Source organism: Acutalibacter sp. 1XD8-33 (assembly GCF_003612555.1).
Classification (GTDB): domain Bacteria; phylum Bacillota; class Clostridia; order Oscillospirales; family Acutalibacteraceae; genus Acutalibacter.
This window is the reverse complement of the sequence record NZ_RAZF01000003.1, coordinates 57,144-260,259: the sequence shown is the minus strand read 5'-3', so window position 1 is coordinate 260,259 and position 203,116 is coordinate 57,144. Positions and strand designations below refer to the sequence as shown.

190 protein-coding genes and 1 tRNA gene (1 of these 191 running past the window's edge) are annotated in these 203,116 nt (G+C 58.5%); 137 read left to right on the top strand and 54 right to left on the bottom strand.

What is annotated here, in order from left to right; genetic code table 11:
* Positions 1–634 precede the first annotated feature (634 nt).
* The 10 genes from D7X94_RS04385 (at position 635) to ychF (ending at position 6,438) form a co-directional block, all read left to right on the top strand.
* Positions 635–2,020, top strand: coding sequence for an MATE family efflux transporter (locus D7X94_RS04385; RefSeq protein WP_120426476.1), 1,386 nt, complete (start codon positions 635–637; stop codon positions 2,018–2,020).
* On the top strand, positions 2,013–2,369 hold the full coding sequence (locus tag D7X94_RS04380) for a hypothetical protein (protein ID WP_120426475.1): 357 nt from the start codon (positions 2,013–2,015) through the stop codon (positions 2,367–2,369). Before D7X94_RS04385 ends, D7X94_RS04380 begins: the two co-directional genes overlap by 8 nt.
* A 40-nt stretch (positions 2,370–2,409) precedes the next feature.
* Positions 2,410–2,580, top strand: coding sequence for a hypothetical protein (locus D7X94_RS18345; protein WP_158590890.1), 171 nt, complete (start codon positions 2,410–2,412; stop codon positions 2,578–2,580).
* A 218-nt stretch (positions 2,581–2,798) separates the two neighbouring features.
* On the top strand, positions 2,799–3,152 hold the full coding sequence (locus tag D7X94_RS04370) for a sigma factor-like helix-turn-helix DNA-binding protein (RefSeq protein WP_147401656.1): 354 nt from the start codon (positions 2,799–2,801) through the stop codon (positions 3,150–3,152).
* 49 nt (positions 3,153–3,201) lie between these two features.
* Complete coding sequence (locus D7X94_RS19785) at positions 3,202–3,309, top strand: helix-turn-helix domain-containing protein (protein ID WP_442857878.1); 108 nt, start codon at positions 3,202–3,204, stop codon at positions 3,307–3,309.
* A 416-nt stretch (positions 3,310–3,725) separates the two neighbouring features.
* Positions 3,726–3,905, top strand: a complete 180-nt coding sequence (locus D7X94_RS04360) for an excisionase (protein WP_279221752.1) — start codon at positions 3,726–3,728, stop codon at positions 3,903–3,905.
* Between the two features lie 157 nt (positions 3,906–4,062).
* Entirely contained in the window at positions 4,063–4,305 is a 243-nt protein-coding gene (locus D7X94_RS18975) for a hypothetical protein (RefSeq protein ID WP_243111151.1), read from the top strand.
* A gap of 243 nt (positions 4,306–4,548) precedes the next feature.
* Entirely contained in the window at positions 4,549–5,070 is a 522-nt protein-coding gene (locus D7X94_RS18970) for a tyrosine-type recombinase/integrase (protein WP_279221748.1), read from the top strand.
* On the top strand, positions 5,067–5,267 hold the full coding sequence (locus tag D7X94_RS19450) for a tyrosine-type recombinase/integrase (RefSeq protein ID WP_279221747.1): 201 nt from the start codon (positions 5,067–5,069) through the stop codon (positions 5,265–5,267). Before D7X94_RS18970 ends, D7X94_RS19450 begins: the two co-directional genes overlap by 4 nt.
* Positions 5,268–5,343: 76 nt before the next feature.
* A complete protein-coding gene (gene ychF / locus D7X94_RS04350; protein WP_120426470.1) occupies positions 5,344–6,438 on the top strand; it encodes a redox-regulated ATPase YchF in 1,095 nt (364 codons plus the stop codon).
* Positions 6,439–6,744: 306 nt separating this feature from the next.
* Here ychF and D7X94_RS04345 read toward each other — a convergent pair whose 3' ends face one another.
* Together D7X94_RS04345 and D7X94_RS04340 are read right to left on the bottom strand one after the other, a co-directional pair.
* On the bottom strand, positions 6,745–8,817 hold the full coding sequence (locus D7X94_RS04345) for an elongation factor G (RefSeq protein WP_120426469.1): 2,073 nt from the start codon (positions 8,815–8,817) through the stop codon (positions 6,745–6,747).
* A 375-nt stretch (positions 8,818–9,192) separates the two neighbouring features.
* Positions 9,193–10,026, bottom strand: coding sequence for a M23 family metallopeptidase (locus D7X94_RS04340; protein ID WP_120426468.1), 834 nt, complete (start codon positions 10,024–10,026; stop codon positions 9,193–9,195).
* A gap of 703 nt (positions 10,027–10,729) precedes the next feature.
* Here D7X94_RS04340 and lexA point away from each other — a divergent pair.
* Positions 10,730–11,311, top strand: a complete 582-nt coding sequence (lexA, locus tag D7X94_RS04335) for a transcriptional repressor LexA (RefSeq protein WP_120426467.1) — start codon at positions 10,730–10,732, stop codon at positions 11,309–11,311.
* Here lexA and D7X94_RS04330 read toward each other — a convergent pair.
* The 4 genes from D7X94_RS04330 to D7X94_RS04315 form a co-directional block, all read right to left on the bottom strand.
* Positions 11,305–11,823: a flavodoxin domain-containing protein gene (locus D7X94_RS04330; protein WP_120426466.1), complete on the bottom strand. Its 519-nt coding sequence runs from the start codon at positions 11,821–11,823 to the stop codon at positions 11,305–11,307. The two genes, lexA and D7X94_RS04330, sit on opposite strands and share 7 nt — an antisense overlap.
* 48 nt (positions 11,824–11,871) lie before the next feature.
* Complete coding sequence (locus D7X94_RS04325) at positions 11,872–12,474, bottom strand: TetR/AcrR family transcriptional regulator (protein ID WP_120426465.1); 603 nt, start codon at positions 12,472–12,474, stop codon at positions 11,872–11,874.
* A gap of 117 nt (positions 12,475–12,591) precedes the next feature.
* Entirely contained in the window at positions 12,592–13,116 is a 525-nt protein-coding gene (locus tag D7X94_RS04320; protein WP_120426464.1) for a methylated-DNA--[protein]-cysteine S-methyltransferase, read from the bottom strand.
* Between the two features lie 5 nt (positions 13,117–13,121).
* Positions 13,122–13,418: an MGMT family protein gene (locus D7X94_RS04315; RefSeq protein WP_120426463.1), complete on the bottom strand. Its 297-nt coding sequence runs from the start codon at positions 13,416–13,418 to the stop codon at positions 13,122–13,124.
* A gap of 180 nt (positions 13,419–13,598) precedes the next feature.
* On the opposite strand from D7X94_RS04315, the gene rpmE reads away from it, so the two are divergent.
* The 9 genes from rpmE to D7X94_RS04270 all read left to right on the top strand — a co-directional run bounded on the left by rpmE (position 13,599) and on the right by D7X94_RS04270 (position 21,632).
* On the top strand, positions 13,599–13,799 hold the full coding sequence (gene rpmE / locus D7X94_RS04310; RefSeq protein WP_120426462.1) for a 50S ribosomal protein L31: 201 nt from the start codon (positions 13,599–13,601) through the stop codon (positions 13,797–13,799).
* A gap of 347 nt (positions 13,800–14,146) precedes the next feature.
* Complete coding sequence (locus D7X94_RS04305) at positions 14,147–14,773, top strand: YigZ family protein (protein WP_120426461.1); 627 nt, start codon at positions 14,147–14,149, stop codon at positions 14,771–14,773.
* A gap of 92 nt (positions 14,774–14,865) precedes the next feature.
* Positions 14,866–15,861, top strand: coding sequence for a deoxyguanosinetriphosphate triphosphohydrolase (locus D7X94_RS04300; RefSeq protein WP_120426460.1), 996 nt, complete (start codon positions 14,866–14,868; stop codon positions 15,859–15,861).
* 628 nt (positions 15,862–16,489) lie between these two features.
* Positions 16,490–18,253: a DNA primase gene (dnaG, locus tag D7X94_RS04295; protein WP_120426459.1), complete on the top strand. Its 1,764-nt coding sequence runs from the start codon at positions 16,490–16,492 to the stop codon at positions 18,251–18,253.
* Between the two features lie 483 nt (positions 18,254–18,736).
* Positions 18,737–19,822 carry an RNA polymerase sigma factor RpoD gene (rpoD, locus tag D7X94_RS04290; protein WP_120426458.1) on the top strand — a complete coding sequence of 362 codons (1,086 nt, stop codon included), beginning with the start codon at positions 18,737–18,739 and terminating at the stop codon, positions 19,820–19,822.
* A gap of 31 nt (positions 19,823–19,853) precedes the next feature.
* Complete coding sequence (locus tag D7X94_RS04285; protein WP_147401655.1) at positions 19,854–20,105, top strand: hypothetical protein; 252 nt, start codon at positions 19,854–19,856, stop codon at positions 20,103–20,105.
* Positions 20,106–20,209: 104 nt separating this feature from the next.
* The gene (locus D7X94_RS04280) at positions 20,210–20,470 is read left to right on the top strand and encodes a hypothetical protein (protein ID WP_120426456.1); all 261 of its coding nucleotides are present in this window, start codon (positions 20,210–20,212) and stop codon (positions 20,468–20,470) included.
* Positions 20,471–20,482: 12 nt separating this feature from the next.
* Entirely contained in the window at positions 20,483–20,926 is a 444-nt protein-coding gene (locus D7X94_RS04275; protein ID WP_120426455.1) for an RrF2 family transcriptional regulator, read from the top strand.
* A gap of 493 nt (positions 20,927–21,419) precedes the next feature.
* Positions 21,420–21,632, top strand: a complete 213-nt coding sequence (locus D7X94_RS04270) for a DUF1062 domain-containing protein (protein ID WP_199714999.1) — start codon at positions 21,420–21,422, stop codon at positions 21,630–21,632.
* Between the two features lie 110 nt (positions 21,633–21,742).
* On the opposite strand, the gene D7X94_RS04265 is transcribed toward D7X94_RS04270, so the two are convergent.
* Positions 21,743–22,279: a GNAT family N-acetyltransferase gene (locus tag D7X94_RS04265; protein ID WP_120426453.1), complete on the bottom strand. Its 537-nt coding sequence runs from the start codon at positions 22,277–22,279 to the stop codon at positions 21,743–21,745.
* Between the two features lie 293 nt (positions 22,280–22,572).
* On the opposite strand from D7X94_RS04265, the gene rpoB reads away from it, so the two are divergent.
* The 11 genes from rpoB (at position 22,573) to D7X94_RS04200 (ending at position 41,518) form a co-directional block, all read left to right on the top strand.
* Positions 22,573–26,304, top strand: coding sequence for a DNA-directed RNA polymerase subunit beta (gene rpoB / locus D7X94_RS04260; protein WP_120426452.1), 3,732 nt, complete (start codon positions 22,573–22,575; stop codon positions 26,302–26,304).
* 280 nt (positions 26,305–26,584) lie between these two features.
* On the top strand, positions 26,585–30,250 hold the full coding sequence (gene rpoC / locus D7X94_RS04255; protein ID WP_120426451.1) for a DNA-directed RNA polymerase subunit beta': 3,666 nt from the start codon (positions 26,585–26,587) through the stop codon (positions 30,248–30,250).
* A gap of 322 nt (positions 30,251–30,572) precedes the next feature.
* Entirely contained in the window at positions 30,573–30,995 is a 423-nt protein-coding gene (gene rpsL / locus D7X94_RS04250; RefSeq protein WP_120426450.1) for a 30S ribosomal protein S12, read from the top strand.
* A 200-nt stretch (positions 30,996–31,195) separates the two neighbouring features.
* Positions 31,196–31,666, top strand: coding sequence for a 30S ribosomal protein S7 (gene rpsG, locus D7X94_RS04245; RefSeq protein WP_120426449.1), 471 nt, complete (start codon positions 31,196–31,198; stop codon positions 31,664–31,666).
* 69 nt (positions 31,667–31,735) lie between these two features.
* Positions 31,736–33,832 (top strand): elongation factor G, encoded by a 2,097-nt coding sequence (gene fusA, locus D7X94_RS04240; RefSeq protein WP_120426448.1) that lies wholly within the window; start codon positions 31,736–31,738, stop codon positions 33,830–33,832.
* 95 nt (positions 33,833–33,927) lie between these two features.
* Positions 33,928–35,130, top strand: a complete 1,203-nt coding sequence (gene tuf / locus D7X94_RS04235; protein ID WP_120426447.1) for an elongation factor Tu — start codon at positions 33,928–33,930, stop codon at positions 35,128–35,130.
* Positions 35,131–35,678: 548 nt separating this feature from the next.
* Positions 35,679–36,470: a hypothetical protein gene (locus D7X94_RS04225; protein ID WP_120426445.1), complete on the top strand. Its 792-nt coding sequence runs from the start codon at positions 35,679–35,681 to the stop codon at positions 36,468–36,470.
* 29 nt (positions 36,471–36,499) lie between these two features.
* Complete coding sequence (gene cysK / locus D7X94_RS04220) at positions 36,500–37,432, top strand: cysteine synthase A (protein WP_120426444.1); 933 nt, start codon at positions 36,500–36,502, stop codon at positions 37,430–37,432.
* Between the two features lie 479 nt (positions 37,433–37,911).
* On the top strand, positions 37,912–39,213 hold the full coding sequence (locus D7X94_RS04210; protein ID WP_120426442.1) for a hypothetical protein: 1,302 nt from the start codon (positions 37,912–37,914) through the stop codon (positions 39,211–39,213).
* Positions 39,214–39,702: 489 nt separating this feature from the next.
* Positions 39,703–40,821, top strand: a complete 1,119-nt coding sequence (locus tag D7X94_RS04205; RefSeq protein ID WP_120426441.1) for a phosphotransferase enzyme family protein — start codon at positions 39,703–39,705, stop codon at positions 40,819–40,821.
* Entirely contained in the window at positions 40,802–41,518 is a 717-nt protein-coding gene (locus tag D7X94_RS04200) for a hypothetical protein (protein WP_120426440.1), read from the top strand. The genes D7X94_RS04205 and D7X94_RS04200 overlap by 20 nt, the downstream gene beginning before the upstream one ends.
* Positions 41,519–41,897: 379 nt before the next feature.
* Here D7X94_RS04200 and D7X94_RS04195 read toward each other — a convergent pair whose 3' ends face one another.
* Positions 41,898–42,233 carry a hypothetical protein gene (locus D7X94_RS04195; RefSeq protein WP_120426439.1) on the bottom strand — a complete coding sequence of 112 codons (336 nt, stop codon included), beginning with the start codon at positions 42,231–42,233 and terminating at the stop codon, positions 41,898–41,900.
* Between the two features lie 140 nt (positions 42,234–42,373).
* On the opposite strand from D7X94_RS04195, the gene pfkB reads away from it, so the two are divergent.
* The 6 genes from pfkB (at position 42,374) to D7X94_RS18710 (ending at position 48,634) form a co-directional block, all read left to right on the top strand.
* Positions 42,374–43,321 (top strand): 1-phosphofructokinase, encoded by a 948-nt coding sequence (pfkB, locus tag D7X94_RS04190; protein ID WP_243111150.1) that lies wholly within the window; start codon positions 42,374–42,376, stop codon positions 43,319–43,321.
* A gap of 53 nt (positions 43,322–43,374) precedes the next feature.
* A complete protein-coding gene (locus D7X94_RS04185) occupies positions 43,375–44,541 on the top strand; it encodes a 5-bromo-4-chloroindolyl phosphate hydrolysis family protein (protein ID WP_120426437.1) in 1,167 nt (388 codons plus the stop codon).
* Between the two features lie 78 nt (positions 44,542–44,619).
* Entirely contained in the window at positions 44,620–45,777 is a 1,158-nt protein-coding gene (locus tag D7X94_RS04180) for a toxic anion resistance protein (RefSeq protein ID WP_120426436.1), read from the top strand.
* Positions 45,778–46,046: 269 nt separating this feature from the next.
* Entirely contained in the window at positions 46,047–46,787 is a 741-nt protein-coding gene (locus tag D7X94_RS04175) for a hypothetical protein (protein WP_120426435.1), read from the top strand.
* Between the two features lie 499 nt (positions 46,788–47,286).
* On the top strand, positions 47,287–48,258 hold the full coding sequence (locus D7X94_RS19445; protein WP_120426434.1) for a TPM domain-containing protein: 972 nt from the start codon (positions 47,287–47,289) through the stop codon (positions 48,256–48,258).
* Positions 48,170–48,634, top strand: a complete 465-nt coding sequence (locus tag D7X94_RS18710; protein WP_147401654.1) for a hypothetical protein — start codon at positions 48,170–48,172, stop codon at positions 48,632–48,634. The genes D7X94_RS19445 and D7X94_RS18710 overlap by 89 nt, the downstream gene beginning before the upstream one ends.
* Here the strand turns inward: D7X94_RS18710 and rsmA are convergent.
* Together rsmA and D7X94_RS04155 are read right to left on the bottom strand one after the other, a co-directional pair.
* Positions 48,623–49,477 carry a 16S rRNA (adenine(1518)-N(6)/adenine(1519)-N(6))-dimethyltransferase RsmA gene (rsmA, locus tag D7X94_RS04160; RefSeq protein WP_120426432.1) on the bottom strand — a complete coding sequence of 285 codons (855 nt, stop codon included), beginning with the start codon at positions 49,475–49,477 and terminating at the stop codon, positions 48,623–48,625. The genes D7X94_RS18710 and rsmA overlap by 12 nt on opposite strands.
* The gene (locus D7X94_RS04155; protein ID WP_120426431.1) at positions 49,474–51,609 is read right to left on the bottom strand and encodes a hypothetical protein; all 2,136 of its coding nucleotides are present in this window, start codon (positions 51,607–51,609) and stop codon (positions 49,474–49,476) included. Before D7X94_RS04155 ends, rsmA begins: the two co-directional genes overlap by 4 nt.
* 174 nt (positions 51,610–51,783) lie before the next feature.
* Between D7X94_RS04155 and D7X94_RS04150 the strand changes: the two genes are divergently transcribed.
* The 3 genes from D7X94_RS04150 to D7X94_RS04140 all read left to right on the top strand — a co-directional run bounded on the left by D7X94_RS04150 (position 51,784) and on the right by D7X94_RS04140 (position 53,836).
* Entirely contained in the window at positions 51,784–52,272 is a 489-nt protein-coding gene (locus D7X94_RS04150; protein ID WP_120426500.1) for a deoxycytidylate deaminase, read from the top strand.
* Positions 52,269–53,030 (top strand): heparan-alpha-glucosaminide N-acetyltransferase, encoded by a 762-nt coding sequence (locus tag D7X94_RS04145; protein ID WP_243111148.1) that lies wholly within the window; start codon positions 52,269–52,271, stop codon positions 53,028–53,030. The genes D7X94_RS04150 and D7X94_RS04145 overlap by 4 nt, the downstream gene beginning before the upstream one ends.
* A gap of 254 nt (positions 53,031–53,284) precedes the next feature.
* A complete protein-coding gene (locus D7X94_RS04140) occupies positions 53,285–53,836 on the top strand; it encodes a DUF2441 domain-containing protein (protein ID WP_120426430.1) in 552 nt (183 codons plus the stop codon).
* 614 nt (positions 53,837–54,450) lie between these two features.
* Here D7X94_RS04140 and asnB read toward each other — a convergent pair.
* Positions 54,451–56,274 carry an asparagine synthase (glutamine-hydrolyzing) gene (gene asnB / locus D7X94_RS04135; protein WP_120426498.1) on the bottom strand — a complete coding sequence of 608 codons (1,824 nt, stop codon included), beginning with the start codon at positions 56,272–56,274 and terminating at the stop codon, positions 54,451–54,453.
* Positions 56,275–56,662: 388 nt separating this feature from the next.
* On the bottom strand, positions 56,663–57,529 hold the full coding sequence (locus D7X94_RS04130) for a glycoside hydrolase family 25 protein (protein ID WP_120426429.1): 867 nt from the start codon (positions 57,527–57,529) through the stop codon (positions 56,663–56,665).
* Positions 57,530–58,066: 537 nt separating this feature from the next.
* Between D7X94_RS04130 and ileS the strand changes: the two genes are divergently transcribed.
* Positions 58,067–61,198 carry an isoleucine--tRNA ligase gene (gene ileS, locus D7X94_RS04125; protein WP_120426428.1) on the top strand — a complete coding sequence of 1,044 codons (3,132 nt, stop codon included), beginning with the start codon at positions 58,067–58,069 and terminating at the stop codon, positions 61,196–61,198.
* Positions 61,199–61,489: 291 nt separating this feature from the next.
* Here the strand turns inward: ileS and D7X94_RS04120 are convergent.
* The 10 genes from D7X94_RS04120 to D7X94_RS04080 form a co-directional block, all read right to left on the bottom strand.
* Positions 61,490–61,565: transfer RNA gene (locus D7X94_RS04120), tRNA-Pro, on the bottom strand.
* Between the two features lie 74 nt (positions 61,566–61,639).
* Positions 61,640–62,926, bottom strand: a complete 1,287-nt coding sequence (locus tag D7X94_RS04115; protein WP_120426427.1) for a carboxylesterase/lipase family protein — start codon at positions 62,924–62,926, stop codon at positions 61,640–61,642.
* Between the two features lie 28 nt (positions 62,927–62,954).
* Entirely contained in the window at positions 62,955–64,424 is a 1,470-nt protein-coding gene (locus tag D7X94_RS19780) for an NUDIX domain-containing protein (RefSeq protein ID WP_158590889.1), read from the bottom strand.
* Positions 64,425–64,472: 48 nt separating this feature from the next.
* Positions 64,473–65,300, bottom strand: a complete 828-nt coding sequence (locus D7X94_RS04105) for an Mrp/NBP35 family ATP-binding protein (RefSeq protein ID WP_120426496.1) — start codon at positions 65,298–65,300, stop codon at positions 64,473–64,475.
* A gap of 480 nt (positions 65,301–65,780) precedes the next feature.
* Complete coding sequence (locus tag D7X94_RS04100) at positions 65,781–66,452, bottom strand: hypothetical protein (RefSeq protein WP_120426426.1); 672 nt, start codon at positions 66,450–66,452, stop codon at positions 65,781–65,783.
* Positions 66,453–66,532: 80 nt separating this feature from the next.
* Positions 66,533–67,456, bottom strand: coding sequence for a S66 peptidase family protein (locus D7X94_RS04095; protein WP_120426425.1), 924 nt, complete (start codon positions 67,454–67,456; stop codon positions 66,533–66,535).
* 492 nt (positions 67,457–67,948) lie between these two features.
* Positions 67,949–69,427, bottom strand: coding sequence for a sensor histidine kinase (locus tag D7X94_RS04090; RefSeq protein WP_158590888.1), 1,479 nt, complete (start codon positions 69,425–69,427; stop codon positions 67,949–67,951).
* Positions 69,424–69,633 carry a hypothetical protein gene (locus D7X94_RS18330; RefSeq protein ID WP_158590887.1) on the bottom strand — a complete coding sequence of 70 codons (210 nt, stop codon included), beginning with the start codon at positions 69,631–69,633 and terminating at the stop codon, positions 69,424–69,426. Before D7X94_RS18330 ends, D7X94_RS04090 begins: the two co-directional genes overlap by 4 nt.
* Positions 69,630–70,331: a response regulator transcription factor gene (locus tag D7X94_RS04085; RefSeq protein WP_120426423.1), complete on the bottom strand. Its 702-nt coding sequence runs from the start codon at positions 70,329–70,331 to the stop codon at positions 69,630–69,632. The genes D7X94_RS18330 and D7X94_RS04085 overlap by 4 nt, the downstream gene beginning before the upstream one ends.
* Before the next feature lie 5 nt (positions 70,332–70,336).
* Positions 70,337–71,185 carry a phosphoribosylaminoimidazolesuccinocarboxamide synthase gene (locus D7X94_RS04080; protein WP_120426422.1) on the bottom strand — a complete coding sequence of 283 codons (849 nt, stop codon included), beginning with the start codon at positions 71,183–71,185 and terminating at the stop codon, positions 70,337–70,339.
* Between the two features lie 450 nt (positions 71,186–71,635).
* Here D7X94_RS04080 and D7X94_RS04075 point away from each other — a divergent pair, with 450 nt between their 5' ends.
* From D7X94_RS04075 to D7X94_RS04010, 15 genes are all read left to right on the top strand, one after another.
* Positions 71,636–71,872 (top strand): helix-turn-helix transcriptional regulator, encoded by a 237-nt coding sequence (locus D7X94_RS04075; RefSeq protein ID WP_120426495.1) that lies wholly within the window; start codon positions 71,636–71,638, stop codon positions 71,870–71,872.
* Complete coding sequence (locus tag D7X94_RS04070; RefSeq protein ID WP_120426421.1) at positions 71,853–72,308, top strand: hypothetical protein; 456 nt, start codon at positions 71,853–71,855, stop codon at positions 72,306–72,308. Before D7X94_RS04075 ends, D7X94_RS04070 begins: the two co-directional genes overlap by 20 nt.
* 99 nt (positions 72,309–72,407) lie before the next feature.
* A complete protein-coding gene (locus tag D7X94_RS04065) occupies positions 72,408–72,851 on the top strand; it encodes a zinc ribbon domain-containing protein (protein ID WP_120426493.1) in 444 nt (147 codons plus the stop codon).
* Positions 72,852–73,046: 195 nt separating this feature from the next.
* Positions 73,047–74,390, top strand: coding sequence for an electron transport complex subunit RsxC (gene rsxC, locus D7X94_RS04060; protein ID WP_120426420.1), 1,344 nt, complete (start codon positions 73,047–73,049; stop codon positions 74,388–74,390).
* Positions 74,391–74,990: 600 nt separating this feature from the next.
* Positions 74,991–75,959, top strand: coding sequence for an RnfABCDGE type electron transport complex subunit D (locus D7X94_RS04055; protein ID WP_120426419.1), 969 nt, complete (start codon positions 74,991–74,993; stop codon positions 75,957–75,959).
* Complete coding sequence (locus tag D7X94_RS04050; RefSeq protein ID WP_120426418.1) at positions 75,956–76,519, top strand: RnfABCDGE type electron transport complex subunit G; 564 nt, start codon at positions 75,956–75,958, stop codon at positions 76,517–76,519. Before D7X94_RS04055 ends, D7X94_RS04050 begins: the two co-directional genes overlap by 4 nt.
* A 2-nt stretch (positions 76,520–76,521) precedes the next feature.
* The gene (locus D7X94_RS04045; protein ID WP_120426417.1) at positions 76,522–77,223 is read left to right on the top strand and encodes an RnfABCDGE type electron transport complex subunit E; all 702 of its coding nucleotides are present in this window, start codon (positions 76,522–76,524) and stop codon (positions 77,221–77,223) included.
* Between the two features lie 11 nt (positions 77,224–77,234).
* The gene (locus D7X94_RS04040; protein ID WP_120426492.1) at positions 77,235–77,843 is read left to right on the top strand and encodes an electron transport complex protein RnfA; all 609 of its coding nucleotides are present in this window, start codon (positions 77,235–77,237) and stop codon (positions 77,841–77,843) included.
* 201 nt (positions 77,844–78,044) lie between these two features.
* Positions 78,045–79,313: a hypothetical protein gene (locus D7X94_RS04035; protein ID WP_120426416.1), complete on the top strand. Its 1,269-nt coding sequence runs from the start codon at positions 78,045–78,047 to the stop codon at positions 79,311–79,313.
* The gene (locus D7X94_RS18325) at positions 79,216–79,446 is read left to right on the top strand and encodes a hypothetical protein (protein WP_158590886.1); all 231 of its coding nucleotides are present in this window, start codon (positions 79,216–79,218) and stop codon (positions 79,444–79,446) included. Before D7X94_RS04035 ends, D7X94_RS18325 begins: the two co-directional genes overlap by 98 nt.
* A 313-nt stretch (positions 79,447–79,759) precedes the next feature.
* Positions 79,760–80,554, top strand: a complete 795-nt coding sequence (locus D7X94_RS04030; protein ID WP_120426415.1) for an RnfABCDGE type electron transport complex subunit B — start codon at positions 79,760–79,762, stop codon at positions 80,552–80,554.
* Between the two features lie 22 nt (positions 80,555–80,576).
* On the top strand, positions 80,577–81,635 hold the full coding sequence (gene holA, locus D7X94_RS04025; protein WP_120426414.1) for a DNA polymerase III subunit delta: 1,059 nt from the start codon (positions 80,577–80,579) through the stop codon (positions 81,633–81,635).
* Positions 81,632–82,243 (top strand): toprim domain-containing protein, encoded by a 612-nt coding sequence (locus tag D7X94_RS04020; protein WP_120426413.1) that lies wholly within the window; start codon positions 81,632–81,634, stop codon positions 82,241–82,243. Before holA ends, D7X94_RS04020 begins: the two co-directional genes overlap by 4 nt.
* On the top strand, positions 82,240–82,893 hold the full coding sequence (locus D7X94_RS04015; protein ID WP_120426412.1) for an HAD hydrolase-like protein: 654 nt from the start codon (positions 82,240–82,242) through the stop codon (positions 82,891–82,893). The genes D7X94_RS04020 and D7X94_RS04015 overlap by 4 nt, the downstream gene beginning before the upstream one ends.
* A 12-nt stretch (positions 82,894–82,905) precedes the next feature.
* On the top strand, positions 82,906–83,616 hold the full coding sequence (locus D7X94_RS04010) for a CBS domain-containing protein (protein ID WP_120426411.1): 711 nt from the start codon (positions 82,906–82,908) through the stop codon (positions 83,614–83,616).
* Positions 83,617–83,891: 275 nt separating this feature from the next.
* Here the strand turns inward: D7X94_RS04010 and D7X94_RS04005 are convergent, their stop codons facing one another.
* Both D7X94_RS04005 and D7X94_RS04000 read right to left on the bottom strand, forming a co-directional pair.
* Positions 83,892–84,494 (bottom strand): flavin reductase family protein, encoded by a 603-nt coding sequence (locus tag D7X94_RS04005; RefSeq protein ID WP_120426410.1) that lies wholly within the window; start codon positions 84,492–84,494, stop codon positions 83,892–83,894.
* 30 nt (positions 84,495–84,524) lie between these two features.
* The gene (locus D7X94_RS04000; protein WP_120426409.1) at positions 84,525–85,013 is read right to left on the bottom strand and encodes a MarR family transcriptional regulator; all 489 of its coding nucleotides are present in this window, start codon (positions 85,011–85,013) and stop codon (positions 84,525–84,527) included.
* Positions 85,014–85,186: 173 nt separating this feature from the next.
* Between D7X94_RS04000 and D7X94_RS03995 the strand changes: the two genes are divergently transcribed.
* From D7X94_RS03995 to D7X94_RS03920, 16 genes are all read left to right on the top strand, one after another.
* Positions 85,187–85,993, top strand: a complete 807-nt coding sequence (locus D7X94_RS03995; protein ID WP_243111144.1) for a hypothetical protein — start codon at positions 85,187–85,189, stop codon at positions 85,991–85,993.
* Between the two features lie 172 nt (positions 85,994–86,165).
* Positions 86,166–86,816 carry a 5'-deoxynucleotidase gene (yfbR, locus tag D7X94_RS03990; protein ID WP_120426408.1) on the top strand — a complete coding sequence of 217 codons (651 nt, stop codon included), beginning with the start codon at positions 86,166–86,168 and terminating at the stop codon, positions 86,814–86,816.
* A gap of 14 nt (positions 86,817–86,830) precedes the next feature.
* Complete coding sequence (gene dusB / locus D7X94_RS03985) at positions 86,831–87,814, top strand: tRNA dihydrouridine synthase DusB (RefSeq protein ID WP_120426407.1); 984 nt, start codon at positions 86,831–86,833, stop codon at positions 87,812–87,814.
* Positions 87,815–88,103: 289 nt separating this feature from the next.
* On the top strand, positions 88,104–90,692 hold the full coding sequence (polA, locus tag D7X94_RS03975) for a DNA polymerase I (protein ID WP_120426405.1): 2,589 nt from the start codon (positions 88,104–88,106) through the stop codon (positions 90,690–90,692).
* A gap of 547 nt (positions 90,693–91,239) precedes the next feature.
* On the top strand, positions 91,240–91,629 hold the full coding sequence (gene tagD / locus D7X94_RS03970) for a glycerol-3-phosphate cytidylyltransferase (protein ID WP_120426404.1): 390 nt from the start codon (positions 91,240–91,242) through the stop codon (positions 91,627–91,629).
* A gap of 12 nt (positions 91,630–91,641) precedes the next feature.
* The gene (locus D7X94_RS03965; RefSeq protein ID WP_120426403.1) at positions 91,642–92,622 is read left to right on the top strand and encodes a GNAT family N-acetyltransferase; all 981 of its coding nucleotides are present in this window, start codon (positions 91,642–91,644) and stop codon (positions 92,620–92,622) included.
* A complete protein-coding gene (locus D7X94_RS19440) occupies positions 92,619–92,753 on the top strand; it encodes a hypothetical protein (protein WP_279221746.1) in 135 nt (44 codons plus the stop codon). Before D7X94_RS03965 ends, D7X94_RS19440 begins: the two co-directional genes overlap by 4 nt.
* A gap of 94 nt (positions 92,754–92,847) precedes the next feature.
* The gene (locus D7X94_RS03960) at positions 92,848–93,198 is read left to right on the top strand and encodes a hypothetical protein (RefSeq protein WP_147401653.1); all 351 of its coding nucleotides are present in this window, start codon (positions 92,848–92,850) and stop codon (positions 93,196–93,198) included.
* Between the two features lie 105 nt (positions 93,199–93,303).
* Positions 93,304–94,335 carry an SPFH domain-containing protein gene (locus D7X94_RS03955; RefSeq protein WP_120426401.1) on the top strand — a complete coding sequence of 344 codons (1,032 nt, stop codon included), beginning with the start codon at positions 93,304–93,306 and terminating at the stop codon, positions 94,333–94,335.
* Positions 94,336–94,354: 19 nt separating this feature from the next.
* Entirely contained in the window at positions 94,355–94,573 is a 219-nt protein-coding gene (locus D7X94_RS03950; protein WP_120426400.1) for an Arc family DNA-binding protein, read from the top strand.
* Positions 94,570–94,875 carry a hypothetical protein gene (locus tag D7X94_RS03945; RefSeq protein WP_120426399.1) on the top strand — a complete coding sequence of 102 codons (306 nt, stop codon included), beginning with the start codon at positions 94,570–94,572 and terminating at the stop codon, positions 94,873–94,875. Before D7X94_RS03950 ends, D7X94_RS03945 begins: the two co-directional genes overlap by 4 nt.
* Positions 94,876–95,169: 294 nt before the next feature.
* Positions 95,170–95,871, top strand: a complete 702-nt coding sequence (locus D7X94_RS03940; protein WP_120426398.1) for an ABC transporter ATP-binding protein — start codon at positions 95,170–95,172, stop codon at positions 95,869–95,871.
* Between the two features lie 16 nt (positions 95,872–95,887).
* Entirely contained in the window at positions 95,888–99,352 is a 3,465-nt protein-coding gene (locus D7X94_RS03935) for an FtsX-like permease family protein (RefSeq protein ID WP_120426397.1), read from the top strand.
* A gap of 343 nt (positions 99,353–99,695) precedes the next feature.
* On the top strand, positions 99,696–100,298 hold the full coding sequence (locus tag D7X94_RS03930; RefSeq protein WP_120426396.1) for a hypothetical protein: 603 nt from the start codon (positions 99,696–99,698) through the stop codon (positions 100,296–100,298).
* Positions 100,295–100,840, top strand: a complete 546-nt coding sequence (locus D7X94_RS03925; RefSeq protein ID WP_120426395.1) for a GNAT family N-acetyltransferase — start codon at positions 100,295–100,297, stop codon at positions 100,838–100,840. Before D7X94_RS03930 ends, D7X94_RS03925 begins: the two co-directional genes overlap by 4 nt.
* A gap of 56 nt (positions 100,841–100,896) precedes the next feature.
* Positions 100,897–101,730: a mechanosensitive ion channel family protein gene (locus D7X94_RS03920; RefSeq protein WP_120426394.1), complete on the top strand. Its 834-nt coding sequence runs from the start codon at positions 100,897–100,899 to the stop codon at positions 101,728–101,730.
* A gap of 52 nt (positions 101,731–101,782) precedes the next feature.
* On the opposite strand, the gene rpmB is transcribed toward D7X94_RS03920, so the two are convergent.
* Entirely contained in the window at positions 101,783–101,971 is a 189-nt protein-coding gene (gene rpmB, locus D7X94_RS03915; RefSeq protein WP_120426393.1) for a 50S ribosomal protein L28, read from the bottom strand.
* A 136-nt stretch (positions 101,972–102,107) separates the two neighbouring features.
* On the opposite strand from rpmB, the gene D7X94_RS03910 reads away from it, so the two are divergent.
* The 6 genes from D7X94_RS03910 to D7X94_RS03885 all read left to right on the top strand — a co-directional run bounded on the left by D7X94_RS03910 (position 102,108) and on the right by D7X94_RS03885 (position 106,777).
* Positions 102,108–102,872, top strand: coding sequence for a site-2 protease family protein (locus tag D7X94_RS03910; protein ID WP_243111141.1), 765 nt, complete (start codon positions 102,108–102,110; stop codon positions 102,870–102,872).
* Positions 102,872–103,627, top strand: a complete 756-nt coding sequence (locus tag D7X94_RS03905; RefSeq protein ID WP_120426392.1) for a segregation and condensation protein A — start codon at positions 102,872–102,874, stop codon at positions 103,625–103,627. The genes D7X94_RS03910 and D7X94_RS03905 overlap by 1 nt, the downstream gene beginning before the upstream one ends.
* Positions 103,624–104,208 carry an SMC-Scp complex subunit ScpB gene (gene scpB, locus D7X94_RS03900; protein ID WP_120426391.1) on the top strand — a complete coding sequence of 195 codons (585 nt, stop codon included), beginning with the start codon at positions 103,624–103,626 and terminating at the stop codon, positions 104,206–104,208. Before D7X94_RS03905 ends, scpB begins: the two co-directional genes overlap by 4 nt.
* Before the next feature lie 27 nt (positions 104,209–104,235).
* Positions 104,236–104,889, top strand: coding sequence for a hypothetical protein (locus D7X94_RS03895; RefSeq protein ID WP_120426390.1), 654 nt, complete (start codon positions 104,236–104,238; stop codon positions 104,887–104,889).
* A gap of 133 nt (positions 104,890–105,022) precedes the next feature.
* Complete coding sequence (ytfJ, locus tag D7X94_RS03890) at positions 105,023–105,505, top strand: GerW family sporulation protein (RefSeq protein ID WP_158590885.1); 483 nt, start codon at positions 105,023–105,025, stop codon at positions 105,503–105,505.
* A 117-nt stretch (positions 105,506–105,622) separates the two neighbouring features.
* Entirely contained in the window at positions 105,623–106,777 is a 1,155-nt protein-coding gene (locus D7X94_RS03885) for a D-alanyl-D-alanine carboxypeptidase family protein (protein WP_120426388.1), read from the top strand.
* A 155-nt stretch (positions 106,778–106,932) separates the two neighbouring features.
* Here the strand turns inward: D7X94_RS03885 and D7X94_RS03880 are convergent, their stop codons facing one another.
* Complete coding sequence (locus D7X94_RS03880; protein WP_120426387.1) at positions 106,933–107,358, bottom strand: metal-dependent transcriptional regulator; 426 nt, start codon at positions 107,356–107,358, stop codon at positions 106,933–106,935.
* 109 nt (positions 107,359–107,467) lie between these two features.
* On the opposite strand from D7X94_RS03880, the gene D7X94_RS03875 reads away from it, so the two are divergent.
* A complete protein-coding gene (locus tag D7X94_RS03875) occupies positions 107,468–107,755 on the top strand; it encodes a FeoA family protein (protein WP_120426386.1) in 288 nt (95 codons plus the stop codon).
* Between the two features lie 10 nt (positions 107,756–107,765).
* Positions 107,766–109,901 carry a ferrous iron transport protein B gene (feoB, locus tag D7X94_RS03870; RefSeq protein ID WP_120426385.1) on the top strand — a complete coding sequence of 712 codons (2,136 nt, stop codon included), beginning with the start codon at positions 107,766–107,768 and terminating at the stop codon, positions 109,899–109,901.
* Between the two features lie 357 nt (positions 109,902–110,258).
* On the opposite strand, the gene D7X94_RS03865 is transcribed toward feoB, so the two are convergent.
* From D7X94_RS03865 to D7X94_RS03845, 5 genes are all read right to left on the bottom strand, one after another.
* The gene (locus D7X94_RS03865) at positions 110,259–110,642 is read right to left on the bottom strand and encodes a ComEA family DNA-binding protein (RefSeq protein WP_120426384.1); all 384 of its coding nucleotides are present in this window, start codon (positions 110,640–110,642) and stop codon (positions 110,259–110,261) included.
* Positions 110,639–111,388 carry a pseudouridine synthase gene (locus D7X94_RS03860; RefSeq protein ID WP_120426383.1) on the bottom strand — a complete coding sequence of 250 codons (750 nt, stop codon included), beginning with the start codon at positions 111,386–111,388 and terminating at the stop codon, positions 110,639–110,641. The genes D7X94_RS03865 and D7X94_RS03860 overlap by 4 nt, the downstream gene beginning before the upstream one ends.
* Positions 111,389–111,908: 520 nt before the next feature.
* Positions 111,909–113,837 (bottom strand): glycoside hydrolase family 127 protein, encoded by a 1,929-nt coding sequence (locus D7X94_RS03855; RefSeq protein WP_243111138.1) that lies wholly within the window; start codon positions 113,835–113,837, stop codon positions 111,909–111,911.
* 186 nt (positions 113,838–114,023) lie between these two features.
* A complete protein-coding gene (locus tag D7X94_RS03850; RefSeq protein WP_158590884.1) occupies positions 114,024–114,497 on the bottom strand; it encodes an NUDIX domain-containing protein in 474 nt (157 codons plus the stop codon).
* 38 nt (positions 114,498–114,535) lie between these two features.
* Positions 114,536–115,555 carry a hypothetical protein gene (locus tag D7X94_RS03845; RefSeq protein ID WP_120426380.1) on the bottom strand — a complete coding sequence of 340 codons (1,020 nt, stop codon included), beginning with the start codon at positions 115,553–115,555 and terminating at the stop codon, positions 114,536–114,538.
* A gap of 312 nt (positions 115,556–115,867) precedes the next feature.
* On the opposite strand from D7X94_RS03845, the gene D7X94_RS03840 reads away from it, so the two are divergent.
* From D7X94_RS03840 to D7X94_RS03820, 6 genes are all read left to right on the top strand, one after another.
* Entirely contained in the window at positions 115,868–117,493 is a 1,626-nt protein-coding gene (locus D7X94_RS03840) for an S-layer homology domain-containing protein (protein ID WP_120426379.1), read from the top strand.
* Positions 117,494–117,496: 3 nt separating this feature from the next.
* The gene (locus D7X94_RS19775; protein ID WP_442857877.1) at positions 117,497–117,685 is read left to right on the top strand and encodes a hypothetical protein; all 189 of its coding nucleotides are present in this window, start codon (positions 117,497–117,499) and stop codon (positions 117,683–117,685) included.
* Positions 117,686–117,710: 25 nt separating this feature from the next.
* Complete coding sequence (locus D7X94_RS19770; protein ID WP_442857876.1) at positions 117,711–117,983, top strand: hypothetical protein; 273 nt, start codon at positions 117,711–117,713, stop codon at positions 117,981–117,983.
* Between the two features lie 503 nt (positions 117,984–118,486).
* Positions 118,487–118,873 (top strand): GntR family transcriptional regulator, encoded by a 387-nt coding sequence (locus tag D7X94_RS03830; RefSeq protein ID WP_120426378.1) that lies wholly within the window; start codon positions 118,487–118,489, stop codon positions 118,871–118,873.
* 4 nt (positions 118,874–118,877) lie between these two features.
* Positions 118,878–119,729: an ATP-binding cassette domain-containing protein gene (locus D7X94_RS03825; RefSeq protein ID WP_120426377.1), complete on the top strand. Its 852-nt coding sequence runs from the start codon at positions 118,878–118,880 to the stop codon at positions 119,727–119,729.
* A gap of 195 nt (positions 119,730–119,924) precedes the next feature.
* Positions 119,925–120,689, top strand: a complete 765-nt coding sequence (locus D7X94_RS03820; RefSeq protein ID WP_120426376.1) for a hypothetical protein — start codon at positions 119,925–119,927, stop codon at positions 120,687–120,689.
* Between the two features lie 447 nt (positions 120,690–121,136).
* Here the strand turns inward: D7X94_RS03820 and fba are convergent, their stop codons facing one another.
* From fba to D7X94_RS03805, 3 genes are all read right to left on the bottom strand, one after another.
* Positions 121,137–122,000, bottom strand: a complete 864-nt coding sequence (fba, locus tag D7X94_RS03815) for a class II fructose-1,6-bisphosphate aldolase (protein ID WP_120426375.1) — start codon at positions 121,998–122,000, stop codon at positions 121,137–121,139.
* A 135-nt stretch (positions 122,001–122,135) separates the two neighbouring features.
* A complete protein-coding gene (locus D7X94_RS03810) occupies positions 122,136–122,357 on the bottom strand; it encodes a hypothetical protein (RefSeq protein ID WP_147401652.1) in 222 nt (73 codons plus the stop codon).
* Positions 122,358–122,505: 148 nt separating this feature from the next.
* Entirely contained in the window at positions 122,506–123,618 is a 1,113-nt protein-coding gene (locus tag D7X94_RS03805) for a nucleoside recognition domain-containing protein (RefSeq protein WP_120426373.1), read from the bottom strand.
* A gap of 230 nt (positions 123,619–123,848) precedes the next feature.
* Here D7X94_RS03805 and D7X94_RS03800 point away from each other — a divergent pair, with 230 nt between their 5' ends.
* The 14 genes from D7X94_RS03800 to eda all read left to right on the top strand — a co-directional run bounded on the left by D7X94_RS03800 (position 123,849) and on the right by eda (position 134,163).
* Positions 123,849–124,079 carry a YabP/YqfC family sporulation protein gene (locus D7X94_RS03800; RefSeq protein ID WP_158590883.1) on the top strand — a complete coding sequence of 77 codons (231 nt, stop codon included), beginning with the start codon at positions 123,849–123,851 and terminating at the stop codon, positions 124,077–124,079.
* Positions 124,080–124,091: 12 nt separating this feature from the next.
* On the top strand, positions 124,092–125,291 hold the full coding sequence (locus tag D7X94_RS03795) for a sporulation protein YqfD (protein WP_120426371.1): 1,200 nt from the start codon (positions 124,092–124,094) through the stop codon (positions 125,289–125,291).
* A gap of 339 nt (positions 125,292–125,630) precedes the next feature.
* Positions 125,631–126,593: a PhoH family protein gene (locus tag D7X94_RS03790; protein ID WP_243111136.1), complete on the top strand. Its 963-nt coding sequence runs from the start codon at positions 125,631–125,633 to the stop codon at positions 126,591–126,593.
* Positions 126,594–126,666: 73 nt separating this feature from the next.
* Positions 126,667–127,167, top strand: coding sequence for an rRNA maturation RNase YbeY (gene ybeY, locus D7X94_RS03785; protein ID WP_120426370.1), 501 nt, complete (start codon positions 126,667–126,669; stop codon positions 127,165–127,167).
* A complete protein-coding gene (locus D7X94_RS03780; RefSeq protein WP_120426369.1) occupies positions 127,151–127,642 on the top strand; it encodes a diacylglycerol kinase family protein in 492 nt (163 codons plus the stop codon). The genes ybeY and D7X94_RS03780 overlap by 17 nt, the downstream gene beginning before the upstream one ends.
* A gap of 12 nt (positions 127,643–127,654) precedes the next feature.
* On the top strand, positions 127,655–128,053 hold the full coding sequence (locus tag D7X94_RS03775; RefSeq protein WP_120426368.1) for a hypothetical protein: 399 nt from the start codon (positions 127,655–127,657) through the stop codon (positions 128,051–128,053).
* 34 nt (positions 128,054–128,087) lie between these two features.
* Positions 128,088–128,501: a hypothetical protein gene (locus tag D7X94_RS03770; RefSeq protein WP_120426367.1), complete on the top strand. Its 414-nt coding sequence runs from the start codon at positions 128,088–128,090 to the stop codon at positions 128,499–128,501.
* A gap of 32 nt (positions 128,502–128,533) precedes the next feature.
* Complete coding sequence (locus tag D7X94_RS03765; RefSeq protein ID WP_120426366.1) at positions 128,534–129,001, top strand: hypothetical protein; 468 nt, start codon at positions 128,534–128,536, stop codon at positions 128,999–129,001.
* Positions 129,002–129,013: 12 nt separating this feature from the next.
* Positions 129,014–129,919, top strand: coding sequence for a GTPase Era (era, locus tag D7X94_RS03760; protein ID WP_120426365.1), 906 nt, complete (start codon positions 129,014–129,016; stop codon positions 129,917–129,919).
* A gap of 12 nt (positions 129,920–129,931) precedes the next feature.
* Complete coding sequence (locus D7X94_RS03755) at positions 129,932–131,980, top strand: beta-galactosidase (protein ID WP_120426364.1); 2,049 nt, start codon at positions 129,932–129,934, stop codon at positions 131,978–131,980.
* Positions 131,981–132,134: 154 nt separating this feature from the next.
* On the top strand, positions 132,135–132,551 hold the full coding sequence (gene rpsF / locus D7X94_RS03750; RefSeq protein ID WP_120426363.1) for a 30S ribosomal protein S6: 417 nt from the start codon (positions 132,135–132,137) through the stop codon (positions 132,549–132,551).
* Positions 132,552–132,620: 69 nt separating this feature from the next.
* Positions 132,621–133,097 (top strand): single-stranded DNA-binding protein, encoded by a 477-nt coding sequence (locus D7X94_RS03745; RefSeq protein WP_120426362.1) that lies wholly within the window; start codon positions 132,621–132,623, stop codon positions 133,095–133,097.
* A 41-nt stretch (positions 133,098–133,138) separates the two neighbouring features.
* Positions 133,139–133,387: a 30S ribosomal protein S18 gene (rpsR, locus tag D7X94_RS03740; RefSeq protein WP_120426361.1), complete on the top strand. Its 249-nt coding sequence runs from the start codon at positions 133,139–133,141 to the stop codon at positions 133,385–133,387.
* 125 nt (positions 133,388–133,512) lie between these two features.
* A complete protein-coding gene (gene eda, locus D7X94_RS03735; RefSeq protein WP_120426360.1) occupies positions 133,513–134,163 on the top strand; it encodes a bifunctional 4-hydroxy-2-oxoglutarate aldolase/2-dehydro-3-deoxy-phosphogluconate aldolase in 651 nt (216 codons plus the stop codon).
* Positions 134,164–134,209: 46 nt separating this feature from the next.
* Here eda and D7X94_RS03730 read toward each other — a convergent pair whose 3' ends face one another.
* The 4 genes from D7X94_RS03730 to spoIIP form a co-directional block, all read right to left on the bottom strand.
* Positions 134,210–134,878, bottom strand: coding sequence for a manganese catalase family protein (locus D7X94_RS03730; RefSeq protein ID WP_120426359.1), 669 nt, complete (start codon positions 134,876–134,878; stop codon positions 134,210–134,212).
* A gap of 141 nt (positions 134,879–135,019) precedes the next feature.
* Positions 135,020–135,934: a hypothetical protein gene (locus tag D7X94_RS03725; protein WP_120426358.1), complete on the bottom strand. Its 915-nt coding sequence runs from the start codon at positions 135,932–135,934 to the stop codon at positions 135,020–135,022.
* Entirely contained in the window at positions 135,921–137,219 is a 1,299-nt protein-coding gene (locus tag D7X94_RS03720) for a hypothetical protein (protein WP_120426357.1), read from the bottom strand. The genes D7X94_RS03725 and D7X94_RS03720 overlap by 14 nt, the downstream gene beginning before the upstream one ends.
* A 458-nt stretch (positions 137,220–137,677) precedes the next feature.
* The gene (gene spoIIP, locus D7X94_RS03715) at positions 137,678–138,775 is read right to left on the bottom strand and encodes a stage II sporulation protein P (RefSeq protein ID WP_243111159.1); all 1,098 of its coding nucleotides are present in this window, start codon (positions 138,773–138,775) and stop codon (positions 137,678–137,680) included.
* Between the two features lie 150 nt (positions 138,776–138,925).
* On the opposite strand from spoIIP, the gene D7X94_RS03710 reads away from it, so the two are divergent.
* On the top strand, positions 138,926–140,284 hold the full coding sequence (locus D7X94_RS03710) for a citrate/2-methylcitrate synthase (protein WP_120426355.1): 1,359 nt from the start codon (positions 138,926–138,928) through the stop codon (positions 140,282–140,284).
* Positions 140,285–140,421: 137 nt separating this feature from the next.
* Here D7X94_RS03710 and D7X94_RS03705 read toward each other — a convergent pair whose 3' ends face one another.
* From D7X94_RS03705 to serC, 10 genes are all read right to left on the bottom strand, one after another.
* Positions 140,422–141,036: a hypothetical protein gene (locus D7X94_RS03705; protein ID WP_120426354.1), complete on the bottom strand. Its 615-nt coding sequence runs from the start codon at positions 141,034–141,036 to the stop codon at positions 140,422–140,424.
* Positions 141,037–141,209: 173 nt separating this feature from the next.
* Positions 141,210–142,907, bottom strand: coding sequence for an S-layer homology domain-containing protein (locus tag D7X94_RS03700; RefSeq protein WP_158590881.1), 1,698 nt, complete (start codon positions 142,905–142,907; stop codon positions 141,210–141,212).
* A 56-nt stretch (positions 142,908–142,963) separates the two neighbouring features.
* Positions 142,964–144,709 carry an S-layer homology domain-containing protein gene (locus D7X94_RS03695; protein ID WP_120426352.1) on the bottom strand — a complete coding sequence of 582 codons (1,746 nt, stop codon included), beginning with the start codon at positions 144,707–144,709 and terminating at the stop codon, positions 142,964–142,966.
* Between the two features lie 503 nt (positions 144,710–145,212).
* Positions 145,213–145,713, bottom strand: a complete 501-nt coding sequence (locus D7X94_RS03690; protein ID WP_147401651.1) for a hypothetical protein — start codon at positions 145,711–145,713, stop codon at positions 145,213–145,215.
* 526 nt (positions 145,714–146,239) lie between these two features.
* Positions 146,240–147,250: a DUF6625 family protein gene (locus D7X94_RS03685; protein WP_147401650.1), complete on the bottom strand. Its 1,011-nt coding sequence runs from the start codon at positions 147,248–147,250 to the stop codon at positions 146,240–146,242.
* Positions 147,251–147,381: 131 nt separating this feature from the next.
* Positions 147,382–149,910 (bottom strand): heavy metal translocating P-type ATPase, encoded by a 2,529-nt coding sequence (locus tag D7X94_RS03680; protein ID WP_120426349.1) that lies wholly within the window; start codon positions 149,908–149,910, stop codon positions 147,382–147,384.
* A gap of 595 nt (positions 149,911–150,505) precedes the next feature.
* Positions 150,506–150,802 (bottom strand): metal-sensing transcriptional repressor, encoded by a 297-nt coding sequence (locus D7X94_RS03675; RefSeq protein ID WP_120426348.1) that lies wholly within the window; start codon positions 150,800–150,802, stop codon positions 150,506–150,508.
* A 233-nt stretch (positions 150,803–151,035) separates the two neighbouring features.
* Positions 151,036–151,362, bottom strand: coding sequence for a nucleotide pyrophosphohydrolase (locus tag D7X94_RS03670; protein ID WP_120426347.1), 327 nt, complete (start codon positions 151,360–151,362; stop codon positions 151,036–151,038).
* 2 nt (positions 151,363–151,364) lie between these two features.
* Positions 151,365–152,531, bottom strand: a complete 1,167-nt coding sequence (locus D7X94_RS03665) for a phosphoglycerate dehydrogenase (protein WP_120426346.1) — start codon at positions 152,529–152,531, stop codon at positions 151,365–151,367.
* Between the two features lie 766 nt (positions 152,532–153,297).
* Positions 153,298–154,383 carry a 3-phosphoserine/phosphohydroxythreonine transaminase gene (gene serC / locus D7X94_RS03655; protein ID WP_120426344.1) on the bottom strand — a complete coding sequence of 362 codons (1,086 nt, stop codon included), beginning with the start codon at positions 154,381–154,383 and terminating at the stop codon, positions 153,298–153,300.
* Between the two features lie 785 nt (positions 154,384–155,168).
* Between serC and D7X94_RS03650 the strand changes: the two genes are divergently transcribed.
* From D7X94_RS03650 to D7X94_RS03595, 13 genes are all read left to right on the top strand, one after another.
* Complete coding sequence (locus D7X94_RS03650; RefSeq protein WP_120426343.1) at positions 155,169–155,519, top strand: DRTGG domain-containing protein; 351 nt, start codon at positions 155,169–155,171, stop codon at positions 155,517–155,519.
* Positions 155,516–155,944 carry an ATP-binding protein gene (locus tag D7X94_RS03645; protein WP_120426342.1) on the top strand — a complete coding sequence of 143 codons (429 nt, stop codon included), beginning with the start codon at positions 155,516–155,518 and terminating at the stop codon, positions 155,942–155,944. Before D7X94_RS03650 ends, D7X94_RS03645 begins: the two co-directional genes overlap by 4 nt.
* A gap of 129 nt (positions 155,945–156,073) precedes the next feature.
* Positions 156,074–157,396, top strand: coding sequence for a [Fe-Fe] hydrogenase large subunit C-terminal domain-containing protein (locus D7X94_RS03640; protein ID WP_120426341.1), 1,323 nt, complete (start codon positions 156,074–156,076; stop codon positions 157,394–157,396).
* A gap of 606 nt (positions 157,397–158,002) precedes the next feature.
* The gene (locus tag D7X94_RS03635) at positions 158,003–158,335 is read left to right on the top strand and encodes a DRTGG domain-containing protein (RefSeq protein ID WP_120426340.1); all 333 of its coding nucleotides are present in this window, start codon (positions 158,003–158,005) and stop codon (positions 158,333–158,335) included.
* Positions 158,332–159,057, top strand: a complete 726-nt coding sequence (locus D7X94_RS03630) for a PHP domain-containing protein (RefSeq protein WP_120426339.1) — start codon at positions 158,332–158,334, stop codon at positions 159,055–159,057. The genes D7X94_RS03635 and D7X94_RS03630 overlap by 4 nt, the downstream gene beginning before the upstream one ends.
* Positions 159,058–159,225: 168 nt before the next feature.
* A complete protein-coding gene (nuoE, locus tag D7X94_RS03625; protein ID WP_120426338.1) occupies positions 159,226–159,723 on the top strand; it encodes an NADH-quinone oxidoreductase subunit NuoE in 498 nt (165 codons plus the stop codon).
* A gap of 4 nt (positions 159,724–159,727) precedes the next feature.
* Positions 159,728–159,874 (top strand): hypothetical protein, encoded by a 147-nt coding sequence (locus tag D7X94_RS18320; RefSeq protein ID WP_158590880.1) that lies wholly within the window; start codon positions 159,728–159,730, stop codon positions 159,872–159,874.
* A gap of 11 nt (positions 159,875–159,885) precedes the next feature.
* A complete protein-coding gene (locus D7X94_RS03620) occupies positions 159,886–160,464 on the top strand; it encodes an ATP-binding protein (RefSeq protein ID WP_120426337.1) in 579 nt (192 codons plus the stop codon).
* Between the two features lie 169 nt (positions 160,465–160,633).
* Entirely contained in the window at positions 160,634–161,014 is a 381-nt protein-coding gene (locus D7X94_RS03615) for a (2Fe-2S) ferredoxin domain-containing protein (protein ID WP_120426336.1), read from the top strand.
* A gap of 14 nt (positions 161,015–161,028) precedes the next feature.
* The gene (gene nuoF / locus D7X94_RS03610; RefSeq protein ID WP_120426335.1) at positions 161,029–162,819 is read left to right on the top strand and encodes an NADH-quinone oxidoreductase subunit NuoF; all 1,791 of its coding nucleotides are present in this window, start codon (positions 161,029–161,031) and stop codon (positions 162,817–162,819) included.
* Positions 162,820–162,871: 52 nt separating this feature from the next.
* On the top strand, positions 162,872–164,614 hold the full coding sequence (locus D7X94_RS03605; protein WP_120426334.1) for an NADH-dependent [FeFe] hydrogenase, group A6: 1,743 nt from the start codon (positions 162,872–162,874) through the stop codon (positions 164,612–164,614).
* A 487-nt stretch (positions 164,615–165,101) separates the two neighbouring features.
* Entirely contained in the window at positions 165,102–165,722 is a 621-nt protein-coding gene (locus D7X94_RS03600) for a hypothetical protein (RefSeq protein WP_120426333.1), read from the top strand.
* 68 nt (positions 165,723–165,790) lie between these two features.
* On the top strand, positions 165,791–166,438 hold the full coding sequence (locus D7X94_RS03595; protein ID WP_158590879.1) for an HAD family hydrolase: 648 nt from the start codon (positions 165,791–165,793) through the stop codon (positions 166,436–166,438).
* A gap of 48 nt (positions 166,439–166,486) precedes the next feature.
* On the opposite strand, the gene purF is transcribed toward D7X94_RS03595, so the two are convergent.
* Positions 166,487–167,911, bottom strand: coding sequence for an amidophosphoribosyltransferase (purF, locus tag D7X94_RS03590; protein WP_120426487.1), 1,425 nt, complete (start codon positions 167,909–167,911; stop codon positions 166,487–166,489).
* A 718-nt stretch (positions 167,912–168,629) separates the two neighbouring features.
* Here purF and D7X94_RS03585 point away from each other — a divergent pair.
* Entirely contained in the window at positions 168,630–169,841 is a 1,212-nt protein-coding gene (locus D7X94_RS03585; RefSeq protein ID WP_120426331.1) for a glutamine synthetase family protein, read from the top strand.
* Positions 169,842–169,862: 21 nt separating this feature from the next.
* Complete coding sequence (locus D7X94_RS03580; RefSeq protein ID WP_120426330.1) at positions 169,863–170,459, top strand: ANTAR domain-containing response regulator; 597 nt, start codon at positions 169,863–169,865, stop codon at positions 170,457–170,459.
* A gap of 18 nt (positions 170,460–170,477) precedes the next feature.
* Here D7X94_RS03580 and D7X94_RS03575 read toward each other — a convergent pair whose 3' ends face one another.
* Both D7X94_RS03575 and D7X94_RS03570 read right to left on the bottom strand, forming a co-directional pair.
* Positions 170,478–171,353 carry a serine hydrolase domain-containing protein gene (locus D7X94_RS03575; RefSeq protein WP_120426329.1) on the bottom strand — a complete coding sequence of 292 codons (876 nt, stop codon included), beginning with the start codon at positions 171,351–171,353 and terminating at the stop codon, positions 170,478–170,480.
* A 659-nt stretch (positions 171,354–172,012) separates the two neighbouring features.
* On the bottom strand, positions 172,013–173,554 hold the full coding sequence (locus D7X94_RS03570) for an alpha-amylase family glycosyl hydrolase (protein ID WP_120426485.1): 1,542 nt from the start codon (positions 173,552–173,554) through the stop codon (positions 172,013–172,015).
* A gap of 29 nt (positions 173,555–173,583) precedes the next feature.
* Between D7X94_RS03570 and D7X94_RS18850 the strand changes: the two genes are divergently transcribed.
* Positions 173,584–173,766 carry a hypothetical protein gene (locus D7X94_RS18850; RefSeq protein ID WP_207667177.1) on the top strand — a complete coding sequence of 61 codons (183 nt, stop codon included), beginning with the start codon at positions 173,584–173,586 and terminating at the stop codon, positions 173,764–173,766.
* Positions 173,767–173,910: 144 nt separating this feature from the next.
* Here D7X94_RS18850 and D7X94_RS03565 read toward each other — a convergent pair whose 3' ends face one another.
* Positions 173,911–174,861 carry an adenylylsulfate kinase gene (locus tag D7X94_RS03565; protein WP_120426328.1) on the bottom strand — a complete coding sequence of 317 codons (951 nt, stop codon included), beginning with the start codon at positions 174,859–174,861 and terminating at the stop codon, positions 173,911–173,913.
* Positions 174,862–175,141: 280 nt separating this feature from the next.
* On the opposite strand from D7X94_RS03565, the gene D7X94_RS03560 reads away from it, so the two are divergent.
* From D7X94_RS03560 to ispE, 9 genes are all read left to right on the top strand, one after another.
* A complete protein-coding gene (locus tag D7X94_RS03560; RefSeq protein ID WP_120426327.1) occupies positions 175,142–176,146 on the top strand; it encodes a glycosyltransferase family 2 protein in 1,005 nt (334 codons plus the stop codon).
* A 2-nt stretch (positions 176,147–176,148) separates the two neighbouring features.
* Positions 176,149–177,264, top strand: a complete 1,116-nt coding sequence (locus D7X94_RS03555) for a polysaccharide pyruvyl transferase family protein (protein WP_120426326.1) — start codon at positions 176,149–176,151, stop codon at positions 177,262–177,264.
* Positions 177,265–177,760: 496 nt separating this feature from the next.
* Positions 177,761–179,497: a DUF1919 domain-containing protein gene (locus D7X94_RS03550; RefSeq protein WP_120426325.1), complete on the top strand. Its 1,737-nt coding sequence runs from the start codon at positions 177,761–177,763 to the stop codon at positions 179,495–179,497.
* Between the two features lie 3 nt (positions 179,498–179,500).
* Complete coding sequence (locus tag D7X94_RS03545) at positions 179,501–180,478, top strand: glycosyltransferase family A protein (protein WP_120426324.1); 978 nt, start codon at positions 179,501–179,503, stop codon at positions 180,476–180,478.
* Positions 180,475–181,518: a glycosyltransferase family 2 protein gene (locus tag D7X94_RS03540; protein ID WP_199714998.1), complete on the top strand. Its 1,044-nt coding sequence runs from the start codon at positions 180,475–180,477 to the stop codon at positions 181,516–181,518. Before D7X94_RS03545 ends, D7X94_RS03540 begins: the two co-directional genes overlap by 4 nt.
* Positions 181,519–181,748: 230 nt before the next feature.
* Positions 181,749–182,558 (top strand): histidinol-phosphatase HisJ family protein, encoded by an 810-nt coding sequence (locus tag D7X94_RS03530; protein WP_120426322.1) that lies wholly within the window; start codon positions 181,749–181,751, stop codon positions 182,556–182,558.
* Between the two features lie 116 nt (positions 182,559–182,674).
* A complete protein-coding gene (locus D7X94_RS03525) occupies positions 182,675–183,163 on the top strand; it encodes an Lrp/AsnC family transcriptional regulator (protein WP_120426481.1) in 489 nt (162 codons plus the stop codon).
* Positions 183,159–184,325: a pyridoxal phosphate-dependent aminotransferase gene (locus tag D7X94_RS03520; protein ID WP_279221751.1), complete on the top strand. Its 1,167-nt coding sequence runs from the start codon at positions 183,159–183,161 to the stop codon at positions 184,323–184,325. Before D7X94_RS03525 ends, D7X94_RS03520 begins: the two co-directional genes overlap by 5 nt.
* 120 nt (positions 184,326–184,445) lie before the next feature.
* On the top strand, positions 184,446–185,297 hold the full coding sequence (gene ispE / locus D7X94_RS03515; protein ID WP_120426320.1) for a 4-(cytidine 5'-diphospho)-2-C-methyl-D-erythritol kinase: 852 nt from the start codon (positions 184,446–184,448) through the stop codon (positions 185,295–185,297).
* A 98-nt stretch (positions 185,298–185,395) separates the two neighbouring features.
* On the opposite strand, the gene D7X94_RS03510 is transcribed toward ispE, so the two are convergent.
* On the bottom strand, positions 185,396–186,247 hold the full coding sequence (locus D7X94_RS03510) for a putative manganese transporter (protein WP_120426319.1): 852 nt from the start codon (positions 186,245–186,247) through the stop codon (positions 185,396–185,398).
* Between the two features lie 324 nt (positions 186,248–186,571).
* Here D7X94_RS03510 and spoIIR point away from each other — a divergent pair, with 324 nt between their 5' ends.
* The 3 genes from spoIIR (at position 186,572) to D7X94_RS03495 (ending at position 190,782) form a co-directional block, all read left to right on the top strand.
* On the top strand, positions 186,572–187,174 hold the full coding sequence (spoIIR, locus tag D7X94_RS03505) for a stage II sporulation protein R (RefSeq protein WP_120426318.1): 603 nt from the start codon (positions 186,572–186,574) through the stop codon (positions 187,172–187,174).
* Positions 187,175–187,283: 109 nt separating this feature from the next.
* Entirely contained in the window at positions 187,284–190,592 is a 3,309-nt protein-coding gene (locus tag D7X94_RS03500; RefSeq protein WP_120426317.1) for a PD-(D/E)XK nuclease family protein, read from the top strand.
* Between the two features lies 1 nt (position 190,593).
* Positions 190,594–190,782 (top strand): hypothetical protein, encoded by a 189-nt coding sequence (locus tag D7X94_RS03495; RefSeq protein ID WP_120426316.1) that lies wholly within the window; start codon positions 190,594–190,596, stop codon positions 190,780–190,782.
* 526 nt (positions 190,783–191,308) lie between these two features.
* On the opposite strand, the gene D7X94_RS03485 is transcribed toward D7X94_RS03495, so the two are convergent.
* Positions 191,309–193,087: a Na/Pi cotransporter family protein gene (locus D7X94_RS03485; RefSeq protein ID WP_120426314.1), complete on the bottom strand. Its 1,779-nt coding sequence runs from the start codon at positions 193,085–193,087 to the stop codon at positions 191,309–191,311.
* 195 nt (positions 193,088–193,282) lie between these two features.
* Between D7X94_RS03485 and D7X94_RS03480 the strand changes: the two genes are divergently transcribed.
* From D7X94_RS03480 to thyX, 8 genes are all read left to right on the top strand, one after another.
* Positions 193,283–194,341: a radical SAM protein gene (locus D7X94_RS03480; protein WP_120426313.1), complete on the top strand. Its 1,059-nt coding sequence runs from the start codon at positions 193,283–193,285 to the stop codon at positions 194,339–194,341.
* Between the two features lie 9 nt (positions 194,342–194,350).
* Positions 194,351–195,826, top strand: a complete 1,476-nt coding sequence (locus D7X94_RS03475; RefSeq protein ID WP_442857875.1) for an alpha-L-fucosidase — start codon at positions 194,351–194,353, stop codon at positions 195,824–195,826.
* Complete coding sequence (locus tag D7X94_RS03470) at positions 195,823–198,132, top strand: transglutaminase domain-containing protein (protein ID WP_120426311.1); 2,310 nt, start codon at positions 195,823–195,825, stop codon at positions 198,130–198,132. The genes D7X94_RS03475 and D7X94_RS03470 overlap by 4 nt, the downstream gene beginning before the upstream one ends.
* A 412-nt stretch (positions 198,133–198,544) precedes the next feature.
* On the top strand, positions 198,545–199,075 hold the full coding sequence (locus D7X94_RS03465; RefSeq protein ID WP_120426310.1) for a nitroreductase family protein: 531 nt from the start codon (positions 198,545–198,547) through the stop codon (positions 199,073–199,075).
* A 173-nt stretch (positions 199,076–199,248) separates the two neighbouring features.
* Positions 199,249–200,100, top strand: coding sequence for a hypothetical protein (locus D7X94_RS03460; RefSeq protein WP_120426309.1), 852 nt, complete (start codon positions 199,249–199,251; stop codon positions 200,098–200,100).
* Between the two features lie 27 nt (positions 200,101–200,127).
* Positions 200,128–200,979: a hypothetical protein gene (locus tag D7X94_RS03455; protein ID WP_120426308.1), complete on the top strand. Its 852-nt coding sequence runs from the start codon at positions 200,128–200,130 to the stop codon at positions 200,977–200,979.
* Positions 200,980–201,497: 518 nt separating this feature from the next.
* Positions 201,498–202,877 (top strand): ABC transporter substrate-binding protein, encoded by a 1,380-nt coding sequence (locus D7X94_RS03450; RefSeq protein ID WP_120426307.1) that lies wholly within the window; start codon positions 201,498–201,500, stop codon positions 202,875–202,877.
* Between the two features lie 10 nt (positions 202,878–202,887).
* A protein-coding gene (thyX, locus tag D7X94_RS03445; RefSeq protein WP_120426306.1) for an FAD-dependent thymidylate synthase crosses the window boundary here: on the top strand, positions 202,888–203,116 show its start. 542 nt of this gene lie beyond the right edge of the window; the window shows 229 of its 771 coding nt (coding positions 1–229); it begins with the start codon at positions 202,888–202,890; its stop codon lies off the right edge, out of view.

Below are 203,116 nucleotides of genomic sequence, written 5' to 3'. Positions count from 1 at the left end.
AAACTCATATACATCATACGGGGAGATTTTATTTTTTCAAAGTTCAAATTTCATTCTCTATAGGAATGCTTGTGAAGTATTGGGCAGATTGTATAGTAAACGCACTTGAAAATCGGTACTTACCGATTTTCAAGCTGGGCAGCTGCGCTGCCTGGTTCAAAAGAGGTATTCTCCTTCTTTTGAACTGGGTTAACTATACATCTTAATGAGCATAAAAGCAAGGGCAAAAGCTAAGAAGCCGTGCCAATAGGCGTTTATATTCCCCTTTTCGGCAAATTCAGCCGGGAAACGGTGTTGTGAAAACTTGCCAATCGCCAGATTGCCGGCGTTTTCACGCCTTGCTCCCCACTGAATTTGCTCGAAAATCGCAACACAAATCCTATCGATAAAGCTTCTAAGATGTGGTGTGGCTTTTTCTCATGTGTTAGTTGGAGCGTGTTACAATTAGCCACACATGGACTTAAAATAAATCCGTGATTTTGTGTTTGAAATTTGCTATAATATCCGCAGGAGATTTCAGTAGAGCCAAATCTGCGTAGCAGATTTACAAATCGCGAAAGCGATTTGGCAAGACGCAAAGCGGCTTGTGGCTATGCTATAATAGTCTCAAAGTATAAAATCAGGAGTGACACAAATGGAAAACCAAAAGCTCGCCAACTGGAAGATACCCAAGCTCCTATGGTCTCTGGCGTTCCCCGCCATTTGCGCCCAGATTGTGACCCTGCTCTACAACCTGGTAGACCGTATCTACATCGGTCAGATGCAGGACGGTGCCATCGCCATGGCGGCCATCGGCATCTGTGCGCCCATTGTCACGGTTGTGACGGCCTTCACCGGGATGTTTGGGCGTGGTGGCTCGCCTCATGCGGCTATTCACATGGGTAAGCAGGACAACCGGACCGCCGAGAAGTTTCTGGGTAACAGCCTCTCTATGCTGCTGATTACCTCGGCGCTCATCACCGCAGGGGTGTTGGCGCTCAAGTCCCCCATCTTGCGCGTTTTCGGGGCAAGCGACCAGACCTTGCCCTATGCCGACAGCTACCTTACTATCTATATTATAGGCACCATCTTCGTGCAAATCACTGTTGGCATGAATTACTACATCACCAGCCAGGGCTTTGCCAAGACCGCCATGATCACCACCATGCTGGGCGCGGTGCTGAATATGGCGCTGGACCCGCTGTTTATCTTTGCCATGAACATGGGCGTGGCAGGGGCGGCGCTGGCTACGGTTATCAGCCAATTTGCGTCCTTCGTGTGGGTGCTCTTGTTCCTGATGGGGAAAAAGCCCACCCTGCGCATCAGGCGGGAGAACCTGCGGCCCGACTGGAAAATCCTCAGGCAAATTATCATCCTGGGCTCCGCGCCCTTCTTCATGAGCGCCTCGGAAGGGGTGCTGCACGTGTGTTTCAACCGGCAGGTCTACGCCTACGGCGGGGATTTAGCCGTGGGGGCTATGACGATTCTCTTTTCCATGTTCCAGTTCGTGCTGCTGCCAGTGGAGGGCGTGGCCCAAGGCTCCCAGCCTATTATCGGGTACAACTACGGTTCAAGGGCCTACCACCGGGTGCGGGCTACCATCAAGCTGGCGCTGACCGCAAACTCCATCTTCACCGTTATTGTCACGGCGATTGTGGTGATTTTCCCGGAGCTGTTTATCCGTGTCTTCAACTCCGACCCAGAGTTAGTAGAGCTGGGCGGCAGAATGCTGCAAATCTACATCTTCGGCGTGTTTACCACTGGGGCCAACTCCACCTTCCAGCAAACCTACAACTCTCTGGGCGAGGGAGGAAAATCGTTCTTCTTCGCGTTTTACCGCAAGGTGATTTTGCTGATTCCCCTGATTTATGTTCTGCCGAATATTTTTAGCTGGGGTGTATTTGCCGTTGTACTGGCCGAGCCGGTTTCGGACATTCTCACAGCTGTTACCAATGCGGCCTACTTTCGGCGGTTCATCAGGAAAAAGCTGCCGGTAACAGAAGATCAAACTCAGGTGAAGGAGGAGAAAGGCTATGCGTGAAACCAGCTGCGAATGTATTGTAGAGAAGCTACGGACCACAGCAAGAGCACGGAAGAGCGGCCTTAGCTGCCCGGACGCCGTACTAGAAGCCTATCGGAGCGAACGGGGCGGAAAATTTCCAGCGGCGGTGGAGCTGGCGGGGGAACTGCCGGGGCTTCTGGGAGAGCCAATGCTATGTGATGTGTCCGCTGTCACCTTCGCTATCATTGTCGGGCTTGCAAGGTATAGTGTGTTACAACCTGGAAACGCAGCCGGAAAAATCGGAGATTTTGCGGGAATAATCTTCCAACTAATTTTTACTACGGTGCAAACAACTGGTATCCCACTCTATGCAAAACGGCAAGCCTGATTTGCAGTTTTGCCGCTCCCTGGAAACTGGCGTCATCACCATGAACAACGAGGTTATCTGCAAAATTAGCTCTCAGTACGACATGAAGATCGACGATGAACATATTGCCAATGTCTTCCAGGGTAAAGAGGAGTACCTTCCCGATGAGGTGAAGGAGGAAATTTATAACGTCGCTCGTCTCCATGCCAACGATATCCAAAACCAGCTCTGAGAGCTTCAGGTTGACCTCCGCTCCAACCCGGCCATCTTCACTGGGGGTGGCAGCATCCTCTTGCAATCATATTTAGGCGAGTCCCCGCTGGCTGGTAAGGCAGAGTTCATCGACTCTCCCCATGATAATACCGCCGGCTATGAAATGCTGGGGAAAAACAGCTGGCCCGGTCGAGAGGGTAAGCGTATGTGCAAGAATGGGAAGTAAAGGCGCGCACTATGTGCGGCAAAGAACAGGAGCGGGACGAGTTAAGGGCGAGGTTTACTAAGTGGATGGAGGTTTTGGCATACAGAATCAGGAGAAATTATTTGCGGGATGGTAACAGAAATCCATTATCTATACCATTGGATAGAGTTTCGGAGGAACAGTTCGCGCAGGCCTTCGCCAAGCTCCCGGCCATGAAAAAGCAGATGCTTACCATGCTGTTTGTCCTTGAGATGGAGCCGGAAAAAATAGCGAGTAAACTTGGCTGTACGGTACAGAATGTGTACAATCAACGCTCGCTGGTCCTCAAACAGCTCCGCCAGGGGGTGACAGGCACGACCAAGGAAGAGTTGTACTGCCCTGACTGAGGCCGTTGCTGGAGATATTGAGGCTCTGGCTGATATTGTAGAACTGTATATGACGCTAATCGACTATTATAGTTGTGTTGACGGTAAGCTGGATGAAGATTTGCGGCACTCCATTCTGCTTCATCTCCTCGAAAAAATTCCCAAATTTGAAATCTGAGAAAAATTTTTTGATAGGACGATTAGATTTTCGCACTTCAAAATGTCTTTATTATATGAAGGTATTTCTCCATGCCCCTTGTGCCTTGACAATTTCACAGTCTGACCCGGTACATATCCCTGTGGGCGAGCGGCTATCCACCAGAGGTGGTCAAGAGTAGATATGAGGCGCCGCCCCAATGCGACACCCCTGCAGAAGATATGGGAGAACCGACCACTCCGCAATCTGTTAGCTACGGACGCCGGGGAAGATTTTTTCGGTTGTAAGATTTTAGTCTGCGGCGTGTAGCAGTTGTGAAAAAAAACAAGCGCCTGCGGAGAGATATTCGCACATTCAAAGAAAGCTGCGGTAATCTTATGCAAAACATTTAGAAGCAAGCGGTTAACCTAAAAAGTGATAATCTTGAAAAGGTTCCTATTTACTTAAAAATGACTCTTGCGATTCGTAAGGCAGCAGAATACAGTAACATAGGTATAAATAAAATAGATTCTATGCTAAAACAGCCGAACTGTACCTTTGTTCTTTACGTAGGTACACGTAAGTTAGTAAAATGCCGGGAGTTTGAGGAGTATATTCACACAAAGCTGGTAATTTGAAATTAGGAAGCGGGGCTGCGCAATTTCCACGGTGTTCTCCCGCCTTTTTTAAGCCGGTGCGCACCAAAATCTTTAGTATACCTTGAAAATCCAAAGAGATATATGCTATAATGAACTGTCACTTTGGACTCGTTCACAATAAGTAGGAATGCGCCTTGTGAAAGGAGTTCATCGTACGGGAAAAGATCTAAAAGGCAGAGCATGCGGGAAAAGCCTCTGCCAAAGAAAGGACGAAAAATACACTGCACGTTTCAGCGGAAAGGATGGTCGACGCCATGAAAAGCATTTTGACCCCCTTCCAGAAGCACGAAACTGGCTTGCCGATGCACAATATGAGAGTCGGCATGGCATCGTACTAGCAGAACGTGATATGACGGTAGACGGATGGTTTATCTACTGAATTGAAAACCTGATTTGTGACCTTGCCCCTAATACTATAAGAAACTATAGGGAACGCTATGACGACAACATGCAGCCTATCTTAGGTAATATGGCTATTTCCGATGGGAAACCAATATGTTGCAAAACGGTTTAAAATCGTATGGAGCTTAACTATGCCGGTTCAACCATACGGCAAACATATATAGCCATGGGAGCTATGTTTTAAGCTGTTCTGATAAATGACATTATCGTAAAGCATCCGATGGATGGCGTCAGATATACTAAGCCGGTTAGGGCAGTAGATGACATCAAATTTCTAAGCGTTGAGGAACAGATAAAATTTCTGGAGGCTGCAAAAAAATCTCATAACTACCGTCAGTACGCATTGCTGCTGGAAACCGGTCTGCGCACGCCGGAAATGATTGGTCTTACTTGGAATATCATTGACTGGGAAAAGCATACCCTGACCGTGAACAAAACATTGGAGTGCCGGCACAAACAAGGTTACTGGCGTGCAGGTCCGTCCAAAACAGAGAAAAGATACAGGACAACACCGCTGACCGACAGTGCATACTCCATTTTGCAGGAATGTTACTTGGAGCGTGAATTCAGAAAAGAGTCAGAAATCCTTTCCCAGATTTTGGAGTATATCGATAGGCGGACAGATGAGATAAAATACTTAATAATGCGTGACCCCGTATTCATAAATTGGAGGACAGGGGAGCTCCCAAAAACAGTTCCTACGATACCTACCTCTATAAGCTGTGTGACGACGCTGGTATGAAACGGTTCTGTATGCACTCATTAAGGCACACATACGCAACTTGCGCTGTTGAAAGCGGTATGCCGCCCAAAGTCCTCCAAAAGCTGCTGGGCCATGCGAGTATCAAGACGACCATGGGTAGATATGTTCATGTCACAGATGACTCTATGGCAGACGCTGTCCGCCAGTTTGAGTTGTCTCGCACCAAATCCCCATAACATATTGGTGCGGAAATGGCGCGGAAAGAAAAGGAAGTACTAAAATCCCTAGAAAACAAAGGAGAAGTGAAGATATATGAAACTAGGAATCGTCGGCCTGCCAAATGTGGGAAAAAGCACGCTGTTCAACGCAATTACCAACGCGGGAGCCCAGTCCGCCAACTACCCTTTCTGTACGATCGAGCCGAACGTAGGCGTGGTAGCGGTGCCAGACAAAAGACTGGACAGGCTGGCAGAGATGTATCAGCCCAACAAATTCACCCCCGCCACCATCGAATTTGTGGATATCGCGGGACTAGTCCGGGGCGCCTCAAAAGGCGAGGGCCTGGGCAATAAATTTCTGGCCAATATCCGGGAAGTGGACGCGGTTGTCCATGTGGTGCGCTGCTTCGAGGATGGGGACATCATCCATGTGGAGGGCAGCATTGATCCGGTCCGGGACATCGAAACCATTGACCTGGAGCTGATTCTTTCTGACATCGAGGTGCTGGACAGACGCATTGACAAGACCCGGAAGCTATTGAAGGCGGACAAGAAATACCAGGCAGAGCTGGACTTTTTTCTGCGGCTGCGGGAAGCTCTGGAAGGTGGCCGGTCTGCCCGAAGCATGGAGTGTGGCGAGGAGGAACGGGAGCTGATGAACTCGGTATCCCTGCTGACCAATAAGCCGGTCATTTTCGCCGCTAATTTAAGCGAAGAGGATTTTAAGGCTGGCGTGGAGGGCAATCCCTTTTTCCAGGCGGTAGAAGCTGCGGCGGAGAAAGAGCATGCTGCCGTGCTGCCCATCTGCGCGGAGATGGAAGCGGAGATTTCCGGCCTGGAACCGGAGGACAAGGCCCTGTTTTTAGGGGATCTGGGCCTCAGCGAGTCCAGTCTGGATCGTTTGATTACCGCTTGCTATTCCCTGCTGGGGCTGATTTCCTATCTCACTGCCGGCAAGGATGAGGTTCGGGCCTGGACCATCCAAAAGGGCACGAAAGCGCCTCAGGCCGCTGGAAAAATTCACACCGACTTTGAGAGGGGATTTATCCGAGCGGAGGTAATCGGGTTTCAGGACCTGATGGAATCCGGCTCTATGGTCTCCGCCAAGGAAAAGGGTCTGGTGCGCTCAGAAGGAAAAGAGTATGTAATGCAGGATGGAGATATCGTATTGTTCCGGTTTAATGTCTGATATAGTAAACACACTTGAAAATCAGCATTTACCGATTTTCAAGCTGGGCGGCTACGCCGCCTGGTTCAAAAGAGGTAGAGTACCTCTTTTGAACTGCGTTAACTATACAATTTCCTATCAGGAAAAAGTTGCAAATTCTGGGAGTTACCGCTTGCGGGCAGTAGCTCCTTTTGTCGTTTATCCCCTACTTTACTTAAACCGAACAAGGGCGGCATAGCCGAAGCCATACCGCCCCCGAAACATCAAGGATACTTTTTTTCATCTCCTCCCTCGGAAAACCGGAGGGAGTTTCTATTTACATGACGCTTAGTCCTCGCCGTTTTCCGCCTTGGACTGTTCGATCACCTTTTGGGCCACGTTGGCCGGGGCCTCCTCATAGCGTTCGAACTCAAAGGTAAAGCTGCCCCGTCCCTGGGTGCTTTGGCGGACGAAAGTGCTGAAATCATGCATCTCTGCCATAGGCGCCTCGGCCTCTACCGTCTGACGGCCCGCGCCGGCGGGCTCCATGCCCAAAACCCGGCCCCGACGTTTGTTCACCTCGCCCATGACGTCGCCCATGTTTCCGTCAGGCACAGTGGCCTTCAAGTGGCCGATGGGCTCCAGAAGCACCGGGCCCGCCTTTGGCATACCTGCCTTATAGGCCAGACTGGCCGCAGTCTTAAAGGCCATTTCGCTGGAATCCACCGGGTGATAGGAGCCATCGTACAGCACTGCGGAGAGACCCACCACCGGATATCCGGCCAGGGGCCCCTTGAGAATGCATTCCCGCAGGCCTTTTTCCACCGCCGGGAAGAAACCCTTGGGTACCGAGCCGCCTACCACGCGCTCACCAAACTCCAGGCCCTCGCTGTCGCAGGGAGAAAACTCAATCCACACATCGCCGAACTGGCCATGGCCGCCGGTCTGCTTCTTGTGCCGGCCCTGGACCTGCACGGTTTTGCGGATGGTCTCCCGGTAGGGCACTTTGGGCTCCTTCAGGGTGACTTCCACACCAAACTTTGTTTTCAGCTTGGTGATCGCCACATCCAGGTGTTGCTCGCCCAGACCGCTGATAATCAACTCGTGGGTTTCGTTGTTAGTAGAGAAGCGCAGGGTGGGGTCCTCCTCGGAAAGGCGCAACATTCCCTGGGCCACTTTATCCTCTTCTCCCTTCTTCTTGGGCACAATTGCCATAGAAAGGGCGGTTGTGGGATACTCAACGCCTTCCAGAGTCACTTTCCGTGCGGGAGAGCACAGGGTATCGCCGGTATTGGTGGTGGAGAGCTTGGGCACCGCGCCAATGTCTCCCGCGCCAATAAACTTTACGTCCTCCTGCCTTTTACCGGTGAGCATGACCGTCTTGCCAACCCGCTCTGCGGCTCCGGTACGCATATTAATAAGCTGGGACTCTGTGGAGATCTTGCCAGACACCACTTTGATATAGGAGAGCTTGCCAATGAAGGGGTCCGCCACCGTCTTGAATACAATCGCCGCCGCAGCGCCATCGCTGCTTACCGTAAGCTCTAGCGGGTTGCCATCGGGGTCCATGCCGATTTCTCCAGCCTTTTCAGCCGCGGAGGGGGCCAGCCAGGCCAGGCCGTCCAAAAACTGCTCCATGCCCCGCATGAGCATGGCGTCGCCACAGAATACAGGAGAAATCGCGCCGGACTTTACGCCCTTGCTCACGCCCACGATCACTTCTTCCGGGGTGAACTCCTCGCCTGCGAAGTATTTCTCAAAGAGGGCGTCATCCGTTTCGGCTACGGCCTCGCAGATGGCGGTGCGCAAGCCCTCCAGCCTGTCTCCCATATCCGGCAGGGGCACCTGCACGGGTTTGCCGCCGGAATAGTCATAGGCCCGGTACTCCAGCAGGTTTATGTAGATGTTCGCCTGATCCCCTTCGATGAAGGGCACCACCACCGGGCAGACAGAAGGGCCGAACTGAGCTTTCAAGTCCTCAAACACCCGGTAGAACCGGGCGCTTTCGTCGCACAGACCGTTGACGAAGAAGATCTTGGAAAGCCCCCGTTTCTCCGCCGCTGCCACGGCCTTTTCAGTGCCCACAGAAGGACCGTCCTTGCCGGAAACTACGATCAGCGCCGTGTCTGCGGCGCGCATGGCCTCACAGACTCCGCCCTCAAAATCGAACAGGCCGGGGGCGTCCAGCAGGTTGATCTTCTTGCCCTTCCACTCCAGAGGGGCTACCGCAGCCGAAATAGAGGCCTTTCTGCGGATTTCCTCTGGGTCATAGTCGCATACAGTATTGCCGTCGCCCACTTTGCCACGGCGGTCCGAAGCTCCCGCCAGATACAGCATGGCCTCGCCAAGAGTGGTTTTTCCCGCGCCGCCGTGGCCCGCTACAGCCAGGTTAATGATGTTTTTTTCCTGGTATTGGTTCATACGAATTGCCCCTTCCACAGGCTCCGGGAAATTTTCTTGGCGGTTTCGCCAAGGCCCTTCGCCATGTATTATTAAATTTGCACAAGTTTTATCACAAGGCTCCTTTTAATTATAAACTATTCATCAGAGAAATTCAACTGCTTTTTTCTGCGAAAGCTCATTTTTTGGAATTACAGCTTCGTATGGCTCAAAAGTATACTTTCTGAGAGACAGATGGCTACGCACACGACATCTCAAAAAGTATTAAGAGTTTTGAAGCAAAGGTCTATATCATGAAAGGAAGGCAAAAAGAGAAGAGTAATGTGGGAATGAAAAAAGATGACTTTTCTCAGCGAAAAGTCATCTTGGCAGGGGGGAAATGCTTTTGCCTCGGGGCTATTCTTCTCCTTCTAGAACAGCCTGGGGATTCAGATAAGAAGAGTCTCGGCGGACCTCCAGGTGGAGGTGGGCTTGGTCGGCAGATTCGGCGGGTACGGCAGTGACAGTTCCAATGGCCTGGCCCATGGACACCACGTCGCCGGGGGAGCAGAGATAGTTTTCTCCCAACCCGCAGTAATAAAACAGGTATTCTCCGTGTTCGACAACCATCACGTTGCCCAGCATGTTGTCGGTATAGGTTTCCTTCACCATACCGTTGCCGCAGGCCAACACCTGCTCGCCGCTCTCGGCAGAGAGGTCCATGCCCGCGTGAACCCGCCAGTCCTTCATGGTAGAGGAGTAGACTGGCGCGCCCGCGCTGTAGGCCTTGGACACTTCCTTGGAACTCAAGGGGTAGATCATCTCCCCGCTGATCTCATAGAGGGGGGCGTTGACAGGCACCTGGGGCTCCTCGCCGGAGGTTTCCTCTCCGGTTTGGGTGTCCTGGGGGTCCGCGCTGGGAGCGGGAGTGGGGGCGGAGGGCCGGGGTTTGGGTGTGGCAGACGGCGATTCTGAGGGCTTCACCGCTGTATAGGGACGGGTGCTTGGAGCGGGGGTTTTGGGAGCGGGGCTCCGGGGGGCCTCCGGGTCATCGCTTCCCGGGTTCTCTTGGGAAGAGCCGGACGCTCCGGAGGAGGTGCTGGAGCCGGGGTCGCCGTTGGCCGCAATGTACCCCTGCACCGCGTCAAAGGTGCTCCAGGCCGCAATGCCTACCGCTACCAGGCAGACCGCCAGGGCAAGATAGAAGCCGTTGCGCCGGGCCTTATTTTCAGAAAAGCGTTTTCCATTCATAGACTATGCTTCCTTTCAGAGGTTTTCGGTCAACGGTATTTTGGCCGGAAAGGCAAAGCATTATGCAGGGCGTGGGAGAAGATTCCCGGGGAAAACGCAAAAACGGAACGAGCCAGCCGAAGCCAGCCCGTTTCCGTTTTGCTTGAGGGGTATTATTGAGGAGGGTAGAACATGTATCTCAAGAAAAGGTGCGGTCCATTTCTTTCGAGTACATGCTTATTATAGCCCAAACTTCCCTGGGAGTTGTTAAAGTGCTGTGAATAAACCTTAAAGAAATCCAGGGGAATTTGTGAACCTTCTGTTTTGAAGAGCTCTGGAAATTTTTTCAAACATTCGTTTTACTTTTCCTGGAGAATGTGGTATAATGGACACAACGCCAAGGGAGCGCAAGGAGAAAGCCCGGCCTCGTTGTGTCTCATGAGTTTTCTCCCATCGCGCGAGGCGCTCGCTTCGCTACGCAAGCCTCCGGCGATTCAGGGGTTCCACCCCTGAAAACCCCGCAGCCTTTGAAAAGGCTGGCGAAATTTTTACGCTGGTTGGCTGAGTGCATAAAGGTTGACTAGGGTAAAAATTTCGTCCACCTTTAAAAAGGTGGCGTGGTGTGGAGCGGAGCTCCATGGTCCTGCCGGAGAACGCGTTTCTGTGCGTTCGGAGGCCACACAGTACTACTCTCAGAAAAGGAAACGATATAGGAGGAAAAGCAATGGCTCGTTTAACAGAAAGCCAACAAAAGGTATATGATTTTCTGGTGAAAACCATGCCCAGCGGGGTCCCTCCCACTGTGCGGGAGATCTGTACAGCCACGGGCTTGCGTTCCACCTCTACCGTCCATGCCCACCTGAAAACCCTGGAGAAGCTGGGCTATATCAATAGAGAGGTGGGACTGAACCGGGCCATTCGCATTGAGGGCAGCCAGCCAGCCGCGCAGGTGCCTATTCTAGGCCGGGTCACAGCCGGGATTCCCATTCTGGCGGTGGAGGATATCGAGGGCTATATCCCCTTTCCTCAAAAGGAAGGCAAGGAGCTGTTTGCCCTGCATGTGGTGGGCCTGAGTATGAGGGACGCGGGAATCCTGGATGGGGATTTTGTGGTGGCAGAGCGGGTTCCCACTGCCGATGATGGGGATATTGTGGTGGCCATGATTGAGGACGAGGCCACAGTCAAACGCTTGTACCGGGAACCGGACAGAATACGCCTGCAGCCGGAAAATCCGGATTTCGAGCCGATTTACAGCGACCAGGTGTCGCTGCTGGGCAGAGTGATCGCAGTGGTGAGGTACTACTGACGGAGGTAGTCCAGCAGGGGGAGGAGGCTTTCCCTGCTGGTTTTGTCGAAGGAATGCTGGATGTTTTGAAGCATGACCTTTTCCTTAGAGGAATCCGCGTGGGCCTTGAGCATTTTCCGGAATCCCGCCATAAGCAGCTTGTCTTTTAGGCACATCTGCTTATAGTTCAGCCCTCCTTGCAGATAGAAGGGTTTTATTGCGCGAAGTTCCTCCGGGGTAAAGTTCTCCCGTTCCAGGCGGTGGACGTCAGGGGCATCGGGCGGCATGGCTCCCGTGAAGAACACGGCCAGCCTTTTGCCCCGAAGCTTCTGGGCCTGCTTTTTGAACCAGTCCAATTTTCGTATTTTTCCTACATAGCATCCTGAACCGAAGGCGATGGCTTGATATTGGCTGAGATCCACAGTGTTCCGCTCTGAAAAGGGGACGCAGTCGCACCGAAGCTCTTCCTGAAGCCATTGGGCATATTGACGGGTGAAGCCGGTCTTTGAGCAGTATAGTATGATGGTTTTCATAGTGATTCTCCTTTTTTAGATTGGGTAAGAACATCAAAGGGCGTAGAGCTAGCCGGGAAGCTGGATTTGCTGGGACTGAAACAGCCGAATGTGGTCCAGCAGCCGGGGACGGGCTTCTTCCCAGTCTGGGCAGAGATTCAGCAGAAGGAACACTCCGCCGTAAAACTCCAGGGCCAGTGCATGGGGATCTGCCTGTTGGAGAATGCCCCGTTCCATCAGCCCGGAAAAGATGGCCGACTGGATTTTCAGCGGATACTGGCAGTAAAGCTGCTGGTAGAGGGATCCCATCTGGGAGTCGTCAAACTGGTTGAGGGTAAGCAGCCGTCGAAAGCGGGTGTTCCAGGGGTCTTGAAAGAAATAAGCGAATACCTCCAGCAGAGTTTCCTCCAGCTGGGGGCTTTTTTGCTGAAAGGGGGAAAGGTCCTCTTCCGGAGAAAAAGGCAGGCCGTGGTTGTGATAGTATTCTTCTGCCTTTTGCCAGCAGATATCCACAACAGCCTGGAAAATCTCCTTTTTCCCAGCAAAATGGTTATATAAGGAGCTTTCGCGAATGCCTACGGCTCCGGCGATGTCCCTGACGGATACCGCGTGATACCCTCTCTGGGAGAACAGCTCTAGGGCTTCCCAGAGGATTCTTTCTTTGGTATTCATAGACGCCTCCTTAGGAGGGAATAAGCGATGGCGAGCAATCGATAGTTTATATATTGTACTATCAATCGTTCGCTTTGTCAAGTAAAAAACAGACGGGGGATTCCCGCCTGCCAAATACTATAGAGCCGTACCCTTTTTAGGGACAAATAACCCGGCCGTATCCGCGCCTTCCAGCTTTAAAAGCCAGACTTTCTTTTCAATGCCTCCGGCGTAGCCGGTAAGGCTTCCGCTGGCTCCCACTACACGGTGGCAGGGGATGATAATAGAAATGGGGTTGTGGCTCACCGCGCTGCCTACTGCCTGGCTGGCTGAACTAGCCCCTAATTCCCTAGCGATAGCGCCATAAGTGGCCGTCTGGCCATAGGGGATGCGGAGAAGAGCATTCCAGACTTTTTCGCGGAAGAGGCTTCCTATAGGGGCGAGAGGTAATTGGGAAGCGGCAGGCTTTTCTCCGGAAAAGTACTGGCCCAGCCAACCCTGGGTTTGGCGGAAGATCGGGAGGCCGTCTTGCCGTTCCGCCCCGCCTAGGATGGAGCCTCCGAAATATTTCTGGCCTTCCAGCCAGAGGCCGGCCAGCGCGGCGCCATTGCTGGCCAGGGTAATTTTTCCCAGAGGGGAAGGAACTTCGGTATAACAAATCATGGAATTCATGCCTCCCATTGATATTTTTTCATATCGACGCAGCCGTTGGACTGGAATTCCACGCCCTCAGCCTCCAAAAGCGATTTCTGCTGGAACCAGCCGGGGGCGGTACGGCCCGCGTGGTTTACCACTCGGTGGCAGGGGTAGTCTCCGTAAAACTCTGCCCGGCTGAGGATCTTTCCCACAAGACGGGCGTTTTTCTCCCGACCGGTGAGGCGGGCGATCTGGCCATAGCTGGCTACGGTTCCTGGGGGGATTTCTTCCACTACGGATAGAATTTCGTAAACAAGACTGTCGTCCATTGGGCGCCTCCTGATTTTGTGATAGATCTAGTATAAACGGGAAGAGGGAAAATTGTCAATCAATTTTGGCGCGCTTCCAGGGAAACTCTAATGATGGTTCCCCGAAAAATGGCTCTTGCATTTTTTCGGGGAACGTGGTATACTATTTCCATATTGACTGCAAAGAGGTGAAACAGAGCGATGAAAGAGAATATACATCCCGACTATCAGGAGACCACGATCACCTGCGCCTGTGGGAACGTGATCCATACCCGTTCCACAAAGAAGGACATCAAAGTCGAAATATGTTCCAAATGCCACCCGTTCTTTACGGGCAAACAGAAGCTGGTGGACACCAGTGGCCGGGTGGACATGTTTAAGAAGCGTTATGGCCTGAAGTAGTCTGGCGGAACGCCTTCAAAGGATTTTCTTAGAGGGAAAGGTTTGCCGGATTCGGCTTAGATACGGCGAAAAACTGATACGGAAGGACGGCGTGTAAAAGCGCCGTCTTTTTGTGGTTGGTCTGATGCCAACGCCCCGCGCCGGCGGCTGCGCCGCCGCGGCGGACGGCTTTGCCGTCCGGCAGGCCCCGCGAAGCGGGGCGCGCGGGGCTAGTAGAAGGGGGAAGATCCTGCTTTCAGGAAAAAGGAGAAATCCGGAGAAAATACAACGAAAGGAGCGGTACCGGGCATAAAGAGCGGATGCCTCATTCTTTATTGCGCGAGCTCTGTATCGCATGGTGATTTTTGATGGCAGAGTATATTACGGTGCGGCAGGAAGGCACGGCGGAATTTATAGAAAAGAAATCCCGGTTTATCGGTTCCTGCAAACCGGTGAAAACCGAGGAAGAGGCCCTGGCTTTTGTGGCCCAGAAGAAAAGCGAGTATTGGGACGCCTCCCACAATGTCTATGCGTATATTCTTCAAGATAGCGGCGTGCAGCGGTTTTCCGATGACGGCGAACCCCAGGGTACAGCGGGAATTCCGGTGATCGACACGCTGAAAAAGGCGGGAGTGGTGGATGCGGTGGTGGTTGCCACCCGGTATTTCGGCGGGATCCTCCTGGGAGGCGGCGGGTTAATCCGGGCCTATTCCCACACTGCCAGTATCGCCTTGGGCGCGGCGGAAAAGGTGCGCATGAAGGAGTGCCTGCTGCTGGAGCTCTCCTGTGGATACGACCACTACGGTCGGGTTCAGGGGCTTGTGCCGGAGTGTGGGGGCGTGGTGGATGGTACGGATTTTACCGACCAGGTGAAACTAAATCTGCATCTGGAGTCCCAAGCAGTGGAAGCATTGACCCGGCGTCTGGCTGACGCCACAGCAGGCCGTGGGGTGCTGGCGGAAATTGGCCGGGCATTCTATCCCTTTGAACTGTAATCAGGTTTTTTGAAAAATTTTTCCAAAGGAAAAGTATTTTTTCGGAAAACGCCGTATATACAATTGAAACGGCTTGAAAAGGGGGAGCCCGTATGACGGTAAGAGAGCAGACAGAAGAGCTGGAGCGACGGACCCTGGCTCCCTGGGCGACAAAAGCGGCGGACAGCCGGGGCAGGGAGCGCCCCGAGGAGGAGTGCCCCCTGCGCACGGCCTTTCAGCGGGACCGGGACCGGGTGATCCACTGCAAATCCTTCCGGAGGCTGAAGCACAAGACCCAGGTGTTTCTGTCCCCGGAGGGGGACCACTACCGCACCCGGCTCACCCACACCCTGGAGGTATCCCAGATTGCCCGGACCATCGCTCGGGCCCTGCGCCTGAACGAGGACCTGACCGAGGCCATCGCCCTGGCCCATGACCTGGGCCACACGCCTTTTGGCCACGCGGGGGAGCGGGCCCTGGACCAGCTGGTTCCGGGGGGCTTCCGCCACTACCGGCAGAGCCTGCGGGTGGTGGACAGGCTGGAGAAGGAGGGCCTGGGTCTCAACCTTTCCTGGGAAGTGCGGGACGGCATCCTCTGCCACACGGAGGGCCAGGAGGCCGCCACCGCCGAGGGGCGGATCGTGCGGCTGGCGGACCACATCGCCTACATCAACCACGACATCGACGACGCCATCCGGGCAGGGGTGCTCCGTGAGGAGGACATCCCCCCGCATCTCACCGGGCGGCTGGGACACTCCAAAACCCAGCGGATCACCGCGTTGATCGCCTCGGTGGTGGAGAACAGCCGGGAGAGGGAGATCGCCATGAACCCGGAGGACTACCGGGCCTATCAGGAGCTCCATGACTTCATGTTCCAGGCGGTGTACCGGAACGAGTACGCCAAGAGCGAGGAGAAGAAGGTGCCCCACATTATCGACAGCCTTTACCGGCATTTCCGGCGGGAGGAGAACCTTCCCGGCTATATGCGGGAGATTGCCCGGCGGGAGGGGGAGCACACAGCGGCCTGCGATTTTGTGGCGGGCATGAGCGACCGCTACGCTGTGGCCCAGTACAAGGAGCTGTTCATCCCCAAGGCCTGGGATAATTAGGGAGGCTCTTTTGAGAGGCTTTCGCGCGGCGAAGGGCCCAGAAGGGGGATCCGCCGGGAGTTCCGGCCTGCTTCGCGGGCGGGAGGCCTTCCCTTCGCCGGGAGCTTTGTGCGCGCTATACATAATGGTATATAATATGGCGCGAACAGGGCCTGGAGGGAGCGGATGGCTTTCGGCCCGCGGCACACCGCGCCAAGCAAGGCGAGATGAGCAGGCTAGGCTTCGCGGTGTGACATGAGTTTCCGCCCCAGCCGTGAAATGGCTGTCTTTTGCTACGCAAAAGTGCGGCGAAAACCCTGCCAAGCTGGGCGCGGGGCGCATGACGCCAAGAATGGCGAAAAGAGAGCACTTCGCGCCAATTCACCCCGCAAAAATTGCGCTCCTCAGGAGTTTAAGGTCAAGGGCAAGACCTTGGGGCGTTGCCCCAAACCCTACCAGGGGCCTAGACGCCTGAGACTTGGCTACGCCAAGTCTTGGACCGCGCAATGTGTTGGGGCTAGGTGGAAACATTATAAAACGTTCACGACGAGCAAAGCGAGGAGTGGGTAAAAGTTTCGTCCACCTTTTCAAAGGTGGCGGGAGTGTGAGGGCAGAGCCCTCACGACCTGAGAGGGGGGGGGGAGAACCGATGGCGTTTCCGCCGGAATTTCTGCGAGAGCTGGAGGACCGCAGCCGGATCGAGGAGATCGCGGCCCGGTATATGAATTTAAAGCGCCGGGGCAAGAACTTGGTGGGCCTATGCCCGTTCCACAGCGAAAAGACGCCCTCCTTCAATATTTACCCGGGAAATAACTCCTATTACTGCTTTGGATGCGGCAAGGGCGGCGGGGTGATCAACTTTGTGATGGACATTGAGCGGCTGGATTTTCTGGAGGCCGTGAAATGGCTGGCCCAGCAGGCGGGGATCCAGGTGCCGGAAAACGGCCAGGATGACAGTATGAGCCGCCTGCGGATGCGGATTCTAGAGATCAACCGGGAGGCGGGGCGGTTCTTCTATAGAACCCTCGTCTCCCCGGAGGGCCGGGCCGGGCTGGACTATTTCCGGAGCAGGGGACTGGACCCCGGGACCATCAAGCGCTTTGGTCTGGGGTATTCCCCGGAGGGGGGCTTTGCCCTGGTGAACCACCTGAAAAAGCTGGGCTATTCTAACGAGGAGATGTCCCAGGCGGACGTGGCCCGGATCTCCCAGAGGGGCAACCCCTACGACCGGTATAAGGGCCGGGTGATGTTCCCCATCTTCGACCTGCGGGGGAACGTGGTGGCCTTCGGGGGCCGGGTGCTCACCGACGAGAAGCCCAAGTACATCAACACCTCGGACACCCCGGTCTATCACAAAAGCAGCGGCCTCTTCGCCATGAATCTGGCCAAGAACACCGGCAGCTCCCAGTTGATCCTGGCCGAGGGCTATATGGACGTGATCGCCCTGCACCGGGCGGGTTTCGAGAACGCCATCGCCTCTCTGGGCACGTCCCTTACCGAGGAGCAGGCCAGGATCATCAAGCGCTACGCCGATGAGGCGGTGATCTGCTATGATTCAGACGAGGCCGGGCAGAAGGCCACCCAGCGGGCGATCCCCATCCTGAAGGACGCGGGCCTGCGGGTGAAGGTGGTGACCGTGCCCGGGGGGAAGGACCCGGACGAGTTCATGAAGCTCCACGGAAAGGACGGGCCTCTGCGCTTCAAGCAGCTTTTGGAGGGGGGCGGCACGGACGTGGAGTACCGCCTGGAAAAATTGCGGGGCCGGTATGACCTTGCCACGGAGGAGGGCCGGGTGCGGTATCTGGGTGACGCGGCGGAGCAGGTGCTCTCAAAACTGCGGGACCCCATGGAGCAGGACGTCTACGCGGGAAAGCTCTCTCAGGAGACCGGCGTGGACAAGGGGCGGATCCTGGAGACCGTGGGGCGGCTCTCCAAGCGGGAGCGGCACAAGGAGGAGAAGAAGCTGGTGCGGTCCCAGATGGAGATCGCCGGGGCCGGGCCGGGGGCCAACCCGGAGAAGAAGGACCACATGCGGGCCGCCCTGGCGGAGGAGGGGGTCATCGCCTACCTCTTCCTGCACCAGGACAAGGCGGAGGCCTTGCAGAAGCTGCTGCCCCCGGAAAAATTCGTGACAGAGTGGAACCGCAGAGTATACCGGGCGATATTGGGCAAGACTAACCTTGGCGCGGCCGGTCTGGCAGATTTTGCCGGGGAGCTGACCCCGGAGGAGATGGGGGAGCTCAGCCGGATTCTGGCCCAGCGCAGGGAAGCCCCTCCCACCGGAAGAGACGTGAAGGAGTATATTGGGATCATTCAAAGCGAGGCCGGGCACACGGGCACGGAATGGATTAAAAATACCAGTGACGAAGAGATGAAAACCTATCTTGAGGGCCTGAAGAAAAAGAAGGCGTGAAGGCGAATTGGCTGGGATACTGCGCACGCAGATGGCTGGACGCGCTCCCAAGGGCTTCCCGTCTGCTCCGCAACCGGGATAGGGGGTCTCACCTGCCGGTTCGGTCGGGTCGGTCTCCACCGGAGACCAGCGCCCCATACGTGGGGCCCCTACGCAAAACGCGGGACGTTTATGCTACCCTCCTGCGTTGTTTTCTCAGGAGTTTAAGGTCAAGAGAAAGACTGTGGAGCTCTGCTCCACACCTCGCAACCTTTGAGAAAGGTAAGATTTCGTTTCACGAAGTCTACGAAACTTTTACGGTTGTTAGGTTAGCTCGTCAAATAGCATAAAACGTTCACGACGAATGAAATGAGGAGTGACATTGCGCGGTCCAGGGGCGGAAAACTTGGCTTTGCCAAGTTTCGGCCCCATGGCGGAGATTTGGAGGCAGAGCCTCCAAGGTCTTAAGCCAGTACGGGGAAAATAGAAAGGAATGGTGGCGGAATGAGCGCACAGCCGGACAAGAAAACGATCATTAAAGACTTGGTGGAGATCGGCAAAGGGAAGGGCCAGCTGAGCACAAAGGAGATTCTGGACGCCCTGGGCGAGCTGGACTTCGACCCGGAGCAGATTGAGAAATTCTACGATACCCTGGAAAACCAGGGCGTGGAGATCGTGGAAGACTTTGACGACATGCAGCTGGACGACGTGGATCTGGTGAAAACCGGCGAGGTGGCGGACCTGGAGGGCGGCGAGGGCATCACCATCGACGACCCGGTGAAGGTCTACCTGAAGGAGATCGGCCGGGTGCCCCTGCTCACTCCCGAGGAGGAGGTGGAGCTGGCCGTGCGCATCACCAACGGGGACGATGCCGCCAAAAAGCGCCTCTCCGAGGCCAACCTGCGGCTGGTGGTGAGCATCGCCAAGCGCTATCTGGGCCGGGGGATGCAGTTTCTGGACCTGATCCAGGAGGGCAACCTGGGCCTGATCAAGGCCGTGGAGAAGTTCGACTATACCAAGGGATTCAAGTTTTCCACCTACGCCACTTGGTGGATCCGGCAGGCCATCACCCGGGCCATCGCGGACCAGGCCCGGACCATCCGGATTCCCGTGCACATGGTGGAGACCATCAATAAGGTGAAAAAGGCCAACAACCAGCTGCTCCACGTGAACGGCCGGGAGCCCAGCGCCGACGAGATCGCCGAGGAGCTGGAGATGCCTGTGGACAAGGTGCGGGAGATCATGCGGGTGGCCCAGGAGCCCGTGTCCATGGAGTCGCCCATCGGCGAGGAGGAGGACAGCCATCTGGGGGACTTCATCCGGGACGGCGAGGCCCCGGCCCCGGCGGACGCCGCCAGCCATACCCTTCTGAAGGAGACCCTGGGCAATGTGCTGGACTCTCTGACCCCACGGGAGGAGAAGGTGCTGCGCCTGCGCTTCGGCCTGGAGGACGGCCGGTCCCGGACTTTGGAGGAGGTGGGCAAGGAGTTCAACGTGACCCGGGAGCGCATCCGGCAGATCGAGGCTAAGGCCCTCAGAAAGCTCCGGCACCCCAGCCGCTCCAAGAAGCTGAAGGATTTTCTGGACTGAGGCGGGCGGCAAGGAATTGAAGCGTAGGCATGTGAGCTATGAGAACCGCTATAAGCACAAACTGAATATGCTTGAGCCGGGACTTATCATGATGAAAATCGTCGGAGCACTATTTTTGGCTGGCGTTCTGTTTTGGGCGGCAGGCTGGCAGCGGCTTGCTGTCGTCATGCTGTTTTTGGCGGGAGCCGTATTCGCGGCTCTGTTACTCTTACTGGCCGTTGAAGCACATCAGGACAAGGTATTGAATCATATCGCCATGGAGGAAAACGATGGGTTGGAGTAGGAGTATGCGGGCGGATGAATACGCCTTCTCTTGGGTGAAGCGGGCTATGAAGAGCCGGCCGTAGGGGAGGCCAGGGCATTTTCCGAAGAAAGGGGGCGGACGCCATGGGTGCGTTTACGGCGGAGGAGAAAAAGAGCTTCCGGCTGAAAAGGCATCTGAAGGCTCGGGCTTTTGACTATGTGTTGGAACTGATGAAAAACCTAATCCTGACGGAAATGGTGGTGTGGGCCTGCGGGGGAGGGCGGTTTCTCACCGGGGCGGTGATGGCCGCTGGCTATACCCTGGGCTGGGCGCTGTATGATATCTGGCACTACAAAAAAGAGTGGCTGGACCTGGACATCAAGGGGGACGAGCGGGATGGATAACGGTGAAAAGCTATGGTAATGACCTTAGAGGCGGATTACGCGGTCCGCATTGTGGAATATCTCACAAAGAACCCCGGACGCCGGGACGCAAAGACCATTTCGGAGAACATGCAGGTGCCCATGCGCTTTTGCCTGAAGATTCTCCGGGGACTGGTGCAGGCGGGCATGGTGTGTTCCTATAAAGGCTCCAAGGGGGGCTACAGCCTGGAAAGACCCGCCGGGGAGATTACCCTGTTGGAGGTGATCGAGAGTGTGGAGGGTCCCTATATGCTCAGCCGCTGTCAGAAAGAGGAGTACAGCTGCGGTCGGGAGCACTGTGGATTGCACAGCATCTATGAGAAGGTCAGCTCTACCGTGCGCCAAGAGCTGGGATCCTACACCTTCGACGTGATTTGCGGAGTGCGACAGGGGGAGGGGGCCCAGAGCGGCGGTCCGGCGGAGCCGGATTGCGAGTGAAGAAGGGCCGGGGGAGAAATACTGTGTAGCCTCCAGGCTCACAGATCGCGCCTTACGGCCAGATTTGGGCCTGCGCGAGTCTCACCTGCCGGTTCGGTCAGTTCGCAGCGTATCTGCCACTAGCAGCTGGCGTGGTCAATGCTGACTAGGGTAAAAGTTTCGTCCACCTTTTCAAAGGTGGTGGGATGAGGGGGCAACGCCCCTTCCCACCGGAGGCTACACATGCTATACTATCAAAAACAGAGGAGGGATGCGTCTTCAGAGGACGGGAACCCCAGCGATTTGCATAGCGCGGCTATTGCAAATCCATACGTGAGGAAAGAGAAATAAAAGAATATTCTGCAATAGCCGTCGCGTCCGGCGGAGAACCCGCCAAAAGGCTTTCTCGAAAGACGCCATGGGCTATGCAAATACAAGAAAAACATATAGAATCATCTTCCGCTGTGGAAGATGCGGCAGAAAACAGAAATTTGAGTGTTCTGGAAAATTCCGAGTGAACGCCAACGGACGAAGGCTGGATGTCTGGCTTATTTACCGGTGCGAAGCCTGCGGCCGCACGCTGAACGTCCCGGTCTTTGAGAGGGCTTCCCTGGAAAAGTTGGGCCCGGAGCTCTATGAACGGTTGATGGACAGCGACCCGGAGCTGGTCCGGGAATACGCGGCCGACCGAGGATTCTTTAAGAGCCGGGGATATCAGGTGGAATGAGAATACGGAACTGGGCTTCGGGCCGGAAGCCTACGCCGCGAAGCGAGCACGGCCCTCAAACCCCAGACAAAAAACACCCGCTCCGAGATGCCGGGGCGGGTGTTTTTTGTCTACAGGGCCTTTTCGTATAGGGTGAAGCGCTCCAGACCGAATTCCGCGAGGCCAATGTCCACACCCGCCTGAATGGGCAGGTAGCCATTTTTCTCGTAGGCGTGGATGGCCACAGTGTTCCCCTCCCACACATAGAGCCGCAGAGCGGAAACGCCGGCCGCGCGGGCCTGCTCTCCGGCGGCATCCAACAGTTGAGAGGCTACGCCCTGTCGAAGGAAATCAGGGTGGACAGCGAGAACATGAATATACCAGACCGCACCGGTGGAGGGAGGCGGGACGGGAAACGAGCCATCCTCCTCTTCTTCAGCACTGGGGTTGGGGGTAAAGGCTACAGAACCAGCCAGTATACCGTTTGCCCGGGCCAGCAGCAGTGTACCGGTTTCCAGATACTTTTTGGCGTTGGCGGCAGTGGGAAAGCCGTCCCGCCGCCAGCCCGGGTTATAGGGCTTGTCCGCAAGACTGTCGCAGACAGCGCCATAAAGGACGCCGGTTTCTTCCAGATTGGAAGCACAGGCTTTGGCGATGGAGAATTCCATGGGCTCTCCTCCTCGAAAATTTCGTAATAATAAAAGCTCCGGTACAGGGGCTTTTATCCAAATCCACAAAAAATATACAGAAAATTTGTTGGCAGGGCTTGACAATACCTTACAGGTGGTTTACAATAATATACTGTATCATCATCTATAAAAGCAGGCCCTTTTCTCTGTGTACAGTATACCACAGGATTTTGGGGGAGTCAAGAGGCAGGCGCGAAAAAACTGTTTTTTTGTGTACTTTTATGGGTGGAGCGAGTGCCGAAGAAATTCAAAGATAGGAGTGGCTGTGCCTAATGGTGAATGTGAAACCGGTCCAGTTGGGAAAAACGACACGGATGAGCTTTGGCAAGATCGAGGAAGTCCTGAAAATGCCCAACCTGATTGAGGTGCAAAAAAACTCGTATGAGTGGTTTCTGAAAGATGGACTGCGCGAGGTCTTTCAGGACGTGTCGGGAATTACCGACTTTAACAACAACCTTGTTCTGGACTTTGTGGACTATAAGCTGGACGACACGCCCAACTACAGCGTTACCGAATGCAAAGAGCGGGACGCGACCTATGCGGCGGCCCTGCGGGTGACCGCCCGGCTGCTGAACAAAGAGACTGGCGAGATCAAGGAGAGCGAGGTGTTCATGGGGGACTTCCCCCTGATGACACAGAGTGGCACTTTCGTCATCAACGGCGCGGAACGGGTGATCGTCTCCCAGCTGGTGCGCTCTCCCGGCGTATACTTTAAGATGGACTACGACCGCTCCGGCAAAGAGCTTTACAGCTCCACCATCATCCCCAACCGGGGCGCCTGGCTGGAATATGAGAACGACGTGAACGATGTGTTCTATGTGCGCATTGATAAGAACCGAAAAATTCCCATCACGGTGTTCATCCGCTGCCTGGGGCTGGGCACGGACCAGCAGATTTTCGACATGTTTGGCGACGACGACCGGATGCGGGCCACCATGGAGAAGGATACCTGCAAGACGGTGGAAGAGGCGCTGTTCGAGATCTACCGCAAGCTGCGGCCCAGTGAGCCGCCTACCATTGAAAGTGCCCAAGCCCATATCAACGGCCTGTTTTTTGATCCCAGGCGCTATGATCTGTCCCGGGTGGGCCGGTATAAATACAATAAAAAACTGCGCCTTGCGGAACGCCTCACCGGCCAGACGCTGGCCCAGCCGGTAGCGGACCCCTCCACCGGAGAAATTTTGGCGGATGTGGGCGTGACCGTGAACCGGGAGCTGGCGGAACAGATGGACGATGCCGGCGTGACCTCGGTGACCGTGACCATGGAGGACAAGGACGTAAAAATTCTCTCCAACGGCATGGTGGATATCCAGAAATATGTGGATCTGGACAAGGAGACTCTGCTGAAATGCGGCATCAATGAGCGGGTGAGCTTTCCGGTGCTCCAGGAGATCTTGGAGGAGTGCGGGGAGGATGAGCAGAAGCTGAAGACCGCCCTGCGCAGCCGAAAAGCTGAGTTGATCCCTAATTTCATCACCGTGGAGGACATTTTCGCCTCTATCAACTATATGAACTGCCTGGCCGTGGGCCTGGGCGTTACCGATGACATCGATCACCTGGGCAACCGGCGGATCCGTTCTGTGGGCGAGCTGCTGCAGAACCAGTTCCGCATCGGTTTCTCCCGCCTAGAACGGGTGATTCGAGAGCGCATGACCCTCCAGGCTGCGGACCTGGAGCAGTTGACCCCCCATTCCCTCATCAACATCCGGCCGGTGGTGGCGGCTATCAAGGAGTTCTTTGGCTCTTCGCCCCTTAGCCAGTTTATGGACCAGACCAACCCTCTGGCGGAGCTCACCCACAAGCGGCGGCTCTCCGCCCTGGGTCCCGGCGGCCTTTCCCGGGACCGGGCCAGCTTCGAGGTGCGGGACGTGCACTACACCCACTATGGCCGCATGTGTCCCATCGAGACTCCCGAAGGCCCCAACATCGGCCTGATTTCCTATCTGGCCACCTTCGCAAAGATCAACGAGTACGGCTTCATCGAGGCACCCTTCCGCCGGGTGGACAAGGCTACCGGCCGGGTGACGGATGAAGTGACCTATATGACCGCCGACGTGGAGGACGAATTCGTGGTGGCTCAGGCCAATGAGCCTTTGGATGAGGAGGGCCATTTCGTCCATAAACGAGTAGTGGGCCGCTACCGGGACGAGTTCGTGGAAGTGGAGGCCGGAAAGGCCGACTACATGGACATCACCCCCCGGATGATGGTTTCCGTGGCCACAGCCTGCATTCCCTTCCTGGAAAACGACGACGCCAACCGGGCCCTGATGGGTTCCAACATGCAGCGCCAGGCGGTGCCCCTGCTGCGCACGGAGAGCCCCATCGTGGGCACGGGCATGGAGTATAAGGCCGGGGTGGATTCCGGCGTGTGCGTGCTGGCCAAGCGGGGTGGCGTTGTGAAGTCCGTCAGCGCCAATCTGGTGCGGGTCACCGCGGACAACGGGGACATTGACGACTACGAGGTCACCAAGTTCATGCCCTCCAACCAGAGCACCTGCATCAATCAGGTGCCCGTGGTGGACGTGGGCGAGCGGGTGGAGGAGGGCAGCGTCATCGCCGACGGCCCCGGCATCAAGAACGGCGAGATCGCCCTGGGCAAGAACGCCCTCATCGGCTTTATGACCTGGGAGGGCTACAACTATGAGGACGCGGTCCTCTTAAACGAAAAGATCGTGCGGGACGACGTGTACACCTCCATCCACATCGAGGAGTACGAGATGGAGGCCCGGGACACCAAGCTGGGCCCCGAGGAGATCACCAGGGACATCCCCAACGCCAGCGGCGACCTGCTCAGCGACCTGGACGACCGGGGCATCATCCGCGTGGGCGCGGACGTGCGGGCAGGGGACATCCTGGTGGGCAAGGTGACCCCCAAGGGCGAGACCGAGCTCACCGCCGAGGAGCGGCTGCTGCGGGCCATCTTCGGCGAGAAGGCCCGGGAGGTCCGGGACACCTCTCTACGGGTGCCCCACGGCGAATACGGCGTGGTGGTGGACGTGCGGGTGTACACCCGGGAGAACAGCCATGACGAGCTTTCCCCCGGAGTGAACAAGGTAGTGCGCTGCTATATCGCCCAGAAGCGGAAGATCTCCGTGGGCGACAAGATGGCCGGCCGCCACGGCAACAAGGGCGTGGTTTCCCGGATTCTGCCGGAGGAGGAGATGCCCTTCCTGCCCGACGGCACCCCCCTGGATATTGTGCTGAACCCCCTGGGCGTGCCCAGCCGCATGAACATCGGCCAGGTGCTGGAGGTGCATCTGGGCATGGCGGCCCACGCCCTGGGCTGGAAGATCATGACCCCGGTGTTCGACGGCGCCCACGAGGCGGACATCCGGGAGTGCTTCCGCATGGGGAACATGCACGAGGACGGCAAGTTCTACCTGCGGGACGGCCGTACCGGCGAATATTTTGACAACCCGGTTACCGTTGGCTATATGTATTATCTGAAGCTCCACCATCTGGTGGACGACAAGATCCACGCCCGGAGCACCGGTCCCTACTCCCTGGTTACCCAGCAGCCTCTGGGCGGCAAGGCCCAGTTCGGCGGGCAGCGCTTCGGCGAGATGGAGGTCTGGGCCCTGGAGGCCTACGGCGCGGCCTACACCCTGCAGGAGATCCTGACGGTGAAGTCCGACGACGTGGTGGGCCGTGTGAAAACCTACGAGGCCATCGTGAAGGGCCAGAACATCCCCACGCCGGGCATTCCCGAGAGCTTCAAGGTGCTGATCAAGGAGCTCCAGAGCCTGGGCCTGGACGTGAAGGTGCTGGACGGGGAGAATCAGGAGATCGACCTGAAGCAGACCTTTGATGATGACGATATCGGCCTGAACAAGGGCGGCGACGTGTTCGACGAGGAGAACGTGGCCGATGACCTGGACGGCTACTACCAGGAGGATGAGGACGGCGAGCCCCTGGAGGACGAAGAAGAGGACGAGTACGACGGCGACGGCCTGGACGACGAGGACTTCGGCCTGGACGACGAGGGCGGCGAGGACGATTTTTAGAAGGATAGCCAGAACGGAGGTCCCAAAGTAAAAGTTTCGTCAGTCTCACCTGCCGGTTCGGTCAGCGCTTGACGGTCTCCACTGGAGACCAGCGCCCTTTTCAAAGGTTGCGGGGTTTTTAGGGGGCGACAATCGCCAGTGGCGATTTCCCGTCGCCGACCGAACCGGTAGGTGAGCCCCCCCCCTAAACCGCCGGAGGCCAAAACATCGTCCCAAAACGTACGCCATTCCAGCATATCTCTTCTATATATAGCTTCGCGAGAAAGGAAATCGGGTATCTATGGAATTCAACACTTTTGAGTCTATAAAGATCGGTTTGGCTTCGCCGGAGGAAATCCGGGAGTGGTCCCACGGCGAGGTGAAGAAGCCCGAAACCATCAACTACCGTACCCTGAAGCCCGAGCGGGACGGCCTGTTCTGCGAGAGGATCTTCGGGCCCACCAAGGACTGGGAGTGCCACTGCGGCAAGTACAAGCGCATCCGCTACAAGGGGAAGATCTGCGACCGCTGCGGCGTGGAGGTCACCCGCAGCAAGGTGCGCCGGGAGCGCATGGGCCACATCGAGCTGGCAGCCCCGGTGTCCCATATCTGGTACTTTAAAGGCATTCCCAGCCGTATGGGACTGATTTTGGACCTGTCTCCCCGAATTCTGGAAAAGGTGCTGTACTTTGCCCTTTACATTGTCACCGACCCCGGGGAGGTGCGGGAGCTCTCCAAAATGCAGACCCTCACAGAAAAGGAATACCGGGATCTCAAGGAAAAATATGAGGACGACTTTAAGGCCAGCATGGGTGCGGAGGCCATCAAGGAGTTGCTCTCTGAGCTGGACCCGGAGAAGCTCAGCAAGGAGCTGCGGGAAGAGCTGGAAGCCGCCAGCGGCCAGAAACGGATGCGCCTTCTCAAGCGCCTGGAGGTGGTGGAGTCCTTCCGGATGTCCGGCAACCGCCCCGAGTGGATGATCCTGGACGTGGTGCCGGTGATCCCCCCGGATATCCGGCCCATGGTTCAGCTGGACGGCGGGCGTTTCGCCACCAGTGATCTGAACGACTTGTACCGCCGGGTGATCAACCGGAACAACCGTCTGAAGCGCCTTTTGGAGCTGGGCGCGCCGGATATTATTGTGCGCAACGAGAAACGGATGCTTCAGGAGGCTGTGGACGCTTTGATTGACAACGGCCGGCGGGGCAGGCCCGTCACCGGCCCCAACAACCGGCCCCTGAAATCCCTTTCCGACATGCTCAAGGGCAAACAGGGGCGCTTCCGCCAGAACCTGCTGGGCAAGCGGGTGGACTACTCCGGCCGTTCGGTAATCGTGGTGGGCCCGGAACTGAAAATGTACCAGTGCGGCCTGCCCAAGGAGATGGCCCTGGAGCTGTTCAAGCCTTTTGTAATGAAGCGCCTGGTGGAGACCGGCGCGGTGAGCAATATCAAGGCCGCCCGCAAGTCTGTGGAGCGGGCCAAGGGGGAGGTCTGGGACGCTCTCGAGGTGGTTATCAAAAACCATCCCGTGCTGCTGAACCGGGCCCCCACCCTGCACCGTCTGGGTATCCAGGCTTTCGAGCCCGTGCTGGTGGAGGGCCGGGCCTTGAAGCTCCACCCCTTGGTGTGTACCGCCTATAACGCGGACTTTGACGGGGATCAGATGGCCGTGCACGTCCCCCTCTCCGCCGAGGCCCAGGCAGAGGCCCGGTTCCTGATGCTGGCTGCCAACAACCTCTTGAAGCCCTCGGACGGCAAGCCGGTTACCGTGCCCACTCAGGACATGGTGCTGGGCTCCTATTACCTCACTCTGGACAAGGAGGGGGAGATTGGAGAGGGCAAGGTGTTCCGGAATATGGACGAGGCCATGATGGCCTATGACGCCAAGGTGATCAGTCTGCACGCGAAAATCCGGGTGCGTCGCACGGTGGAGCTTAATGGCGAGCAGGTTACCGGTTTGGTGGAGACTACCATGGGCAGGATGATCTTCAACCGGCCCATTCCCCAGGACCTGGGCTATGTAGACCGCTCCACCCCAGAGGGCGCTTTGCAGTTTGAGGTGGACTTCCTGGTAGGCTCCAAGCAGCTGAAGAAGATCATCGAGCGCTGCATCAAGGTCCACGGTACGGAGCGTTCCGCCGAGGTGCTAGACGAGATCAAAGCCCAAGGATACCGGTATTCCACCATTAGCGGTATTACGGTGGCTGTGTGCGACGCCACCATTCCCGCTGACAAGCAGCAGCTGGTGGCCAGCGCCCAAGAAGAGGTCAACGAGATCGCCAGCGAGTACAGCGAGGGCTTCCTCTCTGAGCGGGAGCGCTATGAAGCGGTGCTGAAGGTCTGGGACAAATGCACAAGGGATGTGGCCTCTGCTCTGCAAAAGGGTCTGGACCGGTACAATCCCATCTATATGATGGCGGACTCCGGCGCCCGTGGCAGCATCTCCAACCTGAACCAGCTGGCCGGGATGCGGGGCAACATCTCTAATACCGCAGGCAAGACCATCGAGATCCCCATCAAGTCCAACTACCGGGAGGGCCTGAACGTGCTGGAGTACTTCATCTCCTCCCGAGGGGCCAGAAAGGGTACTACAGATACCGCTCTGCGGACAGCCGACTCTGGATATCTGACCCGCCGCCTGGTGGATGTCTCCCAGGAAGTGGTGATCCGGGAGGAGGACTGCGGCACCCATGAGGGCATCGAGGTGTTTGAGATCAAGTCTGGCCCGGAATCCATCGAGCCCCTGAAGGAGCGCTTGGTGGGCCGCTATCTGGCAGAGGACTTCTGCGATGAGGACGGCACGGTTCTGGTTTCCCGGGATAAACTCATGGACGATCAGGACGCGGACACAATCATCGACCGGGGGACGGAGCGCATCACGATCCGTTCCGTGCTGAACTGCCGGGCCCACAACGGCGTGTGCAAGCGCTGCTATGGCGCTTCTCTGGCCACCGGCAAGCCAGTGCAGGTAGGCGAGGCGGTGGGCATCATTGCGGCCCAGTCCATCGGCGAGCCCGGTACGCAGCTAACCATGCGTACTTTCCACACCGGCGGCGTGGCCAGCGCCGAGGATATCACCCAGGGTCTTCCCCGCATTGACGAGCTCTTCGAGGGCCGCAAGCCCAAGCACGTGGCCATTATCAACGAGCTGGACGGCAAGGTCACCTTTGAGGAGATCAAAAAGAACCGGCATATTGTAGTGACCAACGATGAAACCGGGGATTCCCGGTCCTATCTGATCCCCTTTGGATCCCGGGTGACCGTGAAGGAAGGGGAGTATATCAAACGGGGCAAGTATCTCACCGAGGGCTCTGTGTCTCCTCATGACGTGCTGGCTATCAGCGGCGTGCAGGAGGTGCAGAATTACCTGATTCAGGAGGTACAGCGCACCTACCGGATGCAGGGCGTGGATATCAACGACAAGCATATCGAGATTATCGTGCGGCAGATGCTGCGGAAAGTCCGGGTGGACGACGCTGGAGACACGGGCCTGATGGTGGGTACTCTCACGGATAAAAACGAGGTGCTCTCCGCCAACGAGGAGATTCGCCGGCGCATTGCTCTGGGGGAGACGCAGCTGCGAGAGGCCGTCTTTACGCCCATTCTGCTGGGTATCACTAAGGCGTCTCTGGCCACGGATTCCTTTATGTCGGCGGCCTCCTTCCAGGAAACCACCCGGGTGCTCACCGACGCGGCCATCAAGGGCAAGGTGGACTCCTTGGTAGGCTTGAAAGAGAATGTTATTATCGGCAAGCTGGTGCCCGCAGGCACGGGTCTAAAGTGCTACAGCGAGGTCGAGGTGGAATCCACCGTCCCGGAAGAGCCCGCCGCCCCCGTGGTCTATACGGAGGCCGCCCCCCAAGAAGAGCCCCTGGAGGGCTTTGAGGATGAGGACGGCGAGGATGAGGATTTCCTCCCCGGAGAGGAAGCTGTTCCGGACGACCGGCCCGAGCCAGAGGTCGTGTAAGAGTTTTCACAACAAACACAGGAAAAACCTTGACAGATACAGAGGATTGGTGTTATAATCCGTAGATAGTGCCAAATCTATGATTTGTGAGAGTGATGATGGCCTTTGGGCGCGTGTTTATGAGTACTGGAAGGCCTCCGGCGGTTCAGGGGCGTTAGGCCCTTGGTGGGGTTTGGGGCAAAGCCCCAAGACCTTGCCGGAGAACGCGTCTCTGTGCGTTCGGAGGCCACACCGTATCACTCTCAAAAAATCCCCAAAAAGGCGTAAAGCGGGCAAGTCCGCTTCGCATAGATATCTTAGAAAAAGAAGGAGGTGCAGCTGTATGCCAACCTTTAACCAGTTGGTAAAAGCAGGCAGGTCTGACGTTGTGAAGAAGTCCAAGTCCCCCGCGCTTTTGAAGGGGTGGAACTCTAAAAAGCGCGCGGCCATCGACCAGGATTCTCCCCAGAAGCGGGGCGTATGTACCACGGTGACCACCCGTACACCCAAAAAGCCCAACTCCGCTCTGCGGAAGATCGCCCGCGTTCGTCTTTCCAACGGGGTGGAAGTGCTCTGCTATATCCCTGGCGTAGGCCACAATCTGCAGGAGCACAGCGTGGTAATGATCCGGGGCGGCCGTGTGCGCGACCTGCCCGGCGTGCGCTACCACATCATCCGCGGCGTTCTGGATACCCAGGGTGTTGCCAAGCGGATGCAGGCCCGTTCCAAGTACGGCGCGAAACGGCCCAAAGCCGGCAAGAAGTAAAAAGAATTTTCTAAGCTATTTGGCTTGATTTATATAGATTCTCAGGGAATGCTTGCGGGAAGGCCGCGTGAAAGCCCAAAGAGGCTGCGGGTCTTTCCGACAACAGAACCCATCGGGGTCTTGGTAAATTGCCTATTAGCTGATCGGAAGCCAAAGGCTTTCGAGTACCGATGAATTCATTCTATGAAGGAGGGAAGAGTATGCCAAGAAGAGGCAATGTGGCAAAGCGCGACGTTTTGCCGGACCCCTTGTACAACTCCAAGCTGGTTACCCGGCTGATTAACAGCGTAATGCTGGACGGCAAGAAGGGCGTGGCCCAGAAGATCGTTTACGGCGCTTTCGAGATCGTCCAGGAAAAGACCGGCAAGGAGCCCCTGGAGGTTTTTGAGCAGGCTATGGAGAACGTAATGCCCAGCCTGGAGTGTAAGTCCCGCCGCGTGGGCGGTTCCACTTATCAGGTGCCCATGGAGGTGCGTCCCGAGCGCCGGCAGACCCTGGGCCTGCGGTGGATGACCAGCTTTGCCCGCACCCGCAACGAGCGCACGATGCGCGAGCGGCTGGCCGGGGAGATCCTGGACGCCATCAACGGCAACGGCGGCGCGGCCAAGAAGCGGGACGATACCCACAGAATGGCAGAGGCCAACCGGGCTTTCGCACATTACCGCTGGTAAAGTGCGCACACTGCAGATAGCGGGAAGATCATGCCGCTGTCTGGAATTTAAGGAGGAAACAACGTATCTATGGCCAGACAGGTACCACTAGAATTGACTAGAAATATCGGCATCATGGCCCATATTGATGCTGGTAAAACCACGACGACAGAGCGCATCCTGTTTTATACAGGCGTCAACTATAAAATAGGCGAAACCCATGAGGGTGCCGCCACAATGGACTGGATGGCCCAGGAACAGGAGCGCGGCATCACCATCACTTCCGCTGCCACCACCTGTTTTTGGCCGGACCGTAACGGCAAGCAGAACCGTATCAACATTATCGATACCCCCGGCCACGTGGATTTCACCGTAGAGGTACAGCGCTCTCTGCGCGTGCTGGACGGGTCTGTCACCGTGTTCTGCGCCAAGGGCGGCGTGGAGCCCCAGTCTGAAACCGTATGGCGTCAGGCGGACGAATATAAGGTTCCCCGCATGGCGTATGTGAATAAGATGGACATTATGGGCGCGGACTTCTACCGTGTGGTCCAGATGATGAAAGACCGCCTCAAGTGCAACGCGGTGCCCATCCAGCTGCCTATTGGCGCGGAGGATTCCTTCAAAGGCCTGGTAGACCTGGTGAAGATGAAGGCCTATGTCTACTATGACGATCTGGGCAAGGATATCCGCGAGGAGGAAATCCCCGAGGATATGAAGGAGCTCTGCGAGAAGTATCACAGCGAGATGGTGGAGCATGTGGCTGAGCTGGATGATGCCCTGATGGAGAAGTATCTGGAGGGAGAGGAGATCTCCGAAGAGGAGATCAAGGCCTGCATTCGCAAGGCCACCATTGCCAACCACATGGTGCCTGTCACCTGTGGCACTTCCTACCGGAACAAGGGTGTGCAGAAGCTGCTGGACGCTATCGTGGACTATATGCCCGCCCCCACCGACGTGCCCGCCATCAAGGGCACCAACCCCGACACCGAGGAGGAGGAGGTCCGGCATTCCTCTGACGAGGAGCCCTTCTCTGCCCTGGCATTCAAGATCGCCACGGACCCCTACGTGGGTAAGCTGTGCTTCTTCCGGGTCTATTCCGGTTCTGTGGAGGCCGGCGCCACGGTCTACAACTCCGTGAAGGACAACAACGAGCGCATGGGCCGCATTGTGCAGATGCACGCCAACGACCGCAAGGACATCGACCGGGTGTACGCGGGAGACATCGCCGCCGCCGTGGGCCTGAAGAATACCACCACCGGCGACACCCTGTGCGACGAAAAGCACCCGGTGATTCTGGAGTCCATGGAGTTCCCAGACCCGGTGATCCGGGTGGCCATCGAGCCCAAGACCAAGGCCGGCCAGGAGAAAATGGGCATCGCCCTCTCCAAGCTGGCGGAGGAGGACCCCACCTTTAAGGCGTATACCGATGAGGAGACCGGCCAGACCATTATCGCCGGTATGGGCGAGCTCCATCTGGAAATCATCGTGGACCGTCTGCTCCGTGAGTTCAAGGTGGAGGCCAACGTAGGCAAGCCCCAGGTGGCCTATAAGGAGACCATCCGCAAGGAGAGCCAGAGCGACACCAAATATGCCAGACAGTCCGGTGGTAAGGGTCAGTACGGCCACGCCAAGATCCGCATTGAGCCCAATCCGGGCAAAGGCTACGAGTTTGTCAACGCAGTGGTGGGCGGCGCGATTCCCAAGGAGTATATCCCTGCTGTTGACCAGGGTATCCAGGGAGCCATGCTTTCTGGCGTTCTGGCGGGGTACAACGTGGTAGACGTAAAGGTCACCCTGTACGACGGCTCTTACCACGAGGTGGACTCCTCTGAGATGGCCTTTAAGATTGCTGGCTCCATGGCCTTTAAAGAGGCCATGCGCAAGGCCGACCCGGTGCTGATGGAGCCCATTATGAAGGTCACCGTCATCACCCCCGAGGAGTATATGGGCGACGTGATCGGCGATCTGAACTCCCGACGCGGCATGATTTTGGGTATGGACGCCCTGCCCGGCGCGCAGCAGGTGAACTCTGAAGTTCCCCTTTCCGAGATGTTCGGCTATGCCACCGACATGCGCTCCAAGACTCAGGGGCGTGGCCAGTATACCATGGAGCCCGCCCACTACGCGGAGGTGCCCAAGAACATTTCTGAGAAGATTATCAGCGACCGAGGTAAAAAGTCTGAGTAAATGATAAATTTAGCTTGCTTTTTTGCTGCTTTGTTGGTAAAATGAGAGCAAGGCAAAGCTAGGAATATTTTATATTGCAAGGAGGCAATTTCCCAATGGCTAAGGCAAAATTTGAACGCAACAAACCCCATGTAAACATCGGAACCATCGGCCACGTGGACCATGGCAAGACCACCCTGACCGCCGCCATCACCAAGGTGCTGGCGATGAAGGGCGACGCCGACTTCATGGATTATGCCAACATCGATAAGGCTCCTGAGGAGCGCGAGCGCGGCATCACCATCAACACCGCCCATGTAGAGTATCAGACCGACGCCCGCCACTATGCCCATGTGGACTGCCCCGGCCACGCCGACTACGTGAAGAACATGATCACCGGCGCTGCGCAGATGGACGGCGCGATCCTGGTGGTTTCCTCTGCCGACGGCCCCATGCCCCAGACCCGCGAGCACATCCTGCTGGCCCGTCAGGTGGGTGTGCCTGCTATGGTCGTGTATATGAACAAGGTGGATCAGGTGGACGACGACGAGCTGCTGGAGCTGGTGGAGATGGAAGTCCGCGAGATGCTCAGCGAGTACGAGTTCCCCGGCGATGATATCCCCTTCATCAAGGGTTCCGCCCTGCAGGCTCTGGAGAGCAGCAGCACCGATCCCAACGCCCCCGAGTATGCTTCCATTCTGGAGCTGATGAACGCGGTTGACAGCTATATCCCTACCCCCGAGCGCAAGGCTGACCTGCCCTTCCTGATGCCCGTTGAGGACGTTATGACCATCACCGGCCGCGGCACCGTTGCCACTGGCCGTGTGGAGCGCGGACAGGTGAAGATGAGCGAGGAGGTCGAGCTGGTGGGCCTGACCGAGGAGACCCGCAAGACCGTGGTTACCGGCATCGAGATGTTCCGCAAGACCTTGGATTACGCTGAGGCCGGCGACAACGTGGGCGTTCTGCTCCGCGGCGTGCAGCGCAACGAGATCGAGCGCGGCCAGGTGCTGGCCAAGCCCGGCTCCATCCATCCCCACACCAAGTTCAAGGGACAGGTGTACGTGCTGACCAAGGACGAGGGTGGCCGTCATACCCCCTTCTTCAACAACTATCGTCCCCAGTTCTATTTCCGTACCACCGATGTGACCGGCGTTATCACTCTGCCCGAGGGCACCGAGATGTGCATGCCCGGCGACAACGTGGATATGGACGTTGAGCTGATTACTCCTATCGCCATCGAGGAGGGCCTGCGCTTCGCTATCCGCGAGGGCGGCCGTACCGTTGGATCCGGCGTTGTAACCGCCATCAATTCCTAAGAGACGCTTTCAAGAGGCTCCCCTTTGGGGAGCCTTTTTTCTTTTACGCTTTTCGCGTTACACGACAGCAATGGCAAGAGCCGCAAACTTTTCTGTGGGCTACCCGGCGAGGTTCTTAATTTCCCTTTGTCCATTGCCGATAGGTTATATGTAAAGGATTTTCCTATTGCAAAATCTTTGCGATTTTTGGAATCTAAAACCCATTTGTTTGATACTTCTGAAGTGTTTTGACGTTAGGTTTTGCTTGGGAATAGAGAGAATGACGGAAGATTGACCAGAAGTGATCGGTTTCAAGGAGAAGAACCGCTATAGTTAGCTGCGCTAACTATGCCAATCATTGCGATTGACGAGGATTTCTTATATAGTTAACGCAGTTCAAAAGAGGTAGAATACCTCTTTTGAACCAGGCGGCGTAGCCGCCCAGCTTAAAAATCGGTATATACCGATTTTTAAGTGCGTTTACTATAGAAACTGGTTGCTTCCGGACAAAAAGACGGCATTTTCGGTTTATATAACGAGGTCTCGTTTAAGAGAGGGGGAAAGAAGATATGCTGATGATTGGTTCTTTGAATGCTTATACGAAGAATCTGAAAATGCAGGCACAGTTTCAGCTAAAGCAGCAGAGGGGAGAGCTCAACAGCCACAAGCCCCTGGAGGAATGGCTGGGAGAGGCGCAGTCCAAGGAAGAGGCAGCTGGTGGGGGCGGAGATAAACAGCTGCGCTCCATTCATCAGAAGTTGGAGGCAGGAGGAAGCCTTACAGCGGAGGAACGACGCTATCTTCAGGTCAAGGATCCAGAGGCCTATGCTAAATTGGAGGCCTCTGAGCGGGAACAACGGGCTTTTGAGCAGAAGCTGAAACGGTGCAAAACTCAGGAGGAGGCTCAGCGGCTGAGAATGACCTATCTCAATTCTTCTTTGGTTAAGGTGAAAGCGGTGGAACACAACTCCAATATCCCGCAGCAGAAAAAATTGGAGATCATGATGGAGGAAAAGCAGCGCTGTGACCGCCTGGAGAAGAGTATGCAGGAGTTTGTTCGCCGGGGAGACTACGAAAAGCTGCCTACCCAGACGGAAGAGACCAAAGCGGAACAGGATGCCCGGGAAGCCGGCAGGGAGAGGGAGGCCTGCCCCAGCTTGGAGGAGGATCTGGAGTGGGAGGAAGAGGCCCAGGAGCTTGTTAGAGACGCGGCCAAGGCGGAAACCCCGGAAGAACGCAAGGTAAAGCGTGCCAGGGCCAACCGGGCCAGAACCGCTCGGGAGCCGCTGCCAGCCGCCTACCGGAGTGCGGTCAGCTTGGAGGCAAAGTCCGCCTTACCTATCTGGCATATCCAGGCATAACCACAATTTATTATAGAGAGGGCGATTCCATGGGCAAAATTTATACCTCGGCCGAAGAGTTGATCGGCCGCACTCCCCTTCTGGAGCTGAGCAGGCTGGAACAGCATCTGGGCCTTAGAGGCCGTCTCCTGGGAAAGTTGGAGTATCTGAATCCGGCAGGCAGCGTGAAAGACCGGCCGGCAAAATCTATGCTGGACGACGCCGAGTCCCGAGGCCTGTTGAAGTCCGGTTCGGTTATCATTGAGCCTACTTCTGGCAACACGGGGATTGGGGTGTGCAGCGTGGCGGCAGCTCGGGGTTACCGGGTAGTGATCGTCATGCCGGAAACCATGAGCCTGGAGCGCCGCCAGCTGATGCAGGCCTATGGGGCGGAGCTGGTGCTCACCCAGGGAGAGGCAGGTATGGCCGGGGCCATCCAAAAAGCCGAGGAATTGGCAAGGAAAATTCCTGGCAGTTTTATTCCCGGGCAGTTCCGGAATCCGGCCAACCCCGCCGCGCATTTTGCCTCTACAGGGCCTGAGATCTGGGAGGACACAGAAGGCAGGGTGGATATTTTTGTGGCGGGAGTGGGCACCGGCGGCACCATAACGGGAGTGGGCCGGTATTTGAAAGATCGGAAGCCTGACGTGGAGATTGTGGCGGTGGAGCCGGCCTCTTCGCCCCTTCTCAGCGGCGGACAGGCGGGTCCCCATACGCTGCAGGGCATTGGCGCGAACTTTGTGCCGGAGATTCTGGACCAGAGCCTTCTGGACCGGGTGGTCCCTGTGACCGGCGAGGATGCCTTTGCCATGAGCAGGCTTTGCGGGCGGCAGGAAGGAGTCCTGGTGGGAATTTCCTCTGGCGCGGCGCTTTGGGCGGCTAAGGAGATGGCGCTGCTTCCTGAGAATCAGGGAAAAACCATTGTGGCCCTGCTGCCGGACGGGGGCGACCGGTACCTCTCCACCGGCATATTCGGGGAGTAAGGCTTGGGGCGATGTTTGGGGGACGAAGTTTACGGCCTCTGGCAGTTTAGGGGCTCTGCCCCTAAAAACCCCGTCACCTTTTGAAAAAGGTGGACGAAAACTTTACCCTGGCTGGCTTTGACGCATCCAGCTAACCAGGGTAAAAGTTTTTGATCCAAACTTTTTTCAAAAAGTTTGGCGCAGGTGCGGTCCGCATAGTCCCACGGTCTTGCCGGAATGCGCGACAGACTTGGCTTTGCCAAGTCTTGTGCGTATGGAGGCATTCTATTACTCAAAAAAAGAGCGAATTTTACCGCCCCATTCCGGATTGGGTCTGGTATTATTGCAAAAAGTATGGTACAATAGGTTGTGGGCATGGCGTTGCACCTCCCACAGCCATTTTGTTTTCCAAGCATGAAATCCTGGCCCATATCATCAATGCTAGGCGAAAATTCAAGCTGAGTGACTATAACCAGACTCCAAGAAGGAGAGTGTCTACCATGATCTATTTCCCGGTTATCTTTTTCTGCATGGCGGGATTCTTTATCACCCTTTTGCAGGACCGCTACCGGATCTGGACCACTGTTGCCGTTATGGCCGGGGTATACATACTGTCCCTGGTGGCGGCCTCTCTTGCCAAGGGCATGGCAAAGGGGCCGGAGCTCTCCCAGCAGGTTCCCTGTTGGCTGGGGGCCGGTCTGTTTTTTGCGGCATCCATCTTTATCCACACCAATAATCTTCTGCAAAAGTTTTTTGTGGCCATGCTCTGTGTGGCAAACTACTCATTCTGCCTCCTGTTTGTCCCTCTGCTGCTGGGAGTTTTGCCGTTTTCTACCGCCGGGGCGATGGGCGGCGTATTGTCAATATTGGCTGTGCTGCTTCTCTATCTGTTGACAGGGATGTGCCTTTACAGGCCGCTTCAGCGCTTCAGTCAACGGGGGCCCTCCCTTTTTCTGGGGGGGATGCTGGTGCTTTCCTCTGTCCAGTATCTGCTCTGCTTAGGCAAGCTGGACCGTTTTTTGGGGATTCTCACTCCAAACCGGCGGCTGTTCCTGGCTGTGGCGGTTTATTGCGTGCTGATTTTTTGTTTCCGTAGCATCTATCAGGCTGGGCGCTGGCAGGCCCAGATTACCAAGCAGGCTGCCCACGAGCGGATGCTGGCGATGGAGTCTGGGGATTTTTTGGATATGCTGGCCGCTGTGCGGGAAGTGCGTGCCGCTCAAAAAAGCGGGGAATACGCGCTGGATACCATTGATCAGCTCTTGCGGGAGGATCAGATGGAAAAGATTTCGGTTTACATCCGTATGACCAAGCGTAACGCCCAGCACAATCCTATTTTGGCCAATTATCATGAAAACCCCTATCTCAACGGCGTGATTGCCACAAAAGCGGCCTATGCCTTTCAAAACGAGATTGACTTTGAATGCAATGCGTCCTCCGCCGAATGCCCTATCAAAACTTCGGAGCTGTGTGTCCTCATAAACGAGCTGCTCAGCCGGGCATGCCAGGACGCCGCCTCTTATGAGGGCAAGCGCCGCCTGCGGTTCACGGCCATACCAGGGGAAGATTCCCTGCGCCTGGAGGTGGTTTTTACCGGAACCCTGCCGGAAAAGGAGAGGTTTTCCCCAAAGGGGAAGAAGTTTACCGATCTGCTGGCCTGGCTGCTAGATGACCCCGCCCCGGAGGACACGGAGCTGCGGGGACTGGATAATGCTGCGGAAATCGTTTTGGCCCACAGCGGCAGCCTGACCGTATCCTGTACCGGCGAAGAGGTCATCATTCGGGCTTTGCTGCGCTTTTAAGGTGGAGTATGTGATGGCCTCCGCCGCAAAAGGCAAAGGGCGCGGCTACGGCAAGATCGTGGGACGCTACTAAGGCACACCCTGCAACCTTTGAGAAAGTTCGTGGGAGTTTGAGGGGTGAGCGTTTTGCCGGATACTTGGCAAAATCAAGTATTGCAGACCAAGCTGCGAACCGACCGAAGCGGCAGCTGAGACTCGACGCCCTCAAGGTCTTATCTCTTGACCTTAACTCCTGAGAAAACAATGCGGGAGGGTAGCATAAACGTTCCGGTAGGACGTTTTGCGTAGGGGGTCTCCGCTTCCGCTTCGGTCGGCGCTGAATGGTCCCTTGTTTCGCTTTGCATTTGCAAAGCGAACTTAGGCTCCGGAACCCGCTATCTGAGCGCACGAGCGTACCAGCCCAAAGGCGCTCTGGACCAGCTGGAATCTGGACGCGCTGTTGCGCCCGCCGCACCCCCATAAAATTATCATCCCATAGGAGTGATCCCCATGAACAGCAATCTCATTCCCAACCCCATCCCCAATGAAGTCCTTCGGGCCTTCGGCCTCTCACCCTCCGCCCTCCTGGAGGCACTGCCCGGCGGGCACATCAATGATACCTACCTAGTCTCCGGACGGTACGTTTTGCAGCGCATTAACCACTACGTCTTTCCCCATCCCGGGGAGATCATGGAAAATATGGTGGGCGTCACCCAGTTCCTGCAAAATAAGGTACGGGCACAGGGCGGCGACCCCTTCCGGGAGATCCTTCAGGTGGTCCTCACCCTAGACGGTGCCCCTGTCTGCCAGGACGCGACCGGCAATTTCTGGCGCTGCACCCTGCACATTGACGGCACAGCCTCTTTTGAAACGCCGGACAGCGCCCAGATGCTCTGGGAGGCGGGACGGGCTTTCGGGAACTTTCAGGCCATGCTCAGCGGCTACCCGGCGGATACCCTTCATGAGATTATCCCTGATTTCCACAACACTCCGGTGCGTGTCCAGCAGCTGAAGGACGCCGCCTCCCGGGACCCCAAAGGCCGCTTACAAGAGGTAGCCGCAGAGATGGAGTTTGCCCTTAGCCGGGAGGGCCAGGCAGGCCTGCTTACGGGACTTCTGGCAGAGGGGAAGCTGCCTCTGCGGGTCACCCACAACGACACCAAAATGAGCAACATCCTCTTTGATGAGACAACCCGCAAGGCCGTTTGCGTTATCGATTTGGATACTGTGATGCCCGGGCTTACCGCCTACGATTTCGGGGATTCTATTCGTGCCGGAGCCTCTACGGCCGCTGAGGACGAGACAGATCTTAATAAGGTGTGTTTTGACCTGGACCTTTACAGGGCGTATACAGAGGGCTTTCTGAATGCCGCCGGGTCCACCCTGACAAGCACAGAGCTTGACACTCTCCCAGACGGAGCCTGGACCATGACTTATGAGGTAGGCATCCGCTTCCTGGCAGACTACCTCAACGGGGACGTGTACTTCCGCACCGCCCATCCCCGGCAGAACTTGGACCGGGCCCGGAACCAGTTCCATCTGGTCAGGCAGATGGAGGAACGCAGGGAAGAGATGGGGGAGATTATCCGCGCCGCTGTGGCCGCGCAAAATGCGGAAGTTTCTTGCTGATAAGGGGGGCAAGGGATTCCCCTTGCTGGCTTACCTCTATACCTTTACAGTGTCCGTCCTTCTGGGCTGGGTGCTCCTGCTGCCCCGCCAGCTTCAAATTCCGCCGGACAAAAATCCCCTGGCAGGAATCACTGTGCCGGTATTGCTCTTTGTGTATCCGCCCTTTTGCGTACTGGTGGGTGCTGTGGCAGGCACGCGGCCCAAAAAGCTGTGGCCCATCCTGGCGATTCCGCCCCTGGCGCTCTACATGTGCCCTGCAGGCACGGAAAGCCTGATCTACCTCCTGCTGGAGCTGGCCTCCGCCTGGGTTTTTAACCGGGCCCTCTGGCAGCGGGGCGGGGAATTCCTCCGGGTCAGGCTGATCGGGGCCTGTCTGGCCGCCTGCCTGCCGGTCTATCCTATTGCGTTTCTGCTGGGGCTAGCGGGCGGGCACCATTTTGCCTCCGAGACCTTGTGGTACGCCCTCTTTCTGGGGATGGCCCTGGCGGGGGGATGGATTGCCGGACAGCGGCTTCGGGAGCTGTTCTTCGCGCCTTTCGTGCCATTTTTACTTTATGGCTTGTTCGGCTCCCCTCCGGCTCAATTTTTCTATCGGGAGCCGTGTATTTCCCTACCCTTCCAATCGGTACCCCTGGTTTTATTTGCTCTGTGCGCCGTGGTGATGCTCTTTTCCGCGCTGATTCGCCGGTATTCCTAGAGCCTGTTCTGCCAATTCCCCATTCTTTTGCAGCGGTTTTCTATACTTTCTGATAACCAGCGACCGCGCACGCTATCTCTCAAAAAGTATACGATTTTCGAGCAAATGCAGTGGGGAAAAGCAATCTGGCGATTGGCAAGTTTTTACAACGCCGCTTCCCGGCTGAATTTGCCGGAAAGGGGAATGCAAACGCCTATTGGTACGGCTTCTTATAAAAAGCGCTTTTTTGTATGCGTGGAGAAGGCCTTTCCTGCTCGCGGTTCCAGCCGCCCGGGAGAGGGGCAAGGAGTAGGGGAGAACCCCCCAAAAGCCGGCTGAATGAAAAAAGTAACCGCGCCGTTTCTGGACGCGGTTACTTTTTGTTTCAAGCCCCACCTGACTACCGGTCTTTGGTGTTTTTGGAAGAGGCGCTGCTGTCGTCCTCGTTTTCCCAAAGAGAGCTGGTATCGTCGCCGGCCACGCCGTCATCGGCCAGATCACTGTCCAGATTGCCGGAAATCTCGTCGTCCAGACGGCTGGTGAGGCTGCTCTCATCGTCCCCGTCCACCATGGAGTCAAGGGCGGATTCCACCCGGCTGATGGTTTCGCTTACATCGTCGCCCACCCGGGACACGACCTCTGAGACGGTGCTCTGCACCTTGCCGTCGCCGCAGCCGCCAAAGGCAAGGGCCAGAAGGCCGCAGGCTGTTAAAATGAAGAAACGCTTTTTTAGCATGATGATTCCCTTCTTTACAAAAAGTTTTCAACAGACGGTGTTAGCTTTACCGGAAAACGGAAGAAAATACACCGGAAAAGATTGAAAAAATTTTTTCAAAATGATAGAATACTTTAAGAAACTTGTAAGACTAGGAGGGTATGATTATGGTGTGTACGGTGACGTTAAACCCGGCGCTGGACTGCTTTCTCGCTGTAGAGAAATTCCGGACCGGGGAGATCAACCGCTACGGAGAGCCCAGCTTTTTTCCCGGCGGAAAAGGGATCAATGTTTCTCTGCTGCTGAACTCCTTGAACATGGAGAGTGTAGCCATGGGAATTACCGGGGGATTTACCGGCAAGGCGCTGGCAGCGGCTCTGAAGCGGGCCGGATGCCTCGGGGAATTCATTGAGCTGGAGCAGGGCCTCACCCGGGTAAACGTGAAGATCCTGGCGGAACAGGAGACCGCCTTTAACGGAGCCGGGCCCCAAATCCCTATGGAGGCGATAGACCGGCTGGAGCAGCGGCTTGCGGCTACTCTGCGTCCGGGGGACTTCCTGGTGCTGGCGGGCAGTGTGCCCGCAGGCCTGGACCAAGAGATTTACTTGCGGCTGGCCAGGGCCGCGGGCCGGGGCGTGAATATAGTAATAGATACAGTGGGCGACGCGCTTCTGGCGGGCCTTAAAGCGAAGCCGTTTCTGATTAAGCCCAATCTGGAGGAGCTGGGAGCCCTGTTCGGGGTAACGATCGCCCAGAAGGACGAGGCCAAAACCTATGCCCGGAAGCTGCAGAAAAAGGGAGCCCGGAACGTGGCGGTTTCCATGGGAAGCCAGGGGGCCATGCTGCTGGCGGAGGACGGCCAGGTCCTGGTTCGGGCTCCGCTGCCGGGAGAAGAGCGGTCCTCGGTGGGCGCGGGGGACTCCTTTGTGGCGGGGTTCCTTTATGGCTGGCAAAAGACCAAGAGCGCGGCCGAAGCAATGAACTGGGCGGTGTCCGCAGGAGCCGCCACGGCTTTCTCCCCCAAAATTGCCACAGGGGAAGAGGTAGTTGAGATTTACCACCGGTTTTTTGGGGAAAATGCAGTTGACACAAGAGCGGATAACCCGTAAAATAGGAATAGGGCCATAGCGTTTCAGCTGGCCTGGCGAAAGGGAAATAGACGATGAATCAGAACAGCAAGAAACCTGTGGAGAATGAATACCGTTCGTCCCAGATGTATAAAACCCTTACAGGCGTAGGAATTCCGGGAGCGGATAAGCTGGCAGAAGGGTTGGGAAAGGCGGCGGCCGGCCTGGACGCGGCGCTGAATTCCGTGGGACCGGCGGTGCGTTCGGCGGCGGAAAATATCCGGGAAGCCCAGCAGCACCAGCCGGCCCAGGGAAATCCCAACGGAACATACCGGTACAATGGGCAAAACGGCGCAAAGCCGGCCGGACAGCAAAGCCCTACCCCGCCACATCAGACCCGGTATACCGCCCAGCCGCCATCCCAGACACATTGGGCCCAGCCGCCCCGGCAGGCGCAGGCGGGGCAATCCGGATGGTCTGGCCGGAATTCGCAGCCCCGGCAGACGGTGCGCCCCCCGCAGGGCGTGACCCCCGCCCCGCCCCCGCAGATGCCCCCCATGAAGCTGGTGCGGGCAGGAAGCCCGGCAAAGTTTTATATAACGGGCTTTATGGCCCTGTTTTACGCTCTGCGCTTTCCCATGTATGAACCGGCGCATTTCGCAGTATTCGCGATTGTGGTAGCGCTGACATTCCTTCTCTCCTCAGCGTTGTTCCGGGGGAAGAAGCAGTTTGTGCCGGTGGAGGAGCCGAAGCCGGAGAAAAAGCCTGAGCCTAAACCTGAAAAGCAACCGGAGCCGGAGAAGGAGAAGAAATCCTCCACCGGGAACCCGGAGGTGGATAAGATTATCGACGAGGGCCACGAGATGATCCAGAAGCTGCGGGCCGCCAACGACGCCATCCCGGACGAGGCTCTTTCGGCGGATATCGACCGGATGGAGCGGGCCTCCGCGGACATCTTCAACTACATTGCCAAGCGCCCGGAGAAGGCCCCCCAGATCCGCAAATTCATGAACTACTACCTGCCCACCACCTTGAAGCTGCTGAACAGCTACGAGCGGCTCTCCCGGCAATCGGTGAAGGGGGAGAACATCACCTCCACCCTGTTCAACATAGCGGGTATGATGCACACCGTGGCGGATGCCTTCGAGAAGCAGCTGGACTCCCTGTTCACCGACGAGGCCATGGACATCTCGGCGGACATCACCGTGTTTGAGACCATGCTCAAGCAGGAGGGCTTTGTGGAGGAGAAGAAAGGGCTATAGCTTCATAAATCGTTAAGAAACCAGACAAGATCCTGTAAAGAGACAGATTTAAAATAAATTTGAAACGAGGTCGTAAGGATGGACAATGAAATCAAACTGACGCTGGAACAGAAGGCCCCCCAGATGCCCACGCTGACCCTGGAGCCCGAGGCGGCCCCGGAGCCCCAGCCCGTTCAGCAGGAGGAGGCACAGGTCACCACCCTGGACGAGAGCGTGCTGACCCCCGAGGAGCGCAAGGTGGTGGATGAGTTCTCCCAGAAGATCGACCTGCAGAACAGCACCATGGTGATGCAGTACGGATCCGCCGCCCAGAAGAAGATCGCCTCCTTCTCGGACACCGCCCTGAACAACGTGCGCACCAAGGACCTGGGGGAGGTGGGCAACCAGATCTCCAATCTGGTGGTGGAGCTCAAGGGCTTCGATATCGACGAGGAGGAGAAGAAGGGCTTCTTCGGCCGGTTCAAGAGCACGGGGAACAAGATCGTGGCCATGAAGGCCCGGTATGACAGCGCAGAGGTGAACGTGAACAAGATCGCCTCGGCGCTGGAGTCCCATCAGGTGCAGCTGATGAAGGACGTGGTGATGCTGGATAAGCTATACGACATGAACCTGAACTACCACAAGGAGCTCTCCATGTACATCATCGCGGGGAAGAAGAAGCTCCAGCAGGAGCGGGCCACCACGCTGGTGGAGCTCCAGAACAAGGCCCGAAAGAGCGGCCTTGCGGAGGACGCCCAGGCGGCCAACGACTTCGCCCAGCAGTGCGACAGCTTTGAGAAGAAGCTCCACGACCTGGAGCTCACCCGGATGGTCAGCGTGCAGATGTCCCCCCAGATCCGGCTGGTACAGAACAACGACAAGCTGATGAGCGACAAGATCCAGTCCACCCTGGTGAACACCATCCCCCTGTGGAAGAGCCAGATGGTGCTGGCCCTGGGGCTGGTCCATAGCGAGCAGGCCGTGCGGGCCCAGCGGGAGGTCAGCGACATGACCAACGAGCTCCTGCGCAAAAACGCTGAAAAGCTGAAGATGAGCACCATCGAGACCGCCCGGGAATCCGAGCGAGGCGTGGTGGACATGGAGACCCTGCGCATCACCAATCAGTCTCTGATCCAGACCCTGGACGAGGTGGTGAGGATTCAGGACGAGGGCCGGGCCAAACGCCGGGCCGCCGAGGCGGAGATCGGCCGGCTGGAGGGCGAGCTGAAGCAGAAGCTCCTGGACATCCATACCTGATTTTCGGCGCGGAGAACGGCGGTTTGGCTTTTCCGTTTACGCCCAGAGCTGGCTGAGAGGAGAAAGCTGACCATGGCAAAAGTTTTGGTCGAGCTTTTTCAAAAGCTCGCAGGGTGTGGGACGTTGCTAAGGCACACCCTACCAGGGGCCTAGACGCCTGAGACTTGGCTTCGCCAAGTCTAGGACCGCGCAATGGTTGTGGCTATGGTTGTGGTGCTTTGTAAGCAGAGCCCCCAAGGTCTTATTTGCATAGAAAGGACGGCTTCTCCATGAAAACGAAAAATCTTGTGGGCGGAATCATCATGTCCGCCGCCATTCTTGCCTCTGTTCCCCTGGGCGTCAACCGCTCTCTTATCAAGCTGCGGGACAGAGCCGCCGAGGACTACTACTACGACAAGGGCGGGTACGCGATTTATGAGGGGATCGAAAAGCGCCGGGAGGCTGCCCAGAATCTGATCACTGTGGCAGAGCGCTACACCCAGCAGGAGCCCGGCCTGGAGGGGTTGATCGACGAGCTGGAGTACCGGATCAGCGCCTCCGAGAACGCCTGGTCCGGGGACTACACCTTCTGGGAGGAGGCCGAGGCCAACCGGAACCTGGACCCCATGGCGGCGGCCATCGCCAGCACCCTGGAGGAGCTGGACCTTTCGGAGCGGGACAAAAAATATCCCGGACAGATGATCGCCCAGATGGAGTCGGAGCAGGATAAGATCGAGCGCAGCAGCTACAACGACGACGCCCGGAGTTTCAACCAGAAGGTGGAGCGGCTGCGGCCCATCGCCCTGGTCAAGCCCATGGCCACTTTTGAAGGCTGGAGCGAGGAGAGTCCCCCTGTGGAAGAGGGAACCGCTGCCACGACCCGGGACACCGGTAAAACGGCGGAGCAGATTGCCCAGCGGACGGCGAAGTTCGGCGAGGATATGGGCCAGCGGGCCCAGGAGTACGGGGAGGCTGTAGGAGAACAGGTGGGCGATTTCGTAGATGATGTTCTGGATGACATTTTTGAATAAAATCTGTTGAAAGCTGGCAAGTATTGGTTTTGAGCGTCAGTATTTTTATATGGGCGCGTGGGTGTTCGCGCTGGCTGATTGCGGAGCACAAGGTTGGGCGAGCGAACTTGCTGATTTTCTGCGCACACAGCTGGCTGGTTCCGGTTTCCGGGAAACTTTTTTCTCAGTTGCAAAACTCGGATAGTTAACCGAGCGGAGCGAACGTTAACTATGATTCACCACTTCAAAAAATGCGCTTCTCAGGTGTTTAAGGACAAGACCTTGGAGGCTCTGGGTCTCGCCTGCCGGCTCGGTCGGCGCTTGACGGTCTCCACCGGAGACCAGCGCCCTTCAAACCTCCACCACCTTTGAAAAGGTGGACGAAACTTTTTCCTTGGTCAGCATTGACCGGTCCAGCTGGTCTTAAGCTGGTCAGGGGTCTGGGGGTGACCGCCCAGCTGCCAGAGGCCAATATGTACTCCATAAAAGTATACCATTTTGGAAAGGGAGGTTCGCCCAGATGAAAAGACGCGGTTTGGCAGGCGTGTTGCTGGCGGTTTTTCTGCTGATCGGTTTCGCTCCGGCGGCTCTGGCTGCGGTGCCGGACCGGCCGGAGAATCAATATGTGCTGGACTCTGCCGGGGTGATTTCCAGTTCTACTGAGCGGGAGATTGTGAAAGAAAACAGAGAGCTATTTCAGGAATGCGGCGCGGAAGTAGTGATTGTAGCGGTGGACTTCTTGGGCGGTCAGGATATTGAGGATTACGCCTATGAGCTGTTCAACAGCTGGGGGATCGGCTCTCAGGAACGGGACAACGGTATTCTGTTGGTGCTGGCCATCGGCGAGGGGGACGGGGATTACTATGCCCAGGCGGGGTCCGGGATCGACGGCTATTTCGACGGGGCGAAGCTCCAGGAGCTGCTGGATGAATATTTGGAGGAGGATTTTGCCGCTGGGGACTATGACAAAGGTGTGGAAAATTTCTTCGATGCGGTTGTAGATGAGATCGAGGATTACTACGAGGACTACCAGGAAAACGAACCCTACGGCGGCCATGAAACCGTGACGGACGGTAGGTATTCGGAACGGCGTTCCGGCTTGGGAAAGGCTGTTTCGGTGCTGGTTGCCGTCGGCCGGGTGGTTGTGGTGGCGGTAGTGATCCTGCTGGTTTTTAATTTGATTGGCCGGATGGGCCGAGGAGGCCGTGGCGGACCCGGAGGAGGCTCTGGTGGAGGCGGAGGCTTCTGGCAGGGCATGATGCTGGGCAGTATGATGAACCGGAGACGGAGCTATTGGAGGCCCCCGCCGCCTCCGCCTCCAGGAGGCTTTGGCGGGCCTGGGTTTGGAGGTCCCCATCCGCCTAGAGGCGGCTTCGGCGGATTCACTGGAGGAGGACGTTCCCATGGAGGAGGCGCTGGTCGAGGTGGCTTTGGCGGCGGTGGATTCCATGGTGGCGGTGGCAGTCGTGGCGGCGGAGCAGGAAGGAGATAACTTGCTCCTCAGTCTAGGATTTTTGAAGGCCGCCGCCCGGTCGGGCAGCTTTGCTGCCCAACCTCGGAAAGAAAGGGCCTGGAGAAATTTTCTCCAGGCCCTTTCTTTCCGGCAAAATCGAAGATTTTGCGGGGCGGCATGCAAAGTAACCTCACCTTTAACGCTTGGCCCAAAAGTACAGACCGTAAAGAATGAGAGAGAGCGAAATCAATGCGGCGGAGGCAGCCGCGCCAATAGAGATGGCCGTGTGGCGGAGCGGTCCGGCAATCATACTGATCACAATGGCAATCGCGTCTATCATAAGAAGAAATTTGTAAAGTTTGCGTTCCAAATCTGTCATGGAGTCCATTCCTTTCCCAAAAATTTATTCCGATAATATATTTGCCAGAACCGCGAACTGTTCCAGAGTAAGCTGCTCGGCACGGGCATTGGCAGGGGATCCTGCGGCCAACAGCGCCTCTTCCACCTGAGGTTTGGGGATCCCCAGAGCGGCAGAAATGGCGTTGGCGGCAGTTTTCCGGCGCTGAGAAAAGGCTCCCCGCGCTATTTGAAAGAGTGTGGGCTCATGGGATACGGCAACTGGGGGAGTGGGGAGCAGATCAAAACGAATGACAGCGGAGTCTACGTTGGGCGGGGGCAGAAAACTACCCCGGCTTACCTGAAATAATATCTTGGGACGGCTGCGATAGTGTACGCCGACACTGACTGCGCCACAAGCGCGTACGCCGGGGGGCGCGCATAGCCGTTGTGCTGCCTCTTTCTGCACCATAACCGTTATGGTGGAAAGAGGCAGCTGGCTTTCCAGCAGCGTCATGATTACCGGGGAGGTGATGTAATAGGGGAGATTGGCACAGACACAGATCTGTTCCCCGTCGAACTTCTCTTGAATCAGCCGGGATAGGTCCAGCTCCAGCACGTCACCCCAGATTACTTCCACATTACCGCAGCCGGATAGAGTTTCCTTTAGGACAGGGGTAAGCCGACGATCTAGCTCAATGGCGATGACTTTCGGCGCGATTTGCGCCAGTTCCCAGGTGAGCACCCCGATTCCCGGCCCGATCTCCAAAACCCCGGCGCAGTCCGCCGCGCCAGAGGCCGCCGCCATACGGGGGCATACGCTGGGATTGATTAAAAAATTCTGTCCCAATCCCTTAGAAAGCCGCAGCCCGTGCCGGGCCAGAAGCTCCCGGACCGCCGCCGGGTCGGATAAATGGCTCATGGGTTTCCTCCGCTCTCTGAATGGGTCCGGTATAGCTTTCGGACACCATCGTCGTAGATACAGGAGAACATGCCCTCCAAAGCGGCGGTGTCCACCTGGAAGGAACTCTCCTCAAAGTCGCTGACTAGCACATAGTCTACGCCGAATTGCAGGAAAAGATTCCGGTACTCCTCTGGCTGCTGGTACATCAACCGGCTGGCCTCCTCGTTGTGGTAGTATCCTAGGCCGTGGTAGAAGAGATAGGCAGAGGAGCCGCACACCACGTTCCGCCCGGAGAGGGACGCCACCTCGTTGTTGTGCCGCTGGTCCGTGAGGACGATGGCGTCCGGCGGAAGCTCCTCTTCTATGTACTGGCACAACCGCAAAGCGCCTTCCCCGAAAAGCTCGTAGCTTGCAACAGCCTCCCGCCCCATGGTGAGGACCGCCGAAACAGAGAAAAGAGATATGGCAGCAGTTGCTGTCCAGGCCTGGACCCGACGGGAGGCCTTTTTCATAAGCCGCTGGAGAATCCAGCACAGCCCGTCCCCGGCGGCACAGCAGAGGAACAGGTAGCCCACGTAGAGCAGCTTGTTGTTGTCGTAGTCATTGGGCTGGAACTCCACAAATTCCGCCAGAAACCAAATGGCCATCACCGGGCAGTACCGGGCGAAGTCCTCCTTTTTTGCCAGGAGGAGCCCAAGAAGCCCCAGCACAGCCGCAGCTCCCAGGTTCTTCAGATAGAACCACAGGTAATTGTCCGGCCCGGTAATCCAGCCAAAATGACCTCGAACCATTCCGCCGGCGCCTACCTGCCGGAAGGTCCAGGTAAAAAGCTGGGGCAAAGCCAGAAGGCAGGTGACAAGGAGCAAAGTCCTCCAGGTTTTTCCCAACCAAGGCCCCATTCCCCTGCGTACTCCTTGGACAGCGAGAACTAGGAGAAAGCCGGCCCACAAGCTAAAGGCAAAGACGACAAAAGTCAGCAGCCAGGGAGAATCCGCCTGTTCCGTGGAGGAGAGCCAGACCTTGAGTCCCGTCATGATCCCTAGGCCCAGGAGAATCAGGACCTTGCCGGTCTTGACGGCTATGGAACCCCGCCGGTGAAAATCCAGGAGCTCAGCCGTTAGCCAGGAGCCGCAGACCAATGCCAGGGCAAGGAAGGAGTGGGTGTGGATCATGGGCAGAGCCCCGGCCAGAAGCCCCGCGATGGGAAAGCACCGCCGGTCCTTTTGGAACACGCCCCGATACAGCAGGCAGAGAGTTGGGAACAGCACCGCCCAGCCGAACAGGGTGGCCCGCTGAGGGAGCATCATGTCTACCACCACGTTGACCCAGCGGATATTTTCTACGGTATAGTTGGTAGGCGTTTCATAGTATGCTGTAAAGATTCGGGTAAAATTCTCTGGCGGTCCCCCCAAAAACCAAAGGACACCCAGGCCGCCGTTAAAGAAGAACAGCGTCCAGGCCACAGCGGCCTGGGAACGGCCTCCAGTCATCCGGTGAAAGAAGAGCCAGCCCCCAAACAACACTTGAGCTCCCGCCAAGAACATGGGCAGGCAATAGGCCAGACGTAGGGGCGCGCCCAGCAGATAGAGGCTGGAGGAGATGCTGTCAGAGAGGAAGGGATAGGAGAGGCGCGTGCCGGGAAGCAGGGAGTAGTCTGGAGGAAAAGTACCCTGACGGGCCAGGCTGGTGATAAAGCTCAGGTGCATGGCCATGTCGCCAAAGGTGGCCTGGCTGCTAAACACCTTGCCCTCCTCCCAGCGAAAGGAGTGGAGGACCAGAAAGCAGAAGAACACCCAGAGGGCCCCCACGGCAAAGAGAAATTTATGCCGGAGAAAGGCCTTGGCGGACTCCTTGAGCCCAGCGAAGGGGGAGAGGGCGAGGCCCCGCTTTTTCGCCCAGAGGGCGCAGGCCAAAACCATTCCAGCCGCTAGGATCATGGCGGAGATCTGGGCGGCGAGAGTGAAGTCAAAAGCAAAAGCGGACAGTGCCGGAAGCCACTGCATACTTACGCTGCCCAGCACACTGCCCAAAAGCACCCGTGCTCCGGGAGATTCCCGGGACAGCAGGACGGCGGACAGGCAAAGGCCGCAGGCCTGGAAGAAGCAGATCATGGCCATAGCCATAACGCCGCCGGAAAAGGAACCGTACATGAAGCCACCCTCTATTTCTGCATGATATGGAATAGCACCATTTTACCATTTTTTTGAAAGAAAGTAAAGAGCGGTAGCGCGCCTACGGGGTTCCTCCCAAAAGCCCAGTTGCCTTTTGGGGCGGATTGTGCTAGAATATTCCCAATAAGGGAAGGGGGCGTTCTTATGAAAGCCATAGAGCGCAGGGACAAGACCAATTATTATCTGGATCTAGCCGAGGTAGTCTCTCAGCGATGCACCTGTCTGCGCCACCGCTACGGCGCGGTCATTGTCAAGGATGACGAGGTAATCTCTACCGGTTATGTGGGCGCGCCCCGGGGCCGCCAGAACTGTTCGGACCTGGGCTATTGCCTGCGGACAAAGTTGGGCATCCCCCGGGGAGAGCGCTATGAGCTGTGCCGTTCGGTTCACGCCGAGGCCAACGCGATTATCTCCGCGCCGCGCCGGGATATGATCGGCGCGACGTTGTACCTGACGGGCACCGAAGTGAATGAGGGCGGCTACATCAAGGACGCTGTCTGCTGCTCTATGTGTAAGCGGCTGGTGATCAATGCCGGGATTGAACAGGTGATTGTGCGGGACGACAAGGAGCATTTTCGGGTGATTCAGGTGCGGGATTGGGTGGAGGACGACGAGTCCTTGCGGGGAGTGCTGGGCTATTGAGCGGGGCGAGATACCGGGCGCTGGATTCCCTGAGAGGGCTTCTGGTGGTCAATATGGTGGCCTATCACGCGCTATATGATGTAGTGAATATTATAGGCGTGCCTATGGAGTGGTATACCGGCTGGCCGGGCTATGTGTGGCAGCAGAGTATTTGTTGGGGCTTCATCTTCCTGTCGGGTTTCTGCTTCCGGCTGTCCTCCCATCCAGTGCGCCACGGGCTCATCATTTTAGGGGCGGGGGTGCTGGTAAGCGCCGTCACGTATGCCGCCATGCCCTCGGAATTTATCCTCTTTGGGGTGTTATACCTTCTGGGACTGGCCGGATTGATCCAATGCGCGGTTTGGGCTTTGTGGAGCAAGCTGGATTGGCCGCCGTTTCCTGCGGGGCTGGGCTTTGCTCTGGCGCTGGGGGGATTTTTCCTCACCCGGAATGTGCCCCGGGGCAACTTAGGCTTCGAGGGATTGGCCCTTGTTCCCCTGCCGGAGCAGCTATACCAGTGGGACTGGCTGGCAGTGGCGGGCCTGCCTGGACCAGGCTTTTCCTCTTCTGACTATTTCCCTCTGATCCCCTGGTTTCTGTTGTATCTCTCCGGATATTTTCTATGGCGGATGCTCAGCCCCCGGCGGAACGTGATGAAGATGCTGAAGCCGGGGTTTGCCCCCCTGGCTTTTGTGGGCCGGCACAGCCTGCTGATTTACCTTTTGCACCAGCCGGTGCTCATGGGAATATTCCTGATTTTCCAGGCGCTGCCGGGCTAGAAGACGGAAACGCGGCTCCGCCTTCTGCCAGCGGCAGGACGCCAACGTAATTACATAGACGTGGAATTTTCTAGGGGTTGTTTGAAAATAAAGGGAATGACGGATTTTGGCCAGAAGTGGCCAATTTCAGGGAGAAAGCCGCAAGTTAATCTCCCTCGATTGACGAGGATTCTTGACGCGGAAAGTAGCCGCTTTCTGGACAGAAAGACGATGTTTTCGATTTTTCAAACAAGCCCTTGACAGGAGGATATAGTATGCCGGAATTTATTGCTTATCATGTGGTAACAGAACGGCCCATGAAGCTGGGCCAGCACATCCTGCTTGGCCAGGGCCACCATAACGGGGTCTATGCCCGGGTGATGGCCAAAATGGCCTTGGTGAAGGAGATCTATGCCCATCCGGATCGGTATGCGGGGGCTTCTTTAGAGCACCATACGGCGGTAGCCCTGCGGGAGCTGGCCATGGAGGAGGTGCGGCGGGAGAGTTTCCCCCAGTATCCCTCCCGGATGGCCTCCCTGTATGTGTCGGAAACCCTTCGGGAGGCAGAGGATTGGGCAGAGTTTTTCGCCGAAGGCTGCAAGCGGCCCACCTATCATATTGTGAAGTTGCGGGTGCGGGGAAATCTCTTCTCTGGCGACGCGTGTAACTGTTTCGATGGTTTGCCAGACCGGGAGCAAAATCTGGTTCTGGCTCGGAATTACTGGCAGAACGGCCCCAGCGGCGAGGGACGTCCGGTCAAAGAACTGTTGGTGGACGGGGACATCGAAGTGGCAGAGATTATCAGGGAAATCAACCGGAACCTGTGAAAAGCTGGTGGGTGCGCCCGGCAGGACCCTCTCAAAACCCAAAATGCAAAATATACTTTTGGGGGCGCGCACCGGGCGGAGTGCATTCCGCTGGCTTTCGGCACGCGGGGACGGCAGAAGGCGAGGGCTGGGGCGAAAAATCGCCAGCTGGAACCCATGCTTAGGGGGAGCTTTTTTCTCTTGGAAAAAGCTCCCCCTCTTGCAAGAGTTTTGCTTTGCAAAACACGGATAGTTAATCGAGCAGAGCGAGATTAACTATTATTCACCCCCGCAAAAAACGCGCTTCTCAGGAGTAAAAGACTTTGGAGGCAACGTCTCCAAACCTCTAGATTAAGGGGCTTTTTGAAACAAGTCCCTTAGGGCTTGTTTGAAAAATCGAAAACATCGTCTTTTTGCCCATAAGGGGCCACTTTCTGCGTTGGGAATCCTCGTCAATCACAAGATTGGCATAGTTAGCGTAGCTAACTATAGCGGTTCTCCTCCTTGAAATTGACAGAGTTGTGTTTACTCAACTCTTCTTCTAAGGCCAAAAATCCGTCATTTCCTCTATTTTCAAACAAGCCCTAATAATCTTCAAAAACTTTTGCGGCCGTCGCCGCCAGCCAGGTTCTCTTTTATCTCTTGATAAAAAACTCCTCGTACCACACCAGGAAGGTGTACACCGTCCACACCCTGCGGCTGTTGTCCGCCTTCCCCGCCCGGTGATCGTCCAGCAGTTGTAGGAGCTTCTCCGTGTGGAAAAATTCCTCCGCCTGGGGGCTCAGAAAGGCCTCCTTCACCTGGTTGTAGTATTTTTCCTCCTTTAGCCATACCCGTGTGGGCACCGGGAAGCCCAGCTTCCTCTTTCCGGCCCATTTCTCCGGCATCCGCCGCAGGGCCGCCTTGCGCATGGCGAATTTGGTGTTCTCTCCGTTCACCCGGTACTTGGTGGGAATTCGCCCCGCCAGGGCCATGACCTCCTTGTCCAGGAAAGGCACCCGCAACTCCAGGGAGTTGGCCATGCTCATCTTGTCCGCCTTCAGCAGAATGTCCCCAACCATCCACATGTTCAGGTCCACCATCTGCATCCGGGTCACCGGGTCCTTGCCCGCCACCATGTCGTAGTAGGGCTTCACCAGCTCCGCCGGGGATCTGGCGTCCGTAGGCCGCTTCAAAAGGGCCTTGCGCTCCTTCTCCGTGAACATGTAGGCGTTGCCGATGAACCTCTCCTCCAGCCGCTTGCCCCGGCGCACCAGGAAGTTCAGCCCCCGGTGGGCGGGGAGCATCCCGGCCAGTTTGCCAATGGCCCGGCGGATGGGGAAGGGAATCTTATCGTACCAGGCCATCTCAAGGGGCTCCTTGTAGATATTGTACCCGCCGAAGATCTCGTCCGCGCCCTCGCCGGAGAGAACCACCTTCAGGTGCTGGCTGGCGGTGTTGCACACAAAGTACAGGGCCACGGCGGAGGGGTCCGCCAGGGGCTCGTCCATGTGGTACTGGATCTTCGGGAAATTCCCCCAGAACTCCTCCGGACTGATCACCTTGCTGATGTTCTTCACCGGGATCAGCTCCGAGAGCTCCTTGGCGTAGCTGGTCTCGTTGTACTTCTCCCCGTTGTCAAAGCCCACGGTGAAGGTCTTGTCCACATGGGCGGAGCAGGCCACATAGCTGGAGTCCACCCCGGAGCTCAGGAAGGAGCCCACCTCCACGTCGCTGACCTTGTGGGCCTCCACGCTGTTATCAAATACCTTCTCGATCTCGTCCACCCAGTAGTCCAGGGGCTTGTCCTCCTCCGCACGGAACTCCGCGGCCCAGTAGCGGGTGATCTCCATGCTCCCGGCCTTGTAGAGGAAATAGTGGGCGGGGGGCAGCTTGTACACGTCCTGGAAGAAGGTTTCCGGCCCGGGGGAATACTGGAAGCTCAGGTAGCTCTCCAGGGCCCGCTGGTTGAGTTTTTTCTGAAAGGCGGGGTGGGGCAGGAAGCTCTTGATCTCCGAGCCGAAGAGCAGCTCGCCCCCCATTTTGGCGTAGTAGAGGGGCTTGATGCCAAAGAAGTCCCGGGCCCCGAAGAGCTCCCCCTTCTCTCTGTCCCAGATCACGAAGGCGAACATGCCCCGCAGCCGGTTCAGCAGCTCCGGTCCGTACTCCTCGTAGCCGTGGAGCACCACCTCGGAATCCGCCTGGGTCCGGAACAGGTGCCCGGCCTCCAAGAGGTCCCGGCGCAGGTCCCGGTAGTTGTAGATCTCCCCGTTAAAGACCAGCACCTTGCCGCCGTCCTCGTTCTCTATGGGTTGCCGCCCGCCTTCCAGGTCGATAATGGACAGCCGCCGGAAGCCCAGTGACATCCTGCCGTCCTGGTAATACTGGGCGTCGTCCGGCCCCCGGTGGGCGATGGCCTCTGTCATGGAGCGCAGGACCCCCTGGTCCGCGTCCCCCGTAAATCCTACAAATCCGCACATTTCCGCGTCCTCCTTCACAAACCGGGCCTTTTGCCCGTTAAAGACTAGTATATCACATTTTCCGGGAAAATGGTAGGTTTTTTTCGTAGGGGCGCGAGGAACGCGGGGGCTGTTGTTTTTTGGAGTAGTAGGAGGCCTTCGGGCGCACAGGTCGCGCCCTACGGCAAGGTCGTGGGCCTGCGCGGCCCACACCTGCGCCAAACTTTTTGAAAAAAGTTTGGATCAAAAACTTTTACCCTGGTTAGTTGAATGCGACAAAGCCAGCCAGGGTAAAAGTTTCGTCCACCTTTTCAAAGGTGGTGGAGGTTTGGAGGCAACGCCTCCAAGGTCTTGCCGGAATGCGCGTTTCTATACGCATGGAGGCCACACCGTATCACTCAAAAAAACTCTACTGCTCCAGCCCGTCCAGCTCCCGCAGGACCCTCTCGATCACGTACAGGGCTCGGATATAGGTGTGGCTGGCGTCGATTTTGGCGTTGGACTCGTTTCCGGAGCCCGTACCGGTCAGATCCAGCCGCCGGTATACCTCCTCTACAGCGGGCCGGGCCCAGGCGGGAACATCCTTCATCCGGGGATAGCGCCGCTCGTTGGCGTCATACACCTTCTGAGCCTCCTTGCGGGCCAGCTCAGCCACCTGTTCCTTTGTCATATTCGTCCACTCTCCTTTGCTGATGATCGCCGGGTAATCCCGGAAGGCTCGGTTCAGGTCGAACCGCTGGTTATTGATGATCCCGCTGTCACTATACTGCCACATGCCTGCCCCGGAGTAGTCCAGCTGGGAGTTCCACTGGGCTACCCACCGGTCAATATGGGCCAGCCGTGGGCTGTTCAGCCGGGTGCGCATCCATTCCAGGAAGGAGTAGATTCCGCAGTAATACCCCGCCTTCTGAAGCTCTCCGCAGTAGGTCAGGCAGTTGTCCACAATGGCCTCCCCGGCAGGGAGGGTGCTGTCCTCCACATCATACCAAACACCGTACAGGGGCTCGATCCCCCGCAGAAGCCGCAGGGTATGCCGGGCCTCGCTGAGGGCCATCTCCCGGTTTCGGGCGTAAGAGTACAGGTACACCCCAAAAGGGATCCCCGCCTGCCGGCACTTTTCCACATTGGCCCGGTACTGGGTATCATCCTGGCTGGAATAGTCGCTGCCATAGCCGCAGCGGATGATAATAAAGTCCACCTTTCCCCGCAGGGCGGCGATATTCACATCCCCGTTAAATTGGGAAATATCAATTCCCGAAGCCAGATAATCCGCCATAGCGCGCCTCCTTTCTAAACATAAAAGCCGCTATATTCTCAATTTAACCGGCTCCCCATTTCTTTTGCCTTTGCCGGTTGGAGCGGGCCTCTTTTTAGGCTATGCGAAAAGGGACGGAATCGTTCTTCGCACCCCGTGTGCTGGGCCTTGACTTTCCACAAAGCCTATGCTATAATGTGCCCAAAGCCTTGATGGAGACAGGCGGCGGGGTTCCCTGCGCTTCAGAGAGCCGGTGGGTGGTGTGAACCGGCGCGAATCCCCCGGCCGCATCCCTCCGAAGCCGCCAGCTGAACAGCGGTTGGCTCCGCGCCCCCCTGGGGATGCCGAAGCCTGTCCGCTCAGTAGGGGGAGCCGGGCGCCCGCCGTTACCGGGCAGCGTATCCGCCGCCGCGCGCGGGCACTGGGCCAGTGGCCCGATCTGGCCCTGGGCGCGTCCCAATATAAGGAAGGTACGTGAAAAATGGGTGGTATAGCGAAGTTTGCCTTCGCCCCGTTTTGGGGCGGGGCTTTTTTGATTTTCTGGAAAGGATGATGAGCATGAGCAAGTATGGGGAGGTTTCCGCGAATATGAACTTCGTGGAACGGGAAAAGGCCACGGAGCGCTTCTGGGCCGAGCACGGGATCTTTGAGAAGAGCGTGGAGGCCCGCCGGGGCGCGCCGGCCTACACCTTCTATGACGGCCCCCCCACCGCCAACGGCCAGCCCCATATCGGCCACCTGGAGACCCGGGCCTTCAAGGACCTGTTCCCCCGCTACCACACCATGAAGGGGGAGATGGTGCTGCGCAAGGCCGGCTGGGATACCCACGGCCTGCCGGTGGAGCTGGAGGTGGAGAAGCTGCTACACATCAGCGGCAAGGAGCAGATCGAGGACTACGGCATCGCCCCCTTCATCGAAAAATGCAAGGAGAGCGTGTGGAAGTACAAGGGCATGTGGGAGGACTTCTCCCATGCCGTGGGCTTCTGGGCCGACATGGAGAACCCCTACGTGACCTACGAAAACAGCTACATCGAGTCCGAGTGGTGGGCCTTAAAGCAGATCTGGGACAAGGGTCTGCTCTACAAGGGCTTCAAGATCGTGCCCTACTGCCCCCGCTGCGGCACGCCCCTCTCCTCCCACGAGGTGGCCCAGGGCTATAAGGACGTGAAGGAGCGCTCCGCCATCGCCCGGTTCAAGTGTAAAGGAGAGGACACTTACATCCTGGCCTGGACCACCACCCCCTGGACTTTGCCCTCCAACGTGGCCCTCTGCGTCAACGCGAAGGAGGAGTATGTGAAGGTGAAGCACTGTACAGAGTCTGGGGAGTTCACCTATTATCTGGCGGCCGCCCTGTGCGATACGGTGCTGGGAGAGGGGACCTATACCGTGCTGGAGACCTACAAGGGCGCGGACCTGGAGAACAAGGAGTACGAGCCCCTGTTCTCCTTCGTCAGCCCCAAGGAGCGGTGCTGGTACGTGGTCTGCGACGACTACGTCACCCTCACCGACGGCACCGGCGTGGTGCACATCGCCCCGGCCTTCGGCGAGGACGACGCCAAGGTGGGCCGGAAATACGGCCTGCCCCTGGTCCAGTTGGTGGACGGAAAGGGTCAGATGACGGCGGAGACCCAGTGGCCCGGCGTGTTCTGCAAGGATGCGGACAAGGAGATCCTCAAGGACCTGGAGGCCCGGGGCCTGCTGTTCTCCGCGCTCAAATTCGAGCACAGCTACCCCTTCTGCTGGCGCTGCGACACTCCCCTCATCTACTACGCCCGGGAGAGCTGGTATATCGAGATGACCAAGGTGAAGGACCAGCTCATCCGCAACAACAACACCGTCAACTGGCTGCCGGAGAGCATCGGCAAGGGCCGCTTCGGGGACTGGCTGGAGAACCTCCAAGACTGGGCCGTCAGCCGGAACCGTTACTGGGGCACGCCCCTGAACATCTGGGAGTGCGAGTGCGGCCACCGCCACGCCGTGGGCAGCATTGCCGAGCTTCGGGAGATGTCCCCCAACTGTCCGGAGGACATCGAGCTCCACCGGCCCTTTGTGGACCAGGTGACCATCACCTGCCCCCACTGCGGCAAGCAGATGCGCCGGGTGCCCGAGGTGATCGACTGCTGGTTCGACAGCGGAGCCATGCCCTTCGCCCAGTACCACTACCCCTTCGAGAACAAGGCCCTCTTTGAGAGCCAGTTCCCGGCGGACTTCATCAGCGAGGCGGTGGACCAGACCCGTGGCTGGTTCTACACCCTGCTTGCCATCTCCACTCTGCTCTTCGACAAGGCCCCCTATAAAAACGTGTTGGTGATGGGCCTGGTGCAGGACGAGGACGGCAAGAAGATGAGCAAGTCCAAGGGCAACGCCGTGGAGCCCATGGAGGCGCTGGGGGCCTTTGGTGCGGACAGCCTGCGGTGGTTCTTCTACACCTGTTCCGCCCCCTGGCTGCCCAAGAATTTCAGCAAAAAGACCGTGGTGGAGGGCCAGAAGAAGTTCTTCTCCACCCTGTGGAATACCTACGCCTTCTTCGTGCTCTATGGGAATATCGATGAATTCGACCCCACAAAGCACAGGCTGGAGGACTGTGCCCTCACCGTCATGGACCGGTGGCTGCTCTCCCGCCTGAACAGCACTGTAAAGGAGGTTGACTTCCAACTTTCCCAGTACCACGTGCCGGAGACCGCCCGGGCCCTGCTGGACTTTGTGGACGAGCTCTCCAACTGGTACGTGCGCCGGAGTCGGGAGCGGTTCTGGGTGCAGGGGGAGGCCGGGGATAAGACCGCCGCCTACATGACCCTGTACACCGCCCTGGTGACCACCGCGAAGCTGCTGGCCCCCCTGGCCCCCTTTATGAGCGAGGAGGTCTACCGCAATCTGGTGTGCTCCGTGGACGCCTCCGCCCCGGAGAGCGTGCATCTGTGCGCGTATCCTGTGTGCAATGAGAGCTGGATCGACCAGAAGCTGGAGGCGGATATGGACGAGGTGCTGAAAATTGTGGGCCTGGGCCGCGCAGCCCGGAATCTGGCCAATATCAAGAACCGCCAGCCTCTCTCCCGCCTGTGCACAGACGCGGACGCCGGCCTTGGGGAGCTCTATCAGGATATCATCCGCCAGGAGCTGAATGTAAAGGTCATCGACTTTCTCAGCGATATGTCGGACTTTACGGCCTATACCTTTAAGCCCCAGCTCCGGTTGCTGGGCCAGAAATATGGCAAGCAGATCGGGGCCATCCGGCAGGCCCTGCAGCAGCTGGACGGCGCCGCAGCCAAAAAGGAGCTGGACAGTACCAGCGCTTTACACCTGCCCTTGGCCGATGGGGCCATCGACCTGAGCCCGGAGGAGCTGCTCGTCGAGACCGCCCAGAAGGAGGGCTACACCTCTCTATCCGACCGGGGCCTGACCGTAGTGCTGGATACCACCCTCACCGAGGCGCTGATCGAGGAGGGCTTCGTGCGGGAGATTGTGTCGAAGCTCCAGTCCATGCGCAAGGACGCGGGCTTCCATGTCACCGACCACATCCGGGTATACCACCAAGGCAGCCCCAAAGTGGAGGAGATCTTCCGGAAAAATGAGGGCGAAATCCTTGCCGGTGTGCTGGGAGAGAGCTGCCGTTATGGAGAGCTCTCCGGTTATCAAGCCACCTGGGACGTAAACGGTCAGGAGACTACTCTGGGCGTGGAGAAAGTGTAAAGAGAAATTTTAAGCCGCAATGATTTTATGATAGGCAAACTCATTAGGCATTAAAAAATAAGCTCCCGGTTTTCCGGGAGCTTATTTTTTAATGCCACGTTGCGTACAAACGCAGCGCATTCTAAGAGCTTATCCCCAAATCAGGCGTGTGCAGATTGCCAAGCGGATATTTCGTCAGAACCGGTAGATTGAGCGCCGTCAATCCCGCGATTGGCAAGGAAAATCGACTGATTATGGCGGAAAATTCACTGACAGGCTGTGCGCGGATCATTTCGGGATAAGTTCTGAATATGGTCGAAGTGCGGAGACTCGAACTCCGTGCCTCTTGGTCCCAAACCAAGCGCTCTACCGGGTGAGCTACACCTCGAAGGATTTCAAATCTATTATAATAGAAATGCTCCGAGGTGTCAATAGAAATTTACCCGGACCATGCAGGCGAAATTATTTCAAAACCTGCGGCGCCGTATGCTCCTTGACATAGGGCTTCCAGGGCGGCAGGCCGGGGCCGTTGGGATCCAGGTTTTTGGCAAAATTGGCCCAATAGCCGGAGAGAATTTTCATAAGCGCATAGTCCCTGTCCTCCCAGGGCCGCCAGCACCGGTCCAGCGTCTGGAAAATGTACCACAGCTCTCCCGAGTGAAAAGCTCCCGCCTGATCGCCGGGCAGCTTGCGGTCAAAGAAGTAGAAGTACGAGGGCTGGCGCCCCAGCTTCAGCTGATTTTCACACCAGCGGGCCCCGCTCTCCTGAAGCAGCGATTCACCCCCGATGTCGTCTCCCAGAGAACCGATCATATAGGCCACATCGTGGATCTCTCCCTTCTCGGCCAGGGCATCGGTGGTATCTCCCAGCAACCAGCCGTCCACATGAGGTGTCCAACAGAGGCCCTCCCCCTGGCCCACAGTATAGGCCGCGTCCCGCAGCTGTTCGGCGGGCACTTTCCGCAGCTCTTCCAGGGTGGAGGCGTGCAGATGGTCCATGAGCTTCTGGCAGACAGAGCAGATCTGCTCCTTGGAGGCGGTGGTCCCCAGGGCACGGATGCCACCCCCGCTTTGGAGAATCGCGCCCCGGAGCATTCCCTTTGACAGAGGGGAGGACACGATGGTCTGTACGCTCATGCATCCGGCGGACTGGCCGAAGATAGTGATCTTATCCGGGTCGCCGCCGAAATTCCCGATGTTCTCCCGCACCCACCACAGGGCGAAAATCTGGTCCAGGATGCCGTAGTTGCCGGAGACACCCTCCGGGTTCTCCTTTTCCAGCTCTGGATGGGCGAAAAAGCCGAACACGTTTACCCGGTAGTTGATGGTGACCAGGATTACTCCGTCCTTGGCAAAGCCTTCGCCGTCGAACTCCTTTTCGCTGCCGGAGCCGTGCATGAAAGCCCCGCCGTGGATCCAGAACAGCACAGGCAACTTGGAGTCCGGTCCAGCGGTTTCCGGGGTCCAGATGTTCAGGTAGAGGCAGTCCTCGCTGAGGGCGGGCAAAGGTACGTCGTAGAACTCTTTGCCGTAGAAGGGGTCGGCGGAGAGGTCCGCCTGAGGGCAGGAATCGCCGAATTCTTTGCAGGAAAGGGTTCCCGCCCAAGGCTCGTGCTCCTGGGGCCGGCGGAAGCGAAGGTCTCCCACCGGGGGCTGGGCGTAGGGGATCCCCCTGAAGATAATAGTCTGGCCATCGGCGGATTTCAGACCCTCCACGGCCCCCTGCTTGGTTTGAACAATGGTTTGCATAACGGTTTCCTCCTGTGTGATTTTTGGGTTATTCTTCAGAGCCGCCGGCGGGATTCTCCGGGGCTTCCTGGATGCAGTCCTCAATATACTGGGCCACGACAGCCTTGTAGCACTCCGGGCGGTAGTCCATGGCCCGAACAAAGTCCAGCATCTCCCTCTTGGCCACCCACTGAACGCCGATCACCTCGTTCTTTTGCAGGGTGAGGCTGTTCTCGTCCAGATTGGCTCGGACAAAATAGAGATCCGTGAGCATCTGGGCGTCTTTTTCCACCCAGCGGTAGATCTTCACAAAATCTTCCTGAGACAGGTCTACCCTCAATTCTTCCCGCATTTCCCGCAGAGCGCACTCAAAGCTGCTCTCCCCCGCCAGGGCGTGGCCCATATGGGTTTCCCATTGGCCGGGGAGGAATTTCTTGTTCTCCGACCGCTTTTGCAGCAGGAACCTGCCCTGGCTGTCATACAGGAACACATGAACTCCCAGGGTGAACCCGTCTCCTTTATCCGTTCCTCGCTCTACTGTACGGCCGGTAAACTTTCCGTCCCGGGTGAAAAGATCCATCAGCTCCGGCCCTTCCTGGGCTTCCGGCCCCTCCAGGGCGATGGGCTCCAAAAGGCCGGGCAGGCGTTCCCGGGGAGAGCGCTCCTCCTTCTTTTCCTTTATGTCCGGCGAAGAAAGCTCCCTCTCCTTGAGCCGGGGAATGAACCGGGGGGCGAATTTCCCCGTGCCCCGGCCCATAATGTAGATCATGCCAATCACCGAAAATACCGCCGCGCCAATGAAGTTTACCAGAAGGTCCTTCATGGTGTCGTTAAGGCCGATGTCCAGATAGCCGGGCCACTCCTGGCCGTTCACCACCACGCTCTCAATGGGGATGCGCACTGGGGAGTTCCTGCCCTCCGGGTTCAGGCTGACGGTGTTTACCATGCTGACCCAGGTGTCCTTCTGCATGTCCATCTGGAAGAAGGTGTCCATGCCATACTCGAAAAACTCCCATAGCACGCCGATGGTCATGGAGAAGCAGAAAGCCACCACCGCCACGAACACCGGGGACAGCCGCACCTTGAACCGCCGAGAGCGGTTGAGGATGTCCACCATGGCGATGCCGATGGCGGCCATCAGAAATCCGTTGATGGTGTGGAGCATGGTGTCCCAGAAGGGGTAGGTCAAGTAGTATTCCTGGATTTCCCCCAGAATCTCCGCCGAAAAAATAAACAGCAGGATGATGACCTCCAGGGTGTTAGGCACATCGATGTGCAGGCGGCGTTCCACAAAGCTGGGGATCAGGAACAGCACCAGTGTCAGAGAGCAGAGGAACACATCGTAATAGTCCTGGTTCAGCAGCTGCAGGATCAACACCGCCACCACCAGAGCCCGCAGCACCACATAGACGGTGAACAGCACAGGGTGGGCCTTGATCTCCAGCTTGGCCTTTTGCAGGTCCTCTCCGCGCCGGAGCCGGCGCTCTTCTTTTGAGAGTTTTTGTTTCCTTTTTGCCATAGGGGTTCTCCTTACAAAAGCAGTCCCCAGAGCGGGGACTGCGGGAAGTTATTGTAAATTTTCGACGATATCCGCGGCCTTTTCCAGCCAGTCGCCTCCGAAGAGCTCGATGATACCCCTGTCGCAGGCGGAGGCCAAGGTGGGGTCAATGGGCAGCTTGCCCAGCACGGGCAGGGCGTATTTTGCGGCCACTTCGTCGATGTGGCTTTCCCCAAAGACGCTGATGCGCTTGCCGCAGTCCGGGCACTGGACGTAGCTCATGTTTTCCACCAGCCCCAGTACGGGGATATTCATCAGCTTTGCCATCTCCACGGCCTTGGAGACGATCATGCTCACCAGCTCCTGGGGGGAGGTGACGATGATGATGCCGCCAAGGGGCAGGGACTGGAACACCGTCAGGGGCGCGTCGCCGGTGCCGGGGGGCATGTCCACAAACATGTAGTCCACGTCGCCCCAGACCACATCAGTCCAGAACTGCTTGATGGCTCCGGCAATTACCGGGCCCCGCCAGACCACCGGGGCGGTCTCCTCCTCCAGCAGCAGGTTGATGCTCATCACCTTGATGCCGGTTTTGGTCTCCCGGGGGTAGAGGCCGTTTTTGTCGGCCATGGCCATGCCCTTGAGCCCGAAGCATTTGGGGATGCTGGGGCCGGTGATGTCCGCGTCCAGGACCGCCACGGCGTTTTCCCGGCGGCGCAGAGTGGTGGCCAGCATGGAGGTCACCAGGGACTTGCCCACGCCCCCCTTGCCGCTGACCACGCCGATCACCTTTTTCACCTGGCTCAGGTCGTTGAGTTTTTCGATCATGCTCTCTGGGTTCTGCCGGGAGGGACAGTCCGCCCCGCAGCTAGAGCAGTCGTGCGTGCAGTTTTCCATATCGGTCATTGCTGATTTCTCCTTTCTTAAGACCTTGGGGACGCTGTCCCCAAGCCCCTGCCAGGGGCCTAGACGCCTGAGACTTGGCTTCGCCAAGTCTTTGACCGCGCAATGTCACTCCTCATTTCATTCGTCGTGAACGTTTTGCGTTTTTTGCCAAGCTAACCTAACAACCGTAAAAGTTTCGTCAACCTTTTCAAAGGTTGCGGTGGTTTGGAGGCAGCGCCTCCAAGGTCTTATCCCTTGACCTTAACACCTGAGAAAACAACGCAGGAGGGTAGCATAAACGTCCCGGTGGGACGTTTTGCGTAGGGGACCCTCGTCGGGGGTCCCCTATCTCGACTGCGGAGCAGGCGAGACAAAGCCCCTGGAAACCGGAACCAGCCCTCAGTTGGGGGGATCCAGGCGACGCCACAGGGAAAGCCTGAGAGGGCTGTTTCGCCCTTTTCGCGCGCGTGCGGCGCGCGGACCCTATTTCCGCTACTCCTGAATGCCGTGGAGCTTCTTGTAGTCGGCAATCAGGCCGTCCAGCACGCTCTGGGCGTACTCCTTGGCAGCTTTTTCCAGATCCTCCCCTTTGGGAACACCGCCCACAGGGGCCAGCGCCCAAGGATCGTTCAGCGCTACCCGGCCGCCCCGGAGCAGGGCCTCCTCCTGGCGGAAAGCCATATCCCGCTGGGCCTGGGGCAGGTCCCCACGGAAATAAGGGGAGCCGGAATACCGGTATTTTTCCACCAGATGGTTGTGGGGGTTGGGGAAGCGGAGGTTCTCCTGATGGCCCTCCTGGTAATAGTCCTCCACGGTGGTCCGCAGTGTTTCGAGTTGGTTCACAAGCCCTTCCATATAAGATCGGGCGTAAATACTGCCGTCCGGGTCCACTGTGGCGTTCCAGTTCACTTCCAGCTGATGGCTCTGCCGCCACTCCCGCACCTGGGCCATGAGGGCGTCCTTATTGGGGCCCTCCAAGAGGGTCTCCAGCTGGGAGAACCGGTCCTCCGGCGGTTGGGCCTCCCGGGACGCCCTGGCTTCCGGAGAGATCTCCACCCGGTCAGCGACGGAAGGCATTTCCTGGGGCCTGGCCTGGAATTTCGTCCATGCGCCGGGCTTCATAAGCGAGATATAGTTTGCACTGGTTTCAATCTTCATATCCATTTCGGGGAATCCCTTCTTTTCCAAAATTAGACCGCGAAAAACAGGTCCTTTTATAAATATCGGCGGTTTTTCTGGAAAGTTTAGGACAGATAGGACAATTCCAGCCGGTCCGCGTCCAGCTGGGCCCTGCGGCCGATGGGCAGGATGGCGTGGTTCTCCCCGTGGCCGAAGTCGTCGCAGTAGACCACCGGGATGCCGTGGCGCTCCCCCAGCAGCTTCAGCCGGGCGTAGAGGTTGGGGCAGGGATGGTCCGCGTAGTTGCCGAAGATCACCCCGGTGACGGAGCTCATGAACTCGCTCTGTTCGATGTACCCCAGCATGGCGCTGACGTGATCCTCTCCGCCGAACATCTCGTGGTCCTCCAGAAACAGGATATGGGGTTCCCGAAGGTCCACCGGGAAGTGTTTTGTGCCCAGCAGCAGGGCGAAATTCATGGTGTAGCCGCCGGTGAGCACTCCCTCCGCTGTGCCGGGATTCAGGCAGAGCCAGGGGGAATTCTTCTCGTGGACCGCCATCCTGCCGCCCAGGATATGCCCCTCAAAGTGGCGGCGGTTGTAGTCCGTCCAGCCGGTGAAAACGGTGGGATTCTGGCCGTAATAGGTCTCTAGACCCGTCGTGGCCCAAACGGCGTTCAGGATGGTGGTGCCGTCGCTGTAGCTGCAGATCCGCTTGGGATTCCGCCGGAACAGCTCGAAGTCCAGATAGGGCGGCATCTCCGGGGCCCCCTCACCCCCGCCGAAGAGGATGCAGTCCACGGAGGGGTCCGCCGCCAACTGGTTCAGGTCGGCCCCCCGCTCCTGGTCCGAGGCCAGATAGCCCCAGGTGGTTTTGTACAGGTTGTCCGCCTGGACCACCCGGAAGCCCTCTTTCTCCATGGACTGGATGATGTTTTTGTACTCCCAGCTCCGGGGGACCTCCTGACCGGGCGCGGCCTCGTAGAGGGGAATGTGGCTGGGAGAGCATAGGCCAATGGCCCCGTTTCGGGGCAGAGCTTTCGCACGCATAAGAGCCTCCTTTCAGGTCGTGGGGCGCTGCCCTACACCCCGCCAGGGGCCTAGACGCCTGAGACTTGGCTTCGCCAAGTCTTTGACCGCGCAATGTCACTCCTCATTGCATTCGTCGTGAACGTTTTGCGTTTTTTGCCAAGCTAACCAGGGTAAAAGTTTCGTCGTCTCACCTGTCGGTTCGGTCGGGTCGGTCTCCACCGGAGACCAGCGCCCTTTTCAAAGGTTGCGGTGGTTTGGAGGCAGAGCCTCCAAGGTCTTGCCCTTGACCTTAAACTCCTGAGAAGCGCATTTTTTGAAGTGGTGAATAATAGTTAATGCTCGCTTCGCTCGATTAACTATCCGAGTTTTGCGAAGCAAAACTCTTGCAAGAGGGGACAGAGAGTTCATCTTGTGAAACAAGATGAACTCTTTTGCAACTGAGAAAAAAGTCCCCTGGAAACCGGAACCGGCTGTCCCTCGCCGGAGGGCCCAAAAATCTCCCCGCCCGAATCAGCCCGGCGGCAGTTGGGCTTCGGGCGGCGCGGCCTCCAGCTCGAACCAGAAAGTGCTGCCCTTGCCCACTTGGCTGATGACCCCGTAGGCCCCGCCGTGCATATCCAGCACGTTCTTCACGATGGACAGCCCCAGCCCAGTGCCCACCTGGGTTCGGCGGTGCTCCCGGTCCACCTTGTAGTACCGGTCCCAGATGTCCTGGAGCTTGTCCGCCGGGATGCCCTCGCCCGTGTCCGTGACAAAGACGCGCACCCGGCCCTCCCGCAGCTCCTGGCGCAGGGAGACGGTCTTGTCCTCCCCGGCGTAGTTCACCGCGTTGTTCACCAGATTGTACACCACCTGGGAGATCTTCAGCTGGTCCGCCACCACATACACGTCCTCCTCCGCCTGGAAGGGGAAGCTGTAGTCCGCCAGCCGGTCGTAGCGGGAGAGGATCTCCCGGATGCTCTCTGTCAGGTTGAAGCGGGCGGTCTCCAGCTGGATCACTCCGGCCTGGAGCCGGGACAGGTCCAGCAGGTCGTTCACCAGGTCGTTCAGCCTGCCTGCCTCGTCAATAATGGTCTGCACGTTCTCCGGGGTGTTCTCCCCCGGCAGGTCCCGCATCACCTCCGCGTAGCCCTTAATCATGGTGAGGGGCGTGCGCAGGTCGTGGGAGACGTTGGCCAGCAGCTCCCGGCGAAGGCTGTCGGTTTTGGAGAGCTCCCCGGCGGCGAAGTTCAGGGTCTGGGCCAGCTCGCTGACCTCTTTGGCTCCCCGCTGGGCGAAGCGCACGGAATAGTCCCCCTGGCCTAGGCGCTTGGCGGATTCGTTGATCTCCGTCAGGGGCCGGGCGATCCGCCGGGGAATATAGGCCGCCAGCACCGCCCCCAGGGGCAGAAGCACCAGCGTCAGGCAGATGAGCTGGACCAGCAGGGTCTCCACCGTGGAGTTCAGGGGGGTGATCTCCGCCTCCACCACCACCATGCGGTAGTTGTTCTGAGGGGTGCGCAGAGTGACGGCATAGAGCAGAATCTGGGAGCCGTCCTGGATGGGGGTGCGGGACTGGAAGATCCGGGAGTACTCCCCGCCCAGCAGGTTCACCTGCTCGAAAAACTGCACTCTTTCCTGCCGGGAGAGGCTGTAGATCATGCTCTCCCGAAAGAGGTACTGGTAGCCGATAAGGGTTTTCCCCAGCTCGTCCCCCACGTAGAGACTTACCCCCGTGCGGGCGCAAAGCTCATGGGCGGTGGAGGCCAGATTGTCGCCGTCCAGCTGGCGGACCACGGCGGCGGAGATCTTTTTGGCCTCAGAGGTTTTTATGCCTCGATAGAAGGGCCGGAGAAGGAAAATCTGGAAGATCCACAGCAAGGTCACCGTCACCAGGGCGAAGATGCCGAAGCCCAGGGCCATCTGCCAGCGCACTCCCATGGGCGTTCGCTTCCGAACAGCCATAGGAATGCGCTTCCGTTCCCCTGCGGGGGCGCGCTTTTTCCTCATTTTCGGCCATTCCTTTCCCACAGCACCCGGGCCACAGCCAGTCCGGCGTTGGCCCAGAAGCCCGCGATTCCAAGGCCGGCAAACACATAGACCAGGGCCAGGTTTTCCAGCCCGTGCCGAGTAAGGATCAAAACGCCCAGAACAATCACGCTGACAATGGTGACGCTCAAAGCCGCGATCTGTCCCCAGAAGAGTTTTCGTCTCAAGACACGCCCTCCTTTCGGTCCCCCTCGAACCGGTAGCCCACCCCCCGCAGTGTGACGATGTATTTGCTGTAGGGACCCAGGCGGCGGCGGAGGAGCTTGATATGAGTGTCCAGAGTGCGGTCGTCCCCGTAGAAGTCATAGCCCCACACATTGGTGAGAAGCATCTCCCGGGTGAGGGCCAGCCCCTTGTTCTTTATTAGATAAGAGAGAAGATCGTATTCCTTGGGGGAGAGATCCACTCTTTGGCCGTCCACCGTGACCACCCGGGCGCTGAAGTCCACCGTGAGCCCCCCGAAGCTCTCCGTCTGCCGGGGCTGGCCCCCAGCCGCCGGGCGCACCCGGTTCATAATGGCATTTACCCGGAGCATCAGCTCTTTGGGGGAGAAGGGCTTTACTACATAGTCGTCCACGCCCACCTCGAAGCCGTGGATCTTGTCATACTCCTCCCCTCGGGCGGAGAGCATGAGAATGGGGGTCTGGCAGGTCTTTTTGATTTCTGCAGCGGCGGAGAAGCCGTCCAGCTCGGGCATCATCACGTCCATGACGATCAGGTCGAAAGCGTCGGGGCTTTTGCGGCAGAGCTCCACCGCCTGCATCCCGTTTTCCGCCTCTGTAACCTGGTGCCCCTCAAATTCCGCGTATTTGCGGATGAGCGCCCGGATTTTCTCCTCGTCGTCCACAACCAGAAGCCGGTACAAGGCACTCACTCCTCGGGGACCAGACGCCGCTGGCACTCCAGATACTTCTCTCTAGTTTTCTCCACCACCTCCGCCGGCAGCTCCGGGGGAGGCGTTTTGCCGTCCAGGCCGTTCTGGGTCAGCCAGTCCCGGAGATACTGCTTGTCGAAGCTCTCGGGGGATACGCCCACCTGATAGGCGTCCCGGCTCCAGAAGCGGCTACTGTCCGGGGTGAGGACCTCGTCGGCTACCACCAGTCTGTCATTCTCGTCCAGGCCGAACTCGAACTTGGTGTCCGCGATGATGATGCCCCGGTCGTAGGCGTAGTCGTAGCACCGCTGGTAGAGGGCCAGGGAGGCGTCCCAGGTCTTCCGGGCCAGCTCCGTCCCCAGCTTCTCCGCCATATACTGGAAGGAGACGTTCACATCGTGGCCCTCCTCGGCCTTGATGGAGGGGGTGAGGATGAGCTCGGGGAGCTTCTCGGCCTGCTTCATGCCCTCGGGGAGCTTCATGCCGCAGTAGCCGCCGGTTTTCTGGTATTCCTTCCACATGGAGCCGAAGAGATACCTCCGCACGATGAACTCGAAGGGGAGCATCCGCAGCTTTTTCACCAGGATGGTCCGGCCCTCAAACTCCGGCCCCTGGAGCTCCGCCGGCATCTGGGAGAGGTCCTCGGAGATCATGTGGTTGGGGACGATATCCTGGGTGTAGGAGAACCAGAAGGAGGAGAGCCGGTTCAGCACCTGGCCCTTCTGGGGAATGGGGGTGGGGAGGATGACGTCGAAGGCAGAGATCCGGTCCGTGGTGACAATGGCCAGCCGGTCCTCTGAGACGCTATAGATTTCTCGGACCTTGCCGCTGATGATTTTTTCCATGATGAGCCGCCCTTTCAAAGATAGAATTTGATACTGAATACAGTATATCCCAAGCGGCGGGATTTTGCAATAGGCAGCCGAGGAGCGACAAAAATCAGTGTTTTGGGGACGATGTTTTGGCCTCTGGCAGTTTAGGGGGTTTCTCACCTGCCGGTTCGGTCGGTTCGCAGCTTGTCTGCCACTGGCAGACGCTCACCCCACACCCGCGCCAGCTTAAGACCAGCTGGACCGGTCGATGCTGTTTACTGTAGCATTTCAAGCTAACCAGGGTAAAAGTTTCGTCCACCTTTTCAAAGGTGGCAGGGGACGGGGGACGGAGTCCCCAGCCGCCGGAGGCCTCCTACTACTTCAAAAAAAACACGCTTTACTCCCTTGACAAGCCCCTCAATCTGTGATAACATGAAGCTGGCTTCACGAGAAGTTAACTTCACAAAAAGAGGGGCGGGGCCTATCAAAACCAAGGTGCGGGAAATGCGGACCCAGGCGGGGCTGACCCAGCAGCAGCTGGCGGAGATGGTCCGGGTATCCGCCAGGACCATCATCTCCATCGAGAAGGAGCAGTATAGCCCTTCGCTGATGCTGGCCTACCGGCTGGCCCGTGTGTTCGGCTCCACCGTGGAGGACCTGTGCTGCCTGGAGGAAAACCGGAAAAAGGAGGATGAGAACTATGAAAGGCTTTCAAAATAGGACGTATGCGGAGAAGCTCCGGCTGCGGATCTGGGGGCTCTGGGGACTCCTGCTGGCGCTGGTGGCCCTGATGGTGGTAGTGGGCGTCACCGGCGGCGCGGACTCCCGGTATATGACGCCCCTGGCCTCCAACGTGTCCCGGCTGGTCATCTTTGGGGGGATGGGGCTGGCGGTGGCCCGGATCGTCCACAATAAGCGCCTGCTAGCGGACGGAATCCGCCGCAGGGAGCAGATGGACCGGGAGCTGGAGGAGCGGCGGCAGTACCTTCACGACAAGAGCGGCGGCGTGGTGCTGGACATCCTCCTGGTGCTGCTGCTCTTTCTGAACGCCGGGGCGGCCGCCTACAATATGCCGGCGTTCTACACGGCCTTTGCCGTGCTGGTGACAGCGGTCTGCCTGAAGGCCGGCGCCTACTGGATTTATAGCCGCCGGTAGGGGAGCAACAGGCAGTTGCTTTTCTTTTCCCCCGGGCCGGTGTATAATAGGGGCGAAACCAAAGACAGCGTCCGGCGCGGCCGGGAAAGGAGCAAAAACATGGAAGCAAAAGAAGTCATTTTGGAGCTGAGAAATAGAGCGGGCCTGTCCCAGGACGAGCTGGCGGAAAAGGTGTTTGTCACCCGGCAGGCGGTGAGCCGCTGGGAAAACGGGGATACCGTCCCCAATCCCGAAACATTGAAGCTGCTCTCTCGAGTGTTCGATGTGTCCATCAACACCCTGCTGGGCTCGCCCCGGCAGCTGGTCTGCCAGTGCTGCGGGATGCCCCTGGAGGACGGGACCACCAGCCGGGAGCCGGACGGCAGCTTTAACGAGGAATACTGCAAGTGGTGCTACACAGACGGCGCCTTTGTCTACAGCTCCATGGACCAGCTGCTGGAGTTTCTCACGGATCACATGTCCAACGAGAACTTCCCGCCGGAGCAGGCGCGGGAATATTTCAGCAAAGAGCTGCCCAAGCTCCGGCACTGGGCCGCGAAATAGAACCACGTTAATTATAGCAGAGCAGTTCATCCTTTTGGGTGGGCTGCTTTCCGCGTTTCCGGAGGTTTTTGAGAAAATCCAATCTTTTATTGTTGCACAAACGGAAGTTTTGCGGTAAAATGAATTTGTGAATTTTTTTTGAAGGAATCAGGGCGGGCGCCTTCCCCTCCCGTCCAAGAAAGGATTGTGACTATCATGGAGCAATTTCCCAAGCGCCCCTTCAGGACCCATGGCGGCGCGCCGGTGCCCCACCACAAGAACACCTGGCAGGCTGAGAGCCAGGTGATGCCGCCCCCTCAGAGGGTGATTCTGCCCATGCAGCAGCATATCGGCGCACCGTGCAAGCCCACGGTGAAGAAGGGCGACCACGTCTACCTGGGCCAGGTGGTGGGCGACAGCGAGGCCTACGTGAGTGCGCCGGTCCACGCCACGGTTTCCGGTACGGTGGCGGAGATCCGGAACGTCATGCTCACCGGCGGGGCCCCCGTGGAGGCCGTGGTGATCGACTCGGACGGCCTGATGGAGCCGGATCCGGCCATTGCCCCCCCGGCGGAGATCAAAGACAAAAAAGCCCTGGCGGACGCGGCCCGAGCGGCGGGGCTGGTGGGCCTGGGTGGCGCGGGCTTCCCGGCCCATGTGAAGCTCAACGTGCCCGAGGGTAAAAGCATCGACACCCTGATCATCAACGTGGCCGAGTGTGAGCCCTATGTTACCGCAGACCACCGGGAGGCCCTGGAAAACGGCAAAAACGTGCTGGACGGCATCTACAAGGTGAAAGAGATTCTGGACGTGCACCGGGTGCTCATCGCTGTGGAGGACAACAAGCCCGACGTGATCCAGAAGCTCACAGAGATCGCGGACAACCCCCAGATGGACCCTCGGGACGAGGTGCGGGTGCTGGCCCTTCGGAGCCGCTACCCCCAGGGGGCGGAGAAGGTGCTGGTGCAGGCCTGCACCGGCCGGAAGGTCCCCGCGGGAGGCCTGCCCGCCGACGTGGGGTGCCTGGTGATGAACATCGCCTCGGTGTCCTTCCTGGCCAGCTACATGCGCACGGGGATGCCCTTGACCAAGAAGCGGGTCACCATTGACGGCTCGGCGGTGAAGAACCCCCAGAACGTGATCGTGCCCATCGGCACCCCCATCAAGGACGTGATGGAATTCTGCGGGGGGTACAAATCAGAGCCCAAGAAGATGCTCATGGGCGGACCCATGATGGGCATTGCCATTGTGGGGGATGAGCTGCCCATTCTCAAGCAGAACAACGCCATTCTGGCCTTTGACGAGAAGGAGGCCAAGCTCTACGAGACCACGGACTGCATCCGTTGCGGCCGGTGCGTGGCGGCCTGCCCCATGAACCTGATGCCCACCAAGCTGGAGAAGGCCGCCCAGAAGAAGGACGTGGAGGCCCTTCTGGAGTTGGACGTGATGACCTGCATGGAGTGCGGCTGCTGCGCCTTCTCCTGCCCGGCGGGAAGAAGGCTGGTGCAGAGCATCCGCATGGGCAAGGCCTACGTGAAGAAGGCAAGCCAGAAGAAATAGGCAGCGCTTTTAAGACCTTGGGGACTCTGTCCCCAAACCCCTGCAATGGGGCCGAAACTTGGCAAAGCCAAGTTTTCCGCCCCTTGACCGCGCAATGTCACTCCTCATTTCATTCGTCGTGAACGTTTTAATTGTTTTGGCGAGCTGACCTAACAACCGTAAAAGTTTTGCTCGAGCTTTTTCAAAAGCTCGTAGGAGTTTGAGGGCAACGCCCTCAAGGTCTTGACCTTAAAACACGTGAGAAAATAACGCAGGAAGATAGGTGAACAGTCCGGTGTACTGTTCACCGTAAGAAACCCTCGTCGGGGGGTTCTTATCCCGACTGCGGAGCAGGCGGGACAAAGTCCCCTGGAAACCGGAACCAGCCAGCGACGAGTACCCGTACCCACCCCGGCAGAGTTTTGCTTTGCAAAACGGAAAGATAAACCGAGCGACGCGAGAGTTTATCTTTTTGACACGCCCGCGAAACCCACCCCGCTCATTTCGCCTTGCTTGGCGCGGTGTGCCAGCTTCGCGGGCGGAAGGCCGGCCGACTGCGCTCCGCCCGGCGCGCGCCCCAAAAAGTACACTTTCTATTTCTAAAGGAAAGGAACTGATAGAATGGAAAAACTCACCGTCTCCTCTTCCCCCCATTTCAACGGGAAGAAAACCACCCGGAACATCATGCTGGACGTGATCATCGGGCTCTGTCCCGCCGCCATCGCGTCCGTGGTCATCTTCGGGCCCAGGGCCCTGCTGGTGATCGCCGTCTGCATCCTGAGCTGCGTGCTCAGCGAATACCTCTCCCGCAGGGCCATGAAGCGCCCCCAGACCGTGGGCGACCTCTCCTGCATCGTTACAGGCCTTTTGCTGGCCCTGAACCTGCCCGTCACCATCAACCCCCTGATGGCGGCGTTCGGCGGGGTGGTGGCTATTGTTGTAGTAAAGCAGATGTTCGGCGGCATCGGCCAGAACTTCGTGAACCCGGCCCTCACCGCCCGCATCGTGCTCATGAACTCCTTCCCCGCCCCCATGACCCACTGGACCGCCGCCTTCGACTACGGAGCCACGGCGGACGCCGTCACCACCGCCACGCCCCTGGTCACCTTCTATAATAATGGTGGCGAGGGCTGGCCGGGCTACCTGAACATGTTCCTGGGCGTCCACGGCGGGTGCCTGGGGGAGACCTGCGCCCTGGCAATCCTCATCGGCGGCATCTATCTCATCGTGAGAAAGGTCATCAGCCCCGTGATCCCCGTTACATATCTTGCCACCGTGGCGGTGTTTTCGGCGCTGCTGGGCCGGAACCCCCTCTTCGACCTGCTGGCCGGCGGGCTGATGCTGGGCGCGTTCTTTATGGCCACGGACTACACCACCAGCCCCCTGTATTTCTGGGCTCGGGTGATCTTCGCCATCGGCTGCGGGCTTCTGACCATCATCATCCGGGAGTTCGGCTCCCTGCCCGAGGGCGTCAGCTACTCCATCGTGCTGATGAACATCATCACCCCGCTCATTGAGCGGTACGTGAAGCCCACAGCCTTTGGAAAGGCAAAACCGGAGAAAAAAGCGAAAAAGGAGGGCGCGGCATGAATATCAAGGAAGTGATAAAGCCGGCGGCAATCCTCTTTGTGATCTGCGTGGCGGTCTCCGCCGCCTTGGCGGGCACCAATCTGCTCACCGAGGACCGTATCGCTCTGGCCGCGGCCCAGAAGGCCGAGGAGAGCCGCATGGTGGTGTTCCCCGGCGCCGAGAGCTTTGAGGAGCGGGACGGCCATTACGCCGGACTGGACGGCGCGGGGCAGTCCGTGGGCTATGTGTTCGAGACCGAAGGCAAGGGCTACGGCGGCACCGTGAAGGTGATGACCGGCATCAGCACCGAGGGCAGCATCACCGGCGTGGTGATCCTCAGCCACAGCGAGACCCCGGGCCTGGGGGCCAACGCGGAAAAGGAGAGCTTCCGGGACCAGTACAAGGAGCAGCCCGTGGGCAACCTGACCGGCGGCATCCGGGTGGTAAAGTTCCAGGCCCCCAACGAGGGGGAGATCCAGGCCATGACCGGGGCCACCATCACCAGCACCGCCGTGACCAACGCGGTGAACAGCGCCATTGAGCAGTACCAGGACGCCTATCAGTCGGAAGGAGGCAACTGAGCATGGAGAAGAAAAAGGGCCTTTGGGGCGAGTTTACCAAAGGCATCATCATTGAAAACCCGGTGCTGCGGCTGATGCTGGGCTGTTGCGCCACTTTGGCCGTCACCACGGCGGCCAGCAACGCCATCGGCATGGGCGCGGCCACCACCTTTGTGCTGGTGTGCTCCAACGCGGTGATCTCCCTTCTGCGGAACGTGATCCCCGGCAAGGTGCGCATCCCGGCCTTCATCACCGTAATCGCCGGCTTTGTAACTATTGTGCAGATGTTCATCAAGGCCTTTTCCCCGGCCCTGGACACGGCCCTGGGGGTGTTCCTGCCCCTGATCGTGGTGAACTGCATCATCCTGGGCCGGGCGGAGATGTTCGCCAGCAAGAACAAGGTGCTGCCCTCTGTCATTGACGGCCTGGGCATGGGCGTGGGCTTCACCGCTGCCATGCTGTGCATGGGCATCATCCGGGAGCTGCTGGGCGCGGGCACGGTATTCGGCCTGCCCATTCTCTCCGGGTTCATGGAGCCCATCATCATCTTCCTGTTGCCTCCCGGGGGCTTCTTCGTGTTCGGGATGCTCATCGCCCTGGCGGGCAAGCTGTCCAAGGAGGGCAAGGCTCCGGAGAGCATGGGCTGCGGTAGCTGCCCCTTGGCGGCCAGCTGCTCGAAGATCGCGGAAAAGAACCGGGGCAAAGGAAAGGAGGAGGCTGACTGATGGATGCGCAAATGATCCGCTCTCTGGTCGCCATTTTTCTGGCGGCGATTCTCACGGAAAACTATGTACTCAATAAATTCCTGGGCATCTGCCCCTTTCTGGGGGTTTCCAAAAAGCTGGATACGGCCCTTGGCATGAGCTGCGCCGTGACCGTGGTGATGGTGATCGCCACGGCGGTGACCTGGCCCATCTACACCTACATTCTGGTCTCCAACGGCCTGGAATACCTGCAGACTCTGGTGTTTATTCTGGTGATCGCCGCCCTGGTGCAGCTTCTGGAGACGGCCCTCAAGAAGTACATGCCGCCCCTCTACAACTCCCTGGGCATCTACCTGCCCCTGATCACCACCAACTGCGCGGTGCTGGGCGTGACCATGCTGGTGCTGGAAAAGGGCGCGGCGGACCCCAGCTTCGGCTATGTGCAGTCCCTGGTGAACGCCTTCGGCTCCGGCATCGGTTTTCTGGTAGCCATGTTGCTGTTCGCCGGGGTGCGGGAGCGCCTGGAGGACTGCGACATCCCCGAGATGTTCCGGGGCCTGCCCATCACCCTGGTGGCGGCGTCTCTGGTGGCAGTGTCCTTCCTGGGCTTCAACGGCGTGGTGGACCGTCTGGCGGGTTAAGGAACTTTTTGAAAAAAGTTCCTTAACAATCCTCAAAAACTTTTACCTCGCGTCCCAGCTCAGGGAGCCCGCAGGGTATGCGCCCGACCGAAGGACTATTCTGATTTTTAAATTTTCTTAAAAGCGCAACCATTTCTCCTAATACCGGCTTCTTATAGGTAGAGGCATTATGCCGGAAAATAACTAAGGAGGAATGTAAGGATGAAAAGAAGATTCCACACGTTGTGGATGGTTGTGCTAGTGTGCCTGAATTGCGGGTTTCTGGGGGGCTGCCGGAAAGAGGAAGCGCCCAGGCTGGCCGCTGAATCCCAGAAGGAGTTCCAGGCGGCGGAGGCCGGGGAGGGCGCCCTTCAGGTTGTCACCGACATGGACTGGATGGCCCAGTGGTACAGGGGCAGGACCCAGGCCTATCAGGGCCAGAAAACCTTTGCCAGGATCCTGGACTATTTCGGTGGAATGCCCGGTGGGACGGAGGTCCAGCTGGAGGTGCTGCCTGCAGAGGACGGAAGCTATCAGGCCGCGCTGACCCGGATGCGCACGGAGATCATGGCCGGGGGCGGGCCGGACGTGTGCTATCTGTCCGGCTTCGGCGGCTGTGAGGACAGCCTGCCCACCGACACCCTGTTCCCCAATCCGGAACACGCCATGGCCTCCGGATTCTTCCTTTCCCTGGACAGGTACATGGAAGAGGCCCAGTTCATGGAGCCTGAAAAGCTGCTGGATTCCGTGATGGAGGCCGGGCGGTATGAGGGGGCCCAATATATCCTGCCCATGTTCTACCGGCTTCCCATGGGGGTGCTTCTCCGGGAGGCGGGGCCCGAGGACCTGCCCTCCGGCTGGGACGAGGCCGCTGCCAGCCAGGAGGAGGACATCCAGAGGATGTACGCCCTGGCGGCTGCCTCTTCCGTGCCGGGGTTCCGGGAGATCGCCTTTGGCCGGATCGCCGACAATGTGGGCGAGGAGCTCCTGCTGGACAAGGACACCCTGTTCCAGCGCACAAGGGAGGCCCTGTCCCTGTACGAAAAATTCCCTGGACAGCTGATCTACGAGGAGAACAATGCCCACTACTGGTCCCTGGACTATCTGGAATATGTGGAACTATCAGGAGGAGCTTCGGGAGGCGGAGGGCGGCTCACCATCCCCGGAGGAAACCGGGGACGTGACCGCCGACGTGGAGCACTGGTGCGCCGTCAGCGCCAACACCAAGCACCCGGAGGAGGCCTTCTACATTGTGGACATCATGCTGAGCCGGGAACTCCTCTCCGCCATGAACTTCTGGAACCGGCAGGAGGCCTCTGTGGACATGCCCCTTCTGGGCGACACAGCCCATGGAGTCATTCCCGTACACACGGAGCTGCTGGTGAACGGCAAGATGCGGTATCGGAACAACCGGCTGGGTCTTGCCCAGCGCCAGGCTCTGGCGGAGGCTCAGGAGAACATCACCTTTGTCTATATTACCAGCAACTTTGACAGGGAGCTGGACAGCCTCTTTGCGGACCTTTGCGTACGGATAGACAACGGCGAAGCCCTCTCCGATGAGGACATCCGCAAGGCCACGGACAAATGCCACACCACTATGAAGATGATGCTGGCAGAGTCCTAGCGGACGGCAGGTCCCGGGGTGCCCCCGGTGACACGTCGCGATGTCGGGCAAAGCGATGCCCTCGCCACTGCGGGGAGATAGCTGGTCCACCGCGCGCCAACCTTTGGAGGTAAGGCAGGCTGGGCTATTTCCCCCGCAAGCAAGGACAGTTCCGGGCGGATATTTTCCGGAACGGTCGAGCAAAGCTGCGAAGTAGAAGTTTTTGATCAAACTTTTTTCAAAAAGTTTGTGGGGTGTGGGGCAAAACCCCACGGCCTTGCCGTAGGGCGCACAAATACGCAAAATTATTTGCTTAGGAAAGGAAGCAGTTACTATGAACATTGTCATTCCCATTGTAATTGTAGGGGTCATCGGCCTTCTGGCCGGCGTGGTGCTGGCGGTGGCCTCCATCGTCATGGCCGTGCCCAAGGATGAGAAGGCCGAGGCCCTGGAGGCCGTCCTGCCCGGGGCCAACTGCGGCGCCTGCGGCTATTCGGGCTGTCCGGGTTATGCGGCGGCTATGGCAAAGGGCGAGGCCCAGCCTGGGCTCTGTTCTCCCGGCGGACCGGCGGTGGCCGCCCAGTGCGGGGAGATTCTGGGCTCCGGCGCGGTGGAGATGGAACGCAAGGCCGCTTTCATCCACTGCATGGGCAGCGCGGACAACACCACCGAAAAAATGGCCTACGACGGCCTTAAGAGCTGTACCGCCGCCTCTCTTCTCAACGGCGGGGCCTCCAGCTGTCGGTTCGGGTGCCTAGGTCTGGGCGACTGTGCCGCCGCATGTGATTACGGCGCCATCGAGATCTGCAATGGAGTGGCCGTCATCCACGAGGAAAAATGCGTGGCCTGCGGCAAGTGCGCCGCCGCCTGCCCAAAGGGGCTGATCCGGTTGGCCCCGGTGAAGCCTATGGCGGTGGTGCGGTGTTCCAGCTGCGACAAGGGCAAGGACGTGATGGCCGCCTGCAAAGTTGGCTGTATCGGCTGCATGAAGTGCCAGAAGATCTGTGAGGCGGGGGCCATTACGGTGAAAAACGCCCTGGCCCAGGTGGACCCAACCAAATGTACCGGCTGCGGAAAGTGTGCGGAGGCCTGCCCCCGGCATGTGATTACCATGAGCGCCGGGGAATGATGGAAGAAAGGGAGGCGGGGGAATGCCTGCCATTACCGGACAGGAATTAAAAGGACATCTGGCGGCGGGGAAGTTCGCCTCTTTTTACCTGCTCTATGGAGAGGAGAAGCTGCTGGTAAAGCGAGCGGCCCGCAGGCTGATTGACAAAGCTGGCGAAAATTTTCCGGAGTTTAACCGCAACGAGTTTTCCAACGAAGCGGATATGGAGCGCATCGCCGGGGCGGTGGAGGCCCTGCCCTTTATGGCGGAACGGAAATGCGTAGCCGTGGCAGACTATAATATTGAGGAAAAGCCCCAGGCAGAGCTGGACAAGCTCTATGATCTGCTGGGGGACCTGCCGGAGAGCGCTACGCTGGTTTTCTTTTATCCAACCTTGGAGATAGAGGGGCAGAAGTCCGCCAAATGGAAAAAGTTCCGAGAAAGGGCCGGGAAAACCGGATGCATAGTGGAATTTAGCCGGATGGAGCCCTCCGAGCTGCGGAAAACCCTTTTCCGCCAGGGGGAGAAGCTGGGCTGCCCCCTGTCCCGGGGAGCGGCGGACCGGCTTCTGGAATACCTGGGAAGTGACCTGCGCCTGTTGCTGGGAGAGACAGAAAAGCTCTGTGCCTACGCCCAGGGGATGGGCGCGGCGGAGGTCACCCCGGCCATGGTGGAGGAATTGACCCCCAAAAGTACCGAGACAACGGTGTTCATGATGGTAAACGCCCTGGTAGCCGGAAACTACGAAAAAGCCTACCGTCTGCTGGACGCTCTCTTTTACCGGGGAGAGGAGCCCATCGCCATTCTTGGGGCCATGTCCGCCTCCTATATTGATATGTATCGGGTGCGGGCGGCGTTGGAAAGCGGCCTGACCAGCGCCGCCCCAGCGGAATACGCCCAGGACTACAAAAACCGGGCGTTCCGCCTGCGCAATGCCGAACGCAACAGCAAGGGTATCCCCTCTGCTGCTCTTAAAAACTGCCTGGATCTCCTGCTGGAGGCGGATTTGGCCTTAAAAGGCTCCCGGCTGGATCCCCGGCTGGTATTGGAAGGATTGGTAGCGAAACTGCTGCTATCCGGGCAAGGGGGGGAGAAACGATGATCCAGGTAAAGGAAGCTGTGATCGTGGAGGGAAGAGCGGATAAAGCCAAGCTCGCCGCCGTATTGGAAGGCACGATGGTAGAAACAGGCGGGTTCCAGATCTTCAAGGACTGGGAAAAGATGGAGCTCATCCGGTTGCTGGCCGCCCGGCGAGGGGTGATTGTCCTCACAGACAGCGATGGGGCCGGGTTCCTTATCCGCAGCAGGCTCAGCCAATGTCTGCCCCCAGAGCAGGTGAAACATGCCTATATCCCGGATATTCCCGGCAAGGAGCGGCGGAAGTCCAGGCCCTCCAAGGAGGGCAAGCTGGGGGTGGAGGGGATGACCCCAGCGCTGCTGGAAAACTGCCTGCGCCGGGCGGGGGCCACCATCGAGGACGGCGATTCCCCAGGAGGGGCGGCAGGCTCTCCCCTTACCAAAGGGGATCTCTACGCTTTCGGTCTCAGCGGTGGAGAGGACAGCGCTGGAAAGCGCCGGGCCCTGCAAAAAAGCCTGGGCCTGCCGGAGCGCCTTTCGGCCAACGGGCTTTTACAGGCCCTGAACGCGCTCTATTCCCGGGAGGAAACCCTGGAGCTTCTGAAAGATTTTTCGAAGGGGGATCACCTATGACGAAGAAATATTTCTTGTTCGACCTGGACGGCACTCTGGCGGATACCGGGGCGGGCATTATAGAGAGCGCGCAAAGGGCGCTGGCCCAGCTGGGGTGGCCGCCCCAGGAGGAGGCCTTTCTCCGGCGGTTTGTGGGGCCGCCTCTGGAAGAATCCTTTCGGGAGTTCTGCGGCATGGACCAGGCCGAAGCTCAGCGGGCTATCCAGCTCTACCGGGCGGAGTACAACGCCCATGGCCTCTATAAGAGCCCCCTTTACCCTGGCATGGACGGTCTGCTGGCGGCGCTTTCCCGCCGGGCGGCGCTGTGCGTGGCCACCTCCAAGCGGGAGAGCGGCGCCCGGAAAATCCTCTCCATGCGGGGGATCGAGGACCGCTTCTCCGTGGTAGTGGGGGACGACGGCACCCGGCCAGGGAAGGCCCAGGTGATCGGGGAGGTCCTGCGGCTGCTGGGGAACCCGCCCGTGGAGGAGCTGGTGATGATCGGGGACCGGAGCTATGACGTGGACGGGGCCAAGGCCTGGGGCATAGAGGCCATCGGCGCGGCCTACGGCTACGGGTCGCCGGAGGAATTGAAAGGCGCGGGGGCGGCATATATTGTGGAAAGCGTGGAAGAGCTGGGGCGGCTTTGCGCCCGGCTGACGGAAGATTAAGGAGGAAAATGCATGGACGGTCAAGACAGAGCCCAGCTGTTTCTGGACCTTTACAAGCAGATCGAGGACGAGCTGGAGGACAAATACCGCAACGCCCGCCGACACTACGCCAGCGTGGTGTTCGAGTTCATCAAGGATTACGAGAGCGCCCCGGTGCGGGACAAATTGGACGTGTGCCGGCACATCCGCAACCTGATGGCCCACAGCGCCAATATGGACGGCGAGCCGGTAGTGGAGCCCTCCCAGCCGGTGGTGGACGCCCTACGGGAGGTGCTGGATTTTGTGCGCAGGCCGCCCCTTGCCCTGGAATACGCCACAAAGGGCGAGCGGGTCTTGAAGGTGAACGCCAAGCAGAAGGTGCTGCGTGTGATGGAAGTCATGGAGAAAAACGGCTATTCCCATGTGCCCGTGATGAAAGAAAACCGGTTCTACGGGGTGTTCAGTGTTGGGTCTGTGTTCCGGTATCTGCTGAAGAACGGAGGAAAGGGCGTGACCCCGGAAACCACGATCCGGGATATGCGGGGATATCTGGCGGTGGAAGAGCACATCGAGAATTACGAATTCGTTCCCGCCACAGCCACTTACATCTATGTGCGCCAGCGCTTTGAGCAGGTACGGGCCAAAAACAAGCGGGTGTCCGTCATCTTCATTACACAGGACGGAAAGCCAGACCAGCCTCTCTTGGGAATGCTCACCCCCTGGGACGTGCTGGGAGAAAGCTGACCACGCAGGGATGGGGTTCCCTCCTATAGAGCGCCGCTCAAGCCATTGGCTCCGCGCCTGTGGGGAAAGCAAAAACCGGAAGCTGGACAAAAACCCAGCCTCCGGTTCTTTATTGAATCTTTTCTTAGATGATACGGAGCGGCCTCCGGCGGTTCAGAGTTCGGTAGACTTCATCTTATGAGCGCTATCCCAGAAAATCTCATCACCGTTGAGCAAAATAGGACACCGCACAGCGAGGGCAGCGGAATTTTTCCTGTTGTCCGCTCCTCTCTATATCATGGGCGGGGCCTATTTATGGCTTCAGCCCCTTTTGCAATTCCCCCCCATTTCCCCAGCTCTTGGCCGAAGAAATTCACATAGGTGCTCTCCGCCACGGTGCTTACCGGCTGGGCGATTTTCATCCGCTCTATCACAGGCAGGCTCTGGTCTTTGAGCCTTTCATCCATGAGCGCGTTTTCCGCCCGGCATACGAACAGGTCGCAGCCCGGGGAGAGGTTCCGCTCGCTGAGCACTTTCAGCTCAAAGTTTACCGGACTCTCGGCGATTAGAGGCACGTTCAGCACCCGCCCTCGCTCTATGGTCGGCAAACGCTTCATCTTGTCCGGGTTTTCCCGGCCGCTGGTGCTGCCGTAGTAGTCCGCCAAGGGCAGAAGCGGCTCATTCACCAGGTTGGCGGAGAATACCCCTGTTTTGCGGATCAGGTCCTTGGTTGTCTTTTCTTCGCCGATGCAGGCCATCACCCCCAGGCCTGAGTCCAGCCAGCAGTAGCTGAACCAACAGAACAGCCCGAAATGGGGTGTGCCGTTCTCCTCGTAGTTTCCATATAAGAATAAAGATTGAGGGCAGAAATCATTGCCCGAGCTCTGTACTTTTGCCATATTCGTTTTCCTTTCGCTGTATATTACGGTTTATAGAACGTCCTGAAGATTCGCCAAAACCCGGTCCAGCAGGCCGTCCAGGGTGCTGGCATCCGCCTGGGTCATGCCTCGGTAGAAAAGCTGGTTCATCCGCTGGGATACCTGGTCGTACTTTTTCTCCAGGCCCCGGGCTTTTTCTGTCAGGGAGATCAGCGCCAGACGGCGGTCAGAGGGGGAGGCTTCCCGGTAAATCAGTCCCGAGGACTCCATTCGGCCCAGCATGGCAGTGAGAGTGTTTTTGGCAAGACCTGTCTGGCGGGACAGCTCTGTAATGGGCACACCGTCCCGCTGCCACAACACATAGAGAATCTGCCCCTGGGGGCCGTTAAATTCCTCCACGCCGCTCTCCGCCAGCAGCCGCTGGAACACTCGCCCTTGTATCTGTTTAATTTGACTGATGAGAAAGCCGGTTCTGGTTTCGATAAAAATTCCCCCTAAACAATGCGGATCACAAAGGCCCTTGCAGAAATATAGTACCATATAGAATTACTTTTGTCAAGTTCTATATAGAACTTTTTGGCGGATGGGAGAGAGGAGGTTTGGCCCCGGGAGCGGGCCGGCGGATGCTTTTTTCCATGGTCCCATCTATGGGTCCTGCACAATAATTTCCACAGCACATACAATGGAGTAAGAACCCCAAAGGAGGAGATACTATGCCGGACAACGAAGGCATGCCCGAGTTTGACAGCCGGGACTGCTTTAAAGAGGCGGTCTGTATCGACGCAATGCGTATTTACGACAGTTGCAGCGATAAAGATTGTGTAGAGGACATACGGGTGCTGTTCCCTGCGGCCAGTCAAGCCATGGTCGACAGCGCCACCAATGTGCGGATCAAGGATGTGAACGTTATCACCGTCTATGTGGATCTGCAGCCCATCCCCTTTAACAAGGGATTTTATTCGGTGGATATGACGTTCTTTTTTGATGTGGCCGTAGAACTTTTCGGCGGGCCTACCGCTTGCCCGGTGCCGGTTAACGGCGTGGCGGTGTTCAACAAAAAAGTGGTGCTTTATGGCAGCGAGGGCAGCGTTAAAGTCTTTTCTTCCACCCAGTGTACAGACGAGCTGGACGGGAACGAGGATACCCGGGCCCTGCCCAAAGCCACCGTGCAGGTGGCGGAACCGGTGGCCCTTTCCGCAAAACTCTGCGACCGGCTTTGCCGCAATGAGCCCTACTGCCGGATTCCGGACTGCATCTGCCAGAGGTATGGCGGAGAGCTCGACTCCGCCCCCCAGCGGAACAATGTATACGTGACGATCGGCCTGTTTACCATTGTGCAGATTGTGCGCAGCGTGCAGATGCTGATTCCGGCCTACGATTTCTGTGTGCCGGAGAAGGAGTGCGTCACCACCTCCGACAACCCCTGTGAACTGTTCCGGAGGATCGACTTCCCTACCAACGAGTTTTTCCCGCCCCGGGCCACAGACCTGGACTGCGGATGCGGCGGGAAGCCCTGCTAAGCTAGATCTCCCATATGACGCGTCGCCCCCGGGTGCTTGGCTTGGGGGCGGCGGCTTTTTTCTGGAATTTTCCGTTTGATGTGTAAATTCTTGGGCGCTTCTTGTCTTGGCTGCCTGTTTGTGGTATAATCCTATCGAATAAGCGGTCTGCTGAGGAAAGGATGAGGATGGGATGTACCCCTTTTTTGCCATGCTATCCCGGATGAAATATATCAACCGCTGGGGGTTGATGCGCAATACCCGGGAGGAGAACCTCTGCGAACACAGTCTGGAGGTGGCCATCGTGGCCCATGCTTTGGCAGTGCTTGGAAACAAGCGCTTCGGCAAAACCTACGATCCCCAGCGGGCAGCGGCGCTGGCCCTGCTTCACGACGCCTCCGAGATCATCACCGGGGACATGCCCACGCCGGTGAAATACCACTCGGAGGAGATCCGCAAGGCATACGGCGAGGTGGAGGATATGGCGGTGGAGCATCTGGTTTCCATGCTACCCGAGGACTTGCGCCCAGAGTACCGGGCGCTGATGACCATGAGCGCCCCCGGAGACCAGGAGCTGACGCCCCTTGTCAAGGCCGCTGACCGGATCTCCGCTGTGATCAAATGCGTAGAGGAGCGCCAGAGCGGCAACCGGGATTTTTCTAAGGCAGAGCAGACCATATTAAAGAGTATCCGGGACATGGGCCTGCCGGAAGCGAACGCCTTTCTGCGGGAGTTCATGCCCGGCTACGGCCTCACCATTGAGGAGCAGGACTACACCCGTCAGGCCGGGCTGAAGTTCGGGGAGTCCTCCCAACTGGTGTTCTCCAAGGTGCTGAATAAATAGCGGGGGCTCGCCATATGAAGATAGGAAATTTAGAGATCAAGGGGCTGGCGGCGCTGGCCCCTATGGCCGGGGTAACGGATGGGGCGTTCCGAAACATCTGTGAGGGTTTCGGAGCCGCCTATGGGATAAGCGAGATGATCAGCGCTCGGGCTATGGATTTTGACGACAGGAAAACTGCGGAGTTGGCGGATCTCTCTCGAGACGAGGGCCTGGTTTTCCTCCAGATTTTCGGGGAGGATCCGGCCTGCATGGCCCGGGCGGCGGAAAAACTCCTCCGCTATGCCCCGGCGGGAATCGATATCAACATGGGCTGTCCCATGCCAAAAATCACCGGGGGCGGCGCGGGCAGCGCGTTGATGAAAGACCCCCGGCGGTGCGGTCAAGTAGCGGCTGCGGTGAGAAAGGCTGTTGAGGGGGCGGGAATCCCGGTTACAGTGAAAATCCGGGCCGGGTGGGACCGGGACCACCGGAATGCCGTGGAGGTGGCCAAGCGTTGTGAAGAGGCCGGAGCCGCCGCCGTCTGTGTCCATGGCCGGACCCGGGAGCAGCTGTACCAGGGCCGGGCGGACTGGGGCGTGATTCGGGCGGTGAAGGAGGCTGTTGGAATTCCCGTCATCGGCAACGGGGACGTGGACGGGGCCCTTTCCGCTGGAAAAATGCTCGCGGAAACCGGCTGCGACATGGTGATGGTGGGCCGGGGGGCTTTGGGGAACCCTTGGATTTTCCGGGAGATCAACGGGCATCTCCGAGACGAGAGTCTGATCATGCCCGGTCCCACGCTGACAGAACGGCTGCTGGTGATGCGCAGGCATATCGGCCTTTTGTGCGAATGCAAGGGGGAACCCCGGGCCATGCGAGAGGCGCGCAAGCATGTGGGCTGGTATTTGAAAGGAATGCGGGGCGCGGCGGAGTTCCGGCGGCGGGCCGGAGAGCTGTGTACTCTGGCAGACCTGGACCGGCTGGTGGAGGACGTGTACCGTGCCGCCGCCTCAACCTAAGAAGCCGTACCAATGGGCGTTTGCATTCCTCTTTTCGGCAAATTCAGCCGGGAAGCGGCGTTATGAAAGCTTTCCAATCGCCGGATTGCTGCTCCCGACGGAATTTGCTCGAAACCCAAAACGCAAATCCTATCGGTACAGCTTCTAAATTGTAATGCTTGCCCAATTTTTTCTTGCAAATCCCGGCGGACTGTGCTATAATAATTTCGTAAAGCAGTGGCTTCACCCCGGAGACGGTATTCTCCGGGGTTTCTTTATAAACACCCCACACTTCAAGGAGGTATCCTTCATGAAACTTCTTGTTCTGGACGGCAACAGCATCCTGAACCGGGCCTTCTACGGCATCAAGCTCCTGAGCACAAAATCCGGCGACTTTACCAACGGCATCTATGGGTTCCTCACCATGTTCCAAAAAATCGCCGGGGAGACCCAGCCCGACGCGGTAGCGGTTGCCTTCGACATGCGGGCGCCCACCTTCCGCCACAAGAAATACGCTGGGTACAAGTCCAACCGCAAGGGAATGCCGGAGGAACTGGCCCAGCAGCTTCCCCTGCTCAAAGAGCTCCTTGCGGACCTGGGCTACCGGATTGTTACCTGCGAGGGCTGGGAGGCGGACGACATTCTGGGCACCCTGGCCGCCGCCTGCGAAAAGGACGGCCACGACTGCATGATTGCCACCGGCGACCGGGACAGCCTCCAGCTGGTCTCCCCCCGCACCACCGTGCGCCTGGCTACCACCAAGTTCGGCCAGCCCCAGGTCACCCTGTACGACGAGGCCAAGATCCAGGAGGAGTATGGGATTACCCCCCGCCAGATGATCGACCTGAAGGCCATCCAGGGGGATAGTTCAGACTGCATCCCCGGCGTGGCGGGCATCGGTCCCAAGGGCGCGGGGGAGCTGGTGCAGGCCTTCGGCTCCCTGGAGAATATCTACGCCCACCTGGAGGACCCGGCCATCAAGCCCGCCGCCAGAAAGAAGCTGGAGGCCTCCCGGGAGAACGCCTTTTTGAGCTACGACCTGGGGACCATCCGCCGGGACGCGCCCATCGACACAGATATCCAGAGCTATGTGCCTGGGGCGGGGGACCCCCAGAAGGCCGGGGCTCTGATGGTGCGCCTGGAGCTGTTCTCATTGGTAGAGAAGTTTGGGCTTACCGTTGTGTCCGGACAGTCGGCCGCCCCCGCTGCCGGCCGCCCGGAGCTGGTGGAGCTCTCCGATGGTGCCCCCATGCTGCCCAGGCTGGAGGACGCGGGTGAGGCCTATTTCTATTGCAAATGGGTCCAAGCTGAGGAAACGCCTGTTCTGGACGAGCTCATTTTCGCCCACAAGGACCAGCTTTGGCGGGTGAAACCTGACAGGGTCTTTCTGCGGGCCTTTCTGCCCAATCCCCTGATCCGCAAATATACCCATGACGTGAAACCTCTGCACCGGCTGGCCTTTTCTCTGGAATGCCGGATGGAGGGGGTGGCAATGGATACCGCTCTGGCCGGATATTTGCTGAACCCCTCCGCTTCCAGCTACGATCTGGCCCGCCTGGCGGCGGAATATGCTGTGGCCCTGCCGGACTTTGAGGATCCGTCCCTCAATGGCGCGGCGGCGATGCCGGGGCTCTGCGCCGCCCTCTCCAAAGCCATAGACGGAAATAACCAGCGGGAACTGCTGGAAAGTATCGAGATTCCTCTGGCCCAGGTGCTGGCCCAGATGGAGCATATCGGATTCTATGTGGATAAGGAGAGCATAGAGGAATACGGCCAGCAGATGGAACAGGAGGTGGAGCGGCTTCACGACTCCATCATTGAGCAGGTAGGCTATGAATTCAACATCAACTCCCCCAAGCAGCTAGGGGAGGCTCTGTTCGAGAAGTTGGGCCTGCCCCACGGCAAAAAGACCAAAAGCGGCTGGTCCACCAACGCGGACGTGCTGGAAGACCTGCGGCATATCAATCCGGTGGTGGACGAGATCCTCCGCTACCGCACGGTGGCCAAGCTGAAATCCACCTACTGCGACGGCCTGCTGAAAGTAATTGGTCCCGATGGCCGGATCCACTCCAGCTTCAACCAGATGGAAACCCGCACTGGGCGGATCTCCAGCACAGAGCCCAATTTGCAGAACATTCCCGTGCGCACGCCCATCGGCCGGGAGCTGCGGAAGTTTTTCGCGGCGGAGCAGGTGGGAGGCCCCTGTGTCCTGGTAGACGCGGACTACAGCCAGATCGAGCTGCGGGTGCTGGCCCATGTGGCCAACGACCCCGCCATGCGGGAGGATTTTCTCCAGGGACACGACATCCACTCTTCCACAGCGGCCAGGGTGTTCAATATGCCCCAGGAGCTGGTGACCTCTGAGATGCGCAGCCGGGCCAAAGCGGTGAATTTCGGCATTGTGTACGGCATCGGGGCCTTCTCTCTTTCCAAGGACATCGGGGTCAGCCGGAAGGAGGCGGACGCCTATATCAAGGAATACCTGCGCAACTACGCCGGGGTGGACCAATATATGAAGGACGTGGCGGAGCGGGCCCGGGAGCAGGGCTATGTGGAGACCATGTTTGGCCGCAGGCGGTACCTGCCGGAGCTGCGCAGCAGCAACTTCAACATGCGGGCCTTTGGGGAGCGGGTGGCCCGGAACATGCCCATCCAGGGGGCCGCGGCGGATATCATCAAGATCGCCATGATCCGGGTGAGCCGCCGCCTGGAAGCGGAGGGCCTCCGGGCTCGGATGATCCTCCAGGTCCACGATGAGCTCATCGTGGAATGCCCGACAGAGGAACAGGACCAGGTGAAGCGCCTGCTCACCGAGGAGATGGAACAGGCTGTCTCCCTCTCTGTGCCTATGATCGCCGAGGCCAGCGCCGGGGAAACCTGGTACGCCGCCAAGGGCTAAGACCGCACCCAAAGGTCAAGACCTTGGGGGCTCTGGTCTCGCCTGCCGGCTCGGTCGGTTCGCGGCATGTCTGCCACTGGCAGATGCTCACCCCCACACCCCACAAACTTTTATCCTGCTTCTTTACTTCGTTCGTCGTGAACGTTTTATATTGTTTTGACAAGCTAACCTAACAACCATAAAAGTTTCGTCCACCTTTTCAAAGGTGGTAGGGTGTGCCTTAGCAACGTCCCACGGTCTTGCCCTTGACCTTAACACCTGAGAAGCGCATTTTTTGAAGGTGAATTGGCGCGCAGCGCCAAGAGGGGACTTTTTGCAAGAGAAAAAAGTCCCCTGGAAACCAGAGTAAGCCAGCGCTTTCAGGAACTTCCCGACTGCGGAGCAGGCGGGACAAAAGCCCTGGTCCCGGAGTAGACAAGCGCTGTGCGGCAGGCAGGCGGGACAAATTCCGAGCCCGCCCGGCCTGGAACGCGGGCGGTAAGGCCTGCCTGCTCGCCCGGCTTTCTTCCCGCGTCCCATATCAAAATTTAAAGAAAAGGAGAACGCCATGAAACGTGTCATCACCTACGGAACCTTCGATCTGATCCATTACGGCCACATCAACCTGCTCAAGCGAGCCCGGGAGCTGGGGGACTACCTGATCGTGGCCCTTTCCACCGATGAGTTCAACTGGAACAGCAAGCAGAAAAAATGCTACTTCTCCTACCAGAAGCGCCAGCAGCTGCTGGAGGCCATCCGCTATGTGGACCTGGTGATCCCCGAGGAGTGCTGGGAGCAGAAGGTCAATGACGTGCAGCTCTATCATGTGGACACCTTTGTCATGGGCGACGACTGGACCGGAAAGTTCGACTTCCTCAAGGACTACTGTCAGGTAGTCTACCTGCCCAGGACGCCGGAGATCTCCACCACCCAGATCAAAGAGGACCTGCACCAGTAAGGAGGCTTCCCTATGCCGATCAATCACATTTCTCAGCCAGAATATATCTCTTTGGGACCAGGCCTGCGCCTGCGCCGGTTTTCCGGCCTGACCCCTGCGCTTTCCGCCAGCGCCCTTGCGTGGTATCGGGACCCGGAGACCGCCCGCCTGGTGGACAGCCCTTCCGCCAAGCCTTATACTCCGGAGAGGCTGGAGAGAATGTACAGCTATCTCCATCAAAACGGCGAGCTCTATTGGATAGAGGAGGACCGGGGGCAGGGCTTCGCCCCCATCGGGGACGTGTGCCTTCTCCCTGGAGGCGACCTGCCCATTGTCGTCGGCCCGGAAGAGTGCCGGGGACGGGGGATTGGACGGCGGGTGGTCCGTGCGCTCATCGCCCGGGCCAGGGAGCTGGATTTCCCTGCTATGACAGTGAAAGAGATCTACCGCTACAACGAAGGCTCCCGGCGGCTGTTCCTCTCCTGCGGCTTTCGGGAGGGGGAGCGCACCCCGGAGGGCAGCAGGTTTGTGCTGGATCTGGAGAAAGCCATGGGAGACAGCCGCAGACTCTATGTGGCCTATGGCAGCAACCTGAACCGGGTCGAGATGGCGGTCCGCTGCCCCCAGGCCCAGGCGGTTGGCGTGGGAGAGCTTCGGGACTACCGCCTGGTGTTCCGGGCGGGTGGCAGGGGCGTCTATTTGACTGTGGAGCCCTGTGAGGGAGGCGTGGCCCCCATGGCCCTCTGGGCGGTAACCCCGGAGGATGAGCTGGCCCTGGACGAGTATGAGGTTTACCCGGAGCTGTATAGCAAGGAGGAAATCCAGGTGGAGTTTCAGGAGCTGGCCACGGGCCGGACCCGCCGGGCAGAGGCTTTTGTCTATGTGATGGTTCCCGGCCATGTGGAGACGGAGCCTGGCCGGGAATATGTGGAACGCTGCCTGGCGGGCTACCGAGATTTCGGGCTGAAGCCCGGGCCGGAGCTAAAGAAGAGAGGAAAGGAGGAGCTTGCATGAAAATGGTGATTATTGGATATAGCGGTGTGGGCAAAACCACGTTGGCCAACTCTCTAGGGAGGGGCTATAACCTCCTCCATGTGGATGAAGCTGTTTATCCGAGGCGACCTAAAAATCCGAGAAATTTCTGAAATCCATGAAGCGTTTGAAACGTAGCTGAATAATGTGGAAAACTGGGTTATAGATGGGTACATACGGGAATATGTCGATAAGAAATGGCTGGAAATGGCAGACGCGATTGTGTTCTTGAATCTAAATTTCTGGAAATGTCTTAGCCAGGCTATAGGTCGTGCCATAAAAACCGCTTTCCGGTATGTATCTTGCTCTTATAGAGGGCAAACCAATTTATCTTCAGAAAGCGAGAAATATGCGGATTATCAGGTTCTCCCCTTGCACGAATTAGGCCGAAGGCAAATCAAAAAATGGATATATGACGCGAAAAATTGGAAAAGGTATCAGGACATTTATATGGCGCTGGGCAAAGAATACCCTCAGAAATTCATTGTTTTGCGTTCTCATAAGGAAATTTGTTGCTTTCTCGAAAAAGCGCTAAAACAGATAGCTCCAAAAGCGTAAATCACTGGACAATGTTTTTATAGATTTCTCTTGACAATGATATGAAATGATATTATAATAATATCAAAGGCAATCAACATAGCCGGTGATGAAAGGGGAATACCTATGGAAAACAATGAGAATACGGAGAGAATTGTCAACCGCTATACCGAAAAGACCGCCCGGGCCTACAGTGGCTTCGCGATGTTGGTGGTGATCCTACTGATGATTGCAGTAGGAATCGGGGGAATCGTATTCGGTATTATGGAACTGGTGCGCTACGCCGCCGAGATGGGCAGTGAGGACGCTGTCAGCGCCCTGGGCATGGTTCTGCTGTTCGGCGGCATCCTCGTGGTAACGGCAGGAAGCATTCTCTGCGCCGGGTTCCATGTGCTGAATCCCAACGAGGCCCTGGTGCTCACCCTGTTCGGCAAATACTACGGCACCCTGAAAAAGGACGGTTTCTACTGGACCAACATCTTCTGCTCCGGCATCAACCCCGGCTCAGAGCGCACAGGCATCACTATGGGGGCCAACGGCAGCATGAGCTACGTGGGCGGTAGCAAGAAGGTCAGCCTAAAGACCATGACCCTGAACAACGAGAAGCAGACCGTCAACGACGAGCGGGGCAACCCCATTATCATCGGCACCATCGTGATCTGGAGGATTGTGGACACCACCAAGGCGGTGTTCAATGTACAGAACTACCGGACCTTCCTGTCCACCCAGTGTGACTCCGCCACCCGGAACATCGCCCGGATGTACCCCTATGACCTGTTTGACGAGGACGACCAAAACGAAAAGACCCTGCGGGGCAGCAGCCAGGAGATTGCCGCTATGATGACCAAGGACTTGCAGGAGCGGGTTTCCATGGCGGGGCTGGAGATCCTGGAGGTGCGTATCACCCACCTGAGCTACGCTCCGGAGATTGCGGCGGCCATGCTCCAGCGGCAGCAGGCCGAGGCCATTGTGGCGGCCCGGAAGAAGATTGTGGAGGGCGCCGTGGGCATGGTGGAAATGGCCCTGGACCAGCTGAACGCCGATCAGGTGGTAGAGCTGGACGACGAGCGAAAGGCGGCCATGGTAAGCAACCTGCTGGTGGTGCTCTGCGGCAGCAAAGACGCTCAGCCGGTGGTAAACAGCGGGTCCATCTATTAAGCAGACTGGGGGGATACCCATGGAGGAAAAAAGTGACAAGTCAAAAAAGCAGATTCTGCTGCGTATTTCCCCCAGCCTGTGGAAAGAATTGGCGGAATGGGCGGAGGACGATTTTCGCTCCATTAACGGGCAGATTGAATTTCTGCTGACGGAATGTGTCCGGAAACGCAAGAGCGGACACAAAAAAGGGCCGGCGCCCCTGCCAGATTGGGCGCCGGATGAGGAGGAACCCCAATGAAGTATTTACCCTTGCTGACAATGGGACTGCTCATCGCGTTGGTTAGCGTCCCTAATTTGCGGGGCAATCCAGCCACGGTCCATCGGTACAACCGGCGCAGAGTCGCCCCGGAGGACGTGCCCTACTATGGAAAGGCTATGGGGCTTGGCACGCTGATTATTGGCCTATCCATTGTTTTGACGGCTTTGCTTTTGATGCTGTTCCAGGTGGAAGCGCTTTTCTGCCTGATTCTGGCGGGGATTGCGGTTGGAGGCGGGTTCATCCTGTACGCGCAGTTTAAGTATAATAAAGGCATTTTTTGAACTGTGTGAAACTATACTTTTTGAGAGTGTGTTTTGGCCTCCGGCGGTTTAGGGGTTCCCCCCAAAAAACCCCGCAGCCTTTGAAAAGGCTGGCGAAACTTTTACGCTGGTGAGCTGAGTGCGCAAAAGTTAACCAGGGAAAAAGTTTTGTCCACTTTTTCAAAAGTGGTGGGGTTCTTAGGGGCAACGCCCCTAAGCGCCGAAGCCGCGCCCCTTGCGGCGGAGGCCACACAGTATTACTCTCAAAAAGTATACTTTACGAAAATACACCGCGAATCAGATGGGGGCTCAAAAATGCATTTTATTGAGTTTGAAAACGTGTGCAAGTTTTATACCATGGGCGACCAAAAAATCGCCGCCGCGGACCACATCAGCTTCTATGTGGAAAAAGGGGAGTTCTGCGTGATTGTGGGCCCCTCCGGCGCGGGAAAAACCACCGTGCTGAACATGCTGGGGGGCATGGATACCTGCGACGAGGGCCGCATCACCCTGGACGGCGGCATAGTCAGCGACTACTCCCCCCGGCAGCTCACCGCCTACCGGCGGCTGCAGGTGGGCTTCGTGTTCCAGTTCTACAATCTGGTGCAGAACCTCACCGCCCTGGAAAACGTGGAGCTGGCCAGCGAGATTTGCCCCCATCCCCTGGACGCGGCCGAGACCCTGCGGCAGGTAGGCCTGGGGGACCGGCTGCGGAATTTCCCCGCCCAGCTCTCCGGCGGCGAACAGCAGCGGGTGGCCATCGCCCGGGCACTGGCCAAAAACCCGAAAATTCTCCTCTGCGACGAGCCCACCGGCGCGTTGGATTATAACACCGGTAAGGCGGTGCTGGGGCTCTTGCAGGATACCTGCCGGAATACCGGCCGTACCGTGCTGGTCATCACTCACAACGGCGCCTTGACCGCCATGGCCGACCGGGTGATCCGCATCAAAAGCGGCAAGGCCATCTCCAATCAAGTGAATCCTTGCCCCACCCCCGTAGAGGATATCGAATGGTAAGCAGGAGGTCATATCTATGAATCGGAGTTACCGGAAAAACATCCTGCGCACCGTGCGGGGCACCCTCTCTCGATTTCTCGCCATCTTTGCCATTGTAGCCCTGGGATCCGGCTTTTTGGCGGGCGTGCTGGCCTCTCCCCTGGACATGCGCGTCTCCGCCGACCGCTATTATGACAGCGCCCGCATGTTTGACCTGCGGGTGGTCTCCACCCTGGGGCTCACCTCTGCCGATATGGAGAAAATCGCGGAGGTTTCCGGCGTGGAAGCGGTTATGCCCGCCTATGACATGGATCTGGTGATGCTCTCAGAGGAGGGCGACGCCTACACCACCCGCCTGCACAGCCTGCCGGAAGCGGGCTCCCCCCAGCTGAACACTCCTGTCCTCCAGGAAGGCCGCCTGCCGGAGGCCCCCGGGGAATGCGCCGTTATCCTCTCCAAGAGCTTTACCGGGGAGACGGACTGGATCGGCCAGACCCTCACCGTGGACCCGGAAGAGAAGATCGACGCCCTGCCAAAGACCTTCACCGTGGTGGGCACTGTCCAGAGCTCCCTGTATCTTTCTCTGGAGCAGGAGCGCTCCACCGCCGGCACCGGCACCCTGGGCCTGAAGCTCTGCACCGTGCCGGAGAGCTTTGACCAGAACTACTACACCACCGCCTACCTCACCCTCTCCGGCGGCGCGGACTTGAACGCCTTCTATCAGGAGTATGAGGATTTGACGGGGTCCGCAGCAGAGCTGCTGGAAGTGCTGGGCGAGGACCGAGCGGGGGTGCGCTACCGGGAGATTGTGGACGAGGCCAACGAGGAACTGGCCGACGCCCGAAAGGAATACGAGGACGCCAAGGCCCAGGCGGAGGAGGAGCTGGCCGACGCAAAGAAAAAGCTCCTGGACGGAGAGGCGGAGATCGCCGAAAATGAGGACAAGTTGGCGGACGCCAAACAGGAGCTGGAGGACGGCAGAGAAGAGCTGGAGGAGGGCCGGGCGGAGTACCGGACGGAGACGGCCTCCGCCCAGAAGCAGATCGACGACGGCTGGGCCCAGGTAAACGGCTACCAGAGCCAGATCGACTCCGGGCGGGAGCAGATTGCCGCCGCTCAGGGGCAGATCACCGCCGGGCGGCGGGAGTGGGAGGCCGGGTCCGCCCAGCTGGCGGAGTCCAAAATCCAGCTGGACCAGACCCAGGCCCAGTTGGACGGCATCGACCAGGGCAAGGCGGCGCTGGCCGGGGTTGCCCAGCAGATGGGACTTCCCGCCCCTGGCTCCGACCAGGAGGCTTTGGGCCTCATCATCCAGCTGGAACAGCTGGCCCCGGAGGCCGCCGCCCAGTTCGCCCCCCTGAAGCAGGGGCTGGAGGCTCTGGCCGCTCAGGGCACGGATTCCGCTGGGGCGCGGCAGGCGCTGGAGGTCGGGCTGGCCCAGTATCAGCAGGGGCTGGACCAGCTCCAAAAGTCCAAGGCCCAGCTGGACCAGAGTCAGGCCCAGCTGAACGCCCAGTTGGGAGAGCTGGAAGGCCAGCAGTCCACCCTGAATGCCCAGAAATCCCAGCTGACCAGTTCTCAGGAGACCTTGCGCTCCACCATGGCGGACACAGAGGCCCGGCTGGCCCAGGCGGAGAAGGACCTGGCCAGCGGCCAGGCGGAATACGACGATGGCGCAAAGCAGCTGGAGGACGCGAAGCAGGCGCTGGCGGACGGCTGGCAGGACTATCGGGAGGGGGAGGCCGAGGCCGAAGAGGAGCTCTCCGAGGCGGAGGAAAAGCTCCTGGACGCCCAGCGGGAGATCGACGACATCCAGGAGGGGGAATGGTATGTTTTTTCCCGGGAGGATAATCCGGGCTTCTCCAGCTACGCCTCCAACGCGGACAAGATCGCGGCCATCGCCCAGGTGTTCCCGGTGTTTTTCTTCCTGGTGGCGGCGCTGGTGGCTCTTACCACCATGGCCCGCATGGTGGAGGAAGAGCGCCAGCAGATCGGCACCATGAAGGCCCTGGGCTACACCCCCGTGCAGATCGCGGGGAAATATCTGTTCTACGCCGCCGCGGCCAGCCTTCTGGGCTGCGTGGCGGGGGTTCTGATCGGCATGTGGCTGTTCCCCACCGTGATTATCAACGCCTACAACATCATGTATGACTTGCCGGAGATCGTCACCCCCTTCAGCTGGAGTCTGGCCCTGTTTTCTGCGGTCACCGCCACCCTCTGCACTCTGGCCGCCACCCTCAATGCCTGCTGGAGCGCTCTGCGGGAAGTCCCCGCCCGGTTGATGCTGCCCAAGGCTCCCAAGGCCGGCAAGCGCATCCTGCTGGAATCCATCTCCCCGCTGTGGAGACGGATGAAATTCACCCAGAAAGTCACCGCCAGAAATCTGTTCCGCTATAAAAAGCGCTTCTTTATGACAGTGACCGGCATTGCCGGATGCACTGCCCTGCTGGTCACCGGCTTCGGCATCCGGGATTCTGTCTCCGACATTGTGGGCATCCAGTATAGCCAGCTCTCCTCCTACCAGCTCATTGTGGGCCTCAAGCATGAAAGCGCTTTGGAGGGCTCCGCCTTAAAGGAGATCCTGGGAGACGAGAGCCGGATCGCCGGGTATCTTCCTGCCCTTCAGGAGAGCGGGGCCGTGGTGCCCAAGGGGGACGACCCCGCCGACGACATCACCATCTTTGTGCCCTCAGAGACAGACCGCCTGCCGGAGTTCTTCCACTTCCGCCACAGGACCGGCAGTGAGCCAGTGGAGTACGGGGAGGACGCGGTGATCGTCACGGAAAAGCTGGCGGAGCGCCAGCACCTGAGCGTGGGCGACGTGATCACCGTGAAGAACCAGGACGAGATCCGGGGGGAGTTCACCGTCACGGATATCTGCGAAAACTACGTGTACCACTACCTCTACATCTCCGCCGGGGCTTATGAGGAGGCCTTTGGCAAGCCTCCGGAAAACAATTCCATCCTATGCCAGTTTCCCCCGGACGGTCCTGCCGGAGGTGAGGACCAGCTGACCACGGAGCTGTTGAAATGCACGGACGTGGCCATGACCAATTCCACTGTGGAGCTCTCGGAGAGCTTCCACAACAGCATTCAGAGCATCAACTATATTGTGGTGGTGCTGATCGTCTCCGCCGGGGCCCTGGCCTTTGTGGTGGTATACAATCTCACCAACATCAATATTACCGAACGGATGAAGGAGCTGGCAACCATCAAGGTCCTGGGTTTCTACAACGGTGAGGTGGCCGCCTATGTCTACCGGGAAACCGCCGCCCTCACGGTGATCGGCACGGGGGTGGGCCTGCTGCTGGGGGTGGTGCTGCACCAGTTCGTCATCCGCACGGCGGAGGTGGATATGATCATGTTCGGCCGGGCCATCTACGCCCCCAGCTACATCTGGGCCGCCCTACTCACGGTGGTTTTCAGCGTGCTGGTAAATCTGGTGATGTACCGCAAGCTCACCGCCATCAGCATGGTGGAGAGCATGAAGGCCCCGGAATAGTGGGAAATGTTTTTGATGTATGTTATGGCCGGAGGGCACACGTGCCCTCCGGCAAGGTCGTGGAGCTCTGCTCCACACCACGCCAGGGGCCTAGACGCCTGAGACTTGGCTTCGCCAAGTCTTGGACCGCGCAATGTGTCTGGCTTTACCGCACACAACTAACCAGAGTAAAAGTTTCGTCCACCTTTTCAAAGGTGGTGGGGGACGGGGGGCAAAGCCCTCAGCCGCCGGAGGGTGAGCGTCTGCCGGTGGCAGACACGCCGCGAACCGACCGAGCCGGCAGGCGAGACCCCATAACAATCGTCCAAAAAATTTTCCAATAGCAATAGAAAGAGGTGTCCCTATGAAGCATCTGATTGTGGCCGGAGTGCCCCGGTCCGGCAAGAGCACCCTCTCCCGCAGGATTGCAAAAGAATTCGGCTGGCAGCACGTGTGTATGGACGCGGTGATCGCGGGCTTCGAGCAGTGCTTTCCCGAAACCGGCGTGGACACCGGTATAAGTGTCAACAAGGGAAAATCCTCCCTGGAAATCTTGCGGATCATCAGCGGAAAAATTGCCCCCTTTCTCCGGGCCATGACCAGCGAGGAGGAGTACGATCACAAAAACGGGCCCATGGTCATCGACATGTACCAACTGCTGCCCGAGGACTACGTCCGCTGCGGGCTCTCCTCCACCTGCCGGATCCTCTATCTCCTCACTGGAGACGTGACCCCGGAGGAGCGGTTTGCCATCCAGAAAAAATTCGACACCCCCGAGGACTACACCTATGACCTCTCGGACGAGGAACGCATGGAGGGCTGCGAATATCTGGTGGAGCAGAGCCGTCTGATCCGGGGCCAATGTGAAGCCCACGGCCTGCCTGTCTATGAGACGGCCCGGGAGCGGGAACAGGTTTTCCAGGGAATTCTCGCCCGGTTGAAGGAGAAAAAGGAGGAATTTTTATGAACGCGGCGGAAATCCGGCTGGCGCGTCCCGGCCCGGAGCACAGGGAGAAGGCCCTGGCTTTCCGACGGGAGTTTTTCGACCAGGGAGAAGAGATCATCTCCGGCAGCGGGCTGCTGGACAAGACGGAGCGCTACGAGGACTGGCTGGATTCTGTGACTCGCAACGCCAGCCCGGAGACCGTCAACCCCAATTGGGTGCTGACGGACACCTTCTTCGCCACAGACGGCGCGGGGGAAATCGTGGGAATCATCGACCTGCGTCATGAGCTGAACGAGTTTCTCCGGGACCTGGGCAACTGCGGCTACAGCGTGCGGCCCAGCCGGCGGCGGAGTGGCTATGGGCGGCGGATGCTGGGTCTGGTGTTGGAGGAGGCCCGGCGGGCCGGGCTTCCGGAGCTGCACATCTCTGTGGAGCGGGGCAACCTGCCCTCTGTCCGGATAATCCAGGCCAACGGCGGCGTGTACGAGCGTAGCTTTCTTCACGAGGGAGCTGCGGCGGACATATACCGGTTGGCATTGGGCTGCACTTCCGGGAAATTTTGATAAAGCATAGATTACAAGAAGAACAGGCCCGCTGCGGACCGGAGGAGGGAAGAACTGTGGAAAAGAGCGTGCAGGACATGGCAGGTCAGCTGCTCAAATGGCTGCTGGATTTTGGAGGGAACCTGCTTTTGGCGGGTTTGATTTTTCTGGGCGGCTGGTGGCTGGCGAAGCTGGCCGGAAGGCTCACCCGGCGGGCTGTGGAAAAAGGCCGCACCGATTCCCTGGTGGCGGGGTTTCTGGGCTCCATTGTCAGGTCCCTGGTGATTCTGATGGCCTCGGTAAGCGCTATCGCTCAGCTGCAAATCAATATCACGTCTCTGGTGGCGGCCCTGGGCGCGGCGGGTCTCACCGCCAGCTTTGCCCTGCAGGGAAGCCTCTCCAACTTTGTCAGCGGGGTCCAGATCATCTTCACCAAACCCTTCAAGCAAGGGGACTACCTGTCCTTCGGAGGCTATGAGGGCAGCGTGAAGCGCATCGAGATCCTCTATACCATTCTGGCTACCTTCGACAACAAAGAGGTGATCGTGCCCAATTCTAAGATCACCGGGGACGTGGTGGTGAATTTTTCCAGCAACGGCACCCGCCGCCTGGACTTGAGCTATGCCGTGTCCTACCGGGCGGATCTGAAAAAGGCCAAGGAAATCCTCTGGGAGCTGGCCGAGAAAGACGGCCGGGTGCTGAACGATCCCCCGCCCCTGGTGGCTGTTGGGGAGATGAAAGACAGCTCTGTCACCCTGGCGATGAAACTCTGGTGCCGTCAGGAGGAATACTGGAACCTGTATTTCTCCATGCAGGAGGCGGTGAAGCTGACCTTTGACCGGGAGGGCGTGGAGATTCCCTATCCTCAGCTGGATGTACACCTCAAAGGGGAAAAAGAACAAAACAAATAGGGCCTGTCCGGAGAAGCCGGAAAGCCCTAACTTGTTCCATTATGATGTTTGCTTACACAGCCCGGGTCACTTTGCCGGACCGCAGGCAGCGGGTGCAAGCGTATACGCGCTTGGGGGTTCCGTCAACAATCGCCTTTACCCGACGGATATTGGGCTTCCAGGCACGGTTGGAATGCCGCATCGAGTGGGAAACCTTACATCCAAAAGCTACGCCCTTGCCGCAGAATTCACATTTTGCCATATCTGCACCTCCTTGGTAGGCAGTTCTCAAGTCAACAAGATGAATTATAGCAGATGAGGGGCTAAATTGCAAGTTTTTTTTGAAAGGAATTGTCTTTTTCCCAAAAATAGGGTATAATCCATAGGATAACGAGATTGTGAACCGAAAAGGGATTTGGGTGGGATCCTCCAACCAGCCCTTTTCCAGAAAGATTGTGAGGGATACCATGTTTTTCAGCGTAATCAGAACCATCCTGGCGGGACAGCCGGTGGATATCGCGGCGGTCAGCGCCCAGGTGCTGGCCATTGTGTTTGTGATTTTGTGCATCCTGCCCCTGCACGAGTTCGCCCACGGCTGGGTTGCCAATAAGCTGGGGGACCCCACGGCCAGGCTGGAGCGCCGGCTGACTCTGAACCCCCTTGCCAGCGTGGACCCGGTGGGCACGGTGTGGCTGTTCCTCTTCGGCTTTGGCTGGGCGAAGCCGGTGCCGGTGAACCCCCGGTATTTCCGCAAGCCCAAGCGGGATATGGCCATTGTGGCCCTGGCAGGGCCTGTCTCCAACCTGCTGGCGGCCCTGGTGGGCGCGGTGCTGCTTTTTGCCATGCTCACCCTGGCGCCCTATAACGGCGTCACCAGCTTCATAATCAAGGTCTTCAGCTACTATGTCACTGTCAATGTGACCCTGGCGGCCTTCAATCTGCTGCCCATTCCGCCCCTGGACGGCTCCCGCATTCTGGGCGCGTTCCTCAGCGACCGGGCCCTGGCCGCCTATTACCGCTACCAGAACCTGTTTGTGATGGTGCTGTTCGTGCTGATGATCTCCGGGGCCTTCTCCGGTCCTCTCTACGCCATCGAGAACGTGCTCACCCGGGGAATCTCCTGGATCGCCGCCCTGCCTTTCCGGCTGTTTGGCCTGTTGTAATGGACAAGCTGCAATATAAGCTGGAGGTCTTTGAGGGTCCCCTGGACATGCTCCTGGCCCTGGTGGCAAAGAACAAGATCGACATCTACGACATCCCCATCGCGGAGCTTCTGGAGCAGTACATGGAGCAGATCCAGCTCATGCGGGAGGCGGACCTGGACATAGCCAGCGAGTTTTTAGAGATGGCTGCCCGGCTGGTGTACATCAAAACCCTTTCCCTTCTGCCCAGGCAGGAGGAAGACGAGGACCCCCGTCTGGAGCTGACGGGGCTGCTGCTGGAATATCAACAGTGCAAGCAGGCTGCGGAAGCTTTGCGGGAACGGGCCGCCTTTGACACGGTGACGCGTCCGGCGGAGGAACTCCCCGCAGACTATATCTATAAGCGGATCCATGACCCCCGGGAGCTGGGACAGGCCCTACGGGCTGCTTGGGGCAAGGGGAAGAGTCTGCTGCCCCCCAAGCCCGAGAGCTTTTCGGCGCTGGTATCGGCCCGGATTGTGTCCGTGGCCAGCCAGACGGTGTACGTGCTGCGCAGGCTGTGGAAGCAGGGAACGATGGCCTATCAGGCGCTGTTTCGGGAAAAGACAGACCGCTCCGCCCGGATCGCCGTGTTTCTGGCGGTGCTGGAGCTGGTGAAAAGCCGGCGGATTCGGGTAGAGGGCGAAGGAGGCGGCTGCCGGGTGCGGCTTCTCCCGAGAGACAAGACCAGAGAAGAGGACGCGCCCAAAAGTATACAAGCAGAGGATGGCATATGAATACGGAAGAACAGCTGATAGGGAAGGCAGAGGCGATTCTGTTCGCCGGCGGGGAGCCGGTGGCGCTGGACAGAATCGCCCAGGTGTTGGGGGTGCGTGTCTACGCGGTGGAAACGGCGGTGGCTCGGCTCCAGGAAAAATATAATACCCCGGAAAGCGGCGTGCACCTGCTGTTGCTGGGGGATTCGGCCCAGTTCTGCACCAATCCGGCCTATATCGAGCCGGTGCGGGCCGCCCTGGACCTGAAGCGCAACACGCCTCTCTCCCAGGCGGCCATGGAGGTGCTGGCGGTGGTGGCCTATAACCAGCCGGTGACCAAGGCTTTTGTAGAGCAGGTGCGGGGGGTGGACTGCTCCGGCGTGGTGGGCAGTCTGGTGCAGAAGGGGCTTCTGGAGGAGCGTGGGCGCCTGGAGCTGCCCGGCCGGCCCCTGCTTTACGGCACCACAGAAAATTTTCTCCGGTGCTTTCAGCTCTCCTCCATCGATCAGCTGCCCCCACCTCCTGGAGAGAGCGGTCAGGAGGAAGAGGAGGATGGCGAGGAAGAGGAAGGAGACCAGACCAAGCTGAGCCTATACGGATAGCGGAAAGCCGGGAAAGGGGAGAAGCCAATGATTGTCCTGTATGTATTGGGGGGCGTTTTAGGTGGGCTGATGGCCTTGGTTCTGGCCCTTTTGGCGCTCCTGCTGGTGGTTTCCCTGTTCCCGGTGCAGGCCTCGCTGGCCTTTCGCGGGGAGTTTTCCCTGGAGCTGCGGGTTCTGTTTCTGCGGATTCCCCTGCTGCCCGGCCGGGAAGAGCCGGAGAAGGATGAGCCTGAACCGGAAGCGGAACAGCCGCGGGAGGGGCAGGAGAAGAAATCCAGCGTGGGAGAGCGGATGAAGAAGGCCCTGAAGCGGGAAGGGTTGTCCGGATTTCTGGAGGCTTTGGGGGAGCTGGTCCGACTGGCGGGCGGAGCCTCGGCGGGGATTCTCCGGGGGCTGCGGCTCAAGGAGTTCGATCTGTACCTCTGTCTGGGCGGCTCTGGGGACGCCGCCCAGGCCGCCGTCCTGTACGGGCAGGTTTCCGGGGGCGTCTATTCCGCCTGTGGGGCGCTGTTTGGCCTGTTGCCCTGCAAAAAAAAGGGCGTCACGGTGGACCTGGACTACAGCGCAGGGGAGCCCCAGGTGGATTTTTCCGCCAGGCTCTCCATCCGCCCGGTGGTGATCCTCTGGGAAGGACTGAAGCTGTTCTTTAAGAGCCTGCGCCCGCTGAAACGAATTCTCTAAGAACTTTGGGACGCTGGCCGGATTTGGGGCCTGCTTGCCGGGCTGTCGCGTCCCAAAGGCCCCCGTCACTTAGAAGTATAGCAATCATAAAAATATCGCGCCAAAACCGAAACACACGAAAGGAATGGACAAAATGAGCGAAAACAAGGTAAACGAACTGCTGGGCGTCAGCATGGAAAAGATTAAGCAGATGGTGGATGTGAACACGGTGGTAGGGGACCCTGTCTCCACGCCGGACGGCACCACCGTGATCCCCATTTCCCGGGTGAACTACGGCTTTGCCGCCGGGGGCTCGGACCTGCCCTCCAAGGCCCAGCCCGCCGGGGGGCTCTTCGCCGGGGGCAGCGGGGCGGGGATCACGGTGGCTCCCGTCGCCTTTTTGTCCATTCATAACGGTGTTACCCGGGTGATCCAGATTGAGCCCTATTTCAGCCCGGTGGACCGTGCCTTGGAAAAGATCCCGGAAATTGTGGACATGCTCAACTCCTTGTTCCGCCGGGGCAAAGACGCGCAGGAGGAGAGCGAAGGAGCGGAAGGAGAAAAGTCCCCGACTGCGGCGGAAGCGGCGGAGGCCGCAGCAGCCGCAAGCATCGCAAAAGCGGAGGGGAAATCCTGAGAAAAGGGCGTTTCCCCGGGGAGCCGCCCCTTCGCATATCCTGCCGCCTGTCCGCATATTCTTAGAGCGTGTTCACCCTGTATGAACACGCTCTAAGAGAGGCGGGTGACTTGTTTTTTGAAAAAGTCCATACGAATAGCGGCCTGGGGGGCTCTTGCGGCCTGGATTTTGGGGGCCTTTTGCCCAGGGGCCCAGGCCCAGGCCCCCGGGGTGTCCGCCCAGAGCGCGGTGCTGATTTCCGCCGGGGACGGGGCCGTGGTCTTTGAGAAGAATGCCCACGAGCAGCTGGCCATGGCCAGCACCACTAAAATTATGACGGCCCTGCTCACCCTGGAGGAGGCTGCCCGTTCCGGCGATCCGGCGTTGGAGATTACCGGGGAGATGGTGCGGGTGGAGGGCTCTTCCATGGGCCTGCAGGAGGGAAACCGGCTGACCCTCTCAAACTTGACGGCGGGGATGCTTCTGGCCTCCGGCAACGACGCGGCCAACTCCGCCGCCCTGTATCTGGCCGGAAGCCAGGAGGCCTTTGGGGACATGATGAACGCCCGGGCGGGGGAGATCGGCATGAAGGATACCCATTTCGTCACCCCCTCCGGCCTGGACGACGAGGAACACTACTCCACTGCCTACGACATGGCCATTTTGGCCCGGGAGGCTCTGGAAAATCCCGAGTTTGCCCGGATTGCCGGCAGCGCCAGCCTCCAGGTGGAGTTCCTGGAACCCGCCCAGAAGGTCACCTATTCCAACCATAACAAGTTGCTGCGGATCTATGAGGGCTGTGTTGGCGTGAAAACCGGATTTACCAAAAAGGCGGGGCGCTGTCTGGTTTCCGCCGCCCGACGGGAGGGCACCACCCTGATCGCGGTCACCCTCAACGCCCCGGACGACTGGAACGACCACATGGCTCTGCTGGATTACGGTTTTCAGACGGTGAAAACCCTGTCGCTGGACGGAGGGGAGATTCCGGGCTCTCTTGCCGTGGCGGGGGGAGAGGAGGTTCCCCTGCGGGCGGGGGAGGGCGTAACCCCCACTGTGCCGGTGGAAGAGGCCGAAGGTGTCGTCCGGCGGGTGCTGCTGCCCAAATTCCTGTACGCGCCGGTGGAAAAGGGCGAGAAGGTGGGCAGGGTGCAGTATCTGGCAGGGGGGCAGGAGATTTACAGCGTGCCCATCCTGGCGGCGGAAGGGGTGGAGGCCCTTTTGCCGGAAGAACCCGGCTTCTGGGAAGGCCTTTGGCAGACGGTGCGGGGGTGGTTTGGCGCACAATATAGTTAACGCAGTTCAAAAGAGGTATGCGTCTTTTGAACCAGACGGCGCAACAGCTGCTGTGCCGCCCAGCGTGAAAATCGGTATATACCGATTTTCACGTGCGTTTACTATAACGCATGGAATGAAAAGAGCGAGGCCCGGTTCCGCTATTTCCCACAAGACTATCCCTCCAGAACTTTTTCCAGAAACTTCTCAATATTCATTACGGTGCGGGGCGTGAGAAAATGTTCAATTTTTTCGCACTGCTCCAGCTCGTCCTGGGTGCCGTTTACCGCGCATAACAGCCTGTGGACGATTTCGTGGCGGCGCAAAAGATACTCTCCCACCTGCCGCCCGGTTTCTGTTAAAGTGATGTATCCATACCGGGGAAATTGGATCAGCTCCCGAGCCCGGAGATTTCCGGCCATCTTGGAGGCCGACGGCGGTTTCACATGCAGGGCCTGGGCCAGGGTGGATACCCGCACCACCCCTTCCGAATCCTTCTGCATCCGGTAAATCATCTCCAAATAGTCCTCCATCGAGGAGGTAAGCAGGCCGTGCTCAATCAGATTGTATCCTTTCAGCGTGTAAAACCCCTCTGTCCCCATGTGGAACGATTCCTCCCTGTCACAAGTCCGGACAACCGGAATATAGTAGAGAGAAGAAAGAAACTTTCTTTCTCCTAACTTTACATCGTATTCTGGAGTTGATGAATATATGTTCCACGAAGCAACGCTGTCCAGCCTGCGCCAGGGCCAGGCCGCCAAAGTCGCCGTCTTGAAAGCGCAGGGGTCTATGCGCCGGAGGTTCCAGGATCTGGGCCTTATTGAGGGCACCGCAGTAGAATGTCTGGGGGCCGGTCCCCTGGGGGATCCCTGCGCCTATCTGATCCGGGGGGCGGTCATTGCCCTGCGCCAGTGCGACGCCAGTACGATCGTCATTGGGCCGGCCTATGCCGCCGGAGTTTTGGCGTCTCCCGTCTCTCCCCTTCCGGCGGCTGAATAGGCGGTGTGGTATGGGGCTATCGAAATCATCCACCGGACTGGGTGCGTCCAACACTCAGCTGATACTGCAAAAACGTTCTGAACAGGACCGTGTGGTGGCATTGGCCGGAAACCCCAATGTGGGAAAGAGCACTGTGTTCAACGCTCTTACCGGTCTGCATCAGCATACAGGAAATTGGCCTGGGAAAACCGTGACCAACGCCCAGGGCTACTGCCAGTTTCAGGGAACCGGCTATCTGTTGGTGGACCTGCCGGGGTGCTATTCTCTACAGGCCCATTCCGCGGAAGAAGAGGCCGCCCGGGACTTTCTCTGCTTTGGCGGCGCGGACTGCGTGGTCGTGGTCTGCGACGCCACCTGCCTGGAGCGGAACCTGAACCTGGTCCTGCAGGTGCTGGAGCTGGCCCCCAACACCGTGGTCTGCGTAAATCTTTTGGACGAGGCCCGGCGAAAGGGAGTTCGAGTAGATCTGGAGGAGCTTTCCGGCCTGCTGGGCGTGCCGGTGGTAGGGGCCTCCGCCCGGGAGGGAAAGGGACTGGAAGCCCTCATGAGAGAGGCCGGCCGCCTGTCTGCCACTCCTCTGCCTCCCAGAGAGCCTCCTGTCGTCGTCTATTCCCCCCAGGCGGAAGGTTTGATTGCCCGGCTTCTGCCCAGAGTGGAGTCCCTGCATGGAGGTGTGGCCAACTCCCGCTGGCTGGCGGCAAAGCTGCTGGACGGCGTGGACCCCAGTCTGGAGTCTGCCATGGGGAAGCGGCTGAGGCTCCCCCTCTCCCAGGACCCGGAGATCCGCCGGGTTCTGGAGGAGGTCGGGCCGGAGCGGGAGGCCCTTCGGGACTCTATGGCCGCTAGCATGGTCCATCGGGCGGAGGAGATTGCCCGAGCGGTGACAAAGACGGAAAACGGGGGTTACAGTCCCCGGGACCGGAAAATCGACCGGATCCTCACCAGCCCCCTTACGGGTTTTCCAATTATGCTGCTGATGCTGCTGGGGATTTTCTGGCTCACCATCGCCGGGGCCAACTACCCTTCCCAGCTGCTGAGCCAGGGCCTGTTCTGGCTGGGGGACCAGTTGGGAGAACTTCTGGCATGGGCCGGGTGGCCTGGGTGGCTGCGGGGCCTGCTCTGCGACGGCATGTACAAGACCCTGGCCTGGGTGGTGGCGGTGATGCTGCCCCCTATGGCAATTTTCTTCCCCTTGTTCACCCTGCTGGAAGATCTGGGCTATCTGCCCCGGGTGGCCTTTAATATGGACCGGTGCTTTCACTGCTGCGGAGCCTGCGGAAAGCAGGCGCTGACCACCTGCATGGGCTTTGGATGTAATGCCGCCGGGGTGGTGGGCTGCCGGATTATTGATTCTCCCCGGGAGCGGCTCATTGCCATGCTCACCAACAATTTCGTCCCCTGCAATGGCCGTCTGCCCATGCTCATCTCCCTGATCGCCATGTTTTTCGTAGGGGCCGCCGGGGGCTTTGGGGCCTCTGTGCTGTCCGCCCTACTTCTGGTGGGGGTGATCGGCCTGGGTCTGCTGATGACCTTCGCCGTCTCCAAATTTCTGTCCTCCACTTTGCTGAAAGGGGTCCCTAGCTCCTTTACGCTGGAGTTACCCCCCTATCGCCGGCCCCAGATCGGCAAGGTGATTGTGCGCTCCATCTTCGACCGCACCCTGTTCGTCCTGGGCCGGGCGGCTTCGGTGGCGGCCCCGGCCGGGCTGGTGATCTGGCTGCTGGCTAACCTCCATGTGGGGGGAGCGTCCCTTCTGGCCCACTGCGCCGGGTTCCTGGACCCCTTCGCCCGGATGTTCGGCATGGATGGGGTCATCCTTCTGGCCTTCATCCTGGGCTTGCCCGCCAACGAAATCGTCATCCCCCTGATTATCATGGCCTATCTCTCCCAGGGGAGCCTTGTGGAACTCTCGGACCTGTCCGCCCTGCGGGCCCTGCTGGTGGACAACGGCTGGACCTGGGTCACGGCCCTGTGCGTGGTGGTGTTCTCCCTGATGCACTGGCCCTGCTCCACCACCTGCCTCACCATCAGAAAGGAGAGCCAGAGCTGGAAGTGGACCGCCGTTGCGGTAGCCATCCCCACGGTCTGCGGCCTGGGGCTGTGCTTTCTCATCGCCAATACCTGCCGCCTGCTGGGATTGGGGTAGGAGCGGGCTGTTCACCGGGACTGTCTAAAACGAAGAGTTCTTGAAAATACGAAGTGGCCTTCATGCGCACAGAGTCTCGTCTGCCGCCTCGCTCGGTTCGCAGCTTGTCTACCACTGACAGACGCTCACCCCCCACACCCCGCCAGCGGTAAACTTGGCGTTGCCAAGTTTACCGCTGGACCGGCCAAAGCCGTCCAGAGTAAAAGTTTTGTAGACTTCGTGTAGCGAACGTTTTACTTTTCTCAAAATTGGTGGGGGTCGGGGGGGCAGAGTTCGTAAGACGAAATCTAACGAATTCTTAGCCGCCGGAGGCCCCCCTACTACTTCAAAAAATATTCGATTTGGACACTCCTCTGTTCACCTCAGTATGAGATAGGCCTCTATGGCCTGGAACTTTTTCTCTCCGATGCCGCTCACCTCTTTCAGCTCCTCCACGGCCACAAACCCGCCGTAGGCCTCCCGGTAGTCCACAATCCGCTGGGCCAGGGCCGGACCGACGCCCGGCAGGAGGGCCAGTTCCTCCACGGTGGCGGTATTCAGATTCACCAGCCCGTCCAGCTCCGGCGGGGACGGAGAAGGAGCAGCCTCCTCTTCCTGAGTCAGGCTGCTCCCTTTTCGCGCGTCTCTCTGGTCGGCCATGGGCAAGGAAGATTCGCCAGTCTCCCTGATGGAGAAAAAGCAAAGGAACGCTGCGGCCAGCAGCACGATGCCGCAGGCTCTCCGGGCCTGCCTCCCGCTCATAGCCGCCGTCCCCTTCCCGAGCCCTTCCGGGACTCCGCCAGAAGCCCCAGGAGCTCCTCTTTGCTCAGCTCCCGGAACTTGCCCTGGGGCAGCATTCCCAGCCGTACCGGCCCGATGGCTGTCCGTTTCAGCCGGGCTACCTCCAGCCCCAAGGCCTCGCACATCCGGCGGATCTCCCGGTTGCGGCCCTCATAGAGGATGATCTCCACGACCGCCCGGCCGGGCTGCTGTTCCAACACCCGTGCCTTGGCGGGAGCCGTCATTTTTCCGTCCAGCAAAATACCCGTGCTGAGTTTCACCAACTGCTCCTCATTGATTCCAGGCCGTAGGGTTACCCGGTAGGTTTTCGCCACATGGGTTTTGGGATGGGAGACCGCGTTGGCGAAGTCCCCATCGTTGGTCATCAGCAGCAGGCCTTCGGAATCCTTGTCCAGCCGCCCCACCGGATACACCCGCTCCGATACGTTCTCCACCAGCTGGGCCACGCACTTCCGCCCTCGCTCGTCCTCCATGGTGGTGACGAAGCCCCGGGGCTTATGGAGGGCCAGATAGAGTTTCTCTTCCGGCAGCTTCAGCCGCATCCCATCCACCGCCACAAGGTCTTTTCCCGGGCGGGCGCTGTCCCCTAGCCGGGCGGTACGGCCGTTCACCGTCACCCGGCCGTCCGCGATCATCTGCTCTGCCTTCCGCCGGGAGGCAAGTCCCGCCTGGGCGATCAATTTTTGCAGTCTGCTCTCCTGGGCCATACTTCTTCCTCTTTTCCCGCAGCTTTCTTTACTTTTAGAAGCTGTACCGATAGGATTTGTATTGTAGTAAACACACTTGAAAATCGATATATTACCTCTTTTGAACTGCGTTAACTATACTTTCTGAGAGACAAGTGGCTGCGCACACGATCTCTCAAAAAGTATACGCTTTTCGAGCAAATTCAGTGGGGAGAAGCAATCTGGCGATTGGCAAGTTTTTATAACGCCACTCCCCGGCTGAATTTGCCGGAAAGGGGAATACAAACGCCTATTGGTACGGCTTCTTAAAACAGACTCCAGGCTTTTAGGAGGACCTGGCCACAGGAATGTTCCGAAAAGCCAAGTGTAAGCTCCCTTGGTACAAGCGCTTAGAGCTTAGGCGTGTGCAGATTGTCAAGGAGATGTTTCGTCAGAACCGGTAGATTGAGCGCCGTCAATCCCGCGATTGGCAAGGAAAACCGACTGGTTATGGCGGAAAATCCGCTGGCAAGCTGTGCGCGGATCATTTCGGGATAAATTCTTAGTTTTCCGGCAGCCAGACCCGCATCTGGTTCAGTCCGCGATTGCCCCAGGCGTAATAGGGGATCAGACGGATTTCCCCTCTCTCCCGCCGGGGTTTTTGGCTGGTATAGAGCCCTTCTGCCGGCTGGGTCCGCCAGCCCTCCGCCGCCACGGGGACCACGCCGCCCAAGAACTCCGGCTGGAAAGCCCCGGCGCTGAGCCCGCCGTTTTGGTCCAGAGACAGGGAGAACACATCGCCGTCATTGTCCACGCCTTCGGCGCAGTACACCAGGGGCCCCCGCATCACCGCCGCCTTGCCCGTATCCGCCGGAATCCTGGTGGACGCGTAGACCTTCCGGGGGGTCATGTCTAGTTCCAGTTCCAGGATGTCTCCTTCCTGGAAGCCGCCGGAGAGCCAGGCGTAGCCGTCCCGGAGCACGGAAGCCAGGTCCACCGTTTTGCCGTTATGTTTCAGCACAGTGTTGCCGCTCCAGGCGGGAATTCGCAGGGCCACCGTCTCCCTGGCTCCACCGGTAAAGGTATAGGTGACCTTGCCGTTGTTGGGGTAGCCCGTTACGCAGTCCAGCCCCCAGCCGAAGGGAGTATCCACATGGCCGTCCAGGTAGAGATGGATCAAAAGGGCGTCCTCTCCGGCGGAATAGGCGTAGCTGCCAATGGAGGCCAGCAGTCGGGCCACATTGGGCGGGCAGCAGGCACAGGCGTACCATTGGGGACGCTGGGGCAGGTCATGGCGCTGGGTGGCCGCTTCGCCGGAAATACCCGGGGCAACCTCCAAGGGGTTCACATAGAAAAAGCGCTTGCCGTCCAGGGCCATTCCCGCCAGAACCGTATTATAGAGGGCCAGCTCCATCACGTCGCCGTGTTGGCCCAGAGGATTCAGCTCCAGCATTTTTCGGGCAAAGAAGATCAAGCCGATGGAGGCGCAGGTCTCCGCGTATACCGTGTCGTTGGGCAGATCGTAGTCCACGGTGAAGGCCTCTCCCAGCACCGTGGAGCCGATGCCCCCGGTAACGTACATCCGCCGCTGGGTGATGCTCTCCCACAACGTCTCGCAGGCGGCTTTCAGGGTAGGATCCCCGGTTTCCCGGGCCAGGTCCGCCATGGCGGTGTAGAGATAGACCGCCCGTACCGCGTGTCCCACCGCGTCTTTCTGCTCCCGGACGGGCTTCGCGCTCTGGGTGTACTCCTTTTCCACGGGCTCCTCGGGCCTCTGCCAGAGAATCCAATCCCGCCTTTTCTTCTCTTCCTCAAAATAGTGGGGCTCTTGGCCGCGCACATCTACAAAATGCAGGGCCAGCTCTTTGTATTTCTCGTTGCCGCTGGCGCGGTAGAGGCGCATCAGGGCCAGCTCGATTTCCGGGTGGCCGGAGTAGCCCCGGGGGCATTCCTCCATGAAATGCTGGTAGATGCAGTCCGCGTTCCGCTCCATGATCCGCAGAAAGCGGTCCTTCCCCGTGGCCTCGTAATGGGCGCAGGCGGCCTCCATCAAGTGCCCAGCGCAGTAGAGCTCGTGGGCCTCCTGAAGGTTCGTCCAGCGCTTGTCCGGCTCCTTCACGGTAAAATAGGAATTCAGGTAGCCATCCGGATGCTGGGCCTTCTCCAGCAGGCCGATCACTTCTTCCAGCCGGGCCTCCAGCTCCGGGTTCTCCCGCTCTGCCAGAGAGTAGGCCGCGGCCTCCATCCACTTGGCCAGATCGCTGTCCTGGAACACCATACCATAGTACTCGCCCTGGACCTCCTCCCCGGCCACCTTTTGGGCCGCCAGCCGCAGGTTCTGGATGGCGTGGCTCTTTTCCACCCCGGACAGCTGATCATTTAAAATGCTGTACTGATAGGGCAGCACGGTTTCCCGCACCAGTTTCTGCCGCTGGGCCAGAAATCCCCGGCCCTCTTTAAACGCCGTTACCGGCAAGCCTTTGCTCCGCATAATTTCCTCCTTGATTTAAGCTGTTCCGTAAGAAGCCGTACCAATAGGCGTTTGCATTCTCCTTTCCGGCAAATTCAGCCGGGAAGCGGTGTTGTGAAAACTCGCCAATCGCCAGATTGCTGCTCTCCACTGAATTTGCTCGAAAACCAAAATAGAAATCCTATCGGTACAGCTTCTAACAATCTCTCAAAAGTATGAAAAATCAACTTCCCACAAAGCATCCATCACCCGGACCTCCCGGTCCAGCCAGGGAATGGATTTTCCTTCCAGCAGGGCGCGGTTGGCAGCCAGAGCTTCCTCCAGAGAAACCCACACCGGGCGGAAATGCTCCGCTTCCTCGTATTCGTCCAGATGAAGGGGCACCTGCTCTTGGCCCAGGCGGCACAGGAAATAGTAGGAGTCCATCTCCAGAATATCCGCGGTCCGCCCGGCTCGGCGCTCGTGGGCCAGAGCCAGAATTTCCCCTGTTTCCAGGACCGGATAGCCGGTTTCCTCCAGCATTTCCCGGGCCAGGGCCTGCTCCAGGGTTTCGCCCGATTCCACGCCCCCTCCGGGAAATTTATAATCCCCCGCGCCTGTGTGAATCAGCAAGAGTTCTCCCTCTTTAACCACAATTCCCCGGGCCGCCCTGCGGCGGAACACGCTTCCCTTTTCAGGCAAGCCCTCCGCCTGCAAACAAATCTCTACCATAGGGCTGCTTATTGCTGGGGAGGCTGCTGGAAGCCGTCCGCCGGATCCTGGGGAACGGGCTGCCCGTCGGGACCAGCCTGCTGAGGCTGCTGGCCGGGGAACAGGTCCGCGTACATGGGCGGCACGGCAGGTTGCACCGGCGGGAACAGAACCTGGTTCATGGCGGTACGGTAGCGGCCCAGGAGCACGGCGGCGAGGATCAGGGCAGACCCCTGGCAGAGAGTGCCCACAGCACTGATAGGGGCGGTGAACAGCGCGAAAACCCCGGAGATCAGCGTGCACACCGCCACAAAATAGGTCATGCCCACCAGATAGCTGGAGACCCGGTCATCGGCCATGCCGGACTGTGCCACGGTTTTGGTGCGGTTGATCATGCGGATCAGGCTGGCCTGATAGGTAATCCCCAGCACGAAAGCAAAGATGCACACCAAGGTCACAATCGCCATGATGACGATAATGGAGAGGAGCACCTCATCCTCGCTGCCGGCAAAGGCCATGGGAGGAACACCTTCCGATAAAACAACGATCAGCACCAGGGCAATGCCAGCCAGGACCAGAAAGGCGCACAGGCAGAGAGCGACCATATAAATGTACCGGAATACCTTGCAGATGGTGAGCCCGGCGGTGGAGATGTTGCCGGACATGCGATTGCGGCAGGTGACAAAGTGGATCCACATGGCAACCGCCAGCAGGATGGCCGGGATGGAGCCGATGATAGCGTTGGCTACGGATGTGGCACGGATCATATCCAGCATGTTGGCAATGGAATCTATGTAATCGTACAGGCCATAGGCATAGGCATAGTAGTAAATGTTGGAGAGCGCGTCGCTCAAGCCCATAGAGGAGAATACCGTGAGCAGGGCAGAGGCGGAGAACAGAATGGCCATGGTCAGGAAGAGGGGAGAGGAACCGATGGTTTTCACCACGTTCACCGCCGGGTTGTCAGAGAGCAGGGGCGGCGGCGCTTCCAGCGTGCAGGGACAGACGGTGCCGTCGGGGATATTCCGGCCGCAGTTGGGACAAATCATAATAAGACCCTCCATAATCATTGATAGCGTGGCGAAAACTAGCCCACGTATTATATATTACAAGAAAACCTCAGAAAATGCAAATCTTTTTCTTGAACCCTTTTTCAGCGGCCATTCCTGGCAAGTTTTTACATTTTTATAGGATAGTAGACATTTTTTGCAGAATATGCTACAATAGAATTTATATTTCCACAGAAATGCTTTTTTCAAGGAAATTGGACGCGGTCTTATAGTTAATAACTATAGACCTGAAAAGGCCCGCTGACCGCAGGTCTTAAGACAGACTCTAGAAGGGGAAAGGGGAGATTGTATATGAAAAAAAGACTCTGCCAGTGCCTGGCGTTATTTTTGACGGCAGCGCTGCTGTGCGCCCTGGCTCCGGCCTATGCCGGGGCCGCGAGGTTTTCCGATGTGTCCGCAGGAAGCTGGTACGCCTCCGCCGTGCAGGAGATGGTGGACCGGGGCATCATGAACGGCAAAGGAACAAATACCTTCAAGCCCAACGGCACACTAACCAGAGGGGAGTTCGTCACCATGCTGGCGAGAACCGCTCTCAGCGAAGGGGAGCTGGGCCAGTATACCTACCGGGGGATTTTTTCTGACGTGCCCCAGAAGCACTGGGCCAACCGCTATGTGAACTGGGCCAGCGAGGCCGGCGTGGCAGGAGGCGTTGGCGGCGGGAAATTCGAACCGGAGAAGCAGCTGACCCGCCAGGACATGGCGGTGATGGTGGTAAAATACGCCAAGGCCACAGGCCTGGACCTGCCCGCCATCAACGGCCCCAAGCTGTTTCTGGACTACCGCTCTATTTCCAGCTATGCGGTGGACAGCGTGACCAAATGCCAGCGGGCGGGGGTGATCGATGGCTACGGCGACATGACCTTCCGGCCCAAGGGCGTGGCGAAGCGCAGCGAGGCGGCCGTGCTGTACTCCCGCTTTTTGCAGACAGCCCAGTCGGCGGGCTACAAGATTATTCGAAAGCGCCTGAACGGCATGCCTATTGCTGCGGTAGAGTTTGACCCCGGCCAGTTCACGGCAGGGGTCGCTCTGGGCAATGACAGGGTCCGGGGCGCGGAGCAGGCCAAGTCCCTCTTCAGCCGCGTGGGGGCCAAAATCGCCGTGAACGGGGGCTTCTTCGAGTTCGGCTCCTACGACGCCTACGGCACCATCATCCATGAGGGCCGTCCGATCACCGTGTACAACCAGTTCTCCCCGGCCAAGTCTGCCATTGTCATGGATTCCTCCGGCCGGTTCTCCGTGGAGAATTACAGGACCAACATCTCCGCCACGGTATCCGCCGCAGACGGCCGGGAGCTCACCGTCAAGGACGTGGGCGCCAACCGCTTCCCCTATGACCCCAAGGACGGCACCCGGCTGATCTTCACCAGCGACTGGGGGGGCAGCCTGGGCTTCCAGGCCAGATACGCCGCCGTGGTGGACGGCTCCGGCCGCGTGACCGCCCTCTGTCAGAACCAAGACGTGTCCATTCCCAAGGACGGCTATGTCCTGGCCCAGCGGGGTCCCCGGGCGGACGATAGCTTCATTCAGGCCGCCACTCCCGGAGCGTATCTGCGGTTTGAGACAGAGTACACGGGCTCCAGCACCCAGGATGTGGAGCTGTCCATTGCGGCGGGGCCCAAGATCGTGGAAAACGGCCGGCCCTATGGCAACGCCTCCACCTACGCGGCGGAGGGCCTGGGCGGGATCGGGGGCGAATCCCAGGCCCGCCGGGTGTGCATCGGCGTGCGGTACGACGGCTCCCTGCTGATCCTCACCGCCTATGCCAGCCTGCCGGAGCTCTCCGGCATCATGGCCGTCATGGGCTGCCAGAGCGCCGTGAACCTGGACGGCGGCGGGTCCACCAACCTGTACGTAAACGGCCAGTGGCTTTACGGGCCCACAGACCGGGCTCTGAACAATGCCCTCTATTTCAAGTAGGCCATGGGGAACCTGGGATTTTCCTATGTGGGGCTGGTCTATCTTCTGATGCTCTTCGCCCCGAACCTTTTCTGGACGCGCGCCAAGCCGGAGGGCTACTCCGCCCAGGGCGAAAGCCCTTTCCTTCAGGCTGTGGAGCGGATCGGGGAGGCGGGGACTACCTGCTGCGCTCTGATTTTTCCGAGACTTTAACCTCAAGCCCTGGTCTGCTTGGAGCTTGTGGCTGGCCGGTTCTGTCCTGCTGATGCTGCTGTATGAGCTGTGGTGGGGGCGGTACTTCCGCAGTCCCCGAAGGCTGGAGGACTTCTACGGCTCCTTTCTGGGGATACCAGTGCCGGGGGCGGTGTTGCCGGTAGTGGCGTTTCTGCTTCTGGGGATCTATGGCCGGGTGGTCTGGATGGTTCTGGCAGCGGCGGTGCTGGGCGTGGGTCATATTGGAATTCATTTCAGGCACAGGAGAGACATCCTCTCGCAGCGGTTCCAAAAGTAAGAACCTGTATTCACAGCCTGCAAACACTGCCAAAGCGGTCTTTTTCGTGTCGCTCGTCGTTAAATCCGCTTGCCATACGGCAAGTGATACCTAAGAGTTGCAAGCAACTCTGCGAATTTGCCTGGATTGGCACGAAAAATCCTCGCCTTGCCAGCATTTTCGGCTATGAATACAGGTTCTAAATCGAAACTATAGTTAACGCGGTTCAAAAGAGGGATTCCAGCTCTTTTGAACCAGGTGGGGGAGGCCACGAGATCCTCAGCCGCCCAGTGCGTTTACTATAAACGAAAAGGGTTTGCTGCCTGTGAATGCGGGCGGCAGGCCCTTTGGCTTTTTCGGCGGTCTGGTGGGCGCGCTTCTTGCCTGGGTCCCGCCCCCGGCAAGAAGCGTGGAAATAAATTTGAAATATTTTTCCATTCCCCTTGACAAGTGTCGGGAGCAGTGGTATACTAGTCGCATAGTTAGTTACTTGAGTAGTTAACCGATTCAGAAAGGGGGTACACATGCAAAAGCTGGATCTAAGCGGAGAAAAGCCCATTTTCCTGCAAATCGCCGAGAGCCTGGAGGACGCGGTACTGTCCGGCGCTTTGCCGGAGGGGGGACAGCTTCCGTCCATCACGGAGCTCTCCGTGCAGTACACCATTAACCCCGCCACGGCCCTGAAGGGCATCAACCTGTTGGTGGACCAGGGCGCGGCCTATAAGAAGCGGGGCGTAGGCATGTTTGTGGCGGAAGGGGCCAGGGCTTTGTTGCAAAAGAAGCGCCGAGGAGAGTTCTCCAGCCGCTTTGTGGCCGCCATGGCGGCAGAGGCCAAGCGGCTGGGCATTCCCCGGCAGGAGCTGCTGGACATGGTAGCGCGGGAATTTGACGGTATCGAGAAAGGAAGATAAGAGAATGGCGATACAGATGCAGAACATTTCCAAAGATTTCGGGCAGGTGCGGGCCTTGAAAGGGGTCAATGCCGTGTTCGGGGAGAATCGGATCTACGGCCTGCTGGGCCGCAACGGCGCGGGGAAATCTACCCTGCTGAATATCCTGACAAACCGCATTTTCCCCGACGAGGGGGCGGTACTGGTAGACGGCGAAAACGCTCTGGAAAACGACCGGGCCCAGTCCAAGATCTTTCTGATGAGCGAGACCGCTTTACATCCGGACGGGATGCGGGTCAACGGCGCTTTTCGCTGGGCAAAGGCCTTTTACCCCGGCTTTGACAGGGAGTATGCGGAGAAGCTGCTGGCGGACTTCGGGCTGGCTCCCAAATCAAAAATTTCCGGACTGTCTACAGGATACCGCTCCATCTTCAAGCTGATCCTGGCCTTGTCGGTGAACGTCCCCTATGTGCTGCTGGATGAGCCTGTGCTGGGTCTGGACGCCAACCATCGGGAGCTCTTTTACAAGCGCCTGCTGGAAAAATACGCGGAAACTCCCTTTACCGTGGTGCTCTCCACGCACCTGATCGAAGAGGTGGCGAACCTGGTGGAAGACGTGGTAATCATCAAGGACGGCGAAATCCTGCGGCAGGAGTCTCGGGAAACCCTGCTGGCCGGGGGCTATACCGTCTCCGGCGGGGCAGCGGCCGTAGAGGCTTATATCCAGGGCAAAAACGTGCTGGGCGTGGATGTTCTGGGTGGCCTGCGCACCGCCTATGTGCAGGGCGTCCCGGAAAAAGACGGAGAGGCTGCCAAAGACCTGGAGTTTGGCCCCATGGACCTGCAAAAGTTGTTTATTCAGCTCACCAATTCTTAAGGCAATCCCGCACAAAGACCGGCCTACGGTCTTTGCGCACGATTTGCTTGATCTTTTTTCATCATCTTGCACCAATGTCGCTTGTCAATCGCCAGGTTGTCTGCGCTCGATTCGTACAAGCTGACAAAAAAATCTACTGCGCAACTCGCGCACAATCTTTGTGCGGGATTGCTTTAATGCAAAAGAGGTATTCCTATGAAAATCTATCCGTCTTTCCGCTATCAGCTTCGGGATCAGCGCGGCGCTATTCTGGTCTACTATGGCGTGCTGGTCTGTATGATCCTGGTGTCCCTCGCCGCCATGCCCTTTCTCTCGGCCGAAGGCGGAGACTTTGTCTCCACCAACGGCGTGACGGCTGTAACCCTTGTCTTTGCCTTTGTTCTCTCTCTATGTGCCTTTAAAGAGAGCTTTCTGATGAACCTTCAGCACGGTGTCTCCCGGCGCAGCCAGTTTCTGGCGCGGCTGGGGGCCATGGGCGCGGCCTGCGCTGTTATGGCTGTGGCGGATGAAATCTATACCCTGCTGGTCGGAGCGCTCCACTTTGTCTTTCCCAACAATTTTAATGGGAATTCTCTCTATGAGATGACATATTGCTCGACCCCCGCCGCGGATGGCTTTTACGTCCAGAGCAGCATTGCTACCGTGCTGCTGTCTGTGGTGTTCAGCTTCTTCCTCCTGCTGGCGGTGTGCTCGCTGGGCTATCTCATCGCGGTTTTCATGTATCGCCTGCATAAAATGGGCAAGATCATCTTCTGGGCGGGTACGCCTATCCTGTTCATCCTGCTTTCCTCTTATCTCGCGGCTTATCCCGCGCTTCAGGAAAAGGTGCTCCAGTTTATTGTGGACGCGGCCCGGATGTGTTGCAGCTCTCTGCCCAGAATTTCCATTACCTGCACCCTGCTTGCGGTTCTTTTCTCCACCCTCGCCTGGCTGCTTATGCGTCGGGCTGCGGTGAAGTAAAAGTGCCTTGGGACTTTATAGTAAATTAACTATAAGTTAAGAAGCCGTACCAATCGGTGTTTGTATTCCCCTTTCCGGCAAATTCAGCCGGGAAGCGGCGTTGTGAAAACTTGCCAATCGCCAGATTGCTTTTCCCCACTGCATTTGCTCGAAAATCGTATACTTTTTGAGAGAGCGTGTGCGCAGCCACTTGTCTCTCAGAAAGTATAGTTAACGCAGTTCAAAAAGGTATATACCGATTTTCAAGTGTATTTACTATAACACAAATCCTATCGGTACAGCTTCTAATTGGCGAATAAAATGCAAAAACGGGCGGTGTCTCTAAGACGCCGTCCGTTTTCACGCTGATGCTTAATTGCTTGCAAACTCAGTCCGCCGCGCTTGGAAAAACAGTTTTCCCAGGCATTCCTTCTGCCATTCCGGCGGTTTCTAGGAACCCAAAGGCTTTTATGCCTTGCCTACAGAGCCGAAGAGCTCCATCTTTTCCTTCACAGTCGCCTTGATGGCCTCGAAGCCGGGAGCCAGCAGCTTGCGGGGGTCGAAGCCCTTGCCCTGCTTGTCCTTGCCCTCTTCAATATACTTGCGGGTAGCGGCGGCAAAAGACAGCTGGCATTCGGTATTTACGTTCACCTTGGAAACGCCCAGAGAAATGGCTTTCTTCACCATCTCCTCGGGAATGCCGGTGCCGCCGTGGAGAACCAGAGGCATAACGCCGGTTTTCTCCTGAATCTCCGCGAGCACGTCAAAGTTCAGGCCCGTCCAGTTCTCGGGATACACGCCGTGAATATTGCCGATGCCGGCGGCCAACATGGTGACGCCCAGGTCGGCAATCATCTTGCACTCGTTGGGGTCGGCAACCTCGCCACCGCCAACAACGCCGTCCTCTTCGCCGCCGATGGCGCCTACCTCGGCCTCAACGGAGATGCCCTTTTCTCCGGCGAGGCGGATGATCTCCTTGGTCTTTTCGATGTTTTCGTCAATGGCGTAGTGGGAGCCGTCAAACATGACGGAGGAGAACCCGGCGTCCATGGCGTCCATGGCTCCCTGATAGCTGCCGTGGTCCAGGTGCAGAGCCACGGGCACGGTGATGCCCAAGGTCTCGATCATGGCCTTTACCATGGCGGCCACGGTCTTGAAGCCGCACATATACTTGCCCGCACCTTCGGACACGCCCAGAATGACGGGAGAGTTGCACTCCTGCGCGGTGAGGAGGATGGCCTTGGTCCACTCCAGGTTGTTGATGTTGAACTGGCCCACGGCGTATTTTCCAGCCTTGGCTTTGGTAAGCATCTCTTTTGCAGAAACTAACATAGACGATTCCCTCCGATTTTGAATTCTATCCAAGGAATTCCTTGGCATTTCTTAACTCCTATTATATCGTAACATCCGGGAAAAAGCAACCGGAATTTTCCTTTGCGCGGCCCGGCCGCCGGGCCTCCCGATATTCTACAGCTGGAAGTCCTCCGGGCTGTAATCCTGGGTGTTCAGGGGCGGCGCGGTGCGGGGCTTTCGAAGCAGGGGGTTGTAGAAATACCCCCGGCACTGGCCCTTTTCGTCCATTTTCAGGCCCTGCAGGCAGGCGGGACGGCCGTCGAGATTGCCGTTATAGGTGCAATAAGAGCAGCTGGGAGGAACGTTTTCCCCAAATAGAGCGGAATTCTTCTTCATAAGTCTCACCCCGATAAACGGATTCATTCTGATGGGAGCGTTTCCCTGGCTTTGCCTATAAAGGAAAAAGGCTTGCGAAAAGGGGACCGCTTTGCGCTATACTGTCATATTACTATTATAGCGGAAAGCGGTGGGTTTGGCAAGGGGGTCAGGCCTTCTTTTCCCCCACTGCCAGAAGGAACGCCGCGCACATGAGCAGGAGAGAGGCGCCGCCGAAAAAGCCGCCGGAAAACAGACCCGCGCTTCCCGCCGCGCCCACAGCCGCCGAGGCGGAGATTTCTCTGTGGGGCAGCAGGATGCAGAAAAGCAGAAAGCATCCCGCCGACATCAGTCCGTGGACCAAGCGGCCCAGGAAAAAGAGCCAGAGCTTTATGGGAGGATCTGGGAAGAAGGCCAGGACCTGCATGTGTACGCAAAGCCCGCCAAAAGCCAGACCAAAGGCATAGAATACCGGCGGAACAGCCATTTCCGCGCTGATGCCCACGCCTCCGGTAACCTCCAGCAGAAAGGAGAGCACCGCCGCCCACTCCATAGGGGTGAAAATCCCGGTGCGGCTGAGCAGACTTACCAGAAATCGGTAGGCTCCGCAGCTGTGCAGGACCGCGGTGAACCCGGCAAACAGAACGACGCAGGCGCACATCATGAGGACGCTTCTGGCAGAGTCCGTTACCGAGGCCATGAGCGCTCCCCGGGTGGGCTCATATTCCTGGGGAGGGGGCTCTTTTGGCGCGGGAGCCCGGAAAGCGGAAACCAGGCCCAGCACCAGGCCGGAAAGGGTGACCGAGGCGAAAAGGACCCACCCCAGCCTGGAGCTTCCTAAGACACCTCCGCCTAAGAAGGTGACAACAAAGGCCAGGCCTGGGTTCACGCAGAACAGCAGCATTCGCCCGGCCTGTTCCCGGCTGATCCGCCCTTTTTCCAAGAGCAGGGAGACGCCTCTGGCCCCGGCGGGATAGCCCCCAATGAAGCTCATGAGAACCGGCACGGCACAGCTTCCAGGAAGGCGGAAAGCCCGCCGGACCAGCCCGCCCAGGGGCCGACCGAAGAAAGCGGCGGCGGAGGAGTGGACCGCGAAGCTGGACAGGACCATAAAGGGAAAAAGCGAAGGGGTGAGCACCGCAAGACAATATTGGATGCTGGACCCCACCGCGCCGCTTACCATCTGGGGGTAGAGCAGCAGGGCCAGCAGAAACAGGAGAAATCCCAGGGCGCAGGCAGCGGCGGCCAGGCTTCTTTTTTGGATAGGCAGAGAGGCGTTCATAGGGGGCTCCTTTCTTGAAAAGGCAGGTCTTTGTGGGGCATTTATAGTAAACGCACTTAAAAATCGGTATCTACCGATTTTCAAGCTGGGCGGCTGAGGAGGGCGTGACCTCCCCGCCTGGTTCAAAAGAGGTATCCTACCTCTTTTGAACTGCGTTAACTATACTATATATGCTACCCGGCTGTGATATATGTGGCGCGGGCGGCATAAAATAGGAGGGAAAGGGGGTGTTGGCATTGGAGCCAAAACCCAGGGGAGGCGCGGTGATCTCTGTCACCGGGAACCGCAGCGCCATTGTGGACGGCTGCGACGGCGTGCTGGACTACGACGAGGAAAAAGTGATCCTGCGCACCGGCAGGCTGACCGTCCGCATTTCCGGCCGGCGGCTGCGGTTGACCCGCTTGACGGAGAGCTCCGCCATTATAGAGGGAATCATAGACAGGATGGAATACAGCTATTAGGGAGGGGTGGCCATGCTGGAGCGGGTTTTTCACTGGCTTTCCGGGTATGTGGAGTTTCAGGTGGAGGGAGACGGGGCCCGGGTGTTTACCGTGGCGGCCAAGCGGGGGTTGGGCCTCTGGGGATTCCGTCGGGTTCGTGGCAAGGCCCGCGCCCGCATGAAGCCCCGGGACTATAAAAAGTTCCGATATGCCTGCCGCCGCTGCCAGGCCACGTCCCGGATCACCCAAAAGCGGGGGGCGCCCTTCCAGCTGGGAAGGCTGTGGAAGCGCAAGGGGCTTTTGCTGGGAGCGGTCTGCGGGATTGGGCTTTATGTGTTTTTGTCCGGCTTCCTCTGGGGAGTGGAAGTGACAGGCACAGAGAGAACCACTCCCCGGCAGGTGTTTCAGGCGGCGGAGAAGCGGGGCGTTTTCGTGGGTGCGCCAAAGGCCCGGCTGAGGCCTAAAAGCGCCGGACAGGGGATCCTCTCTGATTTGCCGGAGCTGAGCTGGGTGAGCGTGAATACCGACGGATGTTTTGCCCAGGTTGCGGTAAAGGAAGGGGAGCCCGTCCCTCATGTGGAAGAGGCGGGGGAATTGTCCAATATTGTGGCGGACCGGGAGGGCCAGGTGGTGGAGATCGAGGCCTATCAGGGCCGTCCGGAGGTGGAGCTGGGAGAGACGGTAGTGGCAGGGCAGCTGCTGATCTCCGGGCTTTATCAGGAGAAGCCCGACCCCTATGGCCCACAGCCGGAGAAGCTGTTTCAGCGGGCGGGACCGGCCCGGGGGCGGGTCATAGCGGAAACCTACCGAGAGTTTACCGTGCAGGCAGGGTCTTGGGAGTCCCGGCGGGTGGAAGAGGGCAGGCAGTCGGCGCTGTGGGCGGAAGTTTTCGGCCTGCGGATTCCCCTGGGCCTGTGGAGTCGCCCTCCGGAGGGAGCGCGGGTTTGGCGGGAAGTCAGCCGGGCCAGCCTGCTGGGTGTGGAGCTGCCTTTGGCACTGGAGAGGGAGGAAACGGTGCTGCTGCGGGAGGAGCGCCGGAGCCTTACGGAAGAGGAGCAGCGGGAGGCGGCGCTTCGCAAGCTGCGGGAGTCCCAGAAGGCCTCCCTGCCCAAGGGGAGCAGCATCAAAGAGGAAAAATTGGAATTTGGCTTTGCGGATGGAATGTGCATTCTCAACGCAAAATGCCGGTGCTTGGAGGATATTGCCAGATTGCAGATCATCTCTGTGGAATAGCTCAAACAAAGTGCAAAAATTTTTAGCGAAATTTCATAGGGTTTGGGGTTGAACATTTTAGGGGTGATATGTTATAATGTACGCAGAGCGCACATTCGGAGTTTCCCTCGCCTGCGCAGCGAGAGTTGAGCGTGCTCAACTCTTCGTCTTCTCGCTTTGCGAAAGCACCGGAAAACTCCAAGCGGATTTTTATGTTGTAATAATGGTGAAAAAAGTCCGCCATACGGTGCGGTTGGATAAAGGCGGGGCGGAAAGGCTCGCTTTCCCCCGTGTTGTGTGGAGGATCTTGCCAGTGGAAACAAAAGAAAGAAACCGGCCCTCGCGCCGGGGAGGAAAAGATTGGAACAGAGAATTAGCGTAGACCGGCTGGAACAGGCGGAGGAGCTGTTCGGCAGCTTTGACAGCAATATCAAACTCATCGAGAAGGAATACGGCGTGGCGCTGGTGTTCCGAGATTCGGAGCTGAAGATCACCGGCGCCGACCCGGAGCAGGTGGACCGGGCCGCCCGGGCTGTGCGCAGCCTCATCACCCTTATCGGCGGAGGCCAGAGCCTCAGCGAACAGAATGTGCGGTACTGCATGGGCATGGTGGCCGAGGACAGCGAGGACAAGGTGGCGAAGCTGGCCGGGGACTGCATCTGCATCACCAGCAAGGGCAAGCCCATCAAGCCCAAGACCGTGGGCCAGCGCACCTATTGCGACAATATCAAGGAGAATACCGTCACCATCGGCGTGGGCCCTGCGGGCACGGGAAAGACCTATCTGGCGGTGGCCATGGCCGTGACGGCCTTCCGGGCCCAGCAGGTGAATCGGATTATTCTGACCCGCCCGGCGGTGGAGGCGGGGGAGAAGCTGGGCTTTCTGCCCGGGGACCTGCAGCAGAAGGTGGACCCCTATCTGCGGCCCCTGTACGACGCTCTCTTCGACATGCTGGGGGCCGAGACCTACCAGCGCTATGTAGAGAGGGGAAACATCGAGGTGGCGCCCCTGGCCTATATGCGCGGCCGCACCCTGGACGACAGCTTCATCATCCTGGACGAGGCCCAGAACACCACCGGCGAGCAGATGAAGATGTTCCTCACCCGCCTGGGGTTCAACTCCAAGATGGTGATCACCGGGGACGTGACCCAGATCGACCTGCCCGAGGGCAAGCGCAGCGGCCTGAAAGAGGCCGTGCGGGTGCTGCGGGGGGTGGAGGATATCGTCATATTCCGCTTTACGGAGAAGGACGTGGTGCGCCACAAGCTGGTGCAGGACATCATCCGGGCCTATGAGCGGGCGAGCAAGGGGAAAAACGGATAGCCGGACAAGCGCCTCTTTCCGGCGCGTCCGGAAGGGAAACAGTTTTCATTTCAGAAAGGAAAGGGTCTTGAAAATGGAGAAGATTCGGGTCATCATTTCCAACCGACAAAAGCAGGTCAGGGTTCCCACCGGAGTCCGTATGCTGATACGCCGGTGTTGCCATGCGGTTCTCCTGATGGAGGACTTCCCGGATCCTGCGGAAATCAGCGTCAGCTTTGTGGACAACGACCAGATCCGGGAGATGAACCGCCAGTACCGGGACAAGGATTCCGTCACGGACGTGCTCTCCTTCCCCATGGGGGAGGACGGTCACTACGACGTGAACCACGAGACCGGGGCCAAAATCCTGGGGGACATTGTGATTTCCGTACCCAAGGCCATGGAGCAGGCAAAGACCTATGGCCACACTCTGGAGCGGGAGATCGGCTACCTCACCGCCCACTCCATGCTGCACCTTTTGGGCTACGACCACGAGGAAGGCGGTCTGGCCCGGGTGCGTATGCGGGAGAAGGAGGAGCGGGTCATGCGGGAGCTGGGCCTGCCCGCCAGCAGCAGCTATGCCCCCGAGGAATGAGAGCCCCCGCCCCGCCGGCCATCGCAGCCTGTTTCACAGCTTTCGGGACGCGTTCAAAGGCGTCTGGCGCTGCCTGCAATCAGAGCGGAACATGCGTATCCACGCCGCCGCCTGTGGATACGTCTTGTTTTTCGCGGCAAAATCCGGGGTCCATGGGGGAGAGCTGGCTTGCCTGTTGCTGGCCATGGGAGCCGTCACGGCGGCGGAGGCCATGAACACCTCTGTGGAAAAGCTCTGCGACTTTGTGGAGAACAAGCGGGACCCCAGAATCGCCGCGGTGAAGGACATGGCCGCGGGGGCGGTGGTCCTGAGCGCCCTTTTTGCCGCGCTGGCGGGCGGGGCGGTTTTGCTGCGCCCGGAGCTCTGGGCGGCTGTTCTGGACATCGCCGGGACTCCCTGGAAGCTGGGGGCCTTCGGGGCCTCGGCGCTGGCCTGCGCCCTGCTGATCTTTGCGGCGCCGCTCAAGCGGGAGTGAGGAGGTACTCTCATGAGAGGAAAGAAGAAACACGTCTATATCGCAATCATCGTAATGGCCTGTGTGGTAATTGGCGCGGGATACCTTGCTGTGGCGGGCAGAGGAGAACCAGATGAGAGCGCAATGATAACGACTCTTTCCATTGACAGCATTGCTGAAAAGTTTCATAATGAGGATGGGTATTATCTGACGGTCGCTTTAGAGGATTGGCTAATAGAAGAGTATCATTTATCTTATGACAGAATTTCTATTAAAACCCAGCGGGATATTTACGATAAGGCGTCTCCGGGAGATGGTTACGCCGGCGTGACTTTAAAGATAAGGGAGCCGGAGAAATGCTCGAACGGCGGCGTTCGCGAGGTGCTGCAATGGGATCTGAGCGATTTGTGTGACATTATTTCATTGAATTGAGGCAAAAGGCCGGAACGTAAGGGGGAAATATGGCATGGTGCGCTCGGTTGTCAGGATGGAGGAAAACCAGGCTCTGGATGCCGCCTATGCGGTGGTGGAAAAGGGTCCTGCGGGCGTCCTTCTGGTGCTGAAGGACCGGGAGTGCGGCATCTTTGACTGTACCGCCATGAATTCGGACCAGTTCCAGTATCTGCTCTTGAAGCATTACGACACGCCTTCCCGGGCCTACGAAGACTTTCTGAAGCTGGTGGGCAAGATGTGCAAAAAGCGCGAGGACAGCAAGTATTTTGGAGCCCATCTGCCGGAGGATAATCGCATGGTGCGCACAGCCCAGGGCGAGCACGGCATCACCTGGGAGGAGAGAAGCGTTTATGAGGAGCGGTTCGCGGCGTTCCGCCGGTTTGTGGCGGGAGAGCGGAGCAATATCCTCAAGGCGCTTGAAATATGAGACTTTTTTGGTGAACAGGAAACGGAGGTTTTATGCCGCAGCTGAATAAAGGCGGAAAATTTGTGTTTGGCAAGTCCCGCGTTCGCCAGGACGGAAGCCTCTGCCTGCCGGAGCAGGCCATAGAGGAATACCAGATCTGCCGGGAGGGCCGGGTCTATTTTTTCACCGGGGCCAAGGCTACCGGCGGCTTCTGCGTCACCCGGAAGGGGCTGCTGGCCCCCTCGCGGCTGGGGCATATTTTGCGGGAGAATCCGGACCTGGACGTGTATGCCCTGCCGGCCGGGACGCTGGTCCCCTATAAGGGCCGGCGCTATGGCTGGCTGGAGGTCTCCCCGGAGGGCCGGCTTTTCCTGGGGGAAGCGCTCCTTCGGGAGCTGGAGCTGGCCCCTGGAATGGAGCTCCTGTGCATCCGCAGCAGCAATATCGCCTTTACCATGGGGGCCAGGGGCCCTCTTCTGGAACGGGCAAAAAATTACGCCGGGGAGATCCCGGCCTATTGATAGGAAGAAATTATGGATAATCAGAGATCGGCCTGCATTGCCATTGTGGGCCGCCCCAATGTGGGCAAATCTACCCTTCTCAATAAACTCATCGGCGAGAAGATCGCCATTGTCTCCAAGAAGCCCCAGACCACCCGCACCCGGATTATGGGTGTGCTGACGGAGGGAGAGGACCAACTGGTGTTCCTGGACACTCCGGGCCTCTTAAAGCCCAGGAATCCCCTGGGGGACTATATGGTGCGCTCCATCACCGCCGCCCTGGAAGAGGTGGACGCCTGCCTGTTGGTGACGGAGGCCGGAGCCCCTGTCTCAAAGGCGGACCAAGAGCTGGTTCAGCGGTTCCGCCGGGGGAGGCTTCCTGCTCTTCTGGCCATCAACAAAATCGACCTTCTGGCGGACAAGTCCCCCCTGATGGAGCAGATTGCCGCCTATTCCCGGCTGTATGATTTCAGGGCGGTGGTGCCGGTTTCGGCCCGGGACGGCAGCGGCATGGACGCGCTCTCGGACGAACTGAAGGCGCTGACGCAGCCTGGGGGCTGGCTCTTTGACGAGGACACCCTCACCGACCAGCCGGAACGGGTGCTGGCGGCGGAATTTGTGCGGGAAAAGGTCCTGCGCCTGTTGGACCAGGAGATTCCCCACGGGGTGGCCGCTGTGACGGAGATTATGCGGGAGCGAGGAGAACTGTTGGAACTGCATGTGACTCTCTACTGCGAGAAAGCCAATCATAAGGGAATCCTCATCGGCAAGGGCGGTGCCATGCTCAAGCAGATCGGCTCCGCGGCCCGGGCGGACCTGGAGCGGTTTTTCGGCTGCAAGGTAAACCTCCAGCTCTGGGTCAAAGTGAAGGAGGACTGGCGGCAACGCCCGGAAACCTTGCAGGGGCTGGGATTTTCCCAGCGGGATTTTCAACTGTAAAGGAGCATGAATATGGAATATTCCATCCATTTGGACAGGCTCACCCTGGGGGTGTGCTACTATCCTGAGCACTGGCCGGAAAGCCTGTGGGAACAGGACCTGGACCGGATGCTGGAGGCGGGGATCTCCGTCTGCCGGATCGGGGAGTTCGCCTGGAGCAAGTTCGAGAGGACCGAGGGGGCCTTTGACTTCTCCTTCTTCCAGCGCTTTCTGGACCTGGCCCAGAGGAAGGGCATGAAGGTGATCTTCTGCACCCCCACGGCCACGCCCCCCGCCTGGCTCACCGAGAAGTACCCCGAGACTCTGAACGCCTTCCCGGACGGCACCTTGGTGCGCCACGGGATGCGCTGCCACTGCAACCACACCTCCCCGGTATTTCTCAAGCTGTGCGCCCGGGTGGTGGAGGAGATCGCCGGGCACTATGGGTCCCACCCCGCCATCATCGGCTGGCAGATCGACAACGAGATCAACTGCGAGACCAATATGTTCTATTCCGAGGCGGATTCCGTTGCCTTTCGGGCCTATCTGAAGGATAAGTTCGGCACTCTGGAAGCTCTAAACCAGGCCATGGGCACGGTGTTCTGGAACCAGGAGTACACGGACTGGGAGGAGATCTTCGTGGCCCGGCCCACCCTGGCCAATTCCCCCAACCCCCACCTGCTTCTGGAGCAGAAGAAGTTCATCTCTGAGAACAGCGTCGCCTTTTTCAAGATGCAGGCGGATATCATCAAAAAATACCGGAAGCCGGGGGATTTCATCACCACCAACGGCGTGTTCGGCCATATCGACTACCAGGACCTGAACCGCTGGGCCCTGGACTTCATCACCTACGACAGCTACCCCAATTTCGCCTATTCCCTGGGCGGGGCCAACGGCAACGCCTCCGCCTTCGGGCGTCTGCGGGACAGGGTCAGCGGCCTGAGCCTTGCTCGTGTGCGGTCCATCTCCCCCAATTTCGGCATCATGGAGCAGCAGTCCGGGGGAGGCGGCTGGCAGACCAGAATGCCCCAGCCCGCCCCCAGGCCGGGACAGATGCGCCTGTGGGCCTGGCAGTCCATTGCCCACGGGGCGGACTTCGTGAGCTTCTTCCGGTGGCGCACCTGCAATGTGGGCATGGAGATCTACTGGAACGGTATCCTGCCCTGGGACAACCGGGACAGCCGCCAGCTGGAGGAGCTCCGGGTTCTCCGGGACGAGACCGCCAGGGCGGCGGAGCTGGCGGGCAGCCGGTATGCGGCCAAGGTGGCGGTGTGCTACCACTACCCCACCCAGTGGGACGGGGAGGGGGACATTTTCCACGGCCCACTGGAGGGCGTCTCCGTCATGAACTGGTTCGCGGCTTGCCAGGTGGCCCACACGCCCATGGATCTGCTCTGCCTGGGGGAGGACCTGGGCCTGGAGGCGCTGGCCCCCTACGACCTGCTGGTGCTGCCCCACATCGCCTTGCTGCCGGAGAAAACCGCCGGGCTGCTGAAGGAGTACGTAGAAAGGGGCGGCAGGGTGATTTTTGGGGCCCGGACGGGCTTCAAGGACGAATTCGGCCGGTGTCCCATGCGCCCCACCCCCGGCCCGGCGGCAGAGCTGGTGGGGGGAACCGTGCGGGAGTACACCCTGGTTCCGGAGGACAGCCGGACGGCGGTGGTGCTCTTTGGGAGGAGCGTGCCCATGCCCAGGCTCAATGAAATCCTGGAGCCGGAGGACGGCGAGGCCCTGGGCCGGTGGTATACCCGGGAGTTCTACGACGGGCAACCCGGCGTGTTGCGCAAGCGAACCGGCAAGGGCGAGGCGATTTACGTGGGCGCTGCCTTCTCGGAGGAGATGGCCTCCGCGCTGCTGAGCTACGCAGGGCTGGAAGAGCCCTATGCCCAGTGGCTGGACCTGCCCCAAGATATCGAATTGGCGGTGCGGAAGAAGGGGGACAGGGCCTATCATATCCTCCTGAATTACACGGATGCACCCCGGCCCTTTACCTGCCACGGGCCCATGACGGACCTTCTCACCGGGCTCCCCTGCGAGGGTGAGGCGGAGCTGCCCCCCTACGGGGTCATGGTGCTGGCCTGAGAAAAAAGCCGCCGGATTGGGGGCGCGGGCCCTTGACTTTCCGGCAGATTGTGGTATAATAGTAAAGTTGTTTGAGACAGAGTTTCAAACTTCCTTGCTCCGCGAAAATCCAAGGCATCGCGGGGCCATAAGGCCAAAAGGAGGTGCAATACAAATGGCAGAAGGAAAGAACCTCTACGAAACCGTCATCGTCACTTCCGCGAAACTGGGGGAAGAGGGCAGCGCGGCTCTGGTGGAGAGATTCAAGGCGCTCATTGCAGAGCACGGAACTGTTCAGAGTGTTGACGACTGGGGCAAGCGGCGCTTTGCCTACCCCATCAACAAGCAGACCGAGGGTTATTACACGCTCATCAATTTTGAGAGTGGCCCGGAGTTCACCGCAGAGCTGGACCGCCGCTACCAGATTGCCGATGGAATCGTGCGCACGCTGATTGTCAAGCGGGATCCCCGGCATATCGTGGAGCGCAAGCCCCAAAAGGCGCAGAAGCCTGAAGAGAGCGGCGATATCGACGTAGAGGCCATCGCGGTGGAAGCCGTGGAGGCCGCTGGCGAAGCCCAGAAGGCTGAGTAAAGGGAACAAGATTCGCGGGACAGGCTTGGGGCTTTGTGCCGCCGCAAAGAAAGGAAGGTCGTCCTGAATATGCTGAACGTGGCTGTTATTATGGGCAGGCTGACTGCCGACCCGGAGCTCCGGTATACGCCCAATGATGTCCCCGTTACCACCTTCACGCTGGCGGTGGAGCGCTCTTTTTCCAGAAACGGCGACCGCCAGACGGATTTTCTGGATGTGGTTGCCTGGAGGCAGACCGCCGAGTTTGTGTGCAAGTATTTCACAAAGGGTCAGATGATGGCTGTGAATGGTTCCATTCAAACCCGCACCTGGGAGGACAAGCAGGGGAACAAGCGCAAGTCCGTGGAGATTCAGGCGGACAATGTGAGCTTTACCGGGTCCAAGCGGGAGACCCAGGGGGGCGGCGACTACAGCGGAGTCTCTTCCTATGGGGGAGAAGGCCGTTCTTATTCTGAGCCGGCCTTAAAAGAGCCTGCGGCCGCTTATTCCAGCGGGGATACAGGCGATTTTGAGGAGATTCTGACCGACGACGACCTCCCGTTCTAAAATGGGACTGTGTATTATATGAAGTGAAGGAGGTTTTTGATATGCCAGACAGACCCGAGAGGGAAGTCCGCCGCGGACGCAAGGGCCGCAAGAAGGTTTGCAGCTTCTGCGTAGATCGTGCGGAGTTTATAGACTATAAGGACGTGGCCAAGCTGCGCCGGTTTATTTCTGAGCGGGGAAAGATTCTGCCCCGCCGCGTTACCGGAACTTGCGCCTATCATCAGCGCGCCCTGACTGTGGCGATTAAGCGTGCCAGGCATTTGGCGCTGCTGCCTTATACCAGCGACTGAGGATAATACTGAAAGGGCTTGTCGTTTGTGCTGCAAACGACGGGCCTTTTTCCATGACGGCAAAAATTAAACGACAGGAGGCGGCGTGCGCGGAAAGCGGACGCCCCTCTAGAGAGGAAGGGAACATGAATCCCATCAGTGAGAAAATAGCGGAGATCGGAATTGTGCCGGTGATCAAGCTGGAGACCCCCCGGCGGGACGCCGGGCCTCTGGCAAGGGCTCTATGTACGGGCGGGGTTCCGGTGGCAGAGGTAACCTTTCGGGCCGCCGGAGCGCCGGAGGCCATTGCCCTCATGAAAGAGACCTGCCCGGACATGATTGTGGGCGCGGGCACGGTCACTGCCGTGGAACAGATTGATCAAGCGCTGGAAGCCGGGGCGGCGTTTGTAGTGTCTCCCGGGCTGGACCCGGAGCTGGTGGAGTACTGCCAGAGGCTGGGCGTGCCGGTCTATCCCGGCTGTACAACGGCCAGCGAGTATCATACAGCGCTGAAATTGGGCCTGGAAGTCATTAAGTTTTTCCCGGCGGAACAGTCGGGTGGGCTGGCAAAGATTAAGGCCCTGGCGGCTCCTTTCCCTCAGTTTCAGGTGATGCCTACCGGTGGAATCGGGCTCCATAATTTGGCGGAATACCTGGCCTGTCCGGTCATTGCCGCCTGCGGGGGCTCTTATATGGTAACTGCGAAGTTGATCGGCGAGCAGAACTGGGAGGAAATCACCCGGCTGTGCAGAGAGTCCCGAGAAATTGCGGCAAAAGCCAGAGCCAATAGAATTTAATTTGCGGGGAAAAGAAAAAGGCCGTTGCTATGCGGCCTTTTTGCTTTTATTGAAACGCGGGGGGAGTGACCTCTGTGCCGGAGAAACTGTTGCCGCCGGGAGAGGGCTGGGACATGCTAAAGTACATTTTTGCCGCCTTTGTGGTTCCAAAGTCTCGGTTGGAGCCAGTATCCTGTACCCGGTTAAAGGCCTCGCGGAACAGGGCGTTGTGGGCTTCTTCCCGGTTTAGCAGGAAGTCGATGGTGTCCCGCACCTTTTTGTCGCCGATCAACCGGTACAGATATTCATATACCACTTTTGCCCGCTGTTCTGAGGCAATATTGGACAGCAGGTCGGCGCACAGGTCGCCTGTCACAGTGACATAGTCTCCGGTCCAAGAATAGCCGGAGGCGTTGATCAGGCCGGGGTTCAGGCCCAGCAGGACATGGGACTGGATTTCCCCGGCCGGCACAGCGGAGACGTCCAGGTCATGGCCATTGAGAAGATTGATGGTTTGAGCCACCATCTCCATATGGCCCAGTTCCTCTGCGGCAATATCCAGAAATAGGTCTTTGATTTCGGGATCCTTTATGCGGAAGCTCTGGGACATATACTGCATGGCGGCTTTTAGTTCGCCGTTGCCGCCGCCCAGTTGTTCCTGGAGCAGAGCGGCATACTGGGGATTTGCTTTTTCCACCTCCACAGGGTGAAAAAGCATTTTTTCATGTTGAAACATAGGACCACCTCCATTCGGGAGTATCGTTCCCCAGAAGAGAAATCCTATGCAATCGATCGTTTGTTCATAAAAATGCAGCATAAACAGCGTGGCGGATTCCTCCGCTCAAAGCCGGAAAACCAATGGCCCCACAGAGGCGGTTCAGCGCTCTGCGCTTGCGGTCCTGCCCAGGAAGGTGATCAGCTCGTCCATGCAGCCCTCTTCACCGGAATACAGAACATCGCCAATAAGCACAGAGTCGGGGAATACGGTAAATCTCCGGTCGCTGTCCGGGAGCAGGAGGATCAGCCCGTAGCCCCCGCCGCCCACCATTTCGGGCACCTTTTCGGCCTTCTGGGGCTGGAAATCGTTGAGGATGTCCACGCAGGCACGGGCGCGGTCCCCCTCCAGGACGATCCGCCCGCCGCCATCGTCGGCCCACACGGAGATCACTCGGTCCCGGGGATAGGCGAAGAGCCGGCCGAAGGGCTCGCATCCGCAGGATTGGCACCCGCAGGGGCAGGCGTTCTCCGGATTTTCCTCAGCATTTTGGGGGGCGGCGGGTTCCGGCTCCTTGGTGGCGGGCGCTTCCAAGGGCTTGCCCTCCAGGAAGGCGTCCAGGAGGCCGCCCAGACAGTCTTCCTCCCCCACATAGCGGGTGTCCCCTATGGAGATGGAGTCCCGGGTGATCCAGAATTCCCGGTCGGAGTCCAGGAGGCTCAGGAAGAGATAGCAGCCCTCCCTCTCCGCTGCCCCGGCCTCCTCCTGGCGGACCGGCTGGAAGCTGTTGAGCAGCCCAAGAGCGGAGCTCAGGTCACCGCCCTCCAGGTAGACGCGCTTGTCGCCGTCGGACAGGTACAGGATATCGTGGAGAATGTCGTCCTCCGTCAGGGAAAAGAGGCGGTCGGCGGAGGCGGTGACGCAGGTCCAGCAGTTGCAGGCGCAGGAGGCGGGTTCCTCTTCGGGGACAGCGCTGGCAGAGCAGCCGGAGCAGAATAAAACCAGAGCAAAAAGACACCCCAAGAGCGAGAGATTCTGAAACATATGGCCAGAGCCGTAAACTCTATCGGAGCCCATTAAAGTATACCTCCCAATATTCGTCACCACATCCAGTCATAGAATCAACATCAAAATACCTTGCAGTAGTTGACTTTCCATCACAAGCCTTTAAAAATTTGTATTGCCGTCCAGTACTGCTTTCTTGTAAAGTAGTACAAGCATAACCGACAACAGCATGCCCCCCATTATATCCATTATGTCCTTTGATATTTACAAGCATCAGGCGATAGTCAGTTGTCGCATTCTTTATATCATCATAAGTTGGTGAATATGTTCCGTATATCGAAACCGTAATACCAAGCCTAGCAAAAGATTTTTTCGTGAATTCTCCCATAAGATTCCATGGAGAACCCCCATTGGATGCATCAGTATAGTATTTGTTTCCATTCTCGGTATTAGTGGATAGAACAGAGAGGAAAATATCAGTGTTACTTTTGGATTTGGCAGAAAGAGTAATACCCTTCTTAGCATAGTACATGTTCCCGTACATTTTAATTAGATTAGTGATAGCTACTGGTCCACAACATTCTTTGTGGATAACAAAGCCATTGACTGTAGCATAATTAGCATACTTTTCCCACTTGTTTTGCCAATCTACTGCTTTCCAAGTACCAGGGTAATAATACTTCGCATAAGCAAAGGGATCGGATATAGGTTCGCCGGGCTTATTATCCAGAGGCATAATAGTATCACCAAAAACTGATGGTGTTCCAGATAAATATGTCAGTAAGGCTTGTGGAATATTCTTAACATCTCGAATAGCATTGAATTCATGATGCAGGTTGGTTCTGTTTACCTTAGCACCCTGGGTATCCATTACCTCATTTGCACCAGTATCATAATAATAATCTAATCCCCCCAAATAAATAATTCTGGAGATAGAATCAGTAGTAGTAGAGTTAGCCATCTCTGCTGCAAATTGAGAATAGACAGGTTCCCCATCGTCAGCCCATTCTAGTATAAGGTTTGGCATATCTACATATGCCGAAACAATGATATATCCTGAAGAAAGTGTAAAACCATATGCAGTTATACCCTCTCCAGTCTCATCATATAAAGGAATTTCATTAACTACTACTGTGCTATCGGTCCAAACTGTATGTCCATCCTCTATCATATCTTGAAGAAAGAACGTCGCGATATATTTTGCAACTTCTTGAGAAATAACGAGATCTGATTCTTGAAGCTCAGGAGTTAAAACAAGATTTCCTTTTTCAAGAGCGGAAGCATGGATAGAGCATGTCATAAGTACACCAACCAGCAAGAAGCAGAAAAATCTTTTTAGCGTTGACAGTTTTTTCATAAAAAATCTCCTTCTTGTTTTCGGATTAAAAAAACTACGGTTTAATTAAGAAAAGATTCCTCCCTCCTTTTGTGGATACTATTATACTAGCACCCAACTTTAAATATGTCAAGGGTTTTGGGAAAAAATCAATTCAAAACGCTCTGACAATTGTTGAATTAGCACAAGTGAAAATCGAAGGGATTGGAATGATAGACAAGAAGATTCAACTTTCGCCTCTTCTGCAATTTCGCTGAAACGATAGAGCACCGATGGAGGATTGTTGATCTTTGAAAAGTATACTATAGTAAAATGCGCTCACATAAAAAAGCAGTTGCACCCCTCCTCGGGCGCGGCTGCTTTTTCGCAGTCATATAGTAAAACGCACTTGAAAATCGGTAAATACCGATTTTCAAGCTAGGCGGCTACGCCGCTGGGTTCAAAAGAGGTATTCTACATCTTTTGAACTGCGTTAACTATTATATTGTGGTCAGAGCCTCCGCCAGAATTTCTCCCAGCAGCTGTCCGGTGTACCGGGCCTCTGCCGCTGTGTTCACCTCTGTTCCCACCTCAATGAGCATGGAACCGTGGGTGGCGTTCATGTTGTACTTGCTGTTGGAAAAATTCATGGGCCGCATCAGCCCCGGATAGAGCTCCTGGGCCTTCTGCTGGACCCGCAGCATCAGCCGCAGGTTCAGCCGCCAGTCTGGAAAGTCCCCCCAGCTGCCGTCGGCGTCGCACCCGGCCAGCAGCATGGCCTGGGCCGCCTTTCGGCCGCCAACCTCTGCCGTGGGCTTGTATTTCACACCGGACTCCGTGGTCATAGAGTCCCGGTGCAGGTCAATGGTCACCTGGATTCCCGGATGCTCCTGGAGGTTTTTCTGGATTACCTCCCATGACCGGGCATAGGACCCGTTATAGACTCCGTCATTTACCGTCTTGTCGTGGACCGCGCCGATCCCCCGGGCCTGCAGGGCCTTACACAGCTCTTCTCCTGCGGCGACTACGCTCATGTCTTGGTTTTGCGTCCTGGTCTCCATATCCGTATAGTAAAAGCCTGGGCTGCTGGCCGAATATGCCTCGGAGGTATGGGTATGGTAGATCAGTACCTCCACGCTGCCGTCGGCTTTGATGTCCACATCCGGCTGCTCCAACAGCTCCGCCGCCAGATCTGTTCCCGACTCGGTGGAATCCCGCACATAGAAATTGCCAATCTGGGTTCCCCCATCCATCTGGATTTCTTCCACCGGCCCGTTGGCTCGGTCAGGGTCCGGTGTGGCGTTCTGCCCGGGAAACAGATCGCTGTGAAAGGGGACGATGCCGTCATCGGGCAGGTTCAGCTCCATGGGCTGGACGGTCTGAGGCTTTTGCGGTTCCGCCGTTGTCACCGGAGAATCCGAGGCCATACCTGCCGCGGGGACCGGCGTTTCCTGAATGCCCATTCCCGCGGCAAAAAGCAGTGCTTTGCCTCCTTGCTCCTTTGCCCAGCTTTGGAAATTTTCGGCAACGCACCAGATGCATACCGCCGCGCAGGCCAGCACGACCAGGTTTTTTCCTAAACGGCAGAGTTTCTCCATCAACCGCACCATTCCTTTCTTGCGCTGCCAGGGGGCTTCGAAAATTGTTTACATTTTTCCCCTTGCGGAAACGCTGAATTTTTAGTATAATAAAAACTAAATATTTTTTTGTGCTGTAATAAAATAAAGAAATGAAAGGAGATTTTCCTCATGTCGATTTACTCGGAAATCCGGCCGGAAGTAGAAAAATTGGCGCAGGCTTGCGTAGAAAACAGCCGGATCGACCCCGCGCTTTACACGGAATACGATGTGAAGCGGGGCCTGCGAGATCTGAACGGCAAAGGCGTGCTTACCGGCCTCACCAACATATCTGAAATTGTCTCCACCAAAACTGTAGATGGCAAAAGCGTCCCCTGCGAGGGCAAACTCTACTATCGGGGCTATGATGTGGAGGAGCTTATCCGCCGCCAGCCAAAAGGCGAAAACTTTGGTTACGAACGCACCGCCTATCTCCTGCTGTTTGGCCAGATGCCTGACGCGGGCCAGCTTCAGGAGTTCTGCCAGCTGCTCTCTTTCTATCGCACCCTGCCCACCAGCTTTGTCCGGGACATTATTATGAAAGCCCCCAGCGGGGATATGATGAATACCTTGGCCCGCAGCGTGCTCACGCTCTATTCTTATGATGAAGCGGCAGAAGATATTTCTATTCCAAACGTATTGCGTCAGTGTATGCAGCTGATCGCTCTGTTTCCCCTGCTTTCGGTGTACGGCTATCAGGCCTACCGCCACTACCACGACGGCCAGAGCCTGTTCATCCACCAGCCGGACCCTGGCCTCTCCACCGCCGAGAACATCCTGCGGATTCTCCGCCCAGACTGTCAGTATACCGCCCTGGAGGCCAAAGTGCTGGACATTGCCCTGATCCTCCACGCGGACCACGGCGGCGGCAACAACTCCACCTTCACTACTCATGTGGTCACCTCCTCCGGCACGGACACCTATTCCGCCATTGCCGCGGCCCTGGGTTCTCTGAAAGGGCCCAAGCATGGCGGAGCCAACATCAAAGTGGTGCAGATGTTTGAGGACATCAAGGCCCATATTCAGGATTGGGAGGACGAGGAGGAGATTATTGCCTACCTCTATAAATTGCTCCACAAAGAGGCCTTTGACCGTTCTGGCCTGATCTACGGCATGGGACACGCGGTATATTCCATCTCTGATCCCCGTGCCAAGACCATGGCCAGCTTTGTGGAAGGGCTCTCCCAAGAGAAGGGCCGCACAGAGGAATACAGGCTATACCAGAAGGTGGCCCGTCTGGCTGTGGAGGCCATCACCAAGGACAGGAAGATCTACAAGGGCGTCTCCGCCAACGTCGACTTCTACAGCGGCTTCATTTACAGTATGCTGGACCTGCCCATGGAGCTGTATACGCCCATATTCGCCATTTCCCGCATTGCGGGCTGGAGCGCCCACCGCATTGAGGAGCTGGTAGGTGGGGGCAAGATCATTCGCCCCTCTTACAAAGCGGTGCAGGAGCACAGGGCGTTTCCGGAGGGCGGATGCAGCTGACGCGGCTGAAAAGAGGCTTGTTGCTTCTTCTGAACCGGGCGGTATAGGCACAGCTGTTTCCTATAAAGCGCCTGGCTTAGCCAGATTCTCCACACAAAACAAAAACGCCTCCAGGCGGTTGGCTTGGGGGCGCTTTTTTAGGGTGTGTTCAAGGGGGGCGGCAAGTTTTGAATGGAATAGCTGATAAGAATTTTTTCAGGGGTTTCGCCGGTTTTCCGACAGACAAATTCCGCCAAGACGCAGTCATCCCCCTCGCTGGAAAGGGAAAAGGTAAAGCGCGCCTCGCGGGGGCCGGCTGCCTCGCAAAAGGCCTGGATCTCCCTCATGGCCTGTTCGCTGGAGTATTCCAGGGATTTTCCGCTTCCTGTTTCATCCACCACCGCGATGCTCTTTGGCCGCGTAAACTGCGCCTCAAAAAGGGAAAGAAAGCCGGTGAGCTCCTCCGGGGTTTTTGAAGAAGCCTTCCGCTCTGCGTCCGCCTGGAATAGCCGGGGGACATCCTCCTGGAAAGCCAGGGTTGTGGGCAGCTTCTTTCCGCACCAGACCGCCTCTGTTTCATAAAGATCAACCCCGCTGGAGCTTTGAAAATCCGAATCCGCCAGGCGGAGCAGGGCCAGAGCCTCCGGCCGAGAGAGGGAGTACGCCTCCAGTAAATCCACCGGCACAGCGGCGGGCTTCTCCGAGGCCTTGCAGGAGGCCAGCAACGGAACGCAGAGAAGCCAGGGAAGGACCCGCTTTAGGAAAGCATTCATTTTACATCACCATCCGGCGGAAATCTGAAAAACATCCCATGGTGGATTGCTGGAGCTATTGAGATGTTCATTGAAATCACCCTCTTATCTGAACTCTTGCCTTTTTGAACATGTATAACACTGGCTTGGGGTGCTGGGTTTTTCTATTTGAAAATTCTCTGCTGATTTTTCACTTATTCCAGGGAAGAAGGCACGGATTCCCCTTGGAAGAAGCGCATGAAAATGGTAGCGGCTTCGGAACGCTTGATGGTTCCCAGGGGATTCAGCTTTTGACCATCTTTTGTGGAAGAGCCTCGGATAATTCCCTTGGAAACAGCCCAGGCCATAGCCTGACGTCCATACCTGAGCTCTTTTTCATCTATAAAGGAAGAGAGCTGGCTGTTAATGGACTCCTCATCGGGAAAATCTCTCCAGGAGGTATCATTTTTGACCAAAGCGTATTGAAACATGATTTCAGCAAATTCGGCCCGGGTCAGGGAAGCGTTCGGCTTCAGGGGGTGGTTATTGTAGGGGTGGACGATGCCGCAGAGCGCCGCCCATTTTACCTCTTTGGCGAACCAGTCTCCAGCCTTCACATCGGAAAACGCAGTGTCCGTGCCAGAATCAGCGGCAATTTCCATCTCACCCTCCTGCCGGTAGAGAATGGTCAGAAGTTGAGCCCGAGAGATGGTGGAATTGAGACCAAACTGCTTGGCACTGGTGCCTGTCATCAGGCCGTTCTCGTAAGCGTACTGCACCGCCGGGGTATACCATTGTCCGGGCTTTACATCCTGGAACTTTGACCCCATCGGTATAATAGGCTTGGGGTCAGAAGGGGTGATTTCAATGGGGCCCATCTCGCGGCTGCCGGTCGCCACATCCTGCATATAGCCGAGATAATTTTCGGCCACATCAGGGGAGACAACATAAAAATCACCATTGGCAACGGCGATTTTGCCACCCTGAGTGTTCTTTAAGCTGGGCAGGCCTTCGCATTTCACGTGCACGTTGGAGGACAGAGAAGAATGGTCCAAGCGCAGATTTTGGGTGTCTATCCAGATCTTTCCGCTGGTAAAGGAGAAGGAGGGTCCCTGGTTTTCCGAGCCCGGGGTATAGTGGAAATATTCCCCCAGAGCTTCGGGCGTCAGGCATGCGGGGTGCCGCTCAAGGATAATGGAAGAATCCACTGCGGACAGATCCCCGATCCAGATGGAATCTCCCAGGTTGTGGGCGGTGATGGTGCTGCTTTCCACGGTCATGTTCCCCGCGTAGAAGCTGCCTCGATATTCCTCTTTGCCGGAGGAGGTGAAGGACCAGCCCTCTATGGAGACGCTGCTGTTAATGATGGAGGAGGGGTTGTCCTTGTAAACGGAACCGGCAGAAAAGCTGTTGCAGGAGACAGAACCGTCCGCGAGTTCCAGTCCATTGCAGGAGAAGCTGGTTCCTGCGATTATGGTGCCCTGCTGGATCACAGCTTTGCCTCCAATGCGGATTGCCCCTGTTCCCGCATCTTGGGAAATAACCTCCAAAGTGCCTTTTCCGAGGATGGTGAGATCTCCCTTGGCCTCCAGATCTCCCAAAGACCGGCCGCTCAGTGTATTGACGGAGCCCTCATCCATTCGGATCGTAGCGCCATCACAGAACTGAATGCCTCCAGAGGAGGATTTGAACGAGGCGTTATGCAGCGTGAGGGTTTTTGTGACGGGATCCCACTCCCAGCCCTTGCCCTGATTGGACACCTTGGTCCCTCCCCCTTGGTTGGGCACCTGATACCATACGCCGTCCTCTTTGAATACATAGAGCCTGAACCACCCTCCGGCGGAGGCGGCAAGGGGAAGCATTCCCAGCACCAGGATCAAGGCCAGCAGGAACGACAGCAGTTTCTTTTTCATGGCTTCAGTCATCCTTTCTGAATCTTTCAAAACGATTTGGCAGGAACGAAAGCCTCTCAATGGCACAGCTTACAGGGGGTACGGCGGCCCGCTTGGGCCACGGTGCCACTGCTGATACGGGTGGAGCGCTTCAAGGCCACGCAGTTGCGTGTGGAGTGGTACTTCTCCCCGTTGGCGGTCCAGTATACTGTGCCGGTCACCACCGGGGGCTGGGTGGGCTTGGGCGTGGGTTTCGGCGTAGGCTTTGGGGTCGGCTTAGGCGTGGGCTTTGGAGTGGGTTTCGGGGTCGGTTTGGGCGTAGGTGTGGGGGTTGGAGCGGGGGAGGGCGGCGGCACAATCAGCTCCACGTCCTTCGCCAGGGTGACGCCATAGTCGAAGATCCCCTGCCGCTGGTCATATTTGCTCAGGTAGCTATGCATGGGTCCCGGAGACTCCGTTTCAAACTGCACGTCAGAAGGGTAGGTGAAGATCAGCCAGTAGCGCACGCCGTCGAGCACAATAGTGCCCCAGGTCCGGTACTGGGGGAAGTAGATCTCCTCCTTCTCCCGGAGGAGCGTCACAGAGAAAAGGTGGCCGCCCATACCGTTTTCCCGGTTGATTTTGTCATAGAAAGACAGGCGGGGGAGCTGGCCGGAAGGCTCGCCGGGCTCCTCTTCCAGCTCATAGAGCTCATAGACGAAGCCGTTTCCCCAGGTGCCGTTCCAGCTGTCCGGGATGGCCACGGAGAAGATCTCCCGGCCGTCGATGGTGTAGGGGATCCGGGCGGGCTCCGGGGTGGAGTCCACCAGCTTGCAGAAGCGGTTGAGCATGACGGCGGTCTGGGCCCGGGTGGCCTTTCCCTTGGGGTCCAGGTACAGGAAGCCGCCGGAGGGGGTGCCGGTGAGGATCCCGGTGCCGGTGGCCCAGTTCAGGGCGGACTGGGCGTAGCTTCCGGCTTCCTGGAAGTCCACGAAATCCCCGGAGGCCGCCACGTCCATATTCATGCCCCGGTAGTTGGCGTAGCGGGCCAGGATCACGGCGAAATCCTGGCGGCTGACCGGGTTGTTGGGCCGGAAGGTGCCGTCGGCGTAGCCGGTGAGGATATCCTTGGAGAGGGCCCACTGGATCTGGGGGCGGAACCAGCTGTTGGCGGGCACGTCCGGGCGGTGCATCACGGTTTCCGGGTAGGGGGACCCGGCCATGCGGTAGAGGATAGTTACCAGCTGGGCCCGGGTGGTGTAGCCGTTAGGGTTGAACTTGTAGGGACCGCCCATGCCGGTCATCAGGCCCCGGTCGCACACGTCGTCCACGTCCTGGTGAGCCCAGTGGTTCCAGGGCACGTCGGTGAACCGGTCGGGGTCCGTGGGGGGAGGCGTGGGATCCGTATCTGGGGCGGGGATGTAGTCCACGAAGCCGGAGAAGTTGTAGCCGTGGCGCTGGGCGTATCCGCTGGTGGTGGAATCCATCTGCCCCCGCAGAGTGGTGAAAGCGGGGGTGCCCAGGGTTTCGGGGGTGTCCGCGATCTGGCAGCTGTGGTTCAGGATGGTGACGGTGTGGAGGGCTTCGCAGCCCTGGAGTGCGTTCTCCCCGATTGACGCCACGCCGCCGGGGAGATAGAGGGTTTTGATGGTGGTGCAGCCCGCGAATGCGCCGGGGCCAATGGCAGTGACGCCCTCGGGCACGGTGACGTTTTCCCCGGAGCCGGTGTAGGCGATGAGCACGCCTTCCTCTACGGTGAAGGGGCTCTCCGCCGCGCTGGCGGACAGGGGAACGATCCCCAGCAAGAGACAGAGGACCATCAGGACGGATAGAGCTTTTTTCATACGATAACCTCCTTTTAATGTAAGACTGTGTGGTCTCCGGCGGCTTAGGGGCGTTGGGTCTCGCCTTCCGGCTCGGTCGGCGACGGGAAATCGCCACTGGCGATTGTCGCCCCCTAAGAACCCCACCACTTTTGAAAAAGTGGACAAAACTTTTACCCTTGTTGGCTTTTGGGCACTCAGCCAGCCAGATTAAAATGTTTCGTAGACTTCGTGAAACGAAGTCTTGCCTTTCTTAAAGGCGGCGAGGCGTGGGAGAGTTCGCTTCGCGAACTCTTGAGCTCCACGGTCTTGCCCTTGACCTTAAACACCTGAGAAGCGCAATTTTTGCGGGTGGTGAATTATAGGTTAACACTCGCTGCGCTCGGTTAACTATCCGAGTTTTGCAAAGCAAAACTCTTGCAAGAGGGTGCGGAGAGTTCATCTCGTGTAACGAGATGAACTCTTTTGCAACTGAATAAAAAGCACCCCTAGTCCCGGAACCCGCCATCTCCCCGGAAAGATCCCTATTTTTCCCTCCCGTTGGCCTTTATGTACTGGGCCAGCTCCTCGAACGTCTCGTTTCCCATAGGGACAATGCGCCTGTCGTCCACCGTAGCCCTATCGCTGCCGACAAAAGTGAATATGCTCGCTTCCGCGTCCTCCGGCGTTGTCGCGTGGAAGGACGCGCAGAGTGTGATGGTCCTGCCGTCGTAGCCCCGGCCCGAGCCGAGTTTTCCCCAGGTCCAGGGGAGCAGGTTTGTCAGCGAGGCCTGATACCGCCCACGGCGCAGGATGTCCAGCACATGGCGAATTCCCTCCTCTGTTTCCACGTCAATCTCATAAAGACGATGAGTGGTCTGGCCGTCCTCCAATTTGATTTCGTTGAGAGAACCTCCGACCCAGACCGTATTCTGGCTGGGCTGCTTCAAATAGGAATCGATGCTCCGGGGCCAGACCCGCCAAGCGGCAAGCGCCACGACCAGCAGGGCGATAACGCTCCACACGATGACTTTTTTCTTTTTCACCAAAATCATCCCCTCTTTGTTTCATTATATCACCTTTTTGCACATGCATCAAGCCCCTCCCGGGGCCAGCGGGCTCAACCAATCCTTTTTGAGGGTTGTATGTGAGAGGGGGGCACACGGCGCGAAGAATGGCAAGGAGCACCAGTCCGGGCGGGTGAGTTGGCTGGGATGCTGCGCACAGAGCTGGCTTTTGCCCCATCCGCCCCGCTCGCATTTTGCGGCAAGCCGCAAAATGGCCGTGGGGAAACGGGCAAAGCCCGTTTCCCCGGCGGTTCGTCCGAAGGACGAACCCGAGCGGACCCGGCCCCCTCAAAAAAACAATTCTCAGAAAGCACAAAAACCTATAAACATAGCATACCACCTTCTGTGGGAATTGTCAATAGAACAAAAATAGAAAGGCCTTCACCCATAATACCCTTGAGAGGAGAAAAATATCTCATTTTAGGGAAATTTTTGGGGTCCCACTTGAAGGCCCCCTACTGTTTCAAAAGGCATACGCTTTGGACACTCTGTGTTTTGGCAATTCTCATTTTTTAGGGGAAGCAAGGGCGCGCTTCCATTTGTCCAGAAAATAGACTCCTGCTTTTTTTAGCATAATAGCCTTTTGATGTCCGGATTTTCCAACAAGAAAATCCCAGATTCTATTTCTGGTTCCTCTGTACAGATCTAAACGGTCTTGAAACCGGCTGGAAAATTCCGTTTCTGATTGAATTTCATCAAGGGAAGGAAATGTGCTTTTTCGAGGCTGGAATCCCTTTGATTTAATGTAAAAACCCTCTTCGTAATTCTGGCCAGAATCATGTGGAGGGTGCTTTTTCTGAAAATGAAGATACGCATATTCGGATGATTTATAGCCGTCTCCGTCTTGATATGCGCGGATAACCCGCCCATCCTTCCAGAAATAGATCTCAGGACCTGTATTTCCAGGAAAAACGGAAATGCGCGAGAGAAATCGGGCCGCGTCTGCGATGGGAAGCTCTGTATAAAACGGGTGGTTATTTTTATGAAAAATCAGATTGGTGCCAGCAAACTCGTCAAAGCCGTAGTGGTCAGGGTCGGTCAGGACAGTGCGGTATGGAAAAGCCGCTCCCGGCCTCATGAAAAAGCGATTGATATTCTCACAGTTTCGATAGAGCGTCAGATGTCCGACAGCCCCGATGCGATCGTAGTGGCTAAGCAGATCATCAGAAATGAATGCCCGCAGATTTCCCCAAATGAGGTCCAAATCGCAGTGTCCCCAAAAACCATAGCCGGCGAGTTCTTTTTGAAACGCCAATCCATACACAGGCTTAAAGTCGCACAATTTATAGGGGAAAGAAAGGGCGACGGGAAACCCCACCACATCGCTGAACCGGCGGCGAAGCTCGTCCATGCTCAAGTGCAGCAAAGTGACATTGCCGGGGAGAGAGGCGATAGCACAGTCCGTCACCAGCATAAAGTGAAATTGCGGATTATATTTGCAGGATAGTAACCACAAATCCATCCAGTCTGGAAGATCGCCGTAATAACAGGCAATAATCATTACTTTTGTATTCAATGAGATGACACCTACCCAAAACTGGTTTAACCGCATTATAAAACATTGGGTGGAGAAATGCAAGAAGCAGGAAGCAAGAAAAGAGACAGAAGAGGAGCCGGACTTCCGCCCGGCTCCTTCCCGTCTCCCTCTTACTGAATCTCCAGCACCGTGTAGTCCTGAGCCTCCACGGCGGCCTTCAGCTCGCTCTCGGCGATCTCCCCGGAAAGGGTGACCACCGCCGTGCCGGCCTCGTGGCTCACAGCGGCCTCCTCCACCTGGGCCAGGGCCTCCAGGGCCTTCTTCACCCGGGCCTCGCAGTGACCGCACATCATGCCTTCGATTTTCATGGCCTTTGTCATGGTTTTTTCCTCCTTTTGAATTTTGGGTTTCGACTTTCCCAGAAACCGGTGGTCGTGCCTGGAATCGTGGATCCTGCACAGGTTCAGCCGCAGGGCGTTGGACACCACGCAGAAGCTGGAGAGGCTCATGGCCGCGGCCCCGAACATGGGGTTCAAGGTCAGCCCCAGGGGGATGAACAGCCCCGCCGCCAGGGGAATGCCTACCGTGTTGTAGAAGAACGCCCAGAACAGGTTCTGGTGGATGTTCCGCAGGGTGGCCCGGCTCAGGCGGATGGCGGCGGGCACGTCGGACAGCCGGGACTTCATCAGCACCACGTCCGCCGCGTCGATGGCCACGTCCGTGCCCGCGCCGATGGCGATGCCCGTGTCCGCCCGGGTCAGGGCCGGGGCGTCGTTGATGCCGTCCCCCACCATGGCCACCCGGCCCTCCTGTTTCAGCCGGCGGACCACCGCCTCCTTGCCGTCGGGCAGGACTCCGGCGATCACCTCGTCCACCCCGGCCTGGGCCCCGATAGCCTTGGCGGTGCGCTGGTTGTCCCCGGTGAGCATCACCACCCGCAGGCCCATGTTCCGCAGGTCCCGGATGGCCCCCGGGCTGTCCTCTTTGATGGTGTCCGCCACGGCGATGATCCCCAGGGTCCGTTTTTGGCTCTCATTGGCGAAGAACATGGGGGTTTTTCCCTGTGCGGCCAGCTCCGCTCCACGGGAGGCCAGATTTCCCAGGGAAATTCCCGCATCCTCCAGCATGGCCTGATTTCCCCCCAGATAGGTTTCGTCTTCCAGGTCCCCTCGGATCCCTTTTCCGTGAATGGCGGTAAATCCCACCGCTTGGGAAACCGCCAGGTTCCGGCGTTTCGCCTCATCCACTATGGCCGAGGCCAAGGGGTGCTGGGAGGGGGACTCCAGCCCCGCCGCCAGAGCCAGCAGGCCGGCTTCCTCCACGCCGGAGGCGGGGACCAGATCCGTCACCTTGGGCTGCCCGCTGGTGATGGTGCCCGTCTTGTCCAGGACCACGATCTCCGTGCGGCCCGCCGCCTCCAGGGCCACTGCGGTCTTGAAGAGGATGCCGTTTTTCGCCCCCAGGCCGCTGCCCACCATAATGGCAACCGGCGTCGCCAGGCCCAGAGCGCAGGGGCAGCTGATCACCAGCACGGAGATCCCCCGGGCCAGGGCGAATCCCGCCCCCCGGCCCAGCAGCAGCCAGACCAAGGCCGTCACCCCGGAGATGGCGATGACGGCGGGCACGAAGATCCCGGAGACCTTGTCGGCGACCTTGGCGATGGGGGCCTTGGTGGCCGCCGCGTCGCTGACCATCTGGATGATCTGGGAGAGGGTGGTGTCCTGGCCCACCCGCGTGGCCCGGCAGCGGAGATAACCGGACTGGTTCAGAGTGGCGGCGGAGACCGGGTCGCCGGGGCCCTTGTCCACCGGGACGCTCTCCCCGGTGAGGGCGCTCTCGTCCACGGCTGCGGTCCCCTCCTCCACCACGCCGTCCACGGGGATGTTCTCCCCCGGCCGCACGGCGAACAGGTCCCCCGGCCGGACCTCCTCCACCGGCACCTGGACCTCCTGCCCGTCCCGTAGGAGGGAGGCGGTTTTGGGGGCCAGCTTCATCAGGCTCTTCAGGGCGTCGGTGGTGCGGCCCTTGGACCGGGCCTCCAGCATCTTGCCCACGGTGATGAGGGTGAGGATCATCCCGGCGGACTCGAAGTAGAGCTCCATCATCCAGGCCTCCATCCCGGCCATATCCCCGGCGGCCTGGGCGAAGGTCATGGCGAAGAGGGCGTAGGTGCTGTAGCCGAAGGCGGCAGCGGAGCCCAGGGCCACCAGGGTATCCATATTGGGAGCCCGGTGCCAGAGGCTCTTGAAGCCGCTGACGAAAAACCGCTGATTGATGACCATGATGACGCCGGTGAGCAGCAGCTGGATGAGGCCCAGGGCCACATGGTTGTGCCCGAGAGCTTCTGGGACCGGCCAGCCCCACATCATATGGCCCATGGAGAAGTACATGAGCACAAGCAGGAAGCCCAGGGACCAGAAGAGGCGTTTTTTCAGCCGGGGGGATTCCCGGTCCTCCAGGTCTTTTTCAAGGGCAGGGGGGTCCGCGGCCATCCGGCCGCCTTGTTTTGGCGCGGCCCCATAGCCGGCCTCTTCTACGGCGGCGACGATCTCGCCGGGGGCGGCGGAGCCCTCCACGCCCATGGAATTGGTGAGCAGGCTGACCGAGCAGGCGGTGACCCCTGGCACCTTGGAAACCGCCTTCTCCACCCGAGCGCTGCAGGCGGCGCAGGTCATGCCGGTGACGGAATATTGCTTCAAAGAAAGACCTCCTTTTAAGGTCGTGGGACGCTGTCCCACACCCTGCAACCGTTGAAAAGGTTGACGAGACTTTTACCCTGCTTCCTCACTTCGTTCGTCGCAGACGATTAACGTTTTTTAACGAGCTGACCTAACAACCGTAAAAGTTTTGCGCGAGCTTTTTCAAAAGCTCGCGGTGGTTTGGAGGCAGAGCCTCCAAGGTCTTGCCCTTAAACACCTGAGAAGCGCATTTTTGAAGGTGAATTGACGCGTAGCGTCAAGAGGAAACTTTTTGCAAGAAAAAAAGTTTCCTGGAAACCGGAACCAGCCAGCGCTATGCAGCTTTCGTTCGCTTTGCAGATGCAAAGCGAAACAGGGGGTCTCGCCTGCCGGCTCGGTCGGCGCTTGACGGTCTCCAGCGGAGACCAGCGCCCTCCGACGAGGGTCCCCTACGCAAAACGTCCCACCGGGACGTTTATGTTACCCTCCTGCGTTGTTTTCTCAGGTGTTAAGGTCAAGGGCAAGACCTTGGGGACGCTGTCCCCAAACCCCTGCGAGCTTTTGAAAAAGCTCGAGCAAAACTTTTACCCTGGTTGGCTTGTTCCGAGATTTCCTCCTACTTCATCAGCTTCCCCAGGGCGTCGCAGAGCTCCTCTACCTTGCCGTCGTCCCCCTGCCGCAGGCCGTCCGCCACGCAGGTGCGCAGGTGCTGGGCGATCAACTCCCGGGAAAAGGCATTCAGGGCGGCCCCGGCGGCGGCCGCCTGGGCCAAAATGTCCACGCAGTAGGCGTCCTTTTCCAGCATCCCCCGAATCCCCCGGATCTGCCCCTCAATCCGACACAGGCGGTTGCACAGGCGGCGGTATTCGTCCTCCGAGCGCTCTCTGGTCTTGGGGCCGCAGTCCTCACACATGGCTTGCCTCCATAGTCTGCCCGCTTCTGGGCGAATAATACCCCACCGGGGTATCTTGATTATATACCCCATGGGAGTATTTGTCAAGGGCAAATAAGCACGAAAATCCCCGGAGACAGTACTCTCCAGGGATTCTTTATTGTGAAACTTTGGAACTTGTCAGCTTAATAGTACACCGGCAGACAAATTGCGGGAGCTTTTATGATTGTTTCCAGCACTAAGCAAAAAGTTTTTTACCACCGGCTCATATTCCGCCGATGCTTCTCCCGGTACACTTGTTCCAGCTCTTCCGGCGTCACACCGTAGCACAGCATCACGTCGTTGAAGTACATCATCACGTCGCAGAGCTCTTCGATGAAGTGGCGGCGGATATCCGAGTCCTCTATAATCAGCCCGTCTCCTTGCTTCTTAATCACATCTGCGGCCTCTCCGGCCTCGATCATCATCCACAGGAGGGAATCCCGGCCGGTTTCCGGGCGCAGCCCACCCCACTGGTCGAAATATTTCTCCTGCAGCTCCCTCTGGATGGCCTGCATCTCCTCAAAGCCAAACCGGGCCATGGTCAGTGAATCACTCGCACCCGGATGATAGCGTCCAGGTTTTCCAGGGACTGGGCGGCGGAGGCCACGTCCCCGCCGGAGACGTCCAGCACGGTATAGGCGAACTCTCCCCGGGATTTGCTCTGCATATTCTCAATGTTGATGCCCGCCTGACCGCACACGGAGGTGAAGGTGGCGATGGCGCCAGGCACGTTCCGGTGGATGACACACATGCGGCTGGTGCCCGGCTCCCGGGACATGGTGAGGCCCGGCAAGTTCACAGAGTTAATGATGTTGCCGTTTTCCAGGTATTCTTTGATCTGGTCTACGGCCATCTGGGCGCAGTTATCCTCGCTTTCCGGGGTGGAGGCCCCCAGATGGGGCAGGGCGATGACGTTTTCCGCACCCAGCATCCCGTCGGTGGGGAAGTCCGTGGCATAGGCCGCGATCTTACCGGATTCCAGGGCCTCCAGCAGGGCGGCGGAATCCACCAGCTCCCCACGGGCGAAGTTCAGAAGGCGCGCGCCGTCCTTCATCTTGCCGATGGTCTCGCCGTTGATCATGCCCTTGGTTTCGGCGGTGGCGGGCAGGTGCAGGGTAATGTAGTCGCAGTTCTGGTAGATCTCGTCCAGGCTCATGGACCGGTGCACGGACCGGGACAGCCTCCAGGCTGCGTCCACAGAGAGGAAGGGATCGTAGCCGTAGACCTCCATGCCCAGGGAGTGAGCGGCGTTGGCTACCAGGATGCCGATGGCACCCAGGCCCACCACGCCCAGGGTCTTGCCCTGGATCTCCGGCCCGGCGAACTGGGACTTGCCCTTTTCCACCAGCTTGCTCACTTCCGCGCCCTGGCCCTTGAGGGTCTTGACCCAGTCCATGGCCGGGGCGATCTTCCGGGAGGCGAGGAGCAGGGCGCAGAGCACCAGTTCCTTCACGGCGTTGGCGTTGGCGCCGGGGGTATTAAAGACGGCGATGCCCTTTTTGGCGCAGTCCTCCACAGGGACGTTGTTTACGCCGGCCCCGGCCCGGGCGATGGCCAGCAGATTGTCCTCAAAGTCCATGCCGTGCATGGAGGCGGAGCGCACCAGAATGGCGTCGGGGTTCTTCATCTCGGGGGAGAAGGTGTAGCTCTCGCCGAAGCGCTTGGTGCCGGTGGGACTGATTTTATTGAGGCAGAGAATCTTGTACATGGGAATCATCCTTTCATGAAAATCATTGGGGGTGGCAGAGGGAGTGTCCAATGAGAGTGTTTTATGACGACGTAATGGCCTCCGGCGGTTCAGGGGCCCTGCCCCTGAAAACCCCGCAACCTTTGAAAAGGTTGACGAAACTTTTACCCTGGTTAGCTATGAATGCTACAGTTAACAACAGTGACCGGTCCAGCTGGTCTTAAGCTGGCGCGGGTGTGGGGCGCGGAGCCCCACGACCTTGCCGTAGGGCCGTCCTTTGGCCCGAAGGCCTTCCATTACTTCAAAAAAGCACTCGCTTTGGACACTCCCTGGCAGAGCGGAGTATTGAGATCCGCAAAAAACATGATTATAAGGAGGCGCTACCGGTAAACGGTCGGCCCTTGGATTTCAGGTCGAAATGACCGCTAGCTTAGGCTGGGGGCGGTCATTTTCTTTTGCATATCTGGATGACCAGAGACGCAATGCCGATCATTACCAGCGTGAACTGAAACAGTCCCGCGTATGTAACCATGGCAATCCCCCTTTCCGGGGGATGAGTCCCTGATGCTGGGGGCCGACCGCCTACCGTTTTATGACAGACAGCGCCCGCCTCTTCCCGCAGACACGGCGGGGGAGGGGCGCTTTTATAGTAAACACACTTGAAAATCGTTATTTACCGATTTTCAAGCTAGGCGGCTACGCCGCCGGGTTCAAAAGAGGTAGAAAACCTCTTTTGAACGGTGTTAACTATGTTTTACAGGATATGGGGAAATTTGTCAAAGGGGTCTCAGCTGTTCTCCTTCTCGAACTTCGCCATGAACTCCACCAGCTTGTCGATTCCCTCGGGGGGCATGGCGTTGTAGATGGAGGCCCGCATTCCGCCCACGCTCCGGTGGCCCTTCAGGTTCACGAAACCAGCCTCTGTAGCTTCCTTCACGAATTTGCCGTCCAGGTCCTTGTCGCCGGTGACGAAGGTGACGTTCATGATGGAGCGGCTGTCCTTTTCCGCGCAGGGCTTAAACAGCCGGGAGCTGTCCAGAAAATCGTAGAGCACCTGGGCCTTCTTCACGTTGCGCTCCTCCATGGCCTTGAGGCCGCCGATGTCCTCCTTGATCCAGTCCAATACCAGCTTGCAGATGTAGATGGGCCAGCAGGGAGGCGTGTTGTACATGGAGTCGTTTTTGGCCATGACGCCGTAGTTGAACATGGTGGGGGTGCCCTCCTGGGGCTCGCCGATCAGGTCCTCCCGGACGATGACAATGGTCAGGCCCGCCGGGGCCACATTCTTCTGGGCGCCCGCATACAAAAGGCCGAACTTGGCCACGTCGATGGGCTGGCTGAGAATGCAGGAGGAGATATCCGCCACCAGGGGTACATTGCCGGTGTCGGGCAACTCATGCCACAGGGTGCCATAGATGGTGTTGTTCATGCAGATGTGGAAATAGTCCGCGTCTGGGCGGAATTCGTTTTTGTCCAGATAGGGGATATGGGAGAAATTGTCCTCTTTGGAGGAGGCCACGGCCTTGCAGTCGCCATAGCGAGAGCCCTCTTGGAAAGCCTTTGTGGAGAACTGGCCGGAGAGCACGTAGTCCGCCTTGCGGGAACCTGTCATCAGGTTCATAGGCACGGCAGCGAACTGGCTGGAGGCCCCGCCCTGGAGAAAGAGCACCTTGTAGTTCTGTGGGATGCCCATGACCTCCCGCAGAAGAGACTGGGCGCTCTCCATAATGCCCTCGAACACGCCGGAGCGGTGAGACATCTCCATTACGGACTGGCCGCTGCCCTCATAGTTCAGGATCTCCCCGGCGGCCTTTTGCAGCACAGGCTCCGGCAGCATGGAAGGACCGGCGGAAAAATTGTAGACTCGGTTCATACAAACGCCTCCTAAAAATTCAGTGTGGTATTTTGATAAATTAGCGCGGTGAAAAATGTGTGTGACTTTCATTATACCCTTTGGGAGCGGGAAATGCAAGAAAAAAACCGGAAGGAAAAGGGACTGGCGGAAAAATGCGGCGGAATTCACAAAATGATTGCACTTCCCGCAGGAATATGTTATACTGGTTGCGGGGAATTTTGTGTCCAAAAGTGGCTTTCGGATGATGCTCCGGAGGCCTGCCGGGGCCGGGGGTACGGTAAGGAGCACCAGTCTGGGCGGGCATTCTGGCTGAGATACTCCGCCCACAGATGGGCTTCCCCTTTTCCAAGGGGGTCTCGCCTGTCGGCTCGGTCGGCGACGGGAAATCGCCACTGGCGATTGTCGCCCCCCGACGAGGGGCGCTGGTCCCCTGTGGGGACCGTTCAGCGCCGACCGGAGCGGAAGCGTAGACCCCCTACGCAAAACGTCCCACTGGAGACTTTCATTTACCCTTCCTGCGCTTTTTTCTCAGGAGTAAAGGTCAAGGGCAAGGCCGTGGGACGTTGCTAAGGCACACCCTCCCACCTTTGAAAAGGTGGACGAAACTTTTACCCTGGTCAGCTTGGCAAATAACATAAAATCTTCACGACGAATGAAATGAGGAGTGACATTGCGCGGTCAAGGGGCGGAAAACTTGGCTTTGCCAAGTTTCGGCCCCATTGCGGAGGCTTGGAGGCAGAGCCTCCAAGGTCTGAAGAGGCATACCCTATCACCACAAAATATAAATACCAGGAGGAAACATTATGCAAGTAAAGGACATTGTGGACATACTGAAATGCCAGGTGCTCATTGAGGGCGACATGGAGCAGGAGGTGAAAACCGCCTGCGGCAGCGACATGATGAGCGACGTGCTGGCCTTTGTGAAAGACCAGTCCGTGCTGCTGACGGGGCTGATGAACCCCCAGGTGGTGCGCACGGCCGAGATGATGGATATGCACTGTATCATCTTTGTGCGGGGCAAGCCCGTGAACCAGCAGGTACTGGACCTGGCGGAGATGAAAGATATGACCGTGCTCTCCACGCCATACCGGATGTTTACCGCCTGCGGACTGCTGTTTGAGGGCGGGCTGAGGGGAGGCTGCGAGATCCAATGAGCATGCTGCATCTGGAATACCAAGTGCCGGGGGATGACTTCACCCGGGCGGGCGAGGCCTCCGGAGATGTGAAACATAAACTGAAGAAGCTGGGCTACGAGCCGGACGCCATCCGCCGGGTGGCCATCGCCATGTACGAGGGGGAGATCAACCTGGTGATCCACGGCGGCGGCGGCGTGGCCATTGTGGATGTGGACCCCGATCGGGTGGACATCGCCCTTATCGACCACGGCCCCGGCATTCCGGACGTGGAGCAGGCCATGCAGGCCGGCTGGTCCACCGCCCCGGACAATGTGCGGGCCCTGGGTTTCGGTGCGGGCATGGGCCTGCCCAACATGAAGAAATATACCGACGAGATGACCATCGATTCTGTCGTGGGCGAGGGCACCACGGTGAAAATGGCGGTCTGTCCCGGAAGAAAATAGCAGAGGTTCTGCTTTGCGGGGAACATGCCCGGGGAGGGCGGGGCTTTGCCGTCCCCGCGGGCGCACCGGCCGGGATGCCCGTCGGGAATTCTACTCGCGCCCCGTAAAGAAGGAGGATTGTCATCAATTATGCCGGAATTTTACCATTCGGTTACATTAAAGGAAGAGAAATGCGTGGGCTGCACCAACTGCGTGAAGCGCTGCCCCACAGAGGCCATCCGCATCCGGGACGGCAAGGCGTTCATCGCCAAGGAACGGTGCATCGACTGCGGGGAGTGCATCCGCATCTGCCCCCATCACGCCAAGCGGGCCCATTTCACCCATCTAGAGGCTCTGGGCAAGTTTCAATATACCATCGCCCTGCCGGCCCCGTCCCTCTATGGGCAGTTCAACAATCTGGACGATATCGACTATGTACTTACGGGCCTCAAGCAGATGGGCTTTGATCAGGTCTACGAGGTGTCCCGGGCGGCGGAGCTGGTCAGCGAGGCCACCCGTAAGCTCATGTACAACTCGGAGAGCGCCTTGCCCCTGCCCAGGCCCATCATCAGCTCGGCCTGCCCAGCGGTGGTGCGGCTGATCCGGGTACGCTTTCCGGACCTGTGCGACCATGTGCTGCCCCTGAAGTCCCCCATGGAGACTGCGGCCATCATGGCCAAGAAGGAGGCCATGGAGAAAACCGGCTTGCCGGAAAAGGACATCGGCTGCTTTTTCATCACCCCCTGCCCGGCCAAGGTGACGGACATCAAAATGCCCCTGGGCGTGGAGAAGTCCAGCGTGGACGGGGCCATCGCCATCAGCGAGGTGTTCCCCACCCTCAGCCACACCATGGACCGGCTGGAGAGCGTGGAGCCCATCGCCAACTCCGGGATCATCGGCGTGGGCTGGTCCACCAGCGGCGGGGAGTCGGCGGCGCTGCTCAACGAGAAATATCTGGCGGCGGACGGCATCGAGAACGTGATTCGGGTGTTGGAAGAGGTGGAGGACGAACGCATCGGCGACCTGGACTTCATCGAGCTGAACGCCTGCTCCGGGGGCTGCGTGGGGGGCGTGCTCTGCGTGGAGAACCCCTATGTGGCCAAGGCCCGGATCCAGCGGCTGCGGAAATACCTGCCTGTCAGCCAGAACCATCTGGCCGGAGGGCCCGTGCCCAACGAGATGGAGTGGGAGGAGGAGCTGGAGTTCTCCAATGTGATGACCCTCTCCACGGACCTGAAGCAGGCCATGCAGATGATGGTGGAGATCGACGGCATCGAGGAGGAGCTGCCCGGCCTGGACTGCGGCGCCTGCGGGGCCCCTACCTGCCGGGCCTTCGCCGAGGACGTGGTGAAGGGCATGTGCAAGAAAACCGACTGCGTGTTCGTCTACCGCAAGGAGATGCAGAAGGTTGCCAGCACCCTCTCGGAGCTGGAGGGCTTTGGCTGGAACGGCGGGGATAAGCCGGAGAAATAGACCGGGGCAGAGGGGCTTGGCCGGAGAATATCGTTTTGAGAGTTTGTATGGGCGCGTGAGTGCGCGCGCCGACTGGTTGCGGAGCACACGGCTGGGCGGGCGCTTTGGCTGGGATACTGCGGCTGGAGCTGGCTTTCTCTGGTACTAGGGGAGCTTTTTATTCAGTTGCAAAAGAGTTTCATCTCGTTACACGAGATGAACTCTCCGCCCCCCTCTTGTAAGAGTTTTGCTTTGCAAAACTCGGATAGTTAATCGAGCAGAGCGAGATTAACTATTATTCACACCCGCAAAAATTGCGCTTCTCAGGTGTTAAGGTCAAGGGAAAGACCTTGGGGACTCTGGTCTCGCCTGCCGGCTCGGTCAGCGCTTGACGGTCCCCACTGGGGACCAGCGCCCCCAAACCCCTGCAACCTTTGAGAAAGGTAAGACTTCGTTTCACGAAGTCTACGAAACATTTTACGGTTGTTAGGTCAGCTCGTCAAAAAATCGTAAGACGTTCACGACGAACGAAGTGAGGAGTGACATTACGCGGTCAAGGGGCGTTAGGCCCCTTGCGGGGTTTGGGGCAGAGCCCCAAGGTCTCACACAATAGAAAGGATGATTCACATGACTGTAAAGGAACTGGCGGGAATCTGCGGCTGGAGGCTTCTCGCCGGAGAGGACGGCCAGGAGAACCAGGCCGAGGGCTGCTACATAGGGGACCTGCTCAGCTGGGTGATGGGCCGGGCCCAGAGCGGGGACGTGTGGCTGACCGTGATGGGCAACCTGAACGCCATCGCCGTTTCGGCCCTGGCGGACACCGCCTGCATCGTGCTCTGCGAGGACGCCGCCCTGGACCAGGACGCCGCCAAGCGGGCGGAGATGCAGGGTATCCCCGTTTACGGGACGGGGGAGAACCTGTACCGGACCGCCATCAAGGTCCACGACACGTTGCAATGAACCGGTATTTTTACGACTTCCACATCCACTCCTGCCTGTCCCCCTGCGGGGACAACGATATGACCCCCAACAATATCGTGGGCATGGCGGCCATCTCCGGCCTGGAGATCATCGCTATCACGGACCACAACACTTGCCAAAACGCCCCAGCGGTGCTGGCCGTAGCGGAGGAGGCTGGCATTCTGGCCATTCCCGGCATGGAACTGTGCACCGCTGAAGAAGCCCATGTGGTCTGCCTTTTTGAGACGTTGGAGGGAGCGCTGGAATTTGACCGGTATATCCAGGACAACATGCCGCATATCAAGAATAAGGCGGAGATTTTTGGGGAGCAGCGCATTCTCAACAGCCAGGATGCGCTCACTGGAACCCTGGAGGACCTGCTGTTGGTAGCCTCTTTTGTGGGGGCGGGAGAGGTGCGGGAGCTATGCGAGCGCTATGGCGGCACGGCCTTTCCCGCCCATGTGGACCGGGATTCCTACAGTGTGATCGCCTCTCTGGGCAGCATCCCTCCGGAGGGCGGCTACACCGTGGCGGAGGTCACCCGGGAATGTGATTTGGAGACTCTCCGGGCTCAATATCCGGAGTTGGGGGGGATGGGAATCCTTCGAGACTCGGACAGCCACTACCTGGATACCCTGGCCACCTCCCTGGCCTTGCAGATTGCCCTGCCGGAGAAATCCCGGAAGGCGGTGTTGGAAGCGGTGCGGTTCGGCAGGATTTAGTATTTGCACATCCTATATCGATATATTGGTAACAATTACCATTAGTATCGATAGTTTTTGTTGGAAAATGTTGTTCTTTTACGAATGATTCTTTAAGAGAATTATAAGGCGCGGCTCTTTTGCTATATTTAAACTAAGCACGCATGAAGAAAGGAAGATGGTCGATTTATGCAAAAACGGATTAGCAGCCTGCCTTTCCACGATACCGCAGAGCAGGCGCAGAAGCTCGATGAAGTGATCAGCGGTCTGAAAGGCCAGCCCGGCGCGGTCATGCCCGCCCTCCACGAGGCCCAGGACATTTACGGATACCTGCCCCTGGAGGTGCAGAAGAAGATCGCCGATGGCCTGGAGGTGCCCCTGGAGGAGGTCTACGGGGTCTCTACCTTCTACTCCCAGTTCTCCCTGACACCCAAGGGCCGCAACCATATCTCCGTGTGCCTGGGCACCGCCTGTTATGTGAAGGGCTCTGACAAGGTGCTGGACCGGATCACCCAGAAGTTGGGTATCCAGCCCGAGGAGTGCACCGAGGACGGCCTGTTCTCCCTGACGGCCTGCCGGTGTATCGGCGCCTGCGGCCTGGCCCCGGTCATGATGATCAACGAGGATGTATATGGCCGCTTGGTCCCCGAGGACGTGGACGGCATCCTGGACAAATACGCCGAGTAAGCCCATGAGCGACGCACAGTTAAACGCTTTTCTGGAGCTTTTGGCCCAGCTGGTGGAGAGCAAGGCAAAAACCGCCGAAGAAGCCGCCGGGATCATCAGAGAGGCGAAAAAAGAAGTCGAATGGTGGTCTATGTTCAAAAAGGACCAGTAAGGAGGACTGCCATGCGTGAGCTATCCTTAAATGTGATGGACATCGCCCAGAATTCCATCTCCGCCGGGGCCAGCCTGATCACCATCGCGGTGGAGGAGGACGCGGGGGCGGACACCCTGTCCATCTCCATCAGCGACAACGGCCGGGGCATGACCCCGGAGCAGGTGGAGCACGTCACCGATCCGTTCTTCACCACTCGAACCACCCGGAGCGTGGGGCTGGGCGTGCCGCTGTTCAAGATGGAGGCGGAGATGACCGGGGGGAGCTTTTCCATCCAGTCCACGGTGGGGGTTGGGACCACCACCGCCGCTGTGTTCAAGCCTTCCAGCGTGGATATGATCCCTTTGGGGGATATCAATGGTACCGTGAACATGCTGGTGATGATGAACCCCCAGCTGGACTTTCTGTACACCCGGAAGCTCCGGCTGGAGAGCGGGGAGGAGCGGGAGTTCGACCTGGACACCCGGGAGCTGCGCCAGGTGCTGGGGGAGGATGTGCCCCTGAACGCCCCGGACGTGACCCAGTGGGTGAAGGAATACCTGGAGGAGAACACCGCTGAGCTTTTGGGGAACGACGGCGAAGCCGGGTAAAAAGTTCGCCAGCCTTTCAAGGCTGCAGAGCGCGAGACAGCGTCTCGTGGACTTGCGCTGGAGGTCGCTTTGCGCCAGCGCCCCACATTACCAATTACAGTACTCAAAAACTTTTCCTGAATGCTTTATGGAACGTTTACCCATATTTTGGAAAGGAGCTACATCAAATATGAAATCTTTAGCAGAACTGCAAGCCATTCGTGATAAGGCCCGGGCCTCTGTGAACATCCGGGAGAACGCCGAGGCCGAGACCCGTGTGCTGGTGGGCATGGCCACCTGCGGCATCGCCGCCGGAGCCCGCCCGGTGCTCAACGCTTTTGTGGAGGAGGTCGCGAAAAGAGGCCTCAAGGACACCATGGTCACCCAGACCGGCTGCATCGGCATCTGCCAGTATGAGCCTGTGGTGGAAGTGATCACCCCCGGCAAGGAGAAGGTCACCTATGTGAAAATGACCGCAGAGAAGGCCGTGCGGGTGGTAAACGATCACCTGGTAAACGGCAATGTGGTCACCGAATATACCATCGGCGCCAACGCCATCGGCGCGAAGTAAGGAGGAAATAACCTATGTTTCGATCTAATGTGCTGGTCTGCGGCGGCACCGGCTGCACCTCCTCCAACAGCGAGCAGATCATCGAGAAGCTCAACGAGGAGATCAAGGCCCAGGGCCTGGAGAGGGAAGTAAACGTCATCCGCACGGGCTGCTTCGGCCTGTGCGCGCTGGGCCCCATCATGGTGGTGTACCCCGAGGGCGCGTTCTATAGCCGCGTCACCCCAGAGGACGTGCCGGAGATCGTGTCCGAGCACCTTTTGAAGGGCCGCATCGTCACCCGCCTCCTGTATCAGGAGACCGTGGTGGACGACAACACCACCAAGTCCCTGAACGAGACCACCTTCTATGCCAAGCAGATGCGCATCGCTCTGCGGAACTGCGGCGTCATCAACCCCGAGCTCATCGACGAGTACATCGCCCAGGACGGCTATGCGGCGCTGGGCAAGGTGCTCACCGAGATGACCCCCCAGCAGGTGATCGACACCATGCTGGCCTCCGGCCTCAGAGGGCGCGGCGGTGCGGGCTTCCCCACGGGCCTGAAGTGGAAATTCGCCGCAGCCAATCAGGCCGACCAGAAGTACGCCTGCTGCAACGCCGACGAGGGCGACCCGGGCGCGTTCATGGACCGCTCCGTGCTGGAGGGCGACCCCCACAGCGTGCTGGAGGCCATGGCCATCGCGGGCTACGCCATTGGCGCGTCCCAGGGCTACATCTACATCCGGGCCGAGTATCCCATCGCAGTGAAGCGCCTGCAGATCGCCATCAATCAGGCCAGGGAATACGGCCTTCTGGGCAAGAACATCTTTGATTCTGGATTTGACTTTGATATCGACATCCGCCTGGGCGCGGGCGCGTTTGTGTGCGGCGAGGAGACCGCTTTGATGACCTCCATCGAGGGCAAGCGGGGCGAGCCCAGGGTCCGGCCTCCCTTCCCGGCGCTGAAGGGACTCTTTGGCAAGCCCACGGTGCTGAACAACGTGGAGACCTACGCCAATATCCCCCAGATTATCCTGAAAGGCGCGGACTGGTTCAAGTCCATCGGCACCGAGAAGTCCCCCGGCACCAAGGTATTCGCCCTGGGCGGCAAGATCACCAACACGGGCCTGGTGGAGGTTCCCATGGGCACCACCCTGCGGGAGGTCGTGGAGGACATCGGCGGCGGCGTGCCCGGCGGCCACACCTTCAAGGCGGCCCAGACCGGTGGCCCCTCCGGCGGCTGCATCCCCGCCTCTCTCATCGACACCCCCATCGACTACGACAACCTGATCGCCATCGGCTCCATGATGGGCTCCGGCGGACTGATCGTCATGGACGAGACCACCTGCATGGTGGATATTGCCAAGTTCTTCCTGGAATTCACCGTGGACGAGAGCTGCGGCAAGTGCACCCCCTGCCGGGTGGGCACCAAGCGCCTTTTGGAGATTCTGGACAAGATTACCAGTGGCAAGGGCACTCTGGAAGATATTGATAGGATGGAGGAGCTCTGCTACTATATCAAGGAGAATTCCCTGTGCGGCCTGGGCCAGACGGCCCCCAACCCGGTGCTCTCCACCCTGAAATACTTCCGGGACGAGTATGAGGCTCACGTCACCGAGCATCGCTGCCCGGCAGGCGCCTGCAAGGCCCTGACCAACTTCCATATTGAGGCCGACAAGTGCAAGGGCTGCACCCTCTGCGCCAGAAACTGCCCGGTGGGCGCCATCTCCGGCAAGGTGAAGGAGGCCCATGTGATCGATACCAACAAGTGCATCAAGTGTGGCGTGTGCATGGAGAAGTGCAAGTTCAACGCCGTTGTGAAGAAATAAATTGCAATCGAATATCTCGTATGAGAATCCCGAAAGGAATGATTACAAGTCTATGGATATGGTCAACGTTAAAATCAACGGCGTGGACTACCAGGTGCCCAAGGACGCCACTATCCTGGAAGCCGCCCGCCATGCTGGTATCGATATCCCCACCCTCTGCTACCTGAAGGACATCAACCAGATCGGCGCCTGCCGCATGTGCATGGTAGAGGTCAAGGGGGCCCGCTCCCTGGCCGCTGCCTGCGTGTACCCGGTGAACGAGGGCATGGAGATCTTCACCAACTCCCCCAAGGTCCAGGAGTCCCGGAAGATGACCCTGGAGCTGCTGCTCTCCGTCCACGAGCGCAAGTGCCTGACCTGCGAGCGCAGCGGAAACTGCGAGCTGCAGAAGCTCTGCGCCGACATGGGCATTGAGGAGGACAGCCGCTTCGAGGGCGTAATGCCCGCCGGAAGCAAGGACCTCTCCACCCAGTACCTGGAGCGGAACAACGCCAAGTGCGTGCTCTGCCGCCGGTGCGTGGCTGCCTGCCAGAACCAGCATGTGGCCGTCATCGGCGCCAACAACCGTGGCTTCGACACGGAGATCGGCTGCGCCTTTGAGAACCCCCTCTCCGATGTGTCCTGCGTGGCCTGCGGCCAGTGCATCGTCAGCTGCCCCACCGGCGCCCTCACCGAGAAAGATAACACCCACGAGGTGATCGAGGCCATCAACGACCCCGACAAGATCGTCATCGTCCAGACCGCTCCCGCCGTGCGGGCCGCCCTGGGCGAGGAGTTCGGCCTGCCCATCGGCACCAATGTGGAGGGCAAGATGGCCGCCGCCCTGCGCCGCCTGGGCTTTGACAAGGTGTTCGACACCGACTTCGGCGCGGACATGACCATCATGGAAGAGGCCCACGAGTTCATCGACCGGGTGAAGAACGGTGGCACCCTGCCCATGATCACCTCCTGCTCCCCCGGGTGGATCAAGTTCTGCGAGCACTACTACCCGGACCTGATCGACCACCTGTCCAGCTGCAAGTCCCCCCAGAACATGACCGGCGCGCTGATCAAGACCTGGTACGCCGAGAAGGAGAACATCGATCCCGCGAAGATCGTCTCCGTTTCCGTGATGCCCTGCACCGCCAAGAAGTTCGAGATTCAGCGGGAGGACGAGTCCGCCGCCGGCCTGCCGGACGTGGACATCAGCCTGACCACCCGTGAGCTGGCCCGGCTGATCAAGCGCGCCCAGCTGAACTTCAATGCCCTGCCCGATGAGAAGTTCGACGAGGCCATGGGCGTGTCCACCGGCGCGGCTGTGATCTTTGGCGCTACCGGCGGCGTGATGGAGGCCGCCCTGCGCACCGCCGCCGACGTGCTCACCGGCCAGAGCCTGGACAGCATCGACTACCAGGAGATCCGGGGCACCGAGGGCATCAAGGAGGCCGTGTACAATGTGGCCGGCATGGACGTGAAGGTGGCCGTGGCCAGCGGCCTCTCCAACGCCGACAAGATTCTCCGGAAGGTCCGCGCGGGCGAGGCGGACTACCAGTTTATTGAGATTATGTGCTGCCCCGGCGGCTGCGTCAACGGCGGCGGACAGCCTGTCCAGAGCGCCAACGCCTGGGCCTATAACGACATCAAGGCCCTGCGCGCCAAAGCGCTCTATGACCAGGACAAGGGAATGCCCCTGCGCAAGTCCCACGACAACCCCGTGGTGAAGAAGTGCTACGAGGAGTTCCTGGGCGAGCCCGGCAGCCATAAGGCCCATGAGATTCTCCATACCAGCTATGTGAAGCGGGGGAACAAGTTCTAAACAACAGACCGACAGATAATCAAAAGTGCAAAGCGTGGCAGCGGCACTTTCCCAAGGGGGAGTGCCGCGATTTTTTTGGCAGTCAGTCGATCATTTGGTATACTTTTGGGTAGTGTTGATGGCCTCCGGCGGCTGAGGGCTCCGCCCCTGTCCCCTGCCACTTTTTGAGAAAAGTAAGACATTCGCCGCGCGAAGTCTACAAGACTTTTACCCTGGACAGTTTTGACCGGTCCGGTAGGCGAGACTCGCGGCGCCCCACGACCTTGCCGTAGTCGGTGAGAGTTCGCAAAGCGAAACTCTTCTGCGCCAGCGGAAGCCACACAGGATTACTCTATAAAAGGTAAACTTTCTGAAAGACAAGTGCGCAAAGTCACTTTCTTGCAAAAAGTATAGTAGAAACGCGAGGAACGCGGGCACTGCGGAAATTTGAAACAGATGCGGTGGAGCGATGGAGCGTGAAAGCCGCAAATCCTTTGGAGGGATTACAATGGAAGTTCGTAACAGCAGCTTTACCGAAAAGGCCTACCAGTACTACCAGTTGAACCAGCAGGGCAAGGACACCCGTTTTTTTGATTGGGGCAGCGCGTTTCGTCAGCTGTGCAAGATGTCTATGCCAGTGCAGAACGGGTTTCTGGACGGCGACAGTAACCCTGGGCTACAGATTTTGGAGGACTATGAGGCCTGGAAGGCCACCCAGCCGCCCCGGCGGTTGCCCGGCTCTCAAGGGGCGACCGAGGAGAACAGGGCTTATCTGCGGGAGCATTTTTCCGGCAAGCTGGATCTGTTCCAGCGGCTGGACGCGGCGGACACTATGGTGGAAATGGGCATCATCTCCCGTGACCAGATGCTGGAGAGCCTGGGTTTGGGCAAGCTGATGCTACGCTCCGCCGGTAACGCGAAGATCGTCTGTACTGGCCCGGTGGGCCATGACCCACGGCTGGACACCTGGACGAACTTCTTTTCTGACGCGCCGTTTATGCGGGCAGATACCCTGGATCTGCTGTTCCGGGTGCTGGACAGCGGGATGAAGTTTTTCAGCAACAAGTATGATACCGCCGAAGAAGTACGAGCGGTGCTGAACCAGTTGACCGGAAGAATTCCGGCCTAATTTTGAGATAAGCAAGCGCCGGTCCAAGGAAACCGGCGTTTGCTATTTTTAGACGGGAGATGGAGGATATGGATTTGAAATACATCGTGTGGGATTGGAACGGCACCCTGCTGGACGATGTTCCGGTGTGTCTGGCAGTGGAGAATGGGCTGCTGGAACGCCGGGGCCTTCCGCCTTTGACAGCGGAGCGCTACCGGGAGATCTTCACCTTTCCGGTGCGGGACTACTATCAGGCGGCGGGACTGGACCTGGAACGGGAGGATTTCCAGGCGGTGGCCCAGGAGTTTGTGGAGGAGTACAACCGCCGGGCCCGAAGCTGCGGGCTCTGCCCCGGCGCACAGGAAGCCCTGGAGCGGCTGCGGGAAACCGGCTGGCGGCAGATCATCGTCTCGGCCTCGGAGCAGGGGGCGCTGGCGGAACAGACGGAAAACTGTGGAATCAGCGGGTTCTTTGAAGCAATCTTAGGAGTGGGTGACGTGCTGGCCTCGGGCAAGGCCGGGTTGGCCCGGGGCTATTTCCGGAAACAGGGCGTGGACGGGGCCCAGGCGGTTTTCGTGGGAGATACGATCCACGACTGGGAGGTCGCTCAGGAGATGGGGTGCCGGTGCGTGTTGGTGGCCGGCGGGCACCAGAGCCGGGCACGGCTGGAATCTACTGGGGAGAGGGTGTTGGAAAGCCTTCGGGAGCTGCCCCAATATTTTGAGAAATCTCTATAGTTGTGTGGGGGAACTAGGGCGTGTGCGTTAGCTTAATGTGAACACGCCCTAGTTTTTCCCTCGCTCTGAGAGCTTGCCCTCGAACCGGTCTTTCCGGGTGTCGGTGGGTACGGGTGTGGGATAGCCTCCGTCAAAGCAGGCGGTGCAGATACCGGAACTTTTCGCCAGACAGCCCAGCTCCTCCACCGGCAGATAGCCCAAAGAGTCGGCCCCGATGATTTTTGCTGTTTCCTCCACCGTGTGATGGCAGGCGATCAGGCGCTCTTGGGAGTCGATATCTGTGCCATAGTAGCAGGGATGGAGGAAGGGCGGCGCGGAAACCCGCAGATGAATTTCCTTTGCCCCTGCCTCTCGGAGCAGGCCCACGATCCGCCCGCTGGTGGTGCCCCGCACAATAGAATCGTCTACCAGAATCAAACGTTTACCCTGAACCGCCTCCTGGATGGCGCTGAGCTTGATTTTCACCTGATCTACCCGGGCTCCTTGGCCGGGAGAAATAAAGGTGCGGCCAATATATTTGTTTTTGATGAGCCCGATCCCATAGGGGATCCCCGAGGCACGGCTAAACCCTAGGGCAGCGTCCAGGCCAGAATCAGGAACGCCGATCACCAAATCCGCCTGAGCAGGCTTGCGGCGGGCCAGGATTTCTCCTGCTCGCAGACGGGCCCCGTGAACAGAGACGCCGTCCAGGACGGAATCCGGACGGGCAAAATAGATGTATTCGAACACGCAAAGCTTTTTCGGTTTTGTGCCGCAGTGCTCCCGCCGGGAGACGACGCCGTCTGGGCCGAACACCACGATCTCCCCAGGGTCCAGATCCCGCAGGAACCGAGCTCCTACCGCCGTGAGGGCGCAGCTCTCCGAGGCTGCCACATAGACGCCATCCGGGGTGACCCCGTAGCAGAGGGGGCGGAAGCCATAAGGGTCCCGGGCGCAGATGAGCTTTTGGGCGGACATGAGCACCAGGGAGTAGGCCCCGTCCAGATGGTTCATGGCGGCGCTGACCGCCTCCTCAATAGAAGGGGCGCGCAGGCGCTCCTGGGTGACGATATAGGCGATGATTTCCGTGTCGCTGGTGGTGTGGAAAATGGCCCCGGAAAGTTCCAGCCGGTTCCGCAGCGGGGCGGCGTTGCTCAGGTTGCCATTGTGGGCCAGGGCCAGCTTGCCCTTTTGATGGTTGACCTCAATGGGCTGGCAGTTCCGGCGCTCGTTGCCCCCGGTGGTGCCATAGCGCACATGGCCCACCGCCATATTGCCCTGGGGCAGCCGGGAAAGCGCGTCAGGAGAGAAAACCTGGCTGAGAAGGCCTAGGTCCTTATGAGAGGAAAACACGCCGTCGTCATTGATTACCATGCCGCAGCTCTCTTGGCCCCGGTGCTGGAGGGCATAGAGGCCGTAGTAGGTCCGGACGGCGATACTGGAGGTCTGGGGCGCGGCCGCGCCGAACACGCCGCATTCTTCGTGGATGCTCATAGTCATAGCTCCTTTCCAGGTAAAAAAGGCAGAGGCGCCCTGGGAGATCCCAAAAGACGCCTTTGCCTTTTCTATATGATTATATCCTTCCCGGGCCGGAATGTCAAGCGGAAAGCGCGGGGGGAGCTGGAAGTGTTTTTTGGAGTATTGGGAGGCCTCCATGCGCACAGAAGAGTTCGCAAGCGAACTCGCGCGCATTCCGGCAAGGTCGTGGGGTTTCGGTCTCACCTGCCGGTTCGGTCGGTGCTTGACGGTCCCCACAGGGGACCAGCACCCCCACACGACGACCAGCTTAAGACCAGCTGGACCGGTCGATGTTGCCAACTGTAGCATTGCAAGCTAACCAGGGTAAAAGTTTCGTCCACCTTTTCAAAGGTGGTGGGGGACGGGGGGTGAAACCCCCAGCCGCCGGAGGCCGTAAATATCGCCCCCAAATCGTCCCCTAAAAAACCATCAGCCAAAGCCTCTTGACATTCCCCCGAAAATTCGCTATAATATATAATAAACACACTTGAAAATCGGTATATACCAATTTTCAAGCTGGGCGGCACAGCAGTTGCTGCGCTGCCTGGTTCAAAAGAGGTATACCTCTTTTGAACTTCGTTAACTATAAAGCAAATGGACAATGGCGTTCGTTTGGCGTGGGATTGCTGCGTCAAATCGGACGCTTTCTCTTTTGAGGCGCCAGGTTTACACCTTGGGGAAGGGAATTATATCTATGAGATACTCTATTGATGAAGTGATGCAGTTTGTGCAGGAAGAGGACGTGAAGTTTATCCGGCTAGCCTTCTGCGATGTGTTTGGCCGGCAAAAGAATATTTCCATTATGCCGGGAGAACTGCCCAGGGCCTTTGCCTATGGCATCGCCTTTGACGGCTCGGCCATTGCCGGGTTTGGGGATGAAAGCTACTCTGACCTGCTCCTGCACCCGGAGCCGGACACCTTGACGGTGCTGCCCTGGAGGCCGGAGCATGGCAAGGTGGTGCGCATGTTTAGCAGCATCTCCCTTTCTGGCGGCCGCCCCTTTTCCTGTGATACCAGAGAATTCCTCCGGCAGGCAGTGGAGGCAGGGGAAAAGGCCGGGAGAAGGTTTTTCTTTGGGGCAGAGCAGGAGTTCTACCTGTTTGCCCTGGACGAGAACGGCGGGCCCACCCGGACCCCCTACGATCAGGCGGGATATATGGACATCGCCCCCGACGACCGGGGGGAGAACATCCGCCGGGAGATCTGCCTGACCCTGGAGCAGATGGGCATCCGGCCGGAGAGCTCCCACCACGAGGAGGGACCCGGCCAGAACGAGATTGATTTTCGCTATTCGGATCCTATCACTGCGGCAGATAATGCCGCCACCTTCCAGACAGTGGTAAAAACTGTAGCCCGGCGCAACGGCCTCTGGGCGGACTTCTCTCCCAAGCCTCTAGCGGACCAGCCGGGCAACGGATTCCATATTAATCTGTCTTTACAGTCCGAAAATAGCTCTGCCGATTTGTGCCGCATAATTGCTGGAATTCTTAGTAAAGCAGAGGAGATAACCGCGTTTTTGAATCCCACCGAGGCATCCTATCGCCGGTTTGGCGCGGCAAAAGCCCCTAAATACGTCTCCTGGTCCAGCGAGAACCGTTCCCAGCTGGTGCGTATTCCCGCCGGAGAGGGAGAGTACCGCCGGGCGGAGTTGCGGTCTCCGGACCCCGCCGCCAACCCCTATCTGGCTTTCGGACTGCTGATCTACGCGGGGCTATACGGCATTGAAAACCAGCTGGAGCTGCCCATGGTGGCGGACGTCAACCTATATAAAGCTCCGCCGGAGGTGCTGGCTGGCTACCGTCGGCTGCCGGAGGATTGGGAATCCGCCCGCCGGATTGCCCGGGAGAGCGAATTTCTCCGGGCTCATGTGCCGGGAAGAATTCTGGAGAGCTATTGCGGAAGATAAATCCGGAAGGAGGGGACGGGCATGGAGCTGCGGGAGCGGCAATACAGCCTGTTGGCGGTGTCCAAGGCGGAAAAATTCAATATGGCGCTGGAATCCCTTTTGCCCTCGCCGGGCTTCTGCCAGACGCAGTTCGCCGGAGACCTGGGCTCCGCCCGGCGGATTTTGGCCGAGCGGCCCTTCGACTTTGTGCTGGTCAATTCCCCCCTGCCGGACGGGTCCGGGGTGGGGTTCGCGGTGGACGCCTGCGAGAGCCAGGGCACGGTGGCGCTGCTGATCGTGCGGGCGGAGATCCACGAGGAGGTCTATGCCAAGGTGGTGGGGCACGGGGTGTTCACCCTGTCCAGACCCACCTCCAGGCAGGCGGTCTCCCAGGCGGTGCGCTGGATGGCCAGCGCCCGGGAGCGCCTGCGGAAGCTGGAAAAGCGCAGCCTCACCCTGGAGGAGAAGATGGCGGAGATCCGGCTGGTGAACCGGGCCAAATGGCTGCTCATCAACCAAGAGGGTATGGAAGAGCCCCAGGCCCACCGCTTTATAGAGAAGCGCGCCATGGACCTGGGGCTAACAAAGGGTCAGGTTGCACGGGAGATCATCGGGGGACAGGGGGAAGAGCCGGAATAGCGGGGGAGCCCGCCGTCCTCACAGCTGGGGATAGATGTGCTGGAACACCGCCGCCAGCAGCTTCTCCGACTCCCGGCTTTCGGCCACGATGGTGACCACGGCGTTCTTGTCCCGCAGGAGGATGGAGAACTGGCCATACTTGCCGTCCGCCCGGAAGGAGCCCTGGGGGCCGCCCCAGAACAGGTAGCCGTAGCCATAGCTGCCATTGTCCACCTGCTTCTTGGTGGACTCCGCCACCCAGCTCTCCGGCACCAGCTGCCTGCCGTTCCACTGGCCGTTCTGCAGGTAGAGCAGGCCGAACTTGTGGAGCTCGTCCAGGGTGAGGAATAGTCCACCCGCGCCGAAGGTGAGGCCCTGGGGGTCGTTCTCCCAGGTGGGCAGCTGGATGTCCATGGGCTGGAAGAGCCGGGGCATGAGGTAGTGGACCAGATCGCACCCGGCCCGGCGCTGGACAAGAATTCCGGCCAGATAGGGGCCCACGTTGTTGTAGACGAATTTGGTCCCCGGCGGGTCGGTGAAGGGCTGGGCCAGGGCTAGCTTGACCCAGTTGTGTTCGGGATAATAGGGGCGGAAGTCCCCCATAAGGAAGCTCTCCGGCTGGCCCAGGCACATGGTGAGCAGGTCCCGGACCGTGGCCTTCTGGAGGTTTTCGGAGACCTGCTCCGGTAGCTCCTCGGGGAAGGCCTCCGTGAGCTTCTCGTCCAGGGAGAGCAGGCCCTCTTTCAGGGCGATGCCCACGGCGGCGGAGGTGAAGCTCTTGCTGGCGGAATACACGTTCCGGCGGCAGGCGCCCTCCCAGGTGTGGCGGGCGGTTTGGGTCCCGTTCTGGGAGACCACCACGCCTAGGGCCCGCAGGGGCCCGGCGGTTTCGATAAAGGAAGAGAGATCAAGCATAGAGGAGCTCCTTTCTTATTTAATATTATATGGGGGCCTTTGGGGTGCGCTCCCAGCTGACCAGGGTAAAAGTTTTTGATCAAACTTTTTTCAAAAAATTTGTGGGGTTTGGGATGAAACCCCAAGGTCTTGTCCTTCAACACCTGAGAAGCGTATTTTTGGAGGTGAATTGCCGCGCAGCGACAAGAGGAAACTTTTTACAAGAGAAAAAGTTTCCTGGAAACCGGAAGCAGCCAGCGCTAGGCAGCTTTTTGTTCGCTTTGCAAAGGCAAAGCGAAACAGGGGGTCTCGTCTGCCGACTCGGTCGGTTCGCGGCTTGCCTGCCACTGGCAGACACTCACCCCCCCCCCGACGAGGGGCGCTGGTTCCGGTTTCCAGGGGACGCTTTTTGTAAGAGAAAAAGCGTCCCCTCTTGGTGCCTCGCACCAATTCACCCCTGGCAAAAATGCGCTTCTCAGGTGTTAAGGTCAAGGTCAAGACCGTGGGACGTTGTCCCACACCCTACCAGGGGCCTAACGCCCCTGGACCGCGCAATATGTTGTGGCTATGCAAAAACCGTAAAAGCATCACGACGAATGCAATGAGGAGTGACAGTAAAAGTTTCGTCCACCTTTTCAAAGGTGGTGGAGGTTTGGAGGCAACGCCTCCAAGGTCTTAGCTCACTGCGCCAGGGCGAAAACAGTCTCTCCGGTTTCGCTCTTGATTTCCGCCCGGAAGCTGCTGTCGGCGAGGTCGGCCTCCAGCAGGGCCTCCTGGCCCTCACGCCGCCAGCGCAGGGCGATTCTGCTCCCCTGGGCTTCAGCGGAGATCTCTGCATCGGGGGAGAACACCGGCTGGGAGGACCGCATTTTCAGCAGCTCCAGCTGCTTTTGCACCACGGGTTTTTCCAGCCCGGCGGCGATGTCCTCCAGGCTCAGATTGGTGCGGTTGATCTCCTTGTGGCCTCCAGCCCCGGCCCGCTCCATGGCGGCGTAGTCGTTCTTCCCGGCGAACAGATCCAGATACCACACCTGGGGCTTGCCGGGCATGAAGAGCTGGATGGCCCGGGCCAGAAGCATCCGGCGGTCGTCCTCTCCCAGGGCGCTGTAGTAAGTGGCGTTCACCTGATAGTACACGTTCTTGGCCCCGTGCAGGTCCTTCACAAAGCCGCCCCGGGACACCAGGGTCTGGATCAGGCCCTGGATGCGCTCCTCGGGCAGCAGGCCCTTCAGGTCCAGGAGGGGGATGCCGTCGTGGCAGCCCAGCATGTTCACGGTGAGCATGTTTTTCTCTGTAATCTCGTTGGCCCAGGCGATGAGGGCCTGGCCGTTCTGCTGCTCGAAGGCGTCCAGCAGGAGGCCCGGCAGGAAGAAGTCGTAGACCATGTACCCCTTCTCCGCGATGGTCCGGTAGGTGCCCTCCTCGTAGCTCGCGTGGATCTCCGGCAGCAGGGTGACCCCGTGGGGCTTGGCCAGCTGGGCGATTTTGTCCAGGAGGTCCCAGGTGCCGGGCTCGTTGAGGAAGTTCCGGGAGCCCACCTCCTTGGGGGCATAGGCGAAGGCGTCCAGCCGGACGATCTTCGCCCCGTAGCCCGCCAGGGCGTCCAGGGTATCCTTATAGAAATCCCACACCAGGGGGGACTTGATGTTCAGGTCCATCTGGCCTAGGTAGTGCTTTTTCCCGGCCTCGTCCGTGGTGACCTCCTGGTAGAAGGTGTTCCAATAAGGAGCGCTGGAGCCATCGGCGAAGTCCACCATGAGAAGAGGCAGGCCGGGCTTACGGAAGAACATGTCCTTCAGATACTCCTCACGGGGCTGGAGGATGCCGTCCGGGCCGATCTCCCCGCAGCCCGCCCAGAACTGGTTCCAGGGGATGAAGAAGTCCTTATATTCCGAGGCCGCGCCCTTTTCCACCAGATCTTGGAACTGGGGGGAGAGCACGGAGAGGTGGTTGAGGATGAAATCCAGCTTCAGGTCCATGCCCATGTCCCGCAGGGCGGCAAGGTCCTCTTCCCGGGCGGTGTCCCCGTTGAGGCCGTAGTCCTGGACGGAGAAGCCCCGGTCCAGGTCCGTGTGGAAGAGGCTGGGCAGGATGTAGAAGGAGGTGAAGGCCTCCTTCAGCTTAGGAGAGCCCAGAAGGGCGGCGGCCTCCTGGAGAGAGCCGCCCAGGCTGTCGGGGTAGGCGTTGAGCATGGGGCCGAAATTGAGAGAATGGTTTTTCATGAGGATCGCTCCCTTGATTTGGATTTCGTTTGGGCCTGCGGTTTTGGGGACGCTTGCCGCTGGCTGGTTCCGGTATTCAGGAAACTTTTTCTCTTGTAAAAAGTTTCCTCTTGCCGCTGCGCGGCAATTCACCTTCAAAAATACGCTTCTCAGGTGTTAAGGTCAAGGGCAAGACCTTGGAGGCGCTGCCTCCAAACCACCGCAACCTTTGAAAAGGTTGACGAAACTTTTACGGTTGTTAGGTTAGCGTGTCAAACAACATAAAACCTTCACGACGAATGAAATGAGGAGTGACATTACGCGGTCAAGGGGCGTTAGGCCCCTTGCGGAGGTGTGGAGGCAGAGCCTCCACGGTCTTACCGGTTGGCGTCCATTTGCGCCTTGAACTGGTCGTAGCTGATAATCTTCCCGGCCTTGGAGAGGATGATCCGCGCGGCGTGGGCACGGGCCTCCAGCTTGGCCTGTTCCAGCTCCAGCACCATGGCGATGAAGGGGGTGTCTGTGTTGGCGTCTCTGGCCCGGAGCAGGCGGTATTCCCGGGTTTCGGCGGGGGTGCTGTTCAGCAGGATGGGAATGTCCACCCCTTGGAACTTCCCGCTGTTGCCGTGGGTCCACTCCAGGATGATCACCGACACGCCGGTAAAGTCCTTCTCGTCAAACCACAGGGCGGTCTCCTCCCGGCCCAGGCGCTTCAGCCACAGCTTGTTCTCCCCCTTCTTGAAGGCCGTCAGCACGCTCTCCAGCCGGTCGTACTCCTGTTCCACGGGGTTGCCCAGGTATTGGTCTAGCTCCTTGCGGCCCGCCGCCTGATAGACCTCCATCCAGGGGTAAGCCTCGGCCTGCTTGGGCTGGGGATCCAGCCCTTCCTCTTGCAGATTCTTCAGAACCTCGGCGGTCTCCGGGGTATAGAGCCCTTCCGCTACCAGGGCGTCCACCCCCGCCGCCCGGAAGATCCGGAAGCGCTCGGCGTCGTTCAGGCTGGGAATACGCCGGGGGTAGTTGTCCCCGGAGAGGGTGTAGGCCCCCACGCCCAGCTGGTTCAGGTAGAACGCCAGCAGGGAGGAGATGCCGGTTTTGCCCACGCCGCTGCCGCCGCACACGGTGATTACCGCCCGGCGGCTGGGGTTTTTCTCCATGGCCTCCCGGAGCATGGGGAGGATTTTGGGAAAGAGGGTGTTGGCCTTCTCGATCTGCTGGGGCCCGATCCATATTTTATCCCCAGGCGTGTCCCCCTGAGGGATGTCCTCGGGGACCTGGGGCGGCTGCCAATTCAATTCTGCTTGTTTCATTGCTTCTAAGGGATTCATACCAGCGCATCCTTCCTATATGATGAATTCTATACTTATTATACAATTAACCAGCGGCACAATGCAATAGAAAATTGGGAGGAAACGGAAAAATATCCAGGTGGGGTCCTTGGCCGGGCCAGAGGTGGGGCAGGAATTTTTGCCATAGATATTGCCAGTCCGGCGAGATTATGTTACACTAGATACAAGGAGACCGGGCGGAGCGGGCCGGCGGCTACACCGCCGGGTTCAAAAGAGATATACCTCTTTTGAACCGCGTTAACTATAAGGAGCAAAGATTATGAGCGTGAAACTGTCCGTAATCATTCCTCTGTATAATTGTGAGAAATATATTGGCGCCTGCCTGAACTCGGTGATGGAGCAGACGTTTTCAGACTGGGAAGCCCTGGTAGTGGATGACGGCTCCACGGACGGCAGCGGGGAGATCTGTCGGGCGTTGGCCGAAAAGGACCGTAGGATCCGGCTGATTTCCCAGGAGAACCGGGGCGTTTCCACCGCCAGAAACCGGGCCATGGACGAGGCCCGGGGGGAGTATCTGTTCTTTTTGGATAGCGACGACGCTATTCATCCCCGGCTGCTGGAAGAGTTGGTTCAAAAGGCGGAGGAAACTGGGGTGGAACTGGCATTCTCATATACGGTGAAGCTGAACGATGGAGACATGGAGGGGGCTTTCCGGAGCCGGGAAGAGCCCTCCTGGCGGCTGGGCGAGGGTTCCGAGGTCCGGCGGTGGTTTTTTCAGTCTAGCGAGCAGGGGGTCCAGCTGCGGCAGATGGGAGGGAAATTTCTCTCAAGAAAGCTGCTTTCCGGGCTTCGCTTTGAGAAGGGCCTGCTTCAGGGAGAGGACACCCTTTTCCTTTACCGGCTGGTCCAGAAGGACCCCCGGACCCTCTGTCTGGAGAATCCCTGGTATGTCTACCGGATGAGGGCGGGAAGCCTTACTCACTCCTTGGGTCCCCAAAGCCTGGATGCCAGCCGGAAGGTGTTCCAGATCATCCGAGAGGAAGAGGGCCGCGCAGGGGAGAGGGCCAATGCGGTGGCCGGGCATCAGATGCTGCTGGGACTTCTCCTCTCTAAAATGGAGCTGGCGGCGGACCATCCTGGGCAGAAGGCGGCTTTCACCACCTTGCGGGAGATGGTTCGAGAAGAACGAAAGCATTCCCTCTATCGGGAGATTCACTGGACAGGCAGAACCGGCGCGGTTACTGCCATATACTGCTGGCCCCTCCACCGAATCATGAAGTGGGGTGGGAGAATGCTGGGCAAAGTCCGGAAAAAGGAGGGCTGAGCATGGACGTGGGCATTCTGACCTTTCATTGCGTCAACAACGTGGGGGCGCTGCTCCAGGCCTACGGCCTGAAACGGTACCTGGCAGACCAGGGCGCGCAGGCGGAGATCATTCCCTATGAGCCGCCCTTTCTCACCGGGCATGTAGGCCCCTTCCCCTACGTGCAGCCCAGGGTCCTCCTGCGCAATTTCTGGTACGTGAGCAAAGTCCTGAACGGGCTGAAAAATTTCTACCGGAGAGAGAAGCCTCTAGCCTCTGCCGGAGGAAGCATGGCGGCCTTTCAGAGGGAATTCCTGCTGGAGGGGAACCGGAAGAAAATCCGCTCGTTCTGGGGCCTGGGCCGGGCGGACTGCCAAATTCTGCTGGCGGGTAGCGACCAGATCTGGAACCCGGAGATCACCTACGGCCTGCGCCGGGCCTATTTCGGCGCATTTTGGAACAGGCATATCCGGAAAGCAGCCTCCTACGCGGCCAGCATGGGCCGCACGGAACTCCCCGAAAAATATGAGAAGAAATTCGCCCGCCTGCTCTCCCATGTGGACGCGGTCTCCCTGCGGGAGGCGGGGGCGCTCCCCTTTGTCCGGCGGATGGGCAGGGAGGCGCGGGCCGTGCTGGATCCGGTGTTTCTGCCCGGCCGGGCGGTCTGGGAGGAGATCGAAAAGCCCCCGGAAAGGGCGGGGTTCATTTTGCTCTATCAGGTCCAGGGGAACCCGGAGATGGTGGCCCTGGCGGAACGGCTCTCCCGGGAGAAGGGCCTGCCGGTGGTGCAGCTCCAGGCCTACGGGGACTTTGAAAATGGCTTTGAGGTGGACCGGGCCGCCGGACCGCGGGAGTTCCTGGGGTACCTCCACCGGGCGGACTACGTAGTGACCAACTCCTTTCACGGCGTGGCCTTCAGCTTGATCTACGAGAAGCGGTTCGCGGCCTTTTCCCACAGCCGGTACGGGGCCAGGATCCAGAGTGTGCTGGAGGCCTTTGGGCTGGAGGGCCGGCTTTTCCCGGTCGGGACGGACGTGGACGCCCCCATCGACTGGCGGGCCGCGTGGGAGAAGGGAGGAGAGAGCGTCCGGGCCTCCAAGGCCTTTCTGGAGCGGGAGGTGCTCCGGGGTCTTGGATGATATGGGCGCGTGGGTGCGCCCGCTGGCTGGTTGCGGAGCACCACGTCAAGCGGGTGAATTGGCTACGTGCTTCCGCCTAGAGCTGGCCTTCTCTGGGGCCCAAGGGATGTTGGCTTTGCATATGCAAAGCCAAACAGGGGACCCCCGACGAGGGTCCCCTACGCAAAACGTCCCACTGGGACGTTTATGCTACCCTCCTGCGTTGTTTTCTCAGGTGTTAAGGTCAAGGGAAAGACCTTGGAGGCGCTGCCTCCAAACCACCGCAACCTTTGAAAAGGTTGACGAAACTTTTACCCTGGTTAGCTGGGTGAAAACATCAAAACGTTCACGACGAATGAAATGAGGAGTGACATTGCGCGGTCAAGGGGCGGAAAACTTGGCTTGCCAAGTTTCGGCCCCATTGCAGGGGTGTGGGGGCGCTGGTCCCCGGTGGGGACTGTCAAGCGCCGACCGAGCCGGCAGGCGAGACAGAGTCCCCACGGTCTTGGAGGAATTCATGGAGCTTTACACAGAAAAAGCCGCCTGCTGCGGCTGCGGGGCCTGCGAGGCTGTCTGCCCGGCGGGGGCCATTCAAATGAAACCAGATAAAGAGGGCTTTGCCTATCCCCAGGTGGACGCCGCCCGGTGCACCGGCTGCGGCCGTTGCGAGGCCGTCTGTCCGGTGAAGCACCCGGAGCCCGTCACCGGAGAGCGGCTCTATTTCGGCGCACAGGCCCTGGACTCCGCCACGCGGGAGGCCAGCTCCTCCGGGGGGCTTTTCCCGGTTCTGGCGGAGTTTGTGCTGAAGCGGCAGGGCTCGGTGTTCGGGGCGGCGTTCGCTGAGGGGATGGCCGTGGTCCATCGGGAGGCCCGGACTTCCGGCGAGCTGGGTGCCCTCAAAAAAACAAAATACGTCCAGAGCAATCTCACCGGCGTGTTCGTCCAGGTGGAAACCCGCCTCCGAGAGGGCCGCTGGGTGCTCTTTGTGGGCACACCCTGTCAGGTTCAGGCCCTGCGGCTGTTTTTGGGCCGGGAGGAGCCCCGGCTGCTCCTGGCGGATCTGGTCTGTTTCGGTACGCCCTCCCCAGGCCTCTGGGGGAAGTACGTGGGCAGCCTGGAGCGCCGGCACAAGGGGAAGCTGACCTCCTTCTCCTTCCGGGACAAGCGGGCCGGGGACAGCGGCCGCACCCGGGCCTATACAGTGGACGGCCAGGAGTACGCCTGCCCCTTGGGCCGGGACCACTTCGGGCGGCTGTTCTTCGGGGCGTTCACCCTGCGGCCCGCCTGCTACCGGTGCCGGTTCACCCGCACAGAGCGGGGCGGCGACTTCACTCTGGGGGACTTCTGGGGCATCGAGAAGGTCCGCCCGGACTGGGACGACGGCATGGGAACCTCCCTCCTCATCCTACACACGGAAAAGGCCCGGCGGGTCTGGGAGGAGCTGAAGGGCGGGCTGCGCTGGTTCCCCTGCGAAAAAAAGGACCTGATGCAGCCCAGGCTTCTGGCCCCTACGGAGCGCCCCAAGGCACGGGGCCTCTTCATGGGGGCCAGCCGGGTTCTGCCGGGTGCCCTGGCACTCCGGGCCTCCTTCTTCTGGGCGGCGCTGGAAAAGGTGCTTCATTGGGGGGCGTGGCGGGAACGGGTCCTCTACCGCCACTGGAACAAGCTCCGCCTTGGAGGGGGAGAGGCGACCCTCCTGGCCTCTAACTGCGTGGGGACCATCATCTATTACGACATGGGCCTGCGGTATCTGAGCCCCACCACCAATCTGGCTATCCCCATGAAGGACTTCGTGAAGCTGGCGGAGAACCCCCGGCGGTACATGGAGCTGGAGCTTCGGGAGCTCCGGGACAGGGAGGCCACATGCCCGGTGGGAATGCTGGGGGACGTGCGGATCAACTTCGTCCACTACGACTCCTTCTCCCAGGCGGCGGCCAAGTGGGAGGAGCGCAAAAAGCGGATCTGCTGGGACAATCTGGTGCTGATGGGCACGGAGCGGAGCGATTGCGACTATGAGACCCTCCGGCGCTTCGACAGCCTGCCTGGGAAAAAGGTGGTCTTTACCCAGCGGGAGTACCCGGAGTTCGCCTCGGCCTTCTGGATTCGGGGTTTTTCAGAGGAGCCGGAGCTGGGAGTCATCACCAATTACCGGCCTGGGATCCTGTCCCGGCGCTATCTGGAGCAGTTTGATTATCCGGCCTTTCTGGCATCCCGAGACGGTAGGCCGGCGAAGAATTTCAGAAGGAGGGGATAATCGATGCGGGAGTTTGTGCCTGGGCTGGTGTCCGTGGTGACGCCGGTGTACAACGGAGAGGGGCATCTTGCCCGGATGCTGGACTCCGTCCTGGCCCAGACCTACCCCTCCATCCAGATGATTCTGGCGGACGACGGCTCCACGGACGGCACCCTAGCCCTGGCGGAGGGCTACCGGGAGCGGTTCGCGACTCGGGGCTATGGCTATGAGATCGTCCATGGGGAGCACAGCTGCGCGGCGGGGGCCATGAATCTGGGCCTGCCCTGGGTCCGGGGGGAGTACCTGATCTGGCCGGACAGCGACGACGTACTGGAGCCGGAGTCCGTGGCGGTGCGGGTGGAGTTTCTCCGCTCCCGCCCGGAGTACCACTGCGTCCGCTCCCTGCCCTATTACGTGGACGGCGCCACCGGGAAGCCCGCGCCCGCACGGGATGAATCCTTCGGCGACCTCTCTAGAGAGCGGCTTTTCTGGGATATACTCTGGTCGCGGACCTTTGTGTGCTGCGGGTGCTACATGCTGGAATCCGCCCGCTTTTTCCAGATCTACCCGGAAAGCCGGATCCCTGTGTACCCGGTGGGCCAGAACTTCCAGATGCTGTTGCCCTATCTCTACCGCTATCCCTGCCCCACCATACAGAGGGAGCTTTACGGAGTCTGGCAGCGGTCGGGGAGCCATTCTCGCCAGCCCCTCACAAGGGAGCAGGAGGACGAGAAATACCGGGCCTATGAGGCCATGACGGATGAGATCGCGGAGATCTGCGGGATGGAGAAAAAGGAGCGCGCCGGGATTCTGGAATGGCAGCTCCACAGAAGAGTGGGGTTGGCCGTTAGGCAGCGGGATTGGGGCCGGACCGCAAAAGCGTTATTCCAGATGCGGCGGCTGGGGCTCAGAAAGAGGTGCGCTTATTTGGACAGAATCCTGATTTCGTGTATCAAATGGCGCCTGCGGGGGCTCAATCCAAAAAGGAGGGGGCAGAAGTGATTTCGGTTATCATTCCTGTCTACAATATGGAACAATATCTGGGGCGTTGTGTGGATTCGGTGTTGGGATCCGCCTTCCGGGACTTTGAGGTGATTTTGGTGGACGATGGTTCCACCGACGGCTGCGGGGAAATCTGCAAGTCCTACGCCCAAAAGGACGGTCGGGTGAAGTATATCCACCAGGAGAACCAGGGGGTTTCCGCAGCCAGAAACCGGGGGCTGGAAGAGGCTGTGGGGGAGTGGGTTGTCTTTGCGGACGCGGACGACTACATCTCTCCGGATTTTCTTTCCCTTGTGGATCGGGAGGAATACTGCCAGTATGACCTGCTGTTGTTTGACTATTTTCCTTTGAAAGAGAGGGGCTGGAAAAAGAGGCGTCCAGGCCGGAAAGAGCCGGTGGTATATTCCGGCGAGGCCATTGCCAGAGAGTTCACCGAGAAAATGCTGCGGTTCCAGTCTTTGGAGCCAGGCTGCCGGGCTGCGTTGGCGTTTCCCTGGGGAAAAGCCTATAGGAGAGGATTGATAGAACGGTCACAGATCCGCTTTGCTCGAGAGATCGGGTTTAGCGAGGATTTGCTTTTTAATATGGAATACTGGCAGGCTATGAAATCTTGCTTGTATATTCCCAAGACAGTATATCTTCTGCAATCGCACATGAGCTCTGCCACACGCCGCTATAATCCCCACCGGTTAGCCCACCACATACGGATGGAAGCTGAGATAAAGCGGATTTTGCAACGGGGCGGAATGTTTTTACAGCTGGAAGAATACTTCTATATTCACGCCCTCAGCATGATAGTGTACGTGTTGCTCTCTGATGCCTTTGATCCACGCAGCCGGATGAAATTTGAGGAGAGCCGCGCCGTCTGCGAGGAAATCCGGGTAAATGAGATTTTCCGGGAGGCCCTTCAGTACAATCGGAAAAACCCAATCTTAAAAAGCCGGATTGCTATTTTCTTGTTCCAGCGGAGATGGTATCATATGCTGAAAGCCGTCTGCTGGGGCGGATACTTCTTTCAGCGCTATATCAAGCGCGCCTGACCGGCGCTGTTTCCAAAAGCCCCTGCCGGAGAGGGGCTTTTTTGTATGGTTCATTAAGTTCATTTACTATAGTTATGGTTGGCCTCCAGGGGCCGGGCAATCGCCGCTGCCGATTACCGCCGCCACACAGTATTTTGCTTAAAAATGCGCTTTTTTCCAGGTTTTTCTTCCATTTTAGCTTCAAATATGCTATAATACCCCGGTATATGTGAAATTGCGAGGTGATCGCCATGCTCCACTCCTTTGCCAGTGACTGCCACAATCATTCGGCCTGTTCTCCAGATGGCCGCCATACTCCCGCCGCCATGCTGGCCCGGGCACGGGAACTTGGCCTCTATGCGTACACTCTGACGGACCACTGTGAGTGCCAGGAATATTGGGAAAAATACCGGGAAAGGGCCCAGACGGCCTTTGGGGCCATGGAGGCCCTGGCCCCGGAGGAAATCCGGTTTTGCCGGGGCCTGGAATTAGGCCAACCCCTGCAGGACCTGTCTGGGGCGGAGGACGCAGTGAAGCGTTTTCCCTATGATTTCGTCATAGGGTCCCTGCACAACCTGGAAAATCGGGAGGATTTCTATTTTCTGGACTGTACCCGGATGCCCTTGGAGGAAATTCATGGCCTTTTGCGGGAGTATTGGCGGGAGCTCCTGGAAATGATATCCTGGGGCGGGTTCGACTCCCTGGGGCATCTCACCTATCCCCTGCGGTATATCCAGGGGGAGCAGGGGATCTCTATTGACCTGCATCCCCACAAAGAGGCCATTGACCAGGTGTTTTTAGCACTGATCCAGAAGGAAATCGCCCTGGAGGTGAACACCTCCGGGCTGCGGCAGAAGCTGGGGCGCACTATGCCGGACCTTCCCCTGCTCGCTCGTTACCGGGAGTTAGGAGGGCGGTTGGCGACCTTGGGCTCCGATGCCCACTGCACAGAGGATTTGGGCGGAGGGATTGACGAGGGGATGGGGCTGCTCAAAGAGGCGGGCTTTACGGAGTTCGCCATATATGAAAAACGGCGGCCTGTGATGCTGCCTTTGGAGTGAGGCGGCGGGCAAGCTGCGTTCTGATTGGAAGGGCCTCTACCAGCAGATCGGAGAGGAAATTATACATTTTATGTCGAATCAGGTGAAGTGAAAACGAGAGGAGCGCCAATATGGCAATGGAACAGATCTTAGAACTTTTGCAGGATGAAGCCAAGCTCAGTGCAAATCAGCTGGCGGTTATGCTGGGGGAAACAGAAGAAAATGTGCGGAAGGCCATCGCGCGGTATGAGCGGGAGGGCGTGATTAACGGATACCATGCGCTGATTAACTGGGAGCGTACGGAAACCCAGAAAGCCACGGCCTTAATCGAGCTGCGGGTTTCCCCGCAGAAGGACACGGGCTTCGATGAGATCGCCGGCCGGGTGATGAATTTTCCAGAGGTGGAAAGCGTGTACCTCATGTCTGGAGGATATGATCTGGCTGTTACAGTGGCTGGCCGGACAATGCAGGATATTGCCATGTTTGTTTCAAAGCGCCTGGCAACCATCGACGGCGTGCTGTCCACGGCTACCCATTTTGTGCTGACCAAGTATAAGGATGGCGGCGTGATCTTTAACAGCGACTATGAGGAAATCGACGAGAGAGGAAGCAACCTTTGTGATTGACTATGATAAACTGATGAATTCTACCGCGAAGCGGATCAAGCCCTCGGGGATCCGCAAGTTTTTCGATATTGCCCACGAGATGGAGGATGTGATCTCCCTTTCTGTGGGTGAGCCGGACTTTCACACCCCCTGGCATATACGGGAAGCAGGAATCGCGTCTTTGGAGAAGGGGCGCACCCGCTATACGCCCAACCGGGGCTTTATGCAGCTGCGCACAGAGATCGCCCGTTTTCTGGCCCGGCATTACGGCGTGGAATATGAGCCGGAAAGCCAAGTGCTTGTCACCGTGGGGGGGTCCGAGGCCATTGACCTGTGCGTGCGCAGTCTGGTGAATCCAGGGGAAGAGGTCCTCATCCCAGAGCCCAGCTTTGTGTGCTATGTGCCCATCACCCAGATGGCGGGGGGCGTACCGGTTATCATTGAAACAGGACCGGAAAACGGCTTCAAGCTCACGGCGGAGCAGCTGGAAGCCAAGATTACGGACCGGACAAAACTGCTGATTCTGCCCTACCCCAACAACCCCACCGGTGCCGTGATGAGCCGGGAGGACCTGGCGGAAATTGCCCAGGTAGTGGAACGCCACAACCTGCTGGTGCTCTCTGATGAGATCTATGCCGCCCTCACCTATACCAGGGAGGGGCATGTGACCTTTGCCTCCCTGCCGGGAATGTGGGAGCGGACCGTGGTGGTGAACGGCTTCTCCAAGGCTCACTCCATGACCGGCTGGAGGCTGGGCTACGCGGCCGGACCCAAGGAGATCATCTCTCTGATGACCAAGCTCCACCAGTTTGCGATTATGAGCGCGCCTACCACCAGCCAGTATGCGGCCATTGAGGCTCTAAAAAATGGCGACGAGGATATCGCCTATATGCGCGGCCAGTATGACATGCGCCGCAGGCTGATCGTGGACGGGCTAAACAATATGGGTCTGAAATGCTTTGAGCCGGAAGGTGCCTTTTATGTGTTTCCATCCGTAAAGTCAACCGGCTTGACATCTATGGAGTTTAGTGAAAAGCTCATTTATGGGAAGCATGTGGCGGTGGTGCCGGGAGACGCTTTTGGGGCCAGTGGAGAAGGATTTGTGCGGATTTCCTACTCCTATTCCATCAAGCATATTACGGAGGCCCTAAACCGGATGGAGGCTTTTTTGGCAGAGCTGTAAAGAAGTTTAGCGTTACAATATGGCGCGAATGAAACCCAAGATTTGGGAAAGGATAGTGGAGGATGCGGGCGGCACGTTATATGTGTAAAGGTATGTGCTGTTACAGGAAAGGGGCTGAGGATGATGAAAGTAAAGGCCTATGGAAAGATCAATCTGACTTTGGATGTGTTAGGTAGGCGGGAGGACGGCTACCACCTGCTGGATACCGTGATGCAGAGCGTGTCTATATGGGATGAGCTGGAGATTCAGCATAGCCATGAGCCAGGGGTGCATTTGCAGTGCAGCCGGGAGAGCTTGCCAGTGGACAGTAAGAATACTGCCTTTCGTGCGGCGAAATTCTTCCTGGAGGACCAGGGGATACAAGGGGAAGGAGTTTACATCTTTATCCGCAAATATATTCCCAGCCGGTCGGGCATGGGCGGCGGAAGCGCAGACGCGGCGGCAGTGCTTCGAGGACTGAATGAGATGTATCAAAAGGGGCTTTCCACAGAAAAGCTCATGGAGATTGGAGCCCGGGTAGGGGCGGATGTGCCGTTCTGCGTTCTGGGAGGCGCGGCCCGATGTACAGGTATTGGGGCGGATGTGGCCCCAGTTTCCCCCATGCCAGAGTGCTGGCTGGTAGTTTGCAAACCCCCCACAGGTATGAGCACCCCCCGGGCCTATGCGCTGCTGGACCAATATCCCCTGTCCAGTACCCAGGCAACGCCTCGGATGGTGGAGGCCCTGACCGCTGGAAATTTGCGGCGGGTGGCAAAAAGTGTGGCCAACCGGTTTGATGAGACCATCCGACTGGCTCCGGTTCGGGCCCTGAAACGGGCTATGATGGAGGCGGGGGCTCTGGGAGCCATGATGACGGGCAGCGGTTCCGGCGTATACGGCATTTTTGAGACAGAGCAGCAGGCCAGATGGGCTATGCGCCAGCTGGATGGGAAGGGCAGAACCTTTCTTATCCGGCCATGTGAAGGTATATAACTTTATACTGCAGTGCGAGAAAGAGCTTGACAAGCTATTTTGCTTTACGAAAAAGCGGAGAGACGAGAAGTCTGCTCCGCTTTTTCGGTTGAAAGCGCTTAGGAGAAGAGAAACTGGCACAGCGTGCCGGTGAGGATTGCTGCCACGTAGAGTATTCCTATTATGAACAGGTTATCCCTGAAGTTTCTGTTTACCTTAAACAGTACCGCCAGACCGAGTCCGGCCCCGGTGCAGAGCCCGGCTATAGCAGACCCAAAGGAGAGAGAACCGCCTAAATAGAGTTCGGTGAGAATAACAGAGGCGGCACAGTTGGGGATGAAGCCCAGAAGTCCAGCTAAAAGAGGCTGGAACCAACTCCCAGACAGCAGGAGGCGGGAGATACGATCTTCACCCACTAAAAAAATTGCCCAATTCAGGAGAAAATTTACCAAAAGCAAAAAGGTAAATACCTTTACAGTGTGAGTGAGAGCAGAGCGGAGCACTCCTTTCTCTTCGCAGCCGCAGTCCTCACAAAGGTCGTGGAAAGGCACTTTTTCCTCATGGTGCAAAACGTGGACGGCCACGAGGTCCACCGCAATTCCCAGCAGAGCCGCAGCCACAAACTTGACCCCCAGCAGCCGGCCCAGACTGTCCAGAGCTTCCGGATGGCTGAGCAGAATGGGAAGGGCCTCGTCGGAGGTGGCCAGAAAAACGGCCAGCAAGGTTCCGGGAGAGATGAGCCTTCCAGCATAAAAATTGGCGGCAGCCACAGAGAAGCCGCATTGGGGAACACATCCCAGCACCGCGCCGCCCAAAGGCCCCAAAGGTCCCAGGCGGGTCAGAGCCTGAGTAAGACGCTGACTGGCCCGATGCTCTATGAATTCAATGAGAAGGTAGGCGCCCAAGAGAAAGGGCAGGTTTTTCAGCGAGTCCAGGACCGCGTCCCAGATGATTTCCAATAAGTTTTCCATATCGACTCCTTTCAGAGAAATGATGTCAAGGAAAAATAGTTTACATAAATGGGGGCAATTGTAATGCGAAAACACGCGGCAAATTGTGTTAAGGAAAATCACTTTGCACTCCTGCAGCGGGAGAGAAGCGTCTGCCAGTCTTTAAGAGCAGAGCGTCAAAGGGAAGAACAAAAACCCATGGGATATAGCAAGGGCTGCTTTTCTGTCCGGATAAGCAAAATCTTGTGTCCATCATAACACAAAAATGCAATTTTGGAAAGCCCTGTATAAACTTTATCCCGCTGCCCATACTTTTTCCAACGATCTGAAGAGAAGAGGGATTTCATGAAACGATTTGCGGCAAGAGTGATGGCCTGCGGTTTCCTGCTGGCAGCTAGCTGCGGATGGCTGCGGGTGGCTGCGGCCAGCGAACAGTTGCCGGAGAATATTCTGCGCCTGCATGTGGTGGCCAACTCAGACAGGCAAGAGGACCAGGACTTGAAATTGCGGGTCCGGGACGCGGTATTGGAAGAGGCGAACCGCTGGTGCCAGGGAGCGGAGACCTTGGAAGAGGCGAATGTACAGATCTGTACCCATCTGGAGGGGATCCGGGGGGCGGCGGAGAATGTTATAAAGGCAAATGGCTTTACAGACCGGGCGACAGTTCAAGTGACAGAGGAGTTCTTTCCCACCAGGACCTATGAGAATTTCACTCTGCCGGCAGGACGGTATCGAGCTTTACGGGTGGTGATTGGAGAGGGGGAAGGGCATAACTGGTGGTGCGTGGTGTTCCCGGCTCTCTGTCTGCCCGCCGCCGGGGAGAAGGACGTGTTGGCCACGCTACCGGAAAACCAGCGGAAGGTTGCCCAGAGTCCGGGCCGGTATCAGGTGGAGTTCAAACTGGCAGAGTGGTATGAGGAGCTGAAAAACTGGTTGGCCGGGGGATAACGTTAATTAAGTCCAAAAACATATTCTCTTGCCAGAACTTTGAAACGGGTGTATAATTGTAGCAAAAACTGGGCATGTGAGGGACCCTCGCGGCCTGTGGGAGGAGCAAATGCTGCAATTTGTATTGGGCCGGGCAGGCAGCGGGAAAACGGAATATCTCCGCCAGGTACTTTCAGACCGAAGCCTCCAGGGAGACGGCAAATGCATCATGCTGGTGCCGGAGCAGTACAGCTTTGAGACAGAAAAAGCTATGCTGCGCCTGGCGGGCCCTCAGCGAGCCAACGCCATCGGCATCTATAGCTTCACCCGGCTGGCAGAGACAGTGTTCCGCCAGGTGGGGGGCGCGGCGGGGCACAGGCTTACCGATGGCGGCCGGCGGATTCTAATGTCCTCGGCTATCGCCGCCTGCGAAGATCAGCTGGAAGTGTACAAGAGCGCCGCCAAATCCGGCAGGATTACCGATCTGATGCTCACGGCGGTGAACGAAATGAAGCTGTGCGGCATTCCCCCGGAACGGCTGACAGAGGCCTCGGGAGAACTGAAAAGCCTGGGCCTTGCCCAAAAGCTCCGGGAACTGGGGATTATTTACGCGGCCTATAACGCGCTGGTAGCGGCCTCCTACCTGGACTCCCGGGACGACCTCACCCGTCTTTTGGAGGCGCTGAAGGGAACGGGGCTCTTTTCCGGGTATACCATTGCGGTGGACTCTTTCGAGGGCTTTACCCCCCAAGAGCTGGGTGTGCTGGAAGAATTGCTCCGCCAGGCGGACAGCGTGCTTGTCTCCCTGTGTACGGATGGACTGTCCCAAGACGGCGCGGGGCTTTTTGCCCTGGTAGACCGCACCCGTTGGCGGCTTACCCGGCTGGCGGAAGAGAATCAGATTCCCCTGCTGCCCCCGGTGACGCTCACCCATTCTCCCCGCTTTCAAAATGAAAGCCTCAAGCTCCTGGAGGCACAGCTTTTCTTTCCGGAAGAGGGCCTTGTCTCCCAGGACTCCCAGGGAATTACTCTGTTCGAGGCCAGAGACGTGTTCCAAGAGTCGGAATATGTGGCGGCGTCCATCCGGGGGCTGGTTTCTCAGGGAATGCGCTACAGGGACATTTCCATTATCTGCCGTTCGCCTCAACAGTACTATGGCAGCCTGGATGTGGCGCTAAAGAAGCGGGACGTGCCCTGCTTTTTGTCCCAGCCGGTCCGGGTGGACGGGGAACCTGTAACCCGGTTCGTGCTGGGGGCCTTTGAGGCGGTGCAGAGCGGGCTGGATACCGGGGAGCTGCTGGAAATGCTGAAAACCGGAGTGGCCGGGTTTACCCCCGAGGAGATTTCCGATTTGGAAAACTACGCCTTCCTCTGGAGGCTGAGCGGCGCGGCCTGGCGGGATGTGTTTATCCGGCATCCCAGAGGCTTTGGCTGGGAGATGACCGAAGAGGACGCGGCGTGCCTTGAGGAGCTGAATGCCTTGCGGGAGCGTCTGATCCCTCCCCTGGCGCGTTTTGGAGAGAGGACCGCGGATGCCTCCGGGGCGGAGATCAGCGAGGCCGTATACCAGCTGCTGATGGATTTCGGATTGGAGGAGGGCTTGCCGGAGTACTGCCGGCGGCTGGAATTGGACGGGGAGGACGCCATTGCCGCCCGCCAGCTGCGGGTGTGGGATTTGCTGATGGAAGTTCTGGACCAGATGCACAGCATCCTGGGGGACCGGAAAACCTCGCGGGAGCGGTATTACCGCCTTTTAAAGGAGGTGCTGGCCGGGGAGGATGTGTCGGAAATTCCCCAAACAGTGGACGAGGTGGTCTTTGGCACGGCGGAACAGGTGCGGCAGTCCTCTCCCAAGGCGGTGTTTTTGATCGGGGTGACACAGGGAGATTTTCCCCTGAACCCCCGGTCCTCGGGAGTGTTCTCCGATGGGGAGCGGCGAGAGCTCATCGCCCTGGACCTGCCTTTGGGGGATCCCCTGGAACAGAAAGCCATAGAAGAACGATATCTGGCCTATTCGGTGGCCTGCGCCCCCAGCGAACGCCTAACCATATCCTGGCCCCGGTCGGCGGGCGGAGAAGATAAGGAGCCCAGCGAACTGGTGGCCGGGGTACGCGGCGTTTTTCCCTGTTTGGAGCCGGTGCGGGATCTGCCCGAGGAGTTTTTCGCCAACTCCCGGGAGGCGGCTTTTTCCAGAATGGCGGCCCGGTGGCAGGAAAACAGCCCTCAGGGGGCGGCGCTGCGGCAGTTCATCCGGGAGGACCCGGACTATGCGGGACGGCTGGAGGCTTTAGAACGGGCCGCTGGAGAACGTCCCCAGCGGGTAGAGGACCTGGCTTTGGCAGAAAAGCTCTATGGCGGGAGAATCTTCCTCTCGCCCACCCAGGTGGAAACCTACCACAGCTGCCCCTTTAAATATTTCTGCCGGTACGGGCTGAACGCTCGGGAACGCCGCCCGGCTCAGGTGGATGTGTTGCAATACGGCACCATTATGCATTATCTGTTGGAAAATATATTCCGGATTCCCTCTGGGGAGCGGGCGGGATACGGAGAAGAAAAATTGCTGGAAATGGTGCGGGAGCTGATCGGCGCCTACGCCCGGGAGAACATGGGGGGGCTGGAGTTGCTTTCCGGCCGGGAGAAATACCGGCTGGATCGGATGGCTCAGTCGGCCTGCAAGCTCATCCGGCATATTGAGGCGGAACTGGCTCAGAGCAGATTTGTGCCGGAGCATATGGAATGGAAGCTGGGAAAGGACGCCCCGCCCCTTCGGGTGGAGACGGGGGACGGCCGGGTGGTGACGGTGGGGGGGACCATCGACCGGGTGGACGTGTACCGCCGTCCGGACGGCCGCAGCTATGTGCGGGTGGTCGACTACAAAACCGGGAAGAAGTCCTTTAAGCTGGCAGACGTGCTCTATGGGCTGAACATGCAGATGCTGGTGTATCTGGCGGCGCTGGTGGAGGATGGAAAGAACCTTCCGGCGGGAATCCTCTATATGCCTGCGGGGGAGCCTGCGGTAAGCGCGGAGCGGGGGTCGGGCCAGGAAGAGGTCGAAAAGGTAAACCGCCGCCAGCTGAAGATGAGCGGGCTGGTTCTGGACGACAGCGGGATCATTCAGGCCATGGAGGCGGGGGCCAAGGGGGAATTCATCCCTGCGGCGCTGAAAAAGGACGGAACTCCGGACAGCCGTAGCTCTGTGTTGAGCCCGGAACATCTGGGGCTGGTGCTGGAACATTCGAAGCGTCTGGTTGCCTCCATGGGCCAGGCCCTGCTGGAGGGAGAAGCCGCAGCGCGGCCCAATATGAAGAATCATAGCGCCTGTCAGTACTGCCCCTACGGGGCGGTATGCGGGAAGGAGCTGGGAGAGCGAGATGTGGAGGAAGAGCGGCTGACGGAAAAAGAGGCAATGGAACGGATCGTGGAGAAAGGAGGTCATTGAGATGGCGAAGAAAGGCGGAGCCAGGAGGAAGCCGGGAACAGGGGCAAAACTGGCCTTGGGAATCGTTACATTTCTGAACCTGCTGCTGACGCTGCTGCTCTCGCTGGAAAGGCGGCAAAGCGTCCTGCGGGCGGTGAACCAGGATGGAGCGGTGAAGCTCCTGCTGGAAGAGGGGAAGAAGAAAGAATAATTTTTTGAGTATTGGAAGGCCTCCATGCGCACAGAAGAGTTCGCAAGCGAACTCTCGCGCATTCCGGCAAGGTCGTGGGACTCTGCTAAGGCACACCCTGCCACCTTTGAGAAAGGTAAGACTTCGTTTTACGAAGTCTACGAAACTTTTACGGTTGTTGGGTCAGCTCGTCAAAACATCAAAACCTTCACGACGAATGTAATGAGGAGTGACATTGCGCGGTCAAGGGGCGGGGAAAATCGCCAGTGGCGAAGAGTTCATGCAGGCATGAACTCTTGCTCTGACCCGCCCGAACCGGCAGGTGAGACAGGCCCCTGGCCAGCTGAGAGCGTCCGCACCCAGCTTGGCAGAGTTTTGCGAAGCAAAACGGAAAGATAGACCGAGCCGCGCGAGCGTCTATCTTTTTGACACCACCGCGAAACCCAGCCTGCTCATTTCGCCTCGTTTGGCGCGGTGTGCCGGAGGCCACTCCGTATTACGCTACAAAAAGCCCCGCTTCCCATGGGTGGGGAGCGGGGCGCTTTCTTCAGGCGATTTCCTCCGGCGCGGAGCCGGGAGAGGCGGGCAGGCTGTACTGCTCCAGATAGGCGTTGTAAGCCTTGGTAAAGGCCGGACTGCCGGAGTTCTTCAGCTCGTTCAGGTAGCCGTGGGCGTCCATGGCGGCGGAGTTCTGGATTTGGATTACCGTTACGGCCACGTTGGAGCAGTGATCGGACACCCGCTCATAGTTGGTGAGCAGGTCCGTGAGCACAAAGCCCAGCTCGATGGTGCAGCGGCCCTCTTGCAGCCGGCGGATATGCCGGTTTTTCAGCTCGGTCTTGAGGCCATCCACCACCTGCTCCAGGGGCTCCACCCGGGCGGCCGCGATGGTGTCCTCCCGCTCGAAGGCGTCTACCGTCAGGTTTAGAATGTCCACAATGGCCTGGGTGATCACCGCAAGCTCCATCTGGGCCTTGTCGGAGAAGCGCAGGTCTTTGTCGTGGATCTCCTGAGCCACCCGCAGAATATTTACGGCGTGGTCCCCGATGCGCTCGAAATCCCCGATGGCGTGGAGCAGTTCCGCCGCTTCGCTGCTGTCGCTGTGGGAGAGGTCCTTACTGCTGAGCTTTACCAGGAAGGTGCCCAGAGTGTCCTCGTACAGGTCAATTTCCTCTTCCTGCTGGGTGATGGCTGCGGCAATTTTTGGATCATAGTCCCGGGTGATCTGGATGGCCCCCAGCATGGAGTCCCGGGCGGCGTGGGCCATTTTTACGGCCAAAGTGCGGCACTCCGCGATGGCGAAGCCGGGGGAGAGCATCAGGCGCTCGTCCAGCAGGGAGATCTGGGTGTTCTTGTCTCGGATGGTGAGCTTGGCCAGCTGCTCCAGCTGCTTGGAAAAAGGCAGAAGCACAAAGGTGTTTACCACGTTGAAAAGCGTATGTACCACGGCCACACCCAAGGCGCTGATGGGCGCGTCCACAAAGTCGAAATGGAAGATGGCGTTGAGGCCATAGAACGCGGAGAGGCAGATCACCGTGCCAATCACCTTGAAATAGACGCTGACGGCAACCACTCGCTTGGCGTTCTTATTGGCGCCGATGGCAGAGAGCAAGCCTGTCACGCAGGTGCCGATGTTGGCCCCGGTGATGATGGGGAAGGCCATGCTCATGGTGATGCTGCCGGTCATGGCCAGGGACTGGAGGATGCCTACCGAAGCGGCGGAGCTCTGAATCACCCCGGTGAATACTGTGCCAATGAGCACGCCCATCAGGGGGTTCTGGAACATAATGAGGATTTCATGGAAGAAAGGGGTTTCCGCCAGGGGGCTCACCGCCTGACTCATGAAGGTCATGCCGGTCATCAGGATGGAGAAACCCAGCAGGATGTTCCCCGCGTCCCGCTTTTTGCCCTCTTTGCCAACCATCACCATGACGATGCCGATGAGAGCCAGCACCGGGGAGAAGGATTCCGGCTTCAGCATCCGCAGCCAGACGCTGTCGCTTTCAATGCCCGTGGCGCTGAGGATCCAGGCCGTGAGGGTGGTGCCCATGCTGGAACCCATAATCACGCTGACCGTCTGGCTCAGCTCCATGATGCCGGAGTTCACAAGGCCCACCAGCATCACTGTCATAGCGGAGGAGGACTGGATGGCAATGGTGATCACCGCGCCCAGGGCCAGTCCCTTCCACCGGTTGGAGGTCATGGCACGCAGGACAGACTCCAGCTTGCCGCCCACCATTTTCTCCAGGCCGGAGGAGAGCACGTTCATGCCGTACAAGAAGAAGGCCAGGCCACCCATCAGGGTAAAGACGGAAAAAATATCCATTTTGACAACTCCTCGCGAAATATCCCGAACTATGCCAATACAAATATATGATAGCATAGGGGGCGGGGGCAAATCAATGGGTTTTGGAAAAAATGCGGAGAATTCCCGCAACCGGTAGAAACTCGGTTCACTTTGTGGTAAAATCAATATACTATACTGAGAGACAAGTGATGGAGATACGATAGGAGCTTAAGCATGATGATTAACATCGACTTTCTGCTGGCAGGCTGCAATACCCGCTGCCGGCACTGCTATGTGAACGGGGGGCCCGGTCCGATGATGGCAACGGGAGACGCCCTGCTGTGCATGGAGAAATTGGACAGGCTGGCGGCGCTTCTGCCCGATGAGACCAGTTTTACATTGGACCATGAGCCGATGAATCACCCGGAAATTGCACGGATTATTTCCGCTGCGGCGAACACCCGGAACATCCAGAATTATCACCATGGCATGACCACCGGAGTTGCGCTGATGGGGCGCGGGGATAGGGCCGAGGTAGTCCGCGCGTATCTGGATTGCGGCTACCATACGTTCGGCATCACCCTCCATGGAAGCCCGGAACATCATGACAGAATCGTCCGGCGCGGGGGAGCCTTTGACGCCGCTGTGGCTGCGGGAGAATATCTAAAAGAGCAGGGGGCTTCTTTGGAGGTCACTCTGATGCTGAACCGCTTTTTTGTCCAGGACGCGGACGGAATATCCCGTGTGTTGGACCGGCTTCGTCCCCAGTATATTGGCTTTGTGATCCCCATTTTTACCCCCCACCGCAATATGATGGACTTCGAGCCATACCGGGCCTCGGCCGGCATGGCGGCGGGCCTTGCCGGGCATCTTTCTGAGTGGGGCCAGGATGAGGCGGCGCTGATGAATTCGATTGAGCACAGCACGGTTGCGGCGGGAATCCGGTGGCTGCAAGACCAGAGCCTGCCGGACTTATTTTCCCAGGAGCAGGAGGAGCTGTATCTGTCTTTGCATCCGGACTGCCGGCTCTATGTGGGAAATTCGGGCGCGGAAACCCAATGCTTGGGGGACCTGCGGCACATTGATCTGGAAGAGGCCGCAAGGGCTATCCGGGCCCTGCCGGGCAATCGGGATTACGGCGCGTTTTATAATGTGGACAAGCTGCCCGCCAAAGAGCGCTTAATCAACCAGCTGTCGGAGCTGCCCCAGGAAGCGCTCTTTGGAGATTATCCCAGCGTGATATATCGCGGCTTGACAGAGCTGAGGATTCCGGCCCGGATTGGATACTTTTAGAGAGAGCGTGTGCGTAGCCGCTTGTCTCTTAGAAAGTATAGGAGTCAAAGCCTGTGGGGGAAAGATGAATATTATCCTAAAAACCGGCCAGGATCCGTCAAGCACACAGGGGAAAACCCGGATATAATACCATCAAACCCAAGAAGGGAAAGGAGCAGGAAAATGTATCAGTTTAACCGAGAAGAATATGAAAAGCGCATAGAGTGGTATCAAGAGGCCCGGTTCGGCATGTTCATCCACTGGGGGCTCTACGCCATCCCCGCCCGGGGCGAGTGGGTGCGCAGCACCGAGCAGATGCCCGAGGAGGAGTACCTCCCTTTCTTTGACGAATTCAATCCCGTGGACTATGACCCCAAGGCCTGGGCCAGAGCCGCCAAAGCGGCGGGGATGAAGTATGCCGTCCTCACCTCCAAGCATCACGATGGCTTCTGCCTCTTTGACAGCGCCCTCACGGACTTCAAGTCCACCAAGACCCAATGCGGCCGGGACCTGGTGCGGGAGTTCCTGGACGCCTTCCGGGCCGAGGGCCTGAAGGTGGGCCTCTACTACTCCCTTTTGGACTGGCACCACCCGGACTACCCCCACTATAAGGACCAGAACCATCCCATGCGCAACCATCCGGAATGTGGCAACGAGGGCCGGGACTTCAACCGCTATCTGGACTACATGCATGGCCAGGTACGGGAGCTGTGCGAGAACTACGGCAAGCTGGACATCCTCTGGTTCGACTTCTCCTATGGAGAGGGGGAGAACTGTATGCGCGGGGAAACCTGGCGGGCCACGGAGCTGGTCACCATGGTCCGGGAGCTTCAGCCCGGAATCATCATCGACAACCGCCTGGAGGTCAGCGGCGAGGGATTCGGCTCCCTCTGGGAGGGGGACCCCAAGCCCTACCACGGGGATTTCGTCAGCCCGGAGCAGATCATTCCCCCGGGCGGCCTGCTGGACAAGAACGGCCGGGACCTGTGCTGGGAGGCCTGCGTCACCATGAACAACAACTGGGGCTACTGCGCCCTGGACCGGTTCTTCAAGCCCGCCCCCATGCTCATCAAGAAGCTGGTGGAGTGCGTGTCCAAGGGGGGCAACCTCCTTCTGAACGTGGGCCCGGACGCCAAGGGAAACATCCCGGCGGAGTCTCTTGAGATCCTCTCGGAGATTGGAGCCTGGATGGACAAAAACAGCGAGAGCGTCTACGGCTGCGGTAAGGCGGGAATTCCCAAGCCCGACATGGGCCGGATCACCCGGAAGGGCAATATCCTCTATTACCATCTTTTTGAGAACACCATCGGGGCCATGCCCCTGGCGGGCCTACGGAAGGAACAGGTGAAAGCCGTCCGCTGGCTGGCCACCGGGGCGGAGATCCGCCTGGCGGGAAGCTGGATCACCGATAACTACCCGGACGTGGTCTTTGCGGATCTGGGTCCGGATCCGGTTTTGTCGGACCCGGTGGACACTGTGCTGAAGGTGGAGCTGAGAGACGAATGATGGAGCTTTCGGAGAAGTTTCTGGAGTTTGCCCGGGCCGCCTGGACGGGTCGGGGGGCCGTGTGGGCCCGCCTGCCCTGCTGGCGAGAAAAGTTAGAGAGCCTGGAGGGGGAGGCGCGGGTCTTGTTCCAGTATCTGGCGGGAACCCTGCCTCTCACGGACCTGGGGGACTATGCCCCGGAGCTGGTTTTGGATTCTGTCCGGGAGGGGCTTTTGGTCCGGGAGGAATTTCCCTGGTGCACGGCGCTTTCCGAGGAGCTCTTCTGCAAGGACGTGCTCTATCCCCGGGTGAATACGGAAAAGCTGGACCCCTGCCGGGGCATGTTTCGCCGGGAACTGGCCCTCCGGCTGGAGGGGCTGAGCCTGCCAGAGGCCATTCTGGAGGTGAACCGCTGGTGCGGGGAGAACGTGGTCTACCGCTCTACGGATGACACCACCTCCTCGGCCCTGGATATTTACCGCCGGGGCTGGGGCCGCTGCGGGGAAGAGTCGGTTTTCGCGGTGAACGCCCTGCGCAGCGTGGGCATCGCCGCCCGGCAGGTCTATGCCCCCCGATGGTCCCACTGCGACGACAACCACGCCTGGGTGGAGGCCTGGGATGGGGCGCACTGGCGCTTTCTGGGGGCCTGCGAGCCGGAGCCCCGGCTGGACATGGGCTGGTTCATCCCGGCGGCGGGCCGGGCCATGCTCTGCCACACCAAAGTTTTTGTAGGGGAGGCCCCGGGCTGGGAGTTCCTGTTTCCGGGCGTCAGCCCCCTGGACCTGAACCGGCGGGAGGGCGTGGCCTATGAGAGTGTCACCGCCCGGTATGCCAAAGCCCGGCCCTTTGAGGTGCGAGTGGCCGGGCCCCAGGGAGAGCCTCTTTGCAGGGCGGAGATCGGAATCTATCTGCTGAACGACGGCGGACTGCGGGAAATCGCCCGGCGGATTGCGGGAGAGAATGGCGAGGCCCGGCTGAACCTGGGACTGGGAAGCCTCTGGGTGACGGCGGAGAAAGACGGTCTTTTCGGGGAAGCACTGGTCCACACGGGAGAGACGGAAAAGGCGCTTCTGACTCTGTCGGGGAGCCGGGTGGAGCCGGGGAGCTTCGACTTCCTGGCCCCGGCGGATTCCGGCCGCACGTCCCCGGCCCTGACAGAGGAGGAGAAGCAGTCCCGCCGCCGGGAGATGGAACGGTTGAAAGAGGCGCGCAGGGCCCGCAAGCGGGCGGAGCCCCCTTCTGAGAGGAGGCCGCTGGCCGGGTGGGCTCTGGGAACCCTGACCCGGAAAGACCGGGCGGGAAGCCTCCCCGAAGCCCTGTGGCGGGATTGCGAAGGGGCCCTGGCCCACGAAAGCGGCCTGTCGCGGGAGGTTTTCGAGAGCGCCCTGCTCTGTCCCCGGATCGGGCTGGAGCCCCTGGCCCCTTGGCGGGAGCTGCTGGAAGGGGCGGCGCTGCCGGATTCCCCGGAAGAGCTTTGGGGGCTGGCTCAGGCCCTTCCCACCATCCAGAGCTTTCCGGAGTTGCCCCAGACCCCGGCGGGAGCCTGGAAGCTAGGCGCGGTCCAGGAGGCCGGGCGGGGGACGCTGTTCTGCGCCCTGTGCCGGGCAAAAGGAATCCCGGCCAGAATCGCGCCGGGAGGCTGGCCGGAGTTCTGGCGGGAGGGAGCCTTCCGCCGGGCCGGCGGCGAGGCGTCCGCCTGGCTCACGGTGAAAACCCCGCCGGGAGAGCGGGGAGCCCTGGGGCTGATGGCCTGGGACCAGGGCTGGCGGATGGCTCCCCTGCGGCCGGGGGAGGCCGTGGAGCTGCCCGCCGGGGAGTACCGGCTAATTGCCTCCACCCGCCTGCCGGGGGGGAATCAGCTGGGAGAAATGCAGGAGATCAATCTAAAGGCCGGAGAGAGCCGGACAGTGGAGGCCCGGTTCCGGAAAGCCAGCCGGGAGGAGCTTTTGCAAAGGCTCAAGCTGCCGCCCCTGGGGATCTCCTGGGAAGGGCCCAGCCTGCTGTGCTGGGTGGACCCCGGCGCGGAGCCCACGGAGCATCTACTCAATGAGCTCCAGGAATCGGCGGAGAAGCTGGGGGCTTTGTGCTGCGGGGTGCACCTCATCGGCGGGGAGGCCCTGGGGGAGCGCCTGCCCGGAGCAAAGCTCTGGCCGGAGAACCGGGAGGCCGCGGAGGCGGCGGCCCGGCGGATGTACCTGGAGCCGGGGCGTCTGCCCCTGCTGGTGCTGGCGGACGGCGAGGGCTATGGCCGCTTTGCCTGCGCGGGGTACAATGTGGGATCGGTGGATCTGGCCGCGCACCTGACGCAGGTGATCCTTTCCGAATAGCGTACGTGCATGTAGCGACTGACCGAACCGGCGGGCGAGACCGGAGGCCCAAAACACCTTTGCCGTCCAGAAAGTATAGGGTTTGAGAGTCATACGGAGTGGCCTCCGCCGCAAGGGGTCTCGGCTGCCGCCTCGGTCGGCGACGGGAAATCGCCACTGGCGATTGTCGCCCCCTAAGAACCCCGCAGCCTTTGAGAAAGGCAAGACTTCGTGAAACGAAGTCTACGAAACATTTTACCCTGGTTAGCTTTGACCGGTCCAGCTGTAAACTTGGCAACGCCAAGTTTACAGCTGGTCAGGGGTCTGGGGGTGCTGGTCCCCGGTGGGGACCGTCAAGCACCGACCGAACCGGCAGGCGAGACTCCAAAACATACTCTCAGAAAGTATGAAATAAGCAAAAGGAGTGATACGAATGGATATAATAGAAAATCCTGTCATGCAGGCCCTGCTTACCAGAAGAAGCGTGCGAAGCTACCGTCCTGATCCCGTGGCTCCGGAAATTCTGGACGCCATTCTGAAAGCGGGCACTTTCGCGCCCACAGGCATGGGGGCCCAGTCCCCGATGATCGTGGCCGTGGAGAACCCAGAGGACCGCGCCGCCGTCCAGGCGCTGAACTGTCAGGCCAGAGGCGGCAGCGGGGATCCCTATTACGGCGCGCCCACGATCCTTCTGGTTCTGGCCGACCCCGCCCGGAACACCTGCGTGGAGGATGCCTCCTGCGTCCTTGCCACTATGATGGTCGCCGCCCATGCCCTGGGCGCCGCCTCCTGCTGGATCCACGGGGAGCACGAGATGTTCCAGCTCCCCGAGGGCAAGGCTCTGCTGGAAAAATGGGGCCTGCCCGGGAACCTCCGGGGTGTGGGCTCCCTGGCCCTGGGATACGCCGCCGGCCCCCTGCCCCAGCCTAGGCCCCGGAAGGACGGCTACGTGGTCCGGGTGTAGAGGGTTGCTCAGAACCGCACCGGAAAGACCCACAAAATGTGAACATTTTGGAAAAAACAGGCCCCAGGGCAGGAAGTTCTCCCCGGCGGCTTGTTTTTTTCTTCTGAAAAAGTTATAATAGACAAATATGGGAAATTTCGTTTTGGACAGGCCCCAAGAGAAAGGAAAATCAAATGCTGCGAGCACTCGAGGAAACCGAATATAGAGACTATCTGGACTGGGCCTATGGCCTGGCCCTGGACATGAGCCGTTCCGGCTATCCTACCTATGCCGACGGCCTAAAGAAGAAATCCGACTTTGAGGAGCACGCCGCCCGGGTCTTTGCCCGGGAGCACGAGGAGATCCTTCTCTTTGAAGAAAACGGCAAAGCTCTGGGCTGGCTTCAGTACTTCGCCCAGCCAGAGGACAAGTATCTTCAAACCACGGCTTTCTGCACAGAGGACGGGACCGAGCGGGCCATGGACGAGCTGATCGCCTATCTGGCCCGGAAATACCCGGGCTTCACCCTGTACATGGGCTTTTCCGACCAGAACACCCGGGCGGTCAACCACCTGAAAGAGCTGGGCTGGTCCCTGGACGATGAGAGTCTCGTAGGGGTGATGCGGTTTGAGGACTACACCCCCCGGCCCGAGACGGGGGAGCTCGTCCCCATCACAAAAGAGAATTTCCAGCGTTTCGCGACCCTCCACGCCTATATGGACGGGAAGATGTACTGGGACAACGCCCATCTGCGGGAGGCTCTGGATCAGTGGCACATCTACGTGTACCGCCGGGATGGGCGGGATTTGGCCAGCGTGTACTTCGTCTATAGAGACAGGATGCTGGAGATTTTCGGCATGGACTATGTGGAGAACCGGTTTGACCGGGAGGCCTTCCGGGCCATGCTGGTGCGGGCGCTGAACCAGGGCAAGGCGGAGGGCATGGAGACCTTTACTTACTTCCACGACACGGACGAGGCCCCCACAGTGAAGGAGCTGGGGATCCGGAGCCTGGGGACATATGTGCTATACGCGAAGGAGCTGTAAAAATAGAAGAAGGGAAATTGAAATCAAATGCTACGAGCACTAAAAGAAAGCGAATACAAAAATTACCTGGACTGGGCCTACAGCCTGGCCCTGGACATGAGCCGTTCCGGTTATCCCACCTATGCGGACGGCCTAAAGAAGAAGTCCGAGTTCGAGGAGGCCTCCGCCTGTGTCTTTGAGCGGGAGCATGAGGAGATTCTTCTCTTTGAGGAGGACGGCAAAGCCCTGGGCTGGCTCCACTACTTTGCCCTGCCTGAGGACAAATATCTTGACACCCGGGCTTTCTGCACAGAGGACAGGACCGAACAGGCTATGGACGAGTTGGTGGCCTATCTGGCCCGGAAATATCAGGGCTTTACCATGCACTTTGGCTTCTCGGACCAGAACACCCGGGCGGTCAATCACTTAATCGAGCTGGGCTGGCCCTTGAACGAGGAGAGCCGGGTGGGGGTCATGAGGTTTGAGGAATACGAGCCCAAGCCGGAGAGCACGGTGGTTATCCCCATTACCAAGGAGAATTTTGACCGCTTCGCCGCTATTCATGCCCAATGGGACGGGAAGATGTACTGGGACAACGCCCACTTGCGGGAGGCGCTGGATACCTGGCAGCTCTACCTGCTGGAACGGGACCGGCAGGACATTGCGGTGATCTACTTTTTCTGCATGGACGGGATGTTGGAGATTTTTGGCCTGGACTATGCTGGGGGAAAATTCGACCAGGAGGCCCTCCGGGCGCTGCTGGTGCGGGCCCTGAACCAGGGCAAGGCGGAGGGCATGGAGACCTTTACCTACTTCCACGACACGGACGAGGCCCCCACGGTGAAGGAGCTGGGGATCCGGAGCCTGGGGAGGTATGTGATGTACGCGAAAGAGCTGTAAATGCCGAAACGGGAAAAAAGACGGCTTTCCAAAGTTTTTAGAGAGACTCCAAAATGATATGCTTTATTTGGAGCATGTGATGGCCTTCGGCGACCAGAGTTCGTGAGACTTCGTCTTACGAACTCTCACCTTGGACTGGACCACCCCAGTTAACCTGGGAAAAGTTTTGTCCACTTTTTCAAAAGTGGCGGGGGTGTGAGACGCGAAGCCCCACGGTCTTGCCTTTGACCCTAACACCTGAGAAGCGTATTTTTGGTGTGTGAATAATAGTTAACACTCGCTCTGCTCGGTTAGCTATCCGAGTTTTGCAAAGCAAAACTCTTGCAAGAGGCCCCTTTGCAAGAGAAAAAAGGGGCCTCGTCCCGGAGTAAGCCGGCTCTGGGCGCAGTATCTCAGCTCAAAGTTCCCGTTCGGCCGTGTGCCTGCTGCTAAGCTGCCCTGCGCACCGTTCCCCCCATAAAAACTCTCAAAAAGTTTGTTGAATTCAATTTACCATAAGGAAGAAAGGCGGCGGTTCAATGAAGCCCGTGAATCCAATCAAAAAGCTGGGGATCACCACCCTTTGTCTGGCTCTGGCCGGAGCCCTGGTCCTGGGGGGCTGCGGGAGCAAACCGGAGAAAGAGGTCGTCTACGAGACGGAGACCCTTCCAGAAAACGATGGTCGGCCCGCCTCTTTGAAGCTGAGCATGAGCCTGGGGGCGGGAAATGATATGGCGGACTACGACCATGCCATGGAAGAGGCGGTGGAGGAGATTATCCGAAAGTATCAGGCGGATTTTCCCAATACCGCCGTGGAGCTGCTGCCCATGAACAGCGATGGGGAGGAGCCTGCCGATATCGTCCTGGTGAAGGACAGCGGCGCAGGCGGGGCCGGAGACCTTCTGGACCTCTCGGAATACATGGATTTCTGGGACAACGAGGGAAGCCTTACCGCCGGAGCTGGCTATATCATGCACTACATGGGCCGGGAAAGCGTCTACGCGGTGCCTGTGGATATTGGCCAGAACCTTTTCTTTTACCGGAAAGACTGGTTCGATCAGTTTAACGAGGACAAGACTACCGCCCAGGAGAAGGTCCGGCTGGAAAACTGGGGCAGGGTCCTGGAAGTCCCGGAAAAATTAGGAGACAAGGGCCGGATGGCAGTGAGCCGGGAGCTTGCGGAGGACTGCTTTTTCTCCATCCTCTGGAGCAATTTGGGTACAGGGGGCCTGGCGGATCCGGCCGGGGCCTACTATCTCCCGGGAAATGAGGGGGAAACCATCTTCTCCCACGAGAAGGCGGAAAAGTCTGTAGAGACGTTCCGCCAGGTATACGAAGCCGCCCTGGACAGAGGAGATATGAGCGGTTCGGAGGCTGTGGAGGCTTTTGTGAACGGCGAGGCAGGGGTCCTTATCGCCGACGCCCGCACTGCGGCGGAGCTGGCGAAAAAGATGCCCGAGGGGACTTGGGCCGCCGCCGGCTTTCCCCAGGGAGATGGGAATATGGCTGTTACGCCTTGCCGCTGGATAGGCTGGGGGGTGCGCGCGGATACCCAGGAGCCGGAAAAGGCCATTCATTTTTTGTGCTATCTGACGAACGGGGACAATAATACCCACTTGGCTAAGGCTCTGGGGACCCTTCCTATCTATAAGGAGGCCCTGTCCATGGAACCCTCCCTGCTGGAAGGGGACCGGGCGGCGGAGATGACGATGCTGAACGACTCCGCCTGCCGTTATGCCGGAATTCCCCGGACCGTCAGTGGCTTCGCGGAAAAGGACCAGGTGTTCCAGCGGGAGCTGGGGGAGTTTCTGGCAGGGAGCCTTTCTACGGGGGAACTGCTGGAAACCATGGACAGCCGGTGCCGGGAGGCCTTTTTGAACCACCAGGGCCTGCCTATCCCCTGGCTGACAGAAGAATGAGGAGGCGGCTATGAGAGTCGAGTTACTGGCCTATACCCCGGACCCGGAACGAACCGTGGCCTGCGCGGCCAAGCTGTGCTATTCGGCGGCGGAAATCGCTACGGTGCGGGAGGGGCTTACAGAGGAAAAAACCAGCGCTTTTTTGGATATGCTCACAGAGATCGGTCACGAGAGCCCCATCGAGCACGCCAGCTTTACCTTTGGGGTGGAGGGAGTCTCCCGCTCTTTACTGGCCCAGC

Bases quoted from the DNA above. Each gene is read 5' to 3' on its own strand.
- D7X94_RS04385 (WP_120426476.1), top strand. From the start codon at position 635: ATGGAAAACCAAAAGCTCGCCAACTGGAAGATACCCAAGCTCCTATGG.
- D7X94_RS04380 (WP_120426475.1), top strand. From the start codon at position 2,013: ATGCGTGAAACCAGCTGCGAATGTATTGTAGAGAAGCTACGGACCACA.
- D7X94_RS18345 (WP_158590890.1), top strand. From the start codon at position 2,410: ATGAACAACGAGGTTATCTGCAAAATTAGCTCTCAGTACGACATGAAG.
- D7X94_RS04370 (WP_147401656.1), top strand. From the start codon at position 2,799: ATGTGCGGCAAAGAACAGGAGCGGGACGAGTTAAGGGCGAGGTTTACT.
- D7X94_RS19785 (WP_442857878.1), top strand. From the start codon at position 3,202: ATGACGCTAATCGACTATTATAGTTGTGTTGACGGTAAGCTGGATGAA.
- D7X94_RS18970 (WP_279221748.1), top strand. From the start codon at position 4,549: ATGGATGGCGTCAGATATACTAAGCCGGTTAGGGCAGTAGATGACATC.
- D7X94_RS19450 (WP_279221747.1), top strand. From the start codon at position 5,067: ATGAAACGGTTCTGTATGCACTCATTAAGGCACACATACGCAACTTGC.
- ychF (WP_120426470.1), top strand. From the start codon at position 5,344: ATGAAACTAGGAATCGTCGGCCTGCCAAATGTGGGAAAAAGCACGCTG.
- D7X94_RS04345 (WP_120426469.1), bottom strand. From the start codon at position 8,817: ATGAACCAATACCAGGAAAAAAACATCATTAACCTGGCTGTAGCGGGC.
- D7X94_RS04340 (WP_120426468.1), bottom strand. From the start codon at position 10,026: ATGAATGGAAAACGCTTTTCTGAAAATAAGGCCCGGCGCAACGGCTTC.
- lexA (WP_120426467.1), top strand. From the start codon at position 10,730: ATGGCTCGTTTAACAGAAAGCCAACAAAAGGTATATGATTTTCTGGTG.
- D7X94_RS04330 (WP_120426466.1), bottom strand. From the start codon at position 11,823: ATGAAAACCATCATACTATACTGCTCAAAGACCGGCTTCACCCGTCAA.
- D7X94_RS04325 (WP_120426465.1), bottom strand. From the start codon at position 12,474: ATGAATACCAAAGAAAGAATCCTCTGGGAAGCCCTAGAGCTGTTCTCC.
- D7X94_RS04320 (WP_120426464.1), bottom strand. From the start codon at position 13,116: ATGATTTGTTATACCGAAGTTCCTTCCCCTCTGGGAAAAATTACCCTG.
- D7X94_RS04315 (WP_120426463.1), bottom strand. From the start codon at position 13,418: ATGGACGACAGTCTTGTTTACGAAATTCTATCCGTAGTGGAAGAAATC.
- rpmE (WP_120426462.1), top strand. From the start codon at position 13,599: ATGAAAGAGAATATACATCCCGACTATCAGGAGACCACGATCACCTGC.
- D7X94_RS04305 (WP_120426461.1), top strand. From the start codon at position 14,147: ATGGCAGAGTATATTACGGTGCGGCAGGAAGGCACGGCGGAATTTATA.
- D7X94_RS04300 (WP_120426460.1), top strand. From the start codon at position 14,866: ATGACGGTAAGAGAGCAGACAGAAGAGCTGGAGCGACGGACCCTGGCT.
- dnaG (WP_120426459.1), top strand. From the start codon at position 16,490: ATGGCGTTTCCGCCGGAATTTCTGCGAGAGCTGGAGGACCGCAGCCGG.
- rpoD (WP_120426458.1), top strand. From the start codon at position 18,737: ATGAGCGCACAGCCGGACAAGAAAACGATCATTAAAGACTTGGTGGAG.
- D7X94_RS04280 (WP_120426456.1), top strand. From the start codon at position 20,210: ATGGGTGCGTTTACGGCGGAGGAGAAAAAGAGCTTCCGGCTGAAAAGG.
- D7X94_RS04275 (WP_120426455.1), top strand. From the start codon at position 20,483: ATGGTAATGACCTTAGAGGCGGATTACGCGGTCCGCATTGTGGAATAT.
- D7X94_RS04265 (WP_120426453.1), bottom strand. From the start codon at position 22,279: ATGGAATTCTCCATCGCCAAAGCCTGTGCTTCCAATCTGGAAGAAACC.
- rpoB (WP_120426452.1), top strand. From the start codon at position 22,573: ATGGTGAATGTGAAACCGGTCCAGTTGGGAAAAACGACACGGATGAGC.
- rpoC (WP_120426451.1), top strand. From the start codon at position 26,585: ATGGAATTCAACACTTTTGAGTCTATAAAGATCGGTTTGGCTTCGCCG.
- rpsL (WP_120426450.1), top strand. From the start codon at position 30,573: ATGCCAACCTTTAACCAGTTGGTAAAAGCAGGCAGGTCTGACGTTGTG.
- rpsG (WP_120426449.1), top strand. From the start codon at position 31,196: ATGCCAAGAAGAGGCAATGTGGCAAAGCGCGACGTTTTGCCGGACCCC.
- fusA (WP_120426448.1), top strand. From the start codon at position 31,736: ATGGCCAGACAGGTACCACTAGAATTGACTAGAAATATCGGCATCATG.
- tuf (WP_120426447.1), top strand. From the start codon at position 33,928: ATGGCTAAGGCAAAATTTGAACGCAACAAACCCCATGTAAACATCGGA.
- D7X94_RS04225 (WP_120426445.1), top strand. From the start codon at position 35,679: ATGCTGATGATTGGTTCTTTGAATGCTTATACGAAGAATCTGAAAATG.
- cysK (WP_120426444.1), top strand. From the start codon at position 36,500: ATGGGCAAAATTTATACCTCGGCCGAAGAGTTGATCGGCCGCACTCCC.
- D7X94_RS04210 (WP_120426442.1), top strand. From the start codon at position 37,912: ATGATCTATTTCCCGGTTATCTTTTTCTGCATGGCGGGATTCTTTATC.
- D7X94_RS04205 (WP_120426441.1), top strand. From the start codon at position 39,703: ATGAACAGCAATCTCATTCCCAACCCCATCCCCAATGAAGTCCTTCGG.
- D7X94_RS04200 (WP_120426440.1), top strand. From the start codon at position 40,802: ATGCGGAAGTTTCTTGCTGATAAGGGGGGCAAGGGATTCCCCTTGCTG.
- D7X94_RS04195 (WP_120426439.1), bottom strand. From the start codon at position 42,233: ATGCTAAAAAAGCGTTTCTTCATTTTAACAGCCTGCGGCCTTCTGGCC.
- pfkB (WP_243111150.1), top strand. From the start codon at position 42,374: ATGATTATGGTGTGTACGGTGACGTTAAACCCGGCGCTGGACTGCTTT.
- D7X94_RS04185 (WP_120426437.1), top strand. From the start codon at position 43,375: ATGAATCAGAACAGCAAGAAACCTGTGGAGAATGAATACCGTTCGTCC.
- D7X94_RS04180 (WP_120426436.1), top strand. From the start codon at position 44,620: ATGGACAATGAAATCAAACTGACGCTGGAACAGAAGGCCCCCCAGATG.
- D7X94_RS04175 (WP_120426435.1), top strand. From the start codon at position 46,047: ATGAAAACGAAAAATCTTGTGGGCGGAATCATCATGTCCGCCGCCATT.
- D7X94_RS19445 (WP_120426434.1), top strand. From the start codon at position 47,287: ATGAAAAGACGCGGTTTGGCAGGCGTGTTGCTGGCGGTTTTTCTGCTG.
- D7X94_RS18710 (WP_147401654.1), top strand. From the start codon at position 48,170: ATGGAGGAGGCGCTGGTCGAGGTGGCTTTGGCGGCGGTGGATTCCATG.
- rsmA (WP_120426432.1), bottom strand. From the start codon at position 49,477: ATGAGCCATTTATCCGACCCGGCGGCGGTCCGGGAGCTTCTGGCCCGG.
- D7X94_RS04155 (WP_120426431.1), bottom strand. From the start codon at position 51,609: ATGTACGGTTCCTTTTCCGGCGGCGTTATGGCTATGGCCATGATCTGC.
- D7X94_RS04140 (WP_120426430.1), top strand. From the start codon at position 53,285: ATGCCGGAATTTATTGCTTATCATGTGGTAACAGAACGGCCCATGAAG.
- asnB (WP_120426498.1), bottom strand. From the start codon at position 56,274: ATGTGCGGATTTGTAGGATTTACGGGGGACGCGGACCAGGGGGTCCTG.
- D7X94_RS04130 (WP_120426429.1), bottom strand. From the start codon at position 57,529: ATGGCGGATTATCTGGCTTCGGGAATTGATATTTCCCAATTTAACGGG.
- ileS (WP_120426428.1), top strand. From the start codon at position 58,067: ATGAGCAAGTATGGGGAGGTTTCCGCGAATATGAACTTCGTGGAACGG.
- D7X94_RS04115 (WP_120426427.1), bottom strand. From the start codon at position 62,926: ATGCAAACCATTGTTCAAACCAAGCAGGGGGCCGTGGAGGGTCTGAAA.
- D7X94_RS19780 (WP_158590889.1), bottom strand. From the start codon at position 64,424: ATGGCAAAAAGGAAACAAAAACTCTCAAAAGAAGAGCGCCGGCTCCGG.
- D7X94_RS04105 (WP_120426496.1), bottom strand. From the start codon at position 65,300: ATGGAAAACTGCACGCACGACTGCTCTAGCTGCGGGGCGGACTGTCCC.
- D7X94_RS04100 (WP_120426426.1), bottom strand. From the start codon at position 66,452: ATGGATATGAAGATTGAAACCAGTGCAAACTATATCTCGCTTATGAAG.
- D7X94_RS04095 (WP_120426425.1), bottom strand. From the start codon at position 67,456: ATGCGTGCGAAAGCTCTGCCCCGAAACGGGGCCATTGGCCTATGCTCT.
- D7X94_RS04090 (WP_158590888.1), bottom strand. From the start codon at position 69,427: ATGAGGAAAAAGCGCGCCCCCGCAGGGGAACGGAAGCGCATTCCTATG.
- D7X94_RS04080 (WP_120426422.1), bottom strand. From the start codon at position 71,185: ATGGAAAAAATCATCAGCGGCAAGGTCCGAGAAATCTATAGCGTCTCA.
- D7X94_RS04070 (WP_120426421.1), top strand. From the start codon at position 71,853: ATGAAAGGCTTTCAAAATAGGACGTATGCGGAGAAGCTCCGGCTGCGG.
- D7X94_RS04065 (WP_120426493.1), top strand. From the start codon at position 72,408: ATGGAAGCAAAAGAAGTCATTTTGGAGCTGAGAAATAGAGCGGGCCTG.
- rsxC (WP_120426420.1), top strand. From the start codon at position 73,047: ATGGAGCAATTTCCCAAGCGCCCCTTCAGGACCCATGGCGGCGCGCCG.
- D7X94_RS04055 (WP_120426419.1), top strand. From the start codon at position 74,991: ATGGAAAAACTCACCGTCTCCTCTTCCCCCCATTTCAACGGGAAGAAA.
- D7X94_RS04050 (WP_120426418.1), top strand. From the start codon at position 75,956: ATGAATATCAAGGAAGTGATAAAGCCGGCGGCAATCCTCTTTGTGATC.
- D7X94_RS04045 (WP_120426417.1), top strand. From the start codon at position 76,522: ATGGAGAAGAAAAAGGGCCTTTGGGGCGAGTTTACCAAAGGCATCATC.
- D7X94_RS04040 (WP_120426492.1), top strand. From the start codon at position 77,235: ATGATCCGCTCTCTGGTCGCCATTTTTCTGGCGGCGATTCTCACGGAA.
- D7X94_RS04035 (WP_120426416.1), top strand. From the start codon at position 78,045: ATGAAAAGAAGATTCCACACGTTGTGGATGGTTGTGCTAGTGTGCCTG.
- D7X94_RS18325 (WP_158590886.1), top strand. From the start codon at position 79,216: ATGCGGTATCGGAACAACCGGCTGGGTCTTGCCCAGCGCCAGGCTCTG.
- D7X94_RS04030 (WP_120426415.1), top strand. From the start codon at position 79,760: ATGAACATTGTCATTCCCATTGTAATTGTAGGGGTCATCGGCCTTCTG.
- holA (WP_120426414.1), top strand. From the start codon at position 80,577: ATGCCTGCCATTACCGGACAGGAATTAAAAGGACATCTGGCGGCGGGG.
- D7X94_RS04020 (WP_120426413.1), top strand. From the start codon at position 81,632: ATGATCCAGGTAAAGGAAGCTGTGATCGTGGAGGGAAGAGCGGATAAA.
- D7X94_RS04015 (WP_120426412.1), top strand. From the start codon at position 82,240: ATGACGAAGAAATATTTCTTGTTCGACCTGGACGGCACTCTGGCGGAT.
- D7X94_RS04010 (WP_120426411.1), top strand. From the start codon at position 82,906: ATGGACGGTCAAGACAGAGCCCAGCTGTTTCTGGACCTTTACAAGCAG.
- D7X94_RS04005 (WP_120426410.1), bottom strand. From the start codon at position 84,494: ATGGCAAAAGTACAGAGCTCGGGCAATGATTTCTGCCCTCAATCTTTA.
- D7X94_RS04000 (WP_120426409.1), bottom strand. From the start codon at position 85,013: ATGGTACTATATTTCTGCAAGGGCCTTTGTGATCCGCATTGTTTAGGG.
- D7X94_RS03995 (WP_243111144.1), top strand. From the start codon at position 85,187: ATGCCGGACAACGAAGGCATGCCCGAGTTTGACAGCCGGGACTGCTTT.
- yfbR (WP_120426408.1), top strand. From the start codon at position 86,166: ATGTACCCCTTTTTTGCCATGCTATCCCGGATGAAATATATCAACCGC.
- dusB (WP_120426407.1), top strand. From the start codon at position 86,831: ATGAAGATAGGAAATTTAGAGATCAAGGGGCTGGCGGCGCTGGCCCCT.
- polA (WP_120426405.1), top strand. From the start codon at position 88,104: ATGAAACTTCTTGTTCTGGACGGCAACAGCATCCTGAACCGGGCCTTC.
- tagD (WP_120426404.1), top strand. From the start codon at position 91,240: ATGAAACGTGTCATCACCTACGGAACCTTCGATCTGATCCATTACGGC.
- D7X94_RS03965 (WP_120426403.1), top strand. From the start codon at position 91,642: ATGCCGATCAATCACATTTCTCAGCCAGAATATATCTCTTTGGGACCA.
- D7X94_RS19440 (WP_279221746.1), top strand. From the start codon at position 92,619: ATGAAAATGGTGATTATTGGATATAGCGGTGTGGGCAAAACCACGTTG.
- D7X94_RS03960 (WP_147401653.1), top strand. From the start codon at position 92,848: ATGGCAGACGCGATTGTGTTCTTGAATCTAAATTTCTGGAAATGTCTT.
- D7X94_RS03955 (WP_120426401.1), top strand. From the start codon at position 93,304: ATGGAAAACAATGAGAATACGGAGAGAATTGTCAACCGCTATACCGAA.
- D7X94_RS03950 (WP_120426400.1), top strand. From the start codon at position 94,355: ATGGAGGAAAAAAGTGACAAGTCAAAAAAGCAGATTCTGCTGCGTATT.
- D7X94_RS03945 (WP_120426399.1), top strand. From the start codon at position 94,570: ATGAAGTATTTACCCTTGCTGACAATGGGACTGCTCATCGCGTTGGTT.
- D7X94_RS03940 (WP_120426398.1), top strand. From the start codon at position 95,170: ATGCATTTTATTGAGTTTGAAAACGTGTGCAAGTTTTATACCATGGGC.
- D7X94_RS03935 (WP_120426397.1), top strand. From the start codon at position 95,888: ATGAATCGGAGTTACCGGAAAAACATCCTGCGCACCGTGCGGGGCACC.
- D7X94_RS03930 (WP_120426396.1), top strand. From the start codon at position 99,696: ATGAAGCATCTGATTGTGGCCGGAGTGCCCCGGTCCGGCAAGAGCACC.
- D7X94_RS03925 (WP_120426395.1), top strand. From the start codon at position 100,295: ATGAACGCGGCGGAAATCCGGCTGGCGCGTCCCGGCCCGGAGCACAGG.
- rpmB (WP_120426393.1), bottom strand. From the start codon at position 101,971: ATGGCAAAATGTGAATTCTGCGGCAAGGGCGTAGCTTTTGGATGTAAG.
- D7X94_RS03905 (WP_120426392.1), top strand. From the start codon at position 102,872: ATGGACAAGCTGCAATATAAGCTGGAGGTCTTTGAGGGTCCCCTGGAC.
- scpB (WP_120426391.1), top strand. From the start codon at position 103,624: ATGAATACGGAAGAACAGCTGATAGGGAAGGCAGAGGCGATTCTGTTC.
- D7X94_RS03895 (WP_120426390.1), top strand. From the start codon at position 104,236: ATGATTGTCCTGTATGTATTGGGGGGCGTTTTAGGTGGGCTGATGGCC.
- ytfJ (WP_158590885.1), top strand. From the start codon at position 105,023: ATGAGCGAAAACAAGGTAAACGAACTGCTGGGCGTCAGCATGGAAAAG.
- D7X94_RS03880 (WP_120426387.1), bottom strand. From the start codon at position 107,358: ATGGGGACAGAGGGGTTTTACACGCTGAAAGGATACAATCTGATTGAG.
- D7X94_RS03875 (WP_120426386.1), top strand. From the start codon at position 107,468: ATGTTCCACGAAGCAACGCTGTCCAGCCTGCGCCAGGGCCAGGCCGCC.
- feoB (WP_120426385.1), top strand. From the start codon at position 107,766: ATGGGGCTATCGAAATCATCCACCGGACTGGGTGCGTCCAACACTCAG.
- D7X94_RS03865 (WP_120426384.1), bottom strand. From the start codon at position 110,642: ATGAGCGGGAGGCAGGCCCGGAGAGCCTGCGGCATCGTGCTGCTGGCC.
- D7X94_RS03860 (WP_120426383.1), bottom strand. From the start codon at position 111,388: ATGGCCCAGGAGAGCAGACTGCAAAAATTGATCGCCCAGGCGGGACTT.
- D7X94_RS03855 (WP_243111138.1), bottom strand. From the start codon at position 113,837: ATGCGGAGCAAAGGCTTGCCGGTAACGGCGTTTAAAGAGGGCCGGGGA.
- D7X94_RS03845 (WP_120426380.1), bottom strand. From the start codon at position 115,555: ATGATTTGTCCCAACTGCGGCCGGAATATCCCCGACGGCACCGTCTGT.
- D7X94_RS03840 (WP_120426379.1), top strand. From the start codon at position 115,868: ATGAAAAAAAGACTCTGCCAGTGCCTGGCGTTATTTTTGACGGCAGCG.
- D7X94_RS19775 (WP_442857877.1), top strand. From the start codon at position 117,497: ATGGGGAACCTGGGATTTTCCTATGTGGGGCTGGTCTATCTTCTGATG.
- D7X94_RS03830 (WP_120426378.1), top strand. From the start codon at position 118,487: ATGCAAAAGCTGGATCTAAGCGGAGAAAAGCCCATTTTCCTGCAAATC.
- D7X94_RS03825 (WP_120426377.1), top strand. From the start codon at position 118,878: ATGGCGATACAGATGCAGAACATTTCCAAAGATTTCGGGCAGGTGCGG.
- D7X94_RS03820 (WP_120426376.1), top strand. From the start codon at position 119,925: ATGAAAATCTATCCGTCTTTCCGCTATCAGCTTCGGGATCAGCGCGGC.
- fba (WP_120426375.1), bottom strand. From the start codon at position 122,000: ATGTTAGTTTCTGCAAAAGAGATGCTTACCAAAGCCAAGGCTGGAAAA.
- D7X94_RS03810 (WP_147401652.1), bottom strand. From the start codon at position 122,357: ATGAAGAAGAATTCCGCTCTATTTGGGGAAAACGTTCCTCCCAGCTGC.
- D7X94_RS03805 (WP_120426373.1), bottom strand. From the start codon at position 123,618: ATGAACGCCTCTCTGCCTATCCAAAAAAGAAGCCTGGCCGCCGCTGCC.
- D7X94_RS03795 (WP_120426371.1), top strand. From the start codon at position 124,092: ATGCTGGAGCGGGTTTTTCACTGGCTTTCCGGGTATGTGGAGTTTCAG.
- ybeY (WP_120426370.1), top strand. From the start codon at position 126,667: ATGGAGAAGATTCGGGTCATCATTTCCAACCGACAAAAGCAGGTCAGG.
- D7X94_RS03780 (WP_120426369.1), top strand. From the start codon at position 127,151: ATGCCCCCGAGGAATGAGAGCCCCCGCCCCGCCGGCCATCGCAGCCTG.
- D7X94_RS03775 (WP_120426368.1), top strand. From the start codon at position 127,655: ATGAGAGGAAAGAAGAAACACGTCTATATCGCAATCATCGTAATGGCC.
- D7X94_RS03770 (WP_120426367.1), top strand. From the start codon at position 128,088: ATGGTGCGCTCGGTTGTCAGGATGGAGGAAAACCAGGCTCTGGATGCC.
- D7X94_RS03765 (WP_120426366.1), top strand. From the start codon at position 128,534: ATGCCGCAGCTGAATAAAGGCGGAAAATTTGTGTTTGGCAAGTCCCGC.
- era (WP_120426365.1), top strand. From the start codon at position 129,014: ATGGATAATCAGAGATCGGCCTGCATTGCCATTGTGGGCCGCCCCAAT.
- D7X94_RS03755 (WP_120426364.1), top strand. From the start codon at position 129,932: ATGGAATATTCCATCCATTTGGACAGGCTCACCCTGGGGGTGTGCTAC.
- rpsF (WP_120426363.1), top strand. From the start codon at position 132,135: ATGGCAGAAGGAAAGAACCTCTACGAAACCGTCATCGTCACTTCCGCG.
- D7X94_RS03745 (WP_120426362.1), top strand. From the start codon at position 132,621: ATGCTGAACGTGGCTGTTATTATGGGCAGGCTGACTGCCGACCCGGAG.
- rpsR (WP_120426361.1), top strand. From the start codon at position 133,139: ATGCCAGACAGACCCGAGAGGGAAGTCCGCCGCGGACGCAAGGGCCGC.
- eda (WP_120426360.1), top strand. From the start codon at position 133,513: ATGAATCCCATCAGTGAGAAAATAGCGGAGATCGGAATTGTGCCGGTG.
- D7X94_RS03730 (WP_120426359.1), bottom strand. From the start codon at position 134,878: ATGTTTCAACATGAAAAAATGCTTTTTCACCCTGTGGAGGTGGAAAAA.
- D7X94_RS03725 (WP_120426358.1), bottom strand. From the start codon at position 135,934: ATGGGCTCCGATAGAGTTTACGGCTCTGGCCATATGTTTCAGAATCTC.
- D7X94_RS03720 (WP_120426357.1), bottom strand. From the start codon at position 137,219: ATGAAAAAACTGTCAACGCTAAAAAGATTTTTCTGCTTCTTGCTGGTT.
- spoIIP (WP_243111159.1), bottom strand. From the start codon at position 138,775: ATGGAGAAACTCTGCCGTTTAGGAAAAAACCTGGTCGTGCTGGCCTGC.
- D7X94_RS03710 (WP_120426355.1), top strand. From the start codon at position 138,926: ATGTCGATTTACTCGGAAATCCGGCCGGAAGTAGAAAAATTGGCGCAG.
- D7X94_RS03705 (WP_120426354.1), bottom strand. From the start codon at position 141,036: ATGAATGCTTTCCTAAAGCGGGTCCTTCCCTGGCTTCTCTGCGTTCCG.
- D7X94_RS03700 (WP_158590881.1), bottom strand. From the start codon at position 142,907: ATGAAAAAGAAACTGCTGTCGTTCCTGCTGGCCTTGATCCTGGTGCTG.
- D7X94_RS03695 (WP_120426352.1), bottom strand. From the start codon at position 144,709: ATGAAAAAAGCTCTATCCGTCCTGATGGTCCTCTGTCTCTTGCTGGGG.
- D7X94_RS03675 (WP_120426348.1), bottom strand. From the start codon at position 150,802: ATGTGTGAGGACTGCGGCCCCAAGACCAGAGAGCGCTCGGAGGACGAA.
- D7X94_RS03670 (WP_120426347.1), bottom strand. From the start codon at position 151,362: ATGGCCCGGTTTGGCTTTGAGGAGATGCAGGCCATCCAGAGGGAGCTG.
- D7X94_RS03665 (WP_120426346.1), bottom strand. From the start codon at position 152,531: ATGTACAAGATTCTCTGCCTCAATAAAATCAGTCCCACCGGCACCAAG.
- serC (WP_120426344.1), bottom strand. From the start codon at position 154,383: ATGAACCGAGTCTACAATTTTTCCGCCGGTCCTTCCATGCTGCCGGAG.
- D7X94_RS03650 (WP_120426343.1), top strand. From the start codon at position 155,169: ATGCAAGTAAAGGACATTGTGGACATACTGAAATGCCAGGTGCTCATT.
- D7X94_RS03645 (WP_120426342.1), top strand. From the start codon at position 155,516: ATGAGCATGCTGCATCTGGAATACCAAGTGCCGGGGGATGACTTCACC.
- D7X94_RS03640 (WP_120426341.1), top strand. From the start codon at position 156,074: ATGCCGGAATTTTACCATTCGGTTACATTAAAGGAAGAGAAATGCGTG.
- D7X94_RS03635 (WP_120426340.1), top strand. From the start codon at position 158,003: ATGACTGTAAAGGAACTGGCGGGAATCTGCGGCTGGAGGCTTCTCGCC.
- D7X94_RS03630 (WP_120426339.1), top strand. From the start codon at position 158,332: ATGAACCGGTATTTTTACGACTTCCACATCCACTCCTGCCTGTCCCCC.
- nuoE (WP_120426338.1), top strand. From the start codon at position 159,226: ATGCAAAAACGGATTAGCAGCCTGCCTTTCCACGATACCGCAGAGCAG.
- D7X94_RS18320 (WP_158590880.1), top strand. From the start codon at position 159,728: ATGAGCGACGCACAGTTAAACGCTTTTCTGGAGCTTTTGGCCCAGCTG.
- D7X94_RS03620 (WP_120426337.1), top strand. From the start codon at position 159,886: ATGCGTGAGCTATCCTTAAATGTGATGGACATCGCCCAGAATTCCATC.
- D7X94_RS03615 (WP_120426336.1), top strand. From the start codon at position 160,634: ATGAAATCTTTAGCAGAACTGCAAGCCATTCGTGATAAGGCCCGGGCC.
- nuoF (WP_120426335.1), top strand. From the start codon at position 161,029: ATGTTTCGATCTAATGTGCTGGTCTGCGGCGGCACCGGCTGCACCTCC.
- D7X94_RS03605 (WP_120426334.1), top strand. From the start codon at position 162,872: ATGGATATGGTCAACGTTAAAATCAACGGCGTGGACTACCAGGTGCCC.
- D7X94_RS03600 (WP_120426333.1), top strand. From the start codon at position 165,102: ATGGAAGTTCGTAACAGCAGCTTTACCGAAAAGGCCTACCAGTACTAC.
- D7X94_RS03595 (WP_158590879.1), top strand. From the start codon at position 165,791: ATGGATTTGAAATACATCGTGTGGGATTGGAACGGCACCCTGCTGGAC.
- purF (WP_120426487.1), bottom strand. From the start codon at position 167,911: ATGAGCATCCACGAAGAATGCGGCGTGTTCGGCGCGGCCGCGCCCCAG.
- D7X94_RS03585 (WP_120426331.1), top strand. From the start codon at position 168,630: ATGAGATACTCTATTGATGAAGTGATGCAGTTTGTGCAGGAAGAGGAC.
- D7X94_RS03580 (WP_120426330.1), top strand. From the start codon at position 169,863: ATGGAGCTGCGGGAGCGGCAATACAGCCTGTTGGCGGTGTCCAAGGCG.
- D7X94_RS03575 (WP_120426329.1), bottom strand. From the start codon at position 171,353: ATGCTTGATCTCTCTTCCTTTATCGAAACCGCCGGGCCCCTGCGGGCC.
- D7X94_RS03570 (WP_120426485.1), bottom strand. From the start codon at position 173,554: ATGAAAAACCATTCTCTCAATTTCGGCCCCATGCTCAACGCCTACCCC.
- D7X94_RS03565 (WP_120426328.1), bottom strand. From the start codon at position 174,861: ATGAATCCCTTAGAAGCAATGAAACAAGCAGAATTGAATTGGCAGCCG.
- D7X94_RS03560 (WP_120426327.1), top strand. From the start codon at position 175,142: ATGAGCGTGAAACTGTCCGTAATCATTCCTCTGTATAATTGTGAGAAA.
- D7X94_RS03555 (WP_120426326.1), top strand. From the start codon at position 176,149: ATGGACGTGGGCATTCTGACCTTTCATTGCGTCAACAACGTGGGGGCG.
- D7X94_RS03550 (WP_120426325.1), top strand. From the start codon at position 177,761: ATGGAGCTTTACACAGAAAAAGCCGCCTGCTGCGGCTGCGGGGCCTGC.
- D7X94_RS03545 (WP_120426324.1), top strand. From the start codon at position 179,501: ATGCGGGAGTTTGTGCCTGGGCTGGTGTCCGTGGTGACGCCGGTGTAC.
- D7X94_RS03530 (WP_120426322.1), top strand. From the start codon at position 181,749: ATGCTCCACTCCTTTGCCAGTGACTGCCACAATCATTCGGCCTGTTCT.
- D7X94_RS03525 (WP_120426481.1), top strand. From the start codon at position 182,675: ATGGAACAGATCTTAGAACTTTTGCAGGATGAAGCCAAGCTCAGTGCA.
- ispE (WP_120426320.1), top strand. From the start codon at position 184,446: ATGATGAAAGTAAAGGCCTATGGAAAGATCAATCTGACTTTGGATGTG.
- D7X94_RS03510 (WP_120426319.1), bottom strand. From the start codon at position 186,247: ATGGAAAACTTATTGGAAATCATCTGGGACGCGGTCCTGGACTCGCTG.
- spoIIR (WP_120426318.1), top strand. From the start codon at position 186,572: ATGAAACGATTTGCGGCAAGAGTGATGGCCTGCGGTTTCCTGCTGGCA.
- D7X94_RS03500 (WP_120426317.1), top strand. From the start codon at position 187,284: ATGCTGCAATTTGTATTGGGCCGGGCAGGCAGCGGGAAAACGGAATAT.
- D7X94_RS03495 (WP_120426316.1), top strand. From the start codon at position 190,594: ATGGCGAAGAAAGGCGGAGCCAGGAGGAAGCCGGGAACAGGGGCAAAA.
- D7X94_RS03485 (WP_120426314.1), bottom strand. From the start codon at position 193,087: ATGGATATTTTTTCCGTCTTTACCCTGATGGGTGGCCTGGCCTTCTTC.
- D7X94_RS03480 (WP_120426313.1), top strand. From the start codon at position 193,283: ATGATGATTAACATCGACTTTCTGCTGGCAGGCTGCAATACCCGCTGC.
- D7X94_RS03470 (WP_120426311.1), top strand. From the start codon at position 195,823: ATGATGGAGCTTTCGGAGAAGTTTCTGGAGTTTGCCCGGGCCGCCTGG.
- D7X94_RS03465 (WP_120426310.1), top strand. From the start codon at position 198,545: ATGGATATAATAGAAAATCCTGTCATGCAGGCCCTGCTTACCAGAAGA.
- D7X94_RS03460 (WP_120426309.1), top strand. From the start codon at position 199,249: ATGCTGCGAGCACTCGAGGAAACCGAATATAGAGACTATCTGGACTGG.
- D7X94_RS03455 (WP_120426308.1), top strand. From the start codon at position 200,128: ATGCTACGAGCACTAAAAGAAAGCGAATACAAAAATTACCTGGACTGG.
- D7X94_RS03450 (WP_120426307.1), top strand. From the start codon at position 201,498: ATGAAGCCCGTGAATCCAATCAAAAAGCTGGGGATCACCACCCTTTGT.